General features: G+C 63.5%; 214 protein-coding genes, 3 tRNA genes, 2 pseudogenes and 1 CRISPR repeat array (2 of these 220 running past the window's edge). Of the genes and pseudogenes, 138 read left to right on the top strand and 81 right to left on the bottom strand.

Going from position 1 to position 223881, the window contains the following annotated elements; all coding sequences use genetic code 11:
- Nucleotides 1-997, bottom strand: partial view of a cytochrome c oxidase subunit I gene (gene ctaD, locus NYQ83_RS05300; protein WP_261213063.1) — the 5' portion only. 653 nt of this gene lie to the left of the window's left edge; the window shows 997 of its 1650 coding nt (coding positions 1-997); it begins with the start codon at nt 995-997; its stop codon lies beyond the left edge, outside the window.
- Between the two features lie 36 nt (nt 998-1033).
- Nucleotides 1034-1957 carry a cytochrome c oxidase subunit II gene (gene coxB / locus NYQ83_RS05295; protein ID WP_261213062.1) on the bottom strand — a complete coding sequence of 308 codons (924 nt, stop codon included), beginning with the start codon at nt 1955-1957 and terminating at the stop codon, nt 1034-1036.
- Nucleotides 1958-2263: 306 nt separating this feature from the next.
- Here coxB and NYQ83_RS05290 point away from each other — a divergent pair, with 306 nt between their 5' ends.
- The gene (locus NYQ83_RS05290; protein WP_128292669.1) at nt 2264-2767 is read left to right on the top strand and encodes an invasion associated locus B family protein; all 504 of its coding nucleotides are present in this window, start codon (nt 2264-2266) and stop codon (nt 2765-2767) included.
- Between the two features lie 108 nt (nt 2768-2875).
- On the opposite strand, the gene bmt is transcribed toward NYQ83_RS05290, so the two are convergent.
- The gene (bmt, locus tag NYQ83_RS05285; RefSeq protein WP_261213061.1) at nt 2876-3880 is read right to left on the bottom strand and encodes a betaine--homocysteine S-methyltransferase; all 1005 of its coding nucleotides are present in this window, start codon (nt 3878-3880) and stop codon (nt 2876-2878) included.
- 183 nt (nt 3881-4063) lie between these two features.
- Between bmt and NYQ83_RS05280 the strand changes: the two genes are divergently transcribed.
- Together NYQ83_RS05280 and NYQ83_RS05275 are read left to right on the top strand one after the other, a co-directional pair.
- On the top strand, nt 4064-4543 hold the full coding sequence (locus tag NYQ83_RS05280) for a DUF992 domain-containing protein (RefSeq protein WP_128292672.1): 480 nt from the start codon (nt 4064-4066) through the stop codon (nt 4541-4543).
- A 154-nt stretch (nt 4544-4697) separates the two neighbouring features.
- Nucleotides 4698-5798, top strand: a complete 1101-nt coding sequence (locus NYQ83_RS05275; protein WP_261213060.1) for a ribonuclease T2 family protein — start codon at nt 4698-4700, stop codon at nt 5796-5798.
- On the opposite strand, the gene NYQ83_RS05270 is transcribed toward NYQ83_RS05275, so the two are convergent.
- Complete coding sequence (locus tag NYQ83_RS05270; protein WP_128292675.1) at nt 5799-6413, bottom strand: YitT family protein; 615 nt, start codon at nt 6411-6413, stop codon at nt 5799-5801.
- Nucleotides 6414-6782: 369 nt separating this feature from the next.
- Between NYQ83_RS05270 and NYQ83_RS05265 the strand changes: the two genes are divergently transcribed.
- The 3 genes from NYQ83_RS05265 to NYQ83_RS05255 all read left to right on the top strand — a co-directional run bounded on the left by NYQ83_RS05265 (nt 6783) and on the right by NYQ83_RS05255 (nt 10891).
- Nucleotides 6783-8525: an ABC transporter substrate-binding protein gene (locus tag NYQ83_RS05265; protein ID WP_261213059.1), complete on the top strand. Its 1743-nt coding sequence runs from the start codon at nt 6783-6785 to the stop codon at nt 8523-8525.
- Between the two features lie 292 nt (nt 8526-8817).
- A complete protein-coding gene (locus tag NYQ83_RS05260; RefSeq protein ID WP_261213058.1) occupies nt 8818-9996 on the top strand; it encodes an iron-containing alcohol dehydrogenase in 1179 nt (392 codons plus the stop codon).
- A 229-nt stretch (nt 9997-10225) separates the two neighbouring features.
- Nucleotides 10226-10891, top strand: coding sequence for a hypothetical protein (locus NYQ83_RS05255; protein WP_261213057.1), 666 nt, complete (start codon nt 10226-10228; stop codon nt 10889-10891).
- A 9-nt stretch (nt 10892-10900) separates the two neighbouring features.
- On the opposite strand, the gene NYQ83_RS05250 is transcribed toward NYQ83_RS05255, so the two are convergent.
- The 5 genes from NYQ83_RS05250 to NYQ83_RS05230 all read right to left on the bottom strand — a co-directional run bounded on the left by NYQ83_RS05250 (nt 10901) and on the right by NYQ83_RS05230 (nt 16902).
- Nucleotides 10901-11506: a hypothetical protein gene (locus tag NYQ83_RS05250; protein WP_261213056.1), complete on the bottom strand. Its 606-nt coding sequence runs from the start codon at nt 11504-11506 to the stop codon at nt 10901-10903.
- A complete protein-coding gene (locus NYQ83_RS05245) occupies nt 11499-14498 on the bottom strand; it encodes a sarcosine oxidase subunit alpha family protein (protein WP_261213055.1) in 3000 nt (999 codons plus the stop codon). Before NYQ83_RS05245 ends, NYQ83_RS05250 begins: the two co-directional genes overlap by 8 nt.
- Nucleotides 14498-14767, bottom strand: a complete 270-nt coding sequence (locus NYQ83_RS05240; protein ID WP_261213054.1) for a sarcosine oxidase subunit delta — start codon at nt 14765-14767, stop codon at nt 14498-14500. Before NYQ83_RS05240 ends, NYQ83_RS05245 begins: the two co-directional genes overlap by 1 nt.
- 37 nt (nt 14768-14804) lie before the next feature.
- A complete protein-coding gene (locus tag NYQ83_RS05235; protein ID WP_261213053.1) occupies nt 14805-16064 on the bottom strand; it encodes a sarcosine oxidase subunit beta family protein in 1260 nt (419 codons plus the stop codon).
- 199 nt (nt 16065-16263) lie between these two features.
- The gene (locus NYQ83_RS05230) at nt 16264-16902 is read right to left on the bottom strand and encodes a tetratricopeptide repeat protein (protein ID WP_261213052.1); all 639 of its coding nucleotides are present in this window, start codon (nt 16900-16902) and stop codon (nt 16264-16266) included.
- A gap of 294 nt (nt 16903-17196) precedes the next feature.
- Here NYQ83_RS05230 and NYQ83_RS05225 point away from each other — a divergent pair, with 294 nt between their 5' ends.
- From NYQ83_RS05225 to NYQ83_RS05200, 6 genes are all read left to right on the top strand, one after another.
- On the top strand, nt 17197-17766 hold the full coding sequence (locus tag NYQ83_RS05225) for a TRAP transporter small permease (RefSeq protein ID WP_246008499.1): 570 nt from the start codon (nt 17197-17199) through the stop codon (nt 17764-17766).
- On the top strand, nt 17763-19085 hold the full coding sequence (locus NYQ83_RS05220; protein WP_261213050.1) for a TRAP transporter large permease: 1323 nt from the start codon (nt 17763-17765) through the stop codon (nt 19083-19085). The genes NYQ83_RS05225 and NYQ83_RS05220 overlap by 4 nt, the downstream gene beginning before the upstream one ends.
- A gap of 117 nt (nt 19086-19202) precedes the next feature.
- Nucleotides 19203-21491, top strand: a complete 2289-nt coding sequence (locus NYQ83_RS05215) for an acyl-CoA dehydrogenase (RefSeq protein WP_261213049.1) — start codon at nt 19203-19205, stop codon at nt 21489-21491.
- Entirely contained in the window at nt 21491-22777 is a 1287-nt protein-coding gene (locus NYQ83_RS05210) for an acetyl-CoA C-acetyltransferase (RefSeq protein WP_261213048.1), read from the top strand. The genes NYQ83_RS05215 and NYQ83_RS05210 overlap by 1 nt, the downstream gene beginning before the upstream one ends.
- Before the next feature lie 11 nt (nt 22778-22788).
- Nucleotides 22789-24906, top strand: coding sequence for a 3-hydroxyacyl-CoA dehydrogenase NAD-binding domain-containing protein (locus tag NYQ83_RS05205; protein WP_261213046.1), 2118 nt, complete (start codon nt 22789-22791; stop codon nt 24904-24906).
- Nucleotides 24893-26752: an acetyl-CoA hydrolase/transferase C-terminal domain-containing protein gene (locus tag NYQ83_RS05200; RefSeq protein ID WP_261213044.1), complete on the top strand. Its 1860-nt coding sequence runs from the start codon at nt 24893-24895 to the stop codon at nt 26750-26752. The genes NYQ83_RS05205 and NYQ83_RS05200 overlap by 14 nt, the downstream gene beginning before the upstream one ends.
- Nucleotide 26753: 1 nt before the next feature.
- On the opposite strand, the gene NYQ83_RS05195 is transcribed toward NYQ83_RS05200, so the two are convergent.
- Entirely contained in the window at nt 26754-27032 is a 279-nt protein-coding gene (locus NYQ83_RS05195) for a helix-turn-helix domain-containing protein (RefSeq protein WP_128292706.1), read from the bottom strand.
- Nucleotides 27001-27273 (bottom strand): BrnT family toxin, encoded by a 273-nt coding sequence (locus NYQ83_RS05190; protein WP_261213040.1) that lies wholly within the window; start codon nt 27271-27273, stop codon nt 27001-27003. Before NYQ83_RS05190 ends, NYQ83_RS05195 begins: the two co-directional genes overlap by 32 nt.
- A gap of 107 nt (nt 27274-27380) precedes the next feature.
- Between NYQ83_RS05190 and NYQ83_RS05185 the strand changes: the two genes are divergently transcribed.
- Genes NYQ83_RS05185 through NYQ83_RS05175 form a run of 3 tightly spaced genes read left to right on the top strand, consistent with a single transcriptional unit; the run spans nt 27381 to nt 28891 of the window.
- The gene (locus tag NYQ83_RS05185; protein WP_261213038.1) at nt 27381-28226 is read left to right on the top strand and encodes an urease accessory protein UreD; all 846 of its coding nucleotides are present in this window, start codon (nt 27381-27383) and stop codon (nt 28224-28226) included.
- A 9-nt stretch (nt 28227-28235) separates the two neighbouring features.
- Entirely contained in the window at nt 28236-28538 is a 303-nt protein-coding gene (locus NYQ83_RS05180) for an urease subunit gamma (protein ID WP_128292714.1), read from the top strand.
- Between the two features lie 47 nt (nt 28539-28585).
- A complete protein-coding gene (locus NYQ83_RS05175) occupies nt 28586-28891 on the top strand; it encodes an urease subunit beta (protein ID WP_234630652.1) in 306 nt (101 codons plus the stop codon).
- Between the two features lie 111 nt (nt 28892-29002).
- Here the strand turns inward: NYQ83_RS05175 and NYQ83_RS05170 are convergent, their stop codons facing one another.
- The gene (locus tag NYQ83_RS05170) at nt 29003-29461 is read right to left on the bottom strand and encodes a hypothetical protein (RefSeq protein ID WP_234630653.1); all 459 of its coding nucleotides are present in this window, start codon (nt 29459-29461) and stop codon (nt 29003-29005) included.
- Nucleotides 29462-29654: 193 nt separating this feature from the next.
- On the opposite strand from NYQ83_RS05170, the gene NYQ83_RS05165 reads away from it, so the two are divergent.
- The 13 genes from NYQ83_RS05165 to ureG all read left to right on the top strand — a co-directional run bounded on the left by NYQ83_RS05165 (nt 29655) and on the right by ureG (nt 36963).
- Nucleotides 29655-30062, top strand: coding sequence for a lysozyme inhibitor LprI family protein (locus tag NYQ83_RS05165; protein ID WP_261213034.1), 408 nt, complete (start codon nt 29655-29657; stop codon nt 30060-30062).
- A 94-nt stretch (nt 30063-30156) separates the two neighbouring features.
- Nucleotides 30157-30429 carry an AbrB/MazE/SpoVT family DNA-binding domain-containing protein gene (locus NYQ83_RS05160; RefSeq protein WP_261213032.1) on the top strand — a complete coding sequence of 91 codons (273 nt, stop codon included), beginning with the start codon at nt 30157-30159 and terminating at the stop codon, nt 30427-30429.
- Nucleotides 30426-30827, top strand: coding sequence for a PIN domain-containing protein (locus NYQ83_RS05155; protein WP_234630656.1), 402 nt, complete (start codon nt 30426-30428; stop codon nt 30825-30827). The genes NYQ83_RS05160 and NYQ83_RS05155 overlap by 4 nt, the downstream gene beginning before the upstream one ends.
- A gap of 2 nt (nt 30828-30829) precedes the next feature.
- The gene (ureC, locus tag NYQ83_RS05150) at nt 30830-32542 is read left to right on the top strand and encodes an urease subunit alpha (protein ID WP_261213030.1); all 1713 of its coding nucleotides are present in this window, start codon (nt 30830-30832) and stop codon (nt 32540-32542) included.
- Between the two features lie 33 nt (nt 32543-32575).
- Nucleotides 32576-32869 (top strand): BrnT family toxin, encoded by a 294-nt coding sequence (locus NYQ83_RS05145; RefSeq protein WP_261213027.1) that lies wholly within the window; start codon nt 32576-32578, stop codon nt 32867-32869.
- Nucleotides 32835-33098: a BrnA antitoxin family protein gene (locus tag NYQ83_RS05140; RefSeq protein WP_261213025.1), complete on the top strand. Its 264-nt coding sequence runs from the start codon at nt 32835-32837 to the stop codon at nt 33096-33098. Before NYQ83_RS05145 ends, NYQ83_RS05140 begins: the two co-directional genes overlap by 35 nt.
- Nucleotides 33099-33147: 49 nt before the next feature.
- Complete coding sequence (locus tag NYQ83_RS05135) at nt 33148-33621, top strand: DUF29 domain-containing protein (RefSeq protein WP_261213023.1); 474 nt, start codon at nt 33148-33150, stop codon at nt 33619-33621.
- 6 nt (nt 33622-33627) lie between these two features.
- Entirely contained in the window at nt 33628-34152 is a 525-nt protein-coding gene (locus NYQ83_RS05130) for a GNAT family N-acetyltransferase (protein WP_261213021.1), read from the top strand.
- A 63-nt stretch (nt 34153-34215) separates the two neighbouring features.
- Entirely contained in the window at nt 34216-34824 is a 609-nt protein-coding gene (locus NYQ83_RS05125; RefSeq protein WP_234630659.1) for a LysE family translocator, read from the top strand.
- On the top strand, nt 34821-35345 hold the full coding sequence (locus NYQ83_RS05120) for an urease accessory protein UreE (protein ID WP_261213018.1): 525 nt from the start codon (nt 34821-34823) through the stop codon (nt 35343-35345). The genes NYQ83_RS05125 and NYQ83_RS05120 overlap by 4 nt, the downstream gene beginning before the upstream one ends.
- A 22-nt stretch (nt 35346-35367) precedes the next feature.
- Complete coding sequence (locus NYQ83_RS05115) at nt 35368-35649, top strand: YrhK family protein (protein ID WP_261213016.1); 282 nt, start codon at nt 35368-35370, stop codon at nt 35647-35649.
- Nucleotides 35624-36316 carry an urease accessory protein UreF gene (locus NYQ83_RS05110; protein ID WP_261213014.1) on the top strand — a complete coding sequence of 231 codons (693 nt, stop codon included), beginning with the start codon at nt 35624-35626 and terminating at the stop codon, nt 36314-36316. The genes NYQ83_RS05115 and NYQ83_RS05110 overlap by 26 nt, the downstream gene beginning before the upstream one ends.
- A 2-nt stretch (nt 36317-36318) precedes the next feature.
- On the top strand, nt 36319-36963 hold the full coding sequence (ureG, locus tag NYQ83_RS05105) for an urease accessory protein UreG (protein ID WP_261213958.1): 645 nt from the start codon (nt 36319-36321) through the stop codon (nt 36961-36963).
- Between the two features lie 7 nt (nt 36964-36970).
- Here the strand turns inward: ureG and NYQ83_RS05100 are convergent, their stop codons facing one another.
- Nucleotides 36971-37912: a LysR substrate-binding domain-containing protein gene (locus tag NYQ83_RS05100; RefSeq protein ID WP_261213956.1), complete on the bottom strand. Its 942-nt coding sequence runs from the start codon at nt 37910-37912 to the stop codon at nt 36971-36973.
- Nucleotides 37913-38035: 123 nt separating this feature from the next.
- Here NYQ83_RS05100 and NYQ83_RS05095 point away from each other — a divergent pair, with 123 nt between their 5' ends.
- The 16 genes from NYQ83_RS05095 to NYQ83_RS05020 all read left to right on the top strand — a co-directional run bounded on the left by NYQ83_RS05095 (nt 38036) and on the right by NYQ83_RS05020 (nt 54475).
- Nucleotides 38036-39088, top strand: a complete 1053-nt coding sequence (locus tag NYQ83_RS05095) for a class 1 fructose-bisphosphatase (protein WP_128292739.1) — start codon at nt 38036-38038, stop codon at nt 39086-39088.
- A 9-nt stretch (nt 39089-39097) separates the two neighbouring features.
- Nucleotides 39098-39973 (top strand): phosphoribulokinase, encoded by an 876-nt coding sequence (locus NYQ83_RS05090; protein ID WP_128292742.1) that lies wholly within the window; start codon nt 39098-39100, stop codon nt 39971-39973.
- 15 nt (nt 39974-39988) lie between these two features.
- Nucleotides 39989-42031, top strand: a complete 2043-nt coding sequence (gene tkt, locus NYQ83_RS05085) for a transketolase (RefSeq protein WP_261213009.1) — start codon at nt 39989-39991, stop codon at nt 42029-42031.
- A complete protein-coding gene (fba, locus tag NYQ83_RS05080; protein ID WP_128292747.1) occupies nt 42031-43113 on the top strand; it encodes a class II fructose-bisphosphate aldolase in 1083 nt (360 codons plus the stop codon). The genes tkt and fba overlap by 1 nt, the downstream gene beginning before the upstream one ends.
- Before the next feature lie 35 nt (nt 43114-43148).
- Nucleotides 43149-44606 carry a form I ribulose bisphosphate carboxylase large subunit gene (locus NYQ83_RS05075; protein ID WP_128292749.1) on the top strand — a complete coding sequence of 486 codons (1458 nt, stop codon included), beginning with the start codon at nt 43149-43151 and terminating at the stop codon, nt 44604-44606.
- A gap of 33 nt (nt 44607-44639) precedes the next feature.
- The gene (locus NYQ83_RS05070; protein WP_128292752.1) at nt 44640-45056 is read left to right on the top strand and encodes a ribulose bisphosphate carboxylase small subunit; all 417 of its coding nucleotides are present in this window, start codon (nt 44640-44642) and stop codon (nt 45054-45056) included.
- A gap of 73 nt (nt 45057-45129) precedes the next feature.
- Nucleotides 45130-46089: a CbbX protein gene (cbbX, locus tag NYQ83_RS05065; RefSeq protein ID WP_261213005.1), complete on the top strand. Its 960-nt coding sequence runs from the start codon at nt 45130-45132 to the stop codon at nt 46087-46089.
- A 35-nt stretch (nt 46090-46124) separates the two neighbouring features.
- Entirely contained in the window at nt 46125-46808 is a 684-nt protein-coding gene (gene rpe, locus NYQ83_RS05060) for a ribulose-phosphate 3-epimerase (RefSeq protein WP_128292757.1), read from the top strand.
- Between the two features lie 20 nt (nt 46809-46828).
- Nucleotides 46829-47380 (top strand): thioredoxin family protein, encoded by a 552-nt coding sequence (locus NYQ83_RS05055; protein ID WP_261213002.1) that lies wholly within the window; start codon nt 46829-46831, stop codon nt 47378-47380.
- Nucleotides 47380-48063: a phosphoglycolate phosphatase gene (gene gph, locus NYQ83_RS05050; protein WP_261213001.1), complete on the top strand. Its 684-nt coding sequence runs from the start codon at nt 47380-47382 to the stop codon at nt 48061-48063. The genes NYQ83_RS05055 and gph (NYQ83_RS05050) overlap by 1 nt, the downstream gene beginning before the upstream one ends.
- Nucleotides 48064-48236: 173 nt before the next feature.
- Nucleotides 48237-48548, top strand: a complete 312-nt coding sequence (locus NYQ83_RS05045; RefSeq protein WP_261212999.1) for an antibiotic biosynthesis monooxygenase family protein — start codon at nt 48237-48239, stop codon at nt 48546-48548.
- Between the two features lie 73 nt (nt 48549-48621).
- On the top strand, nt 48622-49359 hold the full coding sequence (locus NYQ83_RS05040; protein WP_261212997.1) for an aspartate/glutamate racemase family protein: 738 nt from the start codon (nt 48622-48624) through the stop codon (nt 49357-49359).
- A gap of 129 nt (nt 49360-49488) precedes the next feature.
- A complete protein-coding gene (locus NYQ83_RS05035) occupies nt 49489-50814 on the top strand; it encodes an isochorismate synthase MenF (RefSeq protein WP_261212995.1) in 1326 nt (441 codons plus the stop codon).
- Nucleotides 50811-52505 (top strand): 2-succinyl-5-enolpyruvyl-6-hydroxy-3-cyclohexene-1-carboxylic-acid synthase, encoded by a 1695-nt coding sequence (menD, locus tag NYQ83_RS05030; RefSeq protein WP_261212993.1) that lies wholly within the window; start codon nt 50811-50813, stop codon nt 52503-52505. Before NYQ83_RS05035 ends, menD begins: the two co-directional genes overlap by 4 nt.
- Complete coding sequence (menB, locus tag NYQ83_RS05025; protein WP_128292776.1) at nt 52502-53338, top strand: 1,4-dihydroxy-2-naphthoyl-CoA synthase; 837 nt, start codon at nt 52502-52504, stop codon at nt 53336-53338. The genes menD and menB overlap by 4 nt, the downstream gene beginning before the upstream one ends.
- Before the next feature lie 45 nt (nt 53339-53383).
- Complete coding sequence (locus tag NYQ83_RS05020; protein WP_261212989.1) at nt 53384-54475, top strand: mandelate racemase/muconate lactonizing enzyme family protein; 1092 nt, start codon at nt 53384-53386, stop codon at nt 54473-54475.
- On the opposite strand, the gene NYQ83_RS05015 is transcribed toward NYQ83_RS05020, so the two are convergent.
- Nucleotides 54404-55780 (bottom strand): class I adenylate-forming enzyme family protein, encoded by a 1377-nt coding sequence (locus NYQ83_RS05015; RefSeq protein ID WP_261212986.1) that lies wholly within the window; start codon nt 55778-55780, stop codon nt 54404-54406. The two genes, NYQ83_RS05020 and NYQ83_RS05015, sit on opposite strands and share 72 nt — an antisense overlap.
- 232 nt (nt 55781-56012) lie before the next feature.
- On the opposite strand from NYQ83_RS05015, the gene NYQ83_RS05010 reads away from it, so the two are divergent.
- Nucleotides 56013-58130 carry a hypothetical protein gene (locus tag NYQ83_RS05010; protein ID WP_261212983.1) on the top strand — a complete coding sequence of 706 codons (2118 nt, stop codon included), beginning with the start codon at nt 56013-56015 and terminating at the stop codon, nt 58128-58130.
- Nucleotides 58131-58232: 102 nt separating this feature from the next.
- Here the strand turns inward: NYQ83_RS05010 and NYQ83_RS05005 are convergent, their stop codons facing one another.
- The 4 genes from NYQ83_RS05005 to NYQ83_RS04990 form a co-directional block, all read right to left on the bottom strand.
- The gene (locus NYQ83_RS05005) at nt 58233-59120 is read right to left on the bottom strand and encodes an ABC transporter permease (RefSeq protein ID WP_234630675.1); all 888 of its coding nucleotides are present in this window, start codon (nt 59118-59120) and stop codon (nt 58233-58235) included.
- 16 nt (nt 59121-59136) lie between these two features.
- The gene (locus NYQ83_RS05000) at nt 59137-60087 is read right to left on the bottom strand and encodes an ABC transporter permease (RefSeq protein ID WP_261212980.1); all 951 of its coding nucleotides are present in this window, start codon (nt 60085-60087) and stop codon (nt 59137-59139) included.
- Between the two features lie 71 nt (nt 60088-60158).
- Nucleotides 60159-61817, bottom strand: a complete 1659-nt coding sequence (locus tag NYQ83_RS04995) for a peptide ABC transporter substrate-binding protein (RefSeq protein ID WP_261212978.1) — start codon at nt 61815-61817, stop codon at nt 60159-60161.
- A 44-nt stretch (nt 61818-61861) separates the two neighbouring features.
- Nucleotides 61862-63421, bottom strand: coding sequence for an ABC transporter ATP-binding protein (locus tag NYQ83_RS04990; protein ID WP_261213954.1), 1560 nt, complete (start codon nt 63419-63421; stop codon nt 61862-61864).
- A 377-nt stretch (nt 63422-63798) separates the two neighbouring features.
- Here NYQ83_RS04990 and NYQ83_RS04985 point away from each other — a divergent pair, with 377 nt between their 5' ends.
- From NYQ83_RS04985 to dusA, 5 genes are all read left to right on the top strand, one after another.
- Nucleotides 63799-64404, top strand: coding sequence for a helix-turn-helix domain-containing protein (locus NYQ83_RS04985; RefSeq protein WP_261212976.1), 606 nt, complete (start codon nt 63799-63801; stop codon nt 64402-64404).
- Between the two features lie 23 nt (nt 64405-64427).
- Complete coding sequence (locus NYQ83_RS04980; protein ID WP_261212974.1) at nt 64428-65732, top strand: NAD(P)/FAD-dependent oxidoreductase; 1305 nt, start codon at nt 64428-64430, stop codon at nt 65730-65732.
- 284 nt (nt 65733-66016) lie between these two features.
- Nucleotides 66017-66868 carry a GNAT family N-acetyltransferase gene (locus NYQ83_RS04975; protein WP_261212972.1) on the top strand — a complete coding sequence of 284 codons (852 nt, stop codon included), beginning with the start codon at nt 66017-66019 and terminating at the stop codon, nt 66866-66868.
- Between the two features lie 124 nt (nt 66869-66992).
- Nucleotides 66993-68456: an aldehyde dehydrogenase family protein gene (locus NYQ83_RS04970; protein ID WP_261212970.1), complete on the top strand. Its 1464-nt coding sequence runs from the start codon at nt 66993-66995 to the stop codon at nt 68454-68456.
- A gap of 331 nt (nt 68457-68787) precedes the next feature.
- Nucleotides 68788-69750, top strand: coding sequence for a tRNA dihydrouridine(20/20a) synthase DusA (dusA, locus tag NYQ83_RS04965; protein ID WP_409976981.1), 963 nt, complete (start codon nt 68788-68790; stop codon nt 69748-69750).
- 42 nt (nt 69751-69792) lie between these two features.
- On the opposite strand, the gene NYQ83_RS04960 is transcribed toward dusA, so the two are convergent.
- Both NYQ83_RS04960 and cobS read right to left on the bottom strand, forming a co-directional pair.
- The gene (locus tag NYQ83_RS04960) at nt 69793-70443 is read right to left on the bottom strand and encodes a TIGR02281 family clan AA aspartic protease (RefSeq protein ID WP_261212966.1); all 651 of its coding nucleotides are present in this window, start codon (nt 70441-70443) and stop codon (nt 69793-69795) included.
- Between the two features lie 19 nt (nt 70444-70462).
- Nucleotides 70463-71248, bottom strand: a complete 786-nt coding sequence (gene cobS / locus NYQ83_RS04955) for an adenosylcobinamide-GDP ribazoletransferase (RefSeq protein WP_128292821.1) — start codon at nt 71246-71248, stop codon at nt 70463-70465.
- A gap of 165 nt (nt 71249-71413) precedes the next feature.
- On the opposite strand from cobS, the gene cobT reads away from it, so the two are divergent.
- Complete coding sequence (gene cobT / locus NYQ83_RS04950; RefSeq protein ID WP_409976980.1) at nt 71414-72460, top strand: nicotinate-nucleotide--dimethylbenzimidazole phosphoribosyltransferase; 1047 nt, start codon at nt 71414-71416, stop codon at nt 72458-72460.
- A gap of 69 nt (nt 72461-72529) precedes the next feature.
- On the opposite strand, the gene NYQ83_RS04945 is transcribed toward cobT, so the two are convergent.
- On the bottom strand, nt 72530-74089 hold the full coding sequence (locus tag NYQ83_RS04945; RefSeq protein WP_261212960.1) for a sensor histidine kinase: 1560 nt from the start codon (nt 74087-74089) through the stop codon (nt 72530-72532).
- A gap of 123 nt (nt 74090-74212) precedes the next feature.
- On the opposite strand from NYQ83_RS04945, the gene NYQ83_RS04940 reads away from it, so the two are divergent.
- The 3 genes from NYQ83_RS04940 to NYQ83_RS04930 all read left to right on the top strand — a co-directional run bounded on the left by NYQ83_RS04940 (nt 74213) and on the right by NYQ83_RS04930 (nt 76046).
- On the top strand, nt 74213-74821 hold the full coding sequence (locus NYQ83_RS04940) for a glutathione S-transferase family protein (protein WP_261212958.1): 609 nt from the start codon (nt 74213-74215) through the stop codon (nt 74819-74821).
- A gap of 4 nt (nt 74822-74825) precedes the next feature.
- Nucleotides 74826-75494, top strand: coding sequence for a uracil-DNA glycosylase family protein (locus NYQ83_RS04935; RefSeq protein WP_261212957.1), 669 nt, complete (start codon nt 74826-74828; stop codon nt 75492-75494).
- A 63-nt stretch (nt 75495-75557) separates the two neighbouring features.
- Nucleotides 75558-76046 carry an Lrp/AsnC family transcriptional regulator gene (locus NYQ83_RS04930; RefSeq protein ID WP_128292832.1) on the top strand — a complete coding sequence of 163 codons (489 nt, stop codon included), beginning with the start codon at nt 75558-75560 and terminating at the stop codon, nt 76044-76046.
- A 25-nt stretch (nt 76047-76071) separates the two neighbouring features.
- Here the strand turns inward: NYQ83_RS04930 and NYQ83_RS04925 are convergent, their stop codons facing one another.
- Nucleotides 76072-76974, bottom strand: a complete 903-nt coding sequence (locus NYQ83_RS04925) for an NAD(P)-dependent oxidoreductase (RefSeq protein WP_261213952.1) — start codon at nt 76972-76974, stop codon at nt 76072-76074.
- A 149-nt stretch (nt 76975-77123) separates the two neighbouring features.
- Between NYQ83_RS04925 and ade the strand changes: the two genes are divergently transcribed.
- The gene (ade, locus tag NYQ83_RS04920) at nt 77124-78920 is read left to right on the top strand and encodes an adenine deaminase (RefSeq protein WP_261212954.1); all 1797 of its coding nucleotides are present in this window, start codon (nt 77124-77126) and stop codon (nt 78918-78920) included.
- Nucleotides 78921-78932: 12 nt separating this feature from the next.
- Here the strand turns inward: ade and NYQ83_RS04915 are convergent, their stop codons facing one another.
- From NYQ83_RS04915 to mobA, 5 genes are all read right to left on the bottom strand, one after another.
- Nucleotides 78933-79718: an ABC transporter permease gene (locus NYQ83_RS04915; RefSeq protein ID WP_261213950.1), complete on the bottom strand. Its 786-nt coding sequence runs from the start codon at nt 79716-79718 to the stop codon at nt 78933-78935.
- Nucleotides 79719-79846: 128 nt separating this feature from the next.
- Nucleotides 79847-80557 (bottom strand): ABC transporter permease, encoded by a 711-nt coding sequence (locus NYQ83_RS04910; RefSeq protein ID WP_409976979.1) that lies wholly within the window; start codon nt 80555-80557, stop codon nt 79847-79849.
- 68 nt (nt 80558-80625) lie between these two features.
- Nucleotides 80626-81399, bottom strand: a complete 774-nt coding sequence (locus tag NYQ83_RS04905; RefSeq protein ID WP_128292845.1) for an ABC transporter substrate-binding protein — start codon at nt 81397-81399, stop codon at nt 80626-80628.
- Between the two features lie 195 nt (nt 81400-81594).
- A complete protein-coding gene (mobB, locus tag NYQ83_RS04900) occupies nt 81595-82110 on the bottom strand; it encodes a molybdopterin-guanine dinucleotide biosynthesis protein B (protein WP_261212951.1) in 516 nt (171 codons plus the stop codon).
- Between the two features lie 11 nt (nt 82111-82121).
- Nucleotides 82122-82799, bottom strand: a complete 678-nt coding sequence (gene mobA / locus NYQ83_RS04895) for a molybdenum cofactor guanylyltransferase MobA (RefSeq protein WP_234630694.1) — start codon at nt 82797-82799, stop codon at nt 82122-82124.
- 282 nt (nt 82800-83081) lie between these two features.
- On the opposite strand from mobA, the gene apbC reads away from it, so the two are divergent.
- The gene (gene apbC / locus NYQ83_RS04890; RefSeq protein ID WP_261212950.1) at nt 83082-84290 is read left to right on the top strand and encodes an iron-sulfur cluster carrier protein ApbC; all 1209 of its coding nucleotides are present in this window, start codon (nt 83082-83084) and stop codon (nt 84288-84290) included.
- A gap of 3 nt (nt 84291-84293) precedes the next feature.
- Here apbC and NYQ83_RS04885 read toward each other — a convergent pair whose 3' ends face one another.
- The 3 genes from NYQ83_RS04885 to moaA all read right to left on the bottom strand — a co-directional run bounded on the left by NYQ83_RS04885 (nt 84294) and on the right by moaA (nt 87565).
- Nucleotides 84294-85451 carry a multidrug effflux MFS transporter gene (locus NYQ83_RS04885; protein ID WP_261212949.1) on the bottom strand — a complete coding sequence of 386 codons (1158 nt, stop codon included), beginning with the start codon at nt 85449-85451 and terminating at the stop codon, nt 84294-84296.
- A 134-nt stretch (nt 85452-85585) separates the two neighbouring features.
- Nucleotides 85586-86506 carry a DMT family transporter gene (locus NYQ83_RS04880; RefSeq protein WP_261212948.1) on the bottom strand — a complete coding sequence of 307 codons (921 nt, stop codon included), beginning with the start codon at nt 86504-86506 and terminating at the stop codon, nt 85586-85588.
- Nucleotides 86507-86575: 69 nt separating this feature from the next.
- Entirely contained in the window at nt 86576-87565 is a 990-nt protein-coding gene (moaA, locus tag NYQ83_RS04875; protein ID WP_261213949.1) for a GTP 3',8-cyclase MoaA, read from the bottom strand.
- Nucleotides 87566-87793: 228 nt separating this feature from the next.
- Between moaA and NYQ83_RS04870 the strand changes: the two genes are divergently transcribed.
- The gene (locus tag NYQ83_RS04870) at nt 87794-88150 is read left to right on the top strand and encodes a gamma-butyrobetaine hydroxylase-like domain-containing protein (RefSeq protein WP_128292861.1); all 357 of its coding nucleotides are present in this window, start codon (nt 87794-87796) and stop codon (nt 88148-88150) included.
- A gap of 129 nt (nt 88151-88279) precedes the next feature.
- Here NYQ83_RS04870 and NYQ83_RS04865 read toward each other — a convergent pair whose 3' ends face one another.
- Entirely contained in the window at nt 88280-88882 is a 603-nt protein-coding gene (locus NYQ83_RS04865) for a L,D-transpeptidase (protein WP_128292863.1), read from the bottom strand.
- A 247-nt stretch (nt 88883-89129) separates the two neighbouring features.
- Here NYQ83_RS04865 and purU point away from each other — a divergent pair, with 247 nt between their 5' ends.
- Nucleotides 89130-89987, top strand: coding sequence for a formyltetrahydrofolate deformylase (purU, locus tag NYQ83_RS04860; protein ID WP_128292866.1), 858 nt, complete (start codon nt 89130-89132; stop codon nt 89985-89987).
- On the opposite strand, the gene NYQ83_RS04855 is transcribed toward purU, so the two are convergent.
- The 3 genes from NYQ83_RS04855 to gph (NYQ83_RS04845) form a co-directional block, all read right to left on the bottom strand.
- A complete protein-coding gene (locus NYQ83_RS04855; protein ID WP_261212947.1) occupies nt 89984-90604 on the bottom strand; it encodes a hypothetical protein in 621 nt (206 codons plus the stop codon). The two genes, purU and NYQ83_RS04855, sit on opposite strands and share 4 nt — an antisense overlap.
- Before the next feature lie 141 nt (nt 90605-90745).
- Nucleotides 90746-90820: transfer RNA gene (locus tag NYQ83_RS04850), tRNA-Val, on the bottom strand.
- Between the two features lie 52 nt (nt 90821-90872).
- Entirely contained in the window at nt 90873-91565 is a 693-nt protein-coding gene (gene gph, locus NYQ83_RS04845) for a phosphoglycolate phosphatase (protein ID WP_261212946.1), read from the bottom strand.
- Nucleotides 91566-91761: 196 nt separating this feature from the next.
- Between gph (NYQ83_RS04845) and NYQ83_RS04840 the strand changes: the two genes are divergently transcribed.
- Nucleotides 91762-92385 carry a Crp/Fnr family transcriptional regulator gene (locus NYQ83_RS04840; protein ID WP_261212945.1) on the top strand — a complete coding sequence of 208 codons (624 nt, stop codon included), beginning with the start codon at nt 91762-91764 and terminating at the stop codon, nt 92383-92385.
- 93 nt (nt 92386-92478) lie between these two features.
- On the top strand, nt 92479-92766 hold the full coding sequence (gene cowN, locus NYQ83_RS04835) for a N(2)-fixation sustaining protein CowN (RefSeq protein ID WP_261212944.1): 288 nt from the start codon (nt 92479-92481) through the stop codon (nt 92764-92766).
- A gap of 159 nt (nt 92767-92925) precedes the next feature.
- Here cowN and hemB read toward each other — a convergent pair whose 3' ends face one another.
- On the bottom strand, nt 92926-93909 hold the full coding sequence (hemB, locus tag NYQ83_RS04830) for a porphobilinogen synthase (protein WP_261212943.1): 984 nt from the start codon (nt 93907-93909) through the stop codon (nt 92926-92928).
- 228 nt (nt 93910-94137) lie between these two features.
- Nucleotides 94138-94926 (bottom strand): AraC family transcriptional regulator, encoded by a 789-nt coding sequence (locus NYQ83_RS04825; RefSeq protein ID WP_261212942.1) that lies wholly within the window; start codon nt 94924-94926, stop codon nt 94138-94140.
- Nucleotides 94927-95124: 198 nt separating this feature from the next.
- Here NYQ83_RS04825 and rpiA point away from each other — a divergent pair, with 198 nt between their 5' ends.
- The 4 genes from rpiA (at nt 95125) to NYQ83_RS04805 (ending at nt 98714) form a co-directional block, all read left to right on the top strand.
- Nucleotides 95125-95820: a ribose-5-phosphate isomerase RpiA gene (gene rpiA, locus NYQ83_RS04820; RefSeq protein ID WP_261212941.1), complete on the top strand. Its 696-nt coding sequence runs from the start codon at nt 95125-95127 to the stop codon at nt 95818-95820.
- A gap of 73 nt (nt 95821-95893) precedes the next feature.
- On the top strand, nt 95894-96457 hold the full coding sequence (locus NYQ83_RS04815) for a DUF2059 domain-containing protein (protein WP_261212940.1): 564 nt from the start codon (nt 95894-95896) through the stop codon (nt 96455-96457).
- A gap of 95 nt (nt 96458-96552) precedes the next feature.
- The gene (gor, locus tag NYQ83_RS04810; protein ID WP_261212939.1) at nt 96553-97956 is read left to right on the top strand and encodes a glutathione-disulfide reductase; all 1404 of its coding nucleotides are present in this window, start codon (nt 96553-96555) and stop codon (nt 97954-97956) included.
- Between the two features lie 92 nt (nt 97957-98048).
- Nucleotides 98049-98714 (top strand): tyrosine-protein phosphatase, encoded by a 666-nt coding sequence (locus NYQ83_RS04805; RefSeq protein ID WP_261212938.1) that lies wholly within the window; start codon nt 98049-98051, stop codon nt 98712-98714.
- Between the two features lie 17 nt (nt 98715-98731).
- Here the strand turns inward: NYQ83_RS04805 and NYQ83_RS04800 are convergent, their stop codons facing one another.
- A complete protein-coding gene (locus NYQ83_RS04800; protein WP_261212937.1) occupies nt 98732-99946 on the bottom strand; it encodes an MFS transporter in 1215 nt (404 codons plus the stop codon).
- Between the two features lie 168 nt (nt 99947-100114).
- Here NYQ83_RS04800 and NYQ83_RS04795 point away from each other — a divergent pair, with 168 nt between their 5' ends.
- From NYQ83_RS04795 to NYQ83_RS04785, 3 genes are all read left to right on the top strand, one after another.
- Nucleotides 100115-100699 carry a gamma-glutamylcyclotransferase family protein gene (locus NYQ83_RS04795; protein ID WP_261212936.1) on the top strand — a complete coding sequence of 195 codons (585 nt, stop codon included), beginning with the start codon at nt 100115-100117 and terminating at the stop codon, nt 100697-100699.
- 104 nt (nt 100700-100803) lie between these two features.
- Nucleotides 100804-101151 carry a DUF4440 domain-containing protein gene (locus tag NYQ83_RS04790; protein ID WP_234630711.1) on the top strand — a complete coding sequence of 116 codons (348 nt, stop codon included), beginning with the start codon at nt 100804-100806 and terminating at the stop codon, nt 101149-101151.
- A 136-nt stretch (nt 101152-101287) separates the two neighbouring features.
- Complete coding sequence (locus tag NYQ83_RS04785) at nt 101288-101671, top strand: hypothetical protein (RefSeq protein WP_261212935.1); 384 nt, start codon at nt 101288-101290, stop codon at nt 101669-101671.
- A 68-nt stretch (nt 101672-101739) separates the two neighbouring features.
- On the opposite strand, the gene NYQ83_RS04780 is transcribed toward NYQ83_RS04785, so the two are convergent.
- Complete coding sequence (locus NYQ83_RS04780) at nt 101740-102936, bottom strand: carboxylate-amine ligase (protein ID WP_261212934.1); 1197 nt, start codon at nt 102934-102936, stop codon at nt 101740-101742.
- 192 nt (nt 102937-103128) lie between these two features.
- On the opposite strand from NYQ83_RS04780, the gene NYQ83_RS04775 reads away from it, so the two are divergent.
- The 4 genes from NYQ83_RS04775 to NYQ83_RS04760 all read left to right on the top strand — a co-directional run bounded on the left by NYQ83_RS04775 (nt 103129) and on the right by NYQ83_RS04760 (nt 107174).
- Nucleotides 103129-104511: a class II 3-deoxy-7-phosphoheptulonate synthase gene (locus tag NYQ83_RS04775; protein WP_128292908.1), complete on the top strand. Its 1383-nt coding sequence runs from the start codon at nt 103129-103131 to the stop codon at nt 104509-104511.
- Nucleotides 104512-104904, top strand: coding sequence for a GFA family protein (locus NYQ83_RS04770; RefSeq protein ID WP_261212933.1), 393 nt, complete (start codon nt 104512-104514; stop codon nt 104902-104904).
- 34 nt (nt 104905-104938) lie between these two features.
- Entirely contained in the window at nt 104939-105376 is a 438-nt protein-coding gene (locus NYQ83_RS04765; RefSeq protein ID WP_261212932.1) for a diacylglycerol kinase, read from the top strand.
- 133 nt (nt 105377-105509) lie between these two features.
- Complete coding sequence (locus NYQ83_RS04760) at nt 105510-107174, top strand: NAD+ synthase (RefSeq protein ID WP_261212931.1); 1665 nt, start codon at nt 105510-105512, stop codon at nt 107172-107174.
- Nucleotides 107175-107188: 14 nt separating this feature from the next.
- On the opposite strand, the gene NYQ83_RS04755 is transcribed toward NYQ83_RS04760, so the two are convergent.
- Nucleotides 107189-107638 carry a hypothetical protein gene (locus NYQ83_RS04755; protein ID WP_261212930.1) on the bottom strand — a complete coding sequence of 150 codons (450 nt, stop codon included), beginning with the start codon at nt 107636-107638 and terminating at the stop codon, nt 107189-107191.
- Between the two features lie 272 nt (nt 107639-107910).
- Here NYQ83_RS04755 and NYQ83_RS04750 point away from each other — a divergent pair, with 272 nt between their 5' ends.
- Both NYQ83_RS04750 and NYQ83_RS04745 read left to right on the top strand, forming a co-directional pair.
- Nucleotides 107911-108090, top strand: a complete 180-nt coding sequence (locus NYQ83_RS04750) for a hypothetical protein (RefSeq protein WP_128292923.1) — start codon at nt 107911-107913, stop codon at nt 108088-108090.
- A 78-nt stretch (nt 108091-108168) separates the two neighbouring features.
- Nucleotides 108169-109560, top strand: a complete 1392-nt coding sequence (locus NYQ83_RS04745) for a glutamate--tRNA ligase (protein WP_261212929.1) — start codon at nt 108169-108171, stop codon at nt 109558-109560.
- Here the strand turns inward: NYQ83_RS04745 and NYQ83_RS04740 are convergent.
- On the bottom strand, nt 109460-110668 hold the full coding sequence (locus NYQ83_RS04740) for a DUF2865 domain-containing protein (protein ID WP_261212926.1): 1209 nt from the start codon (nt 110666-110668) through the stop codon (nt 109460-109462). The genes NYQ83_RS04745 and NYQ83_RS04740 overlap by 101 nt on opposite strands.
- Before the next feature lie 282 nt (nt 110669-110950).
- Here NYQ83_RS04740 and NYQ83_RS04735 point away from each other — a divergent pair, with 282 nt between their 5' ends.
- Nucleotides 110951-111979, top strand: coding sequence for a fumarylacetoacetate hydrolase family protein (locus tag NYQ83_RS04735; RefSeq protein WP_261212924.1), 1029 nt, complete (start codon nt 110951-110953; stop codon nt 111977-111979).
- Nucleotides 111976-112329 (top strand): hypothetical protein, encoded by a 354-nt coding sequence (locus tag NYQ83_RS04730; RefSeq protein ID WP_261212923.1) that lies wholly within the window; start codon nt 111976-111978, stop codon nt 112327-112329. Before NYQ83_RS04735 ends, NYQ83_RS04730 begins: the two co-directional genes overlap by 4 nt.
- A 51-nt stretch (nt 112330-112380) precedes the next feature.
- On the opposite strand, the gene cimA is transcribed toward NYQ83_RS04730, so the two are convergent.
- The 4 genes from cimA to cysS are packed head-to-tail and all read right to left on the bottom strand — an operon-like array spanning nt 112381 to nt 116954.
- Nucleotides 112381-113991 carry a citramalate synthase gene (gene cimA / locus NYQ83_RS04725; protein ID WP_261212922.1) on the bottom strand — a complete coding sequence of 537 codons (1611 nt, stop codon included), beginning with the start codon at nt 113989-113991 and terminating at the stop codon, nt 112381-112383.
- Entirely contained in the window at nt 113988-114476 is a 489-nt protein-coding gene (locus NYQ83_RS04720; protein ID WP_261212919.1) for a GFA family protein, read from the bottom strand. The genes cimA and NYQ83_RS04720 overlap by 4 nt, the downstream gene beginning before the upstream one ends.
- Before the next feature lie 31 nt (nt 114477-114507).
- Nucleotides 114508-115476, bottom strand: a complete 969-nt coding sequence (gene pip, locus NYQ83_RS04715) for a prolyl aminopeptidase (RefSeq protein WP_128292939.1) — start codon at nt 115474-115476, stop codon at nt 114508-114510.
- Entirely contained in the window at nt 115473-116954 is a 1482-nt protein-coding gene (gene cysS / locus NYQ83_RS04710; RefSeq protein ID WP_261212916.1) for a cysteine--tRNA ligase, read from the bottom strand. The genes pip and cysS overlap by 4 nt, the downstream gene beginning before the upstream one ends.
- Before the next feature lie 246 nt (nt 116955-117200).
- Between cysS and NYQ83_RS04705 the strand changes: the two genes are divergently transcribed.
- Complete coding sequence (locus tag NYQ83_RS04705; RefSeq protein ID WP_261212913.1) at nt 117201-117884, top strand: ceramidase domain-containing protein; 684 nt, start codon at nt 117201-117203, stop codon at nt 117882-117884.
- A gap of 71 nt (nt 117885-117955) precedes the next feature.
- The gene (locus NYQ83_RS04700) at nt 117956-118093 is read left to right on the top strand and encodes a hypothetical protein (RefSeq protein ID WP_164879660.1); all 138 of its coding nucleotides are present in this window, start codon (nt 117956-117958) and stop codon (nt 118091-118093) included.
- A 68-nt stretch (nt 118094-118161) separates the two neighbouring features.
- On the opposite strand, the gene NYQ83_RS04695 is transcribed toward NYQ83_RS04700, so the two are convergent.
- On the bottom strand, nt 118162-118674 hold the full coding sequence (locus tag NYQ83_RS04695) for a CreA family protein (protein WP_261213946.1): 513 nt from the start codon (nt 118672-118674) through the stop codon (nt 118162-118164).
- 180 nt (nt 118675-118854) lie between these two features.
- Between NYQ83_RS04695 and NYQ83_RS04690 the strand changes: the two genes are divergently transcribed.
- Nucleotides 118855-119115: a hypothetical protein gene (locus tag NYQ83_RS04690; RefSeq protein ID WP_261212910.1), complete on the top strand. Its 261-nt coding sequence runs from the start codon at nt 118855-118857 to the stop codon at nt 119113-119115.
- 33 nt (nt 119116-119148) lie between these two features.
- On the opposite strand, the gene NYQ83_RS04685 is transcribed toward NYQ83_RS04690, so the two are convergent.
- Nucleotides 119149-119760: a TIGR00730 family Rossman fold protein gene (locus tag NYQ83_RS04685; protein WP_261212909.1), complete on the bottom strand. Its 612-nt coding sequence runs from the start codon at nt 119758-119760 to the stop codon at nt 119149-119151.
- A gap of 253 nt (nt 119761-120013) precedes the next feature.
- Between NYQ83_RS04685 and NYQ83_RS04680 the strand changes: the two genes are divergently transcribed.
- The 4 genes from NYQ83_RS04680 (at nt 120014) to pssA (ending at nt 125154) form a co-directional block, all read left to right on the top strand.
- Nucleotides 120014-121393, top strand: a complete 1380-nt coding sequence (locus NYQ83_RS04680; RefSeq protein WP_261212907.1) for a LysM peptidoglycan-binding domain-containing protein — start codon at nt 120014-120016, stop codon at nt 121391-121393.
- Between the two features lie 159 nt (nt 121394-121552).
- Nucleotides 121553-123466 (top strand): ABCB family ABC transporter ATP-binding protein/permease, encoded by a 1914-nt coding sequence (locus tag NYQ83_RS04675; RefSeq protein WP_261212905.1) that lies wholly within the window; start codon nt 121553-121555, stop codon nt 123464-123466.
- 93 nt (nt 123467-123559) lie between these two features.
- Complete coding sequence (locus tag NYQ83_RS04670) at nt 123560-124285, top strand: phosphatidylserine decarboxylase (RefSeq protein ID WP_261212903.1); 726 nt, start codon at nt 123560-123562, stop codon at nt 124283-124285.
- An 80-nt stretch (nt 124286-124365) separates the two neighbouring features.
- On the top strand, nt 124366-125154 hold the full coding sequence (pssA, locus tag NYQ83_RS04665; protein ID WP_261212900.1) for a CDP-diacylglycerol--serine O-phosphatidyltransferase: 789 nt from the start codon (nt 124366-124368) through the stop codon (nt 125152-125154).
- A gap of 138 nt (nt 125155-125292) precedes the next feature.
- Here pssA and NYQ83_RS04660 read toward each other — a convergent pair whose 3' ends face one another.
- From NYQ83_RS04660 to NYQ83_RS04650, 3 genes are read right to left on the bottom strand one after another with little or no spacing between them, the layout of a single operon-like run.
- Nucleotides 125293-128790: an efflux RND transporter permease subunit gene (locus NYQ83_RS04660; RefSeq protein WP_261212897.1), complete on the bottom strand. Its 3498-nt coding sequence runs from the start codon at nt 128788-128790 to the stop codon at nt 125293-125295.
- Nucleotides 128787-129926 carry an efflux RND transporter periplasmic adaptor subunit gene (locus tag NYQ83_RS04655; protein ID WP_261212895.1) on the bottom strand — a complete coding sequence of 380 codons (1140 nt, stop codon included), beginning with the start codon at nt 129924-129926 and terminating at the stop codon, nt 128787-128789. Before NYQ83_RS04655 ends, NYQ83_RS04660 begins: the two co-directional genes overlap by 4 nt.
- 4 nt (nt 129927-129930) lie before the next feature.
- Nucleotides 129931-130515 (bottom strand): PadR family transcriptional regulator, encoded by a 585-nt coding sequence (locus NYQ83_RS04650; RefSeq protein WP_128292961.1) that lies wholly within the window; start codon nt 130513-130515, stop codon nt 129931-129933.
- Nucleotides 130516-131043: 528 nt separating this feature from the next.
- Between NYQ83_RS04650 and NYQ83_RS04645 the strand changes: the two genes are divergently transcribed.
- From NYQ83_RS04645 to NYQ83_RS04635, 3 genes are all read left to right on the top strand, one after another.
- Nucleotides 131044-132072, top strand: a complete 1029-nt coding sequence (locus NYQ83_RS04645; protein WP_261212891.1) for a TRAP transporter substrate-binding protein — start codon at nt 131044-131046, stop codon at nt 132070-132072.
- A gap of 275 nt (nt 132073-132347) precedes the next feature.
- Complete coding sequence (locus tag NYQ83_RS04640) at nt 132348-132746, top strand: response regulator (RefSeq protein WP_261212888.1); 399 nt, start codon at nt 132348-132350, stop codon at nt 132744-132746.
- A gap of 197 nt (nt 132747-132943) precedes the next feature.
- Nucleotides 132944-133978: an aldose epimerase family protein gene (locus tag NYQ83_RS04635; protein ID WP_261212886.1), complete on the top strand. Its 1035-nt coding sequence runs from the start codon at nt 132944-132946 to the stop codon at nt 133976-133978.
- Between the two features lie 7 nt (nt 133979-133985).
- Here NYQ83_RS04635 and NYQ83_RS04630 read toward each other — a convergent pair whose 3' ends face one another.
- Nucleotides 133986-135233: an NAD(P)/FAD-dependent oxidoreductase gene (locus NYQ83_RS04630; RefSeq protein WP_261212884.1), complete on the bottom strand. Its 1248-nt coding sequence runs from the start codon at nt 135231-135233 to the stop codon at nt 133986-133988.
- A gap of 142 nt (nt 135234-135375) precedes the next feature.
- Here NYQ83_RS04630 and NYQ83_RS04625 point away from each other — a divergent pair, with 142 nt between their 5' ends.
- The 4 genes from NYQ83_RS04625 (at nt 135376) to NYQ83_RS04610 (ending at nt 138467) form a co-directional block, all read left to right on the top strand.
- On the top strand, nt 135376-135690 hold the full coding sequence (locus tag NYQ83_RS04625) for a polyhydroxyalkanoic acid system family protein (protein WP_261212882.1): 315 nt from the start codon (nt 135376-135378) through the stop codon (nt 135688-135690).
- Between the two features lie 146 nt (nt 135691-135836).
- Nucleotides 135837-136841 carry a 2-hydroxyacid dehydrogenase gene (locus tag NYQ83_RS04620; protein WP_234630744.1) on the top strand — a complete coding sequence of 335 codons (1005 nt, stop codon included), beginning with the start codon at nt 135837-135839 and terminating at the stop codon, nt 136839-136841.
- 242 nt (nt 136842-137083) lie between these two features.
- Nucleotides 137084-137689, top strand: coding sequence for a DUF2087 domain-containing protein (locus tag NYQ83_RS04615; protein WP_261212880.1), 606 nt, complete (start codon nt 137084-137086; stop codon nt 137687-137689).
- A gap of 106 nt (nt 137690-137795) precedes the next feature.
- Nucleotides 137796-138467: an SDR family oxidoreductase gene (locus NYQ83_RS04610; RefSeq protein WP_261212878.1), complete on the top strand. Its 672-nt coding sequence runs from the start codon at nt 137796-137798 to the stop codon at nt 138465-138467.
- Nucleotides 138468-138487: 20 nt separating this feature from the next.
- Here the strand turns inward: NYQ83_RS04610 and NYQ83_RS04605 are convergent, their stop codons facing one another.
- Together NYQ83_RS04605 and NYQ83_RS04600 are read right to left on the bottom strand one after the other, a co-directional pair.
- On the bottom strand, nt 138488-139633 hold the full coding sequence (locus NYQ83_RS04605) for an MFS transporter (RefSeq protein ID WP_261212876.1): 1146 nt from the start codon (nt 139631-139633) through the stop codon (nt 138488-138490).
- Between the two features lie 117 nt (nt 139634-139750).
- Complete coding sequence (locus NYQ83_RS04600; RefSeq protein WP_261212875.1) at nt 139751-140053, bottom strand: ArsR/SmtB family transcription factor; 303 nt, start codon at nt 140051-140053, stop codon at nt 139751-139753.
- A gap of 191 nt (nt 140054-140244) precedes the next feature.
- Here NYQ83_RS04600 and NYQ83_RS04595 point away from each other — a divergent pair, with 191 nt between their 5' ends.
- The 11 genes from NYQ83_RS04595 (at nt 140245) to NYQ83_RS04545 (ending at nt 153181) form a co-directional block, all read left to right on the top strand.
- The gene (locus tag NYQ83_RS04595) at nt 140245-141537 is read left to right on the top strand and encodes an NAD(P)/FAD-dependent oxidoreductase (RefSeq protein ID WP_261212862.1); all 1293 of its coding nucleotides are present in this window, start codon (nt 140245-140247) and stop codon (nt 141535-141537) included.
- Nucleotides 141538-141566: 29 nt separating this feature from the next.
- The gene (locus NYQ83_RS04590; RefSeq protein WP_128292985.1) at nt 141567-141770 is read left to right on the top strand and encodes a DUF2892 domain-containing protein; all 204 of its coding nucleotides are present in this window, start codon (nt 141567-141569) and stop codon (nt 141768-141770) included.
- A 64-nt stretch (nt 141771-141834) separates the two neighbouring features.
- On the top strand, nt 141835-142914 hold the full coding sequence (locus NYQ83_RS04585; protein ID WP_261212858.1) for an efflux RND transporter periplasmic adaptor subunit: 1080 nt from the start codon (nt 141835-141837) through the stop codon (nt 142912-142914).
- Nucleotides 142911-146147, top strand: a complete 3237-nt coding sequence (locus NYQ83_RS04580; RefSeq protein WP_261212857.1) for an efflux RND transporter permease subunit — start codon at nt 142911-142913, stop codon at nt 146145-146147. Before NYQ83_RS04585 ends, NYQ83_RS04580 begins: the two co-directional genes overlap by 4 nt.
- Before the next feature lie 278 nt (nt 146148-146425).
- Nucleotides 146426-146914 carry a hypothetical protein gene (locus tag NYQ83_RS04575; protein ID WP_261212856.1) on the top strand — a complete coding sequence of 163 codons (489 nt, stop codon included), beginning with the start codon at nt 146426-146428 and terminating at the stop codon, nt 146912-146914.
- 5 nt (nt 146915-146919) lie between these two features.
- Entirely contained in the window at nt 146920-147948 is a 1029-nt protein-coding gene (locus NYQ83_RS04570; RefSeq protein WP_261212855.1) for a MotA/TolQ/ExbB proton channel family protein, read from the top strand.
- Nucleotides 147938-148333 (top strand): ExbD/TolR family protein, encoded by a 396-nt coding sequence (locus tag NYQ83_RS04565; RefSeq protein WP_261212853.1) that lies wholly within the window; start codon nt 147938-147940, stop codon nt 148331-148333. Before NYQ83_RS04570 ends, NYQ83_RS04565 begins: the two co-directional genes overlap by 11 nt.
- 11 nt (nt 148334-148344) lie before the next feature.
- A complete protein-coding gene (locus NYQ83_RS04560) occupies nt 148345-148746 on the top strand; it encodes an ExbD/TolR family protein (RefSeq protein WP_261212851.1) in 402 nt (133 codons plus the stop codon).
- Nucleotides 148743-149771 (top strand): energy transducer TonB, encoded by a 1029-nt coding sequence (locus NYQ83_RS04555; protein ID WP_261212849.1) that lies wholly within the window; start codon nt 148743-148745, stop codon nt 149769-149771. Before NYQ83_RS04560 ends, NYQ83_RS04555 begins: the two co-directional genes overlap by 4 nt.
- A 226-nt stretch (nt 149772-149997) precedes the next feature.
- Nucleotides 149998-150924 (top strand): deoxyribose-phosphate aldolase, encoded by a 927-nt coding sequence (deoC, locus tag NYQ83_RS04550; RefSeq protein ID WP_261213945.1) that lies wholly within the window; start codon nt 149998-150000, stop codon nt 150922-150924.
- Nucleotides 150925-150934: 10 nt separating this feature from the next.
- Complete coding sequence (locus tag NYQ83_RS04545; protein ID WP_261212844.1) at nt 150935-153181, top strand: aldehyde dehydrogenase family protein; 2247 nt, start codon at nt 150935-150937, stop codon at nt 153179-153181.
- Between the two features lie 76 nt (nt 153182-153257).
- On the opposite strand, the gene NYQ83_RS04540 is transcribed toward NYQ83_RS04545, so the two are convergent.
- From NYQ83_RS04540 to NYQ83_RS04530, 3 genes are all read right to left on the bottom strand, one after another.
- A complete protein-coding gene (locus NYQ83_RS04540; RefSeq protein ID WP_261212842.1) occupies nt 153258-154358 on the bottom strand; it encodes a putative zinc-binding metallopeptidase in 1101 nt (366 codons plus the stop codon).
- A gap of 150 nt (nt 154359-154508) precedes the next feature.
- A complete protein-coding gene (locus tag NYQ83_RS04535) occupies nt 154509-156053 on the bottom strand; it encodes a GH3 auxin-responsive promoter family protein (RefSeq protein ID WP_261212841.1) in 1545 nt (514 codons plus the stop codon).
- A 181-nt stretch (nt 156054-156234) separates the two neighbouring features.
- Nucleotides 156235-156615: a PRC-barrel domain-containing protein gene (locus NYQ83_RS04530; RefSeq protein ID WP_261212840.1), complete on the bottom strand. Its 381-nt coding sequence runs from the start codon at nt 156613-156615 to the stop codon at nt 156235-156237.
- 280 nt (nt 156616-156895) lie between these two features.
- On the opposite strand from NYQ83_RS04530, the gene NYQ83_RS04525 reads away from it, so the two are divergent.
- Complete coding sequence (locus tag NYQ83_RS04525; RefSeq protein ID WP_261212838.1) at nt 156896-158068, top strand: aminotransferase; 1173 nt, start codon at nt 156896-156898, stop codon at nt 158066-158068.
- Between the two features lie 8 nt (nt 158069-158076).
- Here NYQ83_RS04525 and folP read toward each other — a convergent pair whose 3' ends face one another.
- A complete protein-coding gene (folP, locus tag NYQ83_RS04520; RefSeq protein WP_261212836.1) occupies nt 158077-158976 on the bottom strand; it encodes a dihydropteroate synthase in 900 nt (299 codons plus the stop codon).
- Nucleotides 158977-159089: 113 nt separating this feature from the next.
- Nucleotides 159090-160178, bottom strand: coding sequence for a DUF2793 domain-containing protein (locus tag NYQ83_RS04515; protein WP_261212834.1), 1089 nt, complete (start codon nt 160176-160178; stop codon nt 159090-159092).
- Nucleotides 160179-160294: 116 nt separating this feature from the next.
- Between NYQ83_RS04515 and NYQ83_RS04510 the strand changes: the two genes are divergently transcribed.
- A complete protein-coding gene (locus tag NYQ83_RS04510) occupies nt 160295-161155 on the top strand; it encodes an urea carboxylase-associated family protein (protein WP_261212832.1) in 861 nt (286 codons plus the stop codon).
- Nucleotides 161156-161167: 12 nt separating this feature from the next.
- On the opposite strand, the gene NYQ83_RS04505 is transcribed toward NYQ83_RS04510, so the two are convergent.
- Nucleotides 161168-162064, bottom strand: coding sequence for a LysR substrate-binding domain-containing protein (locus NYQ83_RS04505; RefSeq protein ID WP_128293020.1), 897 nt, complete (start codon nt 162062-162064; stop codon nt 161168-161170).
- A gap of 142 nt (nt 162065-162206) precedes the next feature.
- Here NYQ83_RS04505 and NYQ83_RS04500 point away from each other — a divergent pair, with 142 nt between their 5' ends.
- The 6 genes from NYQ83_RS04500 (at nt 162207) to NYQ83_RS04475 (ending at nt 168119) form a co-directional block, all read left to right on the top strand.
- Nucleotides 162207-162881 carry an RraA family protein gene (locus NYQ83_RS04500; protein ID WP_164879664.1) on the top strand — a complete coding sequence of 225 codons (675 nt, stop codon included), beginning with the start codon at nt 162207-162209 and terminating at the stop codon, nt 162879-162881.
- A gap of 26 nt (nt 162882-162907) precedes the next feature.
- Nucleotides 162908-163864 (top strand): tripartite tricarboxylate transporter substrate binding protein, encoded by a 957-nt coding sequence (locus tag NYQ83_RS04495; RefSeq protein ID WP_164879665.1) that lies wholly within the window; start codon nt 162908-162910, stop codon nt 163862-163864.
- Between the two features lie 22 nt (nt 163865-163886).
- A complete protein-coding gene (locus tag NYQ83_RS04490) occupies nt 163887-164348 on the top strand; it encodes a tripartite tricarboxylate transporter TctB family protein (protein WP_128293025.1) in 462 nt (153 codons plus the stop codon).
- Between the two features lie 26 nt (nt 164349-164374).
- A complete protein-coding gene (locus NYQ83_RS04485; RefSeq protein WP_128293027.1) occupies nt 164375-165871 on the top strand; it encodes a tripartite tricarboxylate transporter permease in 1497 nt (498 codons plus the stop codon).
- 45 nt (nt 165872-165916) lie between these two features.
- On the top strand, nt 165917-167119 hold the full coding sequence (locus NYQ83_RS04480; RefSeq protein WP_261212823.1) for a pyridoxal phosphate-dependent aminotransferase: 1203 nt from the start codon (nt 165917-165919) through the stop codon (nt 167117-167119).
- Between the two features lie 403 nt (nt 167120-167522).
- The gene (locus tag NYQ83_RS04475) at nt 167523-168119 is read left to right on the top strand and encodes a hypothetical protein (protein ID WP_128293031.1); all 597 of its coding nucleotides are present in this window, start codon (nt 167523-167525) and stop codon (nt 168117-168119) included.
- Nucleotides 168120-168189: 70 nt separating this feature from the next.
- Here the strand turns inward: NYQ83_RS04475 and NYQ83_RS04470 are convergent, their stop codons facing one another.
- From NYQ83_RS04470 to NYQ83_RS04440, 7 genes are read right to left on the bottom strand one after another with little or no spacing between them, the layout of a single operon-like run.
- Nucleotides 168190-169257, bottom strand: coding sequence for a threonine aldolase family protein (locus NYQ83_RS04470; RefSeq protein WP_261212821.1), 1068 nt, complete (start codon nt 169255-169257; stop codon nt 168190-168192).
- Complete coding sequence (locus NYQ83_RS04465; RefSeq protein WP_261212819.1) at nt 169254-170471, bottom strand: aminotransferase class V-fold PLP-dependent enzyme; 1218 nt, start codon at nt 170469-170471, stop codon at nt 169254-169256. Before NYQ83_RS04465 ends, NYQ83_RS04470 begins: the two co-directional genes overlap by 4 nt.
- Before the next feature lie 7 nt (nt 170472-170478).
- On the bottom strand, nt 170479-171231 hold the full coding sequence (locus tag NYQ83_RS04460) for an amino acid ABC transporter ATP-binding protein (RefSeq protein WP_261212817.1): 753 nt from the start codon (nt 171229-171231) through the stop codon (nt 170479-170481).
- Between the two features lie 2 nt (nt 171232-171233).
- Nucleotides 171234-172358 carry an amino acid ABC transporter permease gene (locus tag NYQ83_RS04455; protein ID WP_261212815.1) on the bottom strand — a complete coding sequence of 375 codons (1125 nt, stop codon included), beginning with the start codon at nt 172356-172358 and terminating at the stop codon, nt 171234-171236.
- A gap of 1 nt (nt 172359) precedes the next feature.
- Nucleotides 172360-173544 carry an amino acid ABC transporter permease gene (locus NYQ83_RS04450; protein ID WP_261212813.1) on the bottom strand — a complete coding sequence of 395 codons (1185 nt, stop codon included), beginning with the start codon at nt 173542-173544 and terminating at the stop codon, nt 172360-172362.
- Between the two features lie 43 nt (nt 173545-173587).
- Complete coding sequence (locus NYQ83_RS04445) at nt 173588-174616, bottom strand: amino acid ABC transporter substrate-binding protein (RefSeq protein ID WP_314733286.1); 1029 nt, start codon at nt 174614-174616, stop codon at nt 173588-173590.
- Nucleotides 174613-175311: a GntR family transcriptional regulator gene (locus NYQ83_RS04440; protein WP_261212812.1), complete on the bottom strand. Its 699-nt coding sequence runs from the start codon at nt 175309-175311 to the stop codon at nt 174613-174615. The genes NYQ83_RS04445 and NYQ83_RS04440 overlap by 4 nt, the downstream gene beginning before the upstream one ends.
- Nucleotides 175312-175672: 361 nt before the next feature.
- On the opposite strand from NYQ83_RS04440, the gene ilvD reads away from it, so the two are divergent.
- Entirely contained in the window at nt 175673-177508 is a 1836-nt protein-coding gene (gene ilvD / locus NYQ83_RS04435) for a dihydroxy-acid dehydratase (protein ID WP_261212809.1), read from the top strand.
- A 75-nt stretch (nt 177509-177583) separates the two neighbouring features.
- Here the strand turns inward: ilvD and NYQ83_RS04430 are convergent, their stop codons facing one another.
- Genes NYQ83_RS04430 through NYQ83_RS04415 form a run of 4 tightly spaced genes read right to left on the bottom strand, consistent with a single transcriptional unit; the run spans nt 177584 to nt 181141 of the window.
- Nucleotides 177584-178453 carry a metal ABC transporter permease gene (locus NYQ83_RS04430; RefSeq protein WP_261212807.1) on the bottom strand — a complete coding sequence of 290 codons (870 nt, stop codon included), beginning with the start codon at nt 178451-178453 and terminating at the stop codon, nt 177584-177586.
- The gene (locus tag NYQ83_RS04425; protein WP_261212805.1) at nt 178450-179358 is read right to left on the bottom strand and encodes a metal ABC transporter permease; all 909 of its coding nucleotides are present in this window, start codon (nt 179356-179358) and stop codon (nt 178450-178452) included. Before NYQ83_RS04425 ends, NYQ83_RS04430 begins: the two co-directional genes overlap by 4 nt.
- Complete coding sequence (locus NYQ83_RS04420) at nt 179355-180260, bottom strand: manganese/iron ABC transporter ATP-binding protein (protein WP_409976978.1); 906 nt, start codon at nt 180258-180260, stop codon at nt 179355-179357. The genes NYQ83_RS04425 and NYQ83_RS04420 overlap by 4 nt, the downstream gene beginning before the upstream one ends.
- Nucleotides 180260-181141 (bottom strand): metal ABC transporter substrate-binding protein, encoded by an 882-nt coding sequence (locus tag NYQ83_RS04415; protein ID WP_409976977.1) that lies wholly within the window; start codon nt 181139-181141, stop codon nt 180260-180262. The genes NYQ83_RS04420 and NYQ83_RS04415 overlap by 1 nt, the downstream gene beginning before the upstream one ends.
- A 220-nt stretch (nt 181142-181361) precedes the next feature.
- Here NYQ83_RS04415 and NYQ83_RS04410 point away from each other — a divergent pair, with 220 nt between their 5' ends.
- Nucleotides 181362-181796 carry a Fur family transcriptional regulator gene (locus NYQ83_RS04410; protein ID WP_261212803.1) on the top strand — a complete coding sequence of 145 codons (435 nt, stop codon included), beginning with the start codon at nt 181362-181364 and terminating at the stop codon, nt 181794-181796.
- A gap of 3 nt (nt 181797-181799) precedes the next feature.
- Here NYQ83_RS04410 and hutH read toward each other — a convergent pair whose 3' ends face one another.
- The 5 genes from hutH to NYQ83_RS04385 all read right to left on the bottom strand — a co-directional run bounded on the left by hutH (nt 181800) and on the right by NYQ83_RS04385 (nt 186582).
- Nucleotides 181800-183287, bottom strand: coding sequence for a histidine ammonia-lyase (gene hutH, locus NYQ83_RS04405; RefSeq protein ID WP_261212801.1), 1488 nt, complete (start codon nt 183285-183287; stop codon nt 181800-181802).
- Nucleotides 183288-183304: 17 nt separating this feature from the next.
- A complete protein-coding gene (locus NYQ83_RS04400) occupies nt 183305-184084 on the bottom strand; it encodes an ABC transporter ATP-binding protein (RefSeq protein WP_128293059.1) in 780 nt (259 codons plus the stop codon).
- The gene (locus NYQ83_RS04395; RefSeq protein WP_261212800.1) at nt 184077-184817 is read right to left on the bottom strand and encodes an ABC transporter permease; all 741 of its coding nucleotides are present in this window, start codon (nt 184815-184817) and stop codon (nt 184077-184079) included. The genes NYQ83_RS04400 and NYQ83_RS04395 overlap by 8 nt, the downstream gene beginning before the upstream one ends.
- Nucleotides 184818-184821: 4 nt before the next feature.
- Nucleotides 184822-185544, bottom strand: coding sequence for an ABC transporter permease (locus NYQ83_RS04390; RefSeq protein ID WP_261212799.1), 723 nt, complete (start codon nt 185542-185544; stop codon nt 184822-184824).
- A gap of 195 nt (nt 185545-185739) precedes the next feature.
- Nucleotides 185740-186582, bottom strand: coding sequence for a transporter substrate-binding domain-containing protein (locus NYQ83_RS04385; RefSeq protein WP_261212798.1), 843 nt, complete (start codon nt 186580-186582; stop codon nt 185740-185742).
- Between the two features lie 282 nt (nt 186583-186864).
- Between NYQ83_RS04385 and hutC the strand changes: the two genes are divergently transcribed.
- Nucleotides 186865-187608, top strand: a complete 744-nt coding sequence (gene hutC, locus NYQ83_RS04380; RefSeq protein WP_261212796.1) for a histidine utilization repressor — start codon at nt 186865-186867, stop codon at nt 187606-187608.
- 111 nt (nt 187609-187719) lie between these two features.
- Complete coding sequence (locus NYQ83_RS04375; RefSeq protein ID WP_261212795.1) at nt 187720-189048, top strand: NAD(P)/FAD-dependent oxidoreductase; 1329 nt, start codon at nt 187720-187722, stop codon at nt 189046-189048.
- A 67-nt stretch (nt 189049-189115) separates the two neighbouring features.
- On the opposite strand, the gene NYQ83_RS04370 is transcribed toward NYQ83_RS04375, so the two are convergent.
- From NYQ83_RS04370 to NYQ83_RS04360, 3 genes are all read right to left on the bottom strand, one after another.
- Nucleotides 189116-189499 carry a hypothetical protein gene (locus NYQ83_RS04370; RefSeq protein ID WP_261212794.1) on the bottom strand — a complete coding sequence of 128 codons (384 nt, stop codon included), beginning with the start codon at nt 189497-189499 and terminating at the stop codon, nt 189116-189118.
- Nucleotides 189500-189591: 92 nt separating this feature from the next.
- Nucleotides 189592-190035, bottom strand: coding sequence for a ferritin-like domain-containing protein (locus NYQ83_RS04365; RefSeq protein ID WP_261212792.1), 444 nt, complete (start codon nt 190033-190035; stop codon nt 189592-189594).
- 221 nt (nt 190036-190256) lie between these two features.
- Nucleotides 190257-190493 carry a hypothetical protein gene (locus NYQ83_RS04360; RefSeq protein ID WP_261212791.1) on the bottom strand — a complete coding sequence of 79 codons (237 nt, stop codon included), beginning with the start codon at nt 190491-190493 and terminating at the stop codon, nt 190257-190259.
- Here NYQ83_RS04360 and NYQ83_RS17825 point away from each other — a divergent pair.
- The 11 genes from NYQ83_RS17825 to NYQ83_RS04310 all read left to right on the top strand — a co-directional run bounded on the left by NYQ83_RS17825 (nt 190471) and on the right by NYQ83_RS04310 (nt 202876).
- On the top strand, nt 190471-190755 hold the full coding sequence (locus NYQ83_RS17825) for a cytochrome c3 family protein (protein WP_409976957.1): 285 nt from the start codon (nt 190471-190473) through the stop codon (nt 190753-190755). The genes NYQ83_RS04360 and NYQ83_RS17825 overlap by 23 nt on opposite strands.
- Nucleotides 190756-191176: 421 nt before the next feature.
- The gene (locus tag NYQ83_RS04355) at nt 191177-192073 is read left to right on the top strand and encodes a glucosyl transferase (protein WP_261212789.1); all 897 of its coding nucleotides are present in this window, start codon (nt 191177-191179) and stop codon (nt 192071-192073) included.
- Nucleotides 192074-192177: 104 nt separating this feature from the next.
- Entirely contained in the window at nt 192178-192972 is a 795-nt protein-coding gene (locus NYQ83_RS04350) for a glycosyltransferase family 2 protein (RefSeq protein WP_261212788.1), read from the top strand.
- Between the two features lie 7 nt (nt 192973-192979).
- Nucleotides 192980-194089, top strand: coding sequence for an NAD(P)/FAD-dependent oxidoreductase (locus NYQ83_RS04345; RefSeq protein WP_261212787.1), 1110 nt, complete (start codon nt 192980-192982; stop codon nt 194087-194089).
- A gap of 13 nt (nt 194090-194102) precedes the next feature.
- Entirely contained in the window at nt 194103-194555 is a 453-nt protein-coding gene (locus tag NYQ83_RS04340; protein ID WP_261212785.1) for a GtrA family protein, read from the top strand.
- Between the two features lie 11 nt (nt 194556-194566).
- Entirely contained in the window at nt 194567-195373 is an 807-nt protein-coding gene (locus tag NYQ83_RS04335) for an NAD-dependent epimerase/dehydratase family protein (RefSeq protein WP_261212783.1), read from the top strand.
- Nucleotides 195370-196233, top strand: a complete 864-nt coding sequence (locus NYQ83_RS04330) for a sugar phosphate isomerase/epimerase family protein (RefSeq protein ID WP_314733285.1) — start codon at nt 195370-195372, stop codon at nt 196231-196233. The genes NYQ83_RS04335 and NYQ83_RS04330 overlap by 4 nt, the downstream gene beginning before the upstream one ends.
- A 19-nt stretch (nt 196234-196252) precedes the next feature.
- Nucleotides 196253-197629, top strand: coding sequence for a DUF2142 domain-containing protein (locus tag NYQ83_RS04325; protein WP_261212779.1), 1377 nt, complete (start codon nt 196253-196255; stop codon nt 197627-197629).
- Nucleotides 197630-197972: 343 nt separating this feature from the next.
- Nucleotides 197973-198689 carry a DUF1003 domain-containing protein gene (locus tag NYQ83_RS04320; RefSeq protein ID WP_261212777.1) on the top strand — a complete coding sequence of 239 codons (717 nt, stop codon included), beginning with the start codon at nt 197973-197975 and terminating at the stop codon, nt 198687-198689.
- 216 nt (nt 198690-198905) lie between these two features.
- Entirely contained in the window at nt 198906-201524 is a 2619-nt protein-coding gene (mprF, locus tag NYQ83_RS04315) for a bifunctional lysylphosphatidylglycerol flippase/synthetase MprF (RefSeq protein WP_261212775.1), read from the top strand.
- Nucleotides 201521-202876 (top strand): virulence factor family protein, encoded by a 1356-nt coding sequence (locus NYQ83_RS04310; protein ID WP_261212773.1) that lies wholly within the window; start codon nt 201521-201523, stop codon nt 202874-202876. The genes mprF and NYQ83_RS04310 overlap by 4 nt, the downstream gene beginning before the upstream one ends.
- Nucleotides 202877-203133: 257 nt before the next feature.
- Here NYQ83_RS04310 and NYQ83_RS04305 read toward each other — a convergent pair whose 3' ends face one another.
- Complete coding sequence (locus NYQ83_RS04305) at nt 203134-203871, bottom strand: TetR/AcrR family transcriptional regulator (RefSeq protein WP_261212771.1); 738 nt, start codon at nt 203869-203871, stop codon at nt 203134-203136.
- A 140-nt stretch (nt 203872-204011) separates the two neighbouring features.
- On the opposite strand from NYQ83_RS04305, the gene NYQ83_RS04300 reads away from it, so the two are divergent.
- The 6 genes and pseudogenes from NYQ83_RS04300 to NYQ83_RS04275 all read left to right on the top strand — a co-directional run.
- Nucleotides 204012-205265: an efflux RND transporter periplasmic adaptor subunit gene (locus tag NYQ83_RS04300; RefSeq protein WP_261212769.1), complete on the top strand. Its 1254-nt coding sequence runs from the start codon at nt 204012-204014 to the stop codon at nt 205263-205265.
- Complete coding sequence (locus tag NYQ83_RS04295; protein ID WP_261212768.1) at nt 205262-208363, top strand: efflux RND transporter permease subunit; 3102 nt, start codon at nt 205262-205264, stop codon at nt 208361-208363. Before NYQ83_RS04300 ends, NYQ83_RS04295 begins: the two co-directional genes overlap by 4 nt.
- Before the next feature lie 432 nt (nt 208364-208795).
- Nucleotides 208796-209584 carry a hypothetical protein gene (locus tag NYQ83_RS04290; RefSeq protein ID WP_261212767.1) on the top strand — a complete coding sequence of 263 codons (789 nt, stop codon included), beginning with the start codon at nt 208796-208798 and terminating at the stop codon, nt 209582-209584.
- Between the two features lie 137 nt (nt 209585-209721).
- Nucleotides 209722-211656, top strand: coding sequence for an AAA family ATPase (locus tag NYQ83_RS04285; protein ID WP_261212765.1), 1935 nt, complete (start codon nt 209722-209724; stop codon nt 211654-211656).
- Nucleotides 211653-213041 (top strand): McrC family protein, encoded by a 1389-nt coding sequence (locus NYQ83_RS04280; RefSeq protein ID WP_261212763.1) that lies wholly within the window; start codon nt 211653-211655, stop codon nt 213039-213041. Before NYQ83_RS04285 ends, NYQ83_RS04280 begins: the two co-directional genes overlap by 4 nt.
- A 119-nt stretch (nt 213042-213160) precedes the next feature.
- Nucleotides 213161-213389: pseudogene (locus NYQ83_RS04275) on the top strand (type VI secretion system tip protein VgrG); the annotation flags it as partial.
- Between the two features lie 48 nt (nt 213390-213437).
- On the opposite strand, the gene NYQ83_RS04270 reads toward NYQ83_RS04275, so the two are convergent.
- Nucleotides 213438-213511 (bottom strand) — tRNA-Gln (locus tag NYQ83_RS04270).
- Nucleotides 213512-213852: 341 nt separating this feature from the next.
- Between NYQ83_RS04270 and NYQ83_RS04265 the strand changes: the two genes are divergently transcribed.
- The 9 genes and pseudogenes from NYQ83_RS04265 to NYQ83_RS04230 all read left to right on the top strand — a co-directional run bounded on the left by NYQ83_RS04265 (nt 213853) and on the right by NYQ83_RS04230 (nt 222204).
- Entirely contained in the window at nt 213853-215169 is a 1317-nt protein-coding gene (locus tag NYQ83_RS04265) for a Ppx/GppA phosphatase family protein (RefSeq protein WP_261212762.1), read from the top strand.
- A gap of 106 nt (nt 215170-215275) precedes the next feature.
- The gene (locus NYQ83_RS04260; RefSeq protein ID WP_234627439.1) at nt 215276-215941 is read left to right on the top strand and encodes an RlmE family RNA methyltransferase; all 666 of its coding nucleotides are present in this window, start codon (nt 215276-215278) and stop codon (nt 215939-215941) included.
- Nucleotides 215942-216084: 143 nt separating this feature from the next.
- On the top strand, nt 216085-216705 hold the full coding sequence (locus NYQ83_RS04255; RefSeq protein ID WP_234627440.1) for a YceI family protein: 621 nt from the start codon (nt 216085-216087) through the stop codon (nt 216703-216705).
- 347 nt (nt 216706-217052) lie between these two features.
- Nucleotides 217053-218555 carry an IMP dehydrogenase gene (gene guaB / locus NYQ83_RS04250; protein ID WP_261212759.1) on the top strand — a complete coding sequence of 501 codons (1503 nt, stop codon included), beginning with the start codon at nt 217053-217055 and terminating at the stop codon, nt 218553-218555.
- Between the two features lie 108 nt (nt 218556-218663).
- Nucleotides 218664-219959, top strand: coding sequence for an RsmB/NOP family class I SAM-dependent RNA methyltransferase (locus NYQ83_RS04245; protein ID WP_261212758.1), 1296 nt, complete (start codon nt 218664-218666; stop codon nt 219957-219959).
- A gap of 98 nt (nt 219960-220057) precedes the next feature.
- Nucleotides 220058-220759, top strand: a complete 702-nt coding sequence (locus NYQ83_RS04240; RefSeq protein ID WP_128293135.1) for a glutathione binding-like protein — start codon at nt 220058-220060, stop codon at nt 220757-220759.
- A 315-nt stretch (nt 220760-221074) separates the two neighbouring features.
- Nucleotides 221075-221166, top strand: a tRNA-Ser gene (locus tag NYQ83_RS04235).
- Nucleotides 221167-221244: 78 nt separating this feature from the next.
- A pseudogene (locus NYQ83_RS17820) lies at nt 221245-221412 on the top strand (DUF6538 domain-containing protein); the annotation flags it as partial.
- Between the two features lie 27 nt (nt 221413-221439).
- The gene (locus NYQ83_RS04230; RefSeq protein WP_261212755.1) at nt 221440-222204 is read left to right on the top strand and encodes a hypothetical protein; all 765 of its coding nucleotides are present in this window, start codon (nt 221440-221442) and stop codon (nt 222202-222204) included.
- A gap of 293 nt (nt 222205-222497) precedes the next feature.
- A CRISPR array of direct repeats spans nt 222498-223502; the repeat unit is 29 nt; unit sequence CGGTTCATCCCCGCGTGTGCGGGGAACAC.
- 67 nt (nt 223503-223569) lie between these two features.
- On the opposite strand, the gene cas2e is transcribed toward NYQ83_RS04230, so the two are convergent.
- The gene (gene cas2e, locus NYQ83_RS04225) at nt 223570-223860 is read right to left on the bottom strand and encodes a type I-E CRISPR-associated endoribonuclease Cas2e (protein ID WP_261212753.1); all 291 of its coding nucleotides are present in this window, start codon (nt 223858-223860) and stop codon (nt 223570-223572) included.
- A protein-coding gene (gene cas1e / locus NYQ83_RS04220) for a type I-E CRISPR-associated endonuclease Cas1e (protein WP_261212749.1) crosses the window boundary here: on the bottom strand, nt 223857-223881 show its 3' end. Its footprint extends 875 nt past the window's final position; the window shows 25 of its 900 coding nt (coding positions 876-900); the start codon falls outside the window, past its right edge; its stop codon occupies nt 223857-223859. Before cas1e ends, cas2e begins: the two co-directional genes overlap by 4 nt.

Genomic DNA, 223881 nt, shown 5'->3' with positions numbered 1-223881 from the left:
CGAGACCGACCGTGTACATGTGGTGCGCCCACACGATGAAGCCGACCGCGCCGATCGCCACCATGGCATAGGCCATGCCGAGATAGCCGAAGATCGGCTTGCGCGAGAAGGTGGAGACGATGTGCGAGACGATGCCGAAGCCCGGCAGGATGAGGATGTAGACCTCCGGGTGACCGAAGAACCAGAAGAGATGCTGGTAGAGGATCGGATCACCGCCGCCCGACGGGTCGAAGAAAGTCGTGCCGAAATTGCGGTCCGTCAGAAGCATGGTGATGGCGCCCGCAAGCACCGGTAGCGACAGAAGCAGAAGGAAGGCGGTCACCAGCACCGACCAGGCAAACAGCGGCATCTTGTGCAGCGTCATGCCCGGGGCGCGCATGTTGAAGATGGTGGTGATGAAATTGATGGCGCCGAGGATCGACGAAATGCCGGCGATGTGCAGCGCCAGAATGGCGAAGTCCATGGCCGGTCCCGGCGAGCCGTAGGTGGAGAAGGGCGGATAGATGGTCCAGCCCTGACCGGCGCCGTAGCCGCCCGGATTTCCCGGCACGAACATGGAGATGAGCAAGAGGATGAAGGCCGGCGGCAGAAGCCAGAAGGAGATGTTGTTCATCCGCGGGAAGGCCATGTCCGGCGCCCCGATCATGATCGGTACGAACCAATTGCCGTAGCCGCCGATCATCGCCGGCATGACCATGAAGAAGATCATGATCAGGCCATGCGCGGTGGTGAAGACGTTGTACATCTGCTTGCCGCCGTCGAGGGCGGCACCCGCGTCGTAGCCGTAGACCATCTGGGCGAGACCGTGGAAGATCTGGATGCCCGGCTCCTGCAGCTCCATGCGCATGACGACGGAGAGGCCGCCGCCGATGATCCCCGCCATGATGGCGAAGATCAGATACATCGTGCCGATGTCTTTGTGATTGGTGGAATAGACGTAGCGTTTCCATCCGGTTGGATGGTCGTGCGCCTCATGTACCGCAGCAGCGTTCGCCATAGGGGTCGTATCCTCTGATAGGTTCGCGGGCGCGCCTCAGCGCAGCGCCACCTTGTCGTCGTTGTCTTGGTTTTCCTGCTGGATCGCCTGGGCGAGAGACTGGTTGGCTCCCTCGATGTCATCCACAGCCTGGCTCGCCCATTGCTGGAATTGATCCTTCGAGACGACGCGCATGGCGATCGGCATGAAGGCGTGATCCTTGCCGCAGAGTTCCGAGCACTGGCCGTAGAAGAGGCCTTCGCGGTTGGCCTTGAAGTAGGTCTCGTTGAGGCGCCCCGGCACCGCATCGATCTTGATGCCGAAGGGCGGCATGGCGAAGGAATGGATGACGTCGGCCGAGGTGACCTGCACGCGCACGAAGGTGTCGACAGGCACCACCACAGGGTTGTCGACGGAGAGGTTGCGCACACCGTTCTCCGGCAGATCCTCATCGGGGATCATGAAGGCCTGAAAGCTGATCTCGTCGGTGATGCCATTCGACTTGCTGTCGTCGTCGATGCCGTATTCGTAGCCCCAATACCATTGGTGGCCGGTGACTTTGACGGTGAGAAACTTGTCCGTCTCAGGATTGTATTCGGAGTAGATCTTGGAAGGGTCGAACTGGCCGTAGAGCAGTCGGAAGGACGGCAGGGCGATCAAAACGAGGATGAGGACCGGCAGGACAGTCCATAAAACTTCGACCGTGGTGTTATGCGCGAAGCGGGCGGGCTCGGGATTGCGTTTGGCGTTGAAGCGGACGGCGCACCAGGCCATCAGCCCGAAGACGAAGACGCAGACCGCCAGCATGATGGCGAGCGTGTACCAGGCGAACCAGTCGACATATTGTGCGACTTCGCTTGCCGCTTCCTGCAGATTGACCTGCCAATTGAATGGTCCGCTGTCGACCGGCTGCGCCAGCGCTTGGGAACCGAGGGCGAAAAGCCCCGACAACGCGCCGAAAGTTCGAGCCAGAGCTCTCATGAACACCTCTTCATCTTTCTCCGCCACAGAAAGACCATCTAGGCGGGGTCCGTTCACCAGCCAGTGCAAGAAACGGCCTTTGCTGCAAGGTTTGTTTGGAGCAGACCTAAACTCCATCAATGCAGAAGAGGCCAACTTCCGTACATCTGCGGCATTTTGGCCATCATGTGCGGCATTTTGGCCTGCGGCTCAAGAGGCGATGCTGCCCGCAGCCATTTCTTGAATGGCCATCGGCGGTCTGGTACCGCTCAATCCCGATTCGGAACCGGCGGTCGGGGCCCGCCACCTTGAGAAGGTTGATCTCAGTTGCGCTTTCCCGCTTTCCTGCTGTCCGCCCTTATTCTTGGCGCTGCCGTCTTGCTTCCGGCCGCGGCCGAAGCCCAGGGCACCGTCAAATCCAAGCATGGTGACTGGGAGGTGCGTTGCGACACCCCTCCCGGCGCGCAGAACGAGCAATGCGTCGTGATGCAGTTCGTCACCGCCGAAGACCGGCCGAATGTCGGCCTGACGGTGATCGTCTTGAAGACCGCCGACAAGCAGGCGCGCATCCTGCGCGTTCTGGCGCCGCTCGGCGTTCTGCTGCCGCGAGGTCTCGGCCTCAGGATCGATGATGATGATCTGGGCTCTGCCGGTTTCGTGCGCTGCCTGCCCAATGGCTGCGTGGCCGAGGTCATCATGGACGATGATCTGTTGAAAAAGATGGAGAACGGCAAGAACGCGACGTTCATCATCTTTCAGACGCCGGAGGAGGGGATCGGCATTCCGATCGCGCTTGCCGGCTTCAAGGACGGCTACGCCGAACTTCCCTGAAGATCTTGGGTTTTCCGGAGGCCGCCGACAGGTGCGGGGGCTCAAGCGGTGTTTGAGGCGTCGCTGCAAACGACGCCTCTTTTTGTATGATCCGAGCGCGGAGCGATGTCAGGCGCGTTCGCGCCGACCCGTGCGTTTCCGGCCTTCGCCGCCTTCCTCGCGCGGCGGAGCAACCAGCGGACCGATCAACTCTTCGATATGGGCGCGGTCCGGCCGCTCGCCGCGATTGTGGCTGTCGATGGCCGTGCGGATCGCGACGAGATGCTCCGGCGTGGTGCCGCAGCAGCCGCCGACGATGCGTGCGCCGGCATCCATGGCGAGATGGGTGTAGCTCGCCATCAACTCCGGCGTGCCGGAATAATGCACATGGTCGCCCTTCACCTGCGGGATGCCGCAATTCGCCTTGGCGATCACCGTGAAGCCGTTCTTCTGGGCCTCCATGGCGAGAACGGAGACGAGAAGATCCGAGGCTCCGACGCCGCAATTGGCTCCGAAAGCCTCCGGCGTCTGTGACAGGCCGTCGAAGACTTTCGCGAGATCTTCGGGCTTCAGCCCCATCATGGTGCGTCCGGCCGTGTCGAAGCTTGCCGTCGCCGTGTAGGGCATGCCGGCGTTGATGGCGCCCTCGGCCGCAGCGCGGATTTCTTCCACGGATGACATCGTCTCGATCCAGCAGATATCGGCGCCGCCGGCCTTCAACCCCTTGGCCTGCTCGGTGAAGGCTTCGACCGCCGCTTCCATCGTCAGCTCGCCGAGCGGGGTGAAGAGCTCGCCGGTCGGCCCCATCGAGCCCGCGACGACGACCTCGCGGCCCGTCGCGTCGGCGGCTTCGCGCGCGATCTCGGCCGCCAGCTTGTTGAGCTCGAAGACGCGGTCCTGGGCGTTGTGCAGCTTCATCCGGAAGCGATTGGCGCCGAAGGTATTGGTGAGGATGATGTCGGAGCCCGCGCCGAGGAAGCCGTCATGCAGCTTGCGGATCCGGTCGGGATGGTCCGCGTTCCACAATTCCGGCGGGTCGCCGGCCGTCAGCCCCATCTGAAAGAGGTTTGTGCCGGTCGCGCCGTCCGCCATGAGGACGTCTTTGCGGGCAAGAAGCTCTTGCAGTTTCGCCATCTTCGATCTCACGCTTGCTTTGCGGACCGCATGAAACACCTCCGCCCGCCGCCGGCAAGGGGCGCTCCGCCATATTTGATCCCGCGTTGGGTCTCAAATCGCTCTGGAACGGTGCGCGCTGGGCTGCGTTGGCGCAGCGACGGGCGCCCTCCGGCGGTGCCGTATCTCAAGGAGATTTCACCAATGAAGAAGATTCTGACAACGCTGGCGATCGCTGCTGGTCTCGCCATGCCGACGGCCGCTCTTGCGCAGGATGGCGTGGAAATCGGTTCGCTCGATTGCGTCGTTGAAGGCGGCGGTGGTTTCATCATCGGCTCGACCAAGAATCTCACCTGCGCCTATACGCCGACGGATGGCAGCCAGAAGGAGACCTATGCCGGCACGGTGAAGAAGTTTGGACTCGACGTCGGCGTCACCCAGGAGAGCTTCATCAAATGGCTCGTTTTCGCCCCGACGGGCTACAACTACACGCAAGGCGCGCTCGCCGGTGATTATGCGGGTGTCGGCGCCGAGGCGACGGTCGGCGGCGGTGTCGGCGCCAATGTTCTGGTCGGCGGTTCTGAGAAGAGCATCACCTTGCAGCCCGTCAGCGTCCAGGCGCAGAAGGGCCTGAATCTCGCAGTCGGGTTCCAGTCGTTCACGTTGCGGCCGCTCATTCAGTAATCTTCCGCGCATTGTTTCTGCGCACTGCTTTTCGAGGCCGCCGGGGTCGCTCCCCGGCGGCCTTATTATGTCTGCTGCGACGCTTCACGGGGCTGACATCTCCCGCGCCCTATGCTGTGGCGGTGGCCGAGATGAGACGCGCCGAGGACGGACCATGCGGAAAATCGTCGTGCTTTTTGCGCTCCTGGGCCTTGGTCTGGGTATGGGCCGGCCGGCACTCGCCCAGCAGGTCGATCTTGAGGGATATTTCATCGCCCTGAACGCCTGCGAGGCAACGCAGAAAAAGACGAGCGACAATCCGGGCGGGGTCCGGCTCGAGATCATGCGCGCCTACAAAATGCTGGCGCGCAACGACACGCCGGGGACGCATTACCGCGTCGAGGTGCCGGGGGCGCCGGAGAGCGAGGCGCGCTGGGTGCCGATGGATTGCGGAGTTTTCGCGCCCGAGACGGCTCTTGTCGGCGAGTCTCGACCTTCTCAAGACGGGACCGAGACCGCAAAGGACACGACCGCGGGAAACGAGACGGCCGAGCAGGCGCAAAGCGGCTTTGCTCCCGACAGTCTTGGATACGTGTTGGCCGCCTCCTGGCAGCCCGGCTTTTGCAAGACCGAGGCAGGACACGACAAGCCGGAATGCCTGCTTCTGCGGCCCGGGCGCTTCGATGCCCTGCATTTCTCTCTGCACGGACTGTGGCCCGACGATCTCTCCGACAAGGCGATCTACCCCTGCTATTGCGATCCGGGTCCTGCCGTCGCCTGCACGCAGAACCGGCCTCCGGCCGAGACGATCGAACTCGATCCGGATCTCCTGGCGGCCCTAGCCGTGATCATGCCGGGCGTTCAATCGGGGCTGCATCGCCATGAATGGAGCAAGCATGGCACCTGTTACGAGGACGACGTGACGGGCGACGACTGGGATTCCGACCCCAACGAATATTATGGCGAATCCCTGTTGCTGATGGCGCAGCTCAACAATTCGCGGGTCTGGGAGCTGTTTGCCCGAAATGCCGGCAAAAGGCTCTCCCGCGAGCAGATCGAAGAGGCCTTCGACAGCTCGTTCGGCGAGGGGGCAGGCCAGCGCGTCATCGTGCGCTGCGATGAGGCGACCGGCGACATCACCGAATTGTGGATCTCCCTCAAGGGCCACATCGATGAGAGGCCGGATCTCGCAAAGCTGATCGACGCGGCTCCGCCGGCAGCGAACTCGAACCGGGAAGAAAGCTGTGCGAGCGGCTTGGTCGTCAAAGTGGAATGATCAGCTCACGCCGACATAACGCCCTGGCCGGTGGTTGATGGCGAGGATGAAGTTGAGCACGGCGGCGCCGAGGAGCGAGAGAAGCACGCGATCGGCATCGACGACGAAAAGCGCGATGACCATGATCGTCGCGTCGATGGCGAGCTGCACATAGCCCGCCCGCAGCCCGTAATTGTCCTGCAGATAGACCGATAGGATGTTGACGCCGCCGAGCCCTGCGCGGTGACGGAAGAGCGCCAGAAGCCCCATGCCGATGAGAATGCCGCCCATGATGGCGGCGTAAAACGAGTTGATCTCGCCAAGCCCGATCCATTGCGGTGTCAGGCGCGCAAACAAGGAGACGAGGCCGACTGCGATGAAGGTGGCGATGGTGAAGCGCCAGCCCATGCGCCCGATGGAGAGCGCATAAAACGGCAGGTTGACGACGAAGAAGGCGATCGGAAACGGAATCCCTGTCGCATATTGGATGAGGAGCGAGATGCCTGCGGTGGACCCCGTCAGAAGCGTTGCCGTCGAATAGATCGAGAGGCCCAGCGCCACGAGCAGCGTGCCGATGAGAAGTGCCAGAACATCTTCGTAGAGCCGGTGCTTATGGGCGGGAGGCTGATCGGTCATGTGAGGTGCTAAGCCGTGTTGCGAGACGGAGAGGGTGGTCGGGTTCTCTCGGTCAAGCAAGTGACGTGCCGACCCGCTCCTGCCTTTTCCGGTACGAGTTGCCCGTCCGCCGCGGGGCAAGGATGCAGGTTTTTGCGCTAGACGTGATGCGTGAAGCGGGCAAGAACCTTTCGTGTCGAAACGCCCCATTGCGGCCGTGCCTTGCTCGTAACTTGCCGGCTCTCATGACGAGCTAGGTGATTCCCGTCACAGCCATGCTAAATTTGCTGTCCAGGAAGACTTCTGAGCGTTGGGCTGGCCGGTTGCCGCCCGCGAGCTTTTACCGGGCGTCGTCGCCCGAAGGATATGTGCCGCTGCGGCGGAGAGAGAGTGAGCATTGTCATGACGCGTGAGACCGAGATGCGGCCCCACCCCAAGGCTTTGGAAGCGCAGGAGCTGATGGCGCGCGGGCGCCTGAGCCGTCGCTCCTTCATCCGCGTCGCCGCCTTGACGGGAATGTCGGCCGCCGCCGCTTACGCCATGGCGGGCCTGCCCACCCCGGTCTATGCGCAGACGATCGGCAACGTGCCTTTTCAGAATCCGGACGACGACCCGCAGGAAGGCGGCATCATCAAGGTCGGCATGCAGGTCCAGAAAATGGACGATCCGGCCACCTATGCCTGGACGGAGGCATCCAACCAGACCCGGCATATTCTCGAATATCTGACCTATACCACGCCGGACAACGTCACCCACCCGATGCTGGCGGAAAGCTGGGAAGCCTCCGACGATCTGACCGAATGGACGTTTTACATCCGGCGCGGGGTTCGCTGGCACAACGGCGAGGAGCTCGTCGCCGACCACATCCGCTTCAACGTCGAGCGCTGGTGTGATCCGGCGCTCGGCTCCTCCAATCTCGGCCTCGCCTCGATCGCAGCGATGCTCGAGGAGGTGGAATCCGACGATGACACGGATGAGGACGAGGATGCCGCGCCGAAGCTTGTGAAGAGGCTGCGCGAGGATGCCGTCGAGGTGGTCGACGACCACACCATCCGTTTCAGGCTGTCGCGGCCTGTGCTCTCCTTCCCGGAGGATATGTACAATTATCCGACGGCCATCGTGCATCCGAGCTTTAAGGCACCATTTTCGGACAATCCGATCGGCACCGGTCCGTTTGCTCTGGCCGAGCTTGTCGTCGGCCAGCGCTGCATCCTGAAGCGCGTGCGCGAGATCGACGAGGAGCCGTTCCAGTACTGGGGTGGAGCGGTGTTTCTCGACGAGATCCACTATTATGACGTTCCGGAAGACACCCAGCTCACGTCGTTTGCATCCGGCGACATCGACGCGATCTTTGAATTCGGCGTCGAGCAGATGGAGCTCGCCCAGGCGCTCGATGGGAACATTCTTTCGACCCGCACAGCGCAAACGCTCTGTCTGCGCTTCCAGATCGATCAGGAGCCGTGGACCGACAAACGGGTGCGGCAGGCGTTCGTCAAAGCCTGTGACAATGCCGCGATGCTTCCTCAGGTTTTTCCCGAGAGCGGCGATGTCGGCTGGAACCACCATGTCTCGCCGATCCATCCGGAATATTTCCCGCTGCCGAAGCTCGAGCGCGACGTCGAGGCTGCGAAAGCTCTCCTCGCCGAGGCGGGGCAGGAGAACCTCGAAGTCACGGTGGCTTGCGGCAAGACCGACGGCCCCTGGCAGCAGACGGTATGCGAGATCGTTCGCGATCAGGTGAAGGAAGCCGGCATCACCTTGAACATCAACATCATGGCGACGGCGAAATACTGGGAGATCTGGAAAGACACGCCCTTCGGCGCGACGCAATGGACGCACCGTCCGCTCGGCACCATGGCTCTGTCTCTCGGCTACCGAACCGGCGTGCCCTGGAACGAGACGCATTATTCCAATCCGGAATTCGATGCCGCGCTCGACGAGGCGGAAACGATTTTGGATGCGCAGAAGCGCAAGGCCGCCATGGAGAAGGTGGAAAAGATCCTTCAGGACGATGCGGTGATGGTCCAGCCGATCTTCCGCCCGGTCTACACGATCTCCTCCAAGAAAGTGCACGGCTATCCCGCGCATCCGAGCCAGTACCATCAGTTCAACAAGGTCTGGATCGAGCGTTGAGGCCCTGAGGCGGCCTGCGGGCCCCGCTCGCCTCCGGTCGCGTCTCCCTCTCTCGGGCCTGGTGAGATCTGCCATGCGCTGACAGCGTATCTCGGCATCGAATGCCGCGGTGCCTGCGGTGGCAATCTGCGCTATGCGGCCGCCTTCGAAGGGTTTGAACGGGCAGCCGGACGCCGTTCCCGCCGTGAACCTGCAGCAGCGCGGCGTGAGGGCCGCATCGACGCTCCCGAAATGAGGATTGCAATGCTATCCTGCCAGAATGTCGCATCAGACGACGATGGGAGGGGCACCAATGCTGGGAACCACGATGAATCAGGTCGCCGATTTTGCTGACATTCCGGTCGTCTTCGGCCCGGGACGTGCGACGCGGATCGCGCAGGACGTGTCGGCGCTCGTCGGCGAGGCTGCGAACGTCCTGCTTGTCGCCGATTCCGGCCTGCGTCCGCACGGCCACATTCTCTGCCTCGAAGAGGCGCTCTTGGGCGCCGGCCATCAGCTGGCGATCTACGACGACGTCTCCGGCGAGCCGACGGAAGCTCAGGTGGCCGGGGCCGTTGCCGCCGGGTTCGGCGATTGGACGAGGCTCGTCATCGCGCTTGGCGGCGGCTCGGCGATCGATCTCGGCAAGATCACCGCGGCGATGCTCGCCAATCCGGGCGAGGTGATGCACTACCGCATGGCGGAGATGCCGTTTGCCACCAAAGCCATTCCTTTGATTGCCATGCCGACCACCTCGGGCAGCGGTGCCGAGTTCACCGCGACGGCCGATCTTCTGGCCAGTGATGGCACCAATTACTGGTACCGCGCGCCGGAGCTGATGCCTGCGCTCGTGCTTCTCGATCCCGAACTTGTCTGCACGCTTCCAGGCTTGCCGACGGCCACCACCGGCGTCGATGCCCTGGTGCATGCGGTGGAAGCAGCGACCGGCCGGAGGGCGAGCCGCGAAAGCCAGGCGGCTGCGCTCTCTGCCATCTGGCTCATTTGCGAGAACCTGCCCGTCGTGATGAGCGAGCCTGAGAACCTCGCGGCCCGCGCCGGCATGATGCAGGGAGCGGCCCTAGCTGGGATTGCGATCGAGAAGACAGGAACCGGGCTTGCCCACAATATCGGCTATGCGCTGGGCCCCCTCGCGCCGATCCCGCATGGCCTTGCGGTGGCCATCGGCATGGCGGCGACTGCGGATTGGGCGGTGGAAGGAAACCCGGAGGGTTTTGCGGCGGTGGCGGAAGCCATGGGGAGCGAACGAAAGCCTGAGGCCTTTGCGCCGGCCTTTCGTGCCCTTTGCGCCGAGATCGGCTTGTCGCTCGACCCGCCGGCTTTGTCCAGCATTTCCGTCGAAGCGCTTGTTGCGCGCATGGGGGCGGAGGAAAATGCCCCGATGTTGGAGGCGAACACCCGCTTCATCGGTGATCGCGACCTGCCGCAGCTCGCGGCGCGGGTGCTGCAAAAAGAGGCCAGAAACGCTGCTTAATGTGCGCTACCATCGCATGCGGAAGACACTGATCGGAAGGCGCTCCGGCCAGATAATATCTTGAATTGAGGTGCGGAGCTCCCTAATAAAGGGCGTTGCGAAGATGCATTCGCGATCGTTTTTGCAAAGGTGCAGTGATGTCACGCGACGGTTTTCACGGTCTTTGATACGGGTTGCGCGGCGTGTCCAATTGGGCGCGCCCGACGCTAACTTGTTTGGACCTAACGTCATGACCCCGCATGCGCTCTTGGTGGCGTGCGGGGTTTTTGTTTTAATGGCCCTTGCTGCACTCTTTCTGGCCAGCACCTCCGAACTTTCGTTGGTCGATGTGGGTGTGCCAGTCTCACTGTTTTCGGCTGTGGCCGGCTTTCTTTTCAATTCAGCAGTGAAGCTCCATTCTGAAGCGCGCGACCGCGCGTTTGATTTTCTCAAGGAGCATAGTGAGAACGATAAGCTGCATGCTGCCCTCGCGCGTGTCGGCGAGTTTGGTCGCATGCACGTGAACGTGACGGATGCGGAGGCCATACGCCTCGTAAGGCAGATGATAGAGACCAAGGCCTCGCCGAACGCTCTTGCGGCGAGCGAGGCGAAAGGGATGATCGACGAGGGTCTCTTACTCGCTATACTGAGGGCGGGTAACTTCTTCGAAGTCATGGAGATCGCGACGCGCAACGGTGCGGTCAACGAGGGCATAGTTCGCGACTATTACCGCGAGCCATTGCATAGCTTTCATGCAATTGCAGCGCCTATAATCTCTGTCTTTCGGAATTCCCCGCCGAAGCCGAATTCCCCCTATGAAAATGTTGAACGGCCCCGCGCATTGATTGGAGTTGACCAGCTTCTTGGGCGGTGGCCGCTCCCTGTTTCGCCTCACCCGGTCTCGGGTCGGGAATGAAATTCGCGGTCACTTCCCGCTGAGTGTGAGCCCCCAGGCTTTGCCGGCATCGACGAGCCATTCGACCATCGCCTCGCCGTAGCTGCGCGCGACCGCGATGTCGAAGCAATCTTCCGCCTGGCGCAGCACGAGGACGTCGAACGCGGCCATCTTGGTCTGGGCGGCACCGCCCGGCGGCAGCGTGTCGAAATCGAGCGCGATGCCGTGGGCGAGGAGGCTTGCCGCAGGCGCTCCTGCCAGGCGCACGATGCTGAAGCCGTGGCCGAGATCGGTCAGCGTGCCGGATCGGCCGATCGCCTTCTTGAGCTGTTCGGCAATGCCGTCGGTATCGCTCAACAGCATCAGCCGGCCGACGCCGAGCGACACCAGCATGCCATGGGCATTGTCGACGAACATGCCGTTGTCGGGCATCGGCAGCTCGGTCACGTCCGACAACGCGTTGGCGAAGTCGATCGCGGTGGAAAGCCAGGCCTGCATCTGCACGATGACCGCCGGGCGAAATTCGGTGAGTGTGAGGGCCGCAGACGTCGCCGGCTTGCCGCGTGCCAATGCGTGAAGCGCCGATTGCCGTTCGATCGGCACCGGCTTTTTGGCGGTGTTGGTTTCCTCAGCCATTGGAGCGGCTCCCGTCGGGATCGTAGAATTGCGGGTCCACGACCCGCACCCGGTTATGTGCCCCGCGCAGAGGATCGGCGGCGTAGAGAACCTCTTCGTGCCGCTCCCGTCCACCGCGCAGGAGCGCCAGCGCGATATGGCTCTTCATGGCCGGGCTGTAGGTCGCCGAAGTGATGTGGCCTTCGGACTCGCCCGGCTTCTCCGCACTTTCGCCTTTGACGAGATGCGCGCCGGCCTGGACGGTCGCGCCGTCGAGCGCCACAAGGCCGACGAGCTGCAGGCGGTCTTGCGAGGTCAGGGCCTCGCGCAAGGCGAGCGGCCGGCCGACGCAGTTCTTCTTTTTCGATAGGATTTTTTCCATGCCGAAATCTTCAAGGCTGCGCCGCCCGTCGAATTCCGCCGCGCTGGGATAGCCCTTCTCGATGCGCAGAATGTCCATCGCCTCCATGCCATAGGGCGAGACGCCGAGATCCTTGCCGTCCTCCAGAAGACGCTTCCACAGGAAAGCGCCGTGATCGGCACCGATATAGATCTCGTAGCCGTCTTCCCCGGATGAGGAGAGCCGCGCCACGATGACGGGGAGGTCCTTGACCGTAGCACGATGCACGTCCCGGTACGGAAAGGCCCGATTGTCCATATCCCGGCCTTCGACGATGCGGCTGACGAGTGTGCGCGATTTCGGGCCGGAAACGGCGATGCCGGCATATTGCTCGGTGACGGACGTTACGGTGACGCGCAGATCCGGCCAGGCGATGGCGAGAAGATATTCCAGATGCGTCACCACCATCTCCGCCTTCGCGGCCGCAGTGGTGAGCAGGAAATGGTCCTTGGAGAGACGCAAGGCGGTGCCGTCGGCGAAGATCAGCCCATCCTCGCGCAGCATGACGCCATAACGCGTCTGCCCGGTCGTCAGATTGGAGAAGAGGTTGGTGTAGACGCGGTCGAGGAAGGCCGCCGCATCGGGGCCCGCGACATCGATTTTGCCCGTGGAGGAGATATCGGCGATGCCGACGGCGTCGCGCACATGCGCGGCCTCGCGCAATGCGGCCTTCTCCGCGGCTTCGCCGGGCCGCGGATAGGCGCGGGGCTCCATCCACAAGCCTGACGCTGCCATCGGCGCTCCGGCCGCGACATGCGTGGCATGCAGCGGCGAACGCCGCACCGGGCGCATCTGTGCGCCGCGGGCGCGTCCGGCGAGCGTGCCGAGCGGCACGGGGACGAAAGGCGGGCGGAAGCGCGTCGTGCCGGCCTCGGACATCGGCACCTCGCGGGCCTCCGCCAGAATGGCGAGGCCGGTGACGTTCGAGGTCTTGCCCTGATCGTTCGCCATGCCGAGCGTCGTGTAGCGCTTCACATGTTCCGGGCTCTCAAAACCCTCGCGCGCGGCAAGCCGGATATCCTCCGCGGTGACATCGTGCTGAAGGTCGACGAAGGCCTTGTCGAATTTGCCGAAGCGGCGACCTGCCGGGGTTTTTACCTCAAACAAGGGTTTGAGCCCGCCATCCTCGACGGATGCCCGCAGATTGCCGCCGCGGCTGTCCACCTTGAAGGAGGGGAGAGGGCAGCGCAGGCCGAGGAGTTCGCAGGAGGCCTGGCCCGCGACCGCGCCCTGTTTCAAAACTTCGCCGAGCCGCGCCGCGCCGATCATCGCACCCGCCGGCACCCAGGCTTCGCGCTGTGTGCCGGGCACGAAGGCGGCGATGTCTGCGTTCCAGGTGGGGGCGCCGCCGGCCTGGCTTGCGAGATTGATGACGGGGTTGCTGCCGCCGGAGACAAGCAGGGTGTCGCATTCGAGTGTAGTTGTCTCGCCGCTGCCGTCGGCGGCCATCACGACCGCCTTCTCGACGGCCTTCTTGCCCTGAGCCGCGATGACGACATGGCCGGTGAGGAGGCGCGCGCCCGCCTGTTCGAGCGGCTCTGTCAGTTCAGCCGGCAAGTCCTCGCGCGGATCGACGATGGCTGCGATCTGCAGCCCCTCTTCGGCAAGGGCGGCCGCATTGAGCCACGCCTGATCGTTGTTGCAAAAGAGAACCGCCTGCCGGCCGACCATGACGCCGAAACGGCGTGCATAGGCGAGCGCGGCGGAGGCGAGCATCACGCCCGGTCGGTCGTTGCCGGCAAAGACGATCGGACGCTCGTAAGAGCCCGTGGCGAGCACCACCTGCCGGGCCTGCAGCCGCCAGTGGCGCGCCCGTGTCAGCCCGCTGGCGCTGCAATCCTCGAAGGCCGCAAGGACGTTGGCGTCGTAATAGCCCCAGACAGCGGTCTGCCGCAGAACGCGCACATTGGGCATGGCGTCGAGCTCGTCGGCCGCTTCCTTAGCCCAGTCGAGCGCCGCCGTGCCGTTGATGCGCGCATCGTCGAGATCGATTGCGCCGCCGAGCACGTGCCCTTCATCGGCGATGAGAACGCGGGCGCCGACGCGTCCCGCCGTCAGCGCTGCGGCAAGCCCGGCCGGACCGCCGCCGACGACGAGAAGATCGGCAAAGGCATTGGCGCGCTCGTAGCGTGCCGGATCAGGCGACAGGCTCGCGCGCCCCATGCCGGCCGCGGCGCGGATCGACGGCTCGTACCACATCCACGAACGCTTCATCGGCCCCATGAAAGTCTTGTAGTAGAAGCCGGCGCCGAAAAAGGGCGCGAGAACCTGGTTGATGGCCCCGACATCGCGGTCGACTGAAGGGTAGGCGTTCTGGCCGGTAACGACGAGCCCCTCGGAGACGAGCCGGGTCGTCGCCTGCACATTGGGCTCCGTCTCGCCGCCCGTTCCGGTCGTCACCAGCGCGTTCGGTTCTTCGCTGCCGGCGGCAAAGACGCCGCGGGGCCGATGATATTTGAACGAGCGCGCCACGATCGCGCGGCCGGAGGCGAGAAGTGCGGACGCGATCGTGTCGCCGGAAAACGCCTCCACCGGCTTGCCGTCGAAGGTGAAGCGCAGCGGCTTGTCGCGGTCGATGCGCGTGCCGAATGTGTCTGTGCGAAAGCCCGCCATCACTCGTCTCCCCCGAACGGGCCGGCGAGTTTGGTGTCCAGCACTTCATGCGTCTCGGTGTTGCGCGTGGCGATCAGGAACTGCCGGCAGCCGTGTTCGTGCTGCCAGATTTCCTTGTGCTCGCCGCGCAAATTCTTGCGCTCATAGACGTAGGGAACCCACGGTCCGGCTTCTTTTTCCCGGTGCGACGGGCGCTTCACGCCCGCATCGCCCCAATAGGTGAATTCGCCGACATCGCGCAGCCCGCAGACGGGACATGGGATCAGCATGGCACGCTCCCGCGCCGCGTTGAGAGAGGGCGGCGCATCAATGCAATCTCGGGGTTGGGCCGACGCCGGCCTCGTCGAGCACCCGGCCGTCCTTGAAGCGGTCGAGCGAATAGGCGGCGTTGAGCGGGTGCGGCTCGTCATTGGCGATCGTATGGGCAAAGCACCAGCCGGCCGCGGGCGTCGCCTTGAAGCCGCCGTAGCACCAGCCGCAATCGAGGTAGAGGCCGGGCAGGGGCCCCTTGTCGATGATCGGGCTGCCGTCCATCGACATGTCCATGATGCCGCCCCACGAGCGCAGGAGCTTGAGGCGCGAGACATTCGGGAAGAGCGCCAGAAGCTGCTCCGTCATCTCGTGGACGGCCGGCAGATTGCCGCGCTGGGCGTAGGAATTGTAGAGATCGAGACCGCCGCCGAAGACGAGGCCGCCCTTGTCGGATTGCGTGACATACATGTTCCCGCAGCCATAGGCGACGACCGTGTGAATGAGCGGCTTCACCGGCTCGGTAACGAAGGCCTGCAACAGATGGCTTTCGATCGGCAGATTGTCGACGCCGGCAAGCCGCATCACGTCGGATGTCATGCCGGCTACGGAGACGCCGACCTTGGCCGCCTTGATCTGCCCGCGCGGTGTCTCCACGCCGACGACCTTGCCGGCCTCTTTGACGAAGCCGGTCACGGGCGTGTTCTCGATGATATCGACGCCGAGCCGGTCGGCGGCGCGGGCATAGCCCCAGGCGACGGCGTCGTGGCGAGCGGTGCCGCCGCGCTTTTGCAGAAGCCCGCCGATAACCGGAAAGCGGGCGCCCGGCGAAATGTCGAGGCCGGGGCAGAGCCGCGAGACGCCTTCGCGGGAAACGAGCTCTGCATCGATGCCGGCGAGTTTGAGCGCATTGCCGCGCTCTGCAAGACGGTCGAGCTGTTCCGGCGAATGCGCGAGATCGAGGACGCCGCGCTGCGAGAACATGACATTGTAGTTGAGCTCCTGCGACAGGCCCTCCCACAATTTCAGGCTCCATTCGTAGAAGCGGTGGTTTTCCGGCAGGAGGTAATTGGAGCGCACGATGGTCTGGTTGCGCCCGACATTGCCCTGACCGATCCAGCCGCGTTCGACGACGGCGATATTGGTGAGCTTGTGGTTCTTGGCGAGATAGAAGGCCGTGGCGAGACCATGGCCACCGCCACCGACGATGATGGCGTCGTAGCGCGGCTTCGGCTCCGCCTTACGCCAGGCCGGACGCCAGCCGCGATTTCCCGTAATGCCCTGGGTCAGGACCCGCAGGGCCGAATATTCCGCCATCGCCATTGATCCGGGCTGTTGCCGCACGCTTTCGGAGAGCGCCCCCTCCAACAAGGTTAAAGCTTTGACTCAATCGGCCGCGTTTCGAAAGCGGCGCGAGCGGTTTTCTCCACCGACAGATTGCCGCCCGGCCGGCGCCGACCCGGGTTTTCGTCGGGCGTTGAGGAACTTGCGGAAGTTGTGGGCGATGGGGGAAAACTCAGATGTCGCGGCCGCCCGCGGCGTCTTCCTCCTCCTCGTCTGCGGGCGCGTCGCCATCGGGCGTCGCGGGAAGCAGCGCCCGCTCTTTGAGCCAGGGATTGATGGCGACGGCTTCGCGCAACGCTTTGTGGGCAAGCCGCGTGCGCCCCTGGTGCAGGAGGATGAGGCCGCGTCCGGAGAGTGCCGCGAAGTGCTTGGGCTCGAGCTCCATGACGCGGTCGATGTCCTCGAGCGAGCCGTCGAGATCACCTTCGAGAAAGCGCAAGGTGGCGCGCTGATTCCAGGCCTCGGCGTAATCGGGCGCCCGGGCGATCACGTCATCGAGGATCGCCGTCGCCTTGTCGTAGTCGGCGACGCGGCGGGCGGTGAGCGCCTCCTGCATCATCTGCGAAATCTCTGCGGTCGGGCCGACCATCCAGGCCTGCCAGATCAGGTTCTCGATGCGCCGGCCTTCCGTTTCGCTCCGGGCGCCTTTGAGCTCATCGTAGAGACGGGAGAGTTCCGTCCTCCGCTCGGAGGCGGAAAGATGCCGGCTGGTGTCGTCGTCCATGCCGGCGGCGCGGCTCGGGTTCGAAAGGAAGAGAAGCGCGAGAAGGGTAAGCGCCAAGGAGAAGAGGAGGTTGCCGGCGCGCGCCATACCCCGGCGCCTGTCGCAAGCGGGCGGAGCCGGAGCTGCGGAGACGGTTATCGCCGGCAAGGCAATCGGCATCGTGTCCTTCTGCGCGCCAAGGCGCACGGATTGGCCTCGTTGGTGGAATAGTTAGGCCTGATGCCGGGGCTGACCAGCGCCTCGCCGCAATCCGCGCAAACCATACGCTCAACAAGGCTTGAAAACCGTCCTCCGCCTCTTCCGGCTTGCGAGCCAGGATGGCATGGTCGCGCGCAAGCGACCACAAAGCGCCGCCGGGGAGAGGAAAGGCATGACGACATCGTGAGCGGAGGGATTTTTCCCGAAGCCGAAGCGCGCGTCGGCCGCCTCGTCGGTGGGGTCTGTGCTGCTCTTGCCATTCTCGGCGGTCTCGTCCTCGTCGTTTTGACGGTGATGACCGTTCTCTCCATCGCCGGCCGCGCGCTGGTGCCTTTGGGGCTCGGTCCGGTCCCGGGCGATTTCGAGCTCGTGGAAGCGGGCGTGGCCTTCGCCGTCTTTTCCTTCCTTCCCTGGTGCCAGTTTCGCCGTGGCCACGTCACCGTCGACCTTCTGGCGGAGCGATTCGGTCCGCGCGGCATGGCGGCTTGTGCGCTTGCGTCCAATCTCGTCATGACGGCGATCGCCTGTCTTCTCGCCTGGCGCCTTGGTCTCGGCATGCAGGACAAGAGGCTCTACCCGGAGACGACCTTCATCCTGCAATTCCCGATCTGGTGGCCCTATGCGGCCTCTCTCGCCGGCGCCTGGATGTTCGCCGTCGCCTCGGCCTACACCGTCTGGCGCGCCTTGAACGAGACGCTGACGACAGGCGAACAGGCGGGTCTGCGCCCGCGCGGCACGGAGTCCGGCGAGTGAGCGATGTGGCGCTTGGCGGCTGGTCTTTCGCCGTCCTCCTGCTTTTCATTTTCCTGCGCATGCCGATCGGCCTTGCGATGCTCGTCATCGGTCTCGTCGGCAACGTTCTCGTCAACGGCTCCTGGACGCCGCTTCTGGCGCAGCTCAAATCGCTCACCTACGAGAGCTTTTCGAGCTACTCGCTGTCGATCGTGCCGCTCTTTCTCCTGATGGGGCAGTTCGCGACGCGCGGAGGCATGTCGCGGCAGCTCTTCGATGCGGCGGCGGCACTTCTCGGCCACCGCAAGGGCGGCGTCGCCATGGCCGCCGTCGGTGCCTGTGCCGGTTTCGGGGCGATCTGCGGTTCGTCCCTCGCCACCGCCGCCACCATGGCCAAGGTGGCGATCCCGGAGATGCGCCGCTTCGGCTATTCGGGGGCGCTTTCGACCGGTTGCCTCGCCGCGGGCGGCACGCTCGGCATCCTCATTCCGCCCTCTGTCATCCTGGTGATCTATGCCATCCTGACGGAGCAGAACATTGCCAAGCTCTTTCTCGCTGCCGTCCTGCCGGGGCTCTTGGCGGCACTCGGCTATATTCTGGCGATCGCAATCTATGTGCGTCTTCGGCCAGACGCGGCGGGGCGTCGCGACAAGGCCGATCGGGAGGAGCGGATCGCGGCTCTCATCGCAGTCTGGCCGGTCCTCGTCGTTTTCACCGCCGTGATCGGCGGCATCTATCTCGGCATTTTCACGCCGACGGAAGGGGCGGCCGTCGGCGCTGTGGGCACCGGCCTCATTGCTCTCGCGAATGGTGCCCTCGGGCCTCGCGCCCTGATCGATGCGCTGCTGGAGACGGCGGTCGCCACTGCCATGATCTTTTTCATCGTTTTCGGCGCGGCCGTCTTCAACACCTTCCTCGCCTTCTCGCAGCTGCCGCAGGAACTTGCGCAAAGCGTGATGGAGGCAGGTCTCGATCCGTGGACGGTGCTTGCCGCGATCCTGCTTTGCTACCTCGCTTTCGGATGCGTGATGGATTCGCTGTCGATGATCCTCCTCACCATCCCGATCTTCTTTCCGCTCGTGAGCGGTCTCGATTTCGGTCTCGGGCCAGAGGAATTTTCTATCTGGTTCGGTATCTTAGTCTTGATCGTCGTAGAGGTCGGGCTGATCACGCCGCCGGTTGGCATGAACCTCTTCGTGATCAACTCGTTGTCAGAAGATGTTCCGATGAGCGCCACTTTCCGTGGCGTCATTCCCTTTGTCGCCAGCGACATTTTGCGCATAATAATTTTAGTTGCCTTCCCTTCGATCACCCTCGTTATGCTTCGAATTCTCTATTGAGACGACGAACGACAACCATATGTGGGAGGGGGCGCCGCCGCGCGGTCCCCGAATTCGCGAGGCTTGCAACCCGGTCGGTCCGGCCGCGTTTGCACCGCATGCATTGAGGAGCAAGACATGTCTTTTCGCGCCCGTTTCATCACTCGCCCGCTCTTCGGCTGGGCGCGCAACATCCTGCCGCCCATGTCGGAGACGGAGCGCGAAGCCATCGAGGCCGGAAATGTCTGGTGGGATGCCGAACTCTTCACCGGAACGCCGGACTGGGAGAGGTTGCTCGCCACGCCCCCGGCGACGCTGACGGAGGAGGAACAGGCCTTCCTCGATGGGCCTGTGGCCGAGCTCTGCGAGAAGCTCGACGACTGGCACATCAACTGGAAGCTCCATGACCTGCCGCAGGAGGTCTGGGACTTCATCCGCGAGAAGCGTTTCTTCGGCATGATCATCCCGAAGGAATATGGCGGTCTCGGCTTCTCCGCCTTCGCCCATTCGGAGGTGATCCGCAAGGTTTCGACCGCGAGCGTGACGGGGGCCGTTTCCATCATGGTCCCGAATTCGCTCGGACCCGGCGAGCTCTTGATGCAGTTCGGCACCAAGGAGCAGCGCGATTACTGGCTCCCGCGCCTGGCCCGCGGCGAAGAGATTCCCTGCTTCGGCCTGACGAGCCCGGACGCCGGCTCCGATGCTGCCGCCATGACCGATACCGGTGTCGTCACGCGGGGCATGCACGACGGCGAGGAAGTGCTCGGCATCCGCCTCAACTTCTCCAAGCGCTACATCACGCTGTCGCCGATCGCGACGGTGATCGGCCTCGCCTTCAAAATGAAGGACCCCGACCATCTCCTCGGCAAGAAGGAGGATCTTGGCATCACCGTCGCCCTGATCCCGGCCGACACTCCGGGCGTGATGCGCGGCGAGCGGCATATTCCGGCGATGACTTTCTTCCAGAACGGTCCGGTCCACGGCGAGGACGTCTTCGTTCCTTTGTCTGCGATCATCGGCGGCGAGGAGCAGATCGGCAAAGGCTGGAAGATGCTGATGTCGGCGCTGGCCGCCGGCCGCGGCATCTCGCTTCCCTCGCTCTCGTCGGCCGCAGCCTCCTTTGCGGCGCGCACAACGGGCGCCTATTCCAGGATCCGGCACCAGTTCAATCTGCCGGTCGGCAAGTTCGAAGGCGTGCAGGAGCATCTCGCCCAGCTCGCCGGCACCGCCTATCAGCTCGACGCGGCGCGCCGCATGACCTGCGCCTCGCTCGACCAGGGCTACAAATCGGGCGTCATCGCCGCGATCATGAAGGCCCACGCGACCTATCGCATGCGCGAATCCGTCAACGACGCCTATGACATCCATTCCGGCAAGGCGGTGATCGACGGGCCGAAGAACTATCTCGGCAATCTCTATCGTGCCGTGCCGGTCGGCATCACGGTGGAGGGTGCGAACATCCTCACCCGCAATCTGATGATCTACGGTCAGGGGGCGATCCGCGCCCATCCCTTCATCTTGAAGGAGATGATGGCGCTGTCGGAAACCGACCGCGACAAGGGCATCCGCGAATTCGACGAGGCGTTCTGGGGCCATGTCGGCCATGCCATCAAGAACGCCTTCCGTGCGATGGGCCGCGGCTGGACGTTTGGCCGCTTTGCGCCGGCGCCGGAGGAGGCGGGCGATCTCGCCGTGCATTATCGTCAGCTGTCGCGTTACTCGGCCGCCTTTGCGGTCGTCAGCGATCTGGCGCTCCTCACGCTGGGCGGTTCGCTGAAGCGCAAGGAGCGCCTGTCCGCCCGCCTCGGCGATATCCTGTCGGAGCTCTATCTTCTGTCGGCGACGTTGAAGCGCTTCGAGGTCGACGGAAAACCCGCAGCCGACCGGCCGCTCGTCGATTACACCTTCGCGCGTGGCACCAAGGCGATCGGCACGGCCTTTGCCGAGCTTCTCGACAATCTGCCGTCGCGACCGGCGGCGTGGCTCGCAAAATTCATGCTCTTCCCGTTCGGTGCCCGTCGCTCCGGCCCGTCCGACAAGCTCGCCCAGACCTGTGCGGAAATTCTGCTCGAGCCATCGGAGACGCGCGAGCGCCTGACCTCCGGGCTCTATCTCGGCGAGGGACAGCCGAACGCGGCGATCTCGCATCTGGAGCGGGCCTTCAAGCTCGTTGTCGAGGTGGAGCCGCTGCGTCGCAAGCTGCGTGAGGCCAAGGTGAGGAACCCCGACGAAGCCGCGAAGAAGGGCCTCATTTCCGAGGCAGAGGCGAGCCGCCTCAAGGAAGCCGAGGCCGCGGCCGATCTGGTGATCGCCGTCGATGCCTTCCCCGGCGAAGCCTTCACCCACGGCAGTGCATTGCCGGACGAGCGTGACAACGCGCCGTCCGCCGCTGCCAGCAACGTTCACGACCTGAAACGGACCGCTTAATGACCCAGCCAGTTTATCTGGTGGACGGCGCCCGAACCCCGTTCATCAAAGCCCGGGGAAAGCCCGGGCCGTTCACGCCCGTCGACCTCGCCGTGCAGGCGGGGCGGCCATTGCTCATGCGCCAGCCTTTCTCGCCGAAGGAATTCGACGAGGTCATCCTGGGCTGCGTCAACGTCATTGCCGACGAGATGAACCCGGCGCGCGTCGCAGCCCTTCGTCTCGATATGGGCGACGAGATGCCGGCCTTCACCGTGCAGATCAATTGCGGCTCCGGCATGCAGTCGATCGACACGGCCTTCCGCTATATCCAGGACGGCACCCGCGACATGATCCTGGCCGGCGGCACGGAGGCGCTCAGCCATTCGCCGATGATCCTGAAACGCGACGCGGTGGAATGGCTCGGCGAGTTCAATTCCTCCAAGTCGATCTGGGACCGGCTCGGCAAGACGACCTCGTTCCGCCCGGGCGATTTCAAGCCGCAGATCGGCTTGGAGCGCGGCCTGACCGATCCGATCACGGAACTCAATATGGGTCAGACCGCGGAGATCCTGGCGCAGATCTTCGACATCAGCCGCGAACAGGCGGATGAATATGCGACGGAGAGCCATCACCGGCTCGCCCGGGCACAGAATGAAGGCTGGCTCGCCGACGAGGTGACGCCGGCCTTCGATCGCGACGGCGTCGCTTATGATCACGATGACGGTGTGCGTCCTGACAGCTCGGTGGAAAAACTCGCCAAACTGAAGCCCGCTTTCGAGCGGCCTTTCGGCAAGGTGACGCCCGGCAATGCCTCGCAGATCACCGATGGCGCCTGCTGGGTCATTCTCGCCTCCGAAAGGGCGGTGGAGAAATGGGGCCTGAAGCCGATCGCGAAAATCGTCGATTCCGAGTGGGGGGCGCTCGATCCCGCCATCATGGGTCTCGGGCCCGTCGTGTCGTCGACGAGGCTCATGCAGCGCCATGACATGGGTCTCGACAATGTCGATCTGTGGGAGCTGAACGAAGCTTTCGCCGCGCAGGTTCTCGCCTGTCTCGCCGCCTGGGAAGACGAAACCGTCTGCCGCGACGTTCTCGGCCTCGACCATCCGCTCGGGCGTATCGAACGCGACAAGCTCAACATCGACGGCGGTGCCATCAGTCTCGGCCATCCGGTCGGCACCAGCGGCAACCGCATCGTGCTGCATCTCGCCAACGCCTTGAAGCGCACCGGCAAGAGCCGCGGAATTGCAACCGAATGCATCGGCGGCGGCCAGGGCGGCGCCATGCTCATCGAACGCGTAATGTGAGGACGGAAGACATGGGACGCATGCTAAGCGCGCTGTCGCCGCGCCTTATGGAAACCGGGCCCGTCGATCTGAAGATGGCGCCCGCCGACAAAATGTGGAAGCGCGGCCGTGACGCCGACAATGTCGAATGGCTTCTCCTCGACATGCCCGGCCGCTCCGTCAATGTCGTCGACGAGGCGATGCTGACGGAACTCGACGCCATCCTGACGGAGCTCGAGGCGAACCCGCCGAAGGCGCTCGCCATCCGCTCGGCGAAGAAATCCGGCTTCATCGTCGGCGCCGACATCAACATGTTCCGCAACCTGACGAAGGCGGAAGAGGTGGAGGCGGCGCTGAGGCGCGCCCACAAGGTCGTCGATCGGCTCGCAGAGGTATCTTATCCGACCGTCGCCGTCATTCACGGCAATTGCCTTGGTGGCGGTCTCGAAATCGCGCTTGCCTGCAAGCGCCGTGTCGCGGTCGGCGAGGCGAAGCTCGGCTTTCCGGAGGTGATGCTCGGCTTGCATCCGGGCCTTGGCGGCACCTTCCGCTCCACTGGGCTCATCGACCCGACCGAGGCGATGACCATGATGCTGACCGGCCGCAACAAATCGGCCCGTTCGGCAAAGCGTCTGGGGCTCGTCGATCTTGCGACGGAAGAACGCCATGTGGCGGCGGCCGTTGCGGCGGTCGCCAGGGGCGAGCTTCATTCCGCCGCCCATGAGGGGCTGAAAGACAAGGCGCTGAGCAGCGGCCCGGGCCGCCGCTTTGCGTCCAACCGCATGCGGGCGAAGGTCGAGGAGCGGCTGCGCAAGGAGCATTATCCGGCGCCTTACGCGCTCATCGATTTGTGGGAGACGTCCGGCGGCGACGTCGACAATATGCGCGAAGGCGAGATCAAATCCTTTGCGGACCTTCTCGTCACGGATACGGCGCAAAGCCTCATCCGCGTCTTCTTCCTGCGTGAGAAGATGAAGGGGCTCGCGCCGAAGAAGAGCGATATCGGCCATGTGCATGTAGTCGGCGCCGGCACGATGGGCGGCGAGATCGCCGCCTGGTCGGCCCGCAGCGGCATGCGCGCGACGCTCGCCGATCTTGCCATCAAGCCGATCGCCAAGGCGATGAAGCCCGCCTGGAAGATGATGGAAAAGACGCTCAAAGACAGCGTCAAGGCGCGCGACGCATGGGACCGGCTCATTCCGGACCCGAACGGCTACGGGCTCAAAGGCGCGGATCTCGTCATCGAAGCGGTGCCGGAAAAGCTCGATCTGAAGAAGAAGATCTACGCGGGTCTCGAAGAGGGCATGAAGCCCGGGGCGATCATCGCCACCAACACCTCGTCGATCCCGCTCGAGGATTTGCGGGCGGACCTGAAAGATCCCTCCCGTTTCGTCGGCATCCACTTCTTCAACCCGGTGTCGAAGATGCAGCTCGTCGAGGTGGTGAAACACGATCGCCTGTCGGACGAGACGCTTTCGGCCGCGATGTCCTACGTCACCTCGATCGACCGCCTGCCGGCGCCGGTGAAATCCTCGCCGGGTTTCCTCGTCAATCGGGCTCTGACGCCGTATCTCCTGGAAGCCATGCTCCTGCTCGACGAAGGCGTCGACAAGGAGGTGATCGACGAGGCCGCGAAGGATTTCGGCATGCCGATGGGCCCGGTGGAGCTCATGGACAATATCGGCCTCGATGTCGGCCTCGCCGTCGCCGACGAGTTGCGCAACCGCCTGCCGGTGCCGATTCCCGAGGCGCCCCAATGGCTGAAAGAGAAGGTCGAAAAGGGCGAGCTCGGCCGCAAGACCGGCAAGGGGCTCTATTCCTACGACAAGGACGGAAAGCCGCAGCGCGGCAAGAAGCACGAGGCGATCCCGCCGGCGGATCTTCAGGATCGCCTGGTCCTGCCGATCCTCAACACCTGTGCGGCATGTCTGCGTGAGAACGTCGTGGAGGACGAGGATGTCCTTGACGGCGCCATGATTTTCGGTACGGGCTTTGCTCCTTTCAGGGGCGGACCGCTCCATTACGCCCGCGCTCGTGGCGTGGACGATGTTGTGGCGGCGCTCGACAAGCTGGCCGAAAAATATGGCGATCGCTTCAAGCCGGACGACGGCTGGACAAAACTCCGACAGGAACAGCGTGCGGCCGCCTGAGGTTTCCTCGGACGCAGACGCTCTCGCCGACAGGGTTATTGAGCATGTAGGCCGGGACATCGTTCTCGGCCTGCCGCTCGGCCTCGGCAAGGCGAACCTTTTTGCCAATGCGCTTTACAGGCGGGCCGAAGCCGATCGCTCGATCCGCCTGACGATTTTCACTGCGCTGACGCTGCAGCCGCCCTCCGGCTCGTCGGAGATCGAGACGCGGTTCATGGGACCGCTCGCCGAGCGGCTCTATGCAGGCGTGCCGCGCCTTGCCTATGCGCGGCCGATGCGGGCGGGCACGCTGCCGCCGAATATCGAGGTCAATGAGTTCTTTTTCCTCGCGGGCAAGTACCTGTCGAGCCCGCACGCGCAGCAGACTTACATCTCCGCCAATTACACCCACGCCGTCGGCTATCTTCTGGAGCGCGGCGTCAATGTCGTCGGCCAGATGGTGGCGCGCGAAGGTGAGGGGGAGAGCGCGCGTTACAGCGTTTCCGGCAATACGGATGTGACGCTCGACATCCTGTCGACGATCCGGGCGCGGCGTGCCGCCGGTGAAAAGCTCGCCCTTGTTGGCGAGGTGAACAACGAGCTCCCCTTCATGCCGGGCGCGGCCGAACTGGCGCCGGAAGAGTTCGATTTTGTCCTCGAAGGCGGAGATTACCCGCTCTTCGTTACACCGAAACCGCCCGTTTCGCTCGCGGATTACGCCATCGGCCTGCATGCGGCGAGCCTGGTGCCCGATGGCGGGACGCTGCAGATCGGCATCGGCTCGATCGGCGACGCGCTCACCCATGCGCTCATCCTGCGTCATCGCCACCCGGAGGTCTTCCGCGCCGCGCTCGACGCGCTCGGACCGACGCCTGCGGGGCGCGAGCGCCATTGCGAACCGTTTCGCGAAGGCCTCTATGCCGCTTCGGAAATGTTCGTCGACGGCTTCCTCGATCTCTTCGAGGCCGGCATCCTGAAGCGGCCGGCCGAGGATGGCGCCGTCCTGCATGCCGGGTTTTTTCTCGGGCCGCAGAGTTTTTACGACCGCTTGAAGGCGCTGCCGGAGGGGGAGCGGGCGAAGCTCTCCATGCGCGAGATCTCCTTCGTCAACGATCTCTATGGTGACGAAGAGCAGAAGCGCCGCGACCGCCGCGATGCCCGCTTCGTCAACAACGCCATGATGGCGACGCTTCTCGGTGCCGTCGTCTCCGACCAGCTGGAGGATGGGCGCGTGGTCTCGGGTGTCGGCGGCCAGTACAATTTCGTTGCCCAGGCTTTTGCGCTCAAAGGCGCGCGCTCCATCATGGCGCTCCGGGCTGCGCGGATGGCCAAGGGGGCGCCGCGTTCCAACATCGTCTGGACTTACGGCCATACGACCGTGCCGCGGCATTTGAAGGATGTCGTCATCACCGAATACGGGATCGCGGAGCTGAAAGGGCGCAGCGACCGCGACACCGTCGCCGCCATGCTGGCGATCACCGACAGCCGTTTTCAGGATGGGCTCGTGAAGCGTGCTCGCAAGGCCGGCAAGATCGAGCGCGATTTCAAGCTTTCCTCGACGGAGAACACGCCGCAGCGCATCGTTTCGGCTCTCTCGCCCTTCCGCCATGCGGGACATTTGCCGCGCTTCCCGCTCGGCACGGATTTCACCGAAGCCGAACAGACGCTGCTTCCGGCGCTCTCGCTTCTGAAACGGCAGCAGGGGGCCTGGCTCGAGCTCGCCCGCACGTTCCGGGAGGGCTGGGGAGCCGGCGAGACCACCCCTGCCGAAAAGGCGGCTCTCGATCGCATGGGGCTCGCCAAACCGAAGAGCCTCAAAGAGACGGCGCTCGCCGCCCTCGTTCTGGGCGCACTCAGGCGCAGCTGATTTACGCCACGGCGGTGGCAACCAGCTCCGGATTGCGCATGATCACGCGAACATAGGCGATCGCAAAGTCCGGCGGTGTGACTCGCGCCTGCTCCCAGTCCCGAAGAGTCCCGAGCGGAACATGAAACCGCTTGGCGAACTCGGCCTGGGTGAGGCCGAGCTGGGTGCGTGCCTTGCGCACGATACGCGCTTTCTGCCCGCGCTCCAGGGCTTCGGCCGAGACATCGAAGTCCTCGGGATCGTTCGAGTCAGAGGGCAGAACGATACGATCTTTCTTCACCTTTGTTGCTCCTTCTGACGGAGATGAAACGCGGCTGCCCGTCCCGCCAGACGAATTTGGCCGTGTAAATCTTTTCGCCGACGCAGCCGATGGCCTTGAAGCGTTCCTCGCCATCCTTTGGGCGTATCGATGGAAGGATAAGAAGGTCCTCATCCTCCATGATCGTGTCGCCGAAGATCAGCGGCAGACCGTGGCGCTCCCGGTTGCAAACATCCTTGGCGGGATCGAACCTGTCGGTCATGAAAAGAGCATATACCGAAATTCAGTAGAAATACAGATTTGAAGCGTGGCGGGCGCTCTCGACTCGCTCACCATTCTCGTCGATGGTCGGATGCGGAAGAGGGCGGGATGCTTCGAACGAGCGTCGATACGAGTGACAGAGCCAGCGCGCCTGCGCGCCTCCAGCGCGTCGAGGCGGAGGCGCGGATTGCTTTCAAGCGCGACGGTGGGGTGACCCGTCTCGACCGGCTGTTCCACCAAGGATCTGTGAAGTGGCGCCTGCCGCACGTGCCGGCGGGCATGCCGCCCGAAGCTGTCGTCATCAATACCGCGGGCGGTCTCACCGGCGGTGACCGGTTTTCTGTCACCGTCGAGATGGGCGAGGGGACGACGGTGGTTGTGATGACACCCGCCTGCGAGCGGCTTTATCGCGCGGCGGGCGGGGTTGCCGAAATCGACGTGCATCTCGATCTCGCGGCAGGCGCGACACTCTACTGGCTGCCGCAGGAGACGATCGCGTTTGAGGGCGCGGCCTGTCATCGCCGCATCACGGCCGAGCTCGGCGATGGTGCCCGGCTTCTGGCGCTGGAATCCACGCTTCTTGGGCGCCGCGCCATGGGCGAACGCGTGACGCGGGCCGACCTGCGGGAAAGCTGGCGGGTGCGCCGCGCGGGACGTCTCGTGCATGCCGACGAACTGGCGTTGCGCGGCGACGTCGCGGCGCTCGGCGGCGCACGTGCCACCTTGGCGGGCGGCAGCGCTTTTGCGAGTCTCGTCCTCGTGGCGGAGGATTGCGAGCCTCTCGTCGATCGTTTGCGCGCAGCACTCGGACCCGGAGGCGGGGCGAGCGCCTTCAATGGCAAAATACTTGCTAGGCTGGTGGCAGAAGACGGCCTTGCGCTGCGGCGCCACCTTGTGCCCGCACTCAGAATTCTATTAGCGGATTGTCCGCTGCCCAAAATCTGGACGCTTTGAGATAGGATCATGCAGCTCACCCCGCGCGAAAAGGACAAACTGCTTGTTGCCATGGCGGCCGAAGTTGCCCGAAAGCGGCTTCAGCGAGGCGTCAAGCTCAACCATCCCGAGGCGATCGCCCTGATCACGGATTTCGTGGTCGAAGGTGCGCGCGACGGGCGCGCCGTTGCCGATCTCATGGAGGCAGGCGCCCATGTCGTCACCCGCGACCAGGTGATGGACGGCGTGGCGGAGATGATCCACGACGTTCAGGTGGAGGCGACGTTTCCGGATGGGACCAAGCTCGTCACGGTCCACCAGCCGGTGCGTTGAACCCGGTGTGGGAGAAGGATTTCCGCGAGAAGAGAGGTATTGGTGCCATGATCCCTGGAGAGGTCATTCCGGCGGCGGGCGACATCGTTCTCAATGAAGGTTGCGAGACCGTCAGCCTTGAGGTCGCCAATACGGGCGACCGTCCCGTTCAGGTGGGCTCGCACTACCACTTCTATGAAACGAACGAAGCCCTGGCGTTCGACCGCGAGAAAGCCCGGGGCATGCGCCTCGATATTGCGGCCGGCACGGCCGTGCGTTTCGAGCCGGGCCAGAGGCGCGAAGTGACGCTCGTGCCGCTTCGTGGCGCCCGCAAAGTGTACGGCTTCAATCAGAAGGTCATGGGTGCGCTGTAAGCGCGACCGGACATTCGGCTGCTGACGTACCGCAGCCGATAATCACCGCCGGATCGAATTCTGAGAAAGAGGGCGCGGTCGCTCAGGCGGCCGCGCCCTTTTATGCTCCCGTCAGCTGCGCACGAACAGCAGAAGGTCGCCCGAGGGCATCATCTGCGCGGCGACCACTTTCGTCACATCGAGCCCGCCCTCGCGAAGCCGCGGTCCGAGCTGCTGATGGTGCGAGAGGGTGTCGCGCAACTCCGTCACCTTGTCCTGGTTGTCGGCCACGGCCTGATCGACGCGTGCGGCCGCGTCCGCGCCGGCACGTTCATCGATGGTCACGACGCCGACCTGCTTGATGTCGGTGTCGGAGATGGCATCGGCGGCGTTGCCGGAATCGGCGACCGAAGCGACGACGCTGTCGACGGTAATCGGCGTGCGGCCCTGTTCTCCCGGCGCCGCCGGCTGGGCGGCCTGCGTCTGGTTCGGTTTGGCCGCGGGCGTGCCGGCATCTTGCGCGAAGGCGACGGGCGCCAGAAGCGGGAGGGCGAAAGCGGCCGCAGCTGCTGTTGAAACGATCTTTCGCATCGGTCTTTCCTCTTCATCAGAGTTGGGACAGGCCCGCCATGCGGCGGGCGCGTCGGAAGCTCCGCCAGTCTGCGTTTCGAGGGGCCGAAAATGTGATCATTCAGGGACCATTTCGCGGTGCCTGCGGCTGTGCCATCTTCTCTTTCATGATGTTTCGAAGCCGTCGCAGCGCGGCAAGTGGAGAAATTGTTTGATGGCGCGATCCAATATGTTCATGGCCGCCCTTGTCGTCCTCCTGACCCTGTCGGCCGCGGGTGCGGCACGGGCGGCCGAATGCGCCGATCCACAGACGCAGACCGACATGAATGCCTGCGCAGCGCAGAAATTCGAAGCGGCGGACGCCGCTCTCAATGAGGCGTGGCCGAAGGTTCTCGAGTATTACCGTGCGCTCGACGCCGAGCTTTCGGATGATCTGAAGGGCGCGGAAGAGGCGCTCCTCGAGGCACAGCGCACCTGGATCGTCTTCCGCGATGCGCATTGTGCCTCTGTCGGCTTCGCTGCCCGTGGCGGCACCATGGAGCCGCTTCTTGTCGCGTCGTGCAAGGCCGACCTGACGCGCGAGCGGACCGATCAGCTTCTGGCACTGTTGGGAGACAAATAGACGGAAAGTCGGCGAAAGTGGACGCGGTCGGCAGATGTGCGAAATGTAAGCTGATCGGCTATATGTAAGGCTGTGCGCTGTTTCGGAGCTTTTCATGGGTGCCGCAGCAAAGGTTTCCGGCAAGGGCCAGATCACCATCCCGAACTCGATCCGGGAGGAGATGGGCATCGAGAAGGGTGACGAGCTCGTTTTCTACGAAGGTCTCGATGGCCGTATGCGCGTAAGGGTGCGCAAGCTGCGTCGTGGCGCGGGCCGCGCCATGCTGCATTGGCCAAACGCTCCGAAGACTTCCGAGGAAGTTCGAAAAGCGGTGAAAACGGCCGTCGGCGCAGCTCGGAGTCATGGGTCTTCTGGGGCAGATGCGTGATCGCGCTCGATACGAATGTGCTTCTCCGTTACGTGCTCGATGACGATGATCGTCACAGCGAGGCGGCGCGCCACCTCATTGATGATCTCTGCGATCCTGACGCGCCTGCTTTTGTGCACGAGGTTGCCATGGCGGAGTTTGTCTGGGTGCTGACAGGACGAAGGGGGACGAGCCGTGCCGAGATCGCTGGCATTTGCCGCACCTTGATGGACAACTCCCATCTCAGCTTCCGGGACGTGACCGGCCTTTCAGCAGCACTCGACGCCTATGAGGACGGTCCCGCGGATTTCGCCGAATACCTGATCGCAGCTCAGAGCCGGAATTTGGGTGCAGCCCCGACTTTCACCTTCGATACGGCCGCTCTCAAATCGCCCGGCTTTGCCAAAGTGGAAAGCTGACCATGCCCGCCACAATTTCCCGTGCCGCCTATGCCGACATGTTCGGCCCCACCACCGGCGACAAGGTTCGCCTTGCCGATACCGATCTCGTCATCGAGGTGGAGAAGGATTTCACCATCTATGGCGAGGAGGTGAAATTCGGAGGCGGCAAAGTCATTCGCGACGGCATGGGCCAGAGCCAGCATGCGCGGGCGGATGGCGCCGTCGACACGGTCATCACCAATGCGCTGATCGTCGACCACACCGGTATCTACAAGGCCGATATCGGCCTGAAAGACGGGCGCATCTCAGCGATCGGCAAGGCCGGCAATCCCGATACGCAGCCAGGCGTCGACATCATCATCGGCCCGGGAACCGAGGCGATCGCGGGCGAAGGCAAGATCGTGACCGCCGGCGGCTTCGACAGCCATATCCATTTCATCTGCCCGCAGCAGATCGAAGAGGCGCTGATGTCGGGCGTCACGACGATGCTCGGCGGCGGCACCGGCCCGGCGCATGGAACGCTCGCGACGACCTGCACGCCGGGCCCCTGGCACATGGCGCGGATGATCGAGGCGGCAGACGCCTTTCCCATGAACATCGGTTTTGCCGGCAAGGGCAATGCCTCGCTGCCGGCTGCGCTCGAGGAGATGGTGAAGGGCGGCGCCTGCGCGCTGAAGCTTCACGAGGATTGGGGGACGACGCCGGGCGCCATCGATTGCTGCCTGTCCGTCGCTGACGATTACGATGTGCAGGTGATGATCCACACCGACACGCTCAACGAATCCGGTTTCGTGGAGAACACGATCGCCGCCTTCAAGGACCGCACCATCCATGCCTTCCACACCGAAGGGGCGGGTGGCGGCCATGCGCCGGACATCATCAAGGTCTGCGGCCTGGCGAACGTTCTGCCGTCCTCGACCAATCCCACCCGGCCCTATACGCGGAACACGATCGACGAGCATCTCGACATGCTCATGGTCTGCCACCACCTCGATTCCAACATTCCCGAAGATGTGGCCTTCGCCGAAAGCCGCATCCGCAAGGAGACGATCGCGGCGGAAGACATCCTGCATGACATGGGCGCCTTCTCCATCATCGCCTCCGACAGCCAGGCGATGGGACGCGTCGGCGAGGTTTTGATCCGTACCTGGCAGACGGCGCACAAGATGAAGGTGCAGCGCGGCCGCCTTCCCGAGGAGACGGGCGACAACGACAATTTCCGTGTGCGCCGCTACATCGCGAAAGTGACGATCAATCCTGCGATCGCGCACGGCATGGCCGACGAAATCGGTTCGGTGGAAGCGGGCAAGCGCGCCGATCTCGTTTTGTGGGATCCGGCGTTTTTCGGCGTGAAGCCCTTCATGGTGCTGATCGGCGGCTCGATCGCGGCCGCGCCGATGGGCGATCCGAGCGCTTCCATCCCGACGCCGCAGCCGGTGCATTACCGCCCGATGTTCGGCGCCTATGGCAAGGCGCTGACGAATTCCTCCGTCACCTTCGTCTCCAGGGCGGCGATCGACGATGGTCTTGGGGCGCGGCTCGGCGTGGCGAAGGAATTCGTGCCGGTCAAAAACACCCGCGGCGGCATCTCCAAGGCCTCGATGCTCTTGAACGACGCGACGCCGGAGATCGTGGTCGATCCGGAAACCTACGAGGTGCGCGCCAACGGCGACCTCCTCACCTGCGAGCCGGCCGATGTTCTGCCGATGGCGCAGCGGTATTTTCTGTTTTGATCGCTTTGTTTGTAACTACATGCGTGGTTACATATGATGCTGTTCGAATGGGATCCTGCGAAGGCTCGGACGAACATCGCAAAGCACGGTGTTAGCTTTGAGCGGGCCGTGCAGGTTTTTGAAGGTCCGGTGCTGACCTATGTCGATCAGCGGTTTGGCTCTGGCGACGTACGAGAAATTGCGATCGGCTGTATCGGAGATACCGTCATTCTGACGGTGATCCATACAGACAGAAACGGCGTAACGCGCATCATCTCAGCTCGTCCGGCATCGCGCGCCGAAAGGAGGCGCTATGAACAAGCGCTACGACAAAGAACTGACACTTGAGGAGCTCGCCGCGATTCGTGACGAGGACATCGATTATTCCGACATTCCCGAACTCGGCGAGTGGTTCTGGAAGAATGCGAAAATCGTCTATCCCGACAGCCGGGCGAAGAAGCAGCTGACGCTTCGGCTCGACGCCGACATCGTCGAATTCTTCAAGGCGGAGGGTCGAGGATACCAGACCCGCATGAATGCCGTTCTGCGCAGTTATGTCGATGCCGTGCGAAAATAAGCGACACAATGCGAATGGTGTCGGCGCCCGCTCCGGCGTAAATTGAAGCATGTCGTCCGAACCGCTCAAGAAACCGGCCGAAGCGGAACCGCTTTACGAAGCGGATTTCTTCCGCTGGACGCAGGAGCAGGCCGAAGCGCTGCGCACGCGACGCCTCGCCGATCTCGACTGGGCGAATCTTGCCGAGGAGATCGAGACCTTGGGCCGATCGGATCGCAGCGAAATCCGCAGCAGACTGACCGTCATCCTGTTGCACCTCCTGAAATGGCGGTACCAGCCAGAGCAGCGAAAGGGCGGTTGGAAAGCGAGCATTTTCGAGCAGCGTGTTCGGATCGCTGACCTTCTTGAAGACAGTCCGAGCCTGCACTCCTATCCGGCCACCGTCCTTGCCAAGGAATACCGCATCGCGCGTCTCAAGGCGGCCGACGAGACTGGTCTGCCCGAGGATCGCTTTCCTGAGACGTGCCCCTTCACCATCGAAGAAATCCTCGACGAGACCTTCCTGCCGAAGGCGGAGGAATAGACCCTGATGGCCTGGATCTGTCGCGAAGCCGATCCGGCCTTCGACCGCTGGGACGAACTTCATCGTCTTTTGATGGATTGCTTCGCCTATATGGCGGCGCGCATCGATCCTCCGTCCTCGCTTTTGCGCATGGGGCCGGCGGAGCTCGCCGAGAAGGCCGCGAGCGAGACGCTGCTTCTGGCCGAGGAAGATGGACGCATCGTCGGCTGCGCTTTTCTCAGGCTCGAGCCGGACTGCCTTTATATCGGCAAGGTCGCCGTCGATCCGGCCTTTCGCGGGGCGGGGCTGGCGCGACAGCTTTTTGCTCTCGCTGAAGAGCGGGCGCGGGCGAACGGTCGATTGGTCCTCAAGTTGCAGACGCGCGTCGAGCTCTCCGAGAACCACGCCACCTTCGCCCGCCTCGGCTTCGTGAAGGTGGGTGAAACGGCCCATGACGGCTATGACCGTCCGACGAGCATCACCATGACGAAGCCGGTCGGCCTTCAACTGCCAGATCGCGCCTTCTCGGCTGCCGTTCCCGAACAAGCCTGACTTCCTTCCGCAGCGCCGCATTTTTCTTTAGGGTTTCGTCTGAAACGCCCTGAGAGCTTTGCGATGATCGCCTGGAGCCTTTTCATTCCCGCCTGCTTTGCCGTGAATTGCGCGCCCGGGCCCAACAACATGCTGGCCTTCGCCAATGCGGCGAAGGTCGGGCCGCTCTACGCTCTTCTGGGGGGCCTCGGCCGCATGCCGGCCTTTGCCATTTTGATCGGTGTCACCGTTGCGGGGCTTGGCGCGATCCTGTCCGCTTCCGCCGAAGCTTTCGTCGTCATCAAGCTCCTGGGCGCCGCCTATCTCATCTATGTCGGCGTCAGGATCCTGCGCCATGCGCGGCATCTCGCACGGGTGGACCCGTCCTCGGTCAACCTGAAGACGCTGATGCGCCGCGACTTCACCATCGCCATCACCAATCCGAAGGCGATCGCGGTTTTTACGGCTTTTTTCCCGCAGTTCATCGATCCGGCCTTTCCGGCCTGGTCGCAGCTTGCGCGGCTCGGCGGCGCCTTTCTCGTCATGGAGGTTGTGGCGGTCGCGCTCTATGTCGCCGCCGGCGCCCTCCTCAAAGGTCTGCTGCGCTCGGAGCGCATCTTCGTCTGGCTCAACCGTTTCGTCGGCTCGGCGCTGATCGTCTCGGGTGGTTCGATGGCGGTGTCGAGCCGATGACCAGCGAGCAGATGTCCGGCAGCCCGCAGAGCTGGCCGCGCGCCACCGCCGTCGAAGAGGCAGGTCTGCCCTCGGAAGGGATGACCGAAACCGTCTGTCTCACATCGGATGAGCGCCACCGCCGCCGTCTGGTGATGACGACGGAAACCGGGCTGACCTTTCTGCTCGACCTTCCCGAAGCGCGGCTCCTGCGAGAGGGCGACCGCCTGGTTCTGGAAGATGGACGCCGCATCGACGTGCGGGCAAAGCCTGAGCCGCTGCTGGAGGTGCGCGCTCCCGACCGAACCACGCTTTTGCGGCTCGCCTGGCATCTCGGAAACCGCCATACGCCCGCCGCCCTTCAGGAAGAGCGTCTTCTCATCCGCCGCGATCACGTGCTTGCCGAGATGATCCGCAGGCTCGGCGGAGAAATTTTCGAAGTGGAGGAGGCTTTCGATCCGGAAGGTGGCGCTTATGGCGATCCGCACCATCACGGCCATGGTCATGGCACCGAGCCGCCCCATTCTCATGGGCCAGGATGAACAGTACGGACCCCGAGGCAGAATGGCTTTCTTCGACCCTAAGAACAACACGAAGAGCGAGCGTCACCGCACTCTCTACGCGCTTTACGAAATCGCCTTCACGACTGTGGATGTGAGCGCAGCCCTGCTTTTCATTGTCGGCTCCTGGCTCTTCTTCTACCCAGAATTGGAAACTCCGGCGATCTGGTGCTTTCTCATCGGGTCCATCTGTTTTGCCATGAAGCCGACGATCCGCATCGTGCGGGAGCTGCATTATCTCGCGCTCGGAGATTTTGACGATGTCGACAAGGCGGCGCATGGCTGAGGGCGCGACCGAGGTCGAAAGCGGCAGCGAAAATGCGGCCGCTGCTCTGGTGACGCTCCAGTATTGGCTGTCTCCTGCCTTTCCCGTCGGGGCGTTCGCCTATTCGCATGGGCTCGAGCGGGCTGTCGCTGCCGGCTGGGTGCATGACCGCGAAAGCCTCAAGGCATGGCTCGACGCTCTTCTGCTCTGCGGCTCGTTTCGCGCAGACGCCGTTCTCTTCGCAGCAGCCTTTCGCGCCCGAAAGGCGGGCAGCGCGGCCGAGCTTTTCGAGATAGCCGAGCTTGCCGAGGCTCTGGCGCCTTCGCAGGAGAGGCATCTCGAAACGATGGCGCAGGGGCGTGCCTTCGCCGAGGCGACGGGCGGCCCGGCTAGGCCCTGGCCGGTTGCGATCGGGGCGGCCGCCGCTGATCTCGATATCGGGCTCGTCACAGCTGTTGCGAGCTTCCTGCAGGCTGCCATCGTCAATCTCTGTTCGGCAGCGCAAAGGAGCGTTCCGATCGGTCAGAAGGATGCGTTGGCGGTTGTCACTGCGCTGCGCCAGGACGTTCTGGAAACTGCCGCCTGGGCGGCTGCCGCAGATCTCGCCGAGCTTGGCAGCGCAACGTTTTTCTCCGATATCGCGTCGATGCAGCACGAGGTGCAGGAGACGAGGTTGTTCCGCTCATGACGATGACCGCCGAGCCTGCTCCCGCGAGGCAGCGTTCGCCGCACGGCCCCCTTCGCGTCGGCATCGGCGGGCCGGTAGGCTCCGGCAAGACGACGCTTGCCGAAAAGCTCTGCAAGGCGATGCGGGAGCGCCATTCGCTCGCCGTCGTCACCAACGACATCTATACGAAGGAAGACGCGCTCATCCTCAACCGGCTGCAGGCCCTGCCGGAAGACCGCATCGTCGGGGTGGAGACGGGCGGTTGCCCGCATACTGCGATCCGCGAGGATGCATCCATCAACCTTGCCGCCATTGCCGATCTCAACGCCCGCCACCCGGATCTCGATCTCGTCTTCATCGAATCGGGCGGTGACAATCTGGCGGCGACCTTCTCGCCCGATCTCGCCGATTTGACGCTTTACGTGATCAGCGTCGCGGAAGGTGAAAAGATCCCGCGCAAGGGCGGGCCCGCCATCACGCGGTCCGACCTTCTGATCATCAACAAGACCGATCTCGCACCCTATGTCGGCGCCGACCTCGATGTGATGGCCCGCGATGCGGAGCGGGTGCGCGAGGGAAGACCGTTCGTCTTCACCGATCTTTCCCGCAACGAAGGCGTCGATCGGATTGTCGACTTCCTGGCAAGGACCGGCGGGCTGCCGGCCTGAAGCGTTGTCACTCCCCGCTTGCCTCTTCGTAGAGCTTTGGAAAATGCGGCAGGAATTGCGTGCCGGAATGCACGACGAATTGCAGGAAGGCGCGTGCGCCCGGAGAGACGGATTTGTCGCCGCGGCGCACGACGAACCATTGTCGGCGGATCGGTAGACCATCCATATCGAGCGCCACCAGGCGGCCGGCGGCGATCTCCACGGCGACGGTGTGCGCCGACAGGAAGGCGATCCCGAGCCCGGCAATGACGGCCTGCTTAATCGTCTCGTTGCTGCCGAACTCCACGAAATGGATGGACGGATCGGCAAGAAGATCCCCGAGATAGATTTCCATCGATGTGCGCGTGCCGGAGCCTGGCTCGCGCACGAGCAGGGTCTCGCCGGAGAGCTCGTTGCGGCTGAGATCGATCTGGCCTGCCAGCCGGTGGGCGGGCGAGGCGATCATGATGAGGGGATGGTCGCCGAATACCGCCGCCTCCACCGGCACGGTCTTGGGCGGACGGCCCATGATGGCGCAATCGACATCGAAGTCTGTGAGCGCCTGCACCACCTCTTGGCGATTGCCGACGGTCAGCCGCACGTCGATCATCGGATGTTCGCGCTTGAAGCCGACGACGAGGGCCGGGGCATAGTATTTGGCCGTCGAGACGACGCCCACATGCACGGCGCCAGTGCCGAGTCCCTTGACCTCGTTGATGGTGTCGGCGAGCCGGAAGATCGAGCGTTCCACTTCGGCCGCAGTGTTACGCACCGCCTCGCCAGCGTCAGTCAGTCGCATGCCATGGGCGGTGCGGTCGAAAAGCGGCAGACCCAGCGCGGATTCGATCTGTTTCAGCGTCAGTGTGACGGCTGGACCCGTCAGTCCCAAGGCCTTGGCGGCACTCGCAATTGTTCCGTGGCGTGCAATTTCTGTGACGGCGCGCAGCTGCCGAAGGGTGAGCCAGTCCATGTCACTCATTAGAATTCCTAACTGTGCGCCTTACAAGAATTAAATTTACTTAGTAACCCCAAGGTGTATCTCACACCCAATCAAGACCGACAGGGAAACCTCGGTCAGGGGGGAGGGCAGCATATGGCCGGCCTGAGCACGCTCGAGGCTTTTCTCAGAGCATATAGCAGCACAGAAGATCCGCAGCGTCTTGCGGTGGTGGAAACGGTCCGGGCTCTCGCCCGCGCTTCGCGACAGATTCGTGATGTCGTATCCCAGGGGCAGCTCGGCGGCGACATTGGCGCCGCACGCGGTTCCACCAATGCCGATGGCGATCGGCAGCGCTTTCTGGATGTGCGCGCTGATGAGATCGTGCTTGCCGAGATGCGGGAAGCCCCCGTCGCCGCCTATGCGTCGGAAGAGATCGGCTCGCCGATCCTCCTCAACCCCGAAGGCGTTCTCGCCGTCGCCACCGATCCGCTCGACGGTTCATCCAACATCGACACGAACGTCTCGATCGGCACGATCTTTTCCATCCTGCCGCATGCGCCGAATGCGGCCGATGGTGTCGGCACGGATTTCGCCCAGCCGGGGCGCAATCAGCTGGCCGCGGGTTTCTTCATTTATGGCCCGCAGCTCGCCATGGTGCTGACGGTTGGCGAGGGCACCCATGTCTTCGTCTATTCGCACCGCATCGGCGGCTATCAGCAGATCCTCGACGGGGTGCTGATTTCTCCCAACACCAATGAGTTCGCCATCAACATGTCGAACTACCGGCATTGGGACGAAGCCGTGCGCATCTATATCGATGACTGCCTGCAGGGCTCTGCGGGCCCGCGCGCTCGCGATTTCAACATGCGTTGGATCGCGTCGCTCGTGGCCGATACCTACCGGATCATCGCGCGTGGCGGCGTGTTTCTTTACCCGCGCGACAATCGCCGTGGCTACGGCGACGGCAGGCTGAGGCTCGTCTACGAGGCCAATCCGATCGCCATGCTGATCGAGCAGGCCGGCGGCCTTGCCACCGATGGCGGCTTTCCGATTCTCGATCAGGTCCCCACGGGCCTGCACCAGCGCACGCCTTTGATCTTCGGTTCGAAGAAGGAAGTGGAGCGCATCCTTCGTTACCACGAGGCGCCGAGCCTGATCGGCGAACGCGCGCCTTTGTTTACCCACCGCGGCCTGTTTCGCGTTTGAGGCCAGGACATGTCAGCAAAGCACCCAATCATCTCAGTCACAGGTTCGTCCGGCGCAGGCACCACATCCGTGCGCCGGACCTTCGAGCAGATTTTCCGTCGTGAAGGGGTCAACGCCGTCTTCATCGAAGGCGACGCCTATCACCGCTACAACCGCGTGGAGATGCGCGAAGAGACCGAGCGTCACAAGGCGGATGGTGATTACTCCTTCAGCCATTTCAGCCCGGAAGCGAACCTCCTCTGCGAGCTGGAGGAGATGTTCGAGGAATACGGCCGCAAAGGCACCGGCAAGACCCGTCATTACGTGCACGATGACGACGAGGCCAAATGCTACGGCTGCCCGCCGGGCGAGTTTACCGACTGGGAGCCGTTCCCGGCCGAATCCGATCTTCTCTTCTATGAGGGGCTGCACGGGGCCGTCGTCACGGACGATTGCAACATCGCCCAGTATCCGGACCTGAAGATCGGTGTCGTGCCGGTCATCAATCTGGAGTGGATTCAGAAGATCCACCGCGATCGTTCCACGCGCGGCTATACGACGGAAGCGGTCACCGACACGATCCTGCGCCGGATGCCCGACTACGTGCACTACATCTGCCCGCAGTTTACCGAGACGACCATCAATTTCCAGCGCGTGCCGATCGTCGACACCTCTAACCCCTTCGTGGCACGGTGGATTCCGACAGCAGACGAATCCATGGTGGTGATCCGTTTCGCGGATCCGCGCGGCATCGATTTTTCGTATTTGCTGTCGATGATCCACGATAGCTTCATGTCACGGGCGAACTCGATCGTGGTCCCTGGAGGCAAGCTCGACATCGCCATGCAGCTGATTTTGACGCCGCTGATTTTGCAGCTCATCGAGCGAAAGCGCCGCGTCTCTTAAACGAAAGGTTTCTTGATGGCCCCTTTGCAGACGACCGTACTGGCCGCTTCGACGAACGCTGAGGCCGCTGATCTCAAGCCGATGGCAAATGCCATCCGCGCTCTCTCCATGGATGCGGTGGAGAAGGCGAAGTCGGGACATCCGGGCATGCCCATGGGCATGGCCGATGTGGCGACCGTCCTCTTCAGCAAGTTCATGCGCTTCGACCCGCAGGACGCCGCCTGGCCGGACCGCGACCGCTTCGTGCTGTCGACCGGCCATGGCTCAATGCTGCTCTACTCGCTGCTTTACCTGACCGGATATCCGGAAGCGACGATCGACCAGTTGCGGAATTTCCGCCAGCTCGGCGCACGCACGGCCGGCCATCCGGAATACGGCCATCTGGCGGGTGTCGAGGTGACGACCGGCCCGCTTGGCCAGGGCCTTGGTGCCTCGGTCGGCATGGCGATCGCCGAACGGCTGATGGCGGCGCGTTTCGGTGACGAGATCGTCGACCATTACACCTATGCAATCGCCGGTGATGGCTGCCTCATGGAAGGCGTCAGCCATGAAGCGATCGATCTCGCCGGTCATCTGAAGCTGCGGAAGCTGATCGTCCTCTTCGACGACAACCAGATCTCCATCGACGGGCCGACATCGCTTGCGACCTCCGTCGACCAGCTGAAGCGCTTCGAGGCGGCCGGCTGGTCGGTGCGCCGCGTCGACGGCCACGACATGGCGGCGGTTGAGGCCGCGATCGAGGCCGAGCGCCAGACCGATCGTCCTTCGCTGATCGCCTGCCGCACGATCATCGGCTGGGGTGCCCCCAACAAGCAGGGCACCCATGGCGTGCACGGTTCGCCGCTCGGCACCGAAGAGGTTGCGGCGGTGCGCGAGGCGCTGGGCTGGACGCACGAGCCTTTCGTCATCCCGGAAGAGGTTCTGAAGGATTGGCGCGAGACCGGAAAGCGCGGAACCGCGCTGCATGATGATTGGAAGAAGCGCCTGGCGGAGGCTCCGAAAGAGCGTCGCGACGCCTTCCATGCCGCGCTCGAGCTCGACTTCACGGGCAACGAGTTGCGCGACGCGATCGAGACGATCAAGGAGCGCTTTTCTTCCGAGAAGCCGAAGCTTGCCACGCGGCAATCTTCGCAGAAGGTTTTGGAAGAGCTGGTGCCGCTGTTGCCGTCGCTGATCGGAGGTTCGGCCGATCTCACCGGTTCCAACGGCACGCGCGTTGCGGCGCAGCAGCCGGTCACGGCTGACGATTTCAGCGGCAATTACATGCATTACGGCGTGCGCGAGCACGGCATGGCGGCCGCGATGAACGGCATGTCGCTGCACGGCGGTGTCATTCCCTTCGGCGGGACGTTCCTGGTTTTCGCCGATTATTCGCGCCCGGCGATCCGTCTTGCGGCGCTGATGGGCGTGCGCGTCATCCACGTGATGACCCACGATTCCATTGGCCTCGGCGAGGATGGGCCGACGCACCAGCCGGTCGAGCATCTGGAATCTCTGCGCGCCATGCCGAACCTCAACGTCTTCCGTCCGGCCGATGCCGTGGAAGCGGCGGAAGCCTGGCAGTGCGCCATCGAAAACGCCTCGGGCCCTTCGGTTTTGTGCCTGACACGTCAGGGCCTGCCGACGCTGCGCACCGAGCACGTCTCGGAGAACCTTTCGGCGAAGGGCGCCTACGTGCTCCGTGAACCGGAGGGCGACCGCGACGTGACCCTGATCGCCACCGGCTCTGAAGTGCCGATCGCGGTCGAAGCGGCGGAGAAGCTTGCGGCCGACGGCATCGCCGCCGCCGTCGTCTCAGCGCCCTGCTTCGATATCTTCAAGACCCAGGACCGGGCCTATCAGACCAAGGTTCTGGGCACGGCGCCGCGGATCGGCGTCGAAGCTGCAGTGCGCGATGGCTGGGACCGCTGGCTCGGCCCGGACGGTATCTTCATCGGCATGCAGGGCTTTGGCGCGAGCGGCCCCTATCAAGAGCTCTACGAGCATTTCGGCATCACCCCGGACGCCATCGTCGATGCGGCCCGGACCTTCATCAACCTTGGCAAGGAAAGCGAATAATGGCCCGCATCACGCTGCGTCAGCTTTTGGATCACGCTGCCGAGAACGGCTACGGCGTTCCCGCATTCAACATCAACAACATGGAACAGGCTCTGGCGATCCTGGAGGCGGCCTCGTCCGTCGACGCGCCGGTCATCATCCAGGCGAGCCGCGGTGCCCGCGCCTATGCCAACGACATTATGCTCGCGAAGATGATGGAAGCCCTGGTCGAGATCTATCCGAACATCCCGATCTGCATCCATCAGGACCACGGCAACAACGAGGGCACCTGCCTGACGGCCATCCAGCACGGCTTTACCTCCGTGATGATGGACGGCTCCCTCGAGGCCGATGCCAAGACGCCGGCCTCCTATGAGTACAATGTCGCCATCACGAGCCGCGTGGCGCAGATGGCGCATTGGGTCGGCGCCTCGGTGGAAGGCGAACTCGGCGTGCTCGGATCGCTCGAAACGGGCGAAGGCGAGGCCGAGGACGGTCATGGCGCGGAAGGCAAGCTCTCCCAGGAGCAGCTTCTGACCAATCCGGATCAGGCGGTGGAATTCGTCAAGGCGACGAAGGTGGACGCGCTGGCGATCGCCATGGGCACGAGCCACGGCGCCTACAAATTCACCCGCAAGCCGGACGGCGAGATTCTGGCGATGCATGTGATCGAGGAGATCAATCGCCGCCTGCCGAACACGCATCTCGTCATGCATGGCTCGTCGTCCGTGCCGCAGGAACTGCAGGACATCATCAACGCCTATGGCGGGGCGATGCCGCAGACCTATGGCGTGCCGGTGGAAGAGATCGAGCGCGGCATCCGCCACGGCGTCCGCAAGGTCAACATCGACACGGACTGCCGCATGGCGATGACCGGGCAGTACCGCAAGATCGCGCAGGAAAACCCGGCGGAATTCGATCCGCGCAAATTCAACAAGCCGGCAATGGAGGCCATGCGCGAGCTCTGCCGCGATCGTTTCGAACGGTTCGGCACTGCCGGAAACGCCTCCAAGATCAAGGTCATCCCGCTCGAGGAGATGGCCAAGCGCTACCAGAGCGGCGCGCTTGATCCGAAGACCGACATGGCCCTGGCTGCCGAGTAATCGGCCAGCTTCAACGAGAGAAAGCGAGGAGTGGGATGGATACGGAAGCCAAGACCGTCACCGGCAAGGACCGCTACAAGTCCGGCGTCATGGAATACAAGAAGATGGGCTATTGGGAGCCCGATTACGAGCCGAAGGACACCGACATCATCTGTGTCTTCCGGGTGATCCCGCAGGACGGTGTCGATCCGATCGAAGCTTCCGCAGCCGTTGCCGGTGAGAGCTCGACTGCGACCTGGACCGTGGTGTGGACCGACCGTCTGACGGCGGCGGAGAAATACCGCGCCAAATGCTATCGCGTCGATCCGGTGCCGGGCGCCGAAGGCCAGTATTTTGCCTACATCGCCTATGATCTCGACCTCTTCGAGGGTGGCTCGATCGCCAACCTGACGGCGTCGATCATCGGCAACGTCTTCGGTTTCAAGCCCTTGAAGGGCCTGCGTCTGGAAGACATGCGGCTGCCGGTCGCCTATGTGAAGACCTTCCAGGGTCCGGCGACGGGCATCGTCGTGGAGCGTGAACGTCTCGACAAGTTCGGCCGTCCGCTGCTCGGTGCCACCGTGAAGCCGAAGCTCGGCCTCTCCGGCCGCAATTACGGCCGCGTCGTCTACGAGGCGCTGAAAGGCGGTCTCGACTTCACCAAGGACGACGAGAACATCAACTCGCAGCCCTTCATGCATTGGCGTGAGCGCTTCCTCTATTGCATGGAAGCGGTCAACAAGGCGCAGGCGGCGACCGGCGAAGTGAAGGGGACGTACCTCAACATCACCGCCGCCACCATGGAAGACATGTACGAGCGTGCCGAGTTCGCCAAGGATCTCGGCTCCTGCATCGTCATGATCGACCTCGTCATCGGCTATACGGCGATCCAGTCCATGGCCAAATGGGCGCGCAAGAACGACATGATCTTGCACCTCCATCGTGCCGGCCATTCGACCTATACGCGCCAGAAGACGCACGGCGTCTCCTTCCGCGTCATCGCCAAGTGGATGCGCCTTGCCGGCGTCGACCACATCCATGCCGGCACGGTCGTCGGCAAGCTCGAGGGCGATCCGGCGACGACGAAGGGCTATTACGACATCTGCCGCGAGGAGTTTAATCCGCAGGCGCTGCAGAACGGCATCTTCTTCGACCAGGATTGGGCCTCGCTCAACAAGCTGATGCCGGTCGCTTCCGGCGGCATTCATGCCGGCCAGATGCACCAGCTTCTCGACCTTCTCGGCGAGGATTGCGTGATGCAGTTCGGCGGCGGCACGATCGGCCATCCGATGGGTATCGCAGCCGGCGCGACGGCGAACCGCGTGGCGCTCGAAGCCATGGTGCTCGCCCGCAACGAAGGCCGCGACATCGTCAACGAAGGTCCGGAAATCCTGCAGACTGCGGCCAAGACCTGCCAGCCGCTGCAGCAGGCGCTGGAGACCTGGAAGGATGTCACCTTCAACTACGCCTCCACCGACACGCCGGACTTCGTGCCGACGGCGACCGCCGCCTAAAGCCCGAACCGAGACTATTTGGAGAACGCATCCATGCGCATTACCCAGGGCACCTTTTCGTTTCTGCCCGATTTGACCGACGAGCAGATCACCAAGCAGGTGCAGTACTGCATCGACAATGGCTGGGCTGTGAACATCGAGTTCACCGACGACCCGCATCCCCGCAACACCTATTGGGACATGTGGGGCCACCCGATGTTCGACATCGAGGATGCCGCGGCCGTGATGATGGAGCTCAATGACTGCCGCAAGGTCTACGGCGACCGTTACATCCGTCTGTCGGGCTTCGACGCTTCGCACGGTTGGGAATCGGTGAAGATCTCCTTCATCGTCAACCGGCCTGCCGAAGAGCCGGGCTTCCGCCTGGAGCGGCAGGAAGATGCAGGCCGTATGACGCGCTACACGACCAAGGCCTACGCGTCCGACAAGCCGGAAGGCGCGCGCTACTAAGCGATCGCATATCGAGAAATCGGCGTCGCGCCTCGGGCGCGGCGCCAACAGCGGTTTGAGAGCGGATGCTGCGATGAACGATCAGGTGAAACCCGAGAATGCCAATCCCGCTGAGGCGGAGACCGCCGCGCCGGTCACCTCGGTGGATCTGCAGCGCGAATTCGAGGAATCGGGCGTCGGCGACGTCCTGCGTGAGCTCGATGAGACCCTCGTGGGCCTCGCGCCCGTCAAGAAGCGCATTCGCGAAACGGCGGCGCTCCTTCTGGTGGAGCGCGCCCGCAAGCAGCTCGGCCTCGCTTATGAGGCCCCGACCCTGCATATGAGCTTCACGGGCAATCCCGGCACCGGCAAGACGACGGTCGCGCTCAAAATGGCGAGCCTCCTTCACCGGCTCGGCTATATCCGCAAGGGCCATCTCGTCTCCGTCACGCGCGACGATCTCGTCGGCCAGTATATCGGCCACACCGCGCCGAAGACGAAGGAAGTGCTGAAGAAGGCGATGGGTGGCGTCCTCTTCATCGACGAGGCCTATTACCTCTACCGCCCGGAAAACGAGCGCGATTACGGTCAGGAATCGATCGAGATCCTCCTCCAGGTGATGGAGAACCAGCGCGAGGATCTGGTCGTCATTCTGGCCGGCTACGCCGACAAGATGGACAAGTTCTTCGAGAGCAATCCGGGCTTCCGCTCGCGTATCGCCCATCACATCGATTTTCCGGATTACAACAACGAGGAGCTCCTCAGGATCGCCGAGATGATGCTGAACGAGCAGAACTACGAATTGTCGCCCGATGCGCGCGAAACGCTCATCCGCTACATCGACCGGCGCCGTCAGCAACCGCATTTCGCCAATGCCCGCTCGGTTCGAAACGCGCTCGACCGCGCTCGCCTGCGCCAGGCGAACCGTCTCTTCGAGGCCGCCAGGGGCCCGGTGACGGCGGAAGACCTGAAGCTGATTTCGCCCGAAGACATCAATGTCAGCCGGGTGTTTTCCATTCCAACCGATGCCGAACGCGCCGAAGAAAGGGCGTGAGCGAGATAACCCCGCACGGGACAGGGAGAGCCGCCATGAACGACATCCTGATCGCGCCGTCGATCCTTTCCGCCGATTTCGCCAGGCTCGGCGAGGAAGTTGCCGCCGTCGACCGCGCCGGTGCCGACTGGATCCATCTCGACGTGATGGACGGGCATTTCGTGCCCAACATCACCTTCGGCCCGCCGATCATCAAGGCGCTGCGCGGCTCGTCGCAGAAAGTCTTCGACTGCCATTTGATGATCGAGCCGGCGGATCCCTTCCTCGAAGCCTTCGCCCAGGCGGGCTGCGATTACATCACCGTACATCAGGAGGCGGGACCGCATCTCGACCGCTCGCTGCAGGCGATCCGAGGGCTCGGCAAGAAGGCCGGCGTTTCGCTCAACCCCTCGACGCCGGAAACGACGCTCGAATACGTCCTCGACCGGCTCGACCTCATTCTTCTGATGAGCGTCAATCCGGGCTTCGGCGGCCAGGCCTTCATCCCGGCGATCATCGAGAAGACGCGCCGCGTCAAGGAGATGATCGGCGACCGCGACATCCGCATCGAGATCGACGGCGGCGTGTCGCCGGAGACCGCGCCTGCGCTTGCCGCAGCCGGCGCCGATGTGCTTGTTGCGGGCTCCGCGGTCTTTAAAGGCGGCAGCGAAGAAACATATCGTCAGAATATCGCTGCCATCCGTACGGCAGCGGAAGGGGCGCTGAAGGCGGCCGCCTGAGACGAGACAAGGAGAGCTTCATGGCTGCAACCGCCGCGATCTGCGATTTCGGCTGGAAGGCGAAGGATTTCACCCTCAAGGGGACTGACGGCAAGACCCATTCGCTCGCCGATTGCGCGGGCGAGAACGGTACGCTCGTCGCCTTCATCTGCAATCACTGCCCCTATGTGAAGGCCGTGATCGACCGTTTCGTGCGCGACGCCAGGGAGCTTGAGGCCTACGGCATCAGGACGGTCGCCATCTGCTCCAACGATGCAGAGGCCTATCCCGACGATTCCTTCGATAACATGCAGGCATTCGCCGAAGAGCACGGCTTTTTCTTTCCCTATCTGCATGACGAAGACCAGTCGGTGGCGCGCGCCTGGGATGCCGTCTGCACGCCGGATTTCTTCGGCTTCAACAAGAACCTGGAGCTGCAGTTTCGCGGTCGGCTCGACGCGTCCCGGAAAGAGGCTGCACCGGATGCGCCGCGCGAGCTTTTCGAGGCGATGAAAAAGGTGGCTCAGACCGGCGAAGGGCCGAGGGAACAGATCCCCTCGATGGGCTGCTCGATCAAATGGAAGGCCGCTTGATGGCCTCCTCCTGGCCGAAGGCCATCATTTTCGATCTCGACGGCACGCTCGTCGATTCCGTTCCCGACCTCACCGATGCCTTGAACGATCTCCTCGTCGAAGAGGGGCTTCCCGCCGTTAACGAGGACAATGTCCGCAAGATGGTGGGCGATGGCGTCGAAAAGCTCGTCGAGCGTGGTTTTGAGGCGCGGGGGCGCACGCTCGACAAGGTCGAGCTCGAGGGCCTGGTCGCGCGCTTCCTGGCGCTTTACGAGCCGCGGGCGACGGAGAAGACCGTGCTTTTCCCGACCGCCGTGGAAACATTGGCGGGCCTTGAGGAAAGCGGCATCGCGCTCGCCGTCGTCACCAACAAGCCAGGCGCGGCGACGCGTCTCATTCTGGAAGGCCTCGGCGTTGCCGAACGTTTCGGCGCCGTCATCGGCGGCGACAGCGGCCTGCCGAAGAAGCCGGAGCCGGCCGTTCTCCTGGCGGCGCTGCAGCAGCTTGGGATCAGCGCCGAGGATGCGCTGATGGTCGGCGACAGCCCCGCCGATGTGGGGGCTGCACGGTCGGCGGGCCTGCCGGTCCTCGTCATGAGCTACGGATACACCAAGCTGCCGCCGGAAGAGCTCGGGGCCGATCAGGTGATCGATTCCCTCTCCGAGATCGTCGAAGCCATTCGAATGATGCGCACCGCCGCCTGAGCGCAAAGGTGTCTCGGCAAGGCTCGCCGACGGAGAGAGAATGGGGACGAAAACCGCCTTGTGATCGGCGCCGCCCCTGGCGCCACAACGGCTTTCCGCTATAAGATGAAAATCGTTCTCATCTTTTCGGTCGAACCCGATCGGCCGGACCAATCCCATAGGAGCAGCGAAAAATGTACATCGCCATGAACCGCTTCAAGGTGAAGCCGGAAGCGGCCGAGGATTTTGCCGAGGTCTGGCGCAGCCGAGATTCGCAGCTGTCGAAGGTGCCGGGTTTCGTCGAATTCCATCTCCTCAAGGGGCCACAGCGCGACGATCACGTGCTTTATGCCTCGCACACGGTCTGGCGCTCTTACGAGGATTTCGAGAACTGGACGAAGTCTGAGCATTTCCGCAATGCCCATGCGGGCGCCGGCGAGCGCAAGCCCCTCTACATCGAGCATCCGCAGTTCGAAGGTTTCGAGGTCCTCGAAGACGTTCACTGATTGCCGCATCGGGTGGGCGAGCCGCTCGGCCTCTGCTATGGCCTGACGCGACAGGCAAGACGGGGGACGCAGCGTGACGACACGACCGCTCACTCAAAAGACGATCGGTGTTCTGGGCGGTTCCAGCAACATCGCCACCGGCCATTACTATCGCTTTCTCAACGAGATCGTGAATGCGCGTCTCGGCGGTTGGGACATCGCCGAGACGGTGATCGTCGGCATGAATTTCGGCAACATCGAAGCCTTTCTGCATGCCGACGATTGGGCCTCGCTGGAGGCCTATATGGCGAAGAAGGTGGATGCGCTGATCGCCGCGGGCGCTGACGTCATCGTCGGCGTCTCCAACACTTTGCATAAGCCGATGGAGGCGATCCTCGCCTCCCGCGACATCGATTACATCCACATCGTCGATCCGACGGGCGAGGCGATCCGCAAGGCCGGGCTGAAGCGCGTTGCCCTTTTCGGCACCAGGCCGATCATGGAGATGGATTACGCCCGCCGTCGCTACGAGGAAAAATTCGGGCTGGAGATCGTCGTCCCGAATTCGGACGAGCGCGCCGAGATCGATCGCATCATCTTCGACGAACTCGTCAAGGACGTGATCCGCCCGCAATCGAAGGCCCGTTATCTGGAGATTGCCGGAAGGCTTGCGCGCGAAGAAGGGGCAGAAGGCCTGATCCTCGGCTGCACGGAGATCTTTCTTTTGATCGATCAGAAGGATCGCCCGGACTTTCCGATGTTCAATACGACGCGGCTGCATTGCGAGGCGGCCGTGGACTATGCGCTCACAAACGCGCTAGAGGCGGTGTGAACGGGAGAGGCTGAACAAGGGGGACGGCTGCAGGTCGATCGGCCGGGTCGGCAAGGTTCCGGCAAGGCGGTGCGTCTTTCTTGGCCTCTTCAGCACAAGAGCCCGACAGCGCCTGCGCAATCATCTCTCATGAACGCTAATCTCCACGGCATATCCGGTTTCCTGGAACGGGCGATCGCGGCCTCCGGCGAGACGCTGGCGACGCTTGCGCCGGGCGAACTCGTCAGCCTTGCGATCGCCTTGCCGGAAAGCGCCGAGGCGCGCTGTCAGGGGCTTTCGGGCGATTGTCGCTGGGTGTCTCCGCCGACGGGCCGGGCTTTCTATGCCGCCGGAAAAGCCGTCGAGGGCTCGCGCGACGAACTCGACCGCCTGTTGTCGGAAGAAGGTGTGTGGCGCCGCATCGGCGATGCCTCCGCATTGCCACTCGCTTTCTTCACGCTGCCGCCAGCGACGGCCACGCAGGACCTGTCCTTCTTTGTGCCGCGGGTTTTGTTTCGTCGTGAGGGAACGGCCTGGAACGTGGTCTTGTCCGCGGCCCATGACGGACGCGCGTTGCAGGAGATCGCCAGCGACTGGCTCGGGCTCGCCGCGGGCATCCTTTCTCCGGCCGATCCGGTCGGCGAGGCTCGCATCGAACGCTCGCAGGCCTCGCCGGACGAGGCGACCTGGAAGATACGTGTCGCCGAAACGAGTGCTGCGATCCGCGACGGCCGCTTCGACAAGGCGGTTCTTGCCCGCCGTCTGGCGCTGAGGCTTGCCGAACCGGTCGATCCCAATCGGCTGGTCGACCGCCTCGCGGCCACGAATGCGGGATCGAACGTCTTCTCGCTGCCGCATGGCGGCGGCCATGTCGTTGCCGCAAGCCCGGAACGCCTGGCTGTGAAGAAGGGCCGGGACATCTTGAGCGACGGGCTCGCCGGTACGGCCCGCCATGCCGGAGAGGCACCGGCCGATGATGCCGCCGAAGCGGCACTCTTTGCTTCCGCCAAGGAGCGCAGCGAGCACGCCATCGTCGTCGATGCGATTGCAGCCGACCTTGAGGATTTCTGTGAGACCCTCGAGCGGCCGGCCGCTCCGGGCTTCATGCAACTGTCGCGCGTCACGCATCTTTGGACGCCCTTGTCGGGGCGGCTGAAGCCTGGCATCGGCCTTCTCGACGTCGCAGAACGGCTTCATCCGACCCCGGCGGTTTCGGGATTTCCTCGCGAGACGGCCCTTGCCTGGCTGAAGAAGCTGGGCGAGGAGCGCGACGGGCTTTATTCAGGCCTTGCCGGCTGGGTTGACGCGGACGGAGACGGGGAGGCGGCTGTCGTTTTGCGCACGGCTTTCTTCGCCGGGCGCGAGGCGAGCCTGTGGGCCGGTGCCGGCATCATGGCGCAATCGGACCCGGCGGCGGAATGGATGGAGACGGAAATGAAGCTTGCCACCATGTTGGACCTCTTCGCAGACAAATGAACGGACCCGCCGAACAGACATTTCACTGGGCTGCGGCCCTTGCATCCGGACTTGCTGCGGCCAGCGTGCGCCGGCTTGTCGCCTCTCCGGGCTCACGCTCGACGCCGCTGACGCTTGCCGCCCTGCGCCATCCCGAAATCGGCGTGCGCATGGTGGTCGATGAACGCTCGGCCGCCTTCTTCGCGCTCGGTCTCGCCAAGGCGTCCGGTGAGCCGGTGGCGCTTGCAGCGACATCCGGTTCGGCGATCGCCAATTGGCTTCCGGCTGTCGTCGAGGCCGATATGGCCCGCGTGCCGCTCATCCTTCTCTCCTCCGACCGCCCGCCGGAACTGCAGGATTGCGGTGCCAATCAGACGATGGAGCAGGCTGGGCTCTTCAGCACGCATGTGCGCAAGTTTTTCCAGCTGCCGCCGGCCGAGGCCGAGACCGGCTGGCTCGCCAATTTCGTTGCGCGGATGGTGGCGGCGAGCCGTGGCCCGCTCCCTGGGCCGGTCCACATCAATGTGCCGTTGCGCGAACCGCTGGTCCCGTCAGCCTCCATCGGCTTGGAGGAAACGGCCGGAGCACCGATCCCGCTGACGCTTCCGGCGCATTTGCAGCCGACGGACGAAACCCTCAAGCGCATCTCCGGCATCATCGGCAAGGGGCGCGGGGCCATCGTCTGCGGCAGCGAAGCGCTGAGCGATGCCGCGCGCCGCGCGATCCTCGACCTGGCGCGGCGGCTCGACGCGCCGGTTTTCGCCGACGTTCTTTCCGGCCTGCGCTTCGGTACGCAGGAACCGGAAATCCTCGCGCATCCCGATCAGGTGGCGCGCTCTGCGCCGGTGCCCGATTGGATCCTGCGTTTCGGCGGCACGCCCGTCTCCAAAGCCGTCTCCGCCTGGATGGAGAAAGCGCACACGAAACCCCAGATCGTCGTCTCCGAGACATCGCGGTTTGCGGACCCGGCAGGAACGGCGAGCCACGTCGTCACTGCCGATGTGGCGCTCGTCTGCGCGGGGCTCGACGCGCCCGCCGGACCGCCGGAATGGCGTGCCGACATCGTCGCCCTCGACAGCGAGGCCGTGCGCGCGGCGGATGCCGTGTGCGACGGCGACCGTGTCTTCGAAGGTGCGCTGATGCGCCGGCTCGTGCGCGCTGTGCCGCCGTCGACCGCGATCTTCCTCGGCAATTCGCTCGCCGTGCGGGCCGCGGACTGGCTTGCCGGCCGCAGCTCCACGAAACTGCGAGTCTACGGCAATCGCGGCGTCAGCGGCATCGACGGCAATCTCTCGACGGCCTTCGGCATTTCCGCCATCTCCGAGAACTGCGTCGCCGTCGTCGGCGATCTCGCCTTCCTGCACGATCTCGGTGCGCTCGCGCTCGGACGCGACCTGCCACTTGCGATCCTGCTTCTCGACAATGGTGGCGGCGGTATCTTCGACCATCTTGCGCAGGCGGATCTGCCGGAATTCGAGACCGGCTGGCTGACGCCGCAATCGCTCGATCATGTGGCGGCCGCGCGCGCTTTCGGCCTTGCCGCTCAGGATGTCGACGGCCTCGACGAAGCGATGGCCGCCGTCAATGCGGCGCTCGACCGGCCCGGAACGACGGTGATCCGCGCCACCATCGTGCGCGAGAAGAGCCTCGCCCGTTTCAAGACTTTCTTCGCCGCCGCTGCGGCGCCCGTGACCCAAGGACAAACGCGATGAGTGACGCAAAGATCGCCTGGCAGACGGTGCCGGGGCAGGATTTCACCGACATCCTTTTCGACAAGGCCGACGGGATCGCCAAGATCACCATCAACCGTCCGCATGTGCGCAACGCCTTTCGGCCAGAGACGCTGGAAGAGATCATGACGGCGCTGCATCTTGCGCGTCTCGATCAGGAAGTTGGCGTCATCATCCTGTGCGGCGCCGGGCCGGATGCCTTCTGCGCCGGCGGCGACCAGAAAATCCGCGGCGACGATGGCGGCTACAAGGATCAGGCGGGCGTCCACCATCTGAACGCTCTCGACCTGCAGCGCATGATCCGCACCTTGCCGAAGCCCGTGGTTGCCATGGTGGCGGGCTACGCGATCGGCGGCGGCAATGTTCTGCAGCTCGTCTGCGACCTGACGATCGCCGCCGACAATGCCCGCTTCGGCCAGACCGGCCCGCGCGTCGGCTCCTTCGATGCGGGTCTCGGCGCAGGGCTGATGGCACGCACGGTGGGGCTGAAGAAGGCCAAGGAGATCTGGTTCCTCTGCCGCCAATACGATGCGCAACAGGCGCTCGATATGGGCATGGTCAACACCGTCGTGCCGCTCGACCGGCTGGAGGAGGAGACCGTCTCCTGGTGCCGCGAAATGTTGCGCCTGTCGCCGACCGCGCTTCGCGTCCTGAAGGCCGGCTTCAACGCCGACACCGACGGGCTGTCGGGCGTGCAGGAGCTGGCCGGCAATGCGACCGCGCTCTTCTATATGACCGATGAAGGCCAGGAGGGCCGCAACGCCTTCAACGAAAAGCGCGCCCCGGACTTTTCGCGCTTTCCGCCGCGTCCCTGAGGCGGCCAGATCGCCACGCTTGAACCTCCCGCCGGACGTGTCCGAATGCGCATCGAGGAAGCCTCGTCTCGGCCTTATGCGCTGAGGCTCGCCCGGCCCTGGGTTGCGGCAAGCGCGACGATGACGACGCGGTATGGCCGCCTCGTCATGCTCGCCTCGGATGGCCTCGTCGGCTTCGGTGATTGCGCGCCGCTGCCGAGTTCGGGCGAGAAGGGCCATGCCGAGACCTTTCGTGCACTCGACGAGGTTCTGCGGACGCTTCCTGGCCAGGATATCGACCCGCTCGCCGGCGATCTCGTCGCGCACATCGCTCAGCCGCAGGTGCGCTGGGCCGTCGAGACAGCCTGTCTCGATCTCTTCGCAAAGAAGCGCGGCCTGCCGCTGCACCGGCTTCTGCGCGAGACTTCGGCGGCTGACGTGCCCGTGAACGCCGCTCTCGGCCGCCTCGACGAAGGCTGCGCCGGCCGCGCGGTGAGAGCCGCCGAGGCGGGTTTTGCCGTCGCCAAGATCAAGCTCGGTGTCGATCCCGTGGAGCGCGAGCTTGCCGCCTTGAAAGAGGTGGTCGAGGCGAGCGGCAAGGCGCTGTCCTTCCGCTTCGACGCCAACCGTGCCTGGGAGAAGGCCGATGCGCGCCGGGTCCTGAATGCGCTCGCGGCGATGGACGGCCTGCGCGTCGATGGTGTCGAGGAGCCGCTTGCACGGCCGACGCCGGAGGCGCTCGCATCCCTGCAGGCGGAGCTGCCGTTTCCGCTCGCCGCCGATGAATCCGTCCCGGTGCTGGGGGTGGATGCGCTGCTTGAGGCGCGCGCCGTCCGCCGTCTCGTCGTCAAGCCGGCACGGATCGGCGGCATGGCTTCAACGCTTGATCTCGCCCGTCGCGCGCAACGGGCCGGCGTGGAGCTCGTTCTGACCTCCGTCGTCGATTCCGCCATCGGTGTCATGGCGGCAGCCCATCTCGCCGCCGCTCTGCCGGCGGGGCAGCGTCTCGCGCATGGTCTCGGCACGCTCGCCTGGCTTGCCGAGGACGTGGCGTCGCCGCCGCCGATCGAGAAGGGTGTGATCCGGCTACCGGAGCGTCCGGGCCTCGGCCTTACTCCGTTCGACCACCTGCCCGGCGGCGAGGCGCTTCAGAGCTGAACGGTCGGGCTTGCCGCTCGCAAGCAGCGGCAGCGCCTCGACCCGCACGACCGCGCGCGGGCGCAGCGCCCCGTCGATATGATCGCGGCACCAGGCAAGCAGTGCCGCTTCGTCGCCCGGACCGGCATAGATCACGGTGACGATCTCGCCCCAGACCGGGTCCGGCCGTCCGGTGACGGCCACGGTCTCAATCCCCGGAGTTTTGGCAAGCAGCACTTCCACGCTTTGTGGCATGACCTTCTTGCCGCCGGTGACGATGACGTCGTCGGCGCGCCCAAGGATGGTGATTGCACCCGTTTCGTCGATCTCGGCCAGATCGGCCGTGGTGAACCAGCCGTCCGAAAGGCCGTCACCGGGGGCAAGTGTCGGATTGGCATAGCCCGCCATGACATTCGGCCCGCGCACCTTGAGCCGGCCAGACGGATCGAGCGCCACCTCGGTTTCGCCAAGCGGCTTTCCGACGAAGCCGGCGCGCCAGGGATGCGGCAAAGCGGGGAGGGTGGCAAGCTGCGAGGCCGTCTCGCTCATCCCGTAGGTCGGCTGGATCGGCCAGCCGCGGGAGGCTGCCCGTTCGGCAAGCTCCGGCGACAGTGCCGCCCCGCCGATCAGCACATGCCGCAGGCTTGTCGGTGCATTCTCTTCGTCGGCATCGAGAAGACGCGCGAGCATCGCCGGCACCAATGAGAGATGCGTGACCGGCCTTTCGCGCAAAGCGCCAAGGATGGCAGCAGCCTCGAATTTTTCCGCAATCAGCGCCTCCGCGTCGGCGAGTGCGGTGCGCACCAGGATGGAAAACCCGCCGATATGGAAAAGCGGCAGGCAGGCGAGCCAGAGGTCGCCCCTCTGAAGCGGCGCCATGGTCGCGCCGGCGCGCGCGGCGGCTTCAAGATTGGCGCCCGATAGCATCACCGCTTTTGGCCGGCCCGTACTGCCGGAGGTGGCGACGAGAAGCGCGATGCCGGAGGGCGCTACCCATCGGCCGGAGGGGAAGGGCGCCGCGATCTGGGAAGCGGCTGGAAAGGCATCTGTCGAAAGACATGCCGTGCCTTCGATCGGTCGCTCGCCGACGACAAGCCCGGCCCCCGATTGGGCGATGAGATCCGCGACGACCGCCTGCGGAAGTGCCGGATCGATCGGAAAGAGCGGCGCCGGCAACAACGGCGTGGCAAAGGCAAGCCGCACCAGGATCTCCGCCGAGGCGGTCAGCGCCACGATCGGTCGCCCGGTCGCTGCGCCCGCCTCTTTCAGAAGGCATGCATCGCCTGGCGCCAAGGCCGAAAGCTCTGAGGCGAGAGAGAAGGACATGCCCTCTTATGGCAGCAATCGCTCTGCTGAAAGAAGAGGTATTGCCGGCACGTCGTGACGCAGCGAACCGCGTCGGCCGATGCCCGCCTCTTTCGCGCGGTCGCGGATACACAGGCGGCTCATCTTTCCGTCTTTCTTTCGTCATCTGCCCCTGCCTAAGATCAAGTCGGGTTGGTGACATGAATGGGGCAGGAGGATGGGGCTGATGTGGAAGTCGGGAAGTGAATCCGCGGTGTCTTCTGCGGCAACAACTGCAGGAGCGGACCTTTCACAGGGCGCCGTCGATGTCCTGGGCGACGTCGTTCTGCTCAATCGTGCGATCTACGGAGGAGCCGACGCGCTTCCCGATGAATATCTCGCCGATTACAGCGCCGGCCGAGATCCCGATGACGTCGGATTGCGGTCGGATCTCAATGTCTATGACCGCTATGATCTTTACCTGGCGCAGTTCGGCTTCAAGACCCTTTCCTCCTCAGAACTCGGCTTTGGCGCGGGTGACATCGGCGCCAGCGAAACGAGCGACGGCTACGACCAGAACTACACCTATGCCGGTGACCTCTACCGCAACAATTACCGTATCGATGAGGACGGCGACGAGAGCGTCTTCACGCCGGCAGGGGCCGTTGCACTCGCGGCGATCAAGGAAAACGACACCGGCAACACGCTCTATCTCACCTTCCGCGGCACCGATGCGGACGGCATCTTCGCCGATGGAGAGGCCGGCACCGGCATCGGTCAGGCGCGCTACTACGAGCAGCTGCGGGCCTTCATCGACCAGGCGCTGGAATATGTCGAGGATCCGGCCAACGACGTGACCAAGGTCGTGGTCTCAGGCCACAGCCTCGGCGGCACCGTGGCGGACCTCTTCACCATCTACGACGGGGCGCGCTTCGCAGCCGTCGAAGGTGTGGAGCTTGAAGTCGTGGCGCTCGCCTCTGCCGGCGTCGATCCGATCGCGCTCACCTTGATGGGCGATTACGACACGTCGATCGTCGATATCGACGGGGTTTCGGTCTCGTTCAATACGCCGGATTGGTATTCGCAGCTCGACCATTCGGAAGACATCGTGCGCAATCCGGGCGCCTATGACGCTGGCGAGCATCTGTTTCAGGATCCGACCCAGGCGCCGATCACCGCAGCGGCGGTCGCTAGCCTCGCCGATCAAATCCACTTCGAGGGCAACCGCGTCCAGTTCGATGCGCCCCTGATCGACCAGTACGCGATCTCGAAATCCTTCGATACGAACTTTCTCGCCGAGCATTATGCGAGTTTCTATGAGCTCGTCGAAGGCGAGTTCGCACTGGTGGCCGGCGTGGCGCCGACGCTCGACTACGACCGCTACATCACTTTGAATGGCACCAACGAACGCCTCGACGGCGTCTCCGACGACAATCAGGTGAACGGCTGGAACGTGCCGATCGACGACGAAGGCAATTACGCCTCCGCCACCGACGATATCTTCATCATGGGGCTAGATGGCAGCGACACGATCACGACCGGCAGCGGCGACGATTTTCTCACCGGCGGAGCGGGTGACGATCGCCTCAACGCGGGCGCAGGTGACGATGTCGTCATGGGCGATGTGTCGGGATCGTCCGGCCGCGATATCATCGCTTCGGGCGCCGGCGACGATACGGTCTATGGCGGCGACGCGGACGACGATGTGAACGCCGAGGACGGGCTCGATCTCGTCTTCGGTGGCGCTGGCGACGACGCCATGGCGGGGGGCACGGGTGCCGACACACTCTACGGCGGCACCGGCAGCGATCTCGTCTATGGCGGAACAGCCAATGATCAGCTGGGTGGCGGCGACGGGGACGACACCTTGTGGAGCGGCGGCGGCGACGACACCCTTTTCGGCGGCAGCGGGGCTGACGAGATCGGCGGCGGTTCGGGCAGGGATCTCGCCTTCGGCGGTCTCGGTGACGACAGCGTCTATGGCGGCGATGGTGACGACGAGATCTGGGCGGGCACGGGCTCGGACAAGGCCTATGGTGGCGCCGGCAACGACATCATCGGTGCGGGCGCGGGCAATGACCAGCTCGACGGTGGTGACGGCACCGACACGCTTTATGCGGGAGAGGGGGCCGACACGCTCACGGGCGGTGCCGGTGCCGATATCCTTTATGGAGGCTCGGGCAGCGACGTCTTCGTTTTTGGACAGGGTAGCGGCGCCGATATCGTCGTCGACTTCGATCAGGACGAGGGCGACGCAGTCGATCTCGAGGGGCAGACGGCGACCGCCTCGGAAAACGACGACGGCGATCTCATCCTCGCCTTGTCGGGCGGCGGCAGCGTCGTCTTTGTCGGCCAGACGATGGAGACGTTCGACCTCGATCTCTACGTCTGAGGTCTCCGTCCATTCAGCAAAGTTCGGCCGCGCGTCGACAGTCCCGCGCGGCCCATGCATCTCGAATCGGGCGAGCCATGCCGCGGCATGGCCGCCTTCCCGTCATCCCCCCTCGGCTCGCACATCCAGGGCGTCGCGCAGGCCGTCTCCGATGAAGTTGAAGCCGGTGACGGCCAGTGTGATCGCGATGCCGGGAACGATGGCGAGCCAGGGCGCCGTCTCCAGATATTGCTGTGCACCGTTCAGCATGTTGCCCCAGCTCGGCAGCGGCGGCTGGATGCCATAACCGAGAAAGCTGACATAAGCCTCCGTCAGGATCGCGCGAGCCACGGTCAGGGTCGCGGCGACGATAATCGGTCCCATGGCATTCGGCAGCACCTCGCGAAACATCATGTGGCTGCCGCTGAGGCCGAGCATCTTGCCCGCCAGGACGAACTCGCGTTCCCGGAGCGAGCGCACTTCGGCCTCGACGATGCGCGAGACTTCCATCCAGCTGGTGAGTGCAATGATCACCGTGATCACGGCGGGGCTGGGTTTGAGGACCGCGGCCAGGGCGAGCACGAGGAAGATCGAGGGGAACGCCAGGAAAGCATCGACCAGGCGCATGAGCACAGAGCCGATCCACCCACCGCGATAGCCGGCGACCACGCCGACGAGAGCGCCGACGAAGGTGGACAGGAGCATCGCGAACAGGCCCACCAGAAGGGAGATTCGCCCGGCCTCCAGCAGACGCGCCGCAAGATCGCGCCCGAGGGGGTCGGTTCCGAGATAATGATTGCCGCTGAAGGGTGGGGAAAAGCGCGCGCGGATGTCGATCTGCAGCGAATCGTACGGCAGCAGCCAAGGCCCAAGGATGCAGGCCAGCGCGAGCGCCACGATGATCACCGCGCCCACCAGCGCCAGCTTGTGCTGCATGAAGCGCCTGGCGGTCCGGCTTCGCCACCAGCGTTCGCGTCGTCGGGAATGAGGGGGGGCCGAGAGTGCGGTCATGTCGCTCTCCTTTGGGTCAGGCAAGACGGATGCGCGGGTCGACCATCGACACGACGATATCGGCGATCAGATTGCCGAGCAGCGTCAGGATGGCCGACAGCATCAGCAGTCCCATCACCACCGGATAATCGCTGTAGCTCAGGCTATCGAGGAACAGCCGTCCCATCCCGGGCCAGGTGAAGACGGTCTCCGTCACCAGTGCGCCGCTCAGAAGCTGCGGCAGCTGCATTCCGGCGAGGGTGATCATCGGCAGCAGGGCATTGCCGACGACATGCTTCATCAGCACACGTTTTTCGCGGACGCCCTTGGCGCGGGCGGTCTTGACGAAGTCCTGGTGGATGACGTCGAGCGTCGCCGTCCGCATGTAGCGGCTCCACACGGCGACATGCACGAGCGACAGGACGAGGCTGGGCAGGATCAGATGATGCAGATAGCCGAGAACCGTCTCGTTGCCGATCGTGTACATGTTCCCGGCAGGAAACCAGCCGAGCTTCAAGGAGAATATGTAGATCGAGACCAGTCCAAACCAGAAGGTTGGGATCGACAGTGCCACCATGGCGCCGACCGTGGCCGTATAGTCGAAGAGGGAATATCGGTGTGTCGCCCCGCGGATCCCGATCCAGGTGCCGATGGCGATGGAAATGGCCATCGACGAACCCATCAGGATGAAGGTCGCGAAGATATGGCGCCCGATCACTTCGGTCACCGGCGCGCCGTCACGGTAGGACGTGCCCCAATCGCCGTGGAGCATCCGCCAAGCCCAGTCCAGATACTGGATCGGAAGCGGCCGGTTCAGTCCCATCTGCTCTTTGAGACGCTCCAGATCGGCAGCGGTCATGCCCGGATCAAGTGCATACTGCGACAGCGGTCCCCCCGGGATGAGGTTGAGGATCGTGAAGCCGATGATCGACACGATGATCAGGAGAATAAGGCTTTGCCACAGGCGATTGAGCAGAAATGGGAGCATTCAGCGGTCTCGGTAATACGACGTGGGCGTCAGGCCCGCCGCCGCAGAGGCGGCGACGGGCGCCGGAGAGGTCAGCTGACCCAATACCAGCTGGCGGCGTTCCAGGATTCCGTGCGGGTGTTGCCGTTGGGTTCGAAGCCTTCGATCCCGGACTTGCGTCCGTGGATGAAGTTCTCGGCAAAGAGCGGCAGGAACGGCAGCTCGTGACGGACGATCTGTTGCACCTCGTCGTAGATGACCTTGCGCTCGGCCGGATCGAAGATGCGCGTGCCTTTTTCCAGAAGCTCGTCGATGCGGGCGTTCTTGATCTGCACGTTGTTTGAGCCGGAGCCGCCCTGTGCGGTGATCGCGCTCGAATGGAAGCGGTTGGTGACGTCCGGGTCCGAGCCGATCAGGTAGGTCGTGCCGACGACCGCCGTGTCGAAGCGCGACTGCATCCAGAAATCGCCCCACATGACGGCAGCCGGCATGTTTTCAATCGTCATCTCGACGCCGATCTGTTGCAGCATTTGCTGGACGAATTGCTGCATCTGCTCGCGGAGATGGTTGCCGGAGGTGGTGGAGTTCTTGAAGGAAAGCCGCACGCCATCTTTTTCGCGGATACCGCCGGCGCCGCGTTTCCAGCCGGCTTCGTCGAGAAGCGCATTGGCTTTGTCGGGCGAGTATTCGTGCCGCGGCAGGTCCGGATAATAGTAGTAGGAGTTGCGCGGCACATAGCTTTCGACAGGATCATGCACGCCGTAGTAGATCGCGTCGATGATCGCTTGCTTGTCGATGGCCGCGTAAAGAGCCTCGCGCACCGCGAGTTCCTTGAATTGCGGACGCTCCAGGTTGAGCGCGATCGATTCAATCGACGGAGCCGGTTGCAGCACCAGCGTGCGATCGGGGAGGGTCTTGGCTTCTTCGTAATTGTCCGGCGTGATGTACATCCGGCCCAAAAGGTCGATGTCGCCGCTGCGGAACTGCGTGAAGTGAACGGTGATGTCCGGGATATACTTGAACACAAGCCGTTCGAGGTAGGGTCCTTCGCCGTGATAATCGGCGTTGGCGAGCAGCTCGACCCGGTCGCCGGCGAGACGACGGTCCCATTTGAACGCGCCGGTGCCGATCGGGCTCTGGTTGAAGGGGGCGCTGTTGGGGTCTTCGACGCCTTCGAAGGCATGCTTGGGAACGATGAAGGTTTCCGTCAGGAAGGACAGGTAGGGCGAAAACGGCTCTTCCATCCGCCAGGTCAGCTCCGTCGGGGAGACCACGGTGATGTCACGCAAAAGCGAGTGCCCGGCCGTTCGCCAGGCGCGGAAATCCGGATTCACGATCAGCTCGAGCGTGAATTTCACATCTTCGGCCGTAAATGGCTCGCCGTCGTGCCATTTCACGTCGTCGCGCAGCTTGATGCGCCACTCGGTGCCATCCTCGGAAATGCCGCCGTTGGCCTGGGTGGGCACCTCGGTTGCGAGGTTGGGCACGACCTCGCCTTCAGGCGTGAAGCGGAACAAGGCGTCGAAGACCGAGAAGTGAACGCCGTCGTCGACTTCGATTTTGACCATCAACGGGTTGAAAACGGTGGGTTCCTGCACGAGGCCCACGATCACCCGGCCCTCCGGGGAGCCCTCGGTCTGCGCAAAGGCCGGCTTGCCGAGCAGATTGGGGGCCATCAGCGTGGCGCCGGCGGCGCCCATAAGTCCGAGCGCACCGCGCCGGGTCAAAGTTATGCTTTTCTTCTCGGTCATCGACTCTTCCCTCTCGAAATGAACGGGTTGGTGGGTTGGCGGCTTCAGGCGGCCGCCTTTTCCCCTGGAATTGCTGCCACCAGCTCTCGCGTGTAGTCGCTTTGGGGATTGAGAAAGATCTGCGAGGGCGGTCCCATCTCGACGATGCGACCCTTCTGCATGACGGCAATTTCGTCACTGATCTGCGAGGCGACGCGCAGGTCGTGGGTGATGAACACCATCGAGACGCCGGTCTCCCGCTGGATCCGGTCAAGCAGTTCGAGGATCTGTGCCTGGATGGACACGTCCAGTGCCGAGACCGATTCATCGGCGACGAGGAGGCGGGGTTTGAACATCAGCGCCCGGGCGATGCCGACACGCTGACGCTGGCCGCCAGAGAATTCGTGCGGGTAGCGATCGAAAGCTCCAGGATCGAGACCGACCTCGGTGAGCAAGGCGAGCGCTTCGGCCTTTGCATCTGAAAACGACATGCCATGCGCGCACGGACCGACGGTCAGGATCTGGCCGATGGTCGAGCGCGGGTTGAGGGAGGCGAAGGGATCCTGAAAGATCATCTGGATCCGCGGACGCAGCGGGCGGAACTCGGCCTCGGACATCGGAGCGATATCCGTGCCCTCGAAAAAGATCTCGCCGCCGTCGCTTTCGGCCAGTTTGACCAGAAGGCGCCCCATCGAGGACTTGCCCGAACCGCTTTCTCCGACAACGCCAAGCGTGCGCCCGGGCAAGAGATCGAAGCTCGCGCCCTGGACCGCCTTGACGACGCGCTCGGTGCCGAACATCCGGCTGCCGCTGCGATAGGTCTTGACGAGGTCGCGAACTTTTAGAATGGGCGTGTCGCTGCGGGCGACATGAGGCGTGCGGTCCTGCCCGATGATGTGTGGAACCGCGGCGATCAGGCGCTTGGTATAGGGATGGGAGGGCGTCTTGAGGACCGTATCCGCATCGCCCTGCTCGACGATCTTGCCCTTCTCCATCACCACCACGTTGTCGGCGATCTCGGCCACCACGCCGAAATCGTGGGTGATGAACACGACACTCATATTCTTGCGGTGCTGGATGTCTTTGATAAGCGCCAGGATTTGCGCCTGGGTGGTGACATCCAGCGCGGTCGTCGGTTCGTCCGCAATCAAGATGCCGGGTTCGAGCGCGAGCGCCATGGCGATCATGACGCGTTGCCGCTGACCGCCGGACAGCCGGAACGGGTATTGCCGGTACATCGTCTCGGGGTCGGGCAGTCCGACCTCTTTCAGAAGCTTGACAGCGCGGGATTTGCGTTCGGCCTTGGTGCCGACCCCGTGCGCGGACATGACTTCGACAATCTGATCGCCGACCGTCATCAGAGGATTGAGCGCCGAGAGCGGGTCCTGGAAGATCATGGACACCTTCCGCCCGCGCATGTCGCGAAGCGCCGCAGGATTCATGGACTGAATCTCCGTGGTGCCCACGTAGATGCTGCCTTCACCGATGCGAATGCTGAAGGGAAGGAGCCCCATGATGGCGTTCGCGGTGATCGATTTTCCTGACCCCGACTCCCCGATGATGCAGAGAATTTTGCCCGGCACGAGATCAAACGAGATCTGCGAGACCGCGTAGGAGCGCTCCATCCCTTTGGGAAGGTTCAATGTCAGGTTTCTGATCGAAAGCGCGGCGTCCTGGCCGAGCGGGCGCGGGTTAGGCTCGATTGTCACGAAACGCTCCTCCTGCCATGCTTGACGCAGGTGAGCATATATTGAAATTAGCCGCAAGAATTTTGATGATTGGCCACCGATCGACGGGACCATTTGCTTCAATAAAGTCTGCTCAATAAGTTGATATATATAGGAAAAACGTATTTTGGCTATTTTTCAGGCGTCGATGGAAATGAGGCATTTCCGATTGAAATTTCAAAATTTTGCGTGCAGTGTGCAAATTGCGAGGACGCCGTCAGGCATTGCTGAACCCGGCCTTCTGCTGACACACGCTTGCCGGAAGGGAGCCGTCTATGGATCAGAAGTCCAACTTTAGCGTCGAGCATGCCGAGGAACATGTTGGGTACACTTTGCGCCTTTTGCGCAAGCAGAAGGGAATGTCCCTGAAGGCGCTCGCCGAGGCGTCAGGCGTTTCCGTCGGCATGATCAGCCAGGTCGAACGCGGCCTCGCCAATCCCTCGGTGCGCTTGCTCACATCTTTGCGGCGGGCGCTGAACGTCTCGTTTCAGGAGCTCTTCGCCAAGCCTGCATCCGAGACGGAGCATGCGGGAGATCCCGACTTTGTCCGGCGCGCGGACAATCGCCCGATCATAGACCTCGGGGATTTGCAGAAGGAATTGCTGACGCCGACGGATAAGCCGCACCTGCAGCTGATGATCATTCACATCGATGCCGGCGCGGAATCGGGTGGGTGGGCGCTCAGTTATCCTGCCGAAAAGGGCGGTCTCGTCCTCGACGGAGAGGTTATCCTGACTGTCGACGGCAAGAACGTCGCTCTTTCACATGGCGATAGTTTCGCCTTCGACGGGATGCTTCCTCATAGCTTGAGCAATGTGAGCTCCGAGCCGGCTGCAGTGCTCTGGATCATCGGCGCCGTTCAGTTCGATCGCCATTTGTAAAACCATCCTTCAGAGATAGGCCAATGTCGAAAACTGCTCAAATTCAGAACAGCCCTTATTGGTGGGTTGCCGCTCCCGTTCGGCCGCTGCCTGCGCAGTCCCTGCCGCAAAAGACCGACGTTCTGATCGTCGGGGCCGGCTTTGCGGGGCTGACTGCCGCGGTGATCCTGGCCCGTGCAGGACGATCTGTCGTCGTCGTGGACAAGATGATGCCGGGCGAGGGCGCCTCTTCGCGCAACGGGGGCATTACGAGCGGCAACATTCGGCCGAGCTTCGACGAGCTCTCTCGCCGCTTTGGTGAAGACCGCGCGCTTGCCATCGAAGCCGAAGGCAAGACGGCGCGGGAATTCCTCTACGACTTCATTCGCACCGAAAAGCTCGATTGCGATTTTCAGCCGGTGGGCAAGTTTGGTGGCGCCATCGGAAGGGAGCAATATGAAGCCGGTGCGCGCACTGCAGAGACGCTGCACAAGCGGCTTGGAATAGAAGCCTTTGCCGTGCCGCAGGCCGAGCAATCCCGCTATATCGGCAGTGATTTCTATCGCGGCGGCCATGTGCGCATGGACATCGGCGGGGTGCACCCGGCGAAACTCGCCGCAGAGATTTTACGCCTCGCACTGGAGGCCGGTGCCGCCGTGCATTCCGGGACTGAGGTGAAGGGCGTTCGTCGCGACGGCGCCGAATTCTCCGTCGAGACCTCAGCGGGCACCGTCTCTGCCCGCCAGGTTCTCGTCTGCACCAACGGCTACACCGATGGCTCCGATCCGTGGTTGCGGCGTCGTCTGATCCCGGTTCGCAGCCGGATCATCGTGACAGATCCGCTGCCCATCGAGGTGATGGACCGGTTGATGCCGAGCCGGATGATGTACAGCGAAGGGCTGATCCTGGGGCACTATTTCCGGCCGACGCCGGACGGTACGCGCATTCTTCTGGGCGGGCGCGATGCCTCTACGGGCACTGACGAAACAGAGCCTACGGAGAATATCCGCCAGGGCTTGCTGCGGATCTTCCCGGAGCTGAAGAATGTCGGCCTCAGTCACAGCTGGTATGGCCATGTCGCTATGAACTGGGACATGGTTCCGCGCCTTTTCGAGCGCGAGGGCGTGACCTATGCCACCGGTTTCTGTGGCTCTGGTGTCGTGTGGGCGCCCTGGCTTGGAACCCGCGCAGCGCACAAGCTGCTCGGAGACGATCAGGCCCGCACCGCCTTCGAGTTCCGCCCCCCGGCGGCCATACCCTTCTACAACGGCAAGCCTTATTTCCTTCCCGCTGTCATCCAGGGCTATCGTCTGCGTGATCGGCTGGCTCTGGCGCGCGCCACGCGCTGAAACGGGACAGGCGTTCCCTCTCGCTCCGTCGAGGTGACGAATTGCGGAACGACTGCCGTCACACACCTCCGTTCTGGAGGCCGCCGGCAGTCTTTCTGAATTGAAACGATCTCAGCCGATCGCGTGCGAACAACCGCCGAAGCTGTCGAGAGGCATTCGCTCGCACTTCGCAACGGCGCAGATCGCCGGAGGGTGAAGGAGCCGCGCTTCTCATCCTGCGGACTGACCGACGGCCGCGCCGCTTTTGTCGCGCGTGAGGCGTGGTCCGCAACAAGGAGATCCCAATGAATGCCACGGCTGGGGCCCGTGTCGAACTGATCGACCTGACGCCCGAACATATCCCCCACGCACACCGCCTTTCGGTGCAGGAAAACTGGCTGCATCGACCCGAAGACTGGGGGCACCTCCTGGAACTCGGCAAGGGCCGGGGCGCCGTGTTGAACGGGCAATTGGTCGGGACCGCCAACTTCGTGCCCTACGGGGAGGCGGCTGGTACCTGCAACATGATCATCGTCGATCCTTCGGTCCGCGGAATTGGGCTCGGCCGGCGGTTGATGCAGGCGGCGCTCGATGCGGCGGGGCACAGAGAATGTCGTCTGACCGCGACCGAGGCCGGCCGCCCGCTCTATGAAAAGTTGGGCTTCGCCGCGACCGGCATGATCACCCAGTACGGCGGTACGGCCGTGAGGGTGGAGGCGCCTGACAGGGTCGAGAAGGCGACTTCGGACGATCTGGACGCTCTTGCGGCTTTGGATCTGGAGGCGATCGGAATGAACCGTCGCGCGCTGCTGGCGCTGTTGCTGCGTGACGGGGACATATGGGTGCAGCGTGACGGGAGCGTGCTTCAGGGATATGTGGCGCTCCGCAAGTTTGGGCGCGGCATGCTGATCGGCCCGCTGGTGGCGCGCGACGATGCGACGGCTGAGGGGCTTCTTCGGGCCGGCATCGCGCGCACAGCTGGGACTTTTCTGCGTTTCGACCTGACTGCCGCGGGAGACCGCCTGGCTGCGATTGCGGCAGAAGCCGGCCTTGAGCGTGTCTCGACCGGGCTCGCCATGACGCGGCCGGGAGCCGCCCCGACCCGGCAGACCGGTCCTGCCGAGGTCTACGCCCTCGCAAGTCAGGCGCTCTGCTGAGGCTTGATGGCATGCCCGAGCGCACAGGCGACGCCAGAGGCGTGCCGGCGCGGCTCTCGGCCCCGCGCTGCCGCACACCTGATCAACGCCGCCGACCTTCTCTCAGTGAAACAGGAACGACCTCATGACACTCAGCTTCGATCCCGACACCCTCGAGCTGCCCCGGGGCCACTTCATCGACGGCGCCTATCTTCAGGGCCCGGACGCGATCGAGGTTTTTGCCCCCTCTGACGGGCGCAAGCTGGCCTCCGTCCCGCTCGCGGACGCGCAGACCGTGGACCGGGCCGTCGCCTCGGCGAAGGCGGCGCTGGAGAGCTCGGGATGGGCGGGCTGCGCACCGCGTGACCGGGTCCGTATTCTGCATGCCTGGGCGGACTTGATCGAGGCGGAGGCGACGACCCTGGCCCGGCTGGAAGCGGTCGCCTCATCGCGACCGATTGCCGAGGCGACGACGGGCGACGTGGTGGTGGCGGCCGAACAGATCCGCTTCTTCGCCGAATTCGCCGACAAGGAATGCGACGCGCTGGTGCCGACATCGGACGGGCAGATGGGCTTTATCGCATCTGAACCTTATGGCGTCGTCGGTGCCATCACGGCCTGGAATGTGCCGATCGCGCTCGCCGGATGGAAGCTCGGGCCGGCATTGGCGGCGGGCAATGCCGTGGTGCTCAAACCGTCTGAAATGACGCCGTTTTCGACGCTTTATCTGGCAGAGCTCGCGGTTCGGGCCGGGCTTCCGGCCGGGCTCTTCAATGTGGTGCTCGGCGATGGCGCGACCACCGGCGAGGCGCTGGTGGCGCATCCGGACATCGGCAAGGTCTCGTTTACGGGATCGACACGGGCAGGCATCGCCGTGATGGAAAATGCGGCCCGCAACGGCATCAAGCCGGTGACGCTGGAGCTCGGCGGGAAATCGCCCCAGGTCGTCTTCGCCGATGCCGACATCGAGCTCGCGGCGCAGTGCATCACCCGTACAATCCTGAGCAATGCCGGGCAGGGCTGTGTCGCCGGCTCGCGCGTTCTGGCAGAGGCCTCGGTGGCTCAGGAACTCGGCGAGCGCATCGTCACGCTGATGAGCGCCGTTCGCCCCGGTCCGACATGGGACGAGACGACGACCTTCCCGCCGATCATCTCCGAAGGTCAGCTCTCGAGGATCAGCGGGATTCTGGACACCTCTCGCAAAGCCGGCGCGCAGATCGTCTGCGGCGGGGCGCGGTTCGATCGCGCGGGCAGTTTCTTTCAGCCGACCCTGGTGACGGATGCACCAGAAGAGTCCCCCGTGATGCGCGAGGAGGTGTTCGGGCCGGTCTTGTCGCTACAGTCTTTCGGCAGCGAAGACGAAGCGGCCGCGATGGCGCGTCACCCGACCTATGGTCTGAGTTCCGGGCTTTTCACCCGCGATCTGTCGCGGGCCCTGCGGATGACCCGGCGTCTCGAAGCCGGCACGGTCTGGGTCAACCGCTATGGCCGCTCCCGCGATCACATCCTGCCGACGGGCGGATGGAAGGCCTCCGGCCTCGGCAAGGACCTGGGACGCGAGGCATTCCTCGCCAACCGGCGCACGAAATCGGTCCTGATCGATCTCTGATATCCGCGCGCATCCTTGAGCGTCCCCGTTTCGCGGCGGGGATGCTTATTCAACGGCCGCGACGGCGTCCATTCGATCGGTGCGCTGCGAAGGACCTTTGCCACGACGCAGTCAGATCGGCGGCCGCCTCCCTTGCTGAATCCCGGCTTGGCATTGAAGAGAGCCAGAAAATCGTTTCATTGTGCTCTGCGGATGCGCGATCACCCCAGGCGAGGTGATGGTCTCCCAAATCCTTGGATGGCGGCGTTCAGCGCCTGTCCGTCCAATCGCGGCGGGACTCTGTGTTGGAAATTAAGTGACTGAATATCTGCATAAATTCTCCGTTGCGCCGATGATCGACTGGACCGATCGGCACTGCCGCTATTTCCATCGTGGGCTGACGCGGCGGGCGCTCCTCTATACGGAGATGCTGACGGCCGATGCCCTCATTCATGGCGATCGCGACCGGCTGCTCGGTTTCGATGCCGAGGAGCATCCCGTCGCCCTGCAGCTCGGCGGCAGCGATGCGGCGAAGCTCGCCAAGGCGGCCCGCATCGGCGCCGATTTCGGCTATGACGAAATCAATCTCAATGTCGGCTGTCCCTCCGACCGGGTGCAATCGGGCACGTTCGGCGCCTGTCTGATGCGCGAGCCGGAAGTCGTCGGGCGCGGCGTTACCGCAATGAAGGCAGCCGTCGATCTTCCGGTCACCGTAAAATGCCGTCTGGGCGTCGACGATCAGGATATCGAGACGGCGCTCGATGCGCTCGCCGATCTGGCCTTTGCGGCGGGAGCCGACGCGCTCTGGGTGCATGCGCGCAAGGCCTGGCTTCAGGGTTTGTCGCCGAAGGAAAATCGCGACGTGCCGCCGCTCGATTACGACCGCGTCTATCGGTTGAAAACGCGCTGGCCGGATCGTTTCATCGGCATCAACGGCGGCATCACGGACCTTGCGGCGGCAAAGGCGCATCTTGAGACGGTCGACGGCGTCATGCTCGGTCGTGCCGCCTATCAGGATCCGGGCCTTCTTGGCGGCGTCGACCGCGAGATTTATGGGGAGAAGGCGTCAGCGCCCGATCTCATCGCCGCAGCGCGGCGGATGTGCGCCTATGCGGAGGCGCATTGCGCTGCGGGCGGGCGCATGGCGGCGGTGACGAAGCCGATGATCGGCCTCTTTCACGGGCGTCCGGGCGCGCGCATCTGGCGGCGCATCCTGACCGTCGAAGGCGTGAAGGCGGGCGCCGGGCCGGAGGTCATCGAAAAGGCGCTCGCAGGTCTTGCGGAAGCTGGCGGGCTTGAAAGTCTCGCCGCCTGAGTGACGAGCGCGAGCGGAGCTTGATCAGCTCTGTGGCGTGATTCAGCTCTGCGGCGTGATGATGAGTTCGCCGTTCTCCACCCGCCATGAGGCAAAACGGTTCAGCACGTTCATGCCGAGAAGGTTGGAGAAGAGCTGGCCTTCCTGCGCCACGCCGGCCGGGACGTTGTTCAAGGTGAGGGGGCCGATCTTGAGCGTGTGGATTTCGGCGCGTGCCTGCAGCGTGATGCCGTTCGCCGTCTCCACCATCCGGTCGAAACGCAGGGCCGTCACGTCGATGCCGGCCCGTGCGGCGTCCTCATAGGTCAGAACGAGGCTCGAAGCGCCTGTATCGACGAGGAAGTCGAGCTCATGACCGTCGACATCGGCGGTGAGCTTGAAATGCCCGTTGGAGCTGCGGCCGACATTGAGCACCTGTCGCCCGCTTTCGTCGACGCTCACCGTCATGCGCCCGGGTGCCAAAACATCGATCACCGGTCCGGCAAAGCGCGTCAAAGGCTCGCGATAGGCATAGACCACAACCAGCCCGACGACGAGGGCGACCCAGATGAGAGCGTGCTTCGCGGCCGTGCCGAGGCGCCCGCGATAGGCGGCGAGACCACCGACGACGAGGATCAGGACGCCAATAAGGTAGACAACGCGGGGCCATTCCGCGTCGCCGGAACCGAGGATGATGAACGATTGGTCGAGCATGAGCCCCCAAATGGGGATTTCAGGCCCCGAGTGCCAGAGTTGCGAACAGGATTGTGGCTGCAATCTGTTCCGAGGCGCCGATCGTGTCGCCGGTATGCCCGCCGATCAGCCGCCGCGCCATGGCGCTGAAGGCGAAGACGCCGAGCGTCGCCAGAATGATGGCGAGGATGCCGGTGAACGGGAACATGACGATGAGGATGAGGATCGCGGGTACGCTCAGGAGAACCGCGAAGCCGAGATCGGCGGTCTTCGGCCATCCGGCCCAGCTCGCGACACCGTCCGTACGGGCCGGCGGGAGGCTCGTCCAATGCGTGTAGGCGAGGGCGCGCGAAAGGGCCGCGACGCAGATGATGGAAAAGGCGCCGACGCCCACGCTCTGCGAGATCTCGCCAAGCGCGACCACCTTGATGATCACGGTGAAGAGGAGAGCGAGGAGCGCATATGTGCCGATGCGGCTGTCATGCATGATCTCCAGCCGCTGTTCGCGCGTCTTGCCGCCGCCGAAGCCGTCGGCCGTATCGCCGAGCCCGTCTTCGTGCAGCCCGCCGGTGATCAGCGCCATCGCGCCGAGCGCCACGGCGGCTGCGAGCACCGTCGAGCCGCCGAAGGAGATGATGAGCGATAAGATGACCGCCGGGGTGAGCGCGATCAGCATCCCCGCGAGCGGTAGGCAGGCGGAGGAGACCGAAAGCGGGCGTTCTTCGCTCGGCTCGGGCTTGGCCCGGATCGGCAGGCGGGACAGGAAGGCGAGGCAGGCGCGAAGGTCCTGCGGCAGGCGGGTGAAGTGTTGGGCGAGCGAGCTCATGCGAGCCTCCGGCAGGATAAAACCTGGCTACCATTAGGCCGGCGAGGGAGGCGTTGAAACAGGGCGGGCTGACGCATTGCGCTCCTTTGATCGTCGCTTTAAGCGGCTGTAAAGTGGACCTTTCCTCCCCAATGGCTCCCAAAAGAAGTGAGAATCCCATTGTCCATCCGTGATGCCGGCACACGCGCTGCGCCGTTCGACGATTTTCGTGACCTCGTGAAGAGCCTTCCGGCTCCCGATGCCGAGGCTCTTGCCGCGGCCCGCGCCCGCCAGGGGCGTTTGACGAAGCCTCCCGGAAGCCTTGGTCGCCTGGAGCAGATCGCCATCTGGCTGGCCGGCTGGCAGGGACAGGAAAAGCCCGTCATCGAGCGCCCGATGGTTGCCGTTTTCGCCGGCAATCACGGGGTTGCGGCTCGCGGTGTCGCGCCCTATCCGGCCGATGTCACGCAGCAGATGGTGGCGAATTTCCGCGCCGGCGGCGCCTCGATCAACCAGCTCTGCACCTCCTTCAATGTCGGCCTCAAGGTCTTTGAGCTCGCGCTGGAACTGCCGACGGGCGATATCGCGGAGAAGGATGCGCTGAGCGAGCGCGATTGCGCGGCCACCATCGCCTACGGCATGGAGGCGATCGAGGGCATCGATCTTCTCTGCCTCGGCGAGATGGGCGTCGGCAATACCACGGTTGCTTCGGCGCTCTTCTGCGCACTCTTCGGCGGCGAGCCGGAGGAATGGGTGGGCTACGGCTCCGGTTCGACGGGTGCGGTCCTGGAAGCGAAGATCGAGGCGGTCAGGCTCGCCTGCGAGAGAGTGAGGGGCGAAACCGATCCGCTCGTCATTCTGAAGCGCGTCGGCGGCCGCGAACTCGCCGCCATGGTGGGCGCCGTTCTGGCAGCGCGCATGCAGCGCATCCCGGTGGTGGTCGACGGCTTCGTCACGAGCGCGGCGGTTGCCGTGGTCCACAAGATGGCGCCGGGCGCCACCGATCACTGCATCTTCGCGCATCGCTCGGCAGAGAAGGCGCACCGTCAGGCCGTCGAAGCGATGGGCGGCGCGCCGCTTCTCGATCTCGGCATGCGGCTCGGCGAAGGCACGGGTGCGGCGATTGCCGCGGCCATCGTCCGCGCTGCCGCCTACACCCATTCCAACATGGCGACTTTCGGCGAGGCCGGCGTGTCGGGTGAGGGCGTCAACGTCGATCGCGCTGGCGGCTGAGCTTCGTCATCTGAGATTTAAGAAAGGGCATCGCCGTCTCTGATGGCGATGCTCTTATGCCGTTTCCGTTCAGCTCGCCTTGCGCAGCTGCGCGGGTTTGCGTGCCCGCATCAAGGCCCAGGTGCGGTTGTCGTCGGTGAATGACGAAACGACCCGCTTCGCCGGCAGGATGGCGATGGCTTCGGTACCGACGCCGACCTTGCTGCGCAGGATGAAGTGGCCCCCGTGAAGGTGGATCAGCGCCTGGACGATGGGAATGCCGAGGCCGGTCCCCTGTTCGGCGTTCTTGATCGAGATCGAGCTCTGGCCGAAAGCTGAGAGGACGATCGGCAGTTCGTCGGCGGGAATGCCCGGGCCGTTGTCGCGCACGGAGATATACTGGCCGCCGCCCTCGGTGCGGCCGACCTTGAGGGCCACCTCGCCGCCGGCCGGGGTGAATTTGAGCGCATTGGCAAGAAGGTTGAGCGTCACCTGCCGGATTGCCTGCTCGTCGACGACGATCTTCGGCATGTGCTCCTCGAACGCTTCCGACACCTTGATGTTCTTCTGCCGCGCCTTGAGGTCGAGCAGCCCTTTGGCATCCTGCGCGATGCTGACGAGAGAAAGGAGCTCCTCGCGCAATTCCCGCTTGCCCGCCTCGATGCGGGAGAGGTCTAGGATCTCGTTGATCAGCTTCAGGAGATGCTGGCCGGAATTGTAGATGTCGTTGAGATAGTCCTTGTAGGCATCGTTCTCGATCGGACCGAGCATCTCGTTGCGCATCACTTCGGAGAAGCCGAGGATGGCGTTGAGCGGCGTCCTGAGCTCGTGGCTCATCGTCGCCAGAAACTGCGATTTTGCCATATTGGCCGCTTCGGCCCGCCGCCTGGCCTCGTCGGAGACGGCCTTGCCCTGTTCGAGCTCGGCGAGAACGGCGTCCTTCTCTGCGCGAAACACCAGGCTCTGCGCATATTGCTCGTTGAGCTGGCCGGTCAGGTAGAGAAGCATCGCTTCCGCACCGAGCGCGCAGAAGGCCACCATCATGTCGATGAGGCTCGGCGACACCATATGCGCCGCACCGAGGCCGATGGCGATCGGCAGCGTGCTGGCGACGGACGCCGCCGGCAAGGGGGCCGCGACGAGGGCACTCAACGACATAAAGACGATGACGGTCGCAAAGCGCACCACGTCGATGCCGATCAGCGTGTCGGCAGCGCCCGCCATCGGAAACAGGAAAGGAAACACCGCCCAGCCGAGACCATAGAGCGCTTCCACCACCACGAAGCGGTTCTTCCAGTCGACCAGCGAGCGCTGATTGGGGGCAAGTGCCGCATAGCGGCGGCAGACGAAGGTCGCCGCAAGATGCAGGACGAGCACGCCCGCGCCCCAGGAGGCGGCCCATAGCGGGTTGCCGATGAAGCCCATCATCACGGTCAGGACGAGGATGAGGCCAAGCACGATCGGCGCGAAGGAGATGCGGTTCCTGGCGTATTGATCCGCCATCTCCTGCTCGAAGTGGAAAAGCGCGTCGCTCGGCCCGCTCTCCGTCGCGACGTTGCGCACCAGCGCGCGGGTGATCATATTGCGGCGTGCGGCACGGGACTCGTCGGGCGAAGCCTGCAAAATCGTCGCCTGTGCCACATCCACCATGGGTTCTTCCCCAACTCTTTTCCCGCTTTTTCGTAGTGGAGCGCGGTTAAGATCGGGCGAGTGAAGATGGTTAAGAGGCCGTAAGGCCGTGGTCCGGGTAACCGGGCCGAAGCGGAGGTGAGAGTGAAGTTACTCGATGGCGGACGCGCGCCGAACCCACGCCGGGTGCGGATTTTCCTGGCCGAGAAGGGCCTCGAAATACCTCTCGAGCCCGTCGATATTGGCAAGAAGGAGCATTATTCGCTCGATTTTCTTCGCCTCAACCCGATGCGCCGCTTGCCGGTTCTTGTCCTTGATGATGGCACCGCGCTTTCGGAAACGATGGCGATCTGCCGCTATTTCGAGGCGCTGCATCCTGACCCGGCGCTTTTCGGAAAGACCGCTTTGGAGCAGGCGCAGGTGGAAATGTGGAACCGCCGCATCGAGCTCGATCTCTATGCGCTCGTGGCTGCGATCTTCCGCCACTCGCACCCCGCGATGGCGGAACTCGAAAACCAGGTGCCGGAATGGGCGACGGCCTGCCGCGAGCGGCTGCCGGAGCTTTTCGCCTTCCTCGACCGCGAGATGCGGGGAAGGGAATTCATCGCCGGTGACAGCTTTTCCGTTGCCGATATCACTGCGCTTGTCACTTTCGACTTCATGAAGCCTGCGAAGGTGGACATTCCAGAAGATTTTGCCGCTCTGCGCGATTGGCATGCGCGTCTCAAGGCCCGCCCGAGTGCGTCTGCCTGATCGCGTGGCTGAAACGCCTTCCAAAGAGACGCCTGAAACGGCGGAGGCGCTCGCCGCACGCATCCGCTTCTGCCGCATCTGTGTGGAGCGGCCGTTCGCGGCGCCCTTGCCGCACGAGCCGAATCCGATTCTGAGGATTTCCTCCACGGCGCGTTTGTGCATTGCGAGCCAGGCGGCGGGCACGCTCGCGCATGCCACGACGACGCCGTTCAACGATCCCTCTGGCGAGCGCCTGCGCGACTGGCTGGGTGTCACGCGCGACGAATTCTACGACGTCTCGAAGATCGCCATCGTGCCGATGGGGTTCTGTTTTCCGGGGCAGGACGCAAAGGGCGGCGACCTGCCGCCGCGGCGCGAATGTGCGCCCTCCTGGCGCGAAGAAGTCTTCGCTTCGATGCCGCAGCTGGAACTCGTGCTCGCGATCGGGCAGTACGCGATCGCCTGGCATCTCGGCTCTCTGCGCCGTCGCACGCTGACGGAGACCGTCACTGACTGGCGGGATGTTGTCGCGCAGTCGGGTCCGCCGCCCGTCCTGCCGCTCCCGCACCCTTCCTGGCGCAACAACGCCTGGCTGAAGCGTCATCCGTTCTTTCGCGAAGAGGTTCTGCCGTTTTTGCGGGGGCGCGTGCGCGAGCTTATCGAGCCGCAGAGTGGAGAGAAGGACGGCAAGTGACGCAGCGCTTGCCTCGTGCGCGCCAACAATGGTCTAACGACCCAAAATTCGCCCGAGGCCTGAATGGACCGCATTGACCGCATGATCCTGACTGTCCTGCAGGAGGATGTGACGCTTCCCGTCGCCGAGATCGCCCGGCGTGTCGGCCTGTCGACGACCCCGGCCTGGCGGCGCATCCAGAAGATGGAAGAAGACGGCGTCATCAAGAAGCGGGTGGCGGTCCTCGACCCGAAATCGGTCAATGCGCATGTCACCGTCTTCGTCTTCGTGACCACCAATCAGCACAACGAAGACTGGCTTCTCCGCTTTGCCAAGATCATCTCGGACATGCCAGAAGTGGTGGAATTTTACCGCATGAGCGGGCAGGTCGATTACCTCATCAAGGTGGTCGTGCCGGACATCGCCGCGTATGACGCCTTCTACAAGCGCCTCGTCTCCAAGATCGACATCACCGACGTCTCCTCCGCCTTTGCCATGGAGAGGATCAAGGACACGACGGCCCTGCCGCTCAACTTCATGCAGCTCGACCCGCCGCAGAAGACGAAGGGGTAGGGGGCGTCTTATCGCCCCCTGGCGATCAATTGAATTTCTGCAGCCGCTTCATCAGGCTCGACGTGTCCCAGCGCTTGCCGCCCATCGCCTGCACCTCGCCGTAAAACTGATCGACGAGCGCCGTCACCGGCAGAAGTGCGCCGTTGGTTTTCGCCTCATCGAGGCAGATGGCGAGGTCTTTGCGCATCCAATCCACCGCGAAACCGTGATCGTAATGATCCTCGGTCATCGTCTTCCAGCGGTTCTCCATCTGCCAGCTCTGCGCCGCGCCCTTGGAGATGACGTCGACCACCTTCTCCACGTCAAGGCCCGCCTTCTGTGCGAAGTTGATGCCTTCGGAGAGCCCCTGGACGAGGCCGGCGATGCAGATCTGGTTGACCATTTTGGTGAGCTGGCCGGAGCCGACCGGCCCCATCAATCCGACCATCTTGGCGTAGCATTCGATGACCGGGCGAGCCTTCTCGAAGACCTTGGGCTCACCGCCGACCATCACTGTCAGCTGTCCCTTTTCGGCGCCGGCCTGGCCGCCGGAAACAGGCGCATCCAGGAAGCAGAAGCGGTGTGCATGCGCTTCATGCGCCAGCTCTCGGGCGATTTCCGCACTCGCCGTTGTGTTGTCGATGAAGATCGCCCCGGGCGCAATTCCCTTGAAAGCGCCGCCGCGGCCGAGCGTAACGGATCTGAGATCCTCGTCGTTGCCGACACAGCAGAAAACGAATTCCGCGCCCTCAGCGGCATGCTCGGGCGTCGGCGCATGTCGGCCACCGTGTTCGGCGACCCACTTCTCCGCTTTGTCCTGCGTGCGGTTGTAGACGGTAACCTTATGGCCTCGATGGGCGAGATGCCCGGCCATCGGGTATCCCATCACGCCGAGGCCGATGAATGCAACTTTCGCCATGTTCCGTTCCCTTTTGCTTTGCGCGGCGATTGCTCATGGTTCTAGACAATCAAAAAGGCCTTGTCAGGGGCAGAGCTCTTCCAACATGCCCTGGTAAGCGACGTATCCCAAGTCTTTGACCAGCTGTTTGGTCAGGCTTTTGCCGGCTGTCGGCGCCGCGCGGCCGTTTGGAGGTGACAATGACTGATCCTTTCCCGTCCTGGCAAAAGGTGGCGCCGCGCCTCGTCGATGTGGCCGCAGGGCGTACTCCGGCCGATCTCGTCATCCGCGGTGGCCGCTGGGTGAACGTCCATTCCGGCGAGATTGTCGAAAACACCGATCTCGCCATCACCGCGGGGCGCTTCGCCTATTGCGGGCCGGATGCCTCCCATACGATCGGCGAGAAGACCGAGGTGGTGGAGGCCAGGGGCCGCTATCTCGTGCCGGGCCTGTGCGACGCCCATATGCATGTCGAAAGCGGCATGGTGACGGTGACGGAATTCGTGCGTGCTGTCGTTCCCCACGGCACGACGTCGATGTTCGTCGATCCCCATGAGATCGCCAACGTGCTCGGTCTCGACGGGGTTCGTCTCATGCATGACGAAGCTCTGACGGCGCCGATCAACGTCTTTGTCGAAGTGCCGAGCTGCGTTCCGTCCGCGCCCGGTCTTGAGACGGCAGGTGCCGAGCTCGGCCCCGAGGAGGTCGCCGAGGCGATGTCCTGGCCGGGCATTATCGGTCTTGGCGAGGTGATGAACTTTCCGGGCGTCGCCGCGGGCAACGAGCGGATGCTGGGCGAGATCATTGCGTCGGTGTCGGCCGGCAAGACCGTCGGCGGCCATTATGCCTCCCCCGATCTCGGAGTGGATTTTCATGCCTATGCGGCGGGCGGTCCGGCCGACGATCATGAAGGCACCCGCATGGAGGATGCGATTGCGCGCGTGCGTCAGGGCATGCGCGCGATGCTGCGCCTCGGCTCCGCCTGGTACGATGTCGCCGCTCAGATCAAGGCCGTCACCGAAAAGGGGCTCGACCCGCGCTTCTTCGTTCTGTGCACGGATGACTGCCATTCCGGAACGCTCGTGCATGATGGACATATGAACCGCGTCGTGCGGCACGCCATTGCCCAGGGGCTGAAGCCGGTGACGGCGATCCAGATGGCGACGCTCAACACGGCAGAGCATTTCGGTCTGGAACGCGAGCTCGGCTCCATCGCGCCAGGGCGCCGGGCCGATCTCCTTCTCGTGTCGGACCTGCCATCGCTGAAAATCGATGCCGTCTATGGCCGCGGCCGGCTGCTCGCCGAGAAGGGGGCGCTCGTCGCCGACATCCCGCTCTACGGATATCCGGAAGAGGCGAAGAACACGGTCCGCCTGGGCCGCGTGCTGACGGCGGATGATTTTTCCGTGCCCGCGCCAAAGGGAAAGGACCGTGTCGGCGTTCGCGTCGTCGGTGTCATCGAGAACCAGGCGCCGACGAAGGCGCTTCAGCGTGAGCTGAGCGTCGTCGATGGGTTGGTTGAAGCCGATATGGCCAACGATGTCGCCCATCTTGCGCTGGTGGAGCGCCATCGCGGCACAGGGGCCGTCCAGAACGCGTTTGTCTCCGGCTTTGGCTACAACCGGCGCTGCGCCATCGCCTCCACCGTCGCCCATGACAGCCACCAGATGATCGTCGTCGGCACCGACCGGGCCGATATGGCGATGGCGGCGAACCGCCTGGGCGAAGTCGGCGGCGGAGTCGTGGTGATATCCGAAGGCGAGAAACTGGCGCTGGTCGAGCTCAGGATCGCGGGCCTCCTTTCAGAGGAGCGCGCTGAAGCTGTCGCCGCCAAGGCCGCACGGATGGGCGCTGCCATGCAAAGCTGCGGCTGCCGTCTCAACAACGCCTTCATGCAGCATTCGCTGCTCGCGCTCGTCGTCATCCCGGAGCTCAGGATCTCCGACAAGGGCCTGATCGACGTGACCAAGTTCGAACAGACCGAGCTTTTCGTGTGAGGCTTTAGCGGCTTACGCGCCGATCTGTTCCGCCACCACCTGCTGGCCGGAGCTGTCCTGCGCCGGCTTGAGATGCCGCGTCAGCCGTCGTTCGGCCGCATCCCAGACGCGTCGGAGCGCTTCCACGACGACGAGATAGAGCCCCGCGGCCCAGAGATAGACCTGGAAATCGAAGGAGCGCGAAAAGGCAAGCCGCGTCTCGCCCAGGAGATCATAGACGGTGATGACGGAAGCGATCGCCGAGCCCTTGATCATGAAGATGATCTCGTTGCCGAGCGGCCGTAAAGCCGTGATCAGAGCCTGCGGGGCGACCACCTTGAAGAAGATGACGACAGGCGAGAGCCCGAGCGCGCGGGCGCCTTCCCACTGCCCGACGGAGATGCCGCGGATGGCCCCGGCATAAATCTCGGCCTGATAGGCGGCGGTGTTGAGCGTGAAGGTGAGGGCGGCGCAATTGAAGGCGTCGCGGAAGAACCACCACAGCCCTGCCGCTTCGAACACCTCGCGAAACTGCCCGGCGCCATAATAGACGAGGAAGGTCTGGGCAAGCAGCGGTGTTCCCCGAAAGAAATACACAAAGGCAAAAGCCAGCCCGCGCGTCCACCGGTTCTTCGAAAGCCGACCTGCCGCGACGATGCCGGCCAGAACCGCGCCGAGCGCGACCGACAAGACGACGAGCTCCACCGTGACGAGGAGGCCGTCGAGGAGCTTTGGCCCGTAGCGCGTCAGAAGTTCCGGATTCCAGGCGCTGATGAAGAAGACGACCAGCGCGAGGGCGATCGCGGCCCACAGCGTCATCAAGACGATGCCGGCGATGCGCGCCTTGCTCCAATGCCGGACGGATGCGGGCGGAGGCTCCGCCGGAAGAATCCGGTCGGACACATATGCCGGGTTGGCGGCCTCATTGGCGCTCATCTCGCGCATCGTCATTTCGTGGCCTCGCCGCGCCGCGACCAGCGGTCGATGCCGTTGATGCCGAAGGACGAAATGATGGACAGCACCAGATAGATCATGCAGGCGACGAAATAGAAGAAGAACGGTTGTTTGGTCACGCCAACGGCGACGTTGGTGTTGCGCAGAAGATCGTTGAGGGCGATGACGGAGACGAGGCTCGTATCCTTCAACAAGATCAGCCAGAGGTTCGAAAGCCCCGGCAAAGCGAGCCGGATGAGCTGTGGCAGGATGACGAGACGCATCGTCGTCGTCGGCCTCAGGCCGAGCGCGTACGCCCCCTCATACTGGCCCTTCTGAATGCCGCGAAAGGCGGACAGAAAGACCTCGCTCGCGAAGGATGCGAAGACGAGGGACAGGGCGATCACGCCCGCCGTGAAAGACGAAAACTCGACATAGGTGTCGAATAGAAGCCGGAAGAGCTTCTGCAGTGCGATCTGTCCGCCGTAATAGATGATGAACAGCGTCAGAAGCTCCGGTAGCCCGCGGAAGATCGTCGTGAAGATCGTTGCCGCCCGGATGAGGCCGGGATCGTCGCTGTCCTTGGCGAGCGCCAGCAGAAATCCGAGCACGAGCCCGATCGGCAGCGTCGTCAGCGCCAACGCGACCGTGACCGCAAGCCCGGCCGCAAGATCATCGCCCCAGCCGCCGCCTCCAAACGACAGGAGGTCCAAAAACTCCATCAGCCCGTCATCCCTGGCGCGGCAGAAGGATGGGGCTCAAAAGCCCCATCCGATGCATCATACACCCCGACTTATCCGCCATAGACGTCGAAGTCGAAGTACTTGTCGTTGATTTTCTTGTAGGTGCCGTTCTCGCGGATCGCCTTGATGGCGGCGTTGAGCTTCTCGCGCAACTCGTCGTCACCCTTGCGCACTGCGATGCCGATGCCCGGCCCGTAGATTTTCGGATCGCCCGGCAGAGTCGTCAGAATCTTGCAGCAGGAGCCGTCTTCGCTGTCGACCCACTCCGACAGAACGATCACGTCGTCGAGGGCTGCATCGAGACGTCCGCTCGCCAGATCGAGCTTGTATTCGTCGGCCGAGGGATAGAGGCGGATGTCGGAATCCGGGAAGATCTGTTCCGCATATTGCGAGTGCGTCGTGGAGCTCTGCGCACCGACGCTTCTGTCCGCCATCGATTCGGCGGTCGCTTCCGTGATGTCGGAATCCTTCGGCACGACGATCGCCTGCGGCGTGTCGTAATATTTGTCGGTGAAGTCGACCTTCTCCTTGCGCTCCTCCGTGATCGACATGGAGGCGACGATGGCGTCGTACTTGCCGGCGAGAAGGGCGGGAATTATGCCGTCCCAATCCTGCGAGATGAACTCGCACTTCACCTTCATCTCGTCGCAGAGCGCATTGGCGATGTCGATATCGAAGCCGACGAGCTTACCGTCAGCCGTGATTTCGCTGAACGGGGGGTAGGCGCCCTCCGTGCCGATGCGCAAGGTTTCCTGGGCCTGCGCTGCGCCCGTGGCGAAGACCGCGAGGACCGTTGCAGCCGCCAGTTTTTTGAACAAGCTCATGCTGTCTCCCGAATTTCTTGTTGGATGCGGCCTGGGACGGCCGCTGGACCTATAATCGGCCCAAACTTTGAGCCTGTGCAACTCTTTAGCAAGCGCCGTGCCTGCGGCAAGGAGACTTGATCACAGGCAATGCAGGTTTGGCCGATTCTGCGCCTCCTGGCATAGCCGGCAGAGGCGCGAAAGGCGCAGACTGCCTCATTTGGCGGCATCGAGCGACAGGTGCCCGGCGATGAAATCGGCAATTTTTGCAACGTCGTCGAGATGGAAGACCGGAAGCTTCGCGTTCGCCACCGGATAATCTGATGCGATTGCGAGGATCGACGGATCGCTGTCGCTGAGCGCCTGGCCGGGCCGTCCGTCGCGGCGGCGGACTTCGAGCTTCGGGTGAGGTGCCTTCTTGTAGCCTTCGATGAGGATGAGGTCGCAGGGCGACAGGCGCGACAGCATCTCCTCGACGGGGGGCTCCACCTCTTCGCTGAGCTCATGCATCAGCGCCCAACGGCGATCGGATACGAGGAGAACCTCGCGCGCCCCCGCCTCGCGATGCCGGAAAGAATCGGTTCCGGGATGATCGATGTCGAAGGCGTGGTGGGCGTGCTTGACCGTGGAAACGACGAGGCCGCGCTCTGAGAACTCGCTGACGAGGCGGGCGACGAGCGTTGTCTTGCCGGAATTTTTCCAGCCGGTGATGCCGAAGACCTGGGGCGCCATCCGCGGGCGGGCTATTCGGCAGCCTGAGTTCGATTGAGCGCTTCGAGCATTGCCTGTGCCTCGGCCGCGTCCTCCGGCGTGTTGACGTTGAAGAACGGATCGATCTGGCGGCCGTCGGCTTCGAGATGGTCGAAGGGCACGTTGAGACGCACGTAATGGTCCGCGAAGTCGAGAACCTTGCTCGATTTCGCCTTCTTCAGCCATTCCTCGAGATCGTCGGCAAGCGCGATCGGCCACAATCCGAAGACGGGATGCACGCCGTTGAACGATGCCGCGACGGCGATCGTCGTTTCGTCGTGGCCGCAGCCTTCGGAAAGCCGCGTGACGAGATCACCGGGAAAGAAGGGCGTGTCGACGGCTGCGCTCGCCATGAAACGCGCCTGCGGACAGAAGACCTGGCTCCAGCGCATCCCGGCGAGAATACCGGCGAGAGGCCCCGGATTGCCGTCGATGCCGTCGGGAACGACAGGGAGAAGAAATTCACTGAAGCGCGACGCGTCGCCATTGGCGTTGATGACGAGTTCGTCGACCTGCGGGCGCAGACCATTCACCACGTAGGAAAGCAGCGGTCGGCCGGCAATCTCCACGAGCGGCTTGTCGTTGCCCATCCGGCGGGACAGGCCACCAGCAAGAATAACCCCCGTGATCGGGCGCGGGGCAGGACGATCCTGGTCTGTCGTCTCGCTCACGAAACCCCGCAGAAACGCTTCGGCTGCGGACTTTTCCGCGCCGGTATCCCGGTGATGAAGGAGCGTCGTCTCGGCAACGGGCTTTCGGCCATCGGTTCGTTTCCTCTCAACCTATATACCTGTCGTGGCCCGGCAGGTGAAGCCGCCATCCGGCGTCTTCCTCAGCCGATCGCAGCGTGTGGCATTTGAACTTCGGGCGAGGGGGCAATATGTCAACGGCATGCCCGCCGGACGAAACCGCCGGCTCAAAAGCACCACCGCTGACGCGGTTGAAGGATGGCAATGCCCGAGACCACTCCCACGATTACGAAAGATGTCGTCTTCGATGCGCTCCGCCGTGTCAAAGGCCCCGACCTCGAAAGTGATATCGTCACTCAGAAACTCGTTTCCGATCCCGTCATCTCGAACGGCAAGGTGATCGTGTCGATCACCGTGCCGGCGGAGGCCGCATCGCATCTGGAACCTTTGCGGCAGGCGGCCGAAAAGGTGCTCTCGGATCTCCCGGGGGTGGAGCGTGCCATGGTGGCCCTGACCGCCGAGAGACGGCCTGGGCAGGGCATGGTGCAGAATGCGATGCCGCAGAATACGGCCCTCCGCAGCGCTCCGCCACGGCCGCAACCCGCCCCCCAACCATCCGCCCCGCAGCGCGCGCCGGGCCAGGCGCCGCAGCAGCCTCAGAAAGCGGGAGTTCCTGGCGTCAAGGCGATCATCGCCGTCGCGTCCGGTAAAGGTGGCGTCGGCAAATCCACGACTGCCGTCAATCTCGCCCTCGGGCTCAAGGCGAACGGGCTCGAAGTCGGCATCCTCGACGCCGACATATACGGGCCGTCATTGCCGCGCTTGATGGGCATCAAGGGACGGCCGGAATCGGTGTCGGAGCGCATCCTGAAGCCGATGGAAGGCTACGGGCTCAAGGTCATGTCGATGGGCTTTCTCGTGGAGGAAGAGACCCCGATGATCTGGCGCGGGCCGATGGTCATGTCCGCCTTGACCCAGATGCTGCGCGAGGTCGCCTGGGGCGAGCTCGACGTGCTCGTCGTCGATATGCCTCCCGGAACCGGCGACGCGCAGCTCACCATGGCTCAGCAGGTGCCGCTCGCCGGTGCCGTCATCGTCTCGACGCCGCAGGATCTCGCCCTCATCGATGCCCGCAAGGGCCTCAACATGTTCAACAAGGTGAACGTGCCGGTCCTCGGCATCGTGGAGAACATGAGCTATTTCCTGTGCCCGCATTGCGGCGAGCGCTCCGATATTTTCGGGCATGGCGGTGCCGAACACGAGGCGGAACGCATCGGCGTTCCCTTCCTCGGCGCTGTGCCGCTGCACATGGATATCCGCGAAACCTCCGATTCAGGCCGGCCGATCGTTGCCTCCGAACCGCAATCGGAGCATGCGCGCATCTATCGCCACATTGCCGATGCCGTCGTGAAGCGTCTCAACGTGGAAAAAGCCGCCGGCGTCCGCCAGGCGCCGAGGGTGGTGGTGGAATAGAGGCTAGCGGACGATCCGAAACAGGATCACGGAGAAAGTGAAAGCCGCGACGGCCCCTGTCAGCATGACGGCTGAGAGGGGCAGGGCCGACATGCCGCCGGCGAGCACGGCTCCTGCGATCGCCGAAGAGATCGCGCCCGAGCCGATCTGCGTCGCGCCCTGAAGCCCGGCTGCCGTGCCGGCGATTTCCGGGCGCACGCTGATGGCGCCGGCGATCGTGCTCGGCAGAACGAGGCCGTTGGAAATGCCACCCACGCACATCGGCAGGAAGAGGGCCGGCGCGCTCAGATGGCCGCTTGCGATGAGAGCGAGAAGCACGAGCTGGGCGATGAGGAGAAGGCTTGACCCGGCGAGCGTCATCCGCCGGACGCCGACCTTTTCGGCGAAGCGGCCGGAGAGAAAATTGCCAAAAGCATAGCCGATCGACAGGACCGCAAACCAACTGCCATAGGCGATCGGAGACAGCCCGAGGATCGTGCCGGCCACATAGGCGCCGCCGCCCAGAAAGGCGAAGAAGACCGACGTCGCAAGGCTCGATACGGCGGTGTAGACGAGGAAGGCGGGTTCCTTGAGAAGGTAGCCGAAATCCCGAAACAAGGTGGCAAAGGCGATCCGCTCGGTCCGCGCATGGTGCGTCTCGCTGACGTCGCGCCAGGCAAGGGCCAGGACCAAGGCTCCGAACACGGTCAGCATGACGAACTGCGCCCGCCAGCCGAAACTCTGTTGCAGAAGACCACCGAAGAGCGGTGCCACCATCGGCGCCATGGCGAGCCCCATCGTGACATAGCCGATGACGCTTGCGGCTTTGCGCCGATCATAGAGGTCGCGCACGATGGCGCGCGCCAGCACGATGCCGGTGCAGCCGCCGGCCGCCTGCAGGACGCGCAGTGCGAGCAGGCTTTCAATGTCGTTTGCAAAACTCGCCAGGGCGCTGGTGGCGGTGAAGATGCTGAGCCCGCAGAGAAGGACGGGCCGGCGCCCGAAACGGTCCGACAGCGGCCCGATCACGATCTGCGAAATCGCAACGGAGGCGAGAAACAGGGACAAAACGAGCTGCACGGTGGCAAAGCTCGCGTGGAAGTCCTTCTCCAGTGCCGGCATGGACGGCACGATGACGTTGATCGCGAACGGGCTGAGCGTCGAAATGACGACGAGGCTCAAGAGACTGGGCCGCCGCCCCTCAGGTGACAGGGCGGGGGCGTCGGATATTGAAGACGGCATAAGATCTCGGCGGAGGCGAGGGGAGGGGTGGATGACCCGATAGCATCCAACCGCGCCCGGCAGACGGGGCGCGATCAGCGTGCCGGCGGTGCTGTCAGCGCTTTGCGGGCCTCCGAAGCCCCGACCTGACGCTCCCGATAGAAGGTGTAGATGCCGGTCGCAATCAAGATGCCGGTGCCGATGAAGAGGAGCGGCCCCGGCCACGCGCCGAAGACGAGCACCTGCGCAAGCACAGCCCAGATCATGAAGGAATAGCGAAATGGCGCGACGACGGAGATGTCTCCCGTGCGCATCGCGGCGATGATCAGGGTGTAGCCCGCGACCGTGCACAGTCCGGACGCGAAGATGGTGGCGAGCACGGCCGCATCGGGCATCACGGGCTCTTCGAAGAGCATGAGAAAGCCACCGAAGAGACCGACGGAGATTGCGGCGGCCGTCGTGACGGCGAGCGTGGGCAGGCCTTTCGGCAATTGCTTGGAAGCGAGATCGCGCAGAACGACCGCGAAGACGCTGAGGAGCGCGACGAGCGACCAGATGTTGAAGCCGTCGAGACCCGGCTGAATGACGAGGAGCGCCCCGCTGAAGCCGACCGCGATCGCAGTCCAGCGCCTTCGGCCGACGGTCTCGCCGAGAAAGAGTGCAGCACCCGCCGTGGTGGCGAGCGGCACCACCTGCAGGATCGCCGAAGCGTTGGCGAGCGGCAGGCGGAACAGGGCGGAGAGGTAAAGCCCCGCTGCCGCCACCTCGCCCAGGGTGCGCCAGATGAGCGTCTTATGGAAAAGCAGACTGCGATTGGCGAAGGCGCCGCGGCGCACCGCGAGTACGATTACGATCGGCGACACGATCAGACCGCGCAGAAAGATGATCTCGCCGGTCGGCAGATCGGCGCTCGCAACCTTCACCAGCGTGTCGTTGACGATGAACGTCACCATCGCTGCGAGCATCAGGAGAATGCCGCGCTGGTTTTCGCGCGGCAGGGCAGGCACAGGCGGCATGGGGAAACGGGCTTCTGGCGGGTTGATCGAAGCTTATGCTTAGGCGGCTTCTTGGGCCGCGACCAGAGCTCAGCCGCCCGTCATGCTCATATGCCGTGCAACCGCCGGACGTCGGTGATGGCGATCGATGACGAAATCGTGCCCCTTCGGCTTGCGGGTGATCGCCTCGTCGATGGCCTGCGCGAGGAGCGCATTGCCTTCAGAGGCGCGCAATGGTGCCCGTAGATCGGCCGCGTCTTCCTGGCCGAGACACATGAACAGAGTGCCCGTGCACGTCACCCGCACGCGATTGCAGCTCTCGCAGAAATTATGCGTGAGCGGGGTAATGAAGCCGAGCCTGCCGCCGGTCTCCTCGACCTCGACGTACCGCGCCGGCCCGCCGGTCTTGTAGGGGATGTCCGTCATGGTGAAGCGCTCTGAAAGTCGCGCACGGACGGTGGAGAGCGGCAGATATTGGTCGGTGCGGTCGCCTTCGATCTCGCCGAGCGGCATCGTCTCTATCAGCGTCAGATCCATGCCCTGACCATGGGCAAAGCGGATCATCTCCGGGATTTCGTGTTCGTTCACGTCTTTCAACGCGACGACGTTGAGCTTCACCTGAAGTCCTGCGTCCTGCGCCGCCTTGAGGCCCGCCATCACGCGGCCGAGATCGCCCCAGCGTGTGATGGCCTTGAATTTGTCGTGATCAAGCGTGTCGAGGGAGACGTTGATCCGGCGCACGCCGAGTGCTGCGAGATCATGCGCGTAACGTTCGAGCTGTGAACCGTTCGTCGTCAGGGTCAGCTCCTCGAGCCGCCCGGTGGTGAGATGGCGCCCGAGCGCCTCGATCAGCCACATGATGTTGCGGCGCACGAGAGGCTCCCCGCCGGTCAGGCGCAGCTTGCGCACGCCTTTGTCGATAAAGGCGGTGCACAGGCGCTCCAATTCCTCGAGCGACAGAAGATCCCGCTTAGGCAGGAAGGTCATGTCCTCGGCCATGCAATAGACGCAGCGGAAATCGCAGCGGTCGGTCACTGAGACGCGCAGATAGGAGATCGACCGCCCGAACGGGTCGATCATCGGCGCTGTCTCCGACGCCGTGTCGACCGGCGTGACGGTCGCGATGTCGGATTTCTGCACGATGGAATTCACTGACGCCTCATTGTTCCGTTTGCCTGCCTCCCCTTCGCCTGTGATCGGCAAATGGTGCTGGCAAGCCGTTTCCCGCCCTTATAGGAGAAGAATGTAATGGCGCCGCCGTCCGCGTCAAATGGCAGCGCGGCGCCGCAGCCCCTTGAAGGAGACATGATGGCGGAACCCTGGCCGACCGAAATCCGTCTGAAGAAGGACCGGCACATGCTGGCCGTCAGTTTTGAGAGCGGCGAGACGTTCGAGCTGCCGGCGGAGTATCTGCGGGTTTTTTCACCCTCCGCCGAGGTGCAGGGGCATTCGCCGTCCGAGCGCAAGCTCGTCTCGGGAAAGGCCGATGTGATGGTGATCGAAGTCGAACCGATCGGCAATTACGCCGTCCGTCTGCATTTCGACGATCTGCACAACAGCGGGATCTTCACCTGGTCCTATCTCTACCGGCTCGGACAGGACTTCGGCTCCCTGTGGGCGGGCTATCTGGAAGAGCTGGCCGAAAACGGTCTCTCGCGCCGCTGAACGGGGCAGGTGGGACTTCTCTCAGAGCTCAGAACGAAAACGGTCGGCGCAGGCGCCGCCCCATGGAGCTTGAAACGAAAACGGCCGGCGCAAGCGCCGGCCGTCGATAAATCGTGTCGTCGAATCGCCCTAGCGGCGCACGACCACCTTCGTGCCGACATTGACCCGTTCGTAGAGGTCTGTGACGTCGTCGTTGGTCATGCGAATGCAGCCCGAGGAGACCGCCGTGCCGATCGTCCAGGGCTCGTTCGAACCGTGGATGCGATAGTAGGTGTTGCCGATGTAGAGCGCGCGGGCACCGAGCGGATTGTTGGGGCCGCCTTCCATATGCGCCGGCAGGCCCGGCTGGCGCTTGCGCATCGCCGGCGGCGGCGTCCAGCCCGGCCACTCCGCCTTGCGCGTCACGCGGTGCGTGCCGGCCCACTGGAAGCCCTCGCGGCCGACGCCGACGCCGTATTTCAGCGCCTTGCCGTCTTCCATGACGTAGTAGAGGCGGCGTTCGCCGGTATCCACGATGATCGTGTTCGGGCCGTAAGGGCCAGTGTAATCCACCACCTCACGCTGCACCGGAGACTTGCCATGGAGGCGGGAGCCCGGGCCGAAGCTCAGCCATTGCTTGGAAACGGGATCAAAAAATCTTGCCGTCGGCTGCGCCGAGGCGTTGGGAGCAAAAGAAACGGCGCTAACAAGCGCCACAGCGACCGCAGTCGCAAGTAATCCAAACTTTCTCATTACCGTCCCCGGAAAGGCTGGCGAGTTGATGTGTCACTTTAACCTCTGTGTCGAATCGCTCTCAAAAGGCAAGCACCGGGCGGTTCGCGGTGCGGCGCCTTGACGCTTTTGCAACCGTATGTGGCTCGCCTGCCACGCTCGGCCCCGGGCGTCGTCGGCAAGTCTTCCCCACCGCGCCGCCGACAGCGCGTCTTGCGCTGCCGCATTTGATTGCTAAAGCAACCTCAGCTGAGCCAACGGACAGGTCATGGCCGATTTCATTCTCACCTTCTCCTGCCCCAATCGTCCGGGCATCGTCGCAGCCGTCGCGACCTCACTCGTCTCCAGTGGCTACAACATCCTGGAGGCGCAGCAATTCGATGATGCCGAAACCGGCCACTTCTTCATGCGGGTTCTCTTCAATCCCGTGCTGGAAGGGGCCGACATCGAAGAGTTCCGCGAAAAGCTCGCGGAGATCGGCGAGCGCTTCGAAATGGAGCTGACGCTGCGCGACCGCAGCGTGAAGCCTAAGGTCATGCTCCTCGTCTCGAAATTCGATCATTGCCTCGCCGACCTTCTCTACCGCTGGCGGATCGGCGAATTGCCGATGCAGATCACAGCCATCGTCTCCAACCATCCGCGCGAGGCCTTGCAGCTGCCGGAGCTCGATGAGGTGCCGTTTCATCATCTGCCGGTGACGGCCGCGACGAAGCCCGAACAGGAGGCGAAACTCTGGGATCTGATCGAAGAGACGGAGACGGAGTTCGTCGTTCTCGCCCGCTATATGCAGGTTCTGTCAGACGAGCTGTCGACCAAGCTCGCCGGGCGCTGCATCAATATCCATCATTCGTTCCTGCCGGGCTTCAAGGGCGCCAGACCGTATCATCAGGCGCATGAGCGCGGCGTGAAGCTGATCGGGGCGACGGCGCATTTCGTCACGCCCGACCTCGACGAGGGGCCGATCATCGAGCAGGACGTGGAGCGCATCTCGCATCGCCACACGCCCGCTGATCTCATCGCCAAAGGCCGTGACATCGAACGCCGGGTACTTGCGCGCGCATTGCACTACGTGCTCGACGATCGCGTCATCATCTCTGGGCGAAAGACGGTGGTCTTCTACGATTAAAGGGAATCTTGCAGCAGCTTCTCGATCTTGCGCCGCTCCCGGCGCGAGCGAATCTGCTGAGAATCGCTGGTCGTCGGGCAGATCTGGATATCGTCGTCCGTATGCCGGATCTCGAAGGTCCGGCGTGCCCCCGCGAGGAGATCGTCGGCACCGTAGACGATCACGGCGGTCAGCTCGAGAGATCGGACCGAGGCGAGCCACTCCTCGTTCGATCCCTGTCCCTCATTGTCGCCGATCGTCAAGATCAGGTCGTGGAACGTGCCGATGTCGAGATATTCGCCGGCTTTCAGCGGCCCCTGCTTCATGCGCGAGCGGGGATCAGCGTCGAGCGCGTCGCCGAGATCGCGGAGATCCGTCAGCTCCTGCCTATAGGTCTTGTCGTCGGTGGTGACGAAGGCGATGAGGCTCGTCAGGTAGATCGCCTCCGCGCTCATATTGCTGATCAGGCAGCGCGCTTCCGTGCCGAGGCCTCCGCCGCGATTGATGAGGACGGTCGAGCGCCAGCGGCGCCTGTAGGCGACGAGCAGGAGCTGCAGGTAAACGAACCAGACGAGCAGCATGAGCAGGCTCGTAATGGCTGAGAAAGCGCCGGAATAGTGCTGGATCCAAGACCACATGCGCGCCGAAACTAGGCGGCACCTGCGACGCGTCTAGAGAGAGATGTCGGTTCTTCGTTTAGGCGCCATAATTTCCGAGAGCATGGGAACTCTGCGAGATCATTCGCGAAGAGCCTGGGAAAAAGTCATGAGCCGGAAAAATGGTGGGCGCGACAGGGATTGAACCTGTGACCCCTGCCGTGTGAAGGCAGTGCTCTCCCGCTGAGCTACGCGCCCGACTCGCAGCAGCGATTTGGCACGGAGCCGCGCCGCGGTCAAGCCGGCGCGCTCATTCCACGGCTGCCGATCCCCCGCGCGTTTCAAGAAGCCTTGCGGCGAGTGCGGGTGTGAGCTGCGAATAGCTGTCGATGATGACGTCGGGACGAAGCTCGGCCATCGGTTTCGTCGTGTAGCCGAAAGGCACACCGATGACCGGAACGAAAGCCGCACGCGCCGCCGCGATATCGGCTGCCGAATCGCCGACCATCAAAGCGGCGTCGGGCTTGCCGCCCGCAGCTTCGATGGTTTCCAGAAGATGTGCCGGATCGGGTTTGCGCTTGGCCACCGAATCGGCGCCGAGCACGGCCCGAAATCGATTCAGAAGCCCGAGCTGATCGAGAAGCAGCTTCGACATGCCGACGCGCTTGTTGGTGCACACGGCGAAGCTCCAGCCTTCCGCTTCGAGCGTATCGAGCGTGCTCACGAGTCCCGGAAAGGGCCTGCTTTCGACGCAGATATGTTCCTCGTAATGGGCGAGGAAGACCTCCAGCAATCGGTCGAGTTCTTTCGGCGCCACCTTGCGCCCGGAGAGCTTCAGACCCTCTTCGATCATGGCGCGCGCACCGCGCGAGATGCATGGCATGATCCGCTCGCGCGGGGCAGGGGGCAGGCCGTGCCTGCCAAGAATATGGTCGAGCGTCGCCAGTAGATCGGGGGCGGTGTCGACGAGCGTGCCGTCGAGATCGAAGACGATGAGGGACATGGCGTTGGGCTAGCCGAGGCGCGAGGCGGGTGCAAGCGAGCGAAGGGCGGTCGTCCCATCGCGCGCGCCGGTATCAAGATAAGGCTGGCCGCTTGCCTGCCAGAAGAGGCTGGTGTGAATTGAGAAAGCAGCCGCGGCCGGCCGATGGGTATCCCGCCGGCCGAGGTGATGCGAAGACCGCCAGAAAGAGGTGTCCGTGTCCGATCATCCATCTTCCGCGCATTGGCTTGATCGGCTCGAAAACGGTCACAGGCGTCGTTACGGCGCCGGGGAGACGATTGCTCATCCCGATGCAGAGACGGACCGGCTGTTTGTGCTCAAGACGGGGATGGCGCGCATCTGCCTCAACGGCGCGACCAAGGCGCTGACGCTCTCCTATCTGCGCCCCGGCGGCATCTATGTGACGCATACGCGCGCCTGGGTGGAGGCGCTGGAAGATTGCGAGATCGTGAGCTGGCCGGTGCGCGAGATGCTGACGCTTGTCTCCCGCCATCCGGAGCTCGCTGTGGAAGCTCTGCGCGATATCGGCCAGGTGCTTTCGGGCGCGCTTGATCTGATCGAAGATCTCGCCTTCCGTCCGGTGGAATCGCGGCTTGCCCGCTTTCTGCTTCTGGAGAGCGCGCGGCAGAACGATGTCCGTATCCGCCTCATCGACCACACCGAAGCTTTGGCAAGCGCGCTCGGCACCTCGCGCCAGACGCTGTCGACGCTCGTCAACAAGCTCATCCGCGACGGTGTCGTCAGCCGTGAGGGCCGCGAGCACCTTTTGATCCTCGCGCCGGCACGGCTTGAAGAACTGAGTGCGCTGTCGCCCGGCTGACAGCGCGGCAGACGCGCGTGCCTCATAATCTGTCGCTCCGGCTTATGGGGACGGTCTTTCTCGCGAAAGACCAGGGGAGAGGATCAGAAGACGATGGCCAGTCAAGCCGCCGATCGCGGCGACCGTTACGTGAGTTTTCTGGGGCTCGATTGCGATGCCAAGGCCGAAGCCATGATGGAAATGCTGTCGGGGGCGATGCGCACGAGCAGCTCGCAATGGGTCGGCTACTTTGAGCAAAAACTCGCCGAGAACCAGAAGATGGGCCGTGACAGCCTTTACTTCGTCGGCAGCCAGGTCAACGCGCTCTCCGCCTTCTTCGAGGAGGAGGGCGACGAGGCGGCGCTGTCGCTCCTCGCAGAGCTGGAAGACAAATGCTGCTGAAGGGGCGATGGCAAGCGTCTGGGCGCAGCGTCTCTCTGTAGTGCCTTAGGACGCGAATGCGGGACGCCGCGATCATCCCCCGAGTGCCCGAACGCTGGCATACAGCCGCCGGTCACTCAAAGGCTTTGCGCTGCTCCCGCCCTGCGAAGGCGTCGCCGATCAGGCGCCGACCCATCCCTCTCTCAAAGCCTGATGGGCGTAATAGCTGATGATCAGATCAGCGCCGGCGCGTTTCATGGCCAGCAGGCTTTCATGCACACTCGTGGCCTCGTTGAGGGCGCCGGCATCTGCCGCGAACCGGATCATCGCGTATTCGCCGCCGACCTGATAGCAGGCGAGAGGCAGAAGCGTGCGCTCGCGCAGACGCGTCAGCACATCGAGATAGGCGAGACCCGGTTTGACCATAAGCATGTCCGCGGCCTCGGCTTCATCGAGCAGAGATTCCAGCAGCGCTTCGCGTCCGTTGGCGGGGTCCATCTGATAGGAGAGGCGGTCGCCGTTCAGATTGCATCCTGCGGCGGCGCGGAACGGACCGTAGAACGCCGAGGCGAATTTCGACGAATACGCCATGATGGGCGCGTTCGTGTGCCCGCCTGCGTCGAGCGCGCGCCGGATGGCCGCGACCTGACCATCCATCATGGCTGAAGGGGCGACCATATCGGCACCGGCCTCCACGGCGACCAAAGCCTGCCGGCCGAGATTTTCAAGCGTCGCATCGTTGTCGACACTGCCGGCACGATGGACGCCGCAATGTCCGTGATCTGTGTACTCGCAAAAGCAATTGTCCGTTATGACAACGAGCTCTGGCACCTCACGTTTGGCAACGGCCACCATCCGCGCCATCAGGCCTTGCGGGTTCCAGGTGTCGCTTCCATCGGCATCCTTGTGGTGCGAGATGCCGAAGAGGATGACGGCCTTGACGCCGTCCTTTGCGATCCGATTGATTTCGCTTGCGAAAGATCGCTCCGGCACACGGGAGATCCCCGGCATGGTCGGAATCATGACCGGTTCCTCGATCTCTTCCTCGACCAGGATCGGGTAGATGAGGTCTTGGGCCGAGACGCTGGTTTCGCGAACAAGAGATCTCAACATCGAAGAATGACGAAGTCTGCGGGGTCGCCGTGCCGGGAAAAGAGCAGTCATAATTCTCTCCAGATTGCCTCGAAAGCGATGTGACGCGTGGCAATGCCGTGTGTCTTGAAGAGGCCGTCTTGCGCAGGATGCCGGCAGGACAGCCGAGCGCAGGAGCCCCACGAAGATGCGGCGCGGGTGGGTTGCGCCTTGGCCGACATCTACGCCGCAGCGTGATGTCGTGCGTCGCGGATTTGGACAAAAGCTACGTCTTGTCAGACACGCATGGGAAGAGGCTGGCTATATCTCCGCGTTCTTGTGGAAGTAGCGGCTGGGCTTTTCGCCCATGATTTGGCGAAACATCGTCGCGAATGCGCCCGGCGTGTCATATCCCAGATCGGCGGCCACGATCCCGACGGCTTCCCCTGCCGCAAGGCGCGGGAGGGCGGATAGGGCGCGGACCTGGTTGCGCCACAACAGAAAATTGCTTCCGAATTCGCGTTTGAAAAGGCGGGCGAGAGTTCTGGAAGAGGCGCCGGAGAACTCGGCCCATTCTTTCAGGGAGCGCACGTCACCCGGCTCGTCGATGAGTGCGCGGCAGATCGCGGCAAGCCGCTTATCCCGGGGCATCGGCAGATAGAGAACCCCGTCCGCCTCCCAGGTGATTTCGTAGAGGATGAGATCGAGAACCCGCCTGGCATGTGCGTCCGGCATCTCGTCTTCGGGCATTTGCACGACGCGCAGGATCAGCTCGCGCAACAAGGGTGACACGCGAATCCTCTGCGGCTTCGTCGGCAACGGAAACGGGCAAACCTCCCCAACGATATAAAGTGTTCTGAGAGAAACATTGCCGCGGGCGCGCATCTCATGGGTGATGCCAGCCGGCATCCAGACCGCGCGCTGCGGTGGCAGGAGCCACAGGCCCTCGGCTGTTGCCACCTCCATCACCCCGCCGATCGCGTAGATCAATTGGGCGCGCTCATGCATATGGGGTGGAAGATGAAAGCCCGCCGGATACTCTTTCGGCAGTCCCACGATGCCCCGGTGGGGAGCCGGATCTTCGATTGGATCTGCGCTCTTGCTCGTCATGTCGCTGGCTTTCTACCATGGATGCCATAACTCAGCGCGATCTCCTGCGAGGAGTCCTCAACGAGGCCCGCCATGGGAGCCCGCTTGAGGCCGTGGGTTGTCATTCGATAGGCTCTGGCGCAAACGGGTCGCTCAACAGGATCCAATGACGGCGCGGCGGACTGAACGCGCTTTGAAGATAAGCGGCAGGCGGGGGCAATGATGACAGATGATCTGAAACGCCAGGCGGCAGAGGCGGCTCTGGAGTTTGTCGAGGACGGCATGAACCTCGGCCTCGGCACCGGGTCGACGGCGAGCTGGTTCGTGAAGCTTCTGGGCGAGAAGGTTCGCGCCGGCATGAATGTCGTCGGCGTCCCGACATCGGAGGCGACGGCCAAACTGGCGCAGGACGAGGGGATCGCGCTCACCTCTCTCGACGAGATCGACCGTCTCGATCTCACCGTCGACGGCGCCGACGAGATCGGCCCGGAGCTTGCCCTGATCAAGGGCGGCGGCGGGGCGCTGTTGCGCGAGAAGATCGTGGCTTCCGCTTCTGCGCGCATGCTCGTCATCGCCGATGCCGGCAAGCATGTCGAACATCTCGGGGCTTTTCCTCTGCCGATCGAGGTCGTGCGCTTCGGCAAGAAGGCGAGCGAACGCGCCATTGAAGAGCTGATTTCGAGGCTTGGCCTCAGTGCGGAACTCGCCTGGCGCACACGCGGCGGAGAGCTTTTTGCAACCGACGAAGGCCATGTCATCATCGATGCATCTTTTGGCCTCATTCCTGATCCAGAGGCGCTCGCGCGCGGCCTGTCGGAGATCCCCGGCGTCGTGGAGCACGGGCTCTTTCTCAACCTGGCCGAGACGGCGCTGATTGCCACGCCCGAGGGTGTGAAGAGGCTCACCCGCGCTTGATGCGGGCGTGACGTCGCCCGGCTTTTCCGTTATCGACGGCATCCAACGCGCCGTCACACATCAGGAGTTCTTCATGTTTCGGCTTTCCGCGCTTTGCCTGCTGCTGCTCGGGGCGGTGGTCCCGGTTTATCCCGCTGCAGCCCAGGACGCGAACCCGGCCCCGGCGACCGGCGCGCCGGCTGAACCTTCGGATGCGCAGATGGCGCTGGCCGCCAAGGTCCTGTCGGCCTCCAACCTGTCGCGCAGCTTCGACGAGATCCTGCCCGAAGTGGCCGATCAGGCGAAGATGACGCTCATCCGCTCCAATCCGCAGATGCAGCTCGGCATCATCGAGATCGTCGATCAGGTGGCGCTCGACATGGTGGATCGCCGTGCCGAACTGGAAAAGCGGCTGGCGCGCATCTGGGCGATCAATTTCACCGAGGACGAGCTCAACGATCTGCTCACGTTCTTCCAGACGGATACGGGCGACAAGTTCACCGGGACGCTCGTCGGCCTTTTGAGCGCGCAGGTTTCGGTGAGCCAGGCCTGGGCGAAGGAGATCGGCGACGAGATGCTGCGCCGTTCGACGCAGAAACTGCAGGAAATCTCCAAGAACGAAGCGAAGAGCCTGCAGGGCGAGACGAATCCGCAGTGAGCGGAGACGCATGAACCGACACGCGTGCGCTGGCACGCGTGAGCGGATACGGCGAGGGCGCTCGCTGCGCCATTAGGAAGACAACGGGATCTGCGATGACTGAGCGGCGCTACGACTACGACCTTTTCGTGATCGGGGCCGGCTCAGGCGGGGTCCGTGCGGCCCGCCGGGCGTCCGAAGCCGGCGCCCGGGTCGCTGTTGCCGAGGAAAGCCGTGTCGGCGGCACCTGTGTCATCCGCGGCTGCATCCCGAAAAAGTTCCTGGTCTACGCCTCGCAATTCGGCGAGTCTTTCGAAGACGCCGTTGGTTACGGCTGGTCTTACGAGAATGCGCGCTTCGACTGGCCGACGCTGATCGCCAACAAGGACCGCGAAATCGCTCGCCTTGAAGGCGTCTATCGCAGCAATCTGGAAAAATCGGGCGTCGAACTGATCGACGACCGCGCGGTTCTCGCCGGCGGTCATGAGATCGAGCTGAAACGCTCCGGCACCACCGTCTCGGCTGAACGGATCTTGATCGCAACGGGCGGCAGGCCCAATCCGCACCGCGCGCTGCACGGGCATGAGCTCTGCATCACCTCCGACGAGGCCTTTGAGCTCGAAAAGCTGCCGGAGAAGGTGGTGATCGCTGGCGGCGGCTACATCGCGGTGGAGTTCGCCGGGATATTTGCCGCCATGGGCGTGGAGACGACGATTCTCTATCGCGGCAAGGAGATCCTGCAACGCTTCGACATGGATCTCCGGCGCCTCCTGCACGCCGAATACGAGAACAAGGGCATCCATATCCGTTGCCAGGACGTGCTCGGCCGTATCGAGCGAAAGAGTGATGGTTGGCTGCGCGGGACGTTTCTGGGCGGCGATTGTTATGACGCCGAGCAGATCATGCTCGCCGTCGGCCGCCTGCCCAATACCGAAGGGCTCGGGCTTGAAAAGCTCGGCATCTGCCAGGACAAGCGCGGCTCGATCTGCGTCGACGAGTATTCGAAGACCAATGTCGACCATGTCTGGGCGATCGGTGATGTGACCGACCGCATGCAATTGACGCCGGTCGCCATCCACGAGGCGATGTGCTTCGTCGATACGGTTTTCTGCGGGCGCCCGACCAAGCCCGATTACGGCAGCGTGGCGACGGCCGTCTTCTCGCAGCCGGAGCTTGGCACAGTTGGCATGACGGAAGACCAAGCCCGCTGCGATATCGACAATCTGGCGATTTACAAGTCGGTCTTCAGGCCCCTGAAGAACACGCTGTCGGGCCGCTCCGAACGCATGCTGATGAAGCTCGTCGTCGATGCCGACACCGACAAGGTCCTGGGCGCGCATGTGCTCGGCCCGGATGCCGGCGAGATGGCGCAGCTTCTGGGTGTTTCCGTCAAGATGGGCGTGACGAAGTCCGATTTCGACCGCACCATGGCCGTGCATCCGACCGCGGCGGAAGAACTCGTGACGATGTACAAGCCCTCCTACACGGTGCGCAAAGGCGAAGTGGTCGAGGCGGCGTGAGGGCAGGCCGATCCGTCCTACCGCCTCGTTCGCCGTAAGCTCTGCTTCAGGCAAGTGACATAAGACCGCCGTCGGCATCGATGGACGGCAGCATGAAGCGGAAGATTGCGAACGAAACTGCGAGCGTTGCGACGGCCAGGGAAGGCGAAGGCGGGATGACGCGATTGCCGAGACTTCGCCTGAGGCGCGCCTTGGGGCGGCGCCTGGGGGTTTTCTGCCTTGGGCTTTCGGTCCTCCTTTTGGGAGGCGCAGGCAGTTACGCGGGCTACACCTATCTCAACGACAATTTCCACGTGGTGAAGGCCGGGAGCCTTTACCGTTCGGCGCAGCCGACGCCGGAGCTTTTGGCGGAATGGAAGCAGCGCTACGGGCTGACGACCATTGTGAACCTGCGTGGCGCCAATCCCGGCGCCCCGTGGTACGAGGCGGAAAAGGCGGCAGCGGCCCGCCTCGGGCTTCGCCTCATCGATTACAGGATCTCGGCAAAACGCGTTCTGTCGGGTGAAGAGACGATCGAGCTCGTGTCGCTCCTCGCTGGGCTGGACGGACCGACGCTCGTCCATTGCATGAGCGGTGCCGACCGCAGTGGCATCGCCTCCGCCTATTATCTCGCAAGCGTTGCCAAGGCGGGCGAAGAAGCCGCGGAAAGCCAGCTGTCGCTCTGGTATGGCCATGTGCCACTCTGGCTTTCGCCCTTCTACGCCATGGATATCTCCTTCGAGGCGGCGGAGCCGGGCTTCGGCTATCTCGATTCGTAACAGGCGGCCGCGCCCTATTATCCGCGCAGCCTGAGCCGCACCGCGCTCCAGGTGGCCAGGAGGCCGCCTAGGCCGAGAAGCGAGAAGGTGAGGCCCCAGGAGGTCGGCAGGGAGAGCGCCTGGCCGCGCGCCAGATCGAGCACGCTGCCGGCGGCCATCGGCGCAACGGCGCCCGCGCCGAAGCCCAAGAGCGAGCGAACGGCCAGCACCTTTCCGAGGACGCCGGGCGTCGTCGTCTCCGTGAGGGCGACGGTCAACACCGGGGAATCGGCGATGGACGTCACCGCCTGCATCATGGCGAGCGTGATCAGGATTGCGAGCGGCGCGGCGACGAGCCAGCCGATGGAAAAGGAGAGCGCGGTCGACAGGGCCGCAATGCCGACGAGCACGCTCTTGCGGCCGAGACGGTCCGACAGCCCGCCCATGGAAAAGGTGGCGCCGGAGGCGAGGAGATGCATCGCCGCGATCAGGATGGCGCTCTGTCCGCTGGCGAGCCCGATGCCGTGGCCGGAGAGTGCGAAGGCGGCGGCGAGAAGCGCCGGCATCCACGCCCAGCCGCCGAGCAGTTCCCAGCAATGGAAGACGTAGCCGGCGGTCAAGAGCCTGGTGTCGCGCGCCCGCCAGATGGCGTCGAAGAGGCCTTCGCCCTTCGTCCGCCGGTGGATGGTGTTCGGCGTTTCTCTGAGAAGCAGGAGAATGAGGACGGCGCCGATGGCCGGCGTCGCGCCGCAGACGATGAAGGCGACCTGCCAGCCGCCGAGCGACAGCGCGGCGCCCGTCAGAGCGAGTGAGAAGGCGTAGCCGACGGAGGTGGAGCCGATGAGCCAGCCCATCGCGGTGCCGCGGCGCCGGTCCGTCGCCATCTCCGAAAACACCATGACGAGCGGCGTGTAGATGCCGCCCTGGGCGAGCCCGGTGAGGCCGTAGAGGACGATCGCGCTCGACCAGTCGCGGGCGAAGAGGCCGAAGGCGAGCGAGCTGATGCCGGTCGCCACCGCTGAGACCTGCACCATGCGCTTGGCACCGAAATAATCGGACGCCCAGGCAAAGAGGAAGAGCGAGACGGAATAGGAGAGCGTGAAGGCGGAGACGACGGCACCGGCGCGGGTCGCAGAGATTCCCCATGCGCTCTGCAGCACAGGGATCGAGGCAGCGCCGGTCATGAAGCTGGCATAAAGGAAGACGCGCGACAGGCAGACGAGAATCGTCCACCGTCCGACGGATTGGGCCATGAGGTGTCCTTGTTGCTGCCTCGGATGTGCGGGAAGGAGCCGAGAGCACGCGTTCCATACCTTCATCGCGACCTAAAGCGGAATCGCCGCGTCGTCGAGACGAGCGCGTTCTCGTGCCTATGTTAATTGCTCCGACGGCTTCATCTTGTTCGAGGGAGGAGAGGCGCTGTGTTCACCTGTTTTGGCTACGGCTCGCTCGTCAATGCCGCCACGCTGACGCCGGAGGTGGTTGCCGTGCCCGGTAGACTCCGAGGCTGGCGGCGGGCCTGGCGCCATTCCGGCGCCTCAAGCTATGGCGGCCGCTGCACGCTGACGGTGGTGCCCGACCCAGATTGCGAAATCTGGGGGGCGATCGTCGCCCTGCCACATGAAGAGCGCCCGGCGCTCGACCGGCGCGAGGCGCAATATGACGTGGTGGCGCCCTCCGAAGAGGCCGTGACCTGGCTTGCAGGGCGGCCGGAAGGCTGGCCCGACCCGCATCTCTATGTCGGCCATGAAGAGTACGGACGGCCGGGCGACGCCGACAATCCGATCATGCTGTCTTATCTCGACGTGGTGCTGTCGGGCTTTCATGCCGTCTATGGCGAGGCGGGGATTGCGCATTTTCTGGAGACGACGGCGGATTGGCATGTGCCGATCCTCGATGACCGCGCTGCCCCGCGCTATCCGCGCGCACTTGCTTTGGGCGAGCACGAACATGCGCGCGTCGACGAAGCCATTGCCGCCGCCGGTGCAACGAAGATCTCGCTTTAGTGTTATACACATAGAAGAACTTCTATGTTTGAAGGCTCTTCTGTATAAAAGACGATGCGGAGAGCTGGCCATAAGAGCCGGCCGAAACCTGGGAGGCATAGCCAATGATGGACGATGTGAAAGTCTGGTCTGGCGAGAAACGTTTCTGGCTGGAAGGATCTGAGGCCTTCGACGCTCTTATGGACGACGAATGCCTGATGGTGTTTCCGGGTATGGGCGTGATGCCGGCGATGGAAACACGCGATGCGCTGCGCCACGCGCCGCGTTGGTCTTCGGTCGACTTCGCTGATTGCAAGATCGCCCGCCCCGACGCCGATACGTTAGTGCTCGCCTACAAGGCGGAGGGCCATCGTGACGGTGACACGCCGTACCGGGCCTATTGCAGCTCCACCTATCGCTGCCACGATCACAGGTGGAAGCTCGTGCAGCATCAGCAGACGCCTTTGCGGTGAGCACAAGACTGCAGAAAGCCTCGAGGCAATTGCCCCGAGGCTACCTTTGCCTATTTCGACGATCCCGGATGTAAAGCGAGGTAGTATTATCTTAATTTTTTTAATATATATAAATTATACACAATATGGTGTAATCGTGAAAAACGAAGATTACGAGAAATCGGAGAAAATCGAGTTAGCAAGGGCCGCTATTCAAGCGGGTCAGAATGCAATCCGGTCGATAATATTGATTAATGGTGGGGCCGCCATAGCGATTATCGCTCTCCTTGGTCATCTCGCTGGTTCTGACTCGGGCGTGATGCATGATTATGCTCAGTGCCTCTTGCCCTTCGCTGCCGGGACGCTTTTGGGCGGGCTCATGGCGGGTGTCACTTACCTGTCCCAGGCAGCCCACGCGGCAGGTGAGGGATCGAAAGGAACGAAAATCAATAATATCTCTATAATAATAGGATTAATGTCTTATGCGGCCTTTGGGTTGGGCGTGTGGTGGACTTACCAAGCGTTCTCAGGTGCTTTGTAAGTTTATATCGGTGGCGTAGTAAAATTCGATGTTGATCGATGGTTTGCAGGCCTAGTTCCTTCTAGAAATTAGAGTTCCGGTCGCGGCATGACCGACATTTCGGGTTTCTTGTCGCCGGGATGGGCCGGGCGGCAGCCGATGAGTGTTTCGGCCACGAGATGGTCGACGACGGCCTTCAAGGCCTCGTCTTCGCTGGCGCCGTCTTTCAGCGCTTTTTCATAGGTGGCGATCTGCTTGTCGGCGCTGGTGCCGCCGGAGGCGATGGCGCGGATGCGCTCCACCTCCGAGGTGCAACCGAAATGGTCGGCATCTTCCGTGATGAGATCGATCAGTTCGCCGACGAGGTCGACGAACGGAACGACGGCGCCGCGGCCGAAATCGATGAGGTCCCCGGCCGCGCCGTGGCGCTGCGCGATCCAGCGGTTTTCCGCAACGAGCGCCATCGGATAATGCCGCCAGCGCTGGTTCTTACGTCTGAGGCGCCAGAGCATGCGGGCGAGACAGCGGAAAGTGGCGGCGATCGCGATCGCATCGTCGAGACGGGTGCACACATCGGTGATCCGCATCTCGATTGTCGGAAAGCGCACCGAGGGGCGGAGGTCCCACCAGATCTTGGTCGCATCCTCGATGACGCCGGCGCCCGTCAGAACGGAGACGAAGCGCTCGAACTCGCCGAAGGATGAAAAACGCTCCGGCGGGCCGGAACGCGGCAAAGCATCGAAAACGGTGAGACGGAAGGATTTGAGCCCCGCCTTGCGCCCCTGCCAGAACGGCGAGGAGGTGGAGAGGCACAGAAGATGCGGCAGGAAATAGGCGAGCTGATTATGCAGGTCCATCCGCAGCTCGTCGTCCTCGACGCCCACATGCACATGCATGCCGCAGATGATGAGCCGCCGGCCGACCACCTGCAGGCTCTCGGCGATTTCGCGATAGCGCGGCTTGTCGGTGGCGCGCTGGTCCCGCCATTTGGCGAAGGGATGCGTGGAGGCCGCCATCGGAGCGAGGCCGTATTTTTCGGCCTCTTCGGCGATCGTGCCACGAAGCTCGGCGAGGGCGGCTCGTGCGGCCGGAAGATCGGCGCAGACGGGCGTGCCGACTTCGATCTGGCAGCGCAGAAATTCCGGCGCCACCGAATTGCCGTGAGTTTCCTGGCAGGCGGCAAGAAGTTCGGCCGGCGGGTCGACGCACAAATCGCGACTTGTCTTGTCGACGAGGAGGTATTCCTCCTCGATACCGATGGTGAAGCGTGGCTCGTCGCGATCCATCCTTGGATTGTGCGGGCTCGCTGGCCTTAGCGCAAGCACAACCAAACCGTTATACCGCGTATCGGCGTCGCGGGTCGCGATCGCTTGGGTTGACGCTCAAGGCCGAAGGGGCGATAGCGTTGCGGCGAACTGCCGCCGGTCACGAGGACCGGGGTTCCGGCCATATGGGCCGTCTTTTTGAAAGTTGGTGCGATGGAAACGAAGTGGACGCCGTCGAGCTGGAGATCCCGGCCGATCGAGCAGGTGCCGGATTATCCAGATCCTGAGCTTCTCGCCAGTGTCGAGGGCCGCCTTGCCGCCTATCCGCCGCTCGTTTTTGCAGGCGAAGCCCGCAAGCTGAAGCGGCATCTCGGCGAAGTGGCCGAGGGGCGCGCTTTTCTCTTGCAGGGTGGCGATTGCGCCGAGAGCTTTGCCGAACACGGCGCCGACAACATTCGCGATTTCTTCCGCGTCTTCCTGCAGATGGCCGTGGTTCTGACCTTCGCCGGTCGCTCGCCGGTGGTGAAGGTCGGCCGCATCGCCGGTCAGTTCGCCAAGCCGCGCTCCGCACCGACGGAAAAGCAGGGCGATCTCGAGCTGCCGACCTATCGCGGCGACATCATCAACGGCATCGAATTTGAGGATTCCGTGCGCCAGCCGGACCCGATGCGCCTTGAAATGGCGTACCGGCAGTCGGCCGCGACGCTCAATCTTCTGCGCGCCTTCGCCCAGGGCGGCTTCGCCAACCTGGAGCATGTGCACCAATGGATGCTGGGCTTCATTCAGGACAGCCCGCAGGCCTCCCGCTACCAGGCGCTCGCCGATCAGATCAGCGAGACGCTCGGCTTCATGCACGCGATCGGGCTCGACGCGGAATCGACGCCTTCGCTGCGCCAGACGGATTTCTTCACCAGCCACGAGGCGCTGCTCTTGGGTTACGAGCAGGCGCTGACGCGTGTCGATTCCACCTCCGGCGACTGGTACGCGACGTCGGGCCATATGCTGTGGATCGGCGATCGCACGCGCCGGCCGGATCATGCGCATATCGAATTCTGCCGCGGCGTGAAGAACCCAATCGGTTTGAAATGCGGTCCCTCGCTCGATGCCGACGAGCTGTTGCGTCTTATCGATATCCTGAACCCGACGAACGAGGCGGGGCGGCTCACCCTCATCACCCGCTTCGGTTCGGAAGAGATCGGCAAGTATCTGCCGAAGCTCATCCGCAAGGTGGAGCGCGAGGGCCGCAAAGTCGTGTGGTCGTGCGACCCGATGCACGGCAACACGGTGAAAGCGGCGAACGGCTACAAGACGCGCCCCTTCAGCTCGATCCTCGGCGAGGTGGAGAGCTTCTTCGCCATTCACGCGGCGGAAGGAAGCCATGCCGGCGGCGTGCATATCGAGATGACCGGCAAGAACGTGACGGAATGCCTGGGTGGCGCGCGTCCGGTGGAGGTGGAGCATCTCTCCGACCGCTACCACACGCATTGCGATCCGCGCCTCAACGCCGATCAGGCGCTGGAGCTTGCTTTCCTGATTGCCGAATTGCTGCGTAAGGATCGGGTAAGCCGGGAAGCGCGCCAGCGTGCTTCGGCCTGAATGACCGAACTTTCCGGCAGCTGCCTGTGCGGCGCGGTGCGCTTCTCCGTCTCCGGAGAAGTGCGCCAGGTCGTCTCCTGTCACTGTACGCAGTGCCGCAAGCAATCGGGGCATTTCTGGGCGACGAGTGCGGCCAGGAAGGCCGACATGGAAATCGTCGGCACGGAATATGTGCGCTGGTATCAGGCGACGGCGGAGGCCCGCCGTGGCTTCTGCGAATTGTGCGGCTCGCTTCTCTTCTTTGAAGAAACGGGCCGTGAAGACGTGGCTTTTTCTGCCGGAGCGCTCGACGGCGAGACGGGTCTTAAGACCGAAGCGCATGTTTTCGTGGCGGAGAAGGGCGACTATTACCAGATAGCTCCCGGGGAACCGCAGTTCGACGGTCGCGATTAAGCCGAGTAGTCGACATAGCCGAGATGAGATGCCCGTGAACGAGACGCCGAGACAGGCCCGCGATTCCGTCGCTGGAAACCGAAAACGCCAGGCCGCCCTTCCCGGACAGGGCGGGCTGAAGCGGATCATGTCGGCGTCCTCGAATTCCATGCGCGGCTTGAAGAATGCGATTGGAACCGAGGCGGCGGTTCAGCAGGAGATGGCCGTGCTCGCCGTCGGCGTGCCGCTCTCCTTCTTCATTGCCAACAATCCGTGGATCTGGCTTGCCATGGTGGGCTCGCTCTTCTTCATCCTGACGGTCGAACTCCTCAACACAGCGATCGAGCGCCTGTGCAACCACGTGACGCCTGAGCATCACGAGGCGATCCGTGTGACCAAGGACATCGCATCCGCTGCCGTGTTTTTTGCGCTCTCTCTTGGCGGGCTCATCTGGGCGGTTGCCGTCATCGAGCGCTTTGGCTGGTTGCACTGATCCTGCCGACCTCGGTCATGCTCCCGACCGGCCCCTGCGGCGTCTCGCGGGCTCCTGGCCGTCCGACCGTTTCAGCCATTGCTGCTGAAGCGCCGCGGGATTAACTGACACGGGTCAGAGGGAGAGGGGCTTCATGACCACCGACACTCTGCGCATCGCCCTTGCGCAGCTCAATCCGATCGTGGGTGACGTTTCCGGCAACCTGAAGAAGGCGTTGAAGGCGCACGGCGAGGCCGCGAAAGCGGGTGCCGATCTCATCGTCTACAGCGAGCTCTTCCTCTCCGGCTATCCGCCGGAGGATCTGGTGCTTCGCCGGGCCTTCCAGGATGCCTGCCTGGAGGCACTCGACGAACTCGTGGCGGCCACGGCGGACGGCGGCCCCGGAATTCTCATCGGGCTTCCCTATCGCGACAACGGCAACCTTCATAATTCCGTGGCGCTTGCCGATGGCGGCGAATTGATTGGTCTGCGCCATAAGGTCGACCTGCCCAATTACGCCGTCTTCGACGAAAAGCGGGTCTTCGATGCGGGCCCGCTGCCCGGCCCCATCGGCTTTCGCGGCGTGCGCCTTGGCGTGCCGATCTGCGAGGACATCTGGACCGACGAGGTGACGGAATGTTTGGCCGAGACGGGGGCTGAGCTTCTGATCGTGCCGAACGGGTCGCCCTACGAGCGCATCAAGCCGGACGTGCGCATGCAGGTGGCGCTGGAGCGCGTCGTCGAAACCGGCCTGCCGATGATCTATCTCAACCAGATCGGCGGTCAGGACGAACTCGTCTTCGATGGTGGTTCGTTCGGCTTCGAGCGTGATCGTCGGCTCGCTTTTCAGATGCCGCAGTTCGAGGAATCAGTGGCGCTCACCGTCTGGGAGCGCAGCGACGCGGGCTGGACATGCCGTGAAGGCCCGATGGCGCGGCTGTCGGACCAGATGACGGCCGATTGGCGCGCCTCCGTTCTGGGGCTCAAGGATTACGTCACCAAGAACCGCTTTCCGGGCGTGGTGCTGGGGCTTTCCGGCGGCATCGATTCTGCGATCTGTGCCGCGATTGCCGTCGATGCGCTGGGGCCGGAGCGCGTGCATTGCGTGATGATGCCCTACCGCTACACGTCGTCGGAGAGCCTCAAGGACGCCAAGGAATGCGCCGAGGCGCTCGGCGTGCGCTACGACATCGTGCCGATCGCCGAGGCGGTCGAGGGCTTCGACCGGATGCTGGAGGAGCTTTTCGCCGGCCATCCCTCGGACGTGACGGAAGAAAACATCCAGTCGCGCGTCCGCGGGACGCTGTTGATGGCGATCTCCAACAAGTTCGGCTCCATGGTCGTGACGACAGGCAACAAGTCGGAAATGTCCGTCGGCTATGCGACCCTCTATGGCGACATGAACGGCGGCTTCAACCCGATCAAGGATCTCTACAAGACCGAGGTCTACCGCCTGTCGCGCTGGCGCAATGACAACCGCCCCGAAGGGCTTCTCGGGCCTGAGGGCGTCGTCATTCCGGAGAACATCATCGACAAGGCCCCGACGGCGGAGTTGCGCGAAGGCCAAAAGGACCAGGATTCGCTCCCCCCTTACGAGATCCTCGACGGCATTCTGCAGGGCCTGGTGGAGCGCGAGGAAAGCGCCGCCGAACTCATCGAAAAGGGCTACGAGGCCGATACGGTGAAGCGGGTGCAGAAGCTTCTTTATATCGCCGAATACAAACGACGGCAGGCGGCGCCCGGCGTGAAAATCTCGTCCAAGAACTTCGGCCGCGACCGGCGGTATCCGATCGTCAATGGCTGGCGCGATGCGGTGTGAGGGCTTGCTTCAGGTCAATCCGGCTGGTTGATCGTCTTGACGAGAATCTTGCCGTCGCTCTTGTCGAACCAGACTTCGCCATTGCCGATCATCGCGCCCTGATCGCGGATGAAGAGCGCGCCGTAGCTCGCTTCTTCGATCGCCGAACGCACGCCGGGCGTGAAGATGTCGTCGAAGGCGGCGAGAAACGCGTCGCGATCGGCATAGGTCTGGGCACCGTCCGGGCCGTAGACATTAAGCGGGTAGCGCATCATGACGGCAAGCGCGTCATGATCGTCTGAGCGCGTCGCCTCCTGCAAATGGCTCAGGAAGTCGCGCGCCTCGGCGGGGTTGTCGATGCCGGCCATGTCGAGACGCTCGTCGACCGGGCAGGGCGCATTCGGATCGGTGCATTCATCTGCGAAAGAGGCCGAAGCGGTGGCGGCGAGGAGGCCTGCGGCAAGACATAGGCTACGGCTCCACATCCTCTGATCTCCTCTCGCTCAGCAACATCGTCGAGATAATGCTCGGATTGCAGTGACAACTCACCCTATCTTGAATCGTTCAAAATCAGAACGGCTGTTGGATAAAGCAAGGTCGTAGCGGTCCCGCAGCAGTTGCTGCAAGCCTCGCGCAAGCTTCCCCGATTAGAGTGCAACGGCAGGCTCAGATCTCTCTTCAGCCTGTGTCGTTTGCTTCGTCATCGCCCCTCCGCCCGCAAGCCCGAGGGCCGGGGCGGCGTGACCAGGAGACGAAAATGTCGGGCGACATGAAGGTGACGGCATCGAGGATCGACCGGGTCGAGCGGATCCGCGCGATGCTGGAAATCCGCGAACGCATGAAAGAGGCGCGTCGCCGTTCGAAACATGACGACGAGACGGATGAAGACCGCCTCGCGATCGAAGGGCCGAAGCGTTCTTATGAGGATGCGGAATAGTCTTCGACGCCCTTTGCAGATCAGAACAGCTTTCGTCGCGATTGCGCCTTGGCGGGCGAAAAGCTAAGTCCCCTCGCCATGGCTTCTCCGATCGTTCGTTTCGCGCCGTCGCCGACCGGCCGCATTCATGCCGGCAACGCCCGCACTGCGCTCTACAATTGGTTCTTCGCTCAGAAAGAGGGCGGAAAGTTCATCCTGCGCTTCGACGACACCGACGAGGCGCGCTCGACGCGCGAATTCGCCGATGCGATCGAGGAGGATCTCGCCTGGCTCGGGATTTCGCCGAACCGTATCGAGCGTCAGTCACTCAGGCTGGCATCGTATGAGGAGGCGGCCGAGGGCCTTAAGGCTGCCGGACTGCTTTATCCCTGTTACGAGACGCCGGAAGAGCTGGAGCGGCAAAGGAAGCGCCGGCTCGGCCGCGGCCTCCCGCCGGTCTACGACCGCCGGGCGTTGAAGCTGACCGACGAAGAGCGGGCAGCATTCGAGGCAGAGGGGAGACAGCCGCATTGGCGGTTTCTTTTGCCGAATTTCTCCGACGACCCGTTCGCGACCGTGCGCACCGAGCGGAGCTGGGAAGACGTCTTCCGTGGCCCGCAATCCGTCGATCTTGCGTCTCTGTCCGATCCCGTGCTCGTGCGCGGCGACGGCACGTTTCTCTATACGCTGCCTTCTGTGGTCGATGATCGCGATATGGGCGTCACCCATGTCCTGCGCGGCGACGACCATGTGACCAACACCGGCGTGCAGCTTGCGCTTTTCGAGGCGCTTCAGGCGACGCCGCCGGCCTTCGGTCACCACAATCTGTTGCAGACGGAGGCGGGCGAGGGCTTTTCCAAGCGTTACGAGTCTCTGTCTCTGGCGGCGCTCCGTCGCGATGGCATCGAAGCGGTGGCGCTTGCCGCCTATGCGAGCCTCATCGGCACAGGCCAGTCGGTGCAGCCGGTGAACGACCTTGCCGAGCTCGTGGCGCTTTTCGATCCGACGAAGGTGAACCGCGCGCCGGCGCGCTTCTCCGTCGGCGAGTTGAAGAACCTCAACTCACGCATCCTTGCGCATCTGCCCTATGAGGTTGTCTCGGAACGGCTGGAGGAGGCGGGCGTCAAGGGCGGTGAAACCTTCTGGCATGCCGTCCAGGGCAATATTGAAAAACTCGCCGACGCCGCCTTCTGGTGGCGGGTCGTGCGCGATCCCATCGAGCCGGCGATCGAGCCGGAGGATGCGGACTTCCTCCGGCAAGCGGCCGAACTGCTGCCCGAGGAACCCTTCGACGAGACCACCTGGGGAACCTGGACGCAGGCCGTGAAAGAGAAGACCGGCCGGCGCGGCAAGGGCCTTTTCCTGCCGCTTCGCCGCGCGCTGACGGGCGCTACTTCTGGACCGGAGCTACGAGAACTCCTTCCTTTTTTGGGCCGCCCCAATACACTGGCCCGACTATGCGCACCTTGCTCCGGGACTGAGACCCCGTAGCCTCGTCGCTCTTGCCGGTTGCGGCCTTGCTGGAGCCTGAGCTGGAGAGGTCTTCGTCCGGTGTGGAAGTGGTCTTCGCAGCCGTCCCCTTCGTATCGCCGTTTTCGGATGGCGTCTGCGCCGCCGTATCCGGTCCTGCGGGCGCGGTGTCTTCCGTTGCCGTTGTGGGCGTGTCGCTGCCGTCCTCGGATGGCTCTTCCGCGTTGGGGTTGGAAGGGCCGCGCAAGGTCGCGATATCGGGGGCGTCCGGGCGCGCCTGCGGCAGGCTCTCGGGCCGCGACATCTGCGGCTGCGCGCCAGGCTCCGCGTCGGGGCGTGGCGTCGCGATGATGGAGAAATTGCTGTCGCCGTTTCGGCACGAACAGGCGGCGCTCACTTCCTTGCGATACTCGAACGCATTGGGCAGGGCCGCGTACGGCTCGCCCGACAAGGACATCATATTGGCCGGATTGTCGTCGCCGCTTGGCTGATAATAGAGCTCCGCCTCGCCGCCCGGACACATGGACTGGCAGGCAGCTTCATCTTGAGCGAAACGCTCGGCCGTCGTGGCGAAGCTGATCGGGAAATAATAGCCGTCGCAGCGGCGCACACACAATGTGCGGTAGCTGCCCCCGAAAGACGGAGCGAAGGTCGGCTCGGGGATGCCCGGCGCGGGCTCTGGATAGACAGGCTCCCGCGCCATGAAGGGTTCAATGCCGCAACCGCGCCGGACGAGAAGCTCGCGCACGCGGTCGGCCCTGCGCAGATCCTGCGGCCGGTCATAGCGCATGGAAAGCGCCTCGAGCCTGTCGAGATTGGCGCGCATCCGCTGAATCTGGCCGATCATATCGGCGCATTGGCGTGATGCCGGGCCTTGCGCGAAGGGAAATCCTCCCCCGAGGCAGCCGGCCGCCGCCGCCCGGTCTTCGGCCTGTTGCAGAACGGCCGCCTGCTCCTGCCAGGCCTCTCGGTATTCCTGTGCGCGCGGATCGGGTGTGGCCGCCTGGCTTTCCAGCCGCGCAAGCTCCGCTTCGAGGCCCTCGCAGGTGAGCGCAGCGGCAGGTTGCGTCGCGGCGATGAGAACCGCGGCGGCAAAAGACGCCGTGATCAAACTGGCTGCTTTTCGCAATGCCTGTCTCCGACCTACCTGGGGACTTTATAATTCTCAAAGATTGGCCAAACTTAGCAGACGTCACCTGAACTGCGCGTGAATGGCCTGGATAAGATGCGGGAAAGGCCTGTTCGCGCCGACTCCGGAAGGAAAAGACGGCGAGAACGGGTGGCCGGCATGCCGAGTGAGATCGCGGGGTGAGGACTACCATGTGGGCGAAACGGTTGCGGCGCGAGCGTTGACCTTGCGCGGCGATGACCTCGGTATCCGACTTGGCGCAGAGACGGGGGATAGCGCGCGATGAGGCTCGCCACGCTCAACGACGGCAGCCGGGATGGAAGCCTTGTCGTGGTCTCCGCCGACAACCGCCGCTACACGCCTGCTGGTGGCATCGCCGGGACGATGCAGGAAGCTTTCGAGCGCTGGCAGGAGGCGGAGCCGCAATTGCGGGCGCTCGCCGTCAGGCTCGATATTGGCCAGATCGAGGGCCGGCCTTTAGTGGCGGCGAACTGCCTTGCGCCGCTGCCGCGCGCCTATCAATGGGCCGAGGCCTCCGTCTATACGCGCCACCTCGAACTCATGCATGGGGGCCGCGGGGAGGACATGCCGGCAAGCTTCTGGGTCGATCCCTTGATCTCGGAGGGCGCATCCAGCCGTTTTCTGGCGCCGCGCGAACCGATTATGTTGCCGGAAGAGGCGCTGGAACTCGACGGCGGCTTCGGCCTCGATTTCGAGGCGAGCCTTGCCGTCATCACCGACGATGTGCCGATGGGGGTGAGCGCCTCGGAAGCTCTCCGCCACATCAAGCTGATCGCCCTCGTCAATTGCATCACCCTGCGCCATCTCGTGCCCAGCGAGATTGCCAAAGGCTTTGGCTTCTTCAAATCGAAGCCGGCGGCGAGCTTTGCGCCGATCGCCGTTACCCCCGATGAATTCGGCCGCCAATGGCAGGGGGGCAAGCTGGCCGGCAGGCTTCTCGTCACCATCAACACGCGCCGGTTCGGCGACCTCAATCCGGCCCTCGATATGGCTTTCGATTATGGACAGATCATCGCCCACGCAGCCTGCACGCGGCGCCTTCCGGCCGGCTCCTTGATCAGTGCGGGCGCGGTGTCGAACGGCGATCCCGCGCGAGGACCAGGCCGGCCGATTTCCTGGGGCGGCAACGGCTATGCCTGCATCGCCGAGATGCGCATGATGGAGACCGTCGATTATGGCCATCCCGATACGCGGTTTCTGACGGGCGGGGATGTGGTCCATATCGAGATGGTGGATGCGCACGGCCAGTCGTGCTTCGGGGCAATCGAACAGGAGGTGAAGCGGATATGAGCGAAACAGGCGAGCGACCGCCACTGTTTGCGAATGCCGCCCAGTTGTGGCGCGGCTTTCTGATCCTCAATCTTCTGATCGTACCGGCGCTTGCGATCCTCGCGGGCCTTTATGGCGATTTCGCCGGGCCGGGGCTGCAGCTCTTCTTCGCCTATCTCGTCACGCTCGTCGGCGTGATCGGCAATTTCACCATTTGGCTGTCGGCGCGCCGGATGAAGCTCAAGCAGCACTGGCTGATCCTGGTCTGGATCCTGTTGTGCCTTGCCACGGCGATCGTCATGGGAGCGGCCTCGCCCATCACCATGATGTTGCATCTGGTGATGCCGGGTCCGGCTCCAGCAACGCCTTGATCATAGGGGAGAATGCGTGGCGCGGCGGCATGCCCGCCGCGCCGGCGCTCGTTATTCCGCAGCCGCCTGCATTTCCGGCATCGTCTTCACGAGCTTGAAGACCACGGCGTCGAGAAGCGCCTCGAAAGAGGCGTCGATGATGTTGGGCGAGACGCCGACGGTGAACCAGCGATTGCCTTCCCCGTCTCGGCTTTCGATGAGAACCCGGGTCACGGCCTCCGTGCCGCCATTGAGGATACGCACCTTGAAGTCGACGAGTTCGAGATCCTCGATCGCCGAGGAAAGATCGCCGAGATCCTTGCGAAGCGCCCGATCAAGTGCGTTGACGGGGCCGTTGCCTTCCTCCACCGACATGCGCCGCTCGCCGTTGACCTTCACCTTGACGACGGCTTCCGACACGGTGACGAGATCGCCGACGGCGTTGTAGCGCCGCTCCACATCGACCCGGAAACCTTCAACCTCGAAGAAGTCCGGCACGTGGCCGAGACGCCGGCGGGCGAGAAGCTCCAGCGAGGCATCGGCCGCCTCATAGGCGTAGCCCGCCGCCTCGCGTGCCTTGATGTCGGCGAGGAGACCGTCGAGGCGCGGATCTTTGCGATCGACCTCGAGGCCGAACCGGGCGAGTTCGGCAAGAAGGTTCGAGCGACCTGCCTGATCGGAGACCAGCATGCGGCGCCGATTGCCGATCTCTTCCGGCTTCACATGTTCGTAGGTCTCCGGCTCCTTGACGATCGCAGAGGCATGGATGCCCGCTTTGGTCGCGAAGGCCGACGCGCCGACATAAGGCGCCTGCCGGTCGGGCGTCCGGTTCAGGATTTCGTCGAAGGCGTGCGATACGTCGGTCAACGTTGCAAGCTCCTCGCGCGTCACCCCGATCTCAAAGCGCTCGTGATAGGCGGGCTTCAGCATCAGGGTCGGGATCAAGGTGGTGAGGCTCGCATTGCCGCAGCGCTCGCCGACACCGTTCAAGGTGCCCTGGATCTGCCGCACGCCTGCATCGACGGCCGCCAGCGAATTCGCCACCGCATTGCCGGTGTCGTTGTGCGCATGGATGCCAAGGCGGTCGCCAGGCACCACCGAGGTCACGTCCCGGACGATCTCCGAGATTTCGTCAGGCAGTGTGCCGCCATTGGTGTCGCACAGCACGATCCAGCGAGCCCCGGCCTCAAGCGCCGTCTTGGCGCAGGCGAGCGCGTAGTCGCGGTTCGCCTTAAAGCCGTCGAAGAAATGCTCGCAATCGAGCATTGCCTCGCGTCCGGCGGCTTTCGCCGCGGCGATGCTTTCGCGGATGCCTTGGAGGTTTTCCTCATTGGTGGCGCCGAGCGCGACACGCACATGATAGTCCCAGCTCTTGGCGACGAAGCAGATGGCTGCGGAATCCGCCTGTAAGAGAGCCTGCATGCCGGGATCGTTGTCGACCGACCGGCCGGCGCGCTTGGTCATGCCGAAGGCGGTGAAGACCGCACGATGCGTCCGCCGGCGCTGGAAAAACTCCGTATCGGCCGGGTTGGCGCCCGGGTAACCGCCCTCGACATAATCGACGCCGAGCCGATCGAGCATGGCCGCGACGGCCGCCTTTTCCTCAAGGGAAAAATCAATGCCCGGCGTCTGCTGGCCGTCCCGGAGTGTCGTGTCGAAAAGGTAGAGCCGTTCTCTGGTCATTGGTGCGCGCCTCCTTTTGGGGGCCAGCTGGTCGTGTCGTGATCGGGGTGTTGATAGGAAACGATGTCGGCGAGAAAGGCCGGGGCTTCGGGATCGTTTTCGGTGCGATGGCCGGGAAGGCCGGCAAGATGATCGACGAAGGGAAGCTTCGCCTCGACGCCGAACTGCACTTTGGGCGGAATTTTCGCCGGCTCGTCGAAAGCGCCGATGGCGAGCGCGATGCCATCCGGGGCCTCGTAGGTGAGGGGCGTCCCGCAATCCTTGCAGAAGCCGCGCCGCACATGATTGGAGCTTTGAAAATGGGCCGGCGTCCCGCGCGTCCATTCAAGCGTGTCGGGCTTCACGGCCACGAGTGGCGCATAGAAGGCGCCGAAGGCCCTCTGGCACATGCGGCAATGGCAGATTGAGCCGGCCCCGAGCGGTCCCGTCACGCGAAAACGCACCTTGCCGCACTGGCAGCCGCCGCTCATCGTGTCTTCGCGCATCTCTCTGCCTCCCTTGTGGCGAAGTTGCTCATCACCTGAGCTTTCCTGCAAAGCGATCGTTCGCTTCGACGAGATGGTGAAGGATGCCAGGCTCTGAAAAAGCGTGGCCGGCTCCTTCGACGATCTTCAAATCCGCTTCCGGCCAGGCGCGATGCAGTTCCCACGCGGTCTGCACGGGGCAGGCCATGTCGTAGCGGCCCTGCACGATGACGCCCGGAATATCCTTGAGCTTGTGCGCATCCCGGATCAGCTGGCCTTCCTCGAACCAGCCGAGATGGCTGAAATAATGGTTCTCGATGCGCGAAAAGGCGAGCGCGTAATCGGCCTGGTCGTGGCGCGAAATGCCGGCTTCGTCCGGCAGGAGCGTGACCGTGGAGCCTTCCCAAACACTCCAGGCCCGCGCCGCTTCGACCCGCACGGCACGATCTTCATGCGTCAGCCGGCGGCGATAGGCGGCGACGAAGTCGTCACGCTCGTCTTCCGGAATGGGCGCAACGAATTTCTCCCAGCGATCGGGAAAGATCAGCGATGCGCCCTTCTGGTAGTACCAGTCGATTTCGCTTTTGCGCATGGTGAAGATGCCGCGCAGCACGAGTTCGGTGACCCGTTCGGGATGCGTCTCCGCATAGGCGAGCGCGAGCGTCGACCCCCAGGAGCCGCCGAAGACAAGCCACTCTTCCACGCCCATCACGGCGCGCAAGCGCTCGATATCCTCCACGAGATGCCAGGTCGTGTTGGCTTCAAGCTCGGCATGGGGACGCGAGCGGCCGCAGCCGCGCTGATCGAAGAGAAGAACGCGGTAACGTTCCGGGTCGAAGAGGCGCCGATGCGCCGGCGAGCAGCCTCCGCCTGGCCCGCCATGCAAAAACACGGCCGGCTTGCCCTCGGGATTGCCGGAGATCTCCCAGTAGACGGAATGCCCGTCGCCGACATCGAGAGTGCCCGACGCGTAAGGCGTGATCGGCGGATAGAGTGTTCTGAGCCCGCGCGGATCGTTCATCGCTTGATCTCCCAGCTGGTCACGAGTTCGCCGCTTGCAGGATCGCGCTGATCCTTGAGCTGGATGCCTTTGGCAGCGAGTTCGTCGCGGATTTCGTCGGCTTTCGCCCAGTTCTTGGCGGCTCTCGCGGCTGCGCGTGCGGCGATCCGCTCTTCGATCTCGTCTTCACCGAGCGCCATCGCCTTCGGCCGCCAGCTCTTCCATTCTGTTTCGCTGAGCTGACCGAGCCCGAGAAGATTGAGCGCTGCCTTGAAGCGCGCCTTCTCCTCACCCTCGTGATCGTCGGCGACCCCCTCGCCGATGCGGTGGAGGAGAGCGATCGCCTCCGGCGTGTTGAGGTCGTCTTGGAGAGCGGCGCCGACGGAGCCCTCGCCATCGAGGAGCGCATTGGCGCCGCCGGAATAGGCCTCGATGTCGCCCAGATACCCGTACCAGCGGTCGAGCGTGCGCTTTGCCGCGGAGAGCTTGTCATGGGTGAAGTCGAGCGGCGCGCGGTAATGCGTCGTCAGCATCGCGAGCCGGATCGCCTCGCCCGGCCATTCGCTGACGGCGTCGCGGATGGTGATGAAGTTGCCGAGCGATTTCGACATCTTCTCGCCTTCCACCTGCAGATAGCCGTTGTGCATCCAGTAGCGCGCCATAGCCGAGCTGCCATGGGCGCAGCGCGATTGCGCGATCTCGTTCTCATGATGCGGGAAGATGAGGTCGAGCCCGCCGCCATGGATGTCGAAGGTCGTGCCGAGATAGCGCGCCGACATGGCCGAGCACTCGATGTGCCAGCCGGGGCGCCCGGGCCGCTCGACACCGCCGGGGGAGGGCCAGGCGGGTTCGCCTTCGTCCGACGGCTTCCACAAAACGAAATCCATCGGGTCGCGCTTATAGGCTTCCACCTCGACGCGGGCACCGGCCCGCATCTCGTCGAGACGCCGGTTCGACAAGGCGCCATAATCGGGCATCGAGGAGACGTCGAAGAGAACATGATCCTCGGCCACATAAGCGTGGCCTTTGGCGATGAGCTCGTCGATCATCGTCTTCATTTCTTCGATGTTTTCCGTTGCCCGCGGCTCATGCGTCGGCGGCATGGCGCCAAGAGCAGCCGCGTCTTCGTGATACTGGCGCTCGGTGACCTCCGTCACCTTGCGGATCGCCTCGTTCAAGGGAAGCTCGCCGTATTCGGCCGCAGCGCGCGCGATGATCTTGTCGTCGACATCGGTGATGTTGCGCACATAGGTGACGTGGTCGGCGCCATAGAGATGGCGCAGGAGCCGGAACAAGACGTCGAAGACGAGAAGCGGCCGTCCATTGCCGATATGGGCGAAGTCGTAGACCGTCGGCCCGCAGACATAGAGGCGCACATTGTCGGGATCGAGAGGATAGAAATCCTCTTTCCTGCGCGTCAGCGTATTGTGCAGCTTGAGGCCGCGGAAGGCGCTGTCTTGGTTGAGCTTGTCGCCGTCAGCCATGTCGTGTTCAGCCATGAGTATCCCGTCCGGCTGGCCGGGCGTTGCTCGTGGCGGAATTTTCAGACGAGAACGGCCTGACCAGCGATTGTCGCTAGTCGATAATAATCCCGCAGATGCAGATGGCGCTAAAGAGCGCGCGGTCGCCGTTCATGGCTGCGCTTATCGCGGAGGCGTGCGTTTTGGTCAAGAGTGGAGGTGTGGAAGGCTTAAGGTGATGCCAACCCCGTTTCGCGTCCGGCGCGAACCGACTAGCTTCGCGCCATGAACTGGACCGAGCCGATCGACATCTATTGCGAGCGCACCGACCCGAGCTTTTGGGCGGAGCCGCTCAATGCGGTCTCCAACATCGCCTTTCTGATCGCGGCCTTCTGGGCTTATCGCCGCTGGCAACGCGCCGGCGGTGAGGATCGTGCCGCGCTCTTCCTGATCGCGCTCGGTGCGACCATCGGCATCGGCTCTTTTTTATTCCACACCTTCGCCAATCGCTGGTCGGTGATGGCCGATGTCGTTCCGATCTCGATCTTCATCTATGTTTATTTCGGTCTCGCTCTCCGCCGCTTTTTCGGGCTTTCCTGGCTGCGGACGATCGTGGCGCTTCTCGCCTTTGTCGCGTTCTCCTTCGCGGTCGAGCCGCTTCTGCGGCCCTTGTTCGGTGGCTCAGCCGGCTATGCGCCGGCGCTTCTGGCCATGCTCGGCGTCGGCGGCCTCCTCTGGCGTGAGGGGCACCCGGCGGCGCGCCTGATCCTCGCCGCGGCCGGCATCTTCGCCCTGTCGCTGTGCCTGCGCATGACCGATGAGCCGATCTGCACGACGCTGCCGATCGGCACGCATTATTTCTGGCACGTCTTCAATGCAGTGACGCTCGCCATCCTGGTGGCGGCGGCGATCCGAGCGGGACCGCGAAAAGAGCGGGTGCGGTCAGAAACGTTTCATCGATCTGAATAGTGGCTGAACGGCCGGATCAGGCCGGGTTCAAAGCCGCCCTGGTACCTCTGGCTTCAACGCTGGAGGCAACGATGACGCGCATTCTTTTCTCACTCGCCTGTTTCGGCCTGATCTCGGCATCCGTGGTGACGGCACAGGATATGCCTTCGAAGCCCGACCGTTTCGGCGGGGCCGTCGGCATCGTTCTGATCAGCTCGCTGCAGCGCTGAGCGCGCAATCGAGATGTTCGCGCAGCGCCGAGTTTCATAAGATATTGGGGAGCTGGTTTGAGGGAGCCTCAATCTTCCAGCCAGTCGCCGCATTTCGGTGCCGGGGAATTTCCCCAGGGCATGATCGGCACGGTTGAAGTGGAGTTCTTCGGCGAACCTTCGACGATCTTGTCGGAATAGACGAGATAGACGAGCACATTGCGCTTGGCGTCGCAGCCGCGGACGATGCGCATCTTCTTGAAGATCAGCGAGCGGCGCTGGCGAAACACTTCATCGCCCTGCTCGAATTTCTCTTTGAACGTGATCGGTCCCACCTGCCGGCAGGCGAGTGACACGTCGGAGAGCTCTTCCACGACATTGAAGAGACCGCCGATGCCGCCCTTTTCCGGCACGGTGTAATGGCAGGCCACGCCCTCCACGGCGGGGTCGTCGATGCCGTAGGTCGCAAGCGTATGATCGGGCGTCAAAAGTTTGAAGACGGTCGACTTCCGGAAAATGAGATCCGGCTCCTCAGCGTTGGCGGCACTGAAGGTCGGGGCCGTCAGAGTGAGAGCGAACAGGAAGACGAAAAAGGCGCGCATCGAAATCTCCAGAAAGTCGCGGCGATTACATAGGAGCGGCACTTCGTATTTGCGAGGCGGTTTTCTGCGCATGGCGTAACGCTCTGTGGCGGCTAATGAAAACGTCCTCGCATGAGGGAACCGGGCACATGCCTGCCGACGTTTTCCAAGACATGGAAAAGTCTTCTGGAGGAGCGTGCAATGGCTGACATACGCAGCCGTGATCTTCGTGGTCGCTGGCGAAGGGCTCTTTTCTGGCTCTTTGTCGGCGGTCTTATCGTTCTTGGCGCGGTGATGATGCTGCTCGATCCGCTCCTCGTCTTGGGCGATACGAGCACCAATCTCGGCATCAGCATCGTCGTCTTCGAGATCGTCCTCCTGATCGCCGGGCTGAGCTGGCTGGCGCTTCTCGTCACGACAAGGCCGCGCCGCCCGCCGGAGGAATTCGGCCGGGACGGGTGATTCGAGGATGAGACGCGGCGAGACCGTGCGCAGTCACATCCGGCGCACGGTCTCTGCATGAGCGGCCTGCCGGTCGCCGTTTTCCGCCTCGCCGGCGAGCGCCGCGCGCAGGCTTGGCAGAATGTCCTCGACGCTCTCTGCCTCCAGGAAGCGGATGTCGGAGGTTTCCCGGATGAAGCCTTCACCGCGCATATGGTCGAGAAGGTTGATGAGCGGCTGCCAGAAACCGCCGAGATTGGCCACGAGGACGGGCTTGTGATGCTGGCCGAGCTGCGCCCAGGTCATCATTTCGACGACCTCTTCGAGCGTCCCGATTCCGCCCGGCAGTGCGACGAAGGCGTCGGCGCGCTCGAACATGGTGCGCTTGCGCTCGTGCATATCCGTCGTGAGGATGAGTTCGGTGACGTCGGCAAAAAGCTGTTCACGTTCCTCCAAGAACTGCGGAATGATGCCGGTGACGGCGCCTCCGCAATCGAGGACCGAGCGGGCAAGCGTGCCCATTAGCCCGACCGAGCCGCCCCCGTAGACGAGGCGGATGTTCTCTTCCGCCAGGATACGCCCGAAGGCGCGTGCGGCCTCCGCATGGGAAGGTTCGCGGCCGGGGGCCGAGCCGCAATAAACGCAGACATTTTCAAGTTTGCTCATATGTCCCGCTTTGCACCGCCGGAGGAAACCGTCAAGCGCATCGCGCGCGGTTTGCGTTTCCGGCAAGGCCATTAGCTTGGCAACTGAATTTAAGGATGCACGTGATCACGCGTCAGACAGGTATGTGATCGGCTTCTTCTCGTAGAAGGGCCGGCAACGTCTTGTTGACCATAGCTTTCCTCCGTAAGGATAAACTTCGCCAAAGTGCGCCGTGGGGGCGGCTGTGCTTTTGTGCGAAGCCGGGAACGTCGCCATGCCGTCACCGCATATTGTCCTTGCTGCCGTGCTCGCAGGCCTCATCGCACTCGGCGCTGGGGCCTTGTTCGTGCATCAATCGCTTGAAGGCTCGCTCCCACGCGAGGCGGGGCAGACGACAGACGTGGCCCGGCAGGACACCAACGAAGGTGCAGAACTCCAAAATCCTCCGGGCGACAAGGCGGACAAGGAAAGTGCCGTCGCATCGACCGGCGAAGGGGAGGCCACGTCTCCCTCAACTTCCTCAGCGGTTTCGCCGCTCGGTTTGACCGGAACCCTCTCTGACAAAGCCTCAGAGACGCAAGACGGCATCGGCTTCGATGTGGTGCGTGTCGAGCCGACGGGTGAAGCGGTGATCGCCGGCCGCGCCCATCCGAATGCACATGTCGAAATTCTTTCCAACGGCAAGGTCGTCGCCTCTGCGAAAGCCAATGCCGCAGGCTCCTTTGTTGCCGTTCCGGAACGGCCGCTCGCCCCCGGCAGCCATGATCTCAGCCTCCGCGTGACACAGGAAGAGGGCGGATCCACCGAAGAGGCGGAAGAGCGCGTTGCGATCGTGGTGCCCGAGACGCCGGAGGGCGATGTTCTGGTCGTCGCCGAGGCGCCCGGCCGGGCGAGCGAGGTGCTTGTAGCGCCCCGCCAGACGGCTGGTGGCGAAGCGCCCGATGGAGACGAGCAAATCGCGTCCGTCGCTTTGGACGGGACCGACAATCCTGTGGCGCGCGGGTCATCAGAGACAGGAGATGCGGGCGCTCCAAAAGACCACGGGCGTGACGAGCAGGGCGCACCCGCTGAGGCGCCGCCTATCGCGCAAGAGGGCGCCGATGCTGCGGGCGCCGGCCAGCAGGAGCTTGCGGTCGAGGCAGTCGAAACCGATTCCGGCACGATGTATGTCGCCGGGGCCGGCGAGCCCGGCACCACGGTGCGTGTCTATGTCGACAATGCGCCGCTCGCTGAGACGCAGGTCAATGAAGGCGGCCGCTGGGTTGTGCAGTCGCCGAAAGAACTGGCCGAAGACGAGGTCGCCGTGCGCGCCGATCAGCTGGCCTCGTCCGGCGCCGATGTGACGGCGCGCTCCGAAGTGGAGTTCACCCGGACGCTCGAAGATGGGGCTTTGGTTCCAGTGGCCGGAACCGCGAGCGGCGGATCGGTTGCCGTGGACGGCGAACTTGCCGCGCCGCGCTCCATCATCATCCGCCGAGGCGACAATCTGTGGACCTTGTCGCGCCGCAATTACGGGCAGGGCATTCGCTACACGACGATCTATGCGGCGAACCAGGATCAAATCCGCAACCCCGACCTCATCTATCCTGGCCAGGTTTTCACCCTGCCGACGCGTGACAAGAGCTGGGACGGAGAGGCAGACGGCGCGGGCTAGTCTTTGGTGAGGGCGAGGTCGGCGCGCCGTTCGTTCCCGCGGTGCAACCGCTCGTAAACGCGGGGATCCTTGTTGGACCTCGCGATCTTCCGGCCTATATGAGCCGTCCTCAGAACGAACGCCGCCCGCCAATCGGCAGTGGCCCAACCCGATCACAAGATGTCCGACGCCAATACGCCAGCCGGCCAGCCGCGCATTTCGGCTGCTCGCGGCCATACCTTTCACACCCTGCGCAATCTCTGGCCCTATATGTGGCCGGCGGACCGCCCCGATCTGAAGAAGCGGGTGCTGTGGGCGGTGCTGGCGCTGCTTGCCGCCAAGGTCATCACCGTCCTCGTGCCCTATGCCTTCAAATGGGTGACGGATGCGCTGGCCGGCGAAGGCGGCGGGCCCGCCTATCTGCCGGCTTTTCTGGTGGCGCCGGTGATGCTCGTCGTCGCCTACAATTTCGGTCGTATCCTGACGGTCGCCTTCAACCAGATGCGCGATGCCTTGTTTGCGCGTGTCGGCCAGCATGCCGTCCGTCAGCTCGCCTGGAAGACCTTCCGGCATCTGCATCAGCTCTCGCTGCGCTTCCATCTGGCGCGTCGCACCGGCGGCCTGTCTCGGGTGATCGAGCGCGGCACCAAAGGCATCGAGACGATCGTGCGCTTCACGATCCTGAACTCCGTTCCGACGGTGATCGAGTTCGCGCTGACGGCCGCCGTGATCTGGTACAATTTCTCCTGGGTCTATGTGGCAATCATCGCCGTGACCCTGTGGGCCTATGTGCTCTTCACGGTGCGTGCGAGCGACTGGCGCATCTCCATTCGCCGCGAGATGAATGATTCCGACACGGACGCCAATTCCAAGGCGATCGATTCGCTTCTCAACTTCGAGACCGTCAAATATTTCGGCAACGAAGCCATGGAGACGGAGCGTTTCGACGGTGCCATGAGCCGCTATGAAATGGCTGCGACCAAGACCTGGACGTCGCTCGCCTGGCTCAATTTCGGTCAGACGGTGATCTTTTCGATCGGCATGGCGGTTTCCATGATCTTGTCGGCGCGAGCTGTCATGGCGGGCACGCAGACGGTCGGCGATTTCGTCATGATCAACGCGTTGTTGATGCAGCTTTCCGTGCCGCTCAACTTCATTGGTTTCGTCTATCGCGAGATCAAGCAGGGTCTCGTCGACATCGAAGCGATGTTCCAGCTGCTCGACGTCGATCCGGAGATCCGTGACAAGAAAGATGCGCCGGCTCTTCGTGTGGAAGAGGGCGCGATCGCCTTCGAGCACGTGTCTTTCGCCTACGACCCGGAACGCCCGATCCTGAAGAATGTCAGTTTCGAAGTGCCGGCGGGCGGCACGCTCGCGATCGTCGGGCCCTCAGGCGCCGGCAAATCGACGATCTCGCGGCTTCTCTTCCGTTTCTACGATGTCACCGGCGGCCGCATCACGATCGACGGGCAGGATCTGCGCGACGTCGAGCAGGACAGTGTGCGCGCCGCGATCGGCATGGTCCCGCAGGATACCGTACTGTTCAACGACACGATCGGCTACAACATCCGCTACGGGCGTTACGACGCTAGCCGCGACGAGGTGAAGGACGCCGCGCGCATGGCGCAGATTGCGGGCTTCATCGAGAGCCTGCCCGAAGGATACGACACGCCTGTCGGCGAGCGCGGGCTGAAGCTCTCGGGCGGTGAAAAACAGCGTGTGGCGATCGCCCGCACCATCCTGAAAGGACCGCCGATCCTCATTCTCGACGAGGCGACCTCGGCGCTCGATACGGCAACCGAGCAGGATATCCAGACGGCGCTCGACCGCGTCTCGCAGAACCGCACGACTTTGGTCATCGCGCACCGCCTCTCGACCGTGGTCTCGGCCGATCAGATCCTGGTGCTGAAGGCGGGCGAAGTGGTGGAGCGCGGCACACATATCGAACTCATGGAGCGCGGCGGCGTTTATGCCGATATGTGGGCGCGCCAGCGCGAAGCCGACGAGGCGGCGGAGCGTCTGCGCGAGAGCGGCGTCTCGGAGGAGGACTATCTTCCCAGCCTGCGCACCGATCCGGAGGCAGAGAATCTGTGAAGTGTGGACAATCGGCCACCGCTACACACGACCGCATGGACAGCTTGCAATGCGGGCTTAACCATCCGGCCCGAATGACGTAAGGGGGTGGCCATGGAAATTTGGCGGACTATCAAGAAGTCGATCCCGGCCGTGAATTCGGCGGGCTATCCGTTTATTGGCAGCGCGCTTGTCATCGCGATCGTTGCAGGCCTGATCTCGAGCTTTCTGTTCTGGGCCCTTCTCGGCCTGACGATCTGGCTGGTGATCTTCTTCCGCGATCCCGAGCGCGTGCCGCCCGATGGTGAGGGCCTCGTCCTGTCCCCGGCCGATGGTCGTATCGAGCCGGTCACGCAGGCCGTCCCGCCAGCCGAGCTCGAAATGGGCACGGTTCCGATGACGCGCGTATCGGTGTTCCTGTCGATCTTCGATTGCCATGTGAACCGCACGCCGGTTTCCGGCAAGGTCAACCGCATCGCCTACAAGCCCGGCAAATTCGTCAACGCCGACCTCAATAAGTCGAGCGAAGAGAACGAGCGCAACTCGCTTCTCGTCGATGCCGGCGGCCAGGACGTTGGTGTGGTGCAGATCGCGGGCCTCATCGCCCGCCGTATCGTTTGCTGGACGAACGAAGGTGTGGTGCTCAAGGCGGGTGACCGCATCGGCATGATCCGCTTCGGCTCGCGGCTCGATGTGTACCTGCCGGCCGGTGCAGAGGTCGTCTGCAAGCCGGGTCAGCGGGCCATCGCCGGTGAAACGGTGATTGCGCGCCTCGGCGCAGCGATTGCCCGCGCCCCGGTCGAGCCGGGTGTCGGCACAACGACGCCGCCGGCCGTATGAGGTTGTTCCAGCCGGTCGATCCCGCCCGCCGCAGAAGGCAAAGGCGCCGGCTGAGGGCGCGCCCGGTCCCGTTCCGGGTCATGTTGCCCAGCATTGTCACGCTCCTCGCGCTTTGCGCGGGGTTGACGGCGATCAGGATGGGCGTCGAAGGCCGCTTTGAGCTGGCCATCGGCGCCATCATCCTTGCCGCCGTTCTCGACGGGGTGGACGGCCGCGTGGCGCGGCTTTTGCGCTCGCAATCGGATTTCGGCTCGCAGCTCGATTCGCTCGCCGATTTCGTCAATTTCGGCGTCGCCCCGGCCATCATTCTCTATTCCTGGCGGATGGACGAGCTCGGCTCTCTCGGTTGGATCGCCGCACTCATCTTCGCCATTTGCGGAGCGCTGCGGCTGGCGCGCTTCAATGCGGCGCTCGTTGGAGAGCAGCCGCCCGCCTGGCATTCCGAGTTTTTTGTGGGCGTTCCGGCTCCCGCCGGCGCCGTCACGGTGCTCCTGCCTCTCACCTTGTGGAAGATTGGGCTGCCGGTGCCGGAAGGCGCGGCCATTCTCGTGGCCATCTACACGGTGGCGATCGGGCTTTTGATGGTGAGCCGCCTGCCGACGCTGTCCGGCAAAAAGATCGGCACGGCGATCCCGCGCGAATCCGTCCTCCCGGTTCTTGTCGTGAGCGTCTTCGTGATCGCCCTCCTGGTGAGCTACACGTGGTCGGTTCTGGCGATCGGCGCGATCCTCTATCTCGCGCATCTGCCCTTTGCCTGGAAGCGCTTCGAACAGCGCCGCCGTGCCTTCAGCGGCCATCAGGGCCAGAATGGATCTGCCGGGGGCGCTGAACGGCCGGCAGCGGGCGAGGGACAAAGCCCGAAAGACTAAAAGAAGTCGCCCGTGAGGTCGACGGCGAGCGATCTCCTGCGAAGGTGGTCTGTTAGCAGCCCGCCTCTTCAGTGTCTTTGCGGACCGTCGCCTGGGTTCCTCGCAAAATCCCTGCCGTCTCTATCCGTTGTTCATTTCTCACTCTGCCGCATCGGGGAGAGAATAGCTGCCTGTGTCTCCCGGCTTGCGCTTGCGCCTTGGCCGCGCCGGGGCGAGGGGGAGCTCTTCCTGCGCGGCGGGTGATCCCGTCTCCTCCGCCTGATCCTTCTTGAACAAGCGCGCGAGATTGATCGGCAGCGCAAGCAGCACCGGCACCAGGATCAAGGTGAGCACGGTGGAGAAGGCGAGGCCGGAGATGACGGCCGTCGACAATTGCACCCACCACACCGAGGTGATCGAGCCGACCGCGACGATGCGGTTGAAGAAGTCGAAATTCACCTGCGTCGCCATCGGGATGAGGCCGGCGATGGTGGTGATGGTGGTGAGCAGGATAGGCCTCAGGCGCTGTGCCGCCGTCTTCAGGATGGCTTCCTGCGGCTCGACCCCTTCTGAGCGCATGCGGTTGTAGGTGTCGATCAGGACGATGGCGTTGTTCACCACGATGCCGGCGAGCGCCATGATGCCCGTGCCCGTCATGATGACGGAGAGCTTCTGCCCGGTGATGACCATGCCGATAAGGGCGCCCGCTGCTGCGAGGATGATGGTCAGGAGCGTGATGCCCGTCTGCCAGAACGAGTTGAACTGGGTAATCAGGATGAGTGCCATCAGAAACAGCGAAGCGGCGAACGCCTTGCCGAGAAAGGCCTCGGCCTCCGCCTGATCCTCGTCGGCGCCGCGGAAGCGGAAATGCACCCCCTCCGGCCAGGATTGCCGGTCGAGCCAGGCCTGGATCTCTCCGACCTTGCCGTCGACCGTGGCCCCGCCAGTTTTGTCGACCGCAGCCTTCACGCTCATGGCGTAAAGCCCGTCCTTGCGGGTGATGGAGGAGACTTTTGGCTTTGCTTCCCGGGTAACGAAATTGGCGATCGGCACCTGGCCGTTCGTCGTTCTGAGGCGCAGCTGGTCGAGGCGGTCGAGTGAGCGCTGATCCTCCGGCAGGCGTACGCGGATATCGAGCTCGTCGTCGGCGTCGTCGGGACGGTACTTGCCGATGAGAACGCCGTTGGTGACGAGCTGGATCATCGATCCGACGGAGGCGATGCCGGCGTTGAAACGGCCGGCCTCTTCACGGTCGATCGTCAATTCCCATTCGATGCCGGGAAGCGGCGTGTCGTCTTCCACGTCGAGGAGACCCGGAAACTGGTCGAATTCGGCGCGGACCTGTCTGGTGGCGGCAAGCACCTGATCGTAGCTGCGGGCGGTGACTTCCAGTTTGATGTCTTTGCCGGTCGGCGGCCCGCCTTCAATGCGCCGCGGTTCGACCTTGATGCCCGGAATCGACGCGGTGCGCCGGCGCAGCTCCGCCTCCATTTCCTGCCAGGGGCGGCGCTCTGAGAAATCGAGAAGTTCAAGATTGAGCTCCCCGATGAGATCCTCCGGCTTGTCACTCACCCCGTCGAGGCTCTCGCCGCCGCCGCCGCCGTTCGGATAGGCGTTGGTGACAACGCTTTCCACGCCCGGCAGATCGAGCACGACGGCTTCGACCTGCGAGACGAGCGCGAGCGCCTCATTGGCGGAAAGATTGCCGCGCCCGGAGACGAGAACGGTCGTGACGTCCGGCTCCTCGTCGACAAAGAACTCCACGCCCTGATTGTGGCGCGCAAAGCCGACGAAGATCGAAACGATCAGCCCGGCCATGACGAGGATGACGGCGACATTTCCGACGAGCGAGCCCGTGAGCCCGTGCAGGAAGCGCACATAGGCGCCCGTGAAACCCGGGACTTTCTCCGGATCGAGATCGGCTTCGGCAGACAGATGGGCGGCAGTGCTCGGATGGGAATGCGAGCGGCGAAAACGCACGATGCGGCGGGCAAGGCCGCGCGAAGCCCAGAAGACGAAACCTCCGAGGACGAGCGCGAACAGAAGACCGAGCGCCGTCACGGCCATCGGTGGCATGCCGGAGAGAGCGGCTGCGAGCGGTTGCGATACGAGGAGAAGGGTGATGACGGCGGCGGCGAGGCCCGCGGTGATGGCGAGCAGGCCCGCGGCGCGTGGTGCCATCCAATCGGCGACGCCTGCCACGAAGCCGCCGGTCGCCGGCATGAAGATCATCGCCGTCACCAGCGAGGCGGACAGCACGATGATCACCATGATCGGCAGATAGCTCATGAATTCGCCTGAGACGCCCGGCCACAGAAGCATCGGCAGGAAGGCTGCGAGCGTCGTCGCGGTCGACGAGACGATCGGCCAGAACATGAGCTTGGCGGCCCGGATATAGGCCTCCTGCTTGTCCATGCCCTCTTCGATCTTCCGGTCGGCGTATTCGACGATGATGATCGCCCCGTCGACGAGCATGCCGACGGTGAGGACGAGGCCGAACATCACCATCATGTTCACCGTCATGCCAACGAGGCCGACGATCAGAAAACCGATCATGAAGGAGGTCGGGATGGCGAGGCCGACGAGGAGCGCGGAGCGCAGGCCGAGGGTTGCGAGCACCACGATCATGACGAGGAGGATCGCCGTCATGATGGACGATTGCAGCGAGCCCAGCACCTCGTAGATGAAGCTCGACTGATCGAGCAGATAGTGGATCTGGACGCTCTTGGGCCAGTCTTTGGTTGCCGCGGCGACGACCTCTCGGACGCTGTCGTTGTTCTCGATGACGTTGGTGCCGAGACGTTTGACGACGTTGATGGCGATAGCCGGCTCGCCGTCGACACGGGTGAAATTGGTGGCGTCCTTGAAGGTGCGCTTGATCGTGGCGACGTCGCCCAGCGTGACGACGCCTTCGTCCTTCTGCTTGATCGGCAGCGAATAGACGTCGGCCGCTGTTTCGATCAGTCCGGGCACTTTGACGGAGAAGCGTCCGCGGCCCGTATCGAGGAAGCCCGCGGGGATCAGCTGGTTGTTGGCGCTGAGCGCGTTGAGAAGCTCTTCCTGGGTGATGTCGTAGGATTGCAGCTTCGCCATATCGATGACGACCTCGAGCACTTCCTCGCGGTTGCCGTTGATGTCGGCGCGCAGAACCGTCGGGATGCTCTCGATCTCGTCTTGCAGCTTTTCGGCGAGCTTGACGAGGGTTCGCTCCGGCACGTTGCCGGAGATCGCCACCGTGATCGTGGGAACGAGCGCGAAATTGGTCTCGACGATGAAAGGCTCTTCGGCCTCCGAGGGCAGGTCCGCCTGCGCCTGATCGACCTTGGCGCGGATATCGGCGAGCGCCCTGTCCTTGTCGAAATCGACGTTGAATTCCAGAATGACGGCGGCATGGCCTTCGGAGGCAATGGCCGTCAGCTCTTTGAGGCCGTCGAGGCCCCGCAATTGCTTTTCGAGCGGGCGCACCAGAAGCCGTTCGGCATCCTCCGGCGAGACGCCCTGCTGCACGACGGACACATAGAAGACCGGGATGTCGATGTCGGGATTGGCATCCTTCGGCACCGCCTGATAGGCGGCGATGCCGGCAAGAAGCGACACGAGCATCAATGTGATGACCGTGCGCGGCCGCCTCAGAATGCTCTCGAGAAGAGAGATCATCGAATGCTCCCCGCCGCGCTCGCCGTGTCGGATGTCGAGGGCTTCATGGCGGCACTCTTCGGCCCCATCGCCTCCACCTTCTGCCCGCCGACAACATATTCCTGGCCGACCGTGATGATGTCGACCTCGTCGGGAAGGCCGCTCACCCAGACGCCTTCATCCGCCGGCGCGATGATTTCCACCGGCAGAAAATGCACGATATTGTCGGCGTCGACGGTGCGGACGCCGACTTCGCCAGCATCGTTCAAGGTGAGATAAGACGGTGACAGGAGCTGTGCCCGGCCTTCGCCGAGCGGGATCGAGGCGCGCGCTGTCAGCCCATCGCGCACGGAGCGATCGGCATTGGGCATCGTCATCTCGATGCGGAAGGTGCGCGTTTCCTCGTCGGCTGACGGCGCGATGTAACTGACCTTGCCCTCGCGGGTCTCACCGGAGATGAGCGTGATGTCGGCCTTTTGCCCCACCTTCAGATGGCCGATCTCCTGCTCGGCGACCTGGCCGATGACGTTCATCGGGTCGGCATCTATGATGGTGGCGCAGGTGCCGCCGAGGGCCACGACATCGCCGACATTGGCGATCGGGTCCTGCACCACTCCGCCGATCGGGGCGCGCACTTCGGTTCGTTGCAGCTCCAGTTCGGCCTCTTCGACGCGCGCCTGGGCGGCATCGACGGAGGCCTTGAGGGCCGGAATCTGGTTCTTCGCCGTATAGCCTTTGCCGGCCAGAGCCTGCTGCGCTTCGAGATCGACCTTCGCCTGTTCCAGTTGCGCGCGTGCCTGAGCGAGCTGGGCGCGTCTGGCCCCTCGCTCGATGACGCAGAGAAGGTCGCCCGGCTTGACGCTCTTGCCCTTTTCGATGGGCCGCTCTTCGACGATGCCGCTCGTCTGCGCCTTCACCTCGACGAGATGATCGGCGGATGTGCGCCCGCGAATCTCAAGACGCGACGTGCGCTCCTGGGCGACGTGCCGTTCCACCTGGACTTTGACGAGCTCGGATGCGCCCGCCTTTTCCCTCTCAGCGATGCTGTCGGGCGGATCTTTGGGTTCGCCGCCGATGATGATCGTGCCGCTCAGCATGTAGGCCGAGATGCCGACGGCGAGCGCGGTGGCGAGGACGTAGGAGAAGCGGATGCGCATTTATCTACTCCGCCGCGATGCGCGCGGCATGCCGCGAGCTGCCGGGCTGCGAGGGATCGGATGCAGCGCCAAGATCGGAACAGTTTTCAAGCTGATCGCGATGGGCGTGCAGATAGGCGAGGGCGTGTTCCATGCAGTCGAGGCCGTAATCGATCGCCCATTGCGGGCCGCCGCTGTGATTGCCTTGAGCGATCTGCCGCAATTTCGCGATGTCGGCCTCGATCTGCTCGATGCGATTGTCGATCGCGCGGCGCATGACAGGCTTTGGGAGAATATCGGCGTGCATGACGACGAGGAGAAACTCCGAACGAAAGACGTCGGGCGCAGGAAGGTCGAAGAGGCTGTCGACGAAGTGGGCCCGCCCTGCATCCGTAATGGCATAGACCTTTCGTGACGGTTTCCCCGGCTCGTCCTCTTTGCGGCAGGTGACGAAGCCTTCGCGCTCCAGCCGGTCGAGAGCGGGGTAGATCGAGCCGAAGCTCGCATCGACGAAATAGGCGTATTCGCCCTCGGTGGAGAGCTTCTTGATTTCGTAGCCTGTGGCTTCCCCGGCGAAGAGAATTGCCAGGCACAAAGTTCTGACGTTCACGTGTGACCTATTCTCGTTCGATACATGCTCGGGCGCGATATAATCGAACGGGCGGCTGATACAAGCGCGATTCTGGGGGCTGAGATCGGCAAACCGACAGCGCTGGTGGAGGTGGCACTCCACCAGGCGTTGCCTTCTGCGCAAAGAGCTTCGGATGTCTGAGCGATGGTTTGCGGCGGCTGGATTGTCGCCAACCTGCTTTCCGGCTGCAGCCGGGCACCCACCAAAAAAATGCCGCCAGGGGGGATCTGGCGGCAAGGGGCTCGGAACAGATCGACGGGAGGAGGGATCGAATAGATCGACGCTACCAACCAAAGATCGATTCCCTTATGCCAAAAAACGGCCAGAATTTCAACAAGGAGTTGTGTCGGGCTTTATCCCTCCCGAACTGCCGAGCAGCCTTTTGATTCAGTTTTTCGGCGTTACCCGCTCCCCAGCCGCCAAATCCGGTTGCCATTCAGGGCGCGATGCGATCCTTTCGGCCCCGTCCGGCGTCGCCGGCAGGAAAGAAGAAAACGGGAGGACGACATGCTTCGCGCTGTGTGTTTGGGGCTTGCTGTGGCGCTCGGGTTTTCGGCATCCGCCGCGGCGCAGGAGGTCACCCTCAAGATCCACCAATTCCTGCCGGCGCAGGCGGCGATCCCGGCCGACTTCATCAAGCCGTGGGCCGACAAGGTGACGAAGGAGTCGGACGGCAGGATCGCCTTCGAGCTTTATCCGTCGATGCAGCTCGGCGGCAAACCTCCCGCCTTGATCGACCAGGCGCGCGACGGTGTCGTCGACATCATCTGGACGCTCTCGGGCTACACGCCCGGCCGCTTTCCGAAGACGGAAGCCTTCGAGCTCCCGTTCCTTCCTGTCGATGGTGAGACGACCTCCCGCGCCTTCTACGATTTCTACGAGAAGCACCTCCAGGACGAGTACAAGGACTTCAAGGTCATCACCGTGCACGTGCACAGCCCCGGCCTCCTGCATCTGAAGGGCAAGGGCGTCCACAAGCTGGAGGACATGCAGGGGCTGAAACTGCGCGGGTCGACGCGCATGGTCACCGAGCTTTTGGAAACACTGGGTTCCGTTCCGGTGGGCATGCCGGTTCCGGTGGTGCCGGAGGCGCTTTCTCGTGGCGTTTTGGACGGCGCGGCGCTCCCCTGGGAGGTCACGGGACCCCTCAAAATCGCCGAGCTCGTCGACAGCCATACGACCTTTGCGGGCGACCGAGGGCTCTATACCGCGACCTGCGTCTTCCTCATGAACAAGTCGGCCTATGAGGCTCTGCCGGACGATCTGAAAAAGGTGATCGACGACAATTCCGGCCGCGAGGCGGCCGCCTGGGCCGGGCGCGTCATGGACGAAGCTGACATTCCGGGCCGCAAGGCGGCGGAAGAGGCCGGCAATGACATCGTCGTCCTCGACGAGGCCGAGACCGAGCGCTGGAAGACCGAGGCGAAGGAGGTGGAGACGTCGTGGATCGCGGACATGACGCAGAGAGGTTTTGACGGCAAGGCGCTCGTGGAAGACGCGAAGAGGCTCGTCGAAAAATACGCCAGCAAACAATAACGAGTGCTCGCTAAACGATTCTCGATCGAGCTCCGGACAGCAACTTTTAGTGAGTTTTGCCGCAGTGCAGCGTATTCTGCCTTTGCATTTTCCAGCTTTTGAGAAGGCTTCACTTTGGTGTGATAATAAACTTCTAGCCGGTGAATGTGACGTTTACTGCGTTTTCCTGTCGCCGCGAAAATATTGTCGCAGCGGTCTTTGTTCGGGTACCATGCGCCTCAAGCACCGGTTGTCTCGCAGGAGGATGGCCGGATAATCGATAAGGGAGGCCCAGGATGCTGGGCATGGAGGCAGGCACGCGCAAACTGCGCGTTCTCGTGCTTGACGATGAGGCGATGATCGCCGGCACGATGAAACTCTTGTTGGAAGATGCGGGCCACGAAGTCGTCGGTCCCGCCGCCTCGCTCGACGACGCCATGCGCCTCGCCGACACCGAAACGATCGATGTCGCCATTCTCGACGCGAATGTGGAGCACAGGCTGAGCACCTCGGTCGCCGCGCGGCTGAGCGCCCGCCGCATCCCCTATTGCATCTGCTCTGGTGACGAATTGGACGATGTGCGCAGCGATTTCGGCGAGGTCGATCATCTGTCCAAGCCGTTCGGCGAGGACGATCTTTTGACGATCGTCGAGCATCTGATGTCGATGACACGCCGGTCCGCCATGTCGGCCTGAGCGGACGGACGCCGCAGCCTCGTTTCTGCAGGCGGCAACCGGATGCAACCGATTCCCGCTAGGCGGCGCCGTCGTTCTCAGAGCCTTTAGCGCGTGATTGGGTGTGGCAAGGGATGCTTCCTCCCGGCACCTTGAACCGATGCTTTCGGACTGTCATAGCCGGCGAGGGAGAAACGCCAGCAGAAAGAAGACGCGCCATGGAAGCCGCCGGGACGAGACGGGTTTTCGGGATGACGCCAGAGGGTCAGACCATCGAGGCGGTGACGATCGCCGCGGGCGAATTGTCGGCCGACATCATCACCTATGGCGCGATCCTGCGCGATCTCAGATTGCTGCACATGCCGCATCCTTTGGTGCTCGGCTTCTGCGACCTCGACGGCTATCTCAACACGGACGCGTTTCTGGGCGCGACGGCCGGGCGCGTCGGCAACCGCATTGCCGGCGGACGCTTTACGCTCGACGGGCGCGAGATCGAGCTCGACGTCAATGATCCGCCCAATCATCTGCATGGCGGGAAGGCGAGTTTTGGACGTCGTCCCTGGCGCATCATGAGCCATGACGAGACGAGCGTCATTCTGGGGCTCGTCTCGCGCGCCGGGGAATCCGGCTATCCGGGGACGGTCGAAGTGACCTGCCGTTTTGAGCTTCTGCCGCCGGCGACTCTGCGCATCACCTATCTCGGCCGCACCGACGAGCCGACGCTTCTGAACCTTCTGCACCATTCCTATTTCAACCTCTCCGGCGCAGATGACATTCTGGATCATTCTCTGATGATCCCGGCTCAATCCTATCTGCCGGCGAATGAAAACGAGATCCCGACGGGCGAGGTGCGTGGTGTCGAGGGGACGCCGTACGATTTCAGAAAGCGGGCGAAGATCGCCGAGCGGCGCGGTTCGGAGAAGACGGTTTATGATGCCAATTTCTGCCTGGCCGAGCACCGCCACGAGGATCCGCGCCATGCCGCCAGCGTCTGGAACGACAACGGCGAACTGGAGATGCAGGTGTGGACGACAGAGCCGGGCATCCAGCTCTATGACGGATACAAGCTCGATCTGCCGGTGAAGGGCCTCGAAGGTCGTCCTTACGGTGCGCATGCCGGGCTTTGTCTGGAGCCGCAGCTTTGGCCGGACGCGCCGAACCACGAGGGCTTTCCGAGCGCCGTTTTGCGGCCGGGAGAGACCTATCGCCAGGTCACGGAATTCCACTTCCGCCACGACCCCGTCGCCGAGTGAGCGCGCCTCAGGGCCGGTCGGGCCGGTAAGGCGTGAGGTCGATATTGGGTGCGTGGCCGGCAATGAGGTCGGCGACGAGCCGTCCTGTCTTGGCGGAGCCAGTCAGGCCGAGATGGTGGTGGCCGAAGGCGGCATAGACGCCGCGCGCGGCCGGAAACTCGCCGATCAAGGGAATGGAATCGACCGGTGCCGGGCGGTGGCCCATCCACTGCCCGCTCTCGCGCCAGGGGAGATCCGGCAAAGCCGCCTTTCCGACCCGGCGGATGAAATCGAAGATCTTCTCGTCCGGCGGTGCCTCAAGCCCGCCGAATTCGACCACGCCCGCAAGCCGGAGGCGCCCCGTCATCGGTGTCGCGACGAACTGGCCGGCGGCGATCATCACCGGGCCTTTGAGCGTCTCGTCTGGCGCTTCGATCTCGATGTGGTAGCCGCGCTCGCTCTCCATCGGCACACGCATGCCGAGCGATCTGCCAAGCGGCCCGGACCAGATGCCGGCCGCCAGCACGCAAGCATCGCAGGCGAACATGTCGCCACCGGCGCGCACGCCCGCGACGCGACCGTTTTCGCGCACTATGTCGGTAACGTCCGCCGTGACGATGCGCCCGCCGGAGGCCACAAAATGGGCTGCGAGCGCTTCCACGTAACGGCCGGGATCCCGGATATAGCCGTGGTTCGGAAAGGCGACGCCGAAGGTGATGTCAGGCGCAAGCAGCGTTTCGCGACGGTGGAGTTCGGCTTTGTCGAGCTCACGCCAGGTGAAACCATGCTTGCGGCGGAGCTCGAAGCCGAAGGCGGAGGCTTCAAAATCACTGCGGCTCTTATAGGCGTAGAGGTACTCGCACGGCACGACGAAATCCTCCGCGCCGGTTCCCTCGGCGAGCGCCTGATGCTGCTCCAGGCTGTCGGAAATGATCCCGGCCAGGGCTGCTGCAATCTCTTCGGTCTTCTGCTGCGTGCACATCCGAAGCGTGCGGAGGAAGAAGGGCATGGCCTTTGGTAGATGCGGCCAGCGCAGGAAGACGGGCTTGTCTGGGTTCAAGATCATGCCCGGCATTTTGAGGGGCAGGCCCGGCTCCGTGACGGGGACGACGGCCGACGAGGCTAGGAGCCCCGCATTGCCGAAGGAGGCGCCGGCCGCGGGGCCTTCGCGGTCGATAAGGAGGACGTCGAGGCCGCGGCGTTGCAGCCAGATGGCGGCGGCGACGCCCACAACGCCCGCGCCGACGACGATGGCCGTCTTCTTCTCAGAGTGCATGCTTCCATCCCGCATCCACGCATCCTCTTCCAGGCCCGTCCGAGAGGGCGGGCTGTGACGATTTCGGCGGTTGCTCGCTGGCCAAGTTGTCTTCCGGTCCACGAGCCACCACATCCAGGCGAAATTCCTTCGAGGAGAGAAGATGTCCACGCCCGTCACCGTCAATATTCCGCATAAGCTCGGCCGCGAAGAGGCCAAACGTCGCTTGGAAAAGGGCTTTGATCGCGTGCGCGACGATATGGGGATCGGCCGCGTCTTGCAGTTCGAGGAGCGATGGGAGGGCGAGAGGCTCTATTTCGATGCGGCGACGATGGGTCAGAAGATTTCCGGCCGCGTCGATATCTTCGAAGAGGTGGTGCGCATCGAGGTCGATCTGCCCTGGTTCCTGGCGGCGATCGCCGACAAGGTGCAGGGCCGGCTGAAGAAGACGGGCACGCTGCTTCTGGAAAAGAAGTAGGGCGCTTGCAGCCGGTTGCTCGGTGGCCGCCGCAGATCTGCTCGGCTCCCCATTTGTGCAGACCAGCCATCGGTTGGAATTCCTCCCGATCCTTCCCAATTGCAGCCTGACACCGACAGGACGCACTCGCAGGAGGTGAAGGGCCCATGAAAGTCGCCGTCTTCAGCACGAAGAACTATGATCGCAGTTTCATCGAGAAAGCCGGCGAGGGCTCCGGCCACGAATTCCACTTCTTTGAACCGCATCTGACGCGCGAGACGGCGCCGCTGGCACGCGGCGCCGATGCCGTCTGCATTTTCGTCAACGACAGCGCCGATGCGGAGACGCTGGCTGCGGTGAAGGAGGAGGGCGTTCGCTTCGTTGCCCTGCGTTGTGCGGGTTTCAACAATGTCGACCTTGCCGCCGCCCACCGGCTCGGCATGTCGGTGGCGCGCGTGCCAGCCTATTCACCACATGCGGTCGCCGAATATACGATCGGGCTCATCCTGGCGCTCAACCGCAAGCTCTGCCGCGCCCATAACCGCGTGCGCGAGGGCAACTTCTCGCTCGAAGGCCTGCTCGGCTTTGACCTGAAGGGCAAGACGGCGGGTGTCGTCGGCACGGGTGCCATCGGCGCCGTGGTCGTGAAGATTCTTCGCGGCTTCGGCATGAACGTCCTCACCTATGATTTGCGCGAGAACCCCGACTGCCTCGCCGATGGTGCGCGTTATGTCTCGCTCGACGAACTCTTTGCCGAAAGCGACGTCATCACGCTGCACTGCCCATTGACGCCCGGCACGCGCCATCTCGTCGATGCAGATCGCATCGCGTCCTTGAAGCCGGGCTGCATGCTGATCAACACGAGCCGCGGTGCCCTCGTCGATGCGCCTGCCTTGATCGAGGGTCTCAAAAGCGGGCAGATCGGCTCGCTTGGCCTCGATGTCTATGAAGAAGAGGCGGATCTGTTTTTCGAGGATCTCTCAAACTACATGTTGCAGGACGATGTCTTCGCCAGGCTTCTCACCTTCCCGAATGTCCTCATCACCGGCCACCAGGCGTTCTTCACCGAAGAGGCGTTGAGCGCCATCGCCGAGACGACGATTGCCAACCTGACAGGTTTCGAGAAGCAGGGCCGGCCCGAATACGAGGTGTCCGTCGAAGCGATCGGGTGAGGGCCGGTGACAACCCGAGATGCCAATCCAGGGGCAGCGCCTCTTGCAAAGCGCGGGGCCTCTTGCAAAGCGCGGGTGCCTGGAGCATAGAGCGGGGAGGGTCCGCAGTTCACCCAGGCGTCACCGTCCCGCGAGGGAAGCTAAACCTGCCGGATAATAAAGCTCGACACCAAGCCTCGTGCCGCGTCGCAAGCCGGTGACCCTCGACCTCCATTCTGGAACGGCACGCTTGAGGGTTGGTCATGTCCAGGACTCCCATTCCGCTCGCCACGCGCGATATGTCGACGTTTGCGAAGTCGCTCCGCCGACAGCTTGCCGATCATGAGGCTCCACCGAGCCATCTCGAGTTGCTCAATATGCTTGCCCGCTCGGCCGGGCACCGCAACTTTCAACAGTTGCGGGCGAACATGTTGGGCGAGGAGCTGCCCGGCGAGCAGGTCGCGTCTGGCGATCCGTCGGCGGATCATCTTGAAATCGATCGTGCGGCGGACAATCCGCCTGCCGACGAGCGGCGATTGAAGCGGGTGCTACGCCAGTTCGACCAAAATGCTGTGCTCGTGCGCTGGCCGAAACGCAAAAGCGACCGCGAACTCTGCCTCTGGCTCATCTGGTCGCTCCTTCCGGCCGGCGAAACCTTCACGGAAGTGGAGGTGAACGCGTTTCTGGTGGCGCGGCACAGTTTTGGTGATCCTGTGCTCTTGCGCCGGGCGCTTGTCGATCTCGGCCTTGTCTGGCGCACGCGCAGCGGCAGCGAATACCGCCGGGTGGAGCTTGAGCCTCCCTCGGAGGCGCTCGCCTTGATCCGGCGGCTCGGCGTGCGGCCCGAACCGGCGAGATCGGCCCGGTAAAGCTGAGGGGCCGGCTATCGCCCCCGGCGATTGCCGCCTTAGGTTGGGGTGAAGCGCTCCTTGGAGCGCGCCCCCTTCCTGACGTCAAATACTCCGGGAGCAATTCATGAAAACCTTTCTCATCACCGGCGCCTCGACCGGCATCGGCGCGGCGACGGCGCGCGCGGCCGTTGAGGCCGGCTACAACGTGGCGCTCGCCGCGCGCTCCAAAGACAAGCTCGAAAGCCTCGTCGCCGAGCTCGGCAAGGAGCGGGCGATCGCGATTTCCTGCGACGTGACGAGCCTGGAAGACCAGCAGGCGATGGTCGCCAAGACGCTTGAGGCTTTTGGGCGCATCGACGTCGTCTTCGCCAATGCCGGCGTCGGCTCCAAGGGCTCCGGGACGGAGGGCGGCGATCCAGACAATTTCCGCGAGATGATTTTGACCAACGTTCTGGGCGTCGTGCTCACCGCCAAGGTGACGCTGGCGGAGATCAAGAAGAACCGCGGCCACATCCTCATCACGAGCTCACGCGCCGGGCGCATGACCATGCGCGGATCGGTTTACGGCGCCACCAAATGGGCGGTGACCGGCTACGGCCAGAATCTGCGCGAGGAGCTGGAAGGCACCGGCGCGCGCGTGACCCTGATCGAGCCCGGCATGGTCGACACGCCGTTCTTCGATGAGCGGAAGCCCGATGCCCTGAAAGCCGAAGACGTCGCGGCAGCGGTCATGTATGCGGTCTCGCAGCCCGAACACGTCAATGTCGGCGAGATCCTTGTGACCCCCGTGCGATAGGGCCGCTCCAAGCGCTTTATTTAAACCGGTTGCGTGGCCCGTCGCGAGCAGGCGGCCACCACCGTGACCATTGCGGCCAGCATTCCGAAGGCGACGGAGAGCCCGAATGCCTTGCCGATGAAGCCGACGAGGGCGGGGCCGAGAAGCACGCCCGCATAGCCGAACATCGACATGGCGGCGATGGCGAGCCCCGCTGGCATCACCTTCTGGCGGCCGGCCTGGGTGAAAAGCAGCGGCACGATGTTGGCCGCCCCGAGGCCGACGAAGAGGAAGCCGATCAAAGACAAGGGCGCCGGCAGCAGAATGATCTTGAGGAGCCCGATCGTGGCGAGCGCAGCGCCGATGAGCAGCATGTTGCGCGCGCCGACGAGCCGCGTGAAGCGGTCGCCGGTGAATCGGCCGATCGTCATCGCGCCGGCGAAAAGGGCATAACCGATCCCCGCCTGGGAAGCCGGAAAATCCTTGTTCTCGGTGAGGAAAACGGCGCCCCAGTCGAGCATCGCCCCTTCCGTTAGAAACATGACGAAGGCGAGAAGGCCGATCAGAAGCACGATGCCGCGCGGGCGCACGAACAAAGGCGTATGATCCTCGGCCCGCGTGCGCAGTAGCCGAGGCGAGGCAACGACGATCGCAAGGGCCAGAATGAAGGCGGCGGCGAGAGCCGCGACGGAGGGAGCAAGCCCGGCCGACAGGGCGCCCGTCATGCCGGCCGCTCCGATCAGGCCGCCGACGCTGTAAAGCCCGTGGAAGTTCGACATGAGGGGTATGCCTGCCGCCTCCTGCACCTCGACGGCATGGACATTCGCGCCGACATCGACAGCGCCGATGGAGGCGCCGAAGGTGAAGAGCACGATGGCGATCGCTGCACTCGTCGGTGCGACGGCGAGAAGCGGCAGGGTGACGGCAAGTCCGAGTGACCCGGCGAGAACGACGGCACGCGCCCCGATCCGCCCGGACAGGGCGCCGGCCGCCGGCATGGTCAACACCGAACCGACGCCGAGGCACAAGAGCAGCAGGCCAAGCCCGGCCTCGTCGACGCCGAGGCGCGTTTTCACATAAGGCACGAGCGGGGCCCAGCAGGCCGTGCCGAAGCCGGCAATGAAGAAGGCGAGCCGCGTCGCAAGGCGAGTGCCGGGCGTGTCGCCGGACGGAATGGATATGGTCATCGGGGAACGCTGCCGCAGGGGTGGGGAGCCTCGGCCGTCCTAACTTTCGCCCGACAGGCGGTCAATCGCGCGTCGGGCTTTCACGCCATCAACACAAAACGGTGAAGACGAGGCGACCTAGTCCTCCGCCGCTACGGGCGGGGTGCAATAGGCGCCGTGCAAGGTCTCGATGACGACGAGAACTTCGGGGCGGGCAATGCGGTAAAAGACGTTCGTGCCCTTGCGCCTGGAGAGCACGAGGCCATCCGCCCTCAGCCGCATAAGGTGTTGTGACATAGGCACTTGGTCGATGCCGCCGAGCTCTTTGCGCAGCTGGCTGACCGATTTTTCTTCCCGTCCCAACGCGCACAAAACGAGCAGCCTCTGCGGATGCGAGAGGCTGCGCATGAGGTCGGCTGCGCGCTCCGACGCAGGGATCATGTCCGTTACATTCATCATCTTGAAATTAGAATGTTTGAATGTTAAACGCAAGGCAGATGGGGCGGATGACACCGAAAAATCGGGAGCCGTCTCACCTCGCGCCGGACCGCTTTGCGGCCGGTGGCGGTGGCCGCGCCGGCTTTGCCGCTTGCGAGGCAGCACAGGCCGCAGGGCCGGAGAGGGAGGGTTTCATGGCGAAGATTGTGGTGATGGGAGCCGGGCTCGGCGGCACAGTGATGGCCTACGAGATGAAGGCGAAGCTCGGCCGGGAAGACGAACTGACCGTCGTGCATCTCGGAGGTACCTATTCCTTCGTGCCGTCCAATCCGTGGGTGGCGGTGGGCTGGCGTCAGCCGTCCGAGATCACGGTGGAAGTGGGCCCGGTTCTGGCGCGCAAGGGGATCGGCTTCCGGCCGGAAGGTGCGCGCCGCGTGCACCCTGAGGAAAACCGCGTCGAGCTCAACGACGGGACGTTCCTCGATTACGATTATCTCATCATCGCGACCGGCCCGGACCTCGCCTTCGACGAAATCGAAGGAATGGGGCCTGAGGCCGGAACGCAATCGATCTGCCAGATCGAACATGCCGTGCAGGCGAAGGCGGCCTTCGACGAATTGGTGAAGAAGCCGGGGCCGGTCGTCGTCGGTGCCGTCCAGGGCGCCTCCTGTTTCGGTCCGGCCTATGAATTCGCTTTCGTGCTCGATACCGCGCTCCGCCGTGCCAAGAAGCGCGACCAGGTGCCGATGACCTTCGTCACGCCGGAACCCTATATCGGCCATCTCGGTCTCGACGGCGTTGGCGACACCAAGGGCCTTCTGGAGAGCGCGCTGCGCGAACACCACATCAAGTGGATCACCAATGCGCGCACGGTGAAGGCGGAAGGTGGCACGATGGTCGTGGAGGAGCTCCACGACGACGGTGCGCTGAAGGCGACGCACGAGCTGCCTTTCAGCTTTTCCATGATGCTGCCGGCCTTCCGCGGCGTGCCAGCGGTCTACGGCATCGAAGGCCTCACCAATCCGCGCGGCTTCGTCACCATCGACCGCCACCAGCGCAACGAGACCTATCCGAATGTCTTTGCGATCGGTGTGTGCGTGGCGATCCCGCCGGTCAGCAAGACGGCTTTGCCCGTGGGCGTCCCCAAGACCGGCTTCATGATCGAATCCATGGTGACGGCGACGGCGGAGAACATTTCCGCCCTCTTGAAAGGCCAGGAGCCGCATGCCGTAGCCTCCTGGAATGCCGTCTGTCTCGCCGATTTCGGCGATGACGGCATCGCCTTCATCGCTCAACCCCAGATCCCGCCGCGCAACGTCAATTGGTCTTCGCAGGGGCGGTGGGTGCATGCCGCGAAGATCGGCTTCGAGCGCTACTTCCTGCGCAAGATCCGCCAGGGGCAGAGCGCGAGTTTCCTCGAAAACGTCGTGCTCGATGCTCTCGGCATCAAGAAGCTCAAGGAAATCCACATGGAGGCCGCTGAATAGATCGGCGGCCCAACGAAGGAGAAAGTGAAATGACAGTCGACCGTGCCGTTCTTGCCTTTGCTGGCTGCGTGATCCTTTTGTCGCTGCTTCTGGGTTATGCGACTTCGCCGTACTGGTACCTTCTGACGGCGTTCGTGGGCCTCAACCTGCTGCAGGCATCCTTTACGGGCTTCTGCCCGGCGGCCTTCATCTTCAAGAAGATGGGCATGCAGCCGGGCGTCGCTTTCTCGTAAGCCTCCATTCAGTCGAGCCGCCGGCTCAAGCCGGCGGCTTTAACCCTCCCTCTTTGAGACCGTCATGCTGAAAGTTGCCCGGCAGAGTTCTGCCGCTGCGAAAGTCTTTGCCGCGATCGTCCTCGTTCTGGTCGCCATGCCTCTGGCGGCCTTGCCCGCGGCCTCTTCCGAGATGACCGTGACGCCGCGGGTCGTGCCGGAGACCAAGGCCGTGTTCGGCCAGGTCAAAAGCCGCGATGTCGTCGCGGCGCGCGCACGCATCGGCGGAACGATCGAAAAGATTTCCGTCGATGAGGGAAGCGAGGTCGAGAAGGGTGAGGTGATTGCCGTCATCATCGACGACAAGATCCCGATCCAGAAGCGGGCGGCCGACGCGAAGATCGAAGTCCTGCGCTCGCAGCTCGCCAATGCCAATACGGATCTGGAGCGCGCCCAACAGCTGCGCACCACCGGCGCCGTTTCGCAATCGCGTCTCGATGAGGCTTCGACCCAGGTCCAGGTCTATACCAATCAGCTTGCGGCCGCCGAAGCCGAACGCGCCGTGATCGAACAGAATGCCCGCGAAGGCGAAGTGCTGGCTCCCGCCTCGGGGCGCGTGCTCGACGTGCCGGTGACGCCGGGCTCCGTCGTCATGGCCGGCGACCAGATCGCGACCGTCGCCGGCGGCGGTTATTTCCTGAGATTGTCGCTGCCAGAGCGCCATGCAGCGGAGATCGTCGAGGGCGACATGGTGAAGGTCGGCGACCGGGTGTTGAGCGCCGACGGCATTGCGCGTGAGGTCGAGCCGCGCACTGGCCGCCTCGTCAAGGTCTATCCGGAGATCGAGGACGGCAAGGTGAAGGCCGATGTCGAGGTCGAAGGCCTCGGCGATTATTTCGTCGGCGAGCGCACGCTCGTCTGGATTCCTGTGGCGACGCGGGAGGTTCTCGCCGTGCCGCGCCAGGCGGTGACGACCCGCCACGGGATCGATTACGTCACGCTTCAGACGCAAGAGGGGCCCGTCGAAGTCGCCGTGGTTCTCGGCCGGACTTTCGGGCCGCAGGCGAAAGGTGAGACCGGAGATACGAGTGCCTCAGACACGAACGCCGAAACGGTCGAAATCCTGAGCGGCCTCGATGCGGGCGACCGGGTGATCCTGCCATGAAGCTCGGCCTTGCCGGCGGTCTGACGAAATCCTTCATTTCATCGCCGCTCACACCGCTTCTGCTGCTCGCTTCCTTCTCGCTCGGCCTTGTGGCCCTCGTCACCCTGCCGCGCGAAGAGGAACCGCAGATTTCCGTGCCGATGGTCGACATCCATGTGCGCGCCGACGGGCTGAAGGCGGAAGATGCCGTCAAGCTCGTGACGGAACCGTTGGAGACGATCGTCAAAAGCATCGACGGTGTCGAACACGTCTATTCGCAGACCGGTGACGACGCCGCCATGGTGACGGCGCGTTTTGAAGTCGGCACGTCTTCGGATGCGGCCATCCTGCGCGTTCACGAAAAAATCCGGGCCAATATGGATGAGATCCCGACCGGGATCCCCGAGCCTCTGATCGTCGGTCGTGGCATCGACGATGTGGCGATCGTCGTCGTCACGCTGTCGCCCGAGCCGGATGCGGCCGGGCGCTGGTCTGAAAACGACCTGACGCGGATCGCGCGCGAATTGCAGGTGGAGATCGCCAAGCTCCCCGATATCGGCCTCACCTATATCGTCGGCGAGCAGCCGGAAGAGATCCGCATCGAACCGGACCCGGAAAAGCTGTCGCTCTACGGCATCACGCTCGAACAGCTTGCCGGCAAGCTCAAGGGCGCCAACCGTTCGTTCGAAGCCGGAACTGTGCGTGCCGATGGCGGACAGCGGGTTCTCGTCGGGGGCCAGACGCTGCAGACATTGCCGGAGATCGGCAACCTGCTTCTGACGGCGCGTGACGGTCGTCCCGTTTATGTGCGCGACGTCGCCGACATCACGCTCGCGACCGATCCGAACGAGACGCGTGTTGCCAATATCGCCAAGACCGATGCCGGCCTGACGCGGGTGCCGGCCGTGTCGCTCGCAATCGCCAAGCGCCACGGCACCAATGCTGTCGTCATCGCCGATGAGATCGTCCATCGTCTGCATCAGGTGAAGGGCGAGATCTTCCCCGAAGACATCGCCATGACCATCACCCGCAATTACGGGGAGACGGCGAACGAGAAGGCGAACGAGCTTCTCTTTCATCTCGGGCTCGCGACGATTTCGATCGTCGTTCTGGTGGCGATCGCGATCGGCTGGCGCGAGGCGATGGTCGTCGCCGTCGTCATTCCGACAACAATCCTTCTGACGCTCTTCGCCTCTCGCCTGATGGGTTACACGCTCAACCGCGTCAGTCTCTTTGCACTGATTTTTTCGATCGGCATCCTGGTCGACGACGCGATCGTCGTCATCGAGAACATCGCCCGCCATTGGGCGATGCGTGACGGCCGCTCGAAACGTCAGGCTGCGATCGAAGCGGTGGCGGAGGTCGGCAATCCGACGATCGTGGCGACCTTGACGGTGGTCGCAGCCCTTCTGCCGATGCTCTTCGTGTCGGGCATGATGGGCCCCTATATGAGCCCGATCCCGGCGAATGCGTCGGGTGCGATGCTCTTCTCGTTCTTCGTCGCGGTGACGCTGACACCCTGGCTGATGATGAAGCTCGGGCGCCGCGACGAGGGCGCGGCCAGCGCTCATGCCGGCCACCAGATCGGCCTTCTCGGCCGCTTCTATATCGCCGTGGCGCGGCCGATCCTGGTGACGCGCGCGGGCGCCTGGGTTTTCCTGATCGTCGTCGGCATTGCCACGCTCGCCTCGCTGTCGCTCTTCTATACGAAGCATGTGACGGTGAAGCTCCTGCCGTTCGACAACAAGACCGAGCTTCAAGTGGTCGTCGATCTGCCGGAAGGGTCCTCCGTCGAGGCGACCGATCGGGCGCTGCAGAAGATCGTCACGAGACTTGCCGACATTCCGGAAGTGGTCTCCTTCCAGACCTATGCGGGAACGGCAGCCCCCTTCAATTTCAACGGGCTGGTGCGCCATTATTATATCCGCGCCAATCCCGAGCAGGGCGATGTGGAGGTCAATCTTCTCGGCAAGGACGAGCGCGACCGCTCGAGCCACGACATTGCGCTTGCCATGCGCGAGGCCCTTGTCGGTCTCGATCTGCCGCAAGGCACCGCACTCAAAGTGGTCGAACCCCCGCCGGGTCCTCCGGTCCTCTCCACGCTTCTGGCTGAGATCTACGGGCCGGACGGCGAGACCCGTCGTGCGTTGGCGCGAAAAGTCCGTCAGATTTTCGAGGACGTGCCCTTCATCGTCGATGTCGACGACAGTTTCGGCAATCCGGCCGAGCGCAGCCGCATCGCCATCGATCAGGACAATCTGGAATATTACCGGGTGGAGCAGGGCGACGTGTACGACACGATCAGCGCGCTCTATTCGGGTTCCACGCTCGGCTATTCGCATCGCGGCGGCGGCCGACACCCGATCCCGATCGTCATGCGCCTGTCGAAGGGCGACAAGGTGCTCGACGAACGTGCCCTATCGACGCCGGTGGCTGCCGATGCGCTGCCCGGCAACCGCTCGATCGTGGAACTCGGCGATGTGGTCAACGTCACCGAGGAGCAGGCCTCCTATCCGATCTTTCGCCACAACGGCCGCGCGACGGTGATGGTGCAGGCGGAGCTCGCCGGCGAATATGAGGCGCCGATCTACGGCATGCTGGCCGTCGACAAGAAAATCGACGAGACCGATTGGGGCGACCTGCCAAAGCCGACGGTCAAATTGCATGGCCAGCCGCAGGACGAAGGCAACCCGACACTTCTATGGGACGGCGAATGGGAGGTGACCTGGGTGACCTTCCGTGACATGGGCGCGGCCTTCGGCGTCGCCATTCTGGGCATCTACATTCTGGTCGTGGCGCAGTTCGGATCCTTCAAACTGCCGCTCGTCATCCTGACGCCGATCCCCTTGACCTTCATCGGCATCATGCTCGGCCACTGGCTCTTTCATGCGCCGTTCACGGCGACCTCGATGATCGGCTTCATTGCGCTCGCCGGCATCATCGTCAGAAACTCGATTCTGCTCGCGGACTTCATCCGCCATGCCCAGACGGCAGATCCTGAGAGGCCGCTCCTCGACGTGCTTCTGGAGGCGGGTGCGATCCGTTTCAAGCCGATCCTTCTGACGGCGCTCGCCGCCATGATCGGGGCCGCCGTGATCCTCGCCGATCCGATCTTCCAGGGGCTGGCGATCTCGCTTCTGTTCGGTCTCGCCTCCTCGACGGCGCTCACCGTCCTCGTCATTCCGGCGATCTATGTGGCACTCAAAGGCCACAAGCGTCGGCCGAGACGGGAGATTGCTTCACAGGACGCTTGAAGGATCTGAATCGGCGTGTGAAGCCCATGAATCGAATCCTGAGCCGCGTCTTTTAAGTCTCGGCAGGGATTCGGCTTTGGGCGCGCGGGCGAATGGGACTGGGCGTTGCGAAGCACGCGACTGCCTGTTTGCGAGCATCTTTGGATGAGCGATCCCTGCCGGGCCGAAAGGTCCTGCCTCAAATTGTTGACCTTTATAGTCAACTTATGTAGCGCCTGAGGTTCAGCGGTCGGGGCCGAGCCTCGATCGGCCCGCGAGACGTTCTTGGAGAATTGCCGGTGTCGAAAACCACATGGTCGGGAACGCGGGTTGCGCTCGGTGCGGCTCTCATCTCTTTCGGGCTCGCCGGTTCGGCTTCCGCCGCCGACGGCGAGATCGGAGTGGAGCTCAACCGGCTGCAGCAGATGGAGGCGACCTGCCGCCTGTCGCTCGTCTTCACCAATCGCCTCGACGTGACGATTGACCAGCTCGAACTCGAAACCGTGCTGTTCGATCCGGATGGGGGCGCCATGCGCTTTCTCGTCCTGAAATCGCAACCACTCATCCCCGGCAAGATCCGCGTTTCGCAATATGATCTCGCTGACACGCAATGCAGCGGTGTCGGCTCGGTGCTGATCAACGACGTGGTCGGCTGCAAGGGCGAGGGTCTGGAACCGGCCACCTGTCTTAGGAAACTTGCACCGTCGAGCCGCACGGGTGCCGCATTGATCCTGACGGTTACCGATCAAGACAAGACCGCCACAGGCACGGCGGAGGCAACACAGTGAATGCGATGACGAAGCCCGCAGATTTCGAAACCCCGATGCGCCTTGCTCAGGCGAATCCGGACGAGGCCGTGTCGCCCGATGCAATGGCACCGTCCGGCGCAACGCCCGACGCGATGCCTCCGGCCGCTCAGGGGGGCGACGGCGGCGGGGCCGGCACCGAAGCGGCCTCTCCGGATATGCCGGCGCCGGATGCGGCCGCGCCGTCTGGAATCCCGGATGGCGCGAGCCCCGATGGGTTCAGTGCAGATCCTGGGACAGCGGCGCCGCCGATGGGAGCACCCGATGGTGCTCTGCCGGCGGATATGACGGGCGCCGGCGGCCATCATATTCTCGGTTTCGACCTCGACCGCGCGCTCGGCTTCCTCGATCTCGGCGGTCCGGTGGTGGCCATCCTGATCGTCCTGTCGATCGTGGCGCTCGCCATTATCATCCGCAAGCTCTTCGACATTCTGCCCTTGGCCGGCGGCCGGCGCGGCCGCGTCGCGGCTGCCGTGCGCGACTGGCGGCAGGGCGAGCGGCGCGAGGCCCTCGCCAAGGTGCGGAACCTCAACGGGCCGACGGCGACGGTGGTCGCAACGGCGATGGCGCTGTCGATGAAGCGGGTTGCGCCCTCCGTCCTGCGCGAAGAGGTGGAGCGGGTAGCGAACGAGGAGCTTTATCGCCTGCGCCGGCATCTGCGCGGACTTGAAGCGATTGCGCAGGTGGCGCCGCTTCTCGGTCTCTTCGGCACCATTCTCGGCATGATCGAGGCCTTTCAGACGCTGCAGGGAGCTGGCTCCAATGTCGATCCGGCAATGCTCGCGGGCGGCATCTGGGTGGCGCTTCTGACGACGGCTGTCGGCCTTGCCGTCGCCATCCCGTGCAACCTCGCCCTCCATTGGTTCGAGGGCCGCATCGATCGGGAACGGCAGGCGATCGAGAACCTCGCCACCTCCGTTCTGACGACGGCAGAGGCGCGTCTGCATCTGGGCGAACGGGCGGGCGAGGAAGAGGCGCTCTCCGCGCATCTGACGGAGCCCGTTCATGCGCATTAGCGCCAGGTCGCCCCGCCACCGTGCCATGAGCATGACGCCTCTGATCGACGTCGTCTTTCTGCTGCTCCTGTTCTTCATGCTGGCCTCGACCTTCGCCCGCTTCGGCTCGGTCGATGTCACCCTGGCGCGCGAAACCGTCGCCACGTCGCGCCAGGCGGTGCCGATGCGCAATGTCCTGATCTCGGTCCGCGAAGACGGCTTTTACGCCGTCGATGGAGCACCGGTGGAGCTTGCGGCTCTCGGCGAGCGGCTGAAAGAGAAGGGCGGCGACGACGAAGCTCGGGTGATCGTGCGTGCCTCTACCGGTGCCGTCGCGCAGGACATCGTTTCGGCCGTCGATGCGGCGCGGCGGGCGGCGATCGGCCCGGTCCTTCTGGTGCATTGAGCGGGGCGGCGATGCGGCTCACCCAACCACGCAAATCCGCACCGGGCGATGACCTCGTCCCGCTCATCAATGTCGTCTTCCTCCTTCTGATCTTCTTCCTGCTCGCCGGGACGCTGATGCCGGCTCCCTCCGCGCCGGTGGACTACGTGAGGGCGGGTGCCGAGCCGGCGCCATCGATCCCGGCCAATGCCGTCTATGTCGATGCGGAGGGCATCACCTATTTCGATGGCGAGCAGCTGACGGGCGAGGCCCTGCGCCAGCGGCTTGCAGCTGCCGAGCCCGGTGCCGACAAAATTCCGCTCGTGCTCGATCGCAGCGTGACCATGGAGAGGCTGAAGCCTGTCTTCGATGATCTGACTGCCGCGGGGCTTGCGAAGGTCGAACTGATGACGGTGCGAGGGAGCGCCCGGTGACGAAGGACCGGGTGGCCTGGATCGTCGCCGCTGTCTCCGCCGTCGCATTGCATGCGGCGGTTCTGGTCACGTTCACGGCCATGCCGGATTCTGCTCTCGACGGCGGGGCCGGCCAGCCCGAAGCTGTTGCCGGCATCGCCGAGGCGGACTTCTTCCAGATGATGAGCGACGTGAGCGCCAACGACGCGGAAAGCCCGAGCGACGTTGCCGACACGGGTGAGCCGCTCGATCCGGTGGAGGAGACGGAGGTCGTCGAAGCCGTTGCGCCGGAGACGCTGGAGGAGGTTGCCCCCGAAGATGTCGCCGAGCCTCAAGACGAGGAACCGGCCGAGCCGCCCGCGCCGAACGAGGCGGAGCAGGTGCCTCCAGAACAGGTTGTGCCGAGTGAGCCTGAGGAGGTCGCGGAAGCGCTCCCGGCGAAGGATGTGGAGCCGGTCGAAGAGGTGCTGCAGCCGGTGGACGAGGTGACGGAGATGACTGCGCTATCGCCGGAACCCGAGGTGGCGATGCCGCAGGCGCGGCCCGACAGCGTGCCGCAGGAAGTGCTGGAAGCCTATCGCGCCGAAAAGCAGGCCGAGCGCGAGGCCGCAGAACGGCGTGAACGCGAGCACGCCGAGGCGGCAGCGCGCCGCCGTGCGGAGGCGCAAGAGGCTGCACGCCAGGATGCCGCGCGCAGTCGTCCGGCGCCTGGTGCCGGAGCGCGTGCCGGTGGCGGCGGCAGTCAGGCGCAGGGGCCGAGCCGACGCGCGGTGGCGACCTACAACAGCCGCATCTACGCCCATCTGGCGCGCTACAAGCGCTATCCTGTCGGCGGACGCAGCAACGGTACAGTGACCGTGCGCTTCACGATCTCCGCCTCGGGTGCGGCCGGCGGTGTGCGCCTCACGGGCTCCTCCGGCGATTCCGCGCTCGACCAGGCGGCCGTTGCCATGGTCAATCGGGCCTCACCCTTTCCGCGCATCCCGCCCGAGTTCGGGCGGAGCTCCATGACCTTTACCGTTCCCGTCAGCTATACGCGCCGCTAAGGTCGTCCGAGAATGATCAAGGCTGGCGAGAGCCGATAGGGGCTCGGCGCAGGCCCGACCCGCCTTATGTGGGCGCCTAACGCGGCTGTATCCGCGCAACCGGGAGCGAGAAATGTCTGAAGAGCGCGTCTTTCCGTTCGGCGCCCCTTTCGCCATCGGGCGCGTGCCCGCAGCGGGCGGCTCCGAAGGGATCGCGCCGACGCGGGATCATGCCCACAATCCGGGCATGCCGCTCAAGAACGACTGGTTCGAGGAGATGCGCATCAATGCCTCGGCCGTGGAGCGGCGAGCCGGTACGCTGGCGGGGCGTCGGGGGCTGAAAAAGGAATGGCGGGCGGCCTGGCTTTTGAAGGCGCTGATGGCGATCGATCTCACCACGTTGGCGGGGGACGACACGCCGGCGCGTGTGCGCCGTCTCTGCGCCAAGGCGCGGCGGCCGTTGCGGAGCGATCTCGTCGACGCGCTCGGGCTTGCCGAAATGCCGACCGTCGCTGCCGTCTGTGTTTATCCGACCATGGTCGGCCCGGCCGTGAAGGCGTTGGAGGGCTCCGGCATTCCTGTCGCGTCCGTCGCCACAGGCTTTCCGTCCGGGCTGATGCCGCTGCCGCTCAGGCTTGAGGAAATCCGCTACGCTGTCTCGGAGGGCGCGAGCGAGATCGATATCGTGATCACCCGCGCCCATGTCTTCGCGCAGGATTGGCAGGCGCTCTACGACGAGGTGGCGGCAATGCGCGAGGCCTGTGGCGCCGCCCATATGAAGGCGATCCTGGCGACCGGCGATCTGAAGACGTTTCAGAATGTCTACAGCGCCTCCATGGTGGCGATGATGGCCGGTGCCGATTTCATCAAGACCTCCACCGGCAAGGAAGACGTGAACGCCACCCTGCCGGTTTCGCTCGTCATGGTGCGGGCGATCCGCGATTACCTGGAGCGCACGGGGGTGAAAATCGGCTTCAAGCCTGCGGGCGGGCTGAAGACGGCGAAGGACGCGCTCGCCTGGCAGATCCTGATGAAGGAAGAGCTCGGGCGGGACTGGCTCGAACGCGATCTCTTCCGCATCGGCGCGAGCTCGCTTCTGGGCGACATCGAGCGGCAGATCGAACAATTCGTCACCGGGCGCCCTTCCTCTGCGACGCGCCATGCGGTGGGATGAGGAGACGAGGATGGCAGCGGTGACCGAGATCCTGGAGACGATGGATTACGGCCCGGCGCGCGAGAGCGACGCGGCCGTGCGTGACTGGCTCGCTCGCCACGAAGGCGCGTTTGGGCCGTTGATCGATGGCGGCTTTCACGCAGCCGCGGACAGCGAGCGCCTGACCGTGCGCAATCCCGCAACAGGCGAGGTGCTGGCGCAGGTGGCAGCCGGAGGGGCGGCGGAGATTGCAGCTGCGGTCGGCGCGGCCAAAACCGCCTTCGAGGCCTGGTCGGCGCTGCCCGGTCATCGGCGTGCCCGCCATCTTTATGCGCTGGCGAGGCGACTTGAGAAGCGGGCGGCCTTCTTCGCGGTGCTCATCTCGCTCGAGACGGGACGGCCGCTCCGCGACAGCCGCGATATCGATCTGCCGCTCGCGATCCAGCATTTCGATTATGCTGCGGGATGGGCGGAGCTCGTCGAAAGCGAGTTTGCTGGCTATTGCCCGCTCGGGGTCTGTGGCGAGATCAGCGCCCGCGCGGGCGGGCTCTCGGTGCTTGCGGGGAAACTCGCGTCGGCACTCGCCGCCGGAAACAGCCTCGTCGTTGTCCCGCCTGAGCGCGCGCCGCTTTCCGCGCTCGCCCTCGCCGAGGTCGTGGCAGAGGCCGGACTTCCGAGCGGTGTCGTCAACATCGTCACGGGTGAGGCGGCCGGCGCGGCATTGATTGCCCACGAGAATATCGCGCGGATCGGTTTCACCGGGCCGGTGGCGCGAGGCCGCGAGATCCGCAAGGCGCTGGCCGGCACCGGCAAGGAACTCGCCCTGGACCTTGGTACGACGACACCCTTCCTCGTTTTCGCGGATGCCGATCTCGATGCGGCGGTGGAAAGCCTCGTCGACGGGAGTTTTCTGAGCGAGGGGCAAAGCTGCTGTGCCGGCATGAGGCTTCTCGTCCAGGAAGGCGTGGCCGAGCGGCTTCACACAAAGCTGAAGCGGCGCATGGCGAAGCTGCAAATCGGTGATCCGCTGGAGACATCGACCGATTGCGGACCGCTCGCCGACGATGCCGATCTCACCCGTCTCACCGGGCTGGTGGCGATGGCTGGCGCCGAGGGGGCGGAGGTCTGGCAGGCGGACGCCGACATCCCGGGAGAAGGCCGCTTTTTCCCGCCGACGCTCGTGAGCGATGTGGCACCGGCCATGGGCGTGGCGGAGGCGGAGATCGCAGGCCCGATCATCCGCTCCACCACCTTCCGCACGCCGGATGAGGCGCTGAAACTCGCCAACCATTCCCGCTATGGCCGTGCTGTAGCGGTCTTCTCCGAGAATGCCGGCCTGGCGCTCGAGATGGCAACGAAGCTTCAGACGTCCGTCGTCTGGGTGAATGGAACGAACTTTTTCGATGCGGCCGTCGGTGTCGGTGGCGTCAAGGAAAGCGGCTTCGGTCGTGATGGCGGTCGCGAAGGGCTTTCGGGCTATTTGAAACCGGCATGGCCGAGGGGGAGCATCCCCGCCGACTTGCCCAAGACCGATTTGTCCGCCGTTTCCAAAACCAAGCATATCAACGGCGCTGTCGATGCTGCGGCCAAAGCCTCTGGCTGGGCGGCGATGAGCGGCCATGAGCGGGCACAGCGGCTCTATCGCCTTGCCGAAACGCTGGAAGCGCGTGCGAGCGAGCTTGCGGCGCGGCCGGGCGCCGCGAACGGCGGAAGCGCCGAGGCCGTTGCGGAGGAGGTGGCACTTTCGGCCGCGCGCATCGCCTATTACGCGGCCTGGGCCGACAAATTTGACGGCGCGGTGCATTCCACGCGTGCGCGCCATCTGACAATCGCTATCCAAGAGCCGCTGGGCGTGATGGGTATTTTGTGCCCGCCGCAGGCGCCGCTCTTGGGGCTCGTCTCGCTGGTGGCGCCGGCGATCGCGATGGGCAATCGCGTCGTCGTCGTTCCTTCGGTGGCGGCACCGCTCGCAGCGCTGGATTTTTCACAAGCGCTTGCGGCGAGCGGCGTGCCGTCGGGCGTCGTCAACATCGTCACGGGCGATCCTCTTGAGATTTCGGCAACACTTGGCGGGCATGATGATGTCGCCGCGTGCTGGCACTTTGCAGGCCCCGACGGAGTTGCCGATTTCGAGCGCGAGGCCGCGGGCAGTCTCAAGGTGATCTGGTCTGTCGACGGCCGCCGGATCGACTGGCGCGATGCCGGGGAGGGCCAGGGACGCGACTATCTCGTCCATGCGACCCAGCTGAAAAATATCTGGGTGCCTTACGAGGCCTAGCGTCGGCTCTTGAATCAGTTTGTTAAGAAAGCGGGGCGCGCCTCACGATCTTGACTCAAGATCTGCAAATCTCTCGTTAACCTTCTGATAACCATGAGGTTTGTCGGGCGGCCTCTCCAGCCCGCCCATGCACGAGATCGTGGATGAAGCCGAGCTTGCCGATGACCGTGGGCGACAGCACGAACGGGTAGAGATCCTGCAGGCCCATCGCCCGATTGAAGGCGTTGAGGGCTGCGGTAACGGCATGGCCGGCCTCCATGATCGCGCCGATGCCCACATCATCGGCAAAGACATCGAGATCGACTTTCATCGTCAGATGCCCGTCGACGTCGACTGAGGGCGCCGTCGATATCCCCCAATTATGGGCGGTCTCGACCGTGTCGACGAGATGGAAATAATGCGCCCAGGTCTCGGCGAAATCCTCCCAAGGATGGGCGGCCGCATAGGCTGAAACGAACTCGTCCTGCCAACCCGGATGCGGCCCGCTCGCGTAATGTGCCTTGAGCGCGTCGCCGTAGTCGGCACGGTCATCGCCGAAGATCGCGCGACAGGCCTCGAGCGCCTGGCCGTCGCGCACCAGCCGATCCCAGTACCAGTGCCCGACCTCATGGCGGAAATGGCCGAGAAGCGTGCGATAGGGCTCGCCCATGGCGATGCGGCGGCGTTCGCGTTCGGCATCGTCGGCCTCGGCGAGTGCGATGGTAATCTCGCCATTGTCGTGGCCGGTCATCACCGGAGCACCGGCCTGCGGCGCATCGGCTAGGAAGGCGAAGCCAAGGCCTTCGGGATGTTCGCCGCGCGTCAGAAGCGGCAGGCGAAGGCGCATTGCCGTATAGATCATGCGGTGCTTGGCGGCCTCCATGCGCCGCCACAGTGCGCGATTTTCCGGTGCCGAAAGATCGGGGACAGTGAGATTGTGGCGGCAGGCGGCGCAAAATGTCTCGCCGCTGTCAGCGGGGATGAGCCAGTTGCACACGTCGAAAGCGGCGTTGGCGCAGTAAGTCCAGCGCCCCTTCGGCGCGCCGTCCCCGATCGCCTCGAAATGCCCGCCGCGGTCATTGAGCGCCAGCATGGCATTGGAATGAGGTTCGTAGCCGAGGGCGGAACGGCAGCGCTCGCAGATGGTGTTTTCGAAGAAGAGGATCTGCGAACAGACGGGGCAGGAGAAGAGCTTCATCGTCAGGGACCTGGATTGCGGGCGCGTGCGAGCTCCGCCGGATCGCAATCGACGCCCGGCTCGCTTTGGAGGCTGGTTCGCAATGAATGCCCGGCTCGCCATGAATGGACGAGCGCCGTAGTGGTTCCCCTCCGGCGGATCTGCGAGCTCTCAGCGCCGGTGGGCGACCTTGCTCTCGCGGGCGAGGCCGACGAGGCTCGTCAGGATTTCCGGGTCGTTGATGATGCGCGGCACCTTGTTCTGGCCGCCGAACCTGCCGCGGCGGCGCATCCATTCCGCGAAGGTGCCGGGGGCGACCGCGATCACCTCCGGCGCGTCCATGCCGAACCCGCCCTGGCGGTGTGAATCGTAATCGTCGTTGTTCAAAATGAGCGTGTAATCGAACTCGGCCGCAAAGCTCTCAAGCTCGGTCTCGGACGGCTGCCGGCCGCGGAATTCGATCACGTAGACGTGGCGGCCGCGCGAGGCATTGCCGCGCGAGGGGAAAACCGGACCGACGGAATAATCGCTGATCTGCAATCCGGCATTGGCCGCGGCGCCGAGGAGCGCCTTGGCGATTTCTTCGGGCGTCAGATGCTCGCCGAAGGCCGACAGATATTCCGAAATGCGTCCCGTGACTTTGATGCGGGGCGGATCGAGCGAGACGAAGCGAACCGTATCTCCGAGGATATAGGCCCAAAGCCCCGCATTGTTGGAAAGAACGAGCGCATAATTGCGCCCGATCTCGGCGTTTCCGATCCAGTGCCGTGTGGGATCGGGTCGCCCAAGCTCCTCCACCGGCACGAACTCGAAGAAGAGACCGTTGTCGAGGAAGAGGCGCAGACCATCCTCCGGTGCTTCGTCGGAAAGCGCGATAAAACCTTCGCTTGCCGGATAGACCTCGCGCAACTCCGCATGGCTGCCCTCCATCCATTCGGCAAAGGCTTCCCGGTAAGGCGCAAAGTCCACGCCGCCATGGCTGACGAGCTCAAGGCCCGGATAGATGTCGACAAGCCGCCTCTCGCCGGTGATCTTGGCGAGCTCCTCAAAGAAGAGAAGCATCCAGCTCGGGATGCTGGCGATGCTGCGGATCGGCTCCGACAGCGACGCGCGCGCCATCGCCACGGCCTTGTGCGCCCAGTCGGTCTCTCGCGCCAGTTCCGGATCGGGAAAGACGAAGCTTGCCAGAAGCGGCGGTACTTCGAGGCGGGCTATGCCGGAGAGATCGCCGCTCACGACACCACTGCCATGGTCTTCGAGGGTCGTCGTGCCGCCAAGCACGAAATTCTTGCCGGCCATGACGCGGCTCTGCGGCCGGTGGGCGACGTGATGGACGAGAAGATCGACGGCGGCGCGGTTGTTGGAGCGCGCCATCTGGTGGCTGATCGGGATATATTTGACGCGTCCCGTCGACGTTCCGGACGTCACGGCGAGGTTTGCGATCTGGTCGGGCCAGGTCAGGCCTTTGAGAACGGGGAAGGCGGCCTGCCAGTATTCGGCCCAGAAATCCTCATAGCGGCGGAGGGGCACGCGGGCTTGAAAATCTTCAACCGACCGGATCTCGTCAAAGCTGTGGGCCTGACCGAAACGCGTGTCGCGGGCATGGCGTGTGAGCGCGAGCAATTGCCGGCTCTGGACCTCGTGCGGGTGTTGCCGCGAAAGCTGGGAAAGACGGTGGCGCGCATAGATGCGCAAAAGGGGAGTGGCGTCGAGCATTGCTGCGCGCTGCTTACAGCCGGCCGCAGCCAGAGTGTACCCGAAATTTGCCTAGGCGCGGCCTTCGCCGAGACATATGCCCGCTTTCTCGGCCGCTCACGCGTCGATTGGGAGCAGCGGGCCTGCAGCTCCGCGGCGGACCCATCGCCGCCGCGGAGCCAGATCATGGCCTATTGCAGGCTTATTTGGACCATTCGTCGAGGGACTCGATCTGGTCCTTCGTCATGTTGATGATGATCTTGTCGTTGTGGATGCGGGCATCGGTGAGCGGGATGACGACATTGCGCTCGCCGATTCCGAGGAAGCCGCCGACATCGGTGACGACTGCCATGGAGGATCCGTCGCCGGAGGCGAGAATCTCATCCACGTCGCCGATCTCCTCACCGTCCTGGCCCACGATCTCCATGTCGTCGAGATCGCCGACCGTGTAGGTCGGGGGATCGACCGGGATGTTGACGGCCATATCTTCGTCGTCGACCTCGACCCAGGCGCCTTGCGCGAAAGCGAGGCCAGTCGCCAGCAAGAAGGCGGCAGAGGACATGGCGGCGAGTTTGATTCTCATGAATGGTTCTCCACGGGTGTCGGGCTTTGCCCTTTTGAATGATACTGGGACGAACGGTCGGGACGCGCTTTTGTTCAATGCCAGGAGCGCGGATCTCTGCGGCTGAGGGGCGCATCCCGGTTATGGAACGTCTCAGCCTCTGATCGAGCGGCCCGCACCCCTTCGCGCCAAAAGTGCGGCGCGGGCGCTCTTTCTTGATCAGCCTCAGGCAATTAGAAGGAGCGATGCGCTGCCGGCGGGGATCCCGTCGTCTTCTCCTTTGCAGCCAGGCGGACAATCAATGGCAAATTCCATCTTCGGTGGGCTCGACACCACCATCTTCGAAACCATGTCGCGCATGGCGGCCGAGGCCGGCGCGATCAATCTCGGGCAGGGATTCCCGGAAGGGCTTGAACCGGAGGAGGTGGTCGAGGCTGCAATCGCCGCCCTGCGCTCAGGTCCGCACCAATATCCGCCGATGGCCGGTCTGCCGGCTCTGCGCCAGGCGGTGGCGGAAAATGCCAGGCGCTTTCTCGGCCTCAGCGTCGATTGGGAAAAGGAGGTTCTCGTGACCTCCGGCGCCACGGAAGCTCTGGCGGATGCCTTCTTCGGTCTTCTTGAGCCGGGCGATGAGGTGATCGTCTTCGAGCCCGCCTATGACAGCTATCAGCCGATCATCCGCCGGGCCGGCGCCGTGCCGGTGCCGGTGCGCATCACCCCGCCGGATTGGCGGCTGCCGTTTGAACGTCTCGAAGCGGCGATCACGCCGAAGACGCGCGCCTTCATTCTCAACACGCCGTGGAACCCGATCGGGCGGATTCTGGGCGATGAGGAATTACGCTTCCTAGCCGATCTCATGCTGAAGCACGATCTCTTGGCGATCTGCGACGAGGTCTACGAGCATCTCGTCTTCGACGGCCGGCAGCACCGCACGCTCTTTGCCCTGCCGGAGGTGCGTGACCGCGTGGTGCGCATCGGCTCCGCCGGCAAAACGTTTTCGGTCACGGGCTGGAAAGTCGGCTACATCACCGCCTGCGAAGCGCTGTTGAAGCCGATCATGCGGGCGCATCAATTCATGACGTTTACGGCGCCGCCGGCGCTGCAAGCGGCCGTTGCCTTCGGGCTCAATCTGCCGGACGCCTATTTCGACGGGCTGCGTGCCGATCTTCAGGGGCGCCGCGATCTTCTGGTCGGTGGTTTGCGCGCCGCCGGTTTCGAGGTCGAGAATGTTGAGGCGACCTATTTTGCCATTGCGGCGACCGGCGAGGCGGAGCCCGACGATGTCGCCTTCTGTCGGGCGATGACCTTCGAGGCGGGCGTGACGGCGGTGCCGCTCTCCGCCTTCTACGGCAAGGGCGATATGCGCTCGCATATCCGTTTCTGCTTCGCCAAGCGCGAGGAAACGTTGCGCGCGGCCGTCGAACGGATCGTCGCCTGGCGGGAGAAGCGGGAAAGGCTGGCCGCCGTCGGCTAGGTCATTTCCTAGCTGTTGGTGTTGGCACCGCGAATGGCGGCGGCGATGCGCATCGCCGCCACATGCTCCGCCACATCGTGAACGCGCACGATCGCAGCACCCGCGAGCGCCGCCACGACATTTGTGGCAAGCGTTCCGGCGAGACGGTCGGTCCCGTCGGCACCGGCGATCTTGGCGATGAAGGATTTGCGCGAGGTGCCGGCAAGGAGCGGCAGGCCGAGCGTTTCCAGTTCGCCGAAGCGGGCGAGAAGCTGAAGGTTCTGCTCTGGCGATTTGCCGAAGCCGAATCCCGGATCGAGAACGAGCCGGTCTTCGGCGACGCCTGCCTCGTGAGCCACGTCCAGGGCACGCCGGAAGAAGGCGATACAGCCCGCGACCGGATCGATCTCCATCGGCTTGGCCGATCCGAACACTCCCTGATTGTGCATGGCAATGACGCCGGCGCCGGTGCGTGCGGCGACCTCGGCCATCTCCGGATCGCCGAGAAGGCCGCGCACATCGTTGAGGATTTGCGCGCCGGCCGAGACTGCGGCTTTGGCGACTTCGGCCTTCATGGTGTCGACGGAAACGAGAATGCCGTTTGCGGTCAGGGCCTCGATGACGGGGAGGATGCGTCGGATCTCTTCGTCGGCCGCGACCGGCTCGGCATTGGCGCGGGTCGATTCCCCGCCGACGTCGAGAATTGCCGCGCCTTGGTCGTGAAGCCGGAGCCCGTGCTCGATCGCGGCTTCGGTGCGAAAGAACTGCCCGCCGTCGGAGAAGGAATCGGGCGTCACATTGACGATTCCCATGACGATCGGCACCCGCGCGTCCCCTGCCTCGCGCCAGGATCTGAGGAGGCTCGCAAACCCGTCCCCGACACCATCGGTGAAGGGCTGGGCGCGCGCGGACGAGGCAGAGTGTGTCATTTGTGTGATGGTACACTCAGCCGGCGTGCAGGCAAGACATCGTGCCGCGGGTCTTGGCGATTTCCCGCGCCAGCGAGCTTCCGCGAGGGAGGCTCTCCCTGCCGCGTGGTGGTTCAGGGAAGCCGCGTCCCCCAGAAGAAATTCTCATTAGCGAGGATACGTCCCGCTGCGCCGGCCGGAAAAATCTTCGGGCTGACTGTATCGCCGACGGCAAGCTTGAGGAGGGCGCTCACCTGCACCTGGGTTTCGCCGGAGACGAGGGCGGCATCGCCCGTCGTACCGATCGTGTCGGCGGCCGGTGACGTCCCGTTGACGGAGAGCCCGACCTGCAGCTTCGAGGGGGTGCCGGCACCGGCCTCGAACGTGCCTGCGAGCCCGAAGAGATAAATCCCGTCGCTCGGAGCCGTGAAGGTCAGGACGTTGCTCGCGATGATGGCGGCGAGCTGATCGTTGTGTCGGAAATTGTTGAAGAGCATGTCCCGCCAGGCGCCCGCCGCATAATTCTGGCCGTAGTTCAGGTACGCGCTGAAACGGGCATTCGCCGGCATGGTGACGGCGCCGCTTTCGCGATCGAGAATGAGGCCGGTGTGATAGGTCGATCCGTCAGGTGAGACTTTCAGGGTGAAATCGTCTGAGCCCAAAAGACCGAAGAGGGCCCGGGCCGAATAATCGCTCTGGAAGGTGAAGCCGGCATCGCCCCCTGCAGCCGCTTTGTTGAGGGCAACGCGCATGTCGCCGCTGCCCGGGGTCACATCGTCGTGGCTGAAGAGAACGGCATTGGATTTGACGGCGAGGCGGTTGCTCGTCTCCGAACCCGTATTGATGCCGAGACAGGGCAGGGTCTCCGGCGGTTCGGCAGTGAGCGCCACCCACGCAACGCCGTCGAATACGAGCGGCAGCATCTCGTCGATCGAAAGCGCGAGAAAGCCAGGCTTCGGCGTGTAGAATGTCCACGCTTCATCCTGGAACGCGGCGATGTCGTTGTCGTGGCCGGACCAGTCGCCACCTGCCGATCCGGCTCCCGGCGCCGCAACGATATAGCGGGCGCCGGGAGCCGGATCGGCCGGCGGGGCGGTGAGGTCGCGGCGCGTGATGGCGAGCTGCACCAGCGTATCGAGCATCCGGAGCGCTTCGTTGTGCGTGACATGCTTCTGCGCCTGTGCGGAAAGGATCGTCGGAAGGGAGAGATTTTCTGTGTCCATCGTCGCCATCCCTGGGTTGGCCTGAAACCGAAGGACGTCCAAGCTAATCGCGGTGGATGCGACGGGGATAAGTCGACAAACTCGGAGCGCGTGAACCATCTGAGGATGAGGATGCAATGAAGCTGAACGAGCCAGAGCATGACGCGCCGGCTGATGCCGTCGCGCGCCGGGATGTCGAACCGGTCGTCTGCTATCCTACGGCGACGTTGCCTCCGGTCGATCTCAAGGCCTATCGCGCCGCGCGGGACGGCTGGACAAAAATCTCAGAAACGCTGGTGCCGCCGCGCGATGCCCGCACATTCACCGTGCCGGCCGGGCATTTCTTCCGCATTGTTTCGGTGGAAGGCCCGCAGGTCGGCGATCTCAACCTCTGGCATGTGGGGGATCTTGGCGAACGCTTCTATTCCGGCAAGACGCGCGCACTCCACGGCACGCATCTGTCGACCGGCGATCGGCTGTGGTCATGCCTGCCGTTTCTGCGGCCGATGGCGACGATCACCGATGATACGCTCGACTGGTACGGCTTCGACCGCTTCGGCGGGTCCGTCCATGATGTCATCGGCACGCGCTGTGATCCTTATACGAACCGGCTTTTGTCTGGCTGCGACTATCATTTCTGCTGCCATTCCAATCTTACCCGTGCGCTCGCGCAAGCGGCGGGGATCGATCTGGACGAGGCGGAGCGGCATGTGCACGACGTCCTCAACGTCTTCATGTGCACGGGCTTTGCGCGTGACACCGGGCAGTATTTCATGAAGGCGACGCCGGTTCGGCCGGGAGATTATCTGGAGTTTTTCGCCGAGATCGATCTGCTGGGGGCGCTTTCCGCCTGTCCGGGCGGCGATTGTTCGAGCGAGCATTCGAGCGATGCCGCCACCTGTCATCCGCTTCTTGTCGAAGTCTACGAACCCGGAAACGAGCCGCAGGGATGGCGGCCAGCCGAGCCGAGCGCCTACAGCCGACGTCACGGCATGTGAGGCGATACCGCCTCACAAGCTCCCGGGTGCATGCGTCTGGAGCGAACGGCGCAGCGTCTGCACGAATTCGATGGCGAGCTTCGAGCGGATGCGGTGCCTCGGCCATAGCGTCCAGACATTGAGATAGACCGGCGGCGTGAGAGGCCGTGCGACGACCGCATCGCCGAAGGCGAGCGGCGTGAACGGATCGACGATGGTGGTGCCGAGCCCGTTGGCGACGAAGGCGCAGGCGCTGTCGGAATGGCGCGTTTCGATCTGATCGTGACGTCCGACGCCGAGATCTGAAAACATCTTTTCGATGGCGAGGCGCTCCGGATCGAAAGCGTCGAGCGAGATGAACGGCTCGTTTCGCAGATCGTAAAGACGGATGCGCTCCGCAGAAGCGAGGCGATGACCGGCCGGCATCACGCAGACCCGTTCAAGGCGATGGAGATGTTCCGTTTCGATCGCGGCATCGTCGGATTGCAGGATCGAGATGCCGACATCGATTTGCTGCGCCGCCGCGGCGAGAATCACCTGGCGTGACGCGGTTCCCTGCAGCGAGAGTTTCACGCCCCCGCGATCATGCAGAAAGCTCGACAGAACGCGCGGCAGATAGCGGGAGGCAAGCGCCGGAAAGGAGGCGATCGCCAGATGGCCCGCCACCCGATCGCGGATATTCGACGAGGCGCGCTTGATCTCGTCGATGCCGACAAAGACGCGCTCGGTGGTCTGATGCAGCTGGCGGGCTTCCGGTGTCGGCGTGATGCGCCCGGCGCTGCGGGTGAAGAGGGGATAGCCGCAGGAGGCTTCCAGGGCCGCGATCGTCTTCGTGACACCCGGTTGTGAGATGTTGAGCGCCGCCGCAGCCCCGGTCATCGAACCGGCCTCGATCACCGCACGGAAGACCTCGATCTGCCGAAAGTTCATGAATGCATCCAATAACTACAGGTTATCGGAGCATGGGAAGACGATATTTGCAAGCTGCCCGAACACTATTTCAGGATGGAATTACGCTAATAATGAGGAGCAAAGACGCTCCCATGACGATGTGAGAGGCGATAACCGGAAAATGACGGAAAGCAGCTGGACCGAAGTGGAAATCCTGGAGCGCCTGCGCAATGTCGAGTCGGGCGCGGTCACCGATGCCCTCGTTCGTCTCGGCCTGAGCGGCTGGATGGACGGCGTCCTCCCGCTCGGCGAGGCGAACCGACTGGTGGGGCGGGCCCGCACCGTCAAATACGCTCCGAAGACCGGCGCGACCAAAGCCAAGACCAACATCTATTCCGCCATCCGCAGCACGCCTGAGGGGCGTATTCTCGTGCTCGATACAGGTTGTGCCAACACCTGGATCCTGGGTGAGAACGTGGCTCATGCAGCATTCTTCCAGGGGCTCGGCGGCATCGTTTCCGATTCTCTGGCGCGTGACGCGACCCTCATCCGCGAAATGGATTTCCCGGTCTTCACGCGCGGTATCTCGGCCCGTCCCCCGGCCATCGTTCTCGTCGATGTCGACGTTCCGGTGGAATGCGCCGGCGCGCGCGTCTGCCCCGGTGATTATCTCGTCGCCGATGCCGATGGTGTCGTCGTCATTCCGCAGGATTTCATCGACGTTGTTCTGGTCGAGATCGAAGATATCGAACAGCTCGAGCGAGATCAGGAAGCTGCGCTCGCCTCCCAAGCCCCGCTGGAAGTGATCGAAGATCTCCTCCGGCGCAAAAAGATCCGCAAAAGCGGTCGTCCATGAGCATATTCAAGAGGAAAGGAACTCTTATGCACCTCAAGTCCAGTCTGGCGGCCTTGGCCCTCGCGGCCTCCTCGCTCGCCATTTTCGCCTCTCCGTCCTATGCGGAATATCCGGAGAAGCCGGTCGAGATGATCGTGCCGTACGGCGCGGGCGGCAGCACCGACGTTCTCGCACGTCTCATCGCCGAGTATGGCGAGAAGTATCTCGGCCAGCCGATGGTGGTCGTGAACCGGCCGGGCGCCGGCGGCCAGATCGGCTTTGCCGCGATCGCCAGCGCCAAGCCCGACGGCTACACGATCGGCTGGATCAATTCCGGCATTCTGACGAGCCCGATCGTGCGTCCTGATGTGACCTTCAACATCGACACCTTCGATTACGTCGCCAATATCGTGACCGATCCGGGTGTGCTCGCGGTGGCCGGCACCTCAGATTACGCCTCCCTCGAGGATTTCCTTGCGGCGGCGAAGGAAAAGACGCTCACCGTCAGCCACGAAGGCGTTGGTGGCGGCGATCATCTGGCGGTTCTGCAGCTGGAAAGTGAAGCCGACGTCGAATTCAATCTGGTTGCCTTCAACGGCGATGCCGAAGCCAAAGCCGCGCTTATGGGCGGCCATATCGATGCCATCGAAGGCAACGTCTCCGAGCAGGTGGAACTCGTCGAGGACGGTCAGCTGAAGCCGCTCGTCGTGTGGGATTCCAAGCGCAATGCGGATCTGCCGGATACCCCGACCGGCAAGGAACTCGGCTACAACATCGTCGCCTCTTCTTCACGCGGCCTCGGCGCACCGAAGGGCATGGACGAGGATGCGCTCACCAAGCTGCGGGATGCGATGGTCAAGGTGACCGAAGATCCTGATTTTCAGGCTGACCTGAAGAAGCTCAACATGCCTCTCGACGTCCTGGTGGGTGACGATTATCGCGCCTTCATGCAGGAGCAGGACGAGGGCTATAAGAAGCTCTGGGCCGAAAGCCCGTGGCAGTAAGCTCCCGGCGATTTCAGGCGCAATGAAACGCGATACATGGATAGCGATCGCCGTCATGGCGATCGCAGCCTTCGCCGCCTGGGACGTCTACGGCCTCAAGCGGGGCGCGGCGCTCTTCCCTCTGTTGATGAGCGCTGCGCTCTTTCTGGGCGGTGCCGTTCTCTTCGTCTCGAGTCTGCGTCCGCGCAAGGTGACGGGCGAGGTTACCGAGGAAGGCTCTGAACCCGACGAAGCGCCGAAACGCGTCTGGTTGCCGCTCGTCGAAGTGGTGGTCCTGACGGGAGTGTTCGCCGTCGCGATGCCGTGGATCGGCTTCTATCCGGCGACCTTTCTCTATCTCGCCGTCTTCTTCGCGCTTCGCTCGGAGTTGAGCCGACCGGCGGGACTTGCCGTGGCCGTTGCCATGACCGGGCTGATCTTCGTCATCTTCTCGCTGCTTCTCGCGGTTCCGACGCCGGTCGGTCCGCTCGCCGCTTATCTTTAATCCCTGATCCCGACGGAACTGAGCGTATGGAAGCGATCCTCGCGGCAGCCGCCAATATTTTCGACCCTTCGACCCTGCTGGTCCTGGCGATCGGCACCGTGGTCGGGCTGTTCGTAGGCGCGTTGCCGGGCCTGTCTTCCACGATGGGCGTCGCGCTCTGTATTCCCATCACCTTCGGCATGGACCCGGCGAACGCGCTCGTGCTCCTTGGAGCGATCTATACGAGCTCGGTCTTCGGCGGTTCCATTACCGCCATTTTGTTGCGCACGCCCGGCACCGACGCTTCCATCGCCACGACCTTCGACGGTTATCCGATGGCCCAGCGCGGGGAGGGGGCACAGGCGATCGGCATGGCGCTGGTTGCCTCCCTCGTAGGCGGCGTGTTCTCCGTCTGCGTCCTTCTTTTCGTGGCGCCGCCACTGTCGCGTCTGGCACTCCTCTTCGGGCCGCAGGAATACGTCTATCTGACGATCTTCGGGATGATCTCGATCCTCGGCGTCTCGGGTGGCAATCCCACGAAAGCCTTCATCAGCGCCGCTTTGGGGCTGTTGCTGGCGACGGTCGGCTTCGATCTTTTCACCGGATATCCGCGGCTCACCTTCGGCCAGGACGAACTCTTCGAAGGCGTGCCGCTTCTTCCGGCCCTGATTGGCATCTTCTCCGTCTCGCAGGCGATCTCGCTGTGTACGGGCGAGGCCGATATCGGCGCCGGCAATATGATCAAGACGAAGGGCCGGACGCTGCCTGCCTGGTCGGTCATCCGGCGCTGCGGACGCACGCTCTTCAAATCCTCCCTCATCGGCTCCGCGATCGGCATTCTCCCGGGAGCCGGCACCAGCGTCGCCGCCTTCATCAGCTACGACGAGGCGCGCCGGCGCTCCAAGACGCCGGAAGCCTTCGGCAAGGGTGAAATCGAGGGCGTCGCGGCGCCCGAGGCAGCCAACAACGCCGTGACTGGCGGCTCGCTCGTGCCGGCGCTGACGCTCGGCATCCCGGGCAACGCCGTCACCGCGGTCTTCATCGGCGGATTGACCATCCATGGTCTCGTGCCGGGGCCGCGGCTTTTCACCGATCACGCTGAGATCGTCTACACGCTGATCTTGTCGCTCTTCCTGGCGAACCTCGCCTTCGCGGCCTTGGGCTTGTTCGCGGCGCCCTGGGTGGCGCGCGTCGTCAAGGTGCCGAGCGCCGTGCTCGGACCGACCATCATCGTCTTCAGCGTCATCGGCTCCTATGCGCTGCGCAACAGTCTCTTCGATGTCTGGCTGGTGCTCGGCTTCGGCGTCCTCGGCTATTTCATGGAGCGCTGGCGTATTCCCGGCGCGCCGCTCGTCATCGCGCTCGTGCTCGGTCCGATCCTGGAGACCAACCTTCGTCGTTCGCTGCAGATCTCCGGCGGCGACTGGATGATCTTTTTTACGAGCCCGCTCTCCTACGCGATCATGGCGCTGATCGTCTTGACGCTCGCCTATCCGATCTTCGCACGCCGACAGCAGAGAAAGCGCGAGCAAGACGCAAGCTAGCGCTCTCCCCGTCGCCTTTCTTTTCCAAGCATCCAGAGAGAATCCATGAACAAGATTTCTTCTCGTATGGCAGCTGTTCTGCCTTCGGCGAGCAGCGCCGCCTCCGCCCGTGCGCGTGAGCTCAAGGCGGCTGGCCGCGACATCATCAATCTTTCGGTGGGCGAGCCGGATTTCGATACGCCCGAGCATATCGTCCGCGCGGCGAGCGCGGCGATGGCCTCCGGCAAAACGCGTTACACGAATGTCGATGGCACGCCTGAGCTGAAGGCCGCCGTCATCCGCAAGTTCAAGGACGAGAACGGGCTCGATTTCGCGGCCAATCAGATCGTTGTCGGGACCGGCGCCAAGCAGGTGATCTTCAACGTGCTTCTGGCGACGCTCGATGCCGGCGACGAGGTCATCATCCCGGCGCCGCATTGGGTCTCCTATCCCGACATGGTCCGGATCGCAGAAGGCACGCCCGTCGTCGTCGAATGTCGGGCGGAAGACGGCTTCAAGCTGTCCGCCGAAACGCTAAAAGCCGCGATCACCGAAAAGACCCGCTGGCTCGTTCTCAACTCGCCCTGCAACCCGACCGGCGCGGTCTATGGCGAGGCCGATCTGCGAGCGCTCGCCGATGTGCTTCTGGACCATCCCCAGGTCGGCGTTTTGAGCGACGACATTTACGAGCACATCGTTTTTGGCGAGACGTCGTTCCGTTCGATTGCGGCCGTGGAGCCGCGGCTTTTGGAGCGCACGGTTGCCGTCAACGGCGTCTCCAAGGCCTATTGCATGACCGGCTGGCGGCTCGGCTATGGCGGGGGCCCGGCCGAGGTGATGCGCGAAGTGCGCAAGCTGCAGTCGCAAAGCACCTCCTGCGCCTCTTCGATCAGTCAGGCTGGAGCGCTCGCGGCGCTCGAAGGCCCGCAAGATCATCTCGAGAGCCACCGCACCGTCTATCGCCGGCGCCGCGACCTCGTTCTGCCGAAACTGGTCGAAGCGGGCCTCACCTGCGAGGCGCCCGACGGTGCGTTTTATATTCTCGCCGGGTGCCAGAAATTCCTCGGCATGACCTCTGCGGCTGGCACAAAAATCGAGACCGATGCCGACTTCACTCGCGTCATCCTGGAAGAGGGTGAGGTGGCGATGGTTCCGGGCTCGGCCTTTGGGGCGCCTGGTTATGTACGGCTGAGCTTTGCCGTTGACGACGACAGGCTGATGGAAGCAGCGAGCCGTATTGCCCGCACCTGCGGAGCGCTTCGCTCCTGAAGCAAGGTCCTGAGAAGATGTCGGAGGGGCCTCTTTTCATCCTCTCCGGTGTTCTCCAAGAGGTTGGCGCGGGTTGGTTCGTCGAGACGAGCGGTGTTGCCCCCACAGACGCCCTGTCCCGACATGGCCCGCGCCGACGCCGGCCTTCTCGTCGAGAGGCTGGCTGCCCGCTTTCGTTTCCTCCACGCCCCATTGTTGCTGACGAACTGCCCAAACCGGAACGTCTCAGAGACGAACTCTCCCGGTTGGAAGGGCGACGCTAAGACCGACTGAATACGATGAGCGGCCGTGTTATCCCTCAGGGGACAAACACATGTGGCAAGCGCCGCCTGGTCCGTACCTTTGCAAACGCATCCGCAGCAAGACGGATCGGCTCCCGCTTTCGCTCAACGATGGAGGCGTCATGCCTGCGCAAAATCTTCGATTGAACCCGCTTCGCCGGCGCTGCGCCTATCTGGCTTGCGCCATGCTGGCAATTGCGGGCCTCAGCGGCACTGCGCGGGCCCAATCGGCGGAGGCGACGGTGGAGTTCCTGCTGGCCGGGGTGCGGCCGGGCGGCGAGACGAAGCGTGTCGTCGATGAGGATGAGGCCGTGCGTACCGTCACGCCGACGGCCAAGGAAGGCGTTTGGCGCTTCGAATACTCACGCTCTTTTGGCGCCGACAAGACCTATACGATGTCGCTTGATTACGAGCTCAAGCAGGTCACGGCCTGCCGCTACGACCTCAAGATCCGTGGCAACGACACCGTCGTGACGATGAAGTATGATTTTTCCGGCGCGCACGATCTTGAGGTGCGCCATGATGAGAACCCGACGCCGCCGGGTATGATTTCAATCGATGTCGTGGGCGCGGATGTTGAGCGCTGCGAGCCGCAGAAGGGGCATGCCTGCGAGCATTTTGACGGCAACCGCTTCGGTTATGTCGCGGCAAGCGAAGACGAGATCCGCCAGGCTTTCGCGCATTTCCAGGAGAATTACTGCCCGAAAAGCCCGTTCTAGGAGCCGCCCGCGCCTCGTGCCGCAACAGCAGCGCGAGCGGGTTTTTGAACGAGCTGCCTCCGCAGGCGGTTCAGGCAGACATGCCTTGAACGATCTCGACGAAAGCCTCTGCAGCCCGCTTCACGCCGTCGCGCGTCACGTCGAGATGCGTGACGACACGCATGCGGTGCGGGCCTTCGACGCCGATGCGCATGCCTTTCTCCTGCAGTTTTGCGCCGATCGTGCCGGCGTCGAGCCCCTCGTCGAGCTCCAGAAACAGGATATTGGTGACGACGTTTTCCGGTGAGAGGGTCACGCCGTCGAGGCCGCGCACGGTGTCGGCGAAGAGCCTTGCATTGGCATGGTCTTCGGCGAGGCGATTGACATTGTGGTCGAGGGCGTAGAGCCCGGCCGCGGCGAGGATTCCGGACTGGCGCATGGCACCGCCCAGCCGGTGCTTCCAATGCCAGGCTTCCGCGATGAAGTCCTTTGATCCGGCGAGGACGCCGCCCACCGGACAACCGAGGCCTTTGGACAGATCGATCCAGGCGCTGTCGAAGCCGGCGGTGAAAGCCTTCGCAGGCGTGTTGGCGGCGACGACGGCGTTGAAGAGGCGCGCGCCATCCATATGCACGGCAAGCGAATGCTCGCGGGCGAGCGCGACGATGGCGGCAAGCTCGTCGACGGACCAGACCGCACCGCCGCCCCGGTTTGTCGTCTGTTCGACCGCGACAACCCGGCTGCGCGGACGGCGCATCCGCGGCGCGCGAATATGCGCCGCCACGGCGGCTGCGTCGAAGATGCCGTTCGGCGTCGCGATGGTGTGAAATTGCGCGCCAGCAAGCGCGGAAGCGCCGGCCCCTTCAGAGCCGAAGACATGGGCGCTTTCAGCCGCGATGATCTCGTCACCCGGCCGGCAGTGGACGAGGAAGGCGATCTGGTTGCACATCGTTCCAGACGGCAGAAAGAGCGCGTCGTCCATGCCGAGAAGGTCGGCGATCCGTTCGCAAAGCTGAAGGACCGTCGGGTCCTCTCCGCGCTGCTCGTCTCCCGTTTCAGCCGCCATCATCCGGGCAAGCATGTCGCGGCTCGGGCGGGTGGATGTGTCGGAGACGAGGTCGATGGCGATCGCGGATGTCGCAGAGGTCGCAGAAGTCATTGTCTGGCTTGGCTCAAATGGTGCTGGAGGCGGTCGAACAGGCGCGCGACGTCCTCCTCGTTGTTGTAGAAATGCGCGGCGGCGCGCAGATGCCCGTCTTTCGCGGCAACGCGGATGCCATCCTCGGCAAGCTCCGCCTCTATCCGTTCGGCTGAAACGCCGCCAAGATCGAGGCTGACGATCCCGGCGCGTTCATCCCAAGCCCGGGGCGTGCGCACTTTGACTCCGATGCGGTCGGCCCCCTCAATGACGAGGTCGGTGAGCGCGTGCACCCGTTCTTCGATCGCGTGGAGGCCGATGGCGGCGATAAATTCCGCCGAGCGACGCTGAATGGCGAGCCCGAGAAAGTTCGGATTGCCATATTCGAAACGGTGCGCATCCGGCGCATAGACGGGATCGGCAACCGTGCGGTCGAGTGTGTCGAAAGAGTATTTTGCTGCAAAGGGGGGCAGGAAACGGTTGAGTGCCCGCGGCGCCACATACATGAGCCCGGCACCGGTGACGCTCATCTGTGCCTTGTGCCCGCCGGCGGCGACGACATCCGCACCGAAATCGTCGAGCCGTCGATCGAGGACGCCGAGCCCCTGGATCGCATCGACGACGAAGAGGATGTCCTGCGCCCGGCAGAATGCCGACAAGGCGTCGAGGTCGGCGCGCTGGCCTAGACCGTAGGCCACCCACGCGACTGAAAGGATGCGGGTGCGTGCATCGACGGTGGCCGTGAGGGCTTCTGTCGTGACCATGCCGGAGGGGTCGGCGGGGACGATGCGCACCTCGATGCCGCGATGGGCGAGCGGGCGCCAGGGAAAGGTGTTGTTCTCGTGTTCGGCCTCGGAGATGACGAGATTGTCGCCGTCGCGCCAGTCGAAGCCCTGCGCCACGATATTGATCGCTTCGGAGGTGTTTTTGACGAGCGCGATCGTCTCAGGGGCGGCACCGAAAGTCGCGGCGACCTGACGGCGCGTCGCCTCCACACCGTCCATGGAAAAGGAGTGGCGGCCGGCCTCGGAGGAGGCGATGTCGGCGAACCATTCATACGCAGCCTCTTCGGCCAAGGCCGGCAGCAGCGCTTTGCGGGCGATATCGAGGTAGGCGATCTTCTCGGTCGCCGGGAAGAGCCCGCGGATTTTCCGCCAGTTCGGCGTGCCGTCGGCAAGAAGAAGGGGCGAGGGGTGCTCGCCGACGAGGCCGGCTTCGGCTTTCGGATCGTTCATTGAGGTCCTAGGTCGCGTGGGATATCTGGCCGAGGAAGCCGCGAGCGCGGTCGGTGGCGGGGGCGGAGAAAAAAGTCTCTGGCGGGGCAGCTTCGACGATCTCGCCCTGATCCATGAAGACGACCAGATCGGAGACGCGACGGGCAAAACCCATCTCGTGCGTGACGACGATCATCGACTGGCCGGATTGGGCGAGCTCCTCCATGACGTCGAGGACCTCGTGCACCATTTCAGGGTCGAGTGCCGATGTCGGCTCGTCGAAGAGCATCACTTCCGGCTCCAGCATGAGAGCACGGGCGATCGCCACGCGCTGACGCTGGCCGCCGGAAAGCTGGCCGGGATATTTCCATGTCTGCGAGGTCAGCTGGACGCGCTCAAGCAGCCCCTTGGCTCGCTCCGTCGCTGCATCTTCCGGCTCGCCGCGCGCATAGATCGCGCCGAGCGTGAGATTGTCCATGATGGAGAGGTGGGGAAAGAGATTGAAGTTCTGGAACACCATGCCGGTGTGCCGGCGCACCTCTGCGAGCCGTTCCGGTGTGCCGTCGAGCGTCGAGCCGCAAACGGTGAGCGTGCCTTCCTGAAAACTCTCAAGCCCGTTGATGCAGCGGATCAGCGTCGATTTGCCGGAGCCCGACGGTCCGCACAGGACGATGCGCTCGCCACTCGCGAGCCCAATCGAGACGTCGCGCAGTACGTGGTGCTTGCCGAACCATTTGTTGACCGCCTGCATGGTGACGACCAGTTCTTTTTGAGCCGTCATCGTTAGCGCTCCACCTTGCGGCCTCGTCGGGCGTTGGCCTGTTCCAGGGACCGGCCGTAAAGCGACATGCCGGAGCAGATGAGGAAGTAGAGCAGGAAGACGAAGAGATAGCCTTCGAGCCCGTAGCGCACCCAGTTCGGATCTTGCAGGGCGGCCTTGGTTGCGCCGAGCACGTCGAAGAGGCCGAGGATGGAGAAGAAGGTCGTGTTCTTGAAGGCGCGGATGATGTCGTTGAAGAGCGCAGGAATGGAGATCGCGAGCGCCTGCGGCAGCACGATCTTGCGCATGCGCTGAGAGTAGCTGAGCCCGAGCGCCTTGGCGGCTTCCTCCTGTCCGTCCGGGAGCGCCTGCAGGCCGCCGCGCACCACCTCTGCGGCATAGGCCGCGAAGAAGATGATCATGCCAATCTCTGCCCGCACCAGCTTATCGACGTTGAGCTGGTCGGGCAGAAAAAGCGGCAGGATGAGCGCGGCGAAGAACAGGACGACGAGAAGCGGAATGCCGCGCACGCATTCGATGGTGGCGACCGACAGGAAGCGGATCGCGGGCAGCTGCGAGCGGCGTCCGAGTGCGAGCAGGATGGCAAGCGGCAGTCCACCGGCGACGGTGCCGCCGAAGATCAGGAAGGTAAGGGGAAGCCCGCCCCAGAGATCCGTTCCGACATGCGGCATGCCGAAGATGCCGCCCTGCAGGAGCGCGATCGTGGCTATGAAGACGATGAGCCAGCCGATAAGGCGCAGCGACACGGCGAAGAGGTTGGTCGCCGTCAAGACGCCCCATACGAGCCAAAGGGCGATGATGACGCCGCCCCGCCATTGCTCCGCGTACGGGAAGGCGCCGAAGAGCATGACACGGTATTTTTCGGCAATCACCGCCCAGCAGGCCCCGGCCGCATCGCGGCAGGCGGCGCCCTCCGGCGCATACCAGACGGCGTCCCAGATGGCCCAGCGGAAGAGGCCCGTGAGCGCCCAGACGGTGATCGCGGCAAGCAGGACCGTCACGACGCTCATCAAGGGCGATGCGAAATAGCGCTTGTGCAGGCGGCCGAGAAAACCCGTGCTGCCCAGGGGCGGCAGACGCGCCGGCGCGCCGCCGATCTTTGCGTAGGAGGCTGGTGCTTCCGTCATCTCAGCGCTCCGGGATCTGCACGAAGCCGTTGACGAAGTTCGCAACCGCGCCGATCGCCAGCGACAAGGCGAGATAGACGGCCGCCATGATGCACAGGACCTCGATGGTGCGGCCGGAATAGGTGAGCATGGTGTTGGAGACGGAGAAGAGATCCGGGTAGCCGACGGCCACGCCGAGCGAGGAGTTCTTCAAGAGGCTCACATATTGCGCCGCGAGCGGCGGGATGATGACGCGCAGCGCCTGTGGCGCCACCACGCGGCGATAAAGGTCGATGCGGGTGAGGCCGATGGCGTTGGCCGCCTCGATCTGCCCGGAATCGACGCTGAGGAGACCGCCGCGGACGATCTCGGCGATGAACGCTGCGATATAGAAGGAGAGGCCGAAATAGATGGCGAGGAATTCCGGCGACAGCGTTATGCCACCGGCGAAATTGAAGCCCTTCAGTTCCGGGATCGACCAGGCGAGCGGCATTCCGAACGCGAGCCAGACGAGGAGCGCCGGCACGAAGATGGTGGCGAGAAGGACCGGCTTTGCGGACTTCCATTTTTGCCCGGTGCGCCGGCGGCGACGGTCGGCGAGATGCGCCACCCGCCAGGCGAGAGCGCAGCCGGCGAGGAAGGCGGCCGCGACCGCGGTGAATGCCGTCATGTTCTCCGGCGCCGGGATGGTGAGCCCCCGGTTGGAGGCAAAGACGAAGTCGAAGAAGGACCAGGACAGGCGCGCCGCGGGGAATAACGTGAAGAAGGTGTACCAGAAGACGATCTGGACGAGCTGCGGCGTGTTGCGGAAGGCGTAGACATAGGCGCGCGCAAGGCTGCTTGCGAGCGCGTTGGGCGAAAGCCGGGCGAAGCCGACGATTGCACCGATGATGCTGGCTGTGAGGATGCTGACGGCCGACAGCAACACGGTGTTGCCGAGGCCGACGGCGAAGGCCTTCAGATAGGTGTCACCGGAAGTGAAGCTGAAGAAGGCTTCGCCGAGGGCGAACTGCGTCTCGTCGAAGAGAAAGCCGAGACCAGAGGTCATGCCACGGTCGATCAGCGCCTGGCGCGCGTTGAGCACGAGCCAGATGCCGAGGGCGGCAAGCGCCGCGAGAAGCAGCGCCTGCCAGGAGATGGCACGAGAGCGCGGCTGGCGCCAGAAAGGCACCGCGCTCTCTCCAGTTGTCGAGGGAATGTGGGTCATGACCTCGGTCGCATCGATCTCACAAGCGATCTCACACGTGAGCTCACAGGGGCGGCGAGTAGATGAGGCCGCCGTCGGTGTAGAGGGCGTTGAGGCCGCGATCGAGCTTCAAGGGAGAGCCCTTGCCGACGTTGCGGTCAAAGACTTCGCCGTAATTGCCGACCTGCTTGATGACGTTGTAGGCCCAGTCCGGCTCAAGGCCGAGCCCGTCGCCGCCGGCCTTGTCGACACCCAACAGCCTGCGCACGGCCGCGTCGTCGCTGCTTTCCTTCATCTCATCGACGTTTTCGGAGGTGACGCCACTCTCTTCGGCCTGGAAGAGCGTGAAGACGGTCCACTGCACGATGTCGCGCCATTGCGGATCGTCCTGCCGCACGACCGGTCCCATCGGGTCCTTGCCGAAAAGCTCGGGCAGGATGACGTAATCGTCCGGATTGGGGGCGACCGCAGCACGCGTTGAGGAGAGGCCGGAGGAGGACTGCACGGCGACGTCGCAGCGTCCGCCGAAGAAGGCCGTGTTGATCTCCTTCTGATCCTCGATCACCACGAGCTGCAGGGAGATGCCGTACTTCTTCTGGATGTCGGAGACGACGCGCTCGGAGGTGGAGCCAGGGCGCACGCACACGCTCGCTCCGTCGAGTTCGGTAACGCTGGTGACGCCGAGCTCTTTCGGCACCATCAGGCCCTGGCCGTCATAGAAAGTCGGCGAGACGAAATCGAGGCCGAGATCGGTATCACGGCCGCGCGTCCAGGTGGTGTTCGCGACGGTGACGTCGACTTCGCCGGTCTGCAGGGCGGTGAGACGCGTCTGGTTGTTGGTCTTGAGGAGCTTGACCTTGCTCGCGTCGCCGAGGGTGGCGGCGGCGATGGCGCGGCAGGTGTCGACGTCGAGGCCCTGCCAGGCGCCCTGGCTGTCGACCGAGGAAAAGCCCGGCCGGCTGCCGTTGACGGCGCAAGTGACGACGCCGTTGGCCTTCACGTCGTCGAGGGTGCCGGCGATGGCCGGGGTCTGAAGCCCGGCGGCGGAGATGGCGCCGACGAGAAGCCCGCCGGCAAATAGGTGCTTCATCATATGTTCTCTGTGCCTCTTGTCTTGTCTTTGGTTTTGTCTGTTCCGGGTGCCCGATCGAGCTCCAGGCGGATCTCGAGGCCACGCTTCAGATGTCTGCGCATCAGTTCGGCGGCTTCCTCAGGCTGGCGGTTCACGATCGCTTCGAAGATCGTGATGTGCTCGACCAGGATTTCCTGGACGAGAGCGTGTGCGAAGTACCGCGGTAGGTGGAATGCCAGGCGGAATCGCATGCGCATCAGGCGCACCATCTCGGCAAGAGGGGCGCTGGCGGAAGACTGGATAAGCGCGTCGTGGAAGTCGGTGCCGACGTCGTCGATCTCGCGCGAGGTGAAGGCGGAGGGATCGCGCGCCATGATGCGCATCTTTTCTCCGCATGCGGTCAAAGCGAGGCTCGGCCCGCGCTCGGCCGCCCGGCGTGTGGCGAGACATTCGAGCGCCTCGCGCAGTTCGTAGATGTCGCTGATATCGGCCGCCGACAGTTTGCGGATGAAGGTTCCGCGCGCCGGCTTCACCTCCACGACGCCTTCCTGCTCGAGCTGGCGCAACGCGTCACGCACCGGCATACGGCCGATCCCGAGCTGCTGGGCGAGCTTGCGCTCCGACAAAGGGTGATCCTCCTCGAAGCTGCCCCCGAAGATCAAATCGACGAGGCGGCTATAGGCGCGGTCACGCTCGAACTCGAAGGAAACTGCCATGAGCCTCAGACTGGCTGACTGGTATACCAGTTTCAAGCCTAAAAATTCGGCGCGGCGCAATTCTGGCCTGAATGCGTGCGAGCTTGTGGAATTCGCTGCGCGGCGAGGTGCACGAAGATGCCGGGCAGGGTTGCCTGTTCGTGCGGATGCGGCACGAGCGACCGGGCGGGGCCGAAAGCCTCTTTGCTGCCCCGAGTTTATCCTTTTGCGCTCAGGGCGTTGCCGAGCCGGGCGGGGACGCTTATTAGCTGGGCCGGTCCGCCTTTCGCGGATCCGTGCCGTGGCGCGACGGGCCGATCCGGCCTTGCCCGTTGTTGTCGTGCCACCGGCCTCACAAGGCCAGAAGGAATACCAAAAACCAATGCCCTCTTATCGCTCACGCACAACCACCCATGGACGAAACATGGCCGGCGCGCGCGGCCTCTGGCGCGCCACCGGCATGAAGGACAACGATTTCGGCAAGCCGATTATTGCCGTCGTGAATTCCTTCACGCAGTTCGTACCGGGCCATGTGCACCTCAAAGATCTCGGCCAGCTCGTGGCCCGCGAGATCGAGGCGGCGGGGGGCGTTGCCAAGGAATTCAACACCATCGCCGTGGATGACGGCATCGCCATGGGCCATGACGGCATGCTCTATTCGCTGCCGTCGCGCGAGCTCATCGCTGATGCCGTGGAATATATGGTCAATGCGCATTGCGCCGATGCGATGGTGTGCATCTCCAATTGCGACAAGATCACCCCCGGCATGCTGATGGCGTCGATGCGCCTCAACATCCCGACCGTCTTCGTCTCCGGCGGCCCGATGGAAGCCGGCAAGGTGGTGCTCGACGGCAAGTCGCAATCGCTCGATCTGATCGATGCGATGGTGGCGGCGGCCGACGACCGCGTCAGCGAAGAGGACGTGCAGGTCATCGAGCGCTCCGCCTGCCCGACCTGCGGGTCGTGCTCAGGCATGTTCACGGCGAATTCCATGAACTGCCTGACGGAAGCCCTCGGCCTGTCGCTGCCTGGCAACGGCACGACGCTTGCGACCCATGCAGATCGCCGCCGGCTCTTCGTCGAGGCGGGGCATTTGATCGTGGACCTCGCCCAGCGCTGCTACGAGCAGGACGACGAGAGCGTCCTGCCGCGCAACATTGCCACCAAGGCGTCGTTCGAGAACGCCATGGCGCTCGACATCGCCATGGGCGGTTCCACCAACACAGTCCTGCACATCCTGGCGGCCGCCCAGGAAGGCGAGGTCGATTTCACCATGGACGACATCGACCGCCTGTCGCGGCATGTCCCGGTCCTGTGCAAGGTGGCGCCCGCCAAGAACGACGTGCATGTCGAAGACGTCCACCGCGCCGGCGGCATCATGGCGATCCTGAGCGAGCTTGACCGGGCGGGGCTGATCAACCGCGACGTGGCGACTGTTCATGCGGAGACGCTCGGCGATGCGATCGAACGCTGGGACGTGCGGCGTGCAGCCTCAGAAACCGTCACGGAATTCTACCGTGCCGCGCCGGGCGGTGTGCCGAGCCAGGAAGCCTTCAGTCAGGACAATCGCTGGAAGGAGCTCGACCTCGATCGCGAGGCGGGCGTCATCCGCGATGCCGAGCATCCCTTTTCAAAGGATGGCGGCCTTGCCGTTCTGAAGGGCAACATCGCGCTCAACGGCTGCATCGTGAAGACGGCGGGTGTCGACGAATCGATCCTGAAATTCTCAGGCCCGGCGCGGGTCTTCGAAAGCCAGGACGAGAGCGTGCATGCGATCCTGTCGAACAAGGTTGCCGCCGGCGATGTCGTGGTGATCCGCTACGAGGGACCCCGCGGCGGGCCCGGCATGCAGGAGATGCTCTATCCGACGAGCTATCTGAAGTCGAAAGGCCTCGGCAAAGCCTGCGCGCTCGTCACCGACGGGCGTTTCTCCGGCGGCACCTCAGGCCTGTCGATCGGCCATGCCTCGCCGGAAGCGGCGGAAGGCGGCGCGATCGGCCTCGTGCGCGACGGTGATACGATCGAGATCGACATTCCGAACCGCACGATCAACCTGATGGTGGACGATGCGGAGCTCGCAAGCCGGCGCGCCGAGCAGGACAAGGCGGGCTGGAAGCCGGCAAAGCCGCGCAAACGCCAGGTGACGACGGCGCTCAAAGCCTATGCAGCGTTGACGACGAGCGCCGACAAGGGCGCCGTGCGCCGCATTCCTGAATGAGCTAACATTTTCGGGCGGCTCTTGCGCTTCGCTACGGGGCGCTGGCGCCGCCCGAATTCGTTCGGGGCCTGCCGATCAGGCGGGCTTGTGCCGCTCGGTGCGGGTGCTGGCGCTCGCGCTGTGCAATCGCGACGACAACGTCGTCGCCAGAAAAACCACGACGAAACAGGCGGCGAGCAGGAGAACGATCGTCGGCGCCGGCGCGCTGTCGATGAAGAAGCTCGCATAGACGCCGAGAAACGCGCAGGCGACCGACAGGGACACAGCCACCAGCATCATCGGCCCGAAGCGGCGCGTGACGAGGAAGGCTATGGCGCCCGGCGCGATCAAAAGCGCGATCGTCAGAATGATGCCTGTTGCCTTGAGCGCGCCGACGATCGTCAAGGACAGGATGGCGAGAAGCCCGTAATGCATGAGCCCGACGGGGAGCCCGATGGCGCGGGCATGCTGCGGATCGAAGGCGTGCAGGAGAAGGTCGCGCCATTTGGCGGCGATGATGGCGACGGTGAGAAGCGCGATCGCCGCGCTCTGCCACAGATCGAAGGGCAAGACGCCGAGGATATTGCCGAACAGGATATGGTCGAGATGCACCTCGGTCTGGATCTTGGTGTAGAGGACGAGGCCGAGGCCGAACATGCCGGAAAACACGATGCCCATGATCGTGTCCTGCTTGATGCGGGAATTCTGGCTGAGATAGCCGGTGGCGATGGCGCAGGTCATGCCGGCGGCGAAGGCGCCGACGACGAGCGGCAGACCGGCGAGATAGGCGAGCACCACGCCGGGAAAGATGGCATGCGAGATGGCGTCGCCCATCAGCGACCAGCCCTTGAGCACCAGAAAACACGACAACAGCGCCGAGGGGACCGCGACGAGGACCGCAATCAGCATCGCCTCGCGCATGAAGGGCAGGGCGAAGGGCAGGACTGCGAGGTCGAGCGCGTTCATGCCGGGTCTCCCGGCTGCAGTTCGGCCAAAGCATGCGGCTCGCGCGTCCCGGCATCTTCCCTGAGCGCCTCGCGGGCGCGGCGCTTTGCAGCGAGAAGCCCGTGCTTGGGCGCCACGACGAAGGCGATGAGGAAGATCAGCGTCTGCAGAACGATGATGATGCCGCCGGTGGCGCCGTTCAGAAAATAGCTCGCATAGGCGCCGACGAAGCTCGTCGTGGCCCCGATTGCGACGCTGAGAGCGATGAGGCGGGGGAAGCGGTCGGTCAGAAGATAGGCCGTGGCGCCCGGCGTCACCACCATGGCGATGACCAGGAAGGCGCCGACCGTCTGCAGCGCGGCGACGGTGGAGGCGCTCAACAGCGTGAAGAAGACGAGCCGCATGAGGCCCGGATTGATGCCGATCGAGCGGGCATGGTTCTCGTCGAAGAACACCACCATCAGATCCTTCCACTTGGCGAGAAGGATGGTGAGCGAGACGGCGGCGATGATGACGAGCTGCGTCGTGTCGGCGGGGGTGATCGCCAGAATGTTGCCGAGCACGATCGTCTGGATGTCGACGGCCGCGGGCGACAAAGACACCATGAAGAGGCCGAGCCCGAAGAAGGACGTGAAGATGAGACCGATGATGGCGTCTTCGCGCAGCTTGGTGCGGTTGTTGAGGAAGAGCATGGCGCCGGCCGCGAGCCCGCCGGCGAGGAAGGCCCCGAAGGAGAAAGGCAGGCCGAGCATATAGGCGCCGGCGACGCCCGGAACGATGGAATGGGAGAGCGCGTCGCCGATGAGCGACCAGCCCTTCAACATGAGATAGGCGGAGAGGAAGGCGCAGGTGGCGCCGACGAGCGCGCTCACCCACATGGCGTTGACCATGTATTGATAGGCGAAGGGTTCCAGAAGCTGGCTCATGGCCGCTCCGCATCCTTCTTCGGCGGCGAGGCCTCGTCGCGCTCGCCATAGACGAGGAAGGGTTTTTCGTCGTCGGAGATCATGCCGATCGGCCGGCCCTGATCGGTGGCGGCGAGATCGAAATGGCGCAGGACGCCGCCGAAGGTGCGTTCCAGATTGGCGCGCGTGAATATCTCGTCCGTCGGCCCGGAAGCGAGCACCGTGCCCTTGACGAGAACGGCGCGATCGCAGAATTCCGGCACCGAGCCGAGATCATGTGTGGAGACGAGCATCACGCGTCCTTCCGCGCGCAGATCGCGCAGGAGCGCTATGATTGCATCCTCGGTTTTCACGTCGACGCCGGTAAACGGCTCGTCGAGGAGGATGACGCGCCCATCCTGGGCGAGCGCGCGGGCGAGAAAAACCCGTTTGCGCTGGCCGCCTGAAAGTTCGCCGATCTGGCGCTTGCGGAAATCGCTCATGCCGACGCGCGCGAGCGCGGACGCAACCGCGTCGTGATCGGCGCGCTTCGGCCGGCGCAGAAAGTTCATGCGCCCGTAGCGGCCCATCATGACGACGTCTTCGACGAGAACGGGAAAATTCCAGTCCACCTCTTCGCTCTGCGGCACATAGGCGACGAGGTTCTTTTTCAGCGCCGCCTCGACGCTGCCGCCAAGCACGGAAATCGAGCCGCCGGCGACCGGCACGAAGCCCATGATCGCCTTGAAGAGGGTGGATTTTCCGCTGCCATTGACGCCGACGAGGGCTGTGATCGTCCCGGTCGGGATCTCGAAGCTCGCATCGCGCAAGGCGGTGTGGCCGTTGCGATAGGTCACGGTGGCATGGCGGACAGCGATGCCCGAAGGATCGTCCGGTGCGGGCGCGGGATCTGGGCGCGGGGTGAGCGGGTCGGACGACATCATCATGGCACGAGGCACTTTGCGATCGTGTCGGAGGTGACGCGCAGAAGGTCGAGATAGGTCGGCACCGGCCCGTTTCCGTCACTCAGGGAATCGACGTAGAGCACGCCGCCATAGGTGGCGCCGGTCTCGCGCGCGACCTGCTCGGCCGGCTTGGCGGAGACGGTGCTTTCGCTGAAGATGCAGGCGATGTCGTGCTCATTAATGGCGTCGATGACGGCGCGCACCTGCTGCGGCGTGCCCTGCTGATCGGCGTTGATCGGCCAGAGATAGAGTTCTTTGAGGTCGAAATCTCGGGCGAGGTAGCTGAACGCGCCCTCGCTGGTGACGAGCCACCGTTTGTCGTCCGGGATTTTTTCAAGCTCTGCTTGGATGGGCGCGATGACCGCCGCAATTTTCTCTTTGTAGGCCGCGGCATTCGCTTCGTAGGTCGCGGCATTGTCTGGATCTGCGGTGATGAAGGCGTCGCGGATATTGTCGACATAGATGAGGGCGCTCGTCGGCGACATCCAGGCATGCGGGTTCGGCTTGCCGTTATAGGGCCCCTGCGAAATGCTCATCGGCTCCACGCCATCGGAGACGACGACGTTGGTCACATCGCCGAGATTGGCGAGGAAGCGTTCAAACCAGAGCTCCAGATTGAGCCCGTTGCGCAGAACGAGGTCGGCATCGCGCCCGCGCAGAAGATCGCGCGGTGTCGGCTGGTAATTGTGGATCTCCGCGCCGGGCTTGGTGATCGATTGAACCTCTGCTGCATCGCCAGCGACGTTCTGCGCCATGTCGGCGATGATCGTGAACGTGGTGACGGCCTTTAGCTTTTCCGCTGCCGCCACGTTTTGGCTGCCGACCCAAAAGAAAGGCAGCGCTGTCAGCGCAGCAAGCAAACGAAGCTTCGTCGTCAAAGCGTTCTCCATCGGTCAACGCGGCTTTTCCGCCGGCGCCTCTTTCAAATGACAGGGCACAGTTGCGAATGCAAGTGCAAACCATTTGCAAAAATGTAAGACTTTCGCCTCTGCGTGCTTCACGGTGAAAGACGCGGGGAAGCGGGCGTTTTGCGGTCTATGCGGCCTTTGCAGCCGTCCTATCAGGCGCTAGAGGGGGACAATGGGTGAAGTCAAGAAACGCCGCGATTACGAGAAAGAGCTGCGCGATGCGGGAATCCGGATCACGCGTGCGCGCAAGACGATCCTGAAGATCCTGGAAGAGGGCGAAAAGCACCCGGACGCGATGGAAATCTTCCGGCGCGCCTCAGAGATCGATGCGAGTGTCTCGCTCTCGACCGTCTACCGGACAATGAAGATCCTGGAAGATCGCGGCGCCATCCAGCGTCATGTCTTCGAGGGCGGGCCGTCGCGGTTCGAGCCGGCTGGCGGCACCCATCACGACCACCTGATCGATACGGACACGGGTGAGGTGGTGGAGTTCCGATCCGATAAGATCGAGGCTCTGCAGGAAGAGATCGCCCGCTCGCTCGGCTACGAGATCGTCTCGCACCGGCTGGAGCTTTATGTGCGCAAGATCGGCCGGCGCCGCGGCTGAGGCTTAGCGCGTAGCGGGTTGTTCCGACGAGAGAAACTGGAACGCCGTCTCCATATCCTGCGAGAGCGGCCGGTCGTCGGAATAGAAGGCAATCAAGCTACGCAGTTGGGCGAAAAGCCTGTCGGTTGCGGGCGCACGTGCCTCGGTCTGAAAGGCGTAGGCCTGGCCGGCAGCAAGCCATTCGATCGCAAGGAGGCGGGTGGCGTTCTCCACGATCGCAAGCGCTTTCAGTGCGGCCGGCGTCGGATGCGAAAGGTGATCTTCCTGCAATGCCGAAGTGATGCCGCCGTCGAGACTTGCCGGCGCGGCGAGGCGGCGGTTTTCGTTGACGAGCGAGACGGCCGCATATTGCGCGATCATGAAGCCGGATGCTGCGCCGCCTTCTGCCGCGAGAAAGGCCGGAAGCCCGCTCACCATCGGATTGAGAAGCCGATCGAGACGCCGCTCCGACATCGCCGCCACTTCGGCGATGGCCGTTGCCAGGCCGTCGAGGGCAAGCGCAAGTCCCGCGCCGACGGCATGGGCCTGCGAATGCACTTGCGGTGCCTCGGGGGTGCCGGTGACGAGCGGATTGTCGGTGACGGAGGCGAGCTCGCGGTCGATGACGGCGGCTGCGTCCTCGAAAAGGTCGCAGGCAGCCCCATGCACATGCGGCACGGCGCGCAGCGACAAGGCATCCTGCGTGCGTTTGCCGATGGCGGCGGCGACGATGCCGCTTCCCTCAAGGTGCGCCCGCAGTCGGGCTCCGACCTGTTGCAGGCCGTCGGAGCAGCGCAGCGCCAGCGCCTCGGGCGCGAAAGCGGCCGGGTTGGTACCAAGATTTTCCATCGTCATGGCGGCGATCGCATCCGCCCAGGAGAGAAGGCGGTTCGCACGCGCGAGCGCGAGACAGGCCAGACCCGTGGCGCAGGGTGTGCCGTTGACGAGCGACAGCCCCTCCTTCGCCTGAAGTTGGAGCGGTTCAAGGCCCGCCTTGGCCAGTGCCTCGGCCGCGGAGACGGTGCGGTCGCCGTCCCGCACCGAGCCGGTTCCGACGAGCACGAGCGCGATATGCGCCATATGGCTCAAATAGCCGACGGAGCCGCGCGCCGGCACGAGAGGCGTGAGCCGGGCATTCAAAAGAGCCGCAAGAGCTTGCGGGATCTCGCGGCGGACGCCGGAATGGCCGTGTGCGTAATTGTTGATGGCCGCAGCCATGATGGCGCGCGTCTCGACGACCGGAAGCGGTGCGCCGATGCCGGTCGCGTGGCTCATCAGGATGTTGTGCGAGAGCTGCTGTTGCAGCGGCCGCTCCACCACGACATCGCAGAGCGCGCCGACGCCGGTGTTGACGCCATAGGCGCGGATGCCGCGCTCGACGATCGCTTGCACGATGGCGGCGGCATTATCGATGCGCGAGAGTGCGGCTTGTGTGAGATCGAGAGGCGCCCCCTCTGCGACCTCGGCAACCTCCTGCCAGGTGAGGGAGCGATCGAGCGACACGCGGGGCATTCTGGCTCTCCGGGGCTTCAACCTCTGAAGCCGGTGATGAACTGGTTGAAGCGTTCCGAGGAGGATTCGGTGAAGATCTCTTCCGGCCGTCCTTCGGCCTCGACCTGACCCTGATGCAGGAAGATCACCTTGTCGGACACGTTGCGGGCAAACGACATTTCGTGGGTGACGACGAGCATGGTGCGGCCCTCGTCGGCGAGGCTGCGCATCACCTTCAGGACTTCGCCCACGAGCTCAGGGTCGAGCGCCGAGGTCGGCTCGTCGAAGAGAAGCGCCTTGGGTCGCATGGCGAGTGCACGGGCGATCGCGGCGCGCTGCTGCTGGCCGCCGGAAAGATGCGCGGGATAGTAATCGCGGCGTTCCGCGAGGCCGACTTTTTCAAGCAGCGCTTCCGCCTCCGCGATCGCCTCCGCTTTCGGCCGCTTCTGCACATGCACCGGACCCTCGATCAGGTTCTGCAAGACGGTCATGTGAGACCAGAGATTGAAGCTCTGAAACACCATGGCGAGCTCGGCGCGAATGCGGTCGACCTGGCGGCGATCCTTCGGCATCAGCCGGCCCTGGCGGTCGCGACGCATGTTGATCGTCTCGCCGGCGACCGTGATCTCACCTTCATCCGGTGTCTCGAGAAGGTTGATGCATCTGAGAAAAGTGCTCTTGCCCGACCCCGAAGCGCCGAGGATCGAGATGACGTCCCCGTCCTGCGCTTCTAGCGAGATGCCTTTCAAGACTTCGAGGTTGGCGAAGGATTTGTGGATGTTCTTGACCGAGATGGCCGGGACCGGGGCTTCAGTCATGGGAGGTCTCCAGCGATGTCACCGTGCGGCCTTCGCCGGAGATGCGCGGCCGCTCGCGGAGATGCGGCGACAGCCGGTGCTCCAAAAGGGCGATCAGGCGGACGATGATGAAATTGATGACGAGATAGATGAGCGTCGCGACCAGGAAGACTTCCATGGTGCGATAGGTCTGCGAAATGAGCCGCTGCGCCGTGCCGGTGACTTCCCAGACGGTGACGAGCGAGGCGAGAGCCGTCGACTTCACCATCAGGATGATTTCCGTCGAATAGGCGGGCAGCATGGCGCGCAAAGTGATCGGGGCGATGATCCGGCGCACGAGCAGGAAACCCGACATGCCGACCGAGCGCGCCGCCTCGATCTCACGCGGCGGCACCGCCTGCAGCCCGCCCCGGATGATTTCCGCCTGATAGCCGGCCGTGCAGAAGGCAAGCGCCAGGACCGCGCACCAATAAGGCTCGCGCAGCACCGGCCATGCAAAACTGTCGCGAATGACCGCGAACTGGCCGAGCCCATAATAGATGAGGAACATCTGGATGAGCAGCGGCGAGCCGCGGAAGATGAAGACATAGACGCGGGAGAAGGCCGACAGGATCGGACCTCCGACCGTGCGCATGACGACGAGGACGATTGCAAGCAAGGCCCCGAGGACGACGGAGGCGCCGAAGAGCGCCAAAGTCGTCGGCACCGCCTTGACCAGCGTCACGAAGGTGGAGGCGAGGAACTCGAAATCCATCGGCTCAGCTCCGCCCGAGGCCGTGCGAGAAGCTGACGGCGACGCGTCGCTCGGCGGCTGCGAAAAGCTGGCCGGAGATCGTGGTGAGCACCAGATAGAGGATGCCGCCGACGATGAAGAAGAGGAAATACTGGCGCGTGGAGCCCGCGGCGAGCTGCGAGGTGCGCATCAGTTCGGCAAGGCCCGTGACGGAAATCAGCGCCGAATCCTTGAGGCTCAGCTGCCAGACATTGCCGAGGCCCGGCAGTGAGAAGCGCAAGATCTGCGGGACGATGATCCGGCGAAAGCGCAGCGCCCGGCCCATGCCGATGGAGCGTGCGGCCTCGATCTCGCCCTTGGCGATGGCGTGAAAGGCCCCGCGATAGACCTCCGCCTGATAGGCCCCGGAGATCATGCCGACGGCGAGCGCGCCGGCGAGGAACGAGGGCAGGCCGAGGAAGCCCTCATATTGGAAGAGACGGCCGATGGCGCTGACCGCCTGGGAGCCGCCGAAATAGACGAGATAGATGACAAGGAGTTCCGGCGCGCCGCGAAGGATCGTCGTATAGGCGTCGCCGATGACCCGCGCGGGTCGCGATGACGAGAGCTTGGCGGCCGCCACGCCCGCCCCGAAGACGGCGCCGATGACGAGCGAGGCGGCCGTCACCGACAACGTCATCAAAGTCGCCCATAATAGCAGGCCGCCGCGGCCGTTGGGTCCGAATCCGATCAGGTCGATCCAGGACATCGCGTCTCTCTTGTTGCTGTTGCGGCGGTGCGCATCGCCGGTCGGCGCGAGGTGCCGTCGGGTGGGATGGCGGGCGGGCGAGCTTGTGGCCGTCCGCCTGCCGCGAACCGCATGCCGGCCAGGGAGGGCGTGCCCGAGTGAGGAGGCTTTTGCGGCATCCTCACCTGCGGGCGTGCCGGGCCGGCGCCGATTGGATTAGGGCGTGACGTCGACCTTCAGCCATTTTTCGCTGAGCGTCTTGACCGTGCCGTCGGCGACAGCCGCCTTGATGGCATCGTCGAACTTCGCCTTGAGATCGGTGTCGGACTTGCGCAGGCCGAGGCCTTCGCCTTCGCCCCAGATCTGGCCGCCGATCTCCGGACCGGTGAAGGCGAGATTGTTGTTCTCGGAAGCCTCGAAGGTGCCGAGCAGATAGGTGGCATCCTCAAAGCCGGCATCGATGCGACCGACCGACAGGTCGAGGTCGCGCTCGGCGGCGGTCTTGTATTCCTTGATCGTCGCCACGTCGCCGAAATTCTCATAGACGAAATTGGCATAGACGGTGGAGCTCTGAATGCCAATCGTCTTGCCCTTCATCGCCTCGCGCAAGGGGGCGATCGCGTCGGCCTGGTCGTGCACGTCTTCGAGCTTGATGACCGTGCCGGTCCCAGGAAGGTCGGCGAGTTCGCTGTCCTTCGGAGCTGCGAAGACGGCGGGCGTCGCCGCATAGGGAACGGTGAAGTCGATCACCTTCTGACGCTCCGGCGTGATCGACAAAGCGTCCATGATGACGTCGAACTTGCCGGCATTGAGGGCGGTGATCATGCCGTCCCAATCCTGCGAGATCATTGTGCATTCAAGGTCTGCATGCTCGCACAGCACCTTGAGGAGGTCGGGCTCGAAGCCGACGATCCGGCCGCTTGCATCGGTGAGGTTCCAGGGCGCATAGCCGCCCTCGAGCGCCACGGTGACCTTCTTCCAGTCCTTCGCCGAAGCGGCGGCAGGCGCCAGAATGACCGCTGCAAGTGCACCGGCCAGCGCAATTGTCTTGAAACTCATCCCGTTCTCCTCTGTGCGGAGCGTAGCCGCCCCCTTTGCTGACGCACATCCCGGAGAGCTGCGTGGGCCGTGGCCCGAAGCCGCGAAGATGGTGTCTTCGCGGGCCGGGCGAGGGACGGAAATGGCCGGGAAACCGTCCTATTCCTCCTTGCCGCGCTTTTCGTTTGCCATCGCGGCCAGCAGCGCTCTAGCTTGTACATACAAGTGACTGTATCCAAAATCGCAACGCTCGCAAGCCGAAATCCGACATCAAATTGTGCACACGCGAAAAGGGCCTAAGAAATGGGCATCGATGCCGGCAAGACCGGTGCTGGCGCTGAGACGCCCCGTTATGCCGCGGTAAAGCGCATGATTGTCGAGCGGATCGCCGCGGGCGACTGGCCGCCGCGTCACCGCGTGCCGTCGGAAAACGAACTCTCCGCCAAGCTTGGCCTGAGCCGCATGACCGTGAACCGGGCGTTGCGCGAGCTCGCGGGCGAGGGGGTGCTGACGCGGGTGAAAGGGCTCGGCACCTTCGTCTCAGAGGGCAAGGGCCAGACCTCCGTCTTCGCCGTGCGCAACATCGCCGACGAGATTGCCGAACGCGGCCACAGCTATGCCGCCCAGGTCGTTCTGCTCGAGACGCTGGAGGCGAGCCGGGAGATCGCCGGGGATCTCGCAGTCGCGCCTGGGATCTCGGTGTTCCACAGCCTCGTCGTCCATCGCGAGGATGGAATTCCGGTCCAGCTCGAAGACCGGCTGGTCAATCCGCGGCTGGCACCGGACTATCTCATGCAGGATTTCACCGCCCGCACACCCAATGATTATCTGAACGCTGTCATTGCCTGGACGGAGGCGGAGCACACCGTGGAAGCCGTCCTGCCGGCGGCCTGGGAAGCGCGACTTCTCGCGATCGGCCGCACCGATCCCTGTCTTTCCATCCGCCGCCGGACCTTTTCCGGCGACAAGATCGTCACCTCAGTCCGGCTCGTCGTTCCAGGCGGCCGCTACAAGATCAAGAGCCGCCACCAGGCCAATGCCGTTTGAAGTTTCCGTCTGCCCAAAGAACGCCGTCCTCCGCCCACCCGATCGGGCTTCCGCCCGCACAGCCGGAGCAACGCGGCGCCTCAGGGCATCATCTCGCTAGAGGAGTGTTTCATGGGACCGCAGGTCGATCCGGTCGTCTCCGATCAGAAATTTCCTGAAAAGGCCGATGCCGTCGTCATCGGCGGCGGCATCATCGGTGTCAGTTCGGCCCTGTTTATGGCCGAGCGCGGCATGGATGTCGTGGTGGTCGAAAAGGGCCACATCGCCGGCGAACAATCGAGCCGCAACTGGGGCTGGGTGCGCCAGCTCTATCGCGATCCGCGCGAATTCGATCTGATCCGCGAAGCGCTCGGCCTGTGGCGGGGGATCGATCAGCGCATCGACGGCGACACCGGCTTCACCCAATGCGGCATCCTCTATGGCGCGCGAAACGACAAGGACGTGGAAGCCTATCGCGCCTGGGCTGAAAAGGCGGCCGCTTCCGGCATCGCGACGGAGCTTCGTTCCGGCAGCGAGATGGAGAAACACCTGCCGGGCGATCGCGACCTGCCAAAGGCCATCCTTCTGTGTCCGGGTGACGGGCGTGCGGAGCCCCAGAAGGCGGCGCCCGCAATTGCGCTCGGCGCCCGGGCCCGCGGCGCCCGCATCTTCACCGATTGCGCCGCGCGCGGGATCGAGATGGCGGGAGGTGAGGTCGCTGGCGTCGTCACGGAGCGCGGTCGCATTGCGACTAAGAACGTCGTCGTCGCGGGCGGGGCCTGGAGCCGGCGCATTCTGAGCGATCTCGATATCGTCCTGCCGCAGCTCAAGGTGCGTGCGAGCGTTGCCCGCACCTCGCCGGTCGAGGGTGGGCCGGAGGTCTCCATCTGGGATGACGTTCTGGGTCTCAGGAAGCGCGCCGATGGCGGCTACACGCTGGCGAACGGGCTTTCCAACGCGGCGCCGCTGACGCCCGACAGTTTCCGCTTCTTCTTCGATTTCCTGCCGGTTCTGGCCATGGACTGGCGCCATGTCGGCCTGCGTCTCGACGAGCGCTTCTTCAGCGAATGGCGCGAGCGCAAGCCAGTGCCTTACGATCAGCCGTCGCCTTATGAGGCTTGCCGCGTCCTCGATCCGAAGCCGGACCTTGGCTATGTGCGCAAGTGTTTTGAGGAAGCGAAACGGCGTTTCCCGGTCTTCAACGAGGCGCGCCTCGTGCAGACATGGGCTGGCTTCATCGATACGACGCCGGACATCGTGCCGGTGATCTCGCCGGTCGAAGGTCGTTCGGGCCTCATCGTCGCCACAGGCTTTTCGGGCCATGGTTTCGGCATCGGTCCGGGGGCGGGGCATCTCGTTGCCGATCTCGTGACCGGCGAAAAGCCCATCGCCGATCCGCACGCCTTCCGCCTGTCGCGCTTCAGCGATGGCAGCCGCCCGCGGCCGATGACCAATCTGTAGGGTTATCGTATGCCGATAGGAGGATCCGGCCGCCATGCCCGCTCGTTTGGCAGCCGGATCTTGCGTCTCAGTCCCATTTTCGGGCGCTTTTGGACGGCGTCGTCTTGGTCACGAGTGCCGCCACGATCTCGAAAAGTCCGACGGCGACATGCGGCACCCAAACCTCGCTGGCAAAGCCGAATAGGAAGGGGGAGCTCGCAAGCAGCGCGCCTCCTACTCCGTCGAACCAGAGATGAATGCGCATTGGCAGGTGTCGCAACAGGCCGAGTTCGTAGATCGTGCCGAGACTGTAGATGATGGTGACCCCGCCGATGACCATCGGAACGCCCTCAGCCACGCGCGCAGCATCTTCGCCGGTGACGTCGAAGCCGACGAAGTAAGGGACCGCGATCAAGAGTGCGCCGACGAGATAATCGAGCACGCCGTGAATGAGGGTCGGAAGAAACCGCAAACTGTCTCCGATCTTGAAAGAGGCTGGCCAGCGTGGGTTGGAGAAAAGCGGGCCGGGGGCGAAGCGCCACGGCCCGCTCTCCTACGCGCGCCTCAGGAGGAGGCGCTGTCCATCCAGGCTTTGTGACGGCGTTCGTCCTCCAGGCCGCGCTCGAAGATCGGGCGTGCTTCGGGTGGGACCGCGGAATTTCCCGCGCCGCTGGAATAGGCGGCGATCGTGTCGCTTTCGTTGCTGCTCATCGCTTTGAGGATGGTGCTGTCGCCCGCGATGCCTGCCATTTTGACTTTCCCCGTCGTCAGCATCTCCTTCATGTCGCCTTCCGCAGGCACTTCCGCGCCGTGCTGGGCCGCAAGGTCGCGCAGCTCTGACAGGTGCCGGTGATGATCGCTGCGAAACTCCTCGATCTGGCGTTTGAATTCAGGATTTTCCAGCCGCTCGATCGTAGCGTCGTAGGCGGCGATTGCGTCCCGTTCCAAATAGACGAAATTGGTGATCAGCGTCTTGATGTCGCCTTCGCTGCCGACTGTGGTTGCCATGGAGTCGTCTCCGTTGTTGTTCGCGTGCTGGCAACACGGGGAGGGCGAGCCTGTTCCGAAAAAAGGGTTGACTTATATTCAGCCGGCGTAGACTTCTATTATCTTATGTTATGAATATGCGGATAGAAGAATTGTGATATTATTTCTGGCCTGAGTGAAAAGCTTGCGGAGGCGTGGCGGCTGCAACTGGGACGGCCGCCGTCTTCCCAGCTTTGGGTGGGTCAGAGAGCTTCGCCCGCGGCGTTGCGGCCGGCGATGCATCCGAAGGCAAGGATCCCGGCGATGTTGCCGCCACCTGCCGGACAGCGTTCACCGTACATCGAGCCGAGTTCGCCCGCTTTGTGGAGCTTTGGGATCGGCTCGCCGAAGGCGTCGATCACCCGGCCTGTCGGGTCATAGCGCGGGCCGCCCCTCGAGGTCGGCTCTTGGGATGCTTTGTACCAGCAAAAGGGTGTCACCTGCGAAAACTGCCATGGTGCGCAGACGCCCACCTCGCCGGCGACGGATGCCGCCTGCCACGCCTGTCACGGACTTACGCGGACCTTGCAGCCCGAACGATGGTCAGCCCCAACCCGCCTGCGTCACATTTGGGCGAGACCGACTGCACGGAGTGCTCAAGGTGCATTCGCCCTCGACACTCTTTTGCAGCGTTTGCCATCAATTCCCAAGCCTCGTTATGCCGTCGGCAAACGTGGATTGACGTGGCAGCTTGTTTGCTGAGACGTGCTTTGTTGCAGACACAAGACGTCAGCGAATTGAGTGAACCGGACAATGTCGGCGGAAAACGAGTGGCGGCGCTGGAGACGCTGTTTTTGTAGCTTGTTAGTATTAACGAATTGTTTGAGAGTAAACGTATCTGCGACGTTGAGGCACGCAACTGAGCCCGCTGGGAAGACTAAAACCTACCGTTGCGACTCTCTTATCGCAAGCTTATGAGCGTTGCCAGGGTCATCCTGCAAAGTCCGAGGGAGGGTTCTCCATCTCCAACACACTTGAAGTTGCCGTCGAATTGAAGCCGAAAGACGGCGTGAAAAGAAATGGAATGGCGTCTCCTTACGAGGGCGGGCGCGATCGCTCATGCCTGGTAAGCGTGGTGGTCGTTGCTTCAGCGTTTTCCTTACACAGAGAATGTCTCTGTGCAGTGGCAGCGTTCCTTCGGAAGCGTTACTATTTTTTTGAAATTTTGCTTATCGCGCCAGCCTCAGATGAAGTAGTTGACGATCTCGTCGCAGATATTGCTCGAGTTGCCCCGCAGATTCGCCTGCTTCAGATCGACAGCGCCAATGATTTCGACCGACTGGCCATTCATGGCTATCAGGAATGCATTGGTGACATCGTCGTGTTGACCTCTGCCGACGAGCTCCCCTTCATCGATCTCGCCACCGTGCTGGAACCGATGCAGAGGGGGGAAAATCTCGTTCGGTTACGGCGCAAGTCGGGTTCCCTGCTCGAAAAGGTGAGTTCCCTTGTTATCCGTTCAATCACTGGCTTTGATGTCGATACCCGTTTTTACCGCACCCTTGCCGTCAGTCGGCAATTGTTGAGCGAGCTCCTCGCCTATCCTGAAGAGATTCAGCTCTTCCGTTTCAAGGCGCATCATCTTTTCGGCCGCCAGCGTGTGATCAAGACGGATGCTGCCCCTGTGCGAGGTGGCTTCAGGCGCCTTTTGCGACGCATCGACCTCGTGGCGCGACTCGTTGCGACATCCGCGCCGCGCCTCCTCCGTTTCGCGGCCGCGCTCTGTGCTCTTTTCGCGATCGCCGCCTTGGGGTCGCTTCTCTACGTGTTGGCTGTGTGGCTGCTGAAGAATAATGTCGCCGAGGGATGGACGACGACAACGACGATGCTTGGGGCATGGATGTTTGTTCAACTCGGAGCAACGTCGCTCATGTGTCTCGGCCTGTCGCGACTCCTCGATCGGCAGGAACGCTCGCGGGCGCCACGGCTCCTCAACGAGGTGACGGTCAGTGATCTGTTTGGTAATGCCAGCGTCCTGAACGTGGAGATGGCTGAGCCGCCTGAGGTGCGCCCGCGGTGAACAACCGACAGACTGGGCTGCACAAGAGGTCCATCTTCTCGCGGGGGACCTGTCATTCGGGAGGTTGTGTGGTAGCGAGCCCGCTGGCCGCCCTGAGAGGATAAATGACCGACGAGCCCATTTACGAGCGAGCTGTCCCGCGCTGCGAGTCCTTTGTTTTTCGAGAGAGGACGACCCGTTTTTGCACGGTCGTGCCGGTGATCAACGAAGGCGAACGCATCATATCCCAGCTTTCCCGGATGCAGGAGCTTGCGGTCGATCGGCTTACCGACGTCGTCATCGCTGACGGCGGCTCCACTGATGGCTCAATGGAGGCGGAACGACTCAAAGCACTGGGTGTGCGCGCGCTGCTCGTCAAGAAAGACAAGGGCAAGCTCTCCGCACAGTTGCGGATGGCGTACGCGTTCGCCCTTGATGAAGGATATGATGGGATCGTCACCATCGACGGCAACGGCAAGGATTCCGTCGAATCGATCACGCGTTTCGTCGACGCGCTTGATGACGGGATCGATTACGCCCAGGCCTCGCGCTTCATCGAAGGTGGGGAAGCCGTGAACACGCCGCCGATCCGTACGGCCGCTATCCGTCTCATTCATGCCCCTCTCTTGAGCCTGGCCGCCCGGCGCCGTTTCACCGACACCACGCAGGGATTCCGAGCCTATAGCCGGCGCTATCTTGAACATCCCGAGGTGCAGCCTTTCCGAGCCTGCTTCGAGACTTATGAACTGCTCGCGTATTTGACAGTGCGAGCCTCGCAGCTGGGGCTCAGAACATGCGAAATTCCGACCACCCGAAGCTATCCCGCGAATGAGCCCGTTCCGACGAAGCTGACCGCGCACGGCAACGCTGACTTGATGCGGATTCTCTTCCGCACCCTGGTGGGCCGCTACAACCCCTGACGCCCCGATGCAGATTCTGCCTTCGCCTTCCCGAACCTCTTACGACGTCATCATCATTGGCGCCGGGTTCTATGGGCTGGCGCTTGCCGCGCACCTTGGAAAAGCTGGCCGCAAAGTCCTCATCTGCGAAATTGCACAAGAAGCGATGGGACGCGCTTCGAAGGTCAACCAGGCGCGCGTGCATGCGGGTTTTCACTATCCTCGCAGTTTTGCCACGGCTCTGCGTTCGTGCCACAACTTCGAGCCTTTCGTTGACGAATTCCGCCCAGCCATCGTCTCCGACTTCCAGATGCTTTATGCGATCGCGCGGTATCGCACGCGTGTGAATGCGCGCCGCTTCCATGGCATGTTCGATGCGATGGGGGCTCCGTTGAGACCAGCATTGCCTGCTCATCGGGCGCTTTTCTCCAACGACCTCGTCGAGGATGTTTTTGCCTGTACCGAGTACGCTTTCGACTATTCGGTGCTGCGCGACATCCTCTTCTCCCGCCTCGGATCCTTTCCCGTCGATCTCGTTTTTCGCACTGAAGTGGCGGAGGTGGCTCCTGGAAAAGGTGAGGGCATCGTCGTGACGCTGGCCGATGGGCGGATCGTCGAGGCTGGGCAGGTCTTTAATATCACCTATTCGCAAATCAACGAGGTGCTGAGGGGGAGTGGCCTCAAGCCATTGCCGCTGAAGCACGAGCTGGTCGAAATCGCTATCATTGATCCGCCGGCGGAACTGGGCGGTGTTGCAGTGACCGTCATGGACGGTGCTTTCTTCTCCTCCATGCCGTTTCCTGCGGCAAACGCCTATTCGCTCACCCACGTCCGCTATACTCCGCATTTCGGTTGGACCGACGAGAACGCGGTAGAGAGCGCATATCAAACGGCCCGACGGCTGCCGCATGAGACGCGTTGGCGTCATATGGTCAATGACGCCCGGCGTTATCTGCCAGCCCTCGCCGAGGCGCGTTGGCGTATGTCTCTTTTCGACGTGAAGACAGTGCCGGTGAAGAACGAAGCCGACGATGGTCGTCCGATTCTCTTGCACGCACATTCGGAGATACCAGGGCTCTGGTCTGTTCTTGGTAGCAAGATTGACAACATCTACGATCTCTACGACGCGGTCGGGTGAAGAGGGGCAAGGAGTGTCTCAGATCCACAAGCGCCTCGCCCGATTGGTCTCGGCTTCGTTCCTGCGCTTCTTTGCGGCAAGCCTTGCTGGCCTCGTTTTCGACGTTGCCCTTGCGGCAACACTCAATCGGCTTGTTGGCCTTGCTTTGATCACTTCAGCGTCTGTCTCCCTGGTGACGGCAGCAGCCCTCATGTATCTGGTGCATGAGTTCTGGACTTTCCGCTCCAGTGAGAGGCGGTTTTCCTTGGCTCGCATGGCCGGGACCGTGATTTCGGCCCTCGTCGCGCTGGCGGTGCGATCCGGGACCCTTTATGCCACCTCTCGGTTTGTGGGGCTTGGCGAAAGCTGGGCTCTCTTCCAGCTGATCCTGGCGACCGGCGCCTCCTTCAGCGTCAATTATGTCATCGTGCGGCGGATCATAGGTGGCCGAACCGAACGCTCGGCCTTACGCCCCCAATCCCCTTGAAAGGAAGACCTATGCGCCGCGCGCTGATCGGCTACACTGGTTTTGTCGGCTCGAACCTGAAGGCGGCCGGCAGTTTTACGGACTTTTACAATTCCCGTAATTTTCGTGACATGGCCGGCGAGAGCTATGACGAAGTGGTGTGCGCTGGCGTCTCGGCCGTCAAATGGCTCGCCAACAAGGAGCCCGAGCGCGACTGGCAAGAGATTTCGGCTCTGCTCGATGTGCTTTCGCAGATCACAGCGCGGCGCTTCACCTTGATCTCTACTATCGACGTTTACCCTGATCCATCACGCTCCGATGACGAGAGGACGACGCCGTCAGCCGAGGATGGCCAGCCCTATGGCCGTCACCGGCTGAAGATCGAGCGCTTCGTGGAAGAGCGGTTCGATAGCGCCTTCGTGCTGCGGCTGCCGGCCCTCTTCGGCCCGGGGTTGAAGAAGAACGTCATCTTCGATCTTTTAACGGGAAATCAGACTGAGAAGATCAATCCGGCTACGGTCTTCCAATGGTACCCCGTTCATCGCCTTGCCGCGGATATTACGGCAGCGCAAAGCGCGGATTTAAAGCTCGTCAATCTCTTTCCGGAGCCCCTGGAAACGCGGCGTCTTCTTGAGCTTTTTCCGGTTGCACAGGTCGCTCCAGCGAATGAGCCGGCGCCCCGTTACGCTCTGCAGACGCGGTATGCTGAGCTCTTTGGCGGCATCGGACATTACATCATGACCGCCGAAGATGTGCTGAACGAGCTTTCGGACTTCGTTGCGGCTGCGCGTGCGAACCCCGAGCGTATGCTCGCAGGTAATCGGGGGCAGGCGCGATGAAGATGGAGCGGCGTTCGATTTCGAATATCGCCTGGCCGATCCAGGAGGACATCGCTGCTTTGGACCTTGCTGCCGAGCTCGGCTTCGACGGCGTCGAGCTTGCTCCCGCCAAGGCGCTGGGTCCTTTGGACGCCGTCGAGCTTGGCGACGTGCGCCGATACCGAGACGGTCTTGCTGCACGCGGCCTATCGATCCCGGCGCTTCAGGGCATCCTGTTCGGTGCTGAGGATGTTCATCTGTTTGCCGGCGATGAAGCGCGCCTCCGCCTTGCACAGCGGTTGGATTTGGTGGCGGAGCTCGCAGCGGAGTTGGGGGCGAAAGCCTGTGTCTTCGGCGCCCCGAAACTGCGTGACCCGGGTGATCTCGATGCCGGTGAAGCATGGGCGCGGGCAGTGGAGTTTTTTGCCGGTATCGCCCCACGCTTCGCCTCTCGCGGAACCAGCCTGTGTTTCGAGGCGAACCCGCCGATGTACGATTGCCGCTTCGTCGCGACGACGGAGGAGGCGATGCGGCTGGTGAAGGCAGTTGGGGAACCGGGATTCGCTCTTCAGCTCGATTTCGGGACGGTGTTCGCGAACGGTGAGACGGCTGAAACCGTGGAAAGCGCGGGGCGCATGGCTTGCCATTGCCATGTGAGCGAGCCCGGTCTAGCGCCGATTGGAGCAGGCGAAGCAAAGAGCGGCTCAGTGGACCATGGGATGACTGGCGCGGCGCTCGTCGCTTCTGGTTATGACGGCTGGATCTCGGTCGAGATGCGGGCGGTCGAGGACTGGCGCGGTGCGATGCGCCGAGCGGCAGCGATCATAGAAAATTACTATATATCGACCTCGAGGGGCCAAGACGGTGTCTCTACCTTCTGAGCGACTGATATCATTCTCATTGCCCAATCCGGCTAGTGTCTATCTTTTGCTAGCCGTTCCATATTTGATTTCGCTCGTTTTAATAATTCCTCCATTCCAGATACCCGACGAAGGTCATCATTATCTGCGCTCTGTTTCGATTTCAGAAGGAAGGCTGCTTCCGTCTAACGACGGGCAGGAAGGAACTGGAGGGGCTGTCGATGTATCCGCAGTAGAGTTTGTAAATAGTTTCAGTTATCTTTTTTTTAATCCTAATAAAAAAGTGACGCGCGACAAGCTCGATCAAGCCCGTATGTACGATTTTAAGGGCCCTTCGGCGTCTACCTGGTTCTCGGCGGCCACTCTCTATCCTCCCTATGCCTACGCGGCGCCTTCGGCCGTCCTCGCGGCCGCGAGAGCTGTCGGGCTTTCACAACTTGATGGTTTCCGTTTGGCTCGCCTTGCCAATGGTCTGTTGGTTCTCGTTGCGGCTTCCATCGCGATTGCCCTGACGCCGCGCGGTAAATGGTTCCTCGTCGCTCTCTGCCTGTTGCCTATGTTCATGGCGCAAGCTTCTGGGATTAGCAGCGACGGCGCAGTCTTCGCAATTTCCCTTGTAGTTGTAGCTATGCTTGCCCGAGCAGCCGCATCTTCTTTCTTACGGCCGGGGACCCTGATGGCGATGGCAGGATTGGTGGCTTTGGTTGCCGCCATTCGTATCCCGATGATCGCTCTCGCTCTCCCTCTAGGAGTCGTTGGATGGTGTCGGCTGCCGATGTCGGGATGGGGTCGCGGATGGACTACGGGGTTGGCCGTCGCTGTTGCCTTCCTGCCTCCACTTCTGTGGACCGCGGTCGCGGTCTCCGGACAAGTTGATCCGCGCTTGCTGAAGTCGGGAGCGGATGCGGGCGCGCAGGTCCAGTATGTGTTGGCAAATCTGGACCTACTGCCAAGTATAGCATGGAAAACGCTGGCAGCTCATGGAGCTGGTTATCTTTTTCAGTTCGTGGGTGTTCTTGGCTGGCTGGACACGCCAATTGACCCGCTTTTTGGTTTTTCGTTTTATGGCTTTTCTGCGTTCGTTCTGGTTGCTGTTTTGGTGATTGATATCTCGAGACGAACTCACGACGACACATTGTTTTCTGTAGCTATGGCCGGTGCGGCAATTCTGTCCTCGGCCCTGATCTTCGCATCCCTTTATGTCGGATGGACGCCGGTTGGCTACCCATTGGTTGAGGGCGTCCAAGGGCGTTATTTTTTGCCGATCGCGGCTGTTTTCGGGGTGGCCGTTGCGGGACAAAACTGGCCTCCGTCTGAGAAACGCGATGCGGTTGCAGCAGGACTGATCGCGTTGTTCTACACGCTATCGCTGCCATGGGTGATGTGGACTCTTGTAAACAGATATTATATTACGTAAAGTGATTATATTAAATTGAAATATCAGATAAATATAATGTCATTCGTTTTGATGCGGGTGATATTTGTCCTCTCCGGTTAGGTGGCGCGTTCGGCCCCGTGGCCACGGCAGTTTGTGTCGCCGAGACTGAGATCGCGGAATTTGGTTCGGCTCAAATAGGCCCATTTCGCCGCTGGGTCTGAAGGCCGTCACAAGATTTCGTCGACTGCGGGTCTCGTCCACAAGAAGGCATTCCCGCTAGGACATAGCATTCGTCGCCTCGCACGAGGATGTCCTTCAGCGCTGGTCAGCCCGCGGCGGGGGAGTTAAATTCCGGCCCCCGGATCTCGTCGTGTGAAGCCCGATGGAACGCGCAGACGCCCCTCCTCAAAGCGGCGCGAAAAGCCCCACATGCGTCGTCTGCGGCAAGAGCTTGCGGCAGGAGGGGGCGGTTCCGTGGGCGACGGTGCGCCCGGCCATCTCGGTCCTGATCGGAAGGGACCATCCGCAATGGTCGGAGGGGTCCTGGATCTGCCCCGAGGACCTCGAGACCTATCGAAGGCGTTCCCTGAGGGAGCTCCTGAGCGACGCCAATGGCGACCTCGGCCCCTTGGAGCAGGAGGTTCTCGACAGCCTTAGAACGGGCGACATCGTCACCGCCGCGCCGGATATCACCTTCGACGAGAAGGCCACCTTCGGCGACCGGATGGCCGACCGCGTGGCGGCCTTCGGCGGTTCATGGACCTTCATCCTCTCGTTTTCGCTCGTCTGCGGCCTTTGGATGATGCTCAATGTCACCGGCTGGCTCTTCAAGCCGTTCGATGCCTATCCCTTCATTCTTCTCAATCTGGTGCTGTCGACGCTGGCCGCGGTCCAGGCGCCGATCATCATGATGAGCCAGCGCCGCCAGGAGGCGCGAGACCGGATGCGGGCGCAGAACGATTATCAGGTCAACTTGAAAGCCGAGCTCGAGGTCCGGCAGCTCCATGAGAAGATCGATCACCAGCTCTCGCAACAATCTTCGCGGCTGGAGAGGCTTGAACGCCTGCAGGAGAAGCTTATCGATCGCATGACCTCGTGATGTCCGAGGCTGGCATTCCCCTTGCCTTTCCTCCGCGCGAAGCTTCAGCCGCCATGCCGCGCGGATCGGCAAGGCGGGCGTTTCTTCCGAATATGAGTCCTCCCTCCGGTTCCGGTAGACGCGGCAGAGGCAAATGAGAGATATAGCGAAAGCCACCATCTTGGATCGCGGGCAATACCCCGCTGGCACGTCCTGTGGGGTCGGAGGCTGATGGGGATGGAGGCTGCGGGATCTCGCCGGGTTGCGGCGCCTGACGGTGGCGACAGCTCTGACCCGCATGGCTTGGAGGGACAGAGAGAACCGCGCCGGCGTTGGCGTCGCTTTCTGGCACCCATCCTGCTTGTGGTGCTGCTCGCCTTCATGGCTCTCGCCGTCAGCCGTCTCGCCCAGGATGTGACGTATTCTGCAGTCGTCGAGGCTCTCTCCGAGGTGTCCTGGTGGCGGCTCGGTGCGGCGGGCGCCCTGACGGCACTGAGCTTCCTGGCGTTGAGCTTCTATGATGTCTCGGGGCTGGATTATGCCGGCAGACGTCTGCCTTATCCTCGCGTGGCCCTTGCGTCCTTCTGCGCCTATGCCGTCGGCAATACGGCGGGTTTCGGGCCGCTCTCCGGCGGCGCGGTGCGCTACCGCTTCTACACCCCGCTCGGCCTGAAGCCGGAGGAGATCGCGCGCGTCGTGGCGTTCATCACGGCGGGCTTCGGTCTTGGTCTCGTGGCAACGGCCGGTCTCGGCCTCATCTTCGCGGGCGGCCCCGTTGCTGCGGCTCTCCGGGTGCCGGTTTCAGTCCTTCATCTTGCGGGAGGCGGATTGCTGCTTCTCGCATTCTCGCCCGTCATCGTTTCCCTGCGGCGAGCGCCGACATTACAATTTGGTTCGCTGCGCGTGGTGCTGCCCCGCGCCGGCTTGATCCTGCGCCAGCTTGCCATAACGCTCCTCGATATCAGCGCATCCGCCGCCGTTCTGTGGGTGCTGCTTCCGCAAGATTCGATCGGCTTTGCAGGCTTCGTCCCGGTCTACGCCATCGCCGTCGCCCTCGGCGTGCTCAGCCACGTGCCGGCCGGCATCGGCGTCTTCGAGACGGTGATGATCGCCGCTCTCTCGGCCACCTTGCCCGTCGACCGGGTGCTCGCCGCCCTGGTTCTCTACCGCCTGATCTATTACGCGCTGCCTCTTGCCGCTGCGGCTCTGACGATCATCGGCCTGGAGGCGCGGCGGGCCGTCGCGGGCGCGACTTTGGCGGGCGCTGCCCAACTCATCCCGCCCGTTCTCGGCGCCCTCAGCTTTCTGTCGGGTGGCATGCTCGTTCTGTCCGGCCTGACGCCTGCCGCTCCGCAACGTCTCGGGCTTCTGAATGCCTTCGTTCCGCTCCCCATCATCGAAGGCGCGCATTTCCTCTCGAGCATTCTCGGCACCCTTTTGCTGATCACCGCTCGGGGGCTGGTTTTCCGGCTCGACGGTGCCTGGTGGGTGAGCGTGGTCGCGACTCTTCTCGCTTTGGCATTCGCGCCCCTGAAGGCTCTTGCCGTCGGCGAGACCGTCGTTCTGTCTCTGCTCCTCGTCGCTCTCCTCACGGCCCGAGCCGAGTTTTCGCGTCCGTCCTCGCTGATGCATGAGACCTTCAGTCTGCGCTGGCTGGTGGCCGTGGCAACGATCCTCGTTTCCTCCTTCGCCGTGATGATGTTCGCCTACAAGGAAGTGGCCTACACGCACGAGCTCTGGTGGCAGTTCGAAGTGACGGCAGATGCGCCGCGCAGCCTTCGCGCGCTCGTCGGCATCGTGCTCGCACTCGCGACACTTGCCGTATGGTCTCTCGTCAGGCCATGGCCCGGCATTCGCGAAAAGGCGACCGCCGAGCAGCTGGAACACGCCGTTGCGATCGCCGTGCAACAGGATCGCCCGGATGCCAATCTGGTGCGCATGGGCGACAAGAGCCTGATGTTTTCCGAAGACGGAGACGCCTTCATCATGTTCGCGCGCCAGGGACGCTCGTGGGTCGCGCTTTTCGACCCCGTCGGCGCGAGAGCGTCCTGGCCGGGCCTCGTCTGGAAGTTCGTCGAGACCGCGCGGCAGCATGGCGGGCGCGCCGTGTTCTACGAAGTCGGTCCGCGCGACCTGAGCCTTTACGCGGATGCGGGACTTGCGGCTTTCAAGCTCGGCGAGAGTGCAAAGGTGAAGCTTGCCGATTTCGATCTTCAAGGAGGGCGACGCTCGAACTTTCGCAATGCGTTGCGCAAGGGGGAGCGGGCGGGCTTTGAGTTCGAGGTCTATCCGCCTGAGCGCGTTCCGGAAATCCTCGGCGAACTCAAGGCGGTTTCAGACGTCTGGCTGTCGTATCACAACGTCCGTGAAAAGGCGTTTTCACTTGGGGCTTTCGATGAGGCCTATGTCGCCGCGCAACCGGTGGCATGCCTCCGGTATCAGGGGCGGATCATCGCGTTTGCGACGCTTCTCACCACGCAGGTGCGGTTTGAGGCATCGATCGATCTCATGCGCGTCGCACCGGATGCGCCCAACGGGACGATGGATTTCCTGTTCTTGAAGCTCATCCTTCTCTTCAAGGAGGAGGGATATGAATGGTTCGATCTCGGCATGGCACCGCTCTCCGGGTTTCGCTCAGGAAGCGCTGCGACGCTCTGGAACCGGGTCGGACGGGCGGTCTTCGAGCACGGTGAGCGGTTCTATCATTTCAAGGGGCTGCACGGCTTCAAGGACAAGTTCGACCCGCACTGGGAGCCGAGATACATGGCCGTGTCCGGCGGCATCAATCCTCTGATCGCACTGACCGACGTCACGGTCCTCATCGGCGGCGGTTTGCGCGGGGTGGTTTCCAAATGAAGCATCTGTTTTGCGCGGTTCTGGCCGTGCTCTGCGGGTCGGCGAGTTTTGACGCGTCGGCTGCCATCCTCGATTCCGGGCAACCGGCAATCGCCCGGATCCTCAATCGCGGGGCGCCCGTGAGCGGGATCGTCTTCCTCATCTCCGACCGCGACGGCTGGAGCGAAGCCGACGATGCGAGGGCTCTCTCGCTCGCCGATCATCGCGCGATCGTCGTCGGCGTTGATCTGCCGCATTATCTTGCGGCTCTCGAGGCGGAAGACGGCGACTGCGCCTATCTCGTTTCCGATATCGAGGCCTTGAGCCACACGCTGCAGAGACAGGCAGGCACATCGGACTATCACACGCCGATCATCGCCGGAGAGGGCGCCGGCGGCGGCCTGGCGGTCGCGATCGCGGCCCAGACGCCTGAGGCGACGGTGGGTCATACGCTCGCGCTCGATCCGACGCCCGGAATCTCTTTGAAAAAGCCGCTCTGCTCCGGCGCGCCGCGCGAGACCGTGGCCGGCGAGACCGTCTATGGCCTGTCTCCGGGGCCTCTGCCCGATCCGGTCGATGTCTATTTCTCCTCATCCGCAACGCAGGAGGCGAGAGCGCATATCGCGGACCTCGTCGCTGCGCATTTCGCAGTTTCGGTCACCGATGGAGAGGGGGCGGAGGTTGCGTTCGAAGAGAAGCTGGACGAGCTTCTTGATAGCGTGGCCGAGCCGCAGGAGGGTGCTCCCGACATGCCGATCGTCGAGCTTCCGGCCGCCCCCACCGTCGATGCGATGGCCATCGTCTATTCCGGCGATGGTGGCTGGCGGGATCTCGACAAAACGATCGCCGGCATCTTCCAGACGAAAGGGTTGCCGACAGTCGGGGTCGATTCTCTGCGCTATTTCTGGTCGGAGAAAACGCCCGAGGAGGTCGCGCATGACCTTGCGGGCCTGATCGACGCCTACACCGCGAAATGGGGGGTCGGCCACGTCGCGCTCGTCGGCTATTCCTTCGGAGCCGATATGATGCCGGAAGTCTACAACGCTCTCGATGCGCCGCACCAGGCCAAGGTCGCGCAGATATCGCTTCTCGGTGTCGCGCCGTCCGCAGATTTCGAAATCTCGGTTTCGGGATGGCTCGGCGTAGCCTCCTCCTCTGCGCATCCGACTTTGCCGCAGATCGAGCGGATCGACCCCGCAAAGCTTCAATGTGTCTATGGCGCCGATGACAGCCGCGCCACCGTCTGCCCGGCACTTGCGGATTCACACATCGACATCATCGAGACGACGGGCGGACACCATTTCGACGGCGACTACGATGCGCTCGCCGCGACAATTCTTTCTGGACTGAAGTCGCGGCTCAAGGACAAGTAGCCGACACGCCCCAGATCCCACGCCGAGGGCCTGGAAGATGCCGTTTTCTCCTCCCGCTCTGCCTCTCTGAGGCAAACAATCTCCGATGCGGATGAGGCGACGTTCTCCTATCCTCGGCACAGAATGGCCGAAATCCGATTGATGGCTTTGGCGCGCTCGTCACGTCGTGGCGGATATTTCGTCGATCGCGACCATCCCCAACATAGCGCAGAAACCCGGAAGCCTGGTCACGCGGAGCCAGAATGGTCCCGCGTGCCTCAGGAGTTCATCCGCGCGGCGACGCCATCGAGAATGATCTGGAGCCCGCGCTCGAACTCCTCCGCGGGGGAGGGGTGCTCGACCTCCTTCACGATCCGGGCGATGTTCGGAAAGCGGCCGGTGGCCAGCATGCGCTCAAGATAGGGATAGGTGGCAAGCTGCCATTCTTCCTTTGTCATGCCGCTCACCTGGACGGCATGGTGTTCGCTGGCCTCGTCCTGCAGGGCGCCCACGACATAGGCAGTGACGGTCTTCAACGTCTGGAGCGTGACGGCAATGTCCTCGAACCCAGGCTGGTCACTGAGCGCGGCGAGTGCCGCCTCGCTATAGGTCATGGCATTCGGGCCCTGGAGCGGACGTCCGCTTAGAAGCTCGGTCAGCCAGGCGTGCCGGTGGACGGCTTCGCGCGTGCGCTGCGCCATCGTTCGCAGGCAATCCTGCCAGGCTCCCTGGAACGGACCTTCCGCGATCATCTCGCCGTAGGCGGCGTCCAGCATCAGATCGAGCAGCTCCTCTTTGGTGTCGATATACCCGTAAAGCCGCATCGGACTGGAACCGAGCAGCGCTGCAACCTTGCGCAGCGAGACGGCAGCAAGGCCTTCCGCATCCGCCAGTGTGATCGCCGCGCGTACGATACGATCCCGGCTGAGCGGGGCCGGTGCCGGCCGCTTCTTGGGTTCCGGCCTCTCCCAAACCAAAAATGGATCCGGGGCGCCTGATTCTTTCTGGTTACTCATGGCATCTCGTTGTCGCGCATCGAGACCGCATTGACTACACCAAATCGGTGATATACAGCGTATTGATATTAAACACCGTATCGAGATTGCCGAGTAGGGACGTGAAAGGTCCTTAGAGGGTTCCAACCAGGTCGCGCCGCGTGGCCTCCCTCGTCGGTCAGGGTCGCGCGATGCTCGTCAATCTCGCCCTCGTCGCAGCCGCCGTCTTCGTCTGCCTCAGCCTCGTCGGGCTGATGCCGACAGCGGCCCCTGCCGAGCAGCGCTATCCTGCGGATGATCCGCGGAAGGAGGCTCCGATGAGCCAAAGACGATCTCTGTTCCTTGCGACGCTCTGCCTGGCGGGAGTGCCGTTCGCTCCCGCCAACGTCGCCGCCGAGGACGGTCCGGCGGTTTCGAAGCCGGTCCTGGCCGTCCAGGCGATCGAACCGCGGCAGGAGCGCTGGACCTCCACCATCGCCGCCAGCGGCTGGATTGCTGCCTGGGATGAGGCGTCGATTTCCACCGAGATCGGCGAGCTTCGGATCGAGCAAATTCTCGTCGACGTGGGTGATGTGGTGAAGAAGGGCCAAGTCCTCGCACGTCTGTCGCACGACGCCGTGGAAGCCGACCTGCGCCGCCAGGTTGCCGTCGTCGCAAGCGCCGAGGCGAACGTCGAAAAGGCGACGACCGACGCCGACCGCGCCCGGCGGCTGTCGGAGAACGCCAAGGGGACGATGTCGCAGAAGGACGTTGAAGATGCGCTGAGCGCCGAAAAGGTGGCCTCGGCTAATCTGAAAGCCCAGAAGGCGATCCTGGACGGTACAAGGCTCAAACTCCGGCAGACGACTATTCGCGCGATCGACGATGGCGTCGTCTCGCAAAAATCCGCCACGCTCGGCGCCGTGCCGACGGCCGGTACCGAACTCTTCCGCGTCATTCGCCAGAACCGGACCGAATGGCAGGCCGAGGTCGCAGCCAAGGATCTGAGGCACATCGTGAAGGGCCAGCAGGCGCAGATCTTCGATCAGAGACACGCGCTGTGTACGGGGTCGGTGAGAACCATGGCTCCGACGGCAGACCGCGCCACCGGACGCGTGATGATCTACGTCGACTTGCCGACGGGCTGCGATCTTTCCCCCGGCGCATTTGCCAGCGGCTCGATCGACATCGACAGTCAGGCGGTGACGACCCTGCCGTCGACGGCGGTGACCATGGAGGGCGGGGCCAGCTACGTCTATCGCCTCACCGGGAACATCGTCGAGCGGCGCCAGGTGACGATCGGCCGCCGCCGCGATGGCCGCGTCGAAGTGGTTTCGGGGCTCGATGAGCACGCGCGACTGGTCGAGAACGGCGGCGGCTTCCTGTTCGACGGTGCTCCCGTCACGGTGGTTGCCGAGAACGAGACGCGGAAATGAACATCTCCGCCTGGGCTGTCCGCAATCCCGTTCCCGTCGTCCTTCTCTTCGTCCTGCTCCTGATCGGCGGACTGTTCTCCTTCTCAAAGCTGGGCGTTCAGTCCTTCCCCGATCTCGACCTGCCCCTCATCCAGATCTCCGCCAATCTCGAAGGCGCCGCACCCGCGCAGCTCGAAACGGAGGTGGCGCGCAAAATCGAGGATAGCGTCGCATCTCTGAGCCGGCTCAATCACATCACGACGACGGTGAACGATGGCTCCGTCGGCATCACGGCCGAGTTCGAGATCGCCAAGGACCCCAACGAAGCCCTCAACGAGGTCCGCAATGCCGTCGACAGCGTGCGTGCGGATCTGCCATCGGAAATGAGCGCGCCCAGCGTCACCAAGCTGTCGATCCAGAACTCGGTGCTGATCACCTATGCCGTGACATCCGGAAAGCTGGACGAGGCCGAGCTATCCTGGTTCGTCGACAACGATATGACCGAGGCGCTGCGGTCGGTCGAGGGGGTCGGCGATGTCACGCGCGTCGGCGGCATCGATCGCGAGATCGTCGTCGAGGTCGATCCTGGCAAACTCGCCGCTCTCGAACTGTCAGTGGCGGACGTCGCGGGCCTTCTGCGCTCGGTCCAGCTCGACCAGTCCGGCGGCCGTGTCCAGACCACGTCCTCGCGCCAGTCGATCCGGGTTCTCGGCGCCGCCGACACGATCGACCGTCTGTCCTCGGTTTCCGTGCCCGCCGCCCGCGGAGCCTCGGTCCGGCTCGACCAGATCGCGACGATCTCGGATGCGCACGCCGACCGGACCTCGCTCGCCTATCTCAACGGCGAGCGCGTCATCGGGGTCCAGATCAAGAGATCGAACGGCTATTCGGATGTCGCCGTCGCCAATGGGATCCGCTCGGTGATCGCCGACTTCGCGGCCACCCACCCGGGAGTTTCGATCGTCGAGGCGTCCAACACGGTCCAAGCGACGAGCGATGACTACGAGGCCTCGATGCATATGCTCGCCGAGGGCATCCTGATCGCCATCGTCATCGTGTGGCTGTTCTTGAGGAGCTGGCGCGCGACCGTTGTCTCGGCCGCCGCGCTGCCGCTGGCCATGATCCCGACCTTCATGATCATGGAATGGTTCGGCTTCACGCTGAACGTCGTCTCGCTGCTTGCCCTGTCGCTGGTTGTGGGGATCCTGGTGGACGACGCGATCGTCGAGGTCGAGAACATCGAGCGCCATATCTCCTATGGCGGCACGCCGCGCGCGGCGACCATTGAGGCGACGCAGGAGATCGGCGTGGCCGTCATCGCCACGACCCTGACCCTGGTCGCCGTCTTCCTGCCGACGGCGTTCATGGGGGACATCCCTGGTCTCGTCTTCCGGCAGTTCGGCATCACGGCGGCGGCGGCGGTGCTCGCCTCGTTGCTGGCGGCGCGGCTTCTCACGCCGATGATGGCCGCGTCCCTTCTTAAGTCCCCTGGCACGACGAGTGCGCACGCGGATGGCTGGCTGATGCGCTCTTACATGGGTCTGGCCCGCTCGTGCCTGGCCTGGCGCAAGCTAACAATCCTGGCGGTCATCCTTTTCATCGCCGGGTCGCTGTCGCTGGTTCCGCTCCTGGAGACGGCCTTCGTGCCGCCGGCCGACATCGCCCAGACGACGGTGACCCTCAACGTCCAGCCGGGCAGCAGCCTGGAGGAGACGGATGCGGTCGTGCGACAGGCGGCGGCCGCCATCGCCAAGGTCGGACAGGTTCGGTCAGTCTTTGCCGTGGTGGGCGCCTCCGGCGGCAGCGGCGCCGGCCCCGAGCTCGCCATCACCGCGGACGTGACCGGAGCCGTGCTCACGGTCGACCTGACGCCGATCGACGACCGCGATCGGTCGCAGACGCAGATCGAGGACGACATCCGCGCCGCGCTGGACCGTCTGCCGGGCGCCCGGGTTCAGGTGGGCGCGGGCGGCGACGGCAGCACCCTCGGTATCGTGCTCGCCAGCAACGACGACGCGGCACTGCTCCAGGCGACGAAGGAACTGGAAGACCAGATGCGCGGTCTGCCCGGACTTGGCGCAGTCACCTCGACCGCTGCCCTTGAGGCGCCGGAGGTGCAGATCGTTCCCGACAGCGCCCATGCCAGCGCCGTTGGTGTCACGCCCGAGGCCGTCGCCGACGTCGTGCGCATCGCCACCTATGGCGACTACGCTTTCTCTCAGCCCAAGCTCAATCTGCCGGAACGTCAGCTTCCCATCCGGCTGAAACTCGACACCGATCCGGACAGCAATCTCGAGGACATTCGCCAGTTGCGCGTCGACGGCAATGGCGGAAGCGTGACGCTCGGGTCCGTCGCCGACGTCAGGCTCGGTACGGGTCCGACCAGCATCTCGCGCATCGACCGCGAGCGAAACGTCACGGTCAGCGTCGAGCTGAACGGCAGGAGCATCGGTGCCGTGATGGAGGAGGTTCAGGCGCTGCCGGCCATCCAATCCCTGCCGGCGGGCGTCAAGATGATCGATGAAGGCGAGGTTGAGCGCATGGATTCCATGTTCGCCGGCTTCCTGGTCGCGCTAGTGATCGGCCTGGTGTGCATCTATTCTGTGCTCGCGCTGCTCTTCCACGATTTCCTGCAGCCGTTCACGATCCTGATGGCGATCCCGCTATCGCTCGGCGGTGCGCTCCTGCCGCTTGTTCTGACTGGCACCAGCTTCTCGATGGCGACGGCCATCGGCCTTTTGATGCTGATCGGGATCGTCACCAAGAACTCGATCCTGATCGTCGAATACGCAGCGGCCGCCCAGCAGAAAGGCTGGCAGAGGGGCGAAGCCCTGCTCGACGCCTGTCACAAGCGGGCGCGCCCCGTGGTCATGACGACAATCGCGATGATCGGCGGCATGTGCCCGGTCGTGCTGGGTCTATCGGGGGGCGATCCGAGCTTTCGCCGGCCGATGGGGCTCGTCGTCATCGGCGGACTTCTCGTCTCGACCGCCCTCAGCCTGATCGTCATTCCGGTGATCTACTCCTTCGTCGACGATCTCTCCTCGTGGCTGCGTCGGCGCTTTGCCAATGCCGCGCCTCTATCTCATGAAGCCGTCGTCGCCGCCGCGGGTCGATAAACCATCGCGCCAACGGCGCGAGCATTGGCCGCTCTGAAGGTGTGCTCGGAGCCTGCAGAACGCCGGCCGTGGACGCATGGCGGAGACTGTTTCCCGGTCGTTTCGGGGAGGTCCGTTTCTTCATGCGACGATGGTCGGGGCGAGCTCGGCTCTCTGGGCCGATCTATCTGCAGGGCAGGGTCATCCATCCGTTGAGAAGGAACTCCGGCGCGTCGCTCTGCCTAGAAAGCTACTCTTGCCGTATCGCGGGCAAAAGCGGCGCACGCAAGCCCGACACCGCGTGCGCAATTTCGCGCCGCACAATGGAGAAGAGTCAACGTAAGGCCTGCAATCGACGACTTATTGCCGCAGATTTACAAGTAGTATCCGCCTTTCAAGCTTGTATTGTTCGGCCGTCCATAGGTGCCGTATTTAAACGAGAATGATTGAGCCATGAAAAATGAAGGCGATTACAGAATCTGGCTCGAACGGGGTGGTGCTCAAACGGATGCAGGAAGGAATTCGCGCGCGTATGCGATCCGAACCATAGAGCGCAACCTTTTTGCGCTCGGCATGCCATACCGGGATCTCGACGAAGCTTGGAAAGCCGACAGGTTCGAGGCGCTTCGCGAGCGTCTGCGGCACATGCGAAAGGATGCGCGCGCTGGTGGTAAGGATTACCGGATTTTGATGCCGGACTCCGACCACCCCCACAACAGGCTCTCCAATTGGGGCAGCTGGTTAGGCCAATACGGGCGCTTTTTGGCAGGCGATCCGCCCGGAACCGCGAAGGATGCTGATCGGATAAGGCAGTATGTCTTGGAGCGCTACATTGAGCCCGCGCGGGAGGAGGGGCGCGCTTATGTCGAGGTGCTGGTTCGCGACGTCGACGAGGCTCTAGGTCTGAATTTGGGGTGGCCGAATATCTGTCAGGCCCTCAGGGGGAAGACGTTCCAAAACATGGCGCAGACACCCGAGCCCGAGCCGGTCGGACCAGATCAAAGTTCAGCTACGGTATTCCGCTTCGATCTTCAAAGGTACTGTTTCAACAGACAGGCGCTTGAAAGGCTCCGCGCGAGGTTTCTAGCTCTTTGTCCGGACTTTCAGAGTTTCCTGGAACCGGGCAGCGGCTGGGCTAAAGGCGAGAAAGCTTACAAAGTCGCCGCGATCGATCGGGCTCGATCGGTCATTGCGGAGGATCCGACAGATGAGATCCCGGCAAGCACGTCTTTGACGTCCTGAAGACGGCCGCGAAGGACGGCCCTCTGGTCAGGTGGCAGACCGAGGACGCGATCGCCAAGAACGGGGCGGATCTACTACCTGAGTTTCACATCATCATCGGTCGGCTGCTGCGGTCCAGCGAAGGGACGGGGATCGCTTTGGCGGAGGCCTATGACGCTCTCAATGCCCTCCGAGAACGCGGCGCGACGTCCCTGACTTACGGGGAAAAGATCAACGTCTTGTCTTCGACGTTGGCGATGGTGCGACCGAGCGCGATGGCCCCTCTAAAAATCACCCGGATCAACGAGGTGTGGGAAGCACTGAGTGGAGAAAAACTCTTCGTCGAAGCTCAATCAGACATGGCAAGGGACTACCGCCGCCTTGCTGAAGGCTTCACAGAACTCTTCGAAATCATGCGCGACGAGTGGCGGTGGGAACCACAGGACTGGCTGGATATCCAAGGTTTTCTTTGGATTGCTAGCGATAGGACCGTCAGAATTCAGGTGGGGGCAGATAGCGCCAACGGTCGTGCAGGTATGGAGAGGGCAATGTCGATAACGCCTGTCAACCTGATCCTCTATGGCCCGCCCGGCACGGGGAAAACCTTTACCACCGCGACCGAGGCAGTGCGGCTGTGTGGCGAACCGGTCCCGGAAAATCGCGCTGAACTCATGGCGGCCTACCAGAGCCTGCTGAGTGCAGGGCGCATCGAGTTCGTCACTTTCCACCAGTCAATGAGCTATGAGGATTTCGTCGAAGGCCTGCGACCCATGACCGGATCGGAAGGGGACCGGGAGCCGGAATCCACTGGATTCCGGCTGGAGACGGTCCAAGGGATATTCAGACGGATCGCGAAACGCGCCGAGACCAGCGGAGCGGCGTCCGCTCGGAGTGACACTATCAAGATCAGCGGGCGCCAAGTCTTCAAGATGTCTGTCGGTCGGGCGAGCGCCGAGGAAGATAGCCGGTTTTTCGATGAAGCGATCCAGGAAAAGTGTGTGCTCCTGAATTGGGAGGATTTGAACTGGAGCGACGGGAAGTACGCTGACATCGCTGAAGTTCTGAAGACCTGTCAGAATGAGGGGAGAATTCCCGGTCCGATCACGGCTCAGTCCGGGCAGGTCCTGCAGACCGACATCTTCCGCAATCGCCTCAAGATCGGCGACATCGTGATCATTTCGAAGGGGAACAAGCGCTTTCGAGCGATCGGGGAGATTGTCGGCGAATATGAATACCATGCGCGGCATGAAGGAATATACGCCCACAGGCGTGCAGCGAGATGGCTTTGGAACGACGCAGACGGAATGCCTGTAAGCGAAATCTACCAGAAGGATTTTACTCAGGCCGCCATCTACCAACTGAATAAGGACAGCCTCAACATCCCCGCACTCGAACGATATATGAACAGCCAAAATACCGATGGTGTCACGGAGCCCGCCTCCTTCGTTCTGATCATCGACGAGATCAACCGGGCCAACATCTCCAAGGTCTTCGGCGAACTGATCACCATCCTCGAAATCGACAAGCGGCTGAGTCAGCCAAATGCGCTGCGCGTTCGACTACCCTATTCGGGAGACGAGTTCGGGGTACCGTCCAACCTCCACATACTTGGTACGATGAACACAGCCGACCGTTCCATCGCGCTTCTCGACACCGCGCTGAGGCGCCGCTTCAGCTTCTTTGAGATGATGCCGGATGCATCCCTCCTCGAAAACGTCGCCTCGAAGTGCGGGATCGATCTGCCGCGACTTCTGTCCACCATCAATGAGCGGATAGAGTATCTTTACGACCGGGAACATCAGATTGGTCACGCCTACTTCATGGCATGCGGGTCGCGGGCCGATGTCGATGAAGTCATGCGCCACAAAGTCATTCCGCTCCTGGCGGAATACTTCTTCGAGGACTGGGCCAAAATCGCGGCAGTGCTCGGCGATCTGGAGCCCGGAGAGGGTCCGATTAAAGGGGGTTTTCTCAAGCGTGCAATCCTGAAAGCACCCCCGGGCCTCGATGATGGCGAGGCGCTTTCCCGGTTCCGCTGGGAGGTGCGTCCAGAGGCCGAGGGCTTCGACTATGGGAAGTTGGTCGAGAGATGATCCGCCGCACCGTCCGCGAATGGGAGCGCATCGCCTACGGGTCTGACGATGCCGAAATCCCGGAGACGCAGGCAGACCGTCTCGCAGCTGTCGCGCGGGCCTCGGTCTTTTCCGGCCGCGGTGGCGAGGGCGTGCTGGAACACGGACGCAAAGGGCTGCGCGCACGGGGTGTCGTCGGCGTCATCGCCGCCCCAGACTGTCAGCTGGAGATCCTTCCTAAGATCGAGGGAGGAGGAGAGACCGCAGTCTCCGACGTGACCCTTCGGGTTCGCCTCATCCACATGCTGGCGGCGACCTACGATCTGCCAATCGAAGCCGGGACAATGACGCGGCTCGGCTGTCAGCGCGAGACTATGCTCGAACTCCTGATCCGTCTCTTCTGTACGAAGCTCACAGACGCGGTCCATCAGGGGATGCCGCGCCACTACCTTCAGCATGAAGACGATCTGCCTGCCTTGAGGGGACGCCTCGACGTAACTCGGCAATTCTCCGCGCTCGCTGTCTCGCCACAGAAGCTCGCGTGCCGCTTTGACGCCCTCTCGGCAGACATTGCGCTGAATCAGGCCATGCGTGCAGCGGTTAGCAAACTGTCGTGCCTGGCCGCCACGTCGGACAACCAGCGTGTGCTGCGCGGGTTGAGCTGCGTGTATGCCGACGTTGCCGAAGTTCCGCCGCGTGCGCTTCGCTGGGATCAGATTGTCCTTGATCGTACGAACCGACGCTGGAAAGATCTTCTTGCACTAGCCCGTCTTTTCCTCTCTGACCGGTACCAGCAGACGAGTGCCGGAACGATCGACGGGTATGCGTTGCTCTTCGAGATGAATGTGCTCTTCGAGAAGTATGTTGAGAGGATCCTGTCACGGGCGCTCGCTGGGACGGGCTTTCGCGTTTCCTCGCAAGGAGGGCACCGGGATAGTCTCTACGAAGGTGAGACCGGAAGCTTCCGTACACGTCCGGACCTGATCATTCGGCGAGGCAACCGGATCGTTCTGATCATCGATACCAAATGGAAACGCATAACGTCGCGTGTCGATGATCCCAAGCAGGGCGTTAGCCAGGCAGATGTTTATCAGGGGATGGCGTACGGGAGGCTCTATGACTGCCCGCACGTCATGCTCCTTTATCCGCACCATGGCGGCCTTCCCCCCGATGCGATCCTCCAGCGATTTTCGATCGCTTCGCGGCACGCGGAAGAAACCTTTTTCATAGCGACAATGGATCTTGCAGGCTCAAGGTCAGATCACATGAGGGCTCTTCGAGAGCTGCTGACCGAATGTCTGGGTGTCGCCGCCCAAGAAGAAACGGAAACTGGAGGGGAGGACGATTTGCCGGCCCGATCGGTGACCTCGTCTGCGGGCCGACAGCTAGAGCATTTCGCCGTTTGAAGGAATCTGGAGGGATTATCGTTCTTAGCGGTTTGTGCTTCGAAATGCTGGCCGGGGGGAGACCAGCATCACATGACCCGACCTATTTCCATGGATCTTCGTGCTCTAGGGAGACGGCGGAGGACGATCCGGAATACCGCAACGAATTCGAGGCGATACCGTCGCGCATACCGCTGACGCCGCACCGCGCGACGAAGCGCCCGCGCATTGAGGGCCCGCAGGTGGGCATCGTTGCGGGGCCGAGAGCGAGGAGATCCACTGCGATCAGCACGGCCGGGTGAAACCCTGGTTCCCCTGGGACCGGCGGGCGAAGAAGGCGGCTCGGACACCTGCTGGGTGCGCGTCTCGGCCTTGCGGCTCCTAAGTGCGCAAGAATATCAATCACTGAGGGGTGATTGGCTGGGGAACCTGGATTCGAACCAGGACCGACGGAGTCAGAGTCCGCTGTTCTACCGTTAAACTATTCCCCAACGGGCCGAACGGCGTCTACCTAAATTCCGCTTTCGCGCTTGGCAAGGCCATTGCAGCGATTTTCTGCGGGCGCGACAAGCCATGCACAGGCTTCAGGGCACCCAGAATGTCGCGCCGACCCTGGCGAACGTCGTTCGGCTGGCTCCAAACGTGGAGAGTGCCACCCGTTCGCAAGATCCGGGGAACCGGAAAAAGCGCCCGCGAAGAGGCCATCGAAGGTCAAAGATTTTCGCCGCCCCACACGCTGTGCGGCCTTGACCGTTTCCCTTTGCCGGCGACGCTGTTACTCTCTCCTCAACGAAAGCGTGGTCTCAACCAGGAGACCGCGCGAGGAGAGCATATGACCAAGGGCACGAATGCGGTGCGACCCGCATTCCGGCCCGGTCCGACGGAGCCGCTGGCGCGCGCAGCATCCTTGCGCGAGGCGGCGGTTGACGCTGCAGGCGCTGCGCAGCCCTCCCATCGGCGGATGGAGCGCGAAGGTGCCGAACACAAGAGCGGCTCCCGTCGATCGGGCACGAGATGGCGCGGTCGCCATGGCAGTTTCGAGCGGGGGCCTTACTATGCCGCGCTCGATCTCGGGACGAACAATTGCCGACTTTTGATTGCCGAGCCGCGGGGCGAGCATTTTCGCGTCGTCGATTCGTTTTCGCGCATCGTCCGGCTCGGGGAGGGAGTCGGCCAGAACGGCTGCCTTTCCGAGGAGGCACAATCGCGCGCCGTGGAGGCGCTGAAGGTCTGCCGGCAGAAGCTCGAGACACGGCCGATCGCACGAACCCGCCTCATCGCCACCGAAGCCTGCCGTCAGGCGACGAACGGCCGTGATTTTCTGGAAAGGGTGCAAAGCGAGGTCGGTCTCCGGCTCGAGATGATCGACCGGCGCACGGAAGCCCATCTCGCGGCGGCCGGCTGTGCCCCGCTTTTGGATCCCGCGACAGAGGGGGCCGTCCTTTTCGATATCGGTGGCGGCTCTTCCGAAATCGTCTGGCTCGACCGACGGCGCGGGCGCCGCCGCGGTCTCGTGCGCGCCTGGGCGTCTCTACCCGTTGGCGTGGTGACGCTCGCCGAGCGCTATGGTGGCGTCGACGTAACGCCTGCCGTCTTCCAGGCGATGGTGGACGATGTGCGCAAGGAATTTTTCCGCTTCCGCGCCCGGTCCGCCCTGCAGAGCGCCTTGCGTGAGCGCCGCTTTCACCTCCTCGGCACATCCGGAACGGTGACGACGCTGGCCGGCGTCTATCTCGATCTGCCGCGCTATGACCGGCGCTCCGTCGATGGTCTGTGGATGGAAGCGGCCGACATAGAAGCGATGATGACGCGGCTGCGTGCCATGGATTACGCGGCCCGCATCGCCAATCCCTGCATCGGTCGCGAGCGTGCGGATCTGGTGCTGGCCGGTTGCGCCATCTTCGAGGCGATCCGCTCCGAATGGTCGTGCGAGCGCCTGCGCGTCGCCGATCGCGGTCTGCGCGAAGGGATCCTCATTCAATTGATGCGTGCCGACGGACATCTGAAGCCGCGTCCGGATCAGCCACGCCACGACCAACACCGCCGCGGTGACATGAAAGGTGGTGAAGGGAGAGGTGGCGAGGCGAGGGCTTGCGAGGCGAAGGGAAAAAGGCGCGGCCGGCCCGACATCTCCGGAGACGATGCATGACACGGCCAGCGCTTTTGCACATAGGCCGCCCGCGCAGGCGGCTCGGGCGCGGCGTGCTGCACACGCGTGCTGCGGGCCTTATGGAAGACGGTAAGGAGACGCCCGAATGGCGCGGCTGACAAGCCACAAGAAGCGCAAACCCTCGTCGCGCCGCTGGCTGGAGCGCCAGATCAACGATCCTTATGTCACCCGCTCGAAAGCGGAAGGCATGCGCTCGCGCGCGGCCTACAAGCTTCTGGAGATCGACGAGAAATACGGGCTCCTGAAGCCGGGGCTGCGGGTCGTCGATCTCGGTGCGGCACCGGGTGGCTGGTCGCAGGTGGCGGCAAAGCGGGTGCAGTCGTCAGACGAGGCGCCCCGCGTCGTGGCGATCGATTATCTGGAGATGGACGCGCTTGCGGGCGTCGCCTTCCTGCAGAAGGATTTCCTCGACGATGACGCGCCGGATGCGCTCAAGGCGGCGCTGGGCGGGCATAAGGCCGATCTCGTCCTGTCCGATATGGCCGCGCCGACGACGGGCCACAAGCCGACCGACCATTTGCGCATCGTGGCGCTTGTGGAGACGGCTGCCGCCTTCGCCGACGAGGTTCTGGCGCCGGGCGGCGCGTTCCTGGCGAAAGTCTTTCGCGGCGGCACCGAACATACGCTTCTGGCCGAGCTCAAGAAAAGCTATGCCAAGGTCGTCCATGTGAAGCCGCCGGCGAGCCGCTCCGACAGCCCCGAAACCTATCTTCTGGCGACGGGATTTCGCGGGCAGCCGGACGAGGCATAGCGGGGGAACCTCAGCGCCGGTGCGCAGTCGCCGTGACTTTGGCTGGCGGGGAGGTGGGTGCAGACCTTTCCGGTCGATGGCTCGCATGCCATATTCGCAGCGGGCCTGAGGCCTCCCCCCGTCAACTTCGAAAAAGGTATTTCATGCGCATCATCCTTGCTGCCGCGTTCGCTCTCGCTGCCGGCACCGCTTTCGCACAGACGATTCCCACGACCGCCGAGCAACCCGGACAGGCGGAACCCGCCCGTATCGAAGCCGGCACGTATCAGGTCGATCCGGCCCATACGCAGGTCTCGTGGGCCGTGAACCATCTCGGTGTCACGATGCTGGACGGCCTGTTCGGCGCATCGGAGGGATCGCTCACCATCGATCCGGACAAACTCTCCGCTGCGAAGGTCGATGTGACCTTCCCGATCGAGGATGTCCGCGTGACCTTCGCCGATTTCGCCGGGCATCTTCAGTCGGAGAGCTTCTTCAACGCGGCTGAATATCCCACCGCCCACTTCGTTTCGACATCCGTCACGCCCGCCGACGGGAATACGGCGACGATCGTCGGCGATTTGACGATCAAGGATCAGACGAAGCCGGTGACGATTTACGCAAAGTTCGTTGGCGCGGGCACCAATCCGATGGATGACAAGCTGAATGTCGGATTCTACGGCACCGCGACGATCAAGCGAAGCGACTTCGGCCTTGACGCATACGTGCCCGCCGTATCGGACGAGGTGCATCTCGAAATCAACGCGGCCTTCATGGCGCCCTGAGCTTGCGTCGGAAGAGTGGTGCGTTTTTCGGACCGCTCTTCCGCCCGGCGCCAAGGCTGCCCAGCGTGAAGGCTGTGGCGGTCAAGGGGATCTGGGACGGATCGCCTGTGCGCTCGCACAAAATCTTGCGCAAAGATCAAGCCGGGCGGGGATCCCATCCCGCGTGCTGACCTCCGTGCCGAGTGAGCGGGAGGGAACCTCGCCGGCTTCTTTTCTCTCTGCAGGGCAGCCGTGCAAAAGGGGAAAGGACTCTTGAGGGCATTTGCAAGCCGTCACCTGCGTGTTAATGACCCGCGCCAACCTCACTTACGCCCAGTCGCACCGTTGCGATCCCTCTCGGAGGTGGCATGCCACAAATCATTGATGTCTCGACCGGTCGCGAAGCTCTTACCTTCGACGACGTGCTTCTGCGTCCCGCCCACAGCCAGGTGCTGCCGGGCGAGACCGACCTTTCAACCCGTCTGACGCGCACGATTTCCCTGAAGCTGCCGATCATTTCCTCGGCCATGGATACCGTGACGGAGGCGAAGCTTGCCATCGCCATGGCGCAGGCCGGTGGCCTCGGCGTCATCCACCGCAATCTCGATCCGGAAATCCAGGCCGAGCAGGTGCGGCAGGTCAAGAAATTCGAATCGGGCATGGTGGTGAACCCCGTCGTCATCGGCCCGGACGCGACGCTTGCCGACGCGCAGGCCCTGATGAAGGCGAACGATATTTCCGGCATTCCGGTGGTGCAGAATGCCGGCACCGGAGGCACGGTGACCGGCCGCCTCGTCGGCATCCTCACGCATCGCGACGTGCGCTTTGCCTCCGATCCGGACCAGCGCGTCTATGAGCTGATGACGCGGGAAGATCTCGTGACGGTGCGGGACAATGTCAGCCAGGAAGAGGCCAAGCGGCTTCTGCACCAGCACCGCATCGAAAAGCTGCTCGTCGTCGACGAGGCGCACAATTGCATCGGTCTCATCACGGTCAAGGACATCGAGAAGGCGCGTCTGCATCCAGATTCCGCCAAGGATTCGCAGGGCCGTCTGCGGGCCGCCGCCGCCACCAATGTCGGCGATGCCGGGCTTGAGCGCTCCGAGCGCCTCATCGATGCCGGCTGCGACGTCATCGTGGTCGACACCGCCCACGGCCATTCCTCACGCGTTCTCGAAAGCGTGACGAAGATCAAAAAACTCTCCAACGAAACGCAGATCGTCGCTGGCAATGTGGCGACGGCCGAAGGCGCCAAGGCGCTCATCGATGCCGGTGCCGATTGCATCAAGGTCGGCATCGGGCCGGGCTCGATCTGCACGACACGGGTCGTGGCCGGCGTCGGCGTGCCGCAGCTCACCGCCATTCTGGAGACGGTGGAGGAAGCCTCGAAAGCCGACATTCCGGTGATCGCGGATGGCGGCATCAAATTCTCGGGCGATCTGGCGAAAGCGCTTGCCGCCGGCGCGTCTGTCGCCATGGTGGGCTCGCTTCTCGCCGGCACGGACGAAAGCCCGGGCGACGTCTATCTCTACCAGGGCCGCTCCTACAAAGCCTATCGGGGCATGGGCTCCGTTGGCGCCATGGCTCGGGGGTCCGCCGATCGCTATTTCCAGGCGGAGGTGCGCGATTCTCTGAAGCTCGTCCCGGAAGGCGTCGAAGGCCAGGTGCCCTATAAGGGGCCGGTCGGTGGCGTTCTCCACCAGCTCGCCGGCGGACTTCGCGCCGCCATGGGCTATGTGGGCGCACAGAACCTGGAAGAATTCCGCAACAAGGCGCAGTTCCTGCGGATTTCCGGCGCGGGCTTGCAGGAAAGCCATGTGCACGACGTGCAGCTGACCCGCGAGAGCCCGAACTATCCGGGCCGCTCGTAGGCCGCTTCGACGTCGTTTCAAAAGCGCTGCCAGCCGACGGTAGCGCAACCACGTATCGTGCCGGGCGGCTTCCACCGTCCGGCCGATTTTTTCAAAGAGGCAGAAGCCATGCGCCTTCCCGGGCGGATCGATGCGGCCATCGCGGTTTTGACGGATGTGGAGGAACGCCATCGGCCCGTGGCGGAGGCGCTCAAGGATTGGGGCCTGTCGCATCGTTTTGCGGGGTCCGGCGATCGCGCGGCGATCGGCGATCTCGTCTATGACGCGCTGCGCCGACGCGCCTCCATCGCCTGGCGGATGGGGGAGGAGACGCCGCGCGCTTTGGCGCTCGGAGCGGTGGTGTTCCACTGGGGCGAGTCTGTAGGCGGTTTGAATCAACTTTTCAGCGAAGACCACCATGCCCCTGAGAAACTGACGGAATCGGAGCTTGAGAGGCTTCAAGCAACATCTGAGGAAGGCATGCCGGAGGCCGCCCGCGCGGATATTCCGGACTTTGCCGCAAAAGAGCTTGAAAGGGTCTTCGGGTCTGCCTGGGTCGAGGAGGGCGCCGCGCTTGGCGAACGGCCGCCGCTCGACCTCAGGGTCAACACGTTGAAGGCGGAGCGCGGCAAGGTGGAGGGGCAGCTTGCGCGTTTCGGCGTGGAGAAGACGCACCTGTCGCCCGTGGGGCTGCGTGTGCCGCCGCGCGAAGGCGCACGCCGGCATCCGAACGTTCAGGCCGACGAGGCCTATCAGCGCGGCCGCATTGAGATCCAGGACGAGGCAAGCCAGCTTGCGGCGCTCCTCGCCGCCTCAAGCCTCGATGACAGCGGTGGGCAGATCCTCGATTTCTGTGCCGGCGGCGGCGGCAAGACGCTCGCTCTGTCGGCGGCGCTCGCCAATCGCGGGCAAATCTACGCTCATGATGCGGACCGCCACCGCCTGGCGCCGATCTTCGAACGGCTGAAACGCGCGGGTGCACGCAATGTGCAGGTGCGGCAACCGGGCGAGGGCGCGCTCGACGATCTTGCAGGACGGATGGATGTCGTCCTCGTCGATGCGCCGTGTTCCGGCTCCGGGACCTGGCGGCGCAGGCCCGACGCCAAATGGCGCATGAAAGAAGACGCGCTGCAGGCGCGCGCCGAAGAGCAGGAAAAGATCCTTCACGAGGCGTCCCGCTTCGTGCGGCCCGGTGGCGTTCTCGTCTACGTCACCTGTTCGCTGTTTCCTGCCGAAAATGGCGAGCGCATCACCGCCTTCACCGGGGCACAGCCGGAGTTTCTGACGCTCGACCTCGCCCCGGCCTGGGACAAGGTGACGGCGAGGCCAGCGCCGCGCTGGGCGACGCCCGCAGGCCTCGTTCTCACCCCGGCCTCGACGGCAACCGACGGTTTTTTTGTCGCGGCGATGGCGCGGCAATCTTAGGCTGAGGCTTTGCACGGCGGCCCTTTGCGGTCGTCATACAGCGCTTGTCGAGGGCCTGGGCGCGACTAGCTATGGGCACGAATGCAAAGGAGTGTTTCATGGCAGAGCCCGCGCTTCAGCTCTATTTCTGGCCGACGCCCAACGGCTTCAAGGTAACCCTGTTCTTGGAGGAAGTCGGCGTCCCCTATGGCGTCAACTTTGTCGATATCGGCAAGGGCGAGCAGTTTCAGCCGGACTTTTTGAAGATTTCTCCCAACAACCGAATGCCGGCGCTGATCGACCATGACGGGCCGGGCGGCGAGCCGATCTCGATGTTCGAATCGGGCGCGATCCTGATGTATCTCGGCCGGAAATTCGGCCGCTTCTATCCGACAGACGAGAGACAGCGTGTGGAGGTGGAAAGCTGGCTGATGTGGCAGATGGCGGGCTTCGGCCCGATGCTCGGCCAGAATCACCATTTCCGCAATTACGCGCCGGAGAAGATCCCTTACGCCATCAAGCGCTACGAGGATGAAACCGATCGGCTTTACGGCGTTCTCGACCGCCGGCTGGAGGAGCGCAGCTTCGTCACTGGCGAAGAGCTGACGATCGCCGATATGGCGATCCTGCCCTGGGCGCGTTCTCCCGAAAAGCAGGGCGTTGATCTGGCGGATTTCCCCAATGTCGCGCGTTGGCGCCAGATGCTGCTCGCCCGTCCTGCCTTCGAACAGGCCTTCGCGGTCGGCCTGGACAAGCAGATGGATCTGTCCAGCGACAAGGACGCGCAGGCGGTGCTCTTCGGTCAGCGCACGCGGCGATAGGCCTACAAGCGGCTCTTTTGCAGTGGGAGGCCATCTGAACCTCTTGCTCACCATCCGCCATTAACCCCGAAAGCCGCCGCGCCACAATCTCGTGGCGGCGTCTATGGCCTGCAATCGGCCCGACCTCATCGGCACTTTCAGGCATTGGGAAGCTTGTGCCTATGCCGGCGCGGCCGGAATGGGCGTTTCGCGAGCGGCCGACGGGTCTCGTCGACGGCAGCGTGGGCGCAACCATGCAGGCGCAAACAGAACCAAAAGCCTTTCCCGTAAGAGACCCGGTTGACGCGGGCCGCGAAACCGGCCATTTCGGGAGGTGGAGAGGTGGCCGAGTGGTCGAAGGCGCTCCCCTGCTAAGGGAGTAGACGGTTTATCCCGTCTCGAGGGTTCGAATCCCTTCCTCTCCGCCATCCCTAAGCCATTGATAAAAGTGCAGAATTTCGCGGATTCGGGTTTTTGGTACCCACCAATGTACCCAGGAGCGAAGGATGCATCTCGCCCGCCGCGGCGCCGTCTGGAGGTTCCAGATTCGCTTGCCGCGTGATCTGGAACCGGTTCTCGGCGCCACCCCCATCCGCATTTTGATCGGCACTGCGACAACACGCGAGGCCCGAAGCCGGGCCCGTTTACTCGCTGGAAGGGCGGAATCCGCATTTCTCGCTTTGAAAGCCAGGGGCGGCAGAATGGACGAGCACGAAGATCCACGCGATGAGCTGATCAGGATCTTGAAAGCGAACATCGAAGAGCTTCGCGAAGCGCGTGCAGAAGACCGAAAGCAATGGGTGGAGCTGGCGGATGAGCAAAGGCGTTTCCATGCCGAACAGCTCCGCGCCATCGAGCAACGCTACAAAGACGAGCGCGCCGGTGACGCGCATGTGCTCCGCAGCGCCACGGAAAAGGTCGCCGAACTTGCCGAGGACGGTGGAGTCGGCGCCGGTGGCGAAGGAGCTACTGGTCAGCTCGAGCAACTCGTTGCGTTGCTCAAGAAGGCAGGGCTCGGAAAGAGCGAGGAGAAGAAGGCGCCTCGCTTGAGCGAATGCATCGAGGACTACGTCGCCGCGAAGCTGAGGCGCGGCAGCGACGACAAATTCGCACGCTCCATCCGCAACCGTCTCGCCGACTTCATTGCCTTTGCGGGCGACAAGCCGCTCGATGACTACGCCTTCTCCGATCTCCAGGGTTCCGACATGCTCGCGAACCTGCCGACGAATTGGATGAAGAAGGAGCTCTTCAAGGATCTGAGCCTGAAAGAGGCGGCCGAGAAGCATCTCAAGCTCCTGGAGGAGGGACCCCATCTGCTTCCCTGCTTCGGCCGCAAGACGATCAAGGACAATTTTATATCGGCATCGTCCGAACCGCCTTCGCAGAGCTTTGCGTCAAGCACGATTGCCGCAACCCTTTTGAGCACGGCAGGATCTATGTGCCTACGGAGGCAACCGCCTCGATAAAGCGCGAGGCCTTCACGGTGGGAGAGCTCAATCGCTGGTTCGCTCTCGCCGCAGCGGAGGATCGACGCGATGATCGCTGGTTGCCGCTCCTCGGAACGCTGACCGGGGCAAGGCTTGCCGAGCTCATCTACCTCCAGGGCAGGGACATCTACGAGCTGAAGAAGGGGCTCTGGGTCGCCGACCTGACGCACAAGCTCCCCATGCCTGATCGCAGGGAGACGCGGCGCGCCATCAAGACGGAGACCAGCATCCGCATCTTCGCCCTGCACTCGGTGTTCGAGAAGGTCGGCTTCCGGTTCATCCCCGCGTGTGCGGGGAACACACCGTAGAGGTGAATCGAGGTCTCGCCATCGACGGTTCATCCCCGCGTGTGCGGGGAACACATCCTCGATTTCTCACTGCCATGCCCGTCGATCGGTTCATCCCCGCGTGTGTGGGGAACACTCAGACTGTTTCGCCATGCGCTCCGTCTGGGCCGGTTCATCCCCGCGTGTGCGGGGAACACCGCATGAACGCCTCCCCGGCGCATCTCGCGGCCGGTTCATCCCCGCGTGTGCGGGGAACACGTCCTCAACCCGCTGCACGAACGCGATGAAATCGGTTCATCCCCGCGTGTGCGGGGAACACAGCCGAACAAAGCCGTGGTCCAAGACATCGATCGGTTCATCCCCGCGTGTGCGGGGAACACGCGCTGACGTTTGCGCAGCCAGTGGCTCAGCGCGGTTCATCCCCGCGTGTGCGGGGAACACACCGCATTGCGGGCGGGCGGGAAGTCCTGCTCCGGTTCATCCCCGCGTGTGCGGGGAACACCCGAGCCCGGTCAGGAAGCCCTGAGCCGCGGTCGGTTCATCCCCGCGTGTGCGGGGAACACGCGATCGCTCCGCCCTCTGTCCCTTCTATTCCCGGTTCATCCCCGCGTGTGCGGGGAACACGCGCCATCCGGCAAAGACGTTGCCGACCTCCTCGGTTCATCCCCGCGTGTGCGGGGAACACAAATGCGAGACGATCGGCGGGGGCCACTGGGTCGGTTCATCCCCGCGTGTGCGGGGAACACGCGACAATTCGCGCGCGGCGATGGAGAGCGAACGGTTCATCCCCGCGTGTGCGGGGAACACCCACGGGGAATCGGTTGCGGGCACATCGCCGTCGGTTCATCCCCGCGTGTGCGGGGAACACACACCGCAACCGACGCGGAATGCGCCACCATGCGGTTCATCCCCGCGTGTGCGGGGAACACCAGCCGGGCGAGATCTCCGGCGTTAATCACGCCGGTTCATCCCCGCGTGTGCGGGGAACACTCCTTTTGGAAGTTATTCCATTTGCTGCATTATTTCCAACGCGGAGAAGCTACCGGCTTTTGGAGGGCTAAAGGATGGTCCGATCGGGATGGAAAGCGACCAGTTTGAGGCCGTCGAAATCGGCGGGTTCACGTCGGCTGCGGCCGACCGTGACGAAGTCGAATCCTGCGTCCGTCGGTGCCGCCCAGGCCATGACGGCATCGCCATCCTCGATGAGCCCGGTCACCTGGTCCCAGATCATCTCGCGCGTGCGGGCCGAATAGGTGCCGACATAGACGCCGGCGCGCACCTCCAGAAGCCAGACGGCCAACCGGCCGCGCAGCCGTGGCGGAGCATTGTTGACGACAACGACCATCATCCGCGGTGCCCCGGATCGCCG

The sequence above is a fragment of the Afifella sp. JA880 genome (genome assembly GCF_025379905.1).
GTDB classification, from domain to species: Bacteria; Pseudomonadota; Alphaproteobacteria; order Rhizobiales; family Afifellaceae; genus Afifella; species Afifella aestuarii.
The sequence above is the reverse complement of the archived record's forward strand: the minus strand, read 5'-3'. Positions and strand labels throughout refer to the sequence as shown.

What these genes read in the sequence shown, in the direction of transcription:
- NYQ83_RS04690 (WP_261212910.1), top strand. Translation starts at nt 118,855, where the DNA reads ATGGCTGACATACGCAGCCGTGATCTTCGTGGTCGCTGGCGAAGGGCT.
- deoC (WP_261213945.1), top strand. Translation starts at nt 149,998, where the DNA reads ATGCCGCTCAAGAACGACTGGTTCGAGGAGATGCGCATCAATGCCTCG.
- menD (WP_261212993.1), top strand. Translation starts at nt 50,811, where the DNA reads ATGAACGGACCCGCCGAACAGACATTTCACTGGGCTGCGGCCCTTGCA.
- NYQ83_RS04670 (WP_261212903.1), top strand. Translation starts at nt 123,560, where the DNA reads ATGGAAATTTGGCGGACTATCAAGAAGTCGATCCCGGCCGTGAATTCG.
- NYQ83_RS04625 (WP_261212882.1), top strand. Translation starts at nt 135,376, where the DNA reads ATGTCCACGCCCGTCACCGTCAATATTCCGCATAAGCTCGGCCGCGAA.
- cas2e (WP_261212753.1), bottom strand. Translation starts at nt 223,860, where the DNA reads ATGATGGTCGTTGTCGTCAACAATGCTCCGCCACGGCTGCGCGGCCGG.
- NYQ83_RS04310 (WP_261212773.1), top strand. Translation starts at nt 201,521, where the DNA reads ATGAAGCATCTGTTTTGCGCGGTTCTGGCCGTGCTCTGCGGGTCGGCG.
- NYQ83_RS04610 (WP_261212878.1), top strand. Translation starts at nt 137,796, where the DNA reads ATGAAAACCTTTCTCATCACCGGCGCCTCGACCGGCATCGGCGCGGCG.
- NYQ83_RS04475 (WP_128293031.1), top strand. Translation starts at nt 167,523, where the DNA reads ATGCCTGCGCAAAATCTTCGATTGAACCCGCTTCGCCGGCGCTGCGCC.
- moaA (WP_261213949.1), bottom strand. Translation starts at nt 87,565, where the DNA reads ATGATCGACCCGTTCGGGCGGTCGATCTCCTATCTGCGCGTCTCAGTG.
- purU (WP_128292866.1), top strand. Translation starts at nt 89,130, where the DNA reads ATGGCCGATTTCATTCTCACCTTCTCCTGCCCCAATCGTCCGGGCATC.
- NYQ83_RS04995 (WP_261212978.1), bottom strand. Translation starts at nt 61,817, where the DNA reads ATGACCGAGAAGAAAAGCATAACTTTGACCCGGCGCGGTGCGCTCGGA.
- NYQ83_RS04490 (WP_128293025.1), top strand. Translation starts at nt 163,887, where the DNA reads ATGAAACGCGATACATGGATAGCGATCGCCGTCATGGCGATCGCAGCC.
- NYQ83_RS05035 (WP_261212995.1), top strand. Translation starts at nt 49,489, where the DNA reads ATGAACGCTAATCTCCACGGCATATCCGGTTTCCTGGAACGGGCGATC.
- NYQ83_RS04815 (WP_261212940.1), top strand. Translation starts at nt 95,894, where the DNA reads ATGTTTCGGCTTTCCGCGCTTTGCCTGCTGCTGCTCGGGGCGGTGGTC.
- NYQ83_RS04600 (WP_261212875.1), bottom strand. Translation starts at nt 140,053, where the DNA reads ATGATCCCTGCGTCGGAGCGCGCAGCCGACCTCATGCGCAGCCTCTCG.
- NYQ83_RS05160 (WP_261213032.1), top strand. Translation starts at nt 30,157, where the DNA reads ATGGGTGCCGCAGCAAAGGTTTCCGGCAAGGGCCAGATCACCATCCCG.
- NYQ83_RS04465 (WP_261212819.1), bottom strand. Translation starts at nt 170,471, where the DNA reads ATGAACGATCCGAAAGCCGAAGCCGGCCTCGTCGGCGAGCACCCCTCG.
- ade (WP_261212954.1), top strand. Translation starts at nt 77,124, where the DNA reads ATGACTGATCCTTTCCCGTCCTGGCAAAAGGTGGCGCCGCGCCTCGTC.
- NYQ83_RS04515 (WP_261212834.1), bottom strand. Translation starts at nt 160,178, where the DNA reads ATGGACACAGAAAATCTCTCCCTTCCGACGATCCTTTCCGCACAGGCG.
- NYQ83_RS05075 (WP_128292749.1), top strand. Translation starts at nt 43,149, where the DNA reads ATGGATACGGAAGCCAAGACCGTCACCGGCAAGGACCGCTACAAGTCC.
- NYQ83_RS04635 (WP_261212886.1), top strand. Translation starts at nt 132,944, where the DNA reads ATGGAAGCCGCCGGGACGAGACGGGTTTTCGGGATGACGCCAGAGGGT.
- NYQ83_RS04320 (WP_261212777.1), top strand. Translation starts at nt 197,973, where the DNA reads ATGGAACGCGCAGACGCCCCTCCTCAAAGCGGCGCGAAAAGCCCCACA.
- ureC (WP_261213030.1), top strand. Translation starts at nt 30,830, where the DNA reads ATGCCCGCCACAATTTCCCGTGCCGCCTATGCCGACATGTTCGGCCCC.
- NYQ83_RS04260 (WP_234627439.1), top strand. Translation starts at nt 215,276, where the DNA reads ATGGCGCGGCTGACAAGCCACAAGAAGCGCAAACCCTCGTCGCGCCGC.
- NYQ83_RS05145 (WP_261213027.1), top strand. Translation starts at nt 32,576, where the DNA reads ATGATGCTGTTCGAATGGGATCCTGCGAAGGCTCGGACGAACATCGCA.
- NYQ83_RS04425 (WP_261212805.1), bottom strand. Translation starts at nt 179,358, where the DNA reads ATGAGCCAGCTTCTGGAACCCTTCGCCTATCAATACATGGTCAACGCC.
- NYQ83_RS04265 (WP_261212762.1), top strand. Translation starts at nt 213,853, where the DNA reads ATGACCAAGGGCACGAATGCGGTGCGACCCGCATTCCGGCCCGGTCCG.
- bmt (WP_261213061.1), bottom strand. Translation starts at nt 3,880, where the DNA reads ATGGCGAAACTGCAAGAGCTTCTTGCCCGCAAAGACGTCCTCATGGCG.
- NYQ83_RS04350 (WP_261212788.1), top strand. Translation starts at nt 192,178, where the DNA reads ATGACCGACGAGCCCATTTACGAGCGAGCTGTCCCGCGCTGCGAGTCC.
- folP (WP_261212836.1), bottom strand. Translation starts at nt 158,976, where the DNA reads ATGACACACTCTGCCTCGTCCGCGCGCGCCCAGCCCTTCACCGATGGT.
- NYQ83_RS04430 (WP_261212807.1), bottom strand. Translation starts at nt 178,453, where the DNA reads ATGAACGCGCTCGACCTCGCAGTCCTGCCCTTCGCCCTGCCCTTCATG.
- NYQ83_RS05110 (WP_261213014.1), top strand. Translation starts at nt 35,624, where the DNA reads ATGTCGACAAGGCGGCGCATGGCTGAGGGCGCGACCGAGGTCGAAAGC.
- NYQ83_RS04495 (WP_164879665.1), top strand. Translation starts at nt 162,908, where the DNA reads ATGCACCTCAAGTCCAGTCTGGCGGCCTTGGCCCTCGCGGCCTCCTCG.
- NYQ83_RS04930 (WP_128292832.1), top strand. Translation starts at nt 75,558, where the DNA reads ATGGACCGCATTGACCGCATGATCCTGACTGTCCTGCAGGAGGATGTG.
- NYQ83_RS04685 (WP_261212909.1), bottom strand. Translation starts at nt 119,760, where the DNA reads ATGAGCAAACTTGAAAATGTCTGCGTTTATTGCGGCTCGGCCCCCGGC.
- NYQ83_RS04450 (WP_261212813.1), bottom strand. Translation starts at nt 173,544, where the DNA reads ATGACCCACATTCCCTCGACAACTGGAGAGAGCGCGGTGCCTTTCTGG.
- NYQ83_RS04505 (WP_128293020.1), bottom strand. Translation starts at nt 162,064, where the DNA reads ATGAACTTTCGGCAGATCGAGGTCTTCCGTGCGGTGATCGAGGCCGGT.
- NYQ83_RS05270 (WP_128292675.1), bottom strand. Translation starts at nt 6,413, where the DNA reads ATGACCGATCAGCCTCCCGCCCATAAGCACCGGCTCTACGAAGATGTT.
- NYQ83_RS04280 (WP_261212763.1), top strand. Translation starts at nt 211,653, where the DNA reads ATGATCCGCCGCACCGTCCGCGAATGGGAGCGCATCGCCTACGGGTCT.
- NYQ83_RS04480 (WP_261212823.1), top strand. Translation starts at nt 165,917, where the DNA reads ATGAACAAGATTTCTTCTCGTATGGCAGCTGTTCTGCCTTCGGCGAGC.
- cimA (WP_261212922.1), bottom strand. Translation starts at nt 113,991, where the DNA reads ATGACCAGAGAACGGCTCTACCTTTTCGACACGACACTCCGGGACGGC.
- NYQ83_RS04410 (WP_261212803.1), top strand. Translation starts at nt 181,362, where the DNA reads ATGGGTGAAGTCAAGAAACGCCGCGATTACGAGAAAGAGCTGCGCGAT.
- NYQ83_RS04760 (WP_261212931.1), top strand. Translation starts at nt 105,510, where the DNA reads ATGACCACCGACACTCTGCGCATCGCCCTTGCGCAGCTCAATCCGATC.
- NYQ83_RS04655 (WP_261212895.1), bottom strand. Translation starts at nt 129,926, where the DNA reads ATGCGCATCCGCTTCTCCTACGTCCTCGCCACCGCGCTCGCCGTCGGC.
- mprF (WP_261212775.1), top strand. Translation starts at nt 198,906, where the DNA reads ATGGAGGCTGCGGGATCTCGCCGGGTTGCGGCGCCTGACGGTGGCGAC.
- cobS (WP_128292821.1), bottom strand. Translation starts at nt 71,248, where the DNA reads ATGAGCTCGCTCGCCCAACACTTCACCCGCCTGCCGCAGGACCTTCGC.
- NYQ83_RS05115 (WP_261213016.1), top strand. Translation starts at nt 35,368, where the DNA reads ATGGCTTTCTTCGACCCTAAGAACAACACGAAGAGCGAGCGTCACCGC.
- NYQ83_RS04365 (WP_261212792.1), bottom strand. Translation starts at nt 190,035, where the DNA reads ATGGCAACCACAGTCGGCAGCGAAGGCGACATCAAGACGCTGATCACC.
- NYQ83_RS04565 (WP_261212853.1), top strand. Translation starts at nt 147,938, where the DNA reads ATGCGCATTAGCGCCAGGTCGCCCCGCCACCGTGCCATGAGCATGACG.
- NYQ83_RS04905 (WP_128292845.1), bottom strand. Translation starts at nt 81,399, where the DNA reads ATGAGCTTGTTCAAAAAACTGGCGGCTGCAACGGTCCTCGCGGTCTTC.
- NYQ83_RS05005 (WP_234630675.1), bottom strand. Translation starts at nt 59,120, where the DNA reads ATGACCGCACTCTCGGCCCCCCCTCATTCCCGACGACGCGAACGCTGG.
- NYQ83_RS05125 (WP_234630659.1), top strand. Translation starts at nt 34,216, where the DNA reads ATGATCGCCTGGAGCCTTTTCATTCCCGCCTGCTTTGCCGTGAATTGC.
- NYQ83_RS05215 (WP_261213049.1), top strand. Translation starts at nt 19,203, where the DNA reads ATGTCTTTTCGCGCCCGTTTCATCACTCGCCCGCTCTTCGGCTGGGCG.
- pssA (WP_261212900.1), top strand. Translation starts at nt 124,366, where the DNA reads ATGTTGCCCAGCATTGTCACGCTCCTCGCGCTTTGCGCGGGGTTGACG.
- NYQ83_RS05185 (WP_261213038.1), top strand. Translation starts at nt 27,381, where the DNA reads ATGCTTCGAACGAGCGTCGATACGAGTGACAGAGCCAGCGCGCCTGCG.
- NYQ83_RS05275 (WP_261213060.1), top strand. Translation starts at nt 4,698, where the DNA reads ATGCGGAAAATCGTCGTGCTTTTTGCGCTCCTGGGCCTTGGTCTGGGT.
- guaB (WP_261212759.1), top strand. Translation starts at nt 217,053, where the DNA reads ATGCCACAAATCATTGATGTCTCGACCGGTCGCGAAGCTCTTACCTTC.
- tkt (WP_261213009.1), top strand. Translation starts at nt 39,989, where the DNA reads ATGGCCCCTTTGCAGACGACCGTACTGGCCGCTTCGACGAACGCTGAG.
- NYQ83_RS04615 (WP_261212880.1), top strand. Translation starts at nt 137,084, where the DNA reads ATGTCCAGGACTCCCATTCCGCTCGCCACGCGCGATATGTCGACGTTT.
- NYQ83_RS05070 (WP_128292752.1), top strand. Translation starts at nt 44,640, where the DNA reads ATGCGCATTACCCAGGGCACCTTTTCGTTTCTGCCCGATTTGACCGAC.
- NYQ83_RS04680 (WP_261212907.1), top strand. Translation starts at nt 120,014, where the DNA reads ATGCCGTCACCGCATATTGTCCTTGCTGCCGTGCTCGCAGGCCTCATC.
- NYQ83_RS04780 (WP_261212934.1), bottom strand. Translation starts at nt 102,936, where the DNA reads ATGGATCGCGACGAGCCACGCTTCACCATCGGTATCGAGGAGGAATAC.
- NYQ83_RS04750 (WP_128292923.1), top strand. Translation starts at nt 107,911, where the DNA reads ATGTCGGGCGACATGAAGGTGACGGCATCGAGGATCGACCGGGTCGAG.
- rpiA (WP_261212941.1), top strand. Translation starts at nt 95,125, where the DNA reads ATGATGACAGATGATCTGAAACGCCAGGCGGCAGAGGCGGCTCTGGAG.
- NYQ83_RS04695 (WP_261213946.1), bottom strand. Translation starts at nt 118,674, where the DNA reads ATGCGCGCCTTTTTCGTCTTCCTGTTCGCTCTCACTCTGACGGCCCCG.
- NYQ83_RS05090 (WP_128292742.1), top strand. Translation starts at nt 39,098, where the DNA reads ATGTCAGCAAAGCACCCAATCATCTCAGTCACAGGTTCGTCCGGCGCA.
- NYQ83_RS04375 (WP_261212795.1), top strand. Translation starts at nt 187,720, where the DNA reads ATGGGACCGCAGGTCGATCCGGTCGTCTCCGATCAGAAATTTCCTGAA.
- NYQ83_RS04970 (WP_261212970.1), top strand. Translation starts at nt 66,993, where the DNA reads ATGACACTCAGCTTCGATCCCGACACCCTCGAGCTGCCCCGGGGCCAC.
- cysS (WP_261212916.1), bottom strand. Translation starts at nt 116,954, where the DNA reads ATGGCTGAACACGACATGGCTGACGGCGACAAGCTCAACCAAGACAGC.
- NYQ83_RS04560 (WP_261212851.1), top strand. Translation starts at nt 148,345, where the DNA reads ATGCGGCTCACCCAACCACGCAAATCCGCACCGGGCGATGACCTCGTC.
- NYQ83_RS05175 (WP_234630652.1), top strand. Translation starts at nt 28,586, where the DNA reads ATGATCCCTGGAGAGGTCATTCCGGCGGCGGGCGACATCGTTCTCAAT.
- NYQ83_RS04540 (WP_261212842.1), bottom strand. Translation starts at nt 154,358, where the DNA reads ATGAAGCTCTTCTCCTGCCCCGTCTGTTCGCAGATCCTCTTCTTCGAA.
- NYQ83_RS04855 (WP_261212947.1), bottom strand. Translation starts at nt 90,604, where the DNA reads ATGTGGTCTTGGATCCAGCACTATTCCGGCGCTTTCTCAGCCATTACG.
- pip (WP_128292939.1), bottom strand. Translation starts at nt 115,476, where the DNA reads ATGAACGATCCGCGCGGGCTCAGAACACTCTATCCGCCGATCACGCCT.
- mobB (WP_261212951.1), bottom strand. Translation starts at nt 82,110, where the DNA reads ATGGCGCCCCAGGTCTTCGGCATCACCGGCTGGAAAAATTCCGGCAAG.
- hutH (WP_261212801.1), bottom strand. Translation starts at nt 183,287, where the DNA reads ATGCCCCGCGTGTCGCTCGATCGCTCCCTCACCTGGCAGGAGGTTGCC.
- NYQ83_RS04570 (WP_261212855.1), top strand. Translation starts at nt 146,920, where the DNA reads ATGACGAAGCCCGCAGATTTCGAAACCCCGATGCGCCTTGCTCAGGCG.
- NYQ83_RS04870 (WP_128292861.1), top strand. Translation starts at nt 87,794, where the DNA reads ATGGCGGAACCCTGGCCGACCGAAATCCGTCTGAAGAAGGACCGGCAC.
- NYQ83_RS04865 (WP_128292863.1), bottom strand. Translation starts at nt 88,882, where the DNA reads ATGAGAAAGTTTGGATTACTTGCGACTGCGGTCGCTGTGGCGCTTGTT.
- NYQ83_RS05260 (WP_261213058.1), top strand. Translation starts at nt 8,818, where the DNA reads ATGCTGGGAACCACGATGAATCAGGTCGCCGATTTTGCTGACATTCCG.
- NYQ83_RS04980 (WP_261212974.1), top strand. Translation starts at nt 64,428, where the DNA reads ATGTCGAAAACTGCTCAAATTCAGAACAGCCCTTATTGGTGGGTTGCC.
- NYQ83_RS04915 (WP_261213950.1), bottom strand. Translation starts at nt 79,718, where the DNA reads ATGACGCTGTGGGCCGCGATCGCCCTCGCGCTGGTCGTCTTCTTCATC.
- NYQ83_RS05020 (WP_261212989.1), top strand. Translation starts at nt 53,384, where the DNA reads ATGCGCATCGAGGAAGCCTCGTCTCGGCCTTATGCGCTGAGGCTCGCC.
- NYQ83_RS04535 (WP_261212841.1), bottom strand. Translation starts at nt 156,053, where the DNA reads ATGCTCGACGCCACTCCCCTTTTGCGCATCTATGCGCGCCACCGTCTT.
- NYQ83_RS04640 (WP_261212888.1), top strand. Translation starts at nt 132,348, where the DNA reads ATGCTGGGCATGGAGGCAGGCACGCGCAAACTGCGCGTTCTCGTGCTT.
- NYQ83_RS05230 (WP_261213052.1), bottom strand. Translation starts at nt 16,902, where the DNA reads ATGGCGCGCGCCGGCAACCTCCTCTTCTCCTTGGCGCTTACCCTTCTC.
- NYQ83_RS04240 (WP_128293135.1), top strand. Translation starts at nt 220,058, where the DNA reads ATGGCAGAGCCCGCGCTTCAGCTCTATTTCTGGCCGACGCCCAACGGC.
- gph (WP_261212946.1), bottom strand. Translation starts at nt 91,565, where the DNA reads ATGTCCCTCATCGTCTTCGATCTCGACGGCACGCTCGTCGACACCGCC.
- NYQ83_RS05135 (WP_261213023.1), top strand. Translation starts at nt 33,148, where the DNA reads ATGTCGTCCGAACCGCTCAAGAAACCGGCCGAAGCGGAACCGCTTTAC.
- NYQ83_RS04460 (WP_261212817.1), bottom strand. Translation starts at nt 171,231, where the DNA reads ATGACGGCTCAAAAAGAACTGGTCGTCACCATGCAGGCGGTCAACAAA.
- NYQ83_RS04590 (WP_128292985.1), top strand. Translation starts at nt 141,567, where the DNA reads ATGACAGTCGACCGTGCCGTTCTTGCCTTTGCTGGCTGCGTGATCCTT.
- NYQ83_RS04420 (WP_409976978.1), bottom strand. Translation starts at nt 180,260, where the DNA reads ATGATGTCGTCCGACCCGCTCACCCCGCGCCCAGATCCCGCGCCCGCA.
- NYQ83_RS04605 (WP_261212876.1), bottom strand. Translation starts at nt 139,633, where the DNA reads ATGACCATATCCATTCCGTCCGGCGACACGCCCGGCACTCGCCTTGCG.
- NYQ83_RS05205 (WP_261213046.1), top strand. Translation starts at nt 22,789, where the DNA reads ATGGGACGCATGCTAAGCGCGCTGTCGCCGCGCCTTATGGAAACCGGG.
- NYQ83_RS04620 (WP_234630744.1), top strand. Translation starts at nt 135,837, where the DNA reads ATGAAAGTCGCCGTCTTCAGCACGAAGAACTATGATCGCAGTTTCATC.
- NYQ83_RS04700 (WP_164879660.1), top strand. Translation starts at nt 117,956, where the DNA reads ATGACGCGCATTCTTTTCTCACTCGCCTGTTTCGGCCTGATCTCGGCA.
- gph (WP_261213001.1), top strand. Translation starts at nt 47,380, where the DNA reads ATGGCCTCCTCCTGGCCGAAGGCCATCATTTTCGATCTCGACGGCACG.
- NYQ83_RS04245 (WP_261212758.1), top strand. Translation starts at nt 218,664, where the DNA reads ATGCGCCTTCCCGGGCGGATCGATGCGGCCATCGCGGTTTTGACGGAT.
- NYQ83_RS04805 (WP_261212938.1), top strand. Translation starts at nt 98,049, where the DNA reads ATGAAGCGGAAGATTGCGAACGAAACTGCGAGCGTTGCGACGGCCAGG.
- NYQ83_RS05140 (WP_261213025.1), top strand. Translation starts at nt 32,835, where the DNA reads ATGAACAAGCGCTACGACAAAGAACTGACACTTGAGGAGCTCGCCGCG.
- NYQ83_RS04390 (WP_261212799.1), bottom strand. Translation starts at nt 185,544, where the DNA reads ATGTCCTGGATCGACCTGATCGGATTCGGACCCAACGGCCGCGGCGGC.
- NYQ83_RS04945 (WP_261212960.1), bottom strand. Translation starts at nt 74,089, where the DNA reads ATGGTGGATGTGGCACAGGCGACGATTTTGCAGGCTTCGCCCGACGAG.
- NYQ83_RS04500 (WP_164879664.1), top strand. Translation starts at nt 162,207, where the DNA reads ATGACGGAAAGCAGCTGGACCGAAGTGGAAATCCTGGAGCGCCTGCGC.
- NYQ83_RS04295 (WP_261212768.1), top strand. Translation starts at nt 205,262, where the DNA reads ATGAACATCTCCGCCTGGGCTGTCCGCAATCCCGTTCCCGTCGTCCTT.
- NYQ83_RS04400 (WP_128293059.1), bottom strand. Translation starts at nt 184,084, where the DNA reads ATGACTGAAGCCCCGGTCCCGGCCATCTCGGTCAAGAACATCCACAAA.
- NYQ83_RS05045 (WP_261212999.1), top strand. Translation starts at nt 48,237, where the DNA reads ATGTACATCGCCATGAACCGCTTCAAGGTGAAGCCGGAAGCGGCCGAG.
- NYQ83_RS04290 (WP_261212767.1), top strand. Translation starts at nt 208,796, where the DNA reads ATGAAAAATGAAGGCGATTACAGAATCTGGCTCGAACGGGGTGGTGCT.
- NYQ83_RS04735 (WP_261212924.1), top strand. Translation starts at nt 110,951, where the DNA reads ATGAGGCTCGCCACGCTCAACGACGGCAGCCGGGATGGAAGCCTTGTC.
- NYQ83_RS04730 (WP_261212923.1), top strand. Translation starts at nt 111,976, where the DNA reads ATGAGCGAAACAGGCGAGCGACCGCCACTGTTTGCGAATGCCGCCCAG.
- NYQ83_RS04255 (WP_234627440.1), top strand. Translation starts at nt 216,085, where the DNA reads ATGCGCATCATCCTTGCTGCCGCGTTCGCTCTCGCTGCCGGCACCGCT.
- NYQ83_RS04385 (WP_261212798.1), bottom strand. Translation starts at nt 186,582, where the DNA reads ATGAGTTTCAAGACAATTGCGCTGGCCGGTGCACTTGCAGCGGTCATT.
- NYQ83_RS04580 (WP_261212857.1), top strand. Translation starts at nt 142,911, where the DNA reads ATGAAGCTCGGCCTTGCCGGCGGTCTGACGAAATCCTTCATTTCATCG.
- hemB (WP_261212943.1), bottom strand. Translation starts at nt 93,909, where the DNA reads ATGACTGCTCTTTTCCCGGCACGGCGACCCCGCAGACTTCGTCATTCT.
- cowN (WP_261212944.1), top strand. Translation starts at nt 92,479, where the DNA reads ATGGCCAGTCAAGCCGCCGATCGCGGCGACCGTTACGTGAGTTTTCTG.
- NYQ83_RS04660 (WP_261212897.1), bottom strand. Translation starts at nt 128,790, where the DNA reads ATGATCTCTCTTCTCGAGAGCATTCTGAGGCGGCCGCGCACGGTCATC.
- NYQ83_RS05250 (WP_261213056.1), bottom strand. Translation starts at nt 11,506, where the DNA reads ATGGCTGAGGAAACCAACACCGCCAAAAAGCCGGTGCCGATCGAACGG.
- NYQ83_RS05235 (WP_261213053.1), bottom strand. Translation starts at nt 16,064, where the DNA reads ATGGCGGAATATTCGGCCCTGCGGGTCCTGACCCAGGGCATTACGGGA.
- NYQ83_RS05095 (WP_128292739.1), top strand. Translation starts at nt 38,036, where the DNA reads ATGGCCGGCCTGAGCACGCTCGAGGCTTTTCTCAGAGCATATAGCAGC.
- NYQ83_RS04470 (WP_261212821.1), bottom strand. Translation starts at nt 169,257, where the DNA reads ATGACTTCTGCGACCTCTGCGACATCCGCGATCGCCATCGACCTCGTC.
- fba (WP_128292747.1), top strand. Translation starts at nt 42,031, where the DNA reads ATGGCCCGCATCACGCTGCGTCAGCTTTTGGATCACGCTGCCGAGAAC.
- NYQ83_RS05280 (WP_128292672.1), top strand. Translation starts at nt 4,064, where the DNA reads ATGAAGAAGATTCTGACAACGCTGGCGATCGCTGCTGGTCTCGCCATG.
- NYQ83_RS04510 (WP_261212832.1), top strand. Translation starts at nt 160,295, where the DNA reads ATGAAGCTGAACGAGCCAGAGCATGACGCGCCGGCTGATGCCGTCGCG.
- NYQ83_RS04720 (WP_261212919.1), bottom strand. Translation starts at nt 114,476, where the DNA reads ATGCGCGAAGACACGATGAGCGGCGGCTGCCAGTGCGGCAAGGTGCGT.
- NYQ83_RS04440 (WP_261212812.1), bottom strand. Translation starts at nt 175,311, where the DNA reads ATGGCAGTTTCCTTCGAGTTCGAGCGTGACCGCGCCTATAGCCGCCTC.
- NYQ83_RS04770 (WP_261212933.1), top strand. Translation starts at nt 104,512, where the DNA reads ATGACCGAACTTTCCGGCAGCTGCCTGTGCGGCGCGGTGCGCTTCTCC.
- NYQ83_RS05180 (WP_128292714.1), top strand. Translation starts at nt 28,236, where the DNA reads ATGCAGCTCACCCCGCGCGAAAAGGACAAACTGCTTGTTGCCATGGCG.
- NYQ83_RS04800 (WP_261212937.1), bottom strand. Translation starts at nt 99,946, where the DNA reads ATGGCCCAATCCGTCGGACGGTGGACGATTCTCGTCTGCCTGTCGCGC.
- NYQ83_RS04645 (WP_261212891.1), top strand. Translation starts at nt 131,044, where the DNA reads ATGCTTCGCGCTGTGTGTTTGGGGCTTGCTGTGGCGCTCGGGTTTTCG.
- NYQ83_RS04445 (WP_314733286.1), bottom strand. Translation starts at nt 174,616, where the DNA reads ATGATGAAGCACCTATTTGCCGGCGGGCTTCTCGTCGGCGCCATCTCC.
- dusA (WP_409976981.1), top strand. Translation starts at nt 68,788, where the DNA reads ATGATCGACTGGACCGATCGGCACTGCCGCTATTTCCATCGTGGGCTG.
- NYQ83_RS05100 (WP_261213956.1), bottom strand. Translation starts at nt 37,912, where the DNA reads ATGGACTGGCTCACCCTTCGGCAGCTGCGCGCCGTCACAGAAATTGCA.
- NYQ83_RS05120 (WP_261213018.1), top strand. Translation starts at nt 34,821, where the DNA reads ATGACCAGCGAGCAGATGTCCGGCAGCCCGCAGAGCTGGCCGCGCGCC.
- NYQ83_RS04395 (WP_261212800.1), bottom strand. Translation starts at nt 184,817, where the DNA reads ATGGATTTCGAGTTCCTCGCCTCCACCTTCGTGACGCTGGTCAAGGCG.
- coxB (WP_261213062.1), bottom strand. Translation starts at nt 1,957, where the DNA reads ATGAGAGCTCTGGCTCGAACTTTCGGCGCGTTGTCGGGGCTTTTCGCC.
- NYQ83_RS04675 (WP_261212905.1), top strand. Translation starts at nt 121,553, where the DNA reads ATGTCCGACGCCAATACGCCAGCCGGCCAGCCGCGCATTTCGGCTGCT.
- NYQ83_RS04825 (WP_261212942.1), bottom strand. Translation starts at nt 94,926, where the DNA reads ATGACGAGCAAGAGCGCAGATCCAATCGAAGATCCGGCTCCCCACCGG.
- NYQ83_RS04990 (WP_261213954.1), bottom strand. Translation starts at nt 63,421, where the DNA reads ATGGAGCGCTCCTACGCGGTCTCGCAGATCTCGTTTGATCTCGTGCCG.
- NYQ83_RS04960 (WP_261212966.1), bottom strand. Translation starts at nt 70,443, where the DNA reads ATGCTCGACCAATCGTTCATCATCCTCGGTTCCGGCGACGCGGAATGG.
- cbbX (WP_261213005.1), top strand. Translation starts at nt 45,130, where the DNA reads ATGAACGATCAGGTGAAACCCGAGAATGCCAATCCCGCTGAGGCGGAG.
- NYQ83_RS04345 (WP_261212787.1), top strand. Translation starts at nt 192,980, where the DNA reads ATGCAGATTCTGCCTTCGCCTTCCCGAACCTCTTACGACGTCATCATC.
- NYQ83_RS04455 (WP_261212815.1), bottom strand. Translation starts at nt 172,358, where the DNA reads ATGACGGAAGCACCAGCCTCCTACGCAAAGATCGGCGGCGCGCCGGCG.
- NYQ83_RS04595 (WP_261212862.1), top strand. Translation starts at nt 140,245, where the DNA reads ATGGCGAAGATTGTGGTGATGGGAGCCGGGCTCGGCGGCACAGTGATG.
- NYQ83_RS04335 (WP_261212783.1), top strand. Translation starts at nt 194,567, where the DNA reads ATGCGCCGCGCGCTGATCGGCTACACTGGTTTTGTCGGCTCGAACCTG.
- NYQ83_RS05210 (WP_261213048.1), top strand. Translation starts at nt 21,491, where the DNA reads ATGACCCAGCCAGTTTATCTGGTGGACGGCGCCCGAACCCCGTTCATC.
- ilvD (WP_261212809.1), top strand. Translation starts at nt 175,673, where the DNA reads ATGCCCTCTTATCGCTCACGCACAACCACCCATGGACGAAACATGGCC.
- apbC (WP_261212950.1), top strand. Translation starts at nt 83,082, where the DNA reads ATGCCCGAGACCACTCCCACGATTACGAAAGATGTCGTCTTCGATGCG.
- NYQ83_RS04790 (WP_234630711.1), top strand. Translation starts at nt 100,804, where the DNA reads ATGATGGACGATGTGAAAGTCTGGTCTGGCGAGAAACGTTTCTGGCTG.
- NYQ83_RS04630 (WP_261212884.1), bottom strand. Translation starts at nt 135,233, where the DNA reads ATGCACTCTGAGAAGAAGACGGCCATCGTCGTCGGCGCGGGCGTTGTG.
- NYQ83_RS04745 (WP_261212929.1), top strand. Translation starts at nt 108,169, where the DNA reads ATGGCTTCTCCGATCGTTCGTTTCGCGCCGTCGCCGACCGGCCGCATT.
- NYQ83_RS04705 (WP_261212913.1), top strand. Translation starts at nt 117,201, where the DNA reads ATGAACTGGACCGAGCCGATCGACATCTATTGCGAGCGCACCGACCCG.
- ureG (WP_261213958.1), top strand. Translation starts at nt 36,319, where the DNA reads ATGACCGCCGAGCCTGCTCCCGCGAGGCAGCGTTCGCCGCACGGCCCC.
- NYQ83_RS04880 (WP_261212948.1), bottom strand. Translation starts at nt 86,506, where the DNA reads ATGCCGCCTGTGCCTGCCCTGCCGCGCGAAAACCAGCGCGGCATTCTC.
- rpe (WP_128292757.1), top strand. Translation starts at nt 46,125, where the DNA reads ATGAACGACATCCTGATCGCGCCGTCGATCCTTTCCGCCGATTTCGCC.
- hutC (WP_261212796.1), top strand. Translation starts at nt 186,865, where the DNA reads ATGGGCATCGATGCCGGCAAGACCGGTGCTGGCGCTGAGACGCCCCGT.
- NYQ83_RS05170 (WP_234630653.1), bottom strand. Translation starts at nt 29,461, where the DNA reads ATGCGAAAGATCGTTTCAACAGCAGCTGCGGCCGCTTTCGCCCTCCCG.
- NYQ83_RS04755 (WP_261212930.1), bottom strand. Translation starts at nt 107,638, where the DNA reads ATGTGGAGCCGTAGCCTATGTCTTGCCGCAGGCCTCCTCGCCGCCACC.
- NYQ83_RS04525 (WP_261212838.1), top strand. Translation starts at nt 156,896, where the DNA reads ATGGCAAATTCCATCTTCGGTGGGCTCGACACCACCATCTTCGAAACC.
- NYQ83_RS05130 (WP_261213021.1), top strand. Translation starts at nt 33,628, where the DNA reads ATGGCCTGGATCTGTCGCGAAGCCGATCCGGCCTTCGACCGCTGGGAC.
- NYQ83_RS04530 (WP_261212840.1), bottom strand. Translation starts at nt 156,615, where the DNA reads ATGAGAATCAAACTCGCCGCCATGTCCTCTGCCGCCTTCTTGCTGGCG.
- NYQ83_RS04775 (WP_128292908.1), top strand. Translation starts at nt 103,129, where the DNA reads ATGGAAACGAAGTGGACGCCGTCGAGCTGGAGATCCCGGCCGATCGAG.
- gor (WP_261212939.1), top strand. Translation starts at nt 96,553, where the DNA reads ATGACTGAGCGGCGCTACGACTACGACCTTTTCGTGATCGGGGCCGGC.
- NYQ83_RS04485 (WP_128293027.1), top strand. Translation starts at nt 164,375, where the DNA reads ATGGAAGCGATCCTCGCGGCAGCCGCCAATATTTTCGACCCTTCGACC.
- NYQ83_RS05055 (WP_261213002.1), top strand. Translation starts at nt 46,829, where the DNA reads ATGGCTGCAACCGCCGCGATCTGCGATTTCGGCTGGAAGGCGAAGGAT.
- NYQ83_RS05245 (WP_261213055.1), bottom strand. Translation starts at nt 14,498, where the DNA reads ATGGCGGGCTTTCGCACAGACACATTCGGCACGCGCATCGACCGCGAC.
- NYQ83_RS04230 (WP_261212755.1), top strand. Translation starts at nt 221,440, where the DNA reads ATGGACGAGCACGAAGATCCACGCGATGAGCTGATCAGGATCTTGAAA.
- NYQ83_RS05000 (WP_261212980.1), bottom strand. Translation starts at nt 60,087, where the DNA reads ATGCTCCCATTTCTGCTCAATCGCCTGTGGCAAAGCCTTATTCTCCTG.
- NYQ83_RS04985 (WP_261212976.1), top strand. Translation starts at nt 63,799, where the DNA reads ATGGATCAGAAGTCCAACTTTAGCGTCGAGCATGCCGAGGAACATGTT.
- NYQ83_RS04585 (WP_261212858.1), top strand. Translation starts at nt 141,835, where the DNA reads ATGCTGAAAGTTGCCCGGCAGAGTTCTGCCGCTGCGAAAGTCTTTGCC.
- NYQ83_RS04330 (WP_314733285.1), top strand. Translation starts at nt 195,370, where the DNA reads ATGAAGATGGAGCGGCGTTCGATTTCGAATATCGCCTGGCCGATCCAG.
- NYQ83_RS04975 (WP_261212972.1), top strand. Translation starts at nt 66,017, where the DNA reads ATGAATGCCACGGCTGGGGCCCGTGTCGAACTGATCGACCTGACGCCC.
- NYQ83_RS04305 (WP_261212771.1), bottom strand. Translation starts at nt 203,871, where the DNA reads ATGAGTAACCAGAAAGAATCAGGCGCCCCGGATCCATTTTTGGTTTGG.
- NYQ83_RS04545 (WP_261212844.1), top strand. Translation starts at nt 150,935, where the DNA reads ATGGCAGCGGTGACCGAGATCCTGGAGACGATGGATTACGGCCCGGCG.
- NYQ83_RS05255 (WP_261213057.1), top strand. Translation starts at nt 10,226, where the DNA reads ATGACCCCGCATGCGCTCTTGGTGGCGTGCGGGGTTTTTGTTTTAATG.
- menB (WP_128292776.1), top strand. Translation starts at nt 52,502, where the DNA reads ATGAGTGACGCAAAGATCGCCTGGCAGACGGTGCCGGGGCAGGATTTC.
- NYQ83_RS05240 (WP_261213054.1), bottom strand. Translation starts at nt 14,767, where the DNA reads ATGCTGATCCCATGTCCCGTCTGCGGGCTGCGCGATGTCGGCGAATTC.
- NYQ83_RS05015 (WP_261212986.1), bottom strand. Translation starts at nt 55,780, where the DNA reads ATGTCCTTCTCTCTCGCCTCAGAGCTTTCGGCCTTGGCGCCAGGCGAT.
- NYQ83_RS05165 (WP_261213034.1), top strand. Translation starts at nt 29,655, where the DNA reads ATGGCGCGATCCAATATGTTCATGGCCGCCCTTGTCGTCCTCCTGACC.
- NYQ83_RS05190 (WP_261213040.1), bottom strand. Translation starts at nt 27,273, where the DNA reads ATGACCGACAGGTTCGATCCCGCCAAGGATGTTTGCAACCGGGAGCGC.